The sequence below is a fragment of the Polycyclovorans algicola TG408 genome, assembly GCF_000711245.1.
In the GTDB taxonomy this organism is placed as follows: Bacteria; Pseudomonadota; Gammaproteobacteria; order Nevskiales; family Nevskiaceae; genus Polycyclovorans; species Polycyclovorans algicola.
The window spans coordinates 1252026-1482711 of record NZ_JOMH01000001.1 but is presented as its reverse complement, the minus strand read 5'-3'; the positions used below and the strand labels follow the sequence as shown (position 1 = coordinate 1482711).

Annotated in this window: 207 protein-coding genes and 2 pseudogenes (2 of these 209 only partly in view); 72 read left to right on the top strand and 137 right to left on the bottom strand. The window is 64.4% G+C overall.

The genetic code is table 11. From position 1 onward, the window contains the following. Together U741_RS0107105 and U741_RS19670 are read left to right on the top strand one after the other, a co-directional pair. On the top strand, positions 1 to 896 hold the 3' portion of the coding sequence (locus U741_RS0107105; protein ID WP_029889791.1) for an acyl-CoA dehydrogenase family protein. 247 nt of this gene lie to the left of the window's left edge; 896 of the gene's 1143 nt are visible here — the last part of the coding sequence; its start codon lies beyond the left edge, outside the window; the stop codon is at positions 894 to 896. 108 nt (positions 897 to 1004) lie between these two features. Beyond that, positions 1005 to 2783: an OmpA family protein gene (locus U741_RS19670; protein ID WP_052378581.1), complete on the top strand. Its 1779-nt coding sequence runs from the start codon at positions 1005 to 1007 to the stop codon at positions 2781 to 2783. A 408-nt stretch (positions 2784 to 3191) separates the two neighbouring features. On the opposite strand, the gene U741_RS0107095 is transcribed toward U741_RS19670, so the two are convergent. From U741_RS0107095 to U741_RS0107050, 10 genes are all read right to left on the bottom strand, one after another. Continuing rightward, a complete protein-coding gene (locus U741_RS0107095) occupies positions 3192 to 3884 on the bottom strand; it encodes a Bax inhibitor-1/YccA family protein (protein ID WP_029889789.1) in 693 nt (230 codons plus the stop codon). 64 nt (positions 3885 to 3948) lie between these two features. Further along, positions 3949 to 4575 (bottom strand): trimeric intracellular cation channel family protein, encoded by a 627-nt coding sequence (locus U741_RS0107090; protein ID WP_029889788.1) that lies wholly within the window; start codon positions 4573 to 4575, stop codon positions 3949 to 3951. Positions 4576 to 4611: 36 nt separating this feature from the next. After that, positions 4612 to 5472 carry a methylenetetrahydrofolate reductase [NAD(P)H] gene (metF, locus tag U741_RS0107085; protein ID WP_029889787.1) on the bottom strand — a complete coding sequence of 287 codons (861 nt, stop codon included), beginning with the start codon at positions 5470 to 5472 and terminating at the stop codon, positions 4612 to 4614. After that, entirely contained in the window at positions 5469 to 5894 is a 426-nt protein-coding gene (locus U741_RS0107080) for a GNAT family N-acetyltransferase (protein ID WP_052378580.1), read from the bottom strand. The genes metF and U741_RS0107080 overlap by 4 nt, the downstream gene beginning before the upstream one ends. Positions 5895 to 5901: 7 nt before the next feature. Continuing rightward, positions 5902 to 7344: an adenosylhomocysteinase gene (gene ahcY, locus U741_RS0107075; protein ID WP_029889785.1), complete on the bottom strand. Its 1443-nt coding sequence runs from the start codon at positions 7342 to 7344 to the stop codon at positions 5902 to 5904. 107 nt (positions 7345 to 7451) lie between these two features. Beyond that, on the bottom strand, positions 7452 to 8300 hold the full coding sequence (locus U741_RS0107070) for an alpha/beta hydrolase (protein ID WP_029889784.1): 849 nt from the start codon (positions 8298 to 8300) through the stop codon (positions 7452 to 7454). Continuing rightward, positions 8297 to 9139, bottom strand: coding sequence for a 4-hydroxybenzoate octaprenyltransferase (ubiA, locus tag U741_RS0107065; protein ID WP_029889783.1), 843 nt, complete (start codon positions 9137 to 9139; stop codon positions 8297 to 8299). The genes U741_RS0107070 and ubiA overlap by 4 nt, the downstream gene beginning before the upstream one ends. A 115-nt stretch (positions 9140 to 9254) precedes the next feature. Next, positions 9255 to 10742, bottom strand: a complete 1488-nt coding sequence (locus U741_RS0107060) for an efflux transporter outer membrane subunit (protein ID WP_052378578.1) — start codon at positions 10740 to 10742, stop codon at positions 9255 to 9257. Further along, positions 10739 to 13876, bottom strand: coding sequence for an efflux RND transporter permease subunit (locus U741_RS0107055; RefSeq protein WP_029889781.1), 3138 nt, complete (start codon positions 13874 to 13876; stop codon positions 10739 to 10741). Before U741_RS0107055 ends, U741_RS0107060 begins: the two co-directional genes overlap by 4 nt. After that, complete coding sequence (locus tag U741_RS0107050) at positions 13876 to 15072, bottom strand: efflux RND transporter periplasmic adaptor subunit (RefSeq protein ID WP_084154719.1); 1197 nt, start codon at positions 15070 to 15072, stop codon at positions 13876 to 13878. Before U741_RS0107050 ends, U741_RS0107055 begins: the two co-directional genes overlap by 1 nt. Positions 15073 to 15148: 76 nt before the next feature. Between U741_RS0107050 and U741_RS0107045 the strand changes: the two genes are divergently transcribed. Further along, positions 15149 to 15757, top strand: coding sequence for a TetR family transcriptional regulator (locus U741_RS0107045; protein ID WP_029889779.1), 609 nt, complete (start codon positions 15149 to 15151; stop codon positions 15755 to 15757). 104 nt (positions 15758 to 15861) lie between these two features. Then, on the top strand, positions 15862 to 16722 hold the full coding sequence (locus tag U741_RS0107040; RefSeq protein ID WP_029889778.1) for an HDOD domain-containing protein: 861 nt from the start codon (positions 15862 to 15864) through the stop codon (positions 16720 to 16722). Positions 16723 to 16730: 8 nt separating this feature from the next. On the opposite strand, the gene U741_RS0107035 is transcribed toward U741_RS0107040, so the two are convergent. The 3 genes from U741_RS0107035 to U741_RS0107025 are packed head-to-tail and all read right to left on the bottom strand — an operon-like array spanning position 16731 to position 19047. Then, on the bottom strand, positions 16731 to 18062 hold the full coding sequence (locus U741_RS0107035; protein ID WP_029889777.1) for a sensor histidine kinase: 1332 nt from the start codon (positions 18060 to 18062) through the stop codon (positions 16731 to 16733). Next, positions 18059 to 18727, bottom strand: a complete 669-nt coding sequence (locus U741_RS0107030; protein WP_029889776.1) for a response regulator transcription factor — start codon at positions 18725 to 18727, stop codon at positions 18059 to 18061. Before U741_RS0107030 ends, U741_RS0107035 begins: the two co-directional genes overlap by 4 nt. Further along, entirely contained in the window at positions 18724 to 19047 is a 324-nt protein-coding gene (locus tag U741_RS0107025; RefSeq protein ID WP_029889775.1) for a PepSY domain-containing protein, read from the bottom strand. Before U741_RS0107025 ends, U741_RS0107030 begins: the two co-directional genes overlap by 4 nt. Positions 19048 to 19182: 135 nt before the next feature. Between U741_RS0107025 and U741_RS0107020 the strand changes: the two genes are divergently transcribed. Next, the gene (locus tag U741_RS0107020) at positions 19183 to 19557 is read left to right on the top strand and encodes a NirD/YgiW/YdeI family stress tolerance protein (protein WP_029889774.1); all 375 of its coding nucleotides are present in this window, start codon (positions 19183 to 19185) and stop codon (positions 19555 to 19557) included. Positions 19558 to 19597: 40 nt separating this feature from the next. On the opposite strand, the gene U741_RS0107015 is transcribed toward U741_RS0107020, so the two are convergent. After that, on the bottom strand, positions 19598 to 22864 hold the full coding sequence (locus tag U741_RS0107015) for a penicillin acylase family protein (protein ID WP_029889773.1): 3267 nt from the start codon (positions 22862 to 22864) through the stop codon (positions 19598 to 19600). Positions 22865 to 22932: 68 nt separating this feature from the next. On the opposite strand from U741_RS0107015, the gene U741_RS0107010 reads away from it, so the two are divergent. Continuing rightward, complete coding sequence (locus U741_RS0107010) at positions 22933 to 23439, top strand: hypothetical protein (RefSeq protein WP_029889772.1); 507 nt, start codon at positions 22933 to 22935, stop codon at positions 23437 to 23439. An 18-nt stretch (positions 23440 to 23457) separates the two neighbouring features. Here the strand turns inward: U741_RS0107010 and U741_RS0107005 are convergent, their stop codons facing one another. From U741_RS0107005 to rsmD, 7 genes are read right to left on the bottom strand one after another with little or no spacing between them, the layout of a single operon-like run. Then, complete coding sequence (locus U741_RS0107005) at positions 23458 to 23826, bottom strand: ExbD/TolR family protein (RefSeq protein WP_052378577.1); 369 nt, start codon at positions 23824 to 23826, stop codon at positions 23458 to 23460. A gap of 41 nt (positions 23827 to 23867) precedes the next feature. Next, entirely contained in the window at positions 23868 to 24254 is a 387-nt protein-coding gene (locus U741_RS0107000; protein ID WP_052378576.1) for an ExbD/TolR family protein, read from the bottom strand. A gap of 11 nt (positions 24255 to 24265) precedes the next feature. Then, positions 24266 to 24961 carry a MotA/TolQ/ExbB proton channel family protein gene (locus U741_RS0106995; RefSeq protein WP_029889769.1) on the bottom strand — a complete coding sequence of 232 codons (696 nt, stop codon included), beginning with the start codon at positions 24959 to 24961 and terminating at the stop codon, positions 24266 to 24268. Between the two features lies 1 nt (position 24962). Then, positions 24963 to 26645: a gamma-glutamyltransferase gene (gene ggt / locus U741_RS0106990; RefSeq protein WP_200872689.1), complete on the bottom strand. Its 1683-nt coding sequence runs from the start codon at positions 26643 to 26645 to the stop codon at positions 24963 to 24965. A gap of 23 nt (positions 26646 to 26668) precedes the next feature. Further along, entirely contained in the window at positions 26669 to 26935 is a 267-nt protein-coding gene (locus tag U741_RS0106985; protein WP_029889767.1) for a YfhL family 4Fe-4S dicluster ferredoxin, read from the bottom strand. A gap of 18 nt (positions 26936 to 26953) precedes the next feature. Next, complete coding sequence (gene coaD / locus U741_RS0106980; RefSeq protein ID WP_043110223.1) at positions 26954 to 27475, bottom strand: pantetheine-phosphate adenylyltransferase; 522 nt, start codon at positions 27473 to 27475, stop codon at positions 26954 to 26956. Next, on the bottom strand, positions 27472 to 28038 hold the full coding sequence (gene rsmD, locus U741_RS0106975; RefSeq protein WP_029889765.1) for a 16S rRNA (guanine(966)-N(2))-methyltransferase RsmD: 567 nt from the start codon (positions 28036 to 28038) through the stop codon (positions 27472 to 27474). Before rsmD ends, coaD begins: the two co-directional genes overlap by 4 nt. 113 nt (positions 28039 to 28151) lie before the next feature. On the opposite strand from rsmD, the gene U741_RS0106970 reads away from it, so the two are divergent. Further along, on the top strand, positions 28152 to 28886 hold the full coding sequence (locus U741_RS0106970; RefSeq protein WP_029889764.1) for a phosphoadenylyl-sulfate reductase: 735 nt from the start codon (positions 28152 to 28154) through the stop codon (positions 28884 to 28886). Positions 28887 to 28998: 112 nt separating this feature from the next. Here U741_RS0106970 and U741_RS0106965 read toward each other — a convergent pair whose 3' ends face one another. Next, on the bottom strand, positions 28999 to 30246 hold the full coding sequence (locus U741_RS0106965) for an acyl-CoA dehydrogenase family protein (protein WP_029889763.1): 1248 nt from the start codon (positions 30244 to 30246) through the stop codon (positions 28999 to 29001). 281 nt (positions 30247 to 30527) lie between these two features. On the opposite strand from U741_RS0106965, the gene U741_RS0106960 reads away from it, so the two are divergent. Together U741_RS0106960 and U741_RS18875 are read left to right on the top strand one after the other, a co-directional pair. After that, positions 30528 to 31466, top strand: coding sequence for an FkbM family methyltransferase (locus U741_RS0106960; RefSeq protein WP_084154717.1), 939 nt, complete (start codon positions 30528 to 30530; stop codon positions 31464 to 31466). Positions 31467 to 31521: 55 nt separating this feature from the next. Beyond that, a protein-coding gene (locus U741_RS18875; RefSeq protein WP_152551462.1) for an IS5 family transposase occupies positions 31522 to 32285 on the top strand; the annotation gives its coding sequence in 2 pieces (ribosomal slippage) (positions 31522 to 31894 and positions 31894 to 32285; 765 coding nt in all). Between the two features lie 277 nt (positions 32286 to 32562). Here the strand turns inward: U741_RS18875 and U741_RS0106950 are convergent. Together U741_RS0106950 and U741_RS0106945 are read right to left on the bottom strand one after the other, a co-directional pair. Further along, a complete protein-coding gene (locus tag U741_RS0106950) occupies positions 32563 to 33465 on the bottom strand; it encodes a DMT family transporter (protein WP_043110222.1) in 903 nt (300 codons plus the stop codon). 78 nt (positions 33466 to 33543) lie between these two features. Next, on the bottom strand, positions 33544 to 34281 hold the full coding sequence (locus U741_RS0106945) for an SDR family NAD(P)-dependent oxidoreductase (RefSeq protein WP_029889760.1): 738 nt from the start codon (positions 34279 to 34281) through the stop codon (positions 33544 to 33546). A 111-nt stretch (positions 34282 to 34392) separates the two neighbouring features. Here U741_RS0106945 and rimO point away from each other — a divergent pair, with 111 nt between their 5' ends. Further along, a complete protein-coding gene (gene rimO, locus U741_RS0106940) occupies positions 34393 to 35712 on the top strand; it encodes a 30S ribosomal protein S12 methylthiotransferase RimO (RefSeq protein WP_029889759.1) in 1320 nt (439 codons plus the stop codon). A gap of 95 nt (positions 35713 to 35807) precedes the next feature. On the opposite strand, the gene U741_RS0106935 is transcribed toward rimO, so the two are convergent. Beyond that, entirely contained in the window at positions 35808 to 37127 is a 1320-nt protein-coding gene (locus U741_RS0106935; RefSeq protein WP_084154716.1) for a DEAD/DEAH box helicase, read from the bottom strand. A gap of 271 nt (positions 37128 to 37398) precedes the next feature. On the opposite strand from U741_RS0106935, the gene U741_RS0106930 reads away from it, so the two are divergent. The 6 genes from U741_RS0106930 to U741_RS0106905 all read left to right on the top strand — a co-directional run bounded on the left by U741_RS0106930 (position 37399) and on the right by U741_RS0106905 (position 41248). Continuing rightward, positions 37399 to 37917 (top strand): DUF4399 domain-containing protein, encoded by a 519-nt coding sequence (locus U741_RS0106930; protein WP_052378573.1) that lies wholly within the window; start codon positions 37399 to 37401, stop codon positions 37915 to 37917. A gap of 177 nt (positions 37918 to 38094) precedes the next feature. After that, positions 38095 to 38859, top strand: a complete 765-nt coding sequence (locus U741_RS0106925; protein ID WP_029889756.1) for a 3-hydroxyacyl-CoA dehydrogenase — start codon at positions 38095 to 38097, stop codon at positions 38857 to 38859. 85 nt (positions 38860 to 38944) lie between these two features. Then, a complete protein-coding gene (locus U741_RS0106920; RefSeq protein WP_052378572.1) occupies positions 38945 to 39793 on the top strand; it encodes a mechanosensitive ion channel family protein in 849 nt (282 codons plus the stop codon). 195 nt (positions 39794 to 39988) lie between these two features. Further along, positions 39989 to 40252 carry a flagellar biosynthesis anti-sigma factor FlgM gene (locus U741_RS0106915; protein ID WP_029889754.1) on the top strand — a complete coding sequence of 88 codons (264 nt, stop codon included), beginning with the start codon at positions 39989 to 39991 and terminating at the stop codon, positions 40250 to 40252. A 22-nt stretch (positions 40253 to 40274) separates the two neighbouring features. Further along, positions 40275 to 40559 carry a hypothetical protein gene (locus U741_RS0106910; RefSeq protein ID WP_029889753.1) on the top strand — a complete coding sequence of 95 codons (285 nt, stop codon included), beginning with the start codon at positions 40275 to 40277 and terminating at the stop codon, positions 40557 to 40559. Next, positions 40556 to 41248: a flagellar brake protein gene (locus U741_RS0106905; protein WP_029889752.1), complete on the top strand. Its 693-nt coding sequence runs from the start codon at positions 40556 to 40558 to the stop codon at positions 41246 to 41248. Before U741_RS0106910 ends, U741_RS0106905 begins: the two co-directional genes overlap by 4 nt. Positions 41249 to 41332: 84 nt before the next feature. Here the strand turns inward: U741_RS0106905 and serS are convergent, their stop codons facing one another. The 5 genes from serS to U741_RS19880 all read right to left on the bottom strand — a co-directional run bounded on the left by serS (position 41333) and on the right by U741_RS19880 (position 47635). Continuing rightward, the gene (gene serS, locus U741_RS0106900; RefSeq protein WP_029889751.1) at positions 41333 to 42568 is read right to left on the bottom strand and encodes a serine--tRNA ligase; all 1236 of its coding nucleotides are present in this window, start codon (positions 42566 to 42568) and stop codon (positions 41333 to 41335) included. A 32-nt stretch (positions 42569 to 42600) separates the two neighbouring features. After that, a complete protein-coding gene (locus tag U741_RS0106895; protein WP_029889750.1) occupies positions 42601 to 42966 on the bottom strand; it encodes a fluoride efflux transporter FluC in 366 nt (121 codons plus the stop codon). Further along, the gene (locus tag U741_RS0106890; protein WP_029889749.1) at positions 42963 to 44264 is read right to left on the bottom strand and encodes a replication-associated recombination protein A; all 1302 of its coding nucleotides are present in this window, start codon (positions 44262 to 44264) and stop codon (positions 42963 to 42965) included. Before U741_RS0106890 ends, U741_RS0106895 begins: the two co-directional genes overlap by 4 nt. A gap of 220 nt (positions 44265 to 44484) precedes the next feature. After that, complete coding sequence (lolA, locus tag U741_RS0106885; protein WP_029889748.1) at positions 44485 to 45111, bottom strand: outer membrane lipoprotein periplasmic chaperone LolA; 627 nt, start codon at positions 45109 to 45111, stop codon at positions 44485 to 44487. A gap of 73 nt (positions 45112 to 45184) precedes the next feature. Continuing rightward, positions 45185 to 47635: a DNA translocase FtsK gene (locus U741_RS19880; protein WP_301331318.1), complete on the bottom strand. Its 2451-nt coding sequence runs from the start codon at positions 47633 to 47635 to the stop codon at positions 45185 to 45187. A gap of 181 nt (positions 47636 to 47816) precedes the next feature. Between U741_RS19880 and U741_RS0106875 the strand changes: the two genes are divergently transcribed. The 4 genes from U741_RS0106875 to U741_RS0106860 all read left to right on the top strand — a co-directional run bounded on the left by U741_RS0106875 (position 47817) and on the right by U741_RS0106860 (position 50795). Next, positions 47817 to 48149 carry a hypothetical protein gene (locus U741_RS0106875; protein ID WP_029889746.1) on the top strand — a complete coding sequence of 111 codons (333 nt, stop codon included), beginning with the start codon at positions 47817 to 47819 and terminating at the stop codon, positions 48147 to 48149. A 96-nt stretch (positions 48150 to 48245) separates the two neighbouring features. Beyond that, positions 48246 to 49373, top strand: coding sequence for a GNAT family N-acetyltransferase (locus tag U741_RS0106870; RefSeq protein WP_029889745.1), 1128 nt, complete (start codon positions 48246 to 48248; stop codon positions 49371 to 49373). Next, the gene (gene aat, locus U741_RS0106865) at positions 49366 to 50067 is read left to right on the top strand and encodes a leucyl/phenylalanyl-tRNA--protein transferase (protein ID WP_052378571.1); all 702 of its coding nucleotides are present in this window, start codon (positions 49366 to 49368) and stop codon (positions 50065 to 50067) included. Before U741_RS0106870 ends, aat begins: the two co-directional genes overlap by 8 nt. Continuing rightward, positions 50064 to 50795: an arginyltransferase gene (locus U741_RS0106860; protein ID WP_029889743.1), complete on the top strand. Its 732-nt coding sequence runs from the start codon at positions 50064 to 50066 to the stop codon at positions 50793 to 50795. The genes aat and U741_RS0106860 overlap by 4 nt, the downstream gene beginning before the upstream one ends. Positions 50796 to 50861: 66 nt before the next feature. Here U741_RS0106860 and U741_RS0106855 read toward each other — a convergent pair whose 3' ends face one another. Together U741_RS0106855 and U741_RS0106850 are read right to left on the bottom strand one after the other, a co-directional pair. Further along, a complete protein-coding gene (locus U741_RS0106855) occupies positions 50862 to 52811 on the bottom strand; it encodes a beta-helix domain-containing protein (protein ID WP_152551520.1) in 1950 nt (649 codons plus the stop codon). 3 nt (positions 52812 to 52814) lie between these two features. Continuing rightward, positions 52815 to 55985 (bottom strand): TonB-dependent receptor, encoded by a 3171-nt coding sequence (locus U741_RS0106850; protein ID WP_029889741.1) that lies wholly within the window; start codon positions 55983 to 55985, stop codon positions 52815 to 52817. Positions 55986 to 56235: 250 nt separating this feature from the next. On the opposite strand from U741_RS0106850, the gene infA reads away from it, so the two are divergent. Further along, positions 56236 to 56454 (top strand): translation initiation factor IF-1, encoded by a 219-nt coding sequence (gene infA / locus U741_RS0106845; RefSeq protein WP_029889740.1) that lies wholly within the window; start codon positions 56236 to 56238, stop codon positions 56452 to 56454. A 64-nt stretch (positions 56455 to 56518) separates the two neighbouring features. Here infA and clpA read toward each other — a convergent pair whose 3' ends face one another. Both clpA and clpS read right to left on the bottom strand, forming a co-directional pair. Continuing rightward, positions 56519 to 58801: an ATP-dependent Clp protease ATP-binding subunit ClpA gene (gene clpA / locus U741_RS0106840; protein WP_029889739.1), complete on the bottom strand. Its 2283-nt coding sequence runs from the start codon at positions 58799 to 58801 to the stop codon at positions 56519 to 56521. Then, entirely contained in the window at positions 58801 to 59145 is a 345-nt protein-coding gene (clpS, locus tag U741_RS0106835) for an ATP-dependent Clp protease adapter ClpS (protein ID WP_052378570.1), read from the bottom strand. The genes clpA and clpS overlap by 1 nt, the downstream gene beginning before the upstream one ends. 281 nt (positions 59146 to 59426) lie before the next feature. Between clpS and gspC the strand changes: the two genes are divergently transcribed. The 6 genes from gspC (at position 59427) to U741_RS0106805 (ending at position 66609) form a co-directional block, all read left to right on the top strand. Beyond that, positions 59427 to 60311 (top strand): type II secretion system protein GspC, encoded by an 885-nt coding sequence (gene gspC, locus U741_RS0106830; RefSeq protein WP_029889737.1) that lies wholly within the window; start codon positions 59427 to 59429, stop codon positions 60309 to 60311. A gap of 5 nt (positions 60312 to 60316) precedes the next feature. Continuing rightward, positions 60317 to 62374, top strand: coding sequence for a type II secretion system secretin GspD (gene gspD, locus U741_RS0106825; RefSeq protein ID WP_084155043.1), 2058 nt, complete (start codon positions 60317 to 60319; stop codon positions 62372 to 62374). After that, positions 62371 to 63870: a type II secretion system ATPase GspE gene (gene gspE, locus U741_RS0106820; protein WP_029889735.1), complete on the top strand. Its 1500-nt coding sequence runs from the start codon at positions 62371 to 62373 to the stop codon at positions 63868 to 63870. The genes gspD and gspE overlap by 4 nt, the downstream gene beginning before the upstream one ends. Positions 63871 to 63902: 32 nt before the next feature. Next, the gene (gene gspF, locus U741_RS0106815; RefSeq protein ID WP_029889734.1) at positions 63903 to 65120 is read left to right on the top strand and encodes a type II secretion system inner membrane protein GspF; all 1218 of its coding nucleotides are present in this window, start codon (positions 63903 to 63905) and stop codon (positions 65118 to 65120) included. Between the two features lie 122 nt (positions 65121 to 65242). Then, on the top strand, positions 65243 to 65959 hold the full coding sequence (locus U741_RS0106810) for a hypothetical protein (protein ID WP_029889733.1): 717 nt from the start codon (positions 65243 to 65245) through the stop codon (positions 65957 to 65959). A gap of 29 nt (positions 65960 to 65988) precedes the next feature. Then, positions 65989 to 66609: a MalM family protein gene (locus U741_RS0106805; protein WP_152551519.1), complete on the top strand. Its 621-nt coding sequence runs from the start codon at positions 65989 to 65991 to the stop codon at positions 66607 to 66609. Between the two features lie 24 nt (positions 66610 to 66633). Here U741_RS0106805 and U741_RS0106800 read toward each other — a convergent pair whose 3' ends face one another. The 15 genes from U741_RS0106800 to U741_RS0106730 form a co-directional block, all read right to left on the bottom strand. Continuing rightward, on the bottom strand, positions 66634 to 66957 hold the full coding sequence (locus tag U741_RS0106800) for a type II toxin-antitoxin system PemK/MazF family toxin (RefSeq protein ID WP_029889731.1): 324 nt from the start codon (positions 66955 to 66957) through the stop codon (positions 66634 to 66636). After that, positions 66954 to 67166: an antitoxin MazE family protein gene (locus U741_RS0106795; protein ID WP_029889730.1), complete on the bottom strand. Its 213-nt coding sequence runs from the start codon at positions 67164 to 67166 to the stop codon at positions 66954 to 66956. Before U741_RS0106795 ends, U741_RS0106800 begins: the two co-directional genes overlap by 4 nt. A 75-nt stretch (positions 67167 to 67241) precedes the next feature. Continuing rightward, the gene (purL, locus tag U741_RS0106790) at positions 67242 to 71066 is read right to left on the bottom strand and encodes a phosphoribosylformylglycinamidine synthase (protein WP_029889729.1); all 3825 of its coding nucleotides are present in this window, start codon (positions 71064 to 71066) and stop codon (positions 67242 to 67244) included. Positions 71067 to 71141: 75 nt separating this feature from the next. Beyond that, a complete protein-coding gene (locus U741_RS0106785; protein ID WP_043110221.1) occupies positions 71142 to 71912 on the bottom strand; it encodes an MBL fold metallo-hydrolase in 771 nt (256 codons plus the stop codon). A 2-nt stretch (positions 71913 to 71914) separates the two neighbouring features. Then, positions 71915 to 72247 carry a DUF1820 family protein gene (locus tag U741_RS0106780; protein WP_029889727.1) on the bottom strand — a complete coding sequence of 111 codons (333 nt, stop codon included), beginning with the start codon at positions 72245 to 72247 and terminating at the stop codon, positions 71915 to 71917. 8 nt (positions 72248 to 72255) lie between these two features. After that, on the bottom strand, positions 72256 to 72936 hold the full coding sequence (locus U741_RS0106775; protein WP_029889726.1) for a response regulator: 681 nt from the start codon (positions 72934 to 72936) through the stop codon (positions 72256 to 72258). Between the two features lie 22 nt (positions 72937 to 72958). Continuing rightward, on the bottom strand, positions 72959 to 73525 hold the full coding sequence (locus tag U741_RS0106770; protein WP_152551518.1) for a hypothetical protein: 567 nt from the start codon (positions 73523 to 73525) through the stop codon (positions 72959 to 72961). A 3-nt stretch (positions 73526 to 73528) separates the two neighbouring features. Next, on the bottom strand, positions 73529 to 73837 hold the full coding sequence (locus tag U741_RS0106765; protein ID WP_029889724.1) for a hypothetical protein: 309 nt from the start codon (positions 73835 to 73837) through the stop codon (positions 73529 to 73531). Then, positions 73834 to 74238 carry a flagellar export chaperone FliS gene (locus U741_RS0106760; protein WP_052378568.1) on the bottom strand — a complete coding sequence of 135 codons (405 nt, stop codon included), beginning with the start codon at positions 74236 to 74238 and terminating at the stop codon, positions 73834 to 73836. The genes U741_RS0106765 and U741_RS0106760 overlap by 4 nt, the downstream gene beginning before the upstream one ends. A gap of 210 nt (positions 74239 to 74448) precedes the next feature. Then, positions 74449 to 75804 (bottom strand): flagellar filament capping protein FliD, encoded by a 1356-nt coding sequence (gene fliD / locus U741_RS0106755; RefSeq protein ID WP_029889722.1) that lies wholly within the window; start codon positions 75802 to 75804, stop codon positions 74449 to 74451. Between the two features lie 10 nt (positions 75805 to 75814). Beyond that, positions 75815 to 76156, bottom strand: coding sequence for a flagellar protein FlaG (locus tag U741_RS0106750; RefSeq protein WP_029889721.1), 342 nt, complete (start codon positions 76154 to 76156; stop codon positions 75815 to 75817). Positions 76157 to 76212: 56 nt separating this feature from the next. Beyond that, a complete protein-coding gene (locus tag U741_RS0106745) occupies positions 76213 to 77349 on the bottom strand; it encodes a flagellin (RefSeq protein WP_029889720.1) in 1137 nt (378 codons plus the stop codon). An 89-nt stretch (positions 77350 to 77438) separates the two neighbouring features. Further along, on the bottom strand, positions 77439 to 78476 hold the full coding sequence (locus U741_RS0106740; protein WP_043110220.1) for a glycosyltransferase family 2 protein: 1038 nt from the start codon (positions 78474 to 78476) through the stop codon (positions 77439 to 77441). Then, complete coding sequence (locus tag U741_RS0106735; RefSeq protein ID WP_052378567.1) at positions 78469 to 78855, bottom strand: GtrA family protein; 387 nt, start codon at positions 78853 to 78855, stop codon at positions 78469 to 78471. The genes U741_RS0106740 and U741_RS0106735 overlap by 8 nt, the downstream gene beginning before the upstream one ends. Further along, positions 78852 to 80879 carry a DUF2298 domain-containing protein gene (locus U741_RS0106730; protein WP_029889717.1) on the bottom strand — a complete coding sequence of 676 codons (2028 nt, stop codon included), beginning with the start codon at positions 80877 to 80879 and terminating at the stop codon, positions 78852 to 78854. Before U741_RS0106730 ends, U741_RS0106735 begins: the two co-directional genes overlap by 4 nt. Before the next feature lie 119 nt (positions 80880 to 80998). Here U741_RS0106730 and U741_RS0106725 point away from each other — a divergent pair, with 119 nt between their 5' ends. Continuing rightward, on the top strand, positions 80999 to 81844 hold the full coding sequence (locus U741_RS0106725) for a DNA ligase (RefSeq protein ID WP_043110218.1): 846 nt from the start codon (positions 80999 to 81001) through the stop codon (positions 81842 to 81844). Positions 81845 to 81853: 9 nt separating this feature from the next. Here the strand turns inward: U741_RS0106725 and U741_RS0106720 are convergent, their stop codons facing one another. Beyond that, entirely contained in the window at positions 81854 to 82807 is a 954-nt protein-coding gene (locus tag U741_RS0106720) for a DUF6492 family protein (protein WP_152551517.1), read from the bottom strand. Positions 82808 to 83022: 215 nt separating this feature from the next. Here U741_RS0106720 and U741_RS0106715 point away from each other — a divergent pair, with 215 nt between their 5' ends. From U741_RS0106715 to ald, 4 genes are all read left to right on the top strand, one after another. Continuing rightward, positions 83023 to 83400, top strand: coding sequence for a PH domain-containing protein (locus tag U741_RS0106715; protein ID WP_029889714.1), 378 nt, complete (start codon positions 83023 to 83025; stop codon positions 83398 to 83400). Positions 83401 to 83402: 2 nt separating this feature from the next. Continuing rightward, positions 83403 to 83720, top strand: coding sequence for a hypothetical protein (locus U741_RS0106710; protein ID WP_029889713.1), 318 nt, complete (start codon positions 83403 to 83405; stop codon positions 83718 to 83720). 54 nt (positions 83721 to 83774) lie between these two features. Next, the gene (locus U741_RS0106705) at positions 83775 to 84428 is read left to right on the top strand and encodes an outer membrane beta-barrel protein (protein WP_029889712.1); all 654 of its coding nucleotides are present in this window, start codon (positions 83775 to 83777) and stop codon (positions 84426 to 84428) included. Between the two features lie 66 nt (positions 84429 to 84494). Continuing rightward, positions 84495 to 85619, top strand: a complete 1125-nt coding sequence (gene ald, locus U741_RS0106700) for an alanine dehydrogenase (protein ID WP_029889711.1) — start codon at positions 84495 to 84497, stop codon at positions 85617 to 85619. Between the two features lie 7 nt (positions 85620 to 85626). Here ald and U741_RS0106695 read toward each other — a convergent pair whose 3' ends face one another. From U741_RS0106695 to U741_RS0106655, 9 genes are all read right to left on the bottom strand, one after another. Then, positions 85627 to 86001 carry a DUF4399 domain-containing protein gene (locus U741_RS0106695; RefSeq protein ID WP_366504369.1) on the bottom strand — a complete coding sequence of 125 codons (375 nt, stop codon included), beginning with the start codon at positions 85999 to 86001 and terminating at the stop codon, positions 85627 to 85629. Positions 86002 to 86177: 176 nt separating this feature from the next. After that, positions 86178 to 87293 (bottom strand): EscU/YscU/HrcU family type III secretion system export apparatus switch protein, encoded by a 1116-nt coding sequence (locus U741_RS0106690; RefSeq protein ID WP_029889709.1) that lies wholly within the window; start codon positions 87291 to 87293, stop codon positions 86178 to 86180. Next, positions 87290 to 88075, bottom strand: coding sequence for a flagellar biosynthetic protein FliR (fliR, locus tag U741_RS0106685; protein ID WP_029889708.1), 786 nt, complete (start codon positions 88073 to 88075; stop codon positions 87290 to 87292). The genes U741_RS0106690 and fliR overlap by 4 nt, the downstream gene beginning before the upstream one ends. Further along, positions 88075 to 88344, bottom strand: coding sequence for a flagellar biosynthesis protein FliQ (gene fliQ / locus U741_RS0106680; protein WP_029889707.1), 270 nt, complete (start codon positions 88342 to 88344; stop codon positions 88075 to 88077). The genes fliR and fliQ overlap by 1 nt, the downstream gene beginning before the upstream one ends. Further along, positions 88341 to 89090 carry a flagellar type III secretion system pore protein FliP gene (gene fliP / locus U741_RS0106675; protein WP_029889706.1) on the bottom strand — a complete coding sequence of 250 codons (750 nt, stop codon included), beginning with the start codon at positions 89088 to 89090 and terminating at the stop codon, positions 88341 to 88343. Before fliP ends, fliQ begins: the two co-directional genes overlap by 4 nt. After that, the gene (gene fliO, locus U741_RS0106670) at positions 89087 to 89392 is read right to left on the bottom strand and encodes a flagellar biosynthetic protein FliO (protein WP_052378566.1); all 306 of its coding nucleotides are present in this window, start codon (positions 89390 to 89392) and stop codon (positions 89087 to 89089) included. The genes fliP and fliO overlap by 4 nt, the downstream gene beginning before the upstream one ends. Continuing rightward, entirely contained in the window at positions 89392 to 89691 is a 300-nt protein-coding gene (fliN, locus tag U741_RS0106665) for a flagellar motor switch protein FliN (RefSeq protein WP_052378985.1), read from the bottom strand. The genes fliO and fliN overlap by 1 nt, the downstream gene beginning before the upstream one ends. Before the next feature lie 55 nt (positions 89692 to 89746). Continuing rightward, a complete protein-coding gene (gene fliM / locus U741_RS0106660; RefSeq protein WP_029889703.1) occupies positions 89747 to 90736 on the bottom strand; it encodes a flagellar motor switch protein FliM in 990 nt (329 codons plus the stop codon). Then, complete coding sequence (locus tag U741_RS0106655) at positions 90733 to 91200, bottom strand: flagellar basal body-associated FliL family protein (RefSeq protein WP_029889702.1); 468 nt, start codon at positions 91198 to 91200, stop codon at positions 90733 to 90735. Before U741_RS0106655 ends, fliM begins: the two co-directional genes overlap by 4 nt. Before the next feature lie 293 nt (positions 91201 to 91493). Here U741_RS0106655 and U741_RS0106650 point away from each other — a divergent pair, with 293 nt between their 5' ends. After that, positions 91494 to 93230, top strand: coding sequence for an alkyl sulfatase dimerization domain-containing protein (locus U741_RS0106650; RefSeq protein WP_084154713.1), 1737 nt, complete (start codon positions 91494 to 91496; stop codon positions 93228 to 93230). Positions 93231 to 93277: 47 nt separating this feature from the next. Here the strand turns inward: U741_RS0106650 and U741_RS0106645 are convergent, their stop codons facing one another. From U741_RS0106645 to rpoN, 9 genes and pseudogenes are all read right to left on the bottom strand, one after another. Next, the gene (locus tag U741_RS0106645) at positions 93278 to 94450 is read right to left on the bottom strand and encodes a flagellar hook-length control protein FliK (RefSeq protein ID WP_029889700.1); all 1173 of its coding nucleotides are present in this window, start codon (positions 94448 to 94450) and stop codon (positions 93278 to 93280) included. Further along, positions 94447 to 94884 carry a flagellar FliJ family protein gene (locus tag U741_RS0106640; RefSeq protein ID WP_029889699.1) on the bottom strand — a complete coding sequence of 146 codons (438 nt, stop codon included), beginning with the start codon at positions 94882 to 94884 and terminating at the stop codon, positions 94447 to 94449. Before U741_RS0106640 ends, U741_RS0106645 begins: the two co-directional genes overlap by 4 nt. Next, positions 94881 to 96212, bottom strand: a complete 1332-nt coding sequence (locus U741_RS0106635; RefSeq protein ID WP_029889698.1) for a FliI/YscN family ATPase — start codon at positions 96210 to 96212, stop codon at positions 94881 to 94883. Before U741_RS0106635 ends, U741_RS0106640 begins: the two co-directional genes overlap by 4 nt. Next, entirely contained in the window at positions 96209 to 96817 is a 609-nt protein-coding gene (locus tag U741_RS0106630) for a FliH/SctL family protein (RefSeq protein WP_029889697.1), read from the bottom strand. Before U741_RS0106630 ends, U741_RS0106635 begins: the two co-directional genes overlap by 4 nt. Continuing rightward, the gene (gene fliG / locus U741_RS0106625) at positions 96814 to 97800 is read right to left on the bottom strand and encodes a flagellar motor switch protein FliG (RefSeq protein ID WP_029889696.1); all 987 of its coding nucleotides are present in this window, start codon (positions 97798 to 97800) and stop codon (positions 96814 to 96816) included. The genes U741_RS0106630 and fliG overlap by 4 nt, the downstream gene beginning before the upstream one ends. Positions 97801 to 97828: 28 nt before the next feature. After that, positions 97829 to 99478: a flagellar basal-body MS-ring/collar protein FliF gene (gene fliF, locus U741_RS0106620; RefSeq protein WP_043110217.1), complete on the bottom strand. Its 1650-nt coding sequence runs from the start codon at positions 99476 to 99478 to the stop codon at positions 97829 to 97831. A 14-nt stretch (positions 99479 to 99492) separates the two neighbouring features. Next, a complete protein-coding gene (fliE, locus tag U741_RS0106615) occupies positions 99493 to 99789 on the bottom strand; it encodes a flagellar hook-basal body complex protein FliE (protein ID WP_029889694.1) in 297 nt (98 codons plus the stop codon). A 103-nt stretch (positions 99790 to 99892) separates the two neighbouring features. Then, positions 99893 to 100897: pseudogene (locus tag U741_RS0106610) on the bottom strand (sigma-54 interaction domain-containing protein); the annotation flags it as partial. Between the two features lie 157 nt (positions 100898 to 101054). Next, positions 101055 to 102428, bottom strand: a complete 1374-nt coding sequence (gene rpoN, locus U741_RS0106605) for an RNA polymerase factor sigma-54 (RefSeq protein WP_052378562.1) — start codon at positions 102426 to 102428, stop codon at positions 101055 to 101057. Between the two features lie 332 nt (positions 102429 to 102760). Between rpoN and U741_RS0106600 the strand changes: the two genes are divergently transcribed. The 7 genes from U741_RS0106600 (at position 102761) to U741_RS0106570 (ending at position 109374) form a co-directional block, all read left to right on the top strand. Further along, the gene (locus tag U741_RS0106600; RefSeq protein ID WP_029889691.1) at positions 102761 to 103705 is read left to right on the top strand and encodes an MBL fold metallo-hydrolase; all 945 of its coding nucleotides are present in this window, start codon (positions 102761 to 102763) and stop codon (positions 103703 to 103705) included. Between the two features lie 75 nt (positions 103706 to 103780). Then, positions 103781 to 105511 (top strand): type IV-A pilus assembly ATPase PilB, encoded by a 1731-nt coding sequence (gene pilB / locus U741_RS0106595; protein WP_029889690.1) that lies wholly within the window; start codon positions 103781 to 103783, stop codon positions 105509 to 105511. Between the two features lie 117 nt (positions 105512 to 105628). Continuing rightward, positions 105629 to 106855: a type II secretion system F family protein gene (locus U741_RS0106590; protein ID WP_029889689.1), complete on the top strand. Its 1227-nt coding sequence runs from the start codon at positions 105629 to 105631 to the stop codon at positions 106853 to 106855. Beyond that, positions 106856 to 107731: a prepilin peptidase gene (locus U741_RS0106585; RefSeq protein ID WP_029889688.1), complete on the top strand. Its 876-nt coding sequence runs from the start codon at positions 106856 to 106858 to the stop codon at positions 107729 to 107731. Positions 107732 to 107739: 8 nt separating this feature from the next. After that, entirely contained in the window at positions 107740 to 108354 is a 615-nt protein-coding gene (gene coaE, locus U741_RS0106580) for a dephospho-CoA kinase (RefSeq protein ID WP_152551515.1), read from the top strand. 52 nt (positions 108355 to 108406) lie between these two features. Further along, a complete protein-coding gene (zapD, locus tag U741_RS0106575) occupies positions 108407 to 109183 on the top strand; it encodes a cell division protein ZapD (RefSeq protein WP_029889686.1) in 777 nt (258 codons plus the stop codon). Further along, positions 109180 to 109374 carry a DNA gyrase inhibitor YacG gene (locus tag U741_RS0106570; protein ID WP_043110216.1) on the top strand — a complete coding sequence of 65 codons (195 nt, stop codon included), beginning with the start codon at positions 109180 to 109182 and terminating at the stop codon, positions 109372 to 109374. Before zapD ends, U741_RS0106570 begins: the two co-directional genes overlap by 4 nt. Before the next feature lie 19 nt (positions 109375 to 109393). Here the strand turns inward: U741_RS0106570 and U741_RS0106565 are convergent, their stop codons facing one another. From U741_RS0106565 to ampD, 24 genes are all read right to left on the bottom strand, one after another. Continuing rightward, positions 109394 to 110341, bottom strand: coding sequence for a Nudix family hydrolase (locus U741_RS0106565; RefSeq protein WP_052378561.1), 948 nt, complete (start codon positions 110339 to 110341; stop codon positions 109394 to 109396). Beyond that, positions 110341 to 111561: a bifunctional glutamate N-acetyltransferase/amino-acid acetyltransferase ArgJ gene (gene argJ / locus U741_RS0106560; protein ID WP_029889683.1), complete on the bottom strand. Its 1221-nt coding sequence runs from the start codon at positions 111559 to 111561 to the stop codon at positions 110341 to 110343. Before argJ ends, U741_RS0106565 begins: the two co-directional genes overlap by 1 nt. A 75-nt stretch (positions 111562 to 111636) precedes the next feature. Then, entirely contained in the window at positions 111637 to 114420 is a 2784-nt protein-coding gene (gene secA / locus U741_RS0106555; RefSeq protein ID WP_029889682.1) for a preprotein translocase subunit SecA, read from the bottom strand. Positions 114421 to 114543: 123 nt separating this feature from the next. Next, positions 114544 to 115512 (bottom strand): M23 family metallopeptidase, encoded by a 969-nt coding sequence (locus tag U741_RS0106550; RefSeq protein ID WP_029889681.1) that lies wholly within the window; start codon positions 115510 to 115512, stop codon positions 114544 to 114546. A gap of 436 nt (positions 115513 to 115948) precedes the next feature. Then, entirely contained in the window at positions 115949 to 116869 is a 921-nt protein-coding gene (gene lpxC / locus U741_RS0106540) for a UDP-3-O-acyl-N-acetylglucosamine deacetylase (RefSeq protein WP_029889680.1), read from the bottom strand. 193 nt (positions 116870 to 117062) lie between these two features. Further along, entirely contained in the window at positions 117063 to 118277 is a 1215-nt protein-coding gene (gene ftsZ / locus U741_RS0106535; RefSeq protein WP_235200115.1) for a cell division protein FtsZ, read from the bottom strand. A 171-nt stretch (positions 118278 to 118448) separates the two neighbouring features. Further along, entirely contained in the window at positions 118449 to 119681 is a 1233-nt protein-coding gene (gene ftsA / locus U741_RS0106530) for a cell division protein FtsA (RefSeq protein WP_029889678.1), read from the bottom strand. After that, positions 119681 to 120436, bottom strand: a complete 756-nt coding sequence (locus U741_RS0106525; protein WP_152551514.1) for a cell division protein FtsQ/DivIB — start codon at positions 120434 to 120436, stop codon at positions 119681 to 119683. The genes ftsA and U741_RS0106525 overlap by 1 nt, the downstream gene beginning before the upstream one ends. Beyond that, positions 120433 to 121359, bottom strand: coding sequence for a D-alanine--D-alanine ligase (locus U741_RS0106520; RefSeq protein ID WP_043110215.1), 927 nt, complete (start codon positions 121357 to 121359; stop codon positions 120433 to 120435). The genes U741_RS0106525 and U741_RS0106520 overlap by 4 nt, the downstream gene beginning before the upstream one ends. Then, positions 121356 to 122240, bottom strand: a complete 885-nt coding sequence (gene murB / locus U741_RS0106515; protein ID WP_029889675.1) for a UDP-N-acetylmuramate dehydrogenase — start codon at positions 122238 to 122240, stop codon at positions 121356 to 121358. The genes U741_RS0106520 and murB overlap by 4 nt, the downstream gene beginning before the upstream one ends. Further along, complete coding sequence (gene murC / locus U741_RS0106510) at positions 122237 to 123667, bottom strand: UDP-N-acetylmuramate--L-alanine ligase (protein WP_043110214.1); 1431 nt, start codon at positions 123665 to 123667, stop codon at positions 122237 to 122239. Before murC ends, murB begins: the two co-directional genes overlap by 4 nt. Continuing rightward, on the bottom strand, positions 123664 to 124722 hold the full coding sequence (gene murG / locus U741_RS0106505; RefSeq protein WP_029889673.1) for an undecaprenyldiphospho-muramoylpentapeptide beta-N-acetylglucosaminyltransferase: 1059 nt from the start codon (positions 124720 to 124722) through the stop codon (positions 123664 to 123666). The genes murC and murG overlap by 4 nt, the downstream gene beginning before the upstream one ends. After that, positions 124719 to 125888, bottom strand: coding sequence for a putative lipid II flippase FtsW (ftsW, locus tag U741_RS0106500; protein ID WP_029889672.1), 1170 nt, complete (start codon positions 125886 to 125888; stop codon positions 124719 to 124721). Before ftsW ends, murG begins: the two co-directional genes overlap by 4 nt. Beyond that, a complete protein-coding gene (gene murD, locus U741_RS0106495) occupies positions 125885 to 127264 on the bottom strand; it encodes a UDP-N-acetylmuramoyl-L-alanine--D-glutamate ligase (RefSeq protein ID WP_052378560.1) in 1380 nt (459 codons plus the stop codon). Before murD ends, ftsW begins: the two co-directional genes overlap by 4 nt. Then, a complete protein-coding gene (gene mraY / locus U741_RS0106490) occupies positions 127261 to 128346 on the bottom strand; it encodes a phospho-N-acetylmuramoyl-pentapeptide-transferase (RefSeq protein WP_029889670.1) in 1086 nt (361 codons plus the stop codon). Before mraY ends, murD begins: the two co-directional genes overlap by 4 nt. Further along, positions 128331 to 129716, bottom strand: a complete 1386-nt coding sequence (locus tag U741_RS0106485; protein WP_084154710.1) for a UDP-N-acetylmuramoyl-tripeptide--D-alanyl-D-alanine ligase — start codon at positions 129714 to 129716, stop codon at positions 128331 to 128333. Before U741_RS0106485 ends, mraY begins: the two co-directional genes overlap by 16 nt. Continuing rightward, on the bottom strand, positions 129713 to 131182 hold the full coding sequence (locus tag U741_RS0106480) for a UDP-N-acetylmuramoyl-L-alanyl-D-glutamate--2,6-diaminopimelate ligase (protein WP_052378559.1): 1470 nt from the start codon (positions 131180 to 131182) through the stop codon (positions 129713 to 129715). Before U741_RS0106480 ends, U741_RS0106485 begins: the two co-directional genes overlap by 4 nt. Beyond that, positions 131179 to 132948, bottom strand: coding sequence for a peptidoglycan D,D-transpeptidase FtsI family protein (locus tag U741_RS0106475; protein ID WP_084154709.1), 1770 nt, complete (start codon positions 132946 to 132948; stop codon positions 131179 to 131181). The genes U741_RS0106480 and U741_RS0106475 overlap by 4 nt, the downstream gene beginning before the upstream one ends. Next, positions 132945 to 133226: a cell division protein FtsL gene (ftsL, locus tag U741_RS0106470; protein ID WP_029889666.1), complete on the bottom strand. Its 282-nt coding sequence runs from the start codon at positions 133224 to 133226 to the stop codon at positions 132945 to 132947. The genes U741_RS0106475 and ftsL overlap by 4 nt, the downstream gene beginning before the upstream one ends. Further along, positions 133223 to 134164, bottom strand: coding sequence for a 16S rRNA (cytosine(1402)-N(4))-methyltransferase RsmH (rsmH, locus tag U741_RS0106465; protein WP_084154708.1), 942 nt, complete (start codon positions 134162 to 134164; stop codon positions 133223 to 133225). The genes ftsL and rsmH overlap by 4 nt, the downstream gene beginning before the upstream one ends. Positions 134165 to 134166: 2 nt before the next feature. Then, positions 134167 to 134610 carry a division/cell wall cluster transcriptional repressor MraZ gene (gene mraZ / locus U741_RS0106460; RefSeq protein ID WP_029889664.1) on the bottom strand — a complete coding sequence of 148 codons (444 nt, stop codon included), beginning with the start codon at positions 134608 to 134610 and terminating at the stop codon, positions 134167 to 134169. Between the two features lie 322 nt (positions 134611 to 134932). Further along, positions 134933 to 136111, bottom strand: coding sequence for a phosphoglycerate kinase (locus tag U741_RS0106455; protein ID WP_029889663.1), 1179 nt, complete (start codon positions 136109 to 136111; stop codon positions 134933 to 134935). A gap of 94 nt (positions 136112 to 136205) precedes the next feature. Beyond that, entirely contained in the window at positions 136206 to 137213 is a 1008-nt protein-coding gene (gene gap, locus U741_RS0106450) for a type I glyceraldehyde-3-phosphate dehydrogenase (protein ID WP_029889662.1), read from the bottom strand. Between the two features lie 829 nt (positions 137214 to 138042). Next, positions 138043 to 138624, bottom strand: coding sequence for a 1,6-anhydro-N-acetylmuramyl-L-alanine amidase AmpD (ampD, locus tag U741_RS0106445; RefSeq protein WP_084154707.1), 582 nt, complete (start codon positions 138622 to 138624; stop codon positions 138043 to 138045). Positions 138625 to 138646: 22 nt separating this feature from the next. Between ampD and U741_RS0106440 the strand changes: the two genes are divergently transcribed. From U741_RS0106440 to U741_RS0106430, 3 genes are read left to right on the top strand one after another with little or no spacing between them, the layout of a single operon-like run. Further along, on the top strand, positions 138647 to 141415 hold the full coding sequence (locus U741_RS0106440; protein ID WP_043110213.1) for a M16 family metallopeptidase: 2769 nt from the start codon (positions 138647 to 138649) through the stop codon (positions 141413 to 141415). Continuing rightward, positions 141412 to 141720 (top strand): putative signal transducing protein, encoded by a 309-nt coding sequence (locus tag U741_RS19660; RefSeq protein WP_029889659.1) that lies wholly within the window; start codon positions 141412 to 141414, stop codon positions 141718 to 141720. Before U741_RS0106440 ends, U741_RS19660 begins: the two co-directional genes overlap by 4 nt. A gap of 7 nt (positions 141721 to 141727) precedes the next feature. Beyond that, entirely contained in the window at positions 141728 to 142186 is a 459-nt protein-coding gene (locus tag U741_RS0106430) for a tRNA (cytidine(34)-2'-O)-methyltransferase (protein ID WP_029889658.1), read from the top strand. Between the two features lie 59 nt (positions 142187 to 142245). On the opposite strand, the gene U741_RS0106425 is transcribed toward U741_RS0106430, so the two are convergent. Beyond that, positions 142246 to 142446, bottom strand: a complete 201-nt coding sequence (locus U741_RS0106425) for a CsbD family protein (RefSeq protein WP_029889657.1) — start codon at positions 142444 to 142446, stop codon at positions 142246 to 142248. Positions 142447 to 142676: 230 nt separating this feature from the next. Here U741_RS0106425 and U741_RS18870 point away from each other — a divergent pair, with 230 nt between their 5' ends. Then, positions 142677 to 142820, top strand: a complete 144-nt coding sequence (locus tag U741_RS18870; protein ID WP_084154705.1) for a DUF3096 domain-containing protein — start codon at positions 142677 to 142679, stop codon at positions 142818 to 142820. Positions 142821 to 143030: 210 nt separating this feature from the next. Here U741_RS18870 and U741_RS0106415 read toward each other — a convergent pair whose 3' ends face one another. The 3 genes from U741_RS0106415 to U741_RS0106405 all read right to left on the bottom strand — a co-directional run bounded on the left by U741_RS0106415 (position 143031) and on the right by U741_RS0106405 (position 145394). Continuing rightward, the gene (locus U741_RS0106415; protein ID WP_029889656.1) at positions 143031 to 143897 is read right to left on the bottom strand and encodes an OmpA family protein; all 867 of its coding nucleotides are present in this window, start codon (positions 143895 to 143897) and stop codon (positions 143031 to 143033) included. Further along, positions 143894 to 144367 (bottom strand): DUF4398 domain-containing protein, encoded by a 474-nt coding sequence (locus U741_RS0106410; protein ID WP_200872688.1) that lies wholly within the window; start codon positions 144365 to 144367, stop codon positions 143894 to 143896. The genes U741_RS0106415 and U741_RS0106410 overlap by 4 nt, the downstream gene beginning before the upstream one ends. A 298-nt stretch (positions 144368 to 144665) precedes the next feature. Beyond that, positions 144666 to 145394 carry a Crp/Fnr family transcriptional regulator gene (locus tag U741_RS0106405; RefSeq protein WP_029889654.1) on the bottom strand — a complete coding sequence of 243 codons (729 nt, stop codon included), beginning with the start codon at positions 145392 to 145394 and terminating at the stop codon, positions 144666 to 144668. A gap of 324 nt (positions 145395 to 145718) precedes the next feature. Between U741_RS0106405 and U741_RS17715 the strand changes: the two genes are divergently transcribed. Continuing rightward, positions 145719 to 146309: a Crp/Fnr family transcriptional regulator gene (locus tag U741_RS17715; protein ID WP_200872687.1), complete on the top strand. Its 591-nt coding sequence runs from the start codon at positions 145719 to 145721 to the stop codon at positions 146307 to 146309. 62 nt (positions 146310 to 146371) lie between these two features. On the opposite strand, the gene ubiB is transcribed toward U741_RS17715, so the two are convergent. The 4 genes from ubiB to U741_RS0106380 form a co-directional block, all read right to left on the bottom strand. Further along, the gene (gene ubiB, locus U741_RS0106395) at positions 146372 to 147961 is read right to left on the bottom strand and encodes a 2-polyprenylphenol 6-hydroxylase (RefSeq protein ID WP_029889653.1); all 1590 of its coding nucleotides are present in this window, start codon (positions 147959 to 147961) and stop codon (positions 146372 to 146374) included. Further along, the gene (locus U741_RS0106390; protein WP_029889652.1) at positions 147958 to 148572 is read right to left on the bottom strand and encodes a ubiquinone biosynthesis accessory factor UbiJ; all 615 of its coding nucleotides are present in this window, start codon (positions 148570 to 148572) and stop codon (positions 147958 to 147960) included. The genes ubiB and U741_RS0106390 overlap by 4 nt, the downstream gene beginning before the upstream one ends. After that, positions 148569 to 149333 carry a bifunctional demethylmenaquinone methyltransferase/2-methoxy-6-polyprenyl-1,4-benzoquinol methylase UbiE gene (ubiE, locus tag U741_RS0106385; RefSeq protein WP_029889651.1) on the bottom strand — a complete coding sequence of 255 codons (765 nt, stop codon included), beginning with the start codon at positions 149331 to 149333 and terminating at the stop codon, positions 148569 to 148571. The genes U741_RS0106390 and ubiE overlap by 4 nt, the downstream gene beginning before the upstream one ends. A gap of 111 nt (positions 149334 to 149444) precedes the next feature. Beyond that, a complete protein-coding gene (locus tag U741_RS0106380; RefSeq protein ID WP_029889650.1) occupies positions 149445 to 149831 on the bottom strand; it encodes a gamma-butyrobetaine hydroxylase family protein in 387 nt (128 codons plus the stop codon). A 62-nt stretch (positions 149832 to 149893) separates the two neighbouring features. Between U741_RS0106380 and U741_RS0106375 the strand changes: the two genes are divergently transcribed. Further along, positions 149894 to 150427, top strand: coding sequence for a cob(I)yrinic acid a,c-diamide adenosyltransferase (locus tag U741_RS0106375; protein WP_029889649.1), 534 nt, complete (start codon positions 149894 to 149896; stop codon positions 150425 to 150427). A gap of 112 nt (positions 150428 to 150539) precedes the next feature. On the opposite strand, the gene U741_RS18865 is transcribed toward U741_RS0106375, so the two are convergent. Further along, the gene (locus tag U741_RS18865) at positions 150540 to 151754 is read right to left on the bottom strand and encodes a glycosyltransferase (RefSeq protein WP_084154704.1); all 1215 of its coding nucleotides are present in this window, start codon (positions 151752 to 151754) and stop codon (positions 150540 to 150542) included. A 129-nt stretch (positions 151755 to 151883) separates the two neighbouring features. After that, positions 151884 to 153881 (bottom strand): transketolase, encoded by a 1998-nt coding sequence (tkt, locus tag U741_RS0106365; RefSeq protein ID WP_029889648.1) that lies wholly within the window; start codon positions 153879 to 153881, stop codon positions 151884 to 151886. Between the two features lie 200 nt (positions 153882 to 154081). Between tkt and U741_RS0106360 the strand changes: the two genes are divergently transcribed. Then, complete coding sequence (locus tag U741_RS0106360) at positions 154082 to 154915, top strand: trypsin-like serine peptidase (RefSeq protein ID WP_084154703.1); 834 nt, start codon at positions 154082 to 154084, stop codon at positions 154913 to 154915. 22 nt (positions 154916 to 154937) lie between these two features. On the opposite strand, the gene U741_RS0106355 is transcribed toward U741_RS0106360, so the two are convergent. From U741_RS0106355 to U741_RS18290, 12 genes are all read right to left on the bottom strand, one after another. Continuing rightward, complete coding sequence (locus tag U741_RS0106355) at positions 154938 to 156458, bottom strand: TolC family protein (RefSeq protein ID WP_029889646.1); 1521 nt, start codon at positions 156456 to 156458, stop codon at positions 154938 to 154940. A gap of 17 nt (positions 156459 to 156475) precedes the next feature. Then, positions 156476 to 157801: an HlyD family type I secretion periplasmic adaptor subunit gene (locus U741_RS0106350; RefSeq protein ID WP_029889645.1), complete on the bottom strand. Its 1326-nt coding sequence runs from the start codon at positions 157799 to 157801 to the stop codon at positions 156476 to 156478. Between the two features lie 8 nt (positions 157802 to 157809). Further along, positions 157810 to 159579: a type I secretion system permease/ATPase gene (locus U741_RS0106345; protein WP_152551512.1), complete on the bottom strand. Its 1770-nt coding sequence runs from the start codon at positions 159577 to 159579 to the stop codon at positions 157810 to 157812. Between the two features lie 120 nt (positions 159580 to 159699). Further along, positions 159700 to 159915, bottom strand: a complete 216-nt coding sequence (locus tag U741_RS0106340) for a DUF6447 family protein (RefSeq protein ID WP_029889643.1) — start codon at positions 159913 to 159915, stop codon at positions 159700 to 159702. 57 nt (positions 159916 to 159972) lie between these two features. Beyond that, positions 159973 to 160722 carry a SapC family protein gene (locus tag U741_RS0106335; protein ID WP_029889642.1) on the bottom strand — a complete coding sequence of 250 codons (750 nt, stop codon included), beginning with the start codon at positions 160720 to 160722 and terminating at the stop codon, positions 159973 to 159975. 297 nt (positions 160723 to 161019) lie between these two features. After that, positions 161020 to 164907, bottom strand: a complete 3888-nt coding sequence (locus tag U741_RS0106330) for a beta strand repeat-containing protein (protein ID WP_029889641.1) — start codon at positions 164905 to 164907, stop codon at positions 161020 to 161022. A gap of 19 nt (positions 164908 to 164926) precedes the next feature. Then, positions 164927 to 165760, bottom strand: coding sequence for a hypothetical protein (locus U741_RS19510; RefSeq protein ID WP_029889640.1), 834 nt, complete (start codon positions 165758 to 165760; stop codon positions 164927 to 164929). A gap of 159 nt (positions 165761 to 165919) precedes the next feature. After that, positions 165920 to 166888, bottom strand: coding sequence for an IS5 family transposase (locus U741_RS0106320; RefSeq protein ID WP_029889639.1), 969 nt, complete (start codon positions 166886 to 166888; stop codon positions 165920 to 165922). 431 nt (positions 166889 to 167319) lie between these two features. After that, positions 167320 to 168528, bottom strand: a complete 1209-nt coding sequence (locus U741_RS0106315) for a beta-barrel domain-containing protein (protein ID WP_052378556.1) — start codon at positions 168526 to 168528, stop codon at positions 167320 to 167322. Positions 168529 to 168602: 74 nt separating this feature from the next. After that, entirely contained in the window at positions 168603 to 170795 is a 2193-nt protein-coding gene (locus tag U741_RS0106310; RefSeq protein WP_152551511.1) for an ATP-binding cassette domain-containing protein, read from the bottom strand. After that, the gene (locus U741_RS0106305) at positions 170792 to 172246 is read right to left on the bottom strand and encodes a TolC family protein (protein ID WP_029889636.1); all 1455 of its coding nucleotides are present in this window, start codon (positions 172244 to 172246) and stop codon (positions 170792 to 170794) included. The genes U741_RS0106310 and U741_RS0106305 overlap by 4 nt, the downstream gene beginning before the upstream one ends. Before the next feature lie 266 nt (positions 172247 to 172512). Continuing rightward, complete coding sequence (locus U741_RS18290; protein WP_052378554.1) at positions 172513 to 173658, bottom strand: OmpA family protein; 1146 nt, start codon at positions 173656 to 173658, stop codon at positions 172513 to 172515. Between the two features lie 262 nt (positions 173659 to 173920). On the opposite strand from U741_RS18290, the gene metK reads away from it, so the two are divergent. Continuing rightward, a complete protein-coding gene (metK, locus tag U741_RS0106295; RefSeq protein ID WP_029889634.1) occupies positions 173921 to 175120 on the top strand; it encodes a methionine adenosyltransferase in 1200 nt (399 codons plus the stop codon). 163 nt (positions 175121 to 175283) lie between these two features. Continuing rightward, positions 175284 to 176126 carry an AAA family ATPase gene (locus tag U741_RS0106290; protein WP_029889633.1) on the top strand — a complete coding sequence of 281 codons (843 nt, stop codon included), beginning with the start codon at positions 175284 to 175286 and terminating at the stop codon, positions 176124 to 176126. A 118-nt stretch (positions 176127 to 176244) separates the two neighbouring features. Here the strand turns inward: U741_RS0106290 and U741_RS0106285 are convergent, their stop codons facing one another. Next, complete coding sequence (locus U741_RS0106285) at positions 176245 to 178029, bottom strand: patatin-like phospholipase family protein (protein WP_052378553.1); 1785 nt, start codon at positions 178027 to 178029, stop codon at positions 176245 to 176247. Next, positions 178026 to 178532, bottom strand: a complete 507-nt coding sequence (locus U741_RS0106280) for a DUF4112 domain-containing protein (protein ID WP_084154698.1) — start codon at positions 178530 to 178532, stop codon at positions 178026 to 178028. Before U741_RS0106280 ends, U741_RS0106285 begins: the two co-directional genes overlap by 4 nt. A 132-nt stretch (positions 178533 to 178664) precedes the next feature. On the opposite strand from U741_RS0106280, the gene plsB reads away from it, so the two are divergent. The 4 genes from plsB (at position 178665) to U741_RS0106260 (ending at position 184256) form a co-directional block, all read left to right on the top strand. Beyond that, positions 178665 to 181181, top strand: coding sequence for a glycerol-3-phosphate 1-O-acyltransferase PlsB (gene plsB, locus U741_RS0106275; protein WP_235200110.1), 2517 nt, complete (start codon positions 178665 to 178667; stop codon positions 181179 to 181181). Positions 181182 to 181256: 75 nt separating this feature from the next. Then, the gene (locus U741_RS0106270; protein ID WP_029889629.1) at positions 181257 to 182000 is read left to right on the top strand and encodes an FKBP-type peptidyl-prolyl cis-trans isomerase; all 744 of its coding nucleotides are present in this window, start codon (positions 181257 to 181259) and stop codon (positions 181998 to 182000) included. After that, complete coding sequence (locus U741_RS0106265) at positions 181966 to 183087, top strand: DUF3080 family protein (protein ID WP_161776148.1); 1122 nt, start codon at positions 181966 to 181968, stop codon at positions 183085 to 183087. The genes U741_RS0106270 and U741_RS0106265 overlap by 35 nt, the downstream gene beginning before the upstream one ends. Before the next feature lie 77 nt (positions 183088 to 183164). Next, positions 183165 to 184256: an IS630 family transposase gene (locus tag U741_RS0106260; RefSeq protein WP_029889557.1), complete on the top strand. Its 1092-nt coding sequence runs from the start codon at positions 183165 to 183167 to the stop codon at positions 184254 to 184256. 6 nt (positions 184257 to 184262) lie between these two features. Here U741_RS0106260 and yrfG read toward each other — a convergent pair whose 3' ends face one another. Continuing rightward, the gene (gene yrfG, locus U741_RS0106255; protein WP_052378551.1) at positions 184263 to 184979 is read right to left on the bottom strand and encodes a GMP/IMP nucleotidase; all 717 of its coding nucleotides are present in this window, start codon (positions 184977 to 184979) and stop codon (positions 184263 to 184265) included. Between yrfG and cysQ the strand changes: the two genes are divergently transcribed. Beyond that, on the top strand, positions 184973 to 185743 hold the full coding sequence (gene cysQ / locus U741_RS0106250) for a 3'(2'),5'-bisphosphate nucleotidase CysQ (protein WP_043110212.1): 771 nt from the start codon (positions 184973 to 184975) through the stop codon (positions 185741 to 185743). The two genes, yrfG and cysQ, sit on opposite strands and share 7 nt — an antisense overlap. 66 nt (positions 185744 to 185809) lie before the next feature. Here the strand turns inward: cysQ and hslU are convergent, their stop codons facing one another. The 9 genes and pseudogenes from hslU to U741_RS0106205 all read right to left on the bottom strand — a co-directional run bounded on the left by hslU (position 185810) and on the right by U741_RS0106205 (position 193280). Next, the gene (gene hslU, locus U741_RS0106245) at positions 185810 to 187135 is read right to left on the bottom strand and encodes an ATP-dependent protease ATPase subunit HslU (RefSeq protein WP_029889625.1); all 1326 of its coding nucleotides are present in this window, start codon (positions 187133 to 187135) and stop codon (positions 185810 to 185812) included. A 23-nt stretch (positions 187136 to 187158) separates the two neighbouring features. Then, positions 187159 to 187698, bottom strand: a complete 540-nt coding sequence (gene hslV, locus U741_RS0106240; protein ID WP_029889624.1) for an ATP-dependent protease subunit HslV — start codon at positions 187696 to 187698, stop codon at positions 187159 to 187161. 131 nt (positions 187699 to 187829) lie between these two features. After that, positions 187830 to 188063: a BolA family protein gene (locus U741_RS0106235; RefSeq protein WP_029889623.1), complete on the bottom strand. Its 234-nt coding sequence runs from the start codon at positions 188061 to 188063 to the stop codon at positions 187830 to 187832. Positions 188064 to 188068: 5 nt separating this feature from the next. Beyond that, positions 188069 to 188842, bottom strand: coding sequence for an ABC transporter permease (locus U741_RS0106230; protein WP_029889622.1), 774 nt, complete (start codon positions 188840 to 188842; stop codon positions 188069 to 188071). After that, positions 188839 to 189741: an ABC transporter ATP-binding protein gene (locus tag U741_RS0106225; protein ID WP_029889621.1), complete on the bottom strand. Its 903-nt coding sequence runs from the start codon at positions 189739 to 189741 to the stop codon at positions 188839 to 188841. Before U741_RS0106225 ends, U741_RS0106230 begins: the two co-directional genes overlap by 4 nt. Before the next feature lie 48 nt (positions 189742 to 189789). Further along, positions 189790 to 190797, bottom strand: coding sequence for a phosphonate ABC transporter, permease protein PhnE (gene phnE / locus U741_RS0106220; protein WP_052378550.1), 1008 nt, complete (start codon positions 190795 to 190797; stop codon positions 189790 to 189792). A gap of 293 nt (positions 190798 to 191090) precedes the next feature. After that, positions 191091 to 191558: pseudogene (locus U741_RS20075) on the bottom strand (ATP-binding cassette domain-containing protein); the annotation flags it as partial. Then, positions 191555 to 192613 (bottom strand): phosphate/phosphite/phosphonate ABC transporter substrate-binding protein, encoded by a 1059-nt coding sequence (locus tag U741_RS0106210; protein WP_235200101.1) that lies wholly within the window; start codon positions 192611 to 192613, stop codon positions 191555 to 191557. The gene U741_RS0106210 and the pseudogene U741_RS20075, both read right to left, overlap by 4 nt. Beyond that, on the bottom strand, positions 192603 to 193280 hold the full coding sequence (locus U741_RS0106205) for an HAD family hydrolase (protein WP_161776146.1): 678 nt from the start codon (positions 193278 to 193280) through the stop codon (positions 192603 to 192605). Before U741_RS0106205 ends, U741_RS0106210 begins: the two co-directional genes overlap by 11 nt. Before the next feature lie 101 nt (positions 193281 to 193381). Here U741_RS0106205 and U741_RS0106200 point away from each other — a divergent pair, with 101 nt between their 5' ends. Continuing rightward, positions 193382 to 194290 (top strand): LysR substrate-binding domain-containing protein, encoded by a 909-nt coding sequence (locus tag U741_RS0106200; protein WP_052378549.1) that lies wholly within the window; start codon positions 193382 to 193384, stop codon positions 194288 to 194290. Here the strand turns inward: U741_RS0106200 and U741_RS0106195 are convergent. Both U741_RS0106195 and U741_RS0106190 read right to left on the bottom strand, forming a co-directional pair. Continuing rightward, positions 194287 to 195675, bottom strand: a complete 1389-nt coding sequence (locus U741_RS0106195) for a CehA/McbA family metallohydrolase domain-containing protein (protein ID WP_052378548.1) — start codon at positions 195673 to 195675, stop codon at positions 194287 to 194289. The genes U741_RS0106200 and U741_RS0106195 overlap by 4 nt on opposite strands. Positions 195676 to 195704: 29 nt before the next feature. After that, positions 195705 to 197903 (bottom strand): TonB-dependent receptor plug domain-containing protein, encoded by a 2199-nt coding sequence (locus U741_RS0106190; RefSeq protein WP_052378547.1) that lies wholly within the window; start codon positions 197901 to 197903, stop codon positions 195705 to 195707. Between the two features lie 347 nt (positions 197904 to 198250). Here U741_RS0106190 and U741_RS0106185 point away from each other — a divergent pair, with 347 nt between their 5' ends. Genes U741_RS0106185 through lptB form a run of 8 tightly spaced genes read left to right on the top strand, consistent with a single transcriptional unit; the run spans position 198251 to position 205230 of the window. Further along, a complete protein-coding gene (locus tag U741_RS0106185) occupies positions 198251 to 199657 on the top strand; it encodes a cryptochrome/photolyase family protein (protein WP_029889613.1) in 1407 nt (468 codons plus the stop codon). Next, positions 199654 to 200853: an RsmB/NOP family class I SAM-dependent RNA methyltransferase gene (locus U741_RS0106180; protein WP_029889612.1), complete on the top strand. Its 1200-nt coding sequence runs from the start codon at positions 199654 to 199656 to the stop codon at positions 200851 to 200853. The genes U741_RS0106185 and U741_RS0106180 overlap by 4 nt, the downstream gene beginning before the upstream one ends. A gap of 60 nt (positions 200854 to 200913) precedes the next feature. After that, on the top strand, positions 200914 to 201879 hold the full coding sequence (locus U741_RS0106175) for a calcium/sodium antiporter (protein WP_029889611.1): 966 nt from the start codon (positions 200914 to 200916) through the stop codon (positions 201877 to 201879). After that, on the top strand, positions 201876 to 202847 hold the full coding sequence (locus U741_RS0106170) for a KpsF/GutQ family sugar-phosphate isomerase (RefSeq protein WP_029889610.1): 972 nt from the start codon (positions 201876 to 201878) through the stop codon (positions 202845 to 202847). Before U741_RS0106175 ends, U741_RS0106170 begins: the two co-directional genes overlap by 4 nt. Next, a complete protein-coding gene (locus tag U741_RS0106165; RefSeq protein ID WP_029889609.1) occupies positions 202844 to 203359 on the top strand; it encodes a KdsC family phosphatase in 516 nt (171 codons plus the stop codon). Before U741_RS0106170 ends, U741_RS0106165 begins: the two co-directional genes overlap by 4 nt. After that, positions 203356 to 203907, top strand: a complete 552-nt coding sequence (lptC, locus tag U741_RS0106160) for an LPS export ABC transporter periplasmic protein LptC (protein ID WP_029889608.1) — start codon at positions 203356 to 203358, stop codon at positions 203905 to 203907. The genes U741_RS0106165 and lptC overlap by 4 nt, the downstream gene beginning before the upstream one ends. Before the next feature lie 16 nt (positions 203908 to 203923). After that, a complete protein-coding gene (lptA, locus tag U741_RS0106155; RefSeq protein ID WP_029889607.1) occupies positions 203924 to 204499 on the top strand; it encodes a lipopolysaccharide transport periplasmic protein LptA in 576 nt (191 codons plus the stop codon). Beyond that, positions 204496 to 205230, top strand: coding sequence for an LPS export ABC transporter ATP-binding protein (gene lptB / locus U741_RS0106150; protein ID WP_029889606.1), 735 nt, complete (start codon positions 204496 to 204498; stop codon positions 205228 to 205230). The genes lptA and lptB overlap by 4 nt, the downstream gene beginning before the upstream one ends. A 72-nt stretch (positions 205231 to 205302) precedes the next feature. On the opposite strand, the gene U741_RS0106145 is transcribed toward lptB, so the two are convergent. The 4 genes from U741_RS0106145 to U741_RS0106130 all read right to left on the bottom strand — a co-directional run bounded on the left by U741_RS0106145 (position 205303) and on the right by U741_RS0106130 (position 210974). Next, positions 205303 to 206847 carry a DUF4394 domain-containing protein gene (locus U741_RS0106145; protein WP_161776144.1) on the bottom strand — a complete coding sequence of 515 codons (1545 nt, stop codon included), beginning with the start codon at positions 206845 to 206847 and terminating at the stop codon, positions 205303 to 205305. A 399-nt stretch (positions 206848 to 207246) separates the two neighbouring features. Further along, positions 207247 to 209178 carry a DUF4394 domain-containing protein gene (locus U741_RS0106140; RefSeq protein WP_152551510.1) on the bottom strand — a complete coding sequence of 644 codons (1932 nt, stop codon included), beginning with the start codon at positions 209176 to 209178 and terminating at the stop codon, positions 207247 to 207249. A gap of 127 nt (positions 209179 to 209305) precedes the next feature. Continuing rightward, complete coding sequence (ssb, locus tag U741_RS0106135) at positions 209306 to 209791, bottom strand: single-stranded DNA-binding protein (RefSeq protein WP_029889603.1); 486 nt, start codon at positions 209789 to 209791, stop codon at positions 209306 to 209308. 37 nt (positions 209792 to 209828) lie between these two features. After that, the gene (locus U741_RS0106130; RefSeq protein WP_161776142.1) at positions 209829 to 210974 is read right to left on the bottom strand and encodes an MFS transporter; all 1146 of its coding nucleotides are present in this window, start codon (positions 210972 to 210974) and stop codon (positions 209829 to 209831) included. A 140-nt stretch (positions 210975 to 211114) separates the two neighbouring features. On the opposite strand from U741_RS0106130, the gene uvrA reads away from it, so the two are divergent. The 3 genes from uvrA (at position 211115) to U741_RS0106110 (ending at position 217428) form a co-directional block, all read left to right on the top strand. Continuing rightward, positions 211115 to 213994, top strand: a complete 2880-nt coding sequence (gene uvrA, locus U741_RS0106125) for an excinuclease ABC subunit UvrA (protein WP_029889601.1) — start codon at positions 211115 to 211117, stop codon at positions 213992 to 213994. Between the two features lie 153 nt (positions 213995 to 214147). Next, a complete protein-coding gene (locus U741_RS0106120; RefSeq protein ID WP_029889600.1) occupies positions 214148 to 216130 on the top strand; it encodes an SDR family oxidoreductase in 1983 nt (660 codons plus the stop codon). A 116-nt stretch (positions 216131 to 216246) separates the two neighbouring features. After that, on the top strand, positions 216247 to 217428 hold the full coding sequence (locus U741_RS0106110; protein WP_029889599.1) for an energy transducer TonB: 1182 nt from the start codon (positions 216247 to 216249) through the stop codon (positions 217426 to 217428). A gap of 62 nt (positions 217429 to 217490) precedes the next feature. Here U741_RS0106110 and U741_RS0106105 read toward each other — a convergent pair whose 3' ends face one another. Continuing rightward, complete coding sequence (locus U741_RS0106105) at positions 217491 to 218549, bottom strand: 3-deoxy-7-phosphoheptulonate synthase (RefSeq protein ID WP_029889598.1); 1059 nt, start codon at positions 218547 to 218549, stop codon at positions 217491 to 217493. Positions 218550 to 218745: 196 nt separating this feature from the next. On the opposite strand from U741_RS0106105, the gene U741_RS0106100 reads away from it, so the two are divergent. The 6 genes from U741_RS0106100 to U741_RS0106075 all read left to right on the top strand — a co-directional run bounded on the left by U741_RS0106100 (position 218746) and on the right by U741_RS0106075 (position 225611). Beyond that, on the top strand, positions 218746 to 219711 hold the full coding sequence (locus U741_RS0106100; RefSeq protein ID WP_029889597.1) for a DUF3187 family protein: 966 nt from the start codon (positions 218746 to 218748) through the stop codon (positions 219709 to 219711). 42 nt (positions 219712 to 219753) lie between these two features. Then, positions 219754 to 220656, top strand: a complete 903-nt coding sequence (locus U741_RS0106095) for a LysR family transcriptional regulator (protein WP_043110208.1) — start codon at positions 219754 to 219756, stop codon at positions 220654 to 220656. Positions 220657 to 220665: 9 nt separating this feature from the next. Beyond that, on the top strand, positions 220666 to 222861 hold the full coding sequence (uvrD, locus tag U741_RS0106090; protein WP_029889595.1) for a DNA helicase II: 2196 nt from the start codon (positions 220666 to 220668) through the stop codon (positions 222859 to 222861). Positions 222862 to 222867: 6 nt separating this feature from the next. Beyond that, positions 222868 to 223701 carry a M90 family metallopeptidase gene (locus tag U741_RS0106085; protein WP_052378545.1) on the top strand — a complete coding sequence of 278 codons (834 nt, stop codon included), beginning with the start codon at positions 222868 to 222870 and terminating at the stop codon, positions 223699 to 223701. After that, a complete protein-coding gene (locus U741_RS0106080) occupies positions 223671 to 224837 on the top strand; it encodes a hypothetical protein (RefSeq protein ID WP_152551509.1) in 1167 nt (388 codons plus the stop codon). The genes U741_RS0106085 and U741_RS0106080 overlap by 31 nt, the downstream gene beginning before the upstream one ends. Before the next feature lie 69 nt (positions 224838 to 224906). Next, on the top strand, positions 224907 to 225611 hold the full coding sequence (locus U741_RS0106075; RefSeq protein ID WP_029889592.1) for a hypothetical protein: 705 nt from the start codon (positions 224907 to 224909) through the stop codon (positions 225609 to 225611). 9 nt (positions 225612 to 225620) lie between these two features. Here the strand turns inward: U741_RS0106075 and U741_RS0106070 are convergent, their stop codons facing one another. The 4 genes from U741_RS0106070 to U741_RS0106055 form a co-directional block, all read right to left on the bottom strand. Then, the gene (locus U741_RS0106070) at positions 225621 to 226184 is read right to left on the bottom strand and encodes an SPOR domain-containing protein (protein ID WP_029889591.1); all 564 of its coding nucleotides are present in this window, start codon (positions 226182 to 226184) and stop codon (positions 225621 to 225623) included. Beyond that, positions 226184 to 227956, bottom strand: coding sequence for an arginine--tRNA ligase (argS, locus tag U741_RS0106065; RefSeq protein WP_029889590.1), 1773 nt, complete (start codon positions 227954 to 227956; stop codon positions 226184 to 226186). The genes U741_RS0106070 and argS overlap by 1 nt, the downstream gene beginning before the upstream one ends. 121 nt (positions 227957 to 228077) lie before the next feature. Next, positions 228078 to 229262, bottom strand: coding sequence for a heme biosynthesis HemY N-terminal domain-containing protein (locus U741_RS0106060; RefSeq protein ID WP_029889589.1), 1185 nt, complete (start codon positions 229260 to 229262; stop codon positions 228078 to 228080). Beyond that, a protein-coding gene (locus U741_RS0106055; RefSeq protein ID WP_029889588.1) for a uroporphyrinogen-III C-methyltransferase crosses the window boundary here: on the bottom strand, positions 229259 to 230686 show its 3' portion. The gene runs 432 nt beyond the window's last position; only the last 1428 of its 1860 coding nucleotides appear in the window; its start codon lies beyond the right edge, outside the window; its stop codon occupies positions 229259 to 229261. Before U741_RS0106055 ends, U741_RS0106060 begins: the two co-directional genes overlap by 4 nt.

Here is a 230686-nt window from a genome sequence, read left to right as displayed (position 1 = left end):
GTAGTGGCGGTTTGATGGCCTCGTTGATGAGCCACGCCATCGGCACGCCGCCGGTTTGCGCCGTGGGCACACCGGAGCAGAAGGCGCGTTTTGCGGCGCCCGTGCTGGCTGGCGACAAGATCGCAGCGCTCGCCGTCACCGAACCCTCGGGCGGCTCCGACGTCGCCAACCTGAAGACCCGCGCGGTACGCGACGGCGATCACTACATCGTCAACGGCAGCAAGACCTTCATCACCAGCGGGATGCGCGCCGATCTAATCACCACCGCCGTGCGCACCGGCGGCGACGGCATGGGCGGCGTCTCACTGCTAGTCATCGAGGCCGACACGCCGGGGCTGTCACGCACCCCGCTGGAAAAAATGGGCTGGCACTGCTCTGACACCGCCACGCTTTACTTTGAAGACTGCCGCGTGCCGGTCGCCAACCGCCTGGGGCCCGAGAACATGGGCTTCATGGCGATCATGGCCAACTTCAACCACGAACGGATCATGCTGGCCGCGCAGGCCTGCGCGCTGGCGTCGGTCTGTTTCGAGGACAGCCTGGCCTACGCCCGCGAACGCCAGACGTTCGGCAAGACGCTGATTCGCAACCAGGTGGTCAAACACCGCCTCGCCGACATGAAAATGCGCCTTGAAGGTGCACGCGCGCACCTCGACATGCTGGCGTGGCGGGTCTCGCAGCAGCAAATGCCGATTGCCGAGGTTTGCCTGTTGAAGAATCACGCTTGCACCATGTTGGAGTGGGTCGCCAACGAGGCCATGCAAATTTTCGGCGGCGCCGGTTATCTGCAGGGCACGCGTGTCGAACGGATCTATCGGGAAACGAAGGTGTTGACCATCGGCGGCGGCTCGCTGGAGATCATGAAGGACCTCGCCGCGCGGCAAAGCGGCTGGTGATTCTCGCGGATACCTGAGATGTCTGACGTAAAAGTCTGAATAACAGATGACTTTTGCCATTTGACTTAGGCAAACTAGCCCACCTGCAACACCTGACAAGGCCTTCCGATGATGTCGACACTTCGTAGCTCCGCGCTAGGCGCACTCGCCATCGCGGCTCTGGCTGCCTCCGCCGGCGCCTCGGCGCAGGTCTCGCCCGGCTGGTACGCCAGTGTCGGTGCCTACTCATCCGAGATCAACGACGCCAACGGCACGACCACCCCCACGGTGATCACCCTGGCCCCCGATGTCATCACCCCCGGCCAGGCGTGCCTGCTCGGCCCGGTCACCGGCGCCATCCCCGGGCTCGGCGGCGCGCTCGAAGGTCTCGGCGGAGCGCTGGCGGGCGACACGGGCTGTTTGCTGGGACTGCTCGGCCCCGGGGCCGACGACGAAATTCAACCCGGCCAGCAAGTTGAGTCGCGGGGTCAGTCGCAGCCCATCGGCGTGATCTTTGACGGCGGTTTTGGCATCAACACCGCCATCGGGTATCAGTTTATCGGCGGCCTGCGGCCCGAAATCACGCTCGGCCTGTCGACCAACGATTTCAACGTGATCACCGGTTCGGCCGAACTCGCAGACCAACGCAACAATGTGGGCGGCAAGCTTGAAGCCACGCGCGTCGGCGCCAACCTGTGGTTCGACATCCCGGTCGGCGAGCGCGTGCTGCCCTATCTGGGTGCAGGGCTGGGCTTTCAGAGCGCCAAGACCACCTTCGACAGCACCGGATCGGACACCGACACCGGCAATTTCTTCCAGGCCGGTGCAGGCCTCGGCTACCTGCTGAACCCGCGCACGGTCATCTCGCTGGACTATCGCTATCTGGTGTCCAGCGACATCGAGAGCAGCTCATTCATCCCGGCAACCACCGAGCCCGATCCCGCCACTGGCGGCGCCATCGGCACTCGGCTGGATGACCGCTACGAGCACGAGGCCCACCACATCGGGCTGAGCCTGCGCTACGTCTACTCGGTGGCCAAGGTCGCCGACGCGGACGGTGACGGCGTCGCCGACTTCCTCGACCGCTGCCCCAATTCGCCGGCCGAGGTGCAGGTCGACCGCTTTGGGTGCCCGCTGGACAGCGACGGTGACGGCATTGCCGATCATCTCGACAAGTGCCCCAACACCGCACCGGGCGTGCAGGTTGACGACAAGGGCTGCCCCCTCGACAGCGATGGTGACGGTGTGCCGGATCACCTTGATCAGTGCCCCAACACGCCCGAGGACACGCAAGTCGACAAGCGCGGCTGCCCCCTGGACCTGCGCGACTCCGATGGTGACGGCGTGCCTGATCTGTTCGACAAGTGCCCGGACACCCCTGCCGATGCGCCGACCGATGAAGATGGCTGCCCCATCGACAGCGACGGTGACGGCATTGCCGACTACCTCGACGAATGCCCCAACACCCCACCCGGCTTGGCCGTGCTGCCGGACGGTTGTGCGCTGGAAGGCGACTGCCGCCGTCCCCGCCCCGGTGAGGCTGTCGATGAGCGCGGTTGCGCGGTGGACCGCAACTTTATCCTGCGCGGCGTCAAGTTCGAGTTCGACTCGGCCATTCTGACCACCGAGGCCAAGCAGATTCTCGACCGCGTGTCCGAGACGTTGCGGGCCTATCCCAACGTCAAGGTCGAGCTCGGCGGCCACACCGACAGCATCGGCAGTGCCTCCTACAACCTCGGCCTGTCTGAACGACGTTCGATTGCCGTGAAGGAATACCTGATCAGCAAACGCGTCCCCGGCGAGCGGATGACGCCGGTCGGCTACGGCGTGTCGCGCCCGATCGCCGACAACGCCACCGAGTCAGGCCGTGAAGAAAACCGTCGCGTGGAGCTGTCGGTCCGCGACTGATGACGGCGTGGGGATGAACCAAGGCGGGGGCTCTGGCCCTCGCCTTTTTTGTGCCCGCTGCTGGCACACAGGTCGGCGCGGTAACCCGCCTCCGTTGGGCGCTTCCAAACCCCGGGACCTGCTGGCAAGCGGCGTTGGGTCGCTTGGCCTGCAAGGTCGTACCCGCGCAGACCCAAGGATGTGGACTTCGGTTCAAGCCCCACGTGTCGCGAGTCGAGCGCACGAACCGAGGGCCGGACAACCTTCACCGGCGTGACGGGCGTGGGTAAGACCTTCGCCCTATGGCGAAGATCAGCGCTTGCGCGGCTGCGTCACCTGTCGGGTATCGCCGATTGCCACCCACAAAAAACCCACCGTGAAGGTGGGTTTCTGGCTACGGCGCCTTGGGCACCCCAAAACCGGGGTCGATCAGTCTTCACCCATCCCGAAACCCAGCAAGTGCAGCAGGCTGGTGAAAAGGTTGTAAATAGCCACGTACAAGCCAATGGTGGCAAGGATGTAGTTGGTCTCACCGCCGTTGATGATCTCGCTGGTCTGATACAGGATCATGCCGCACATCAACACCACGAACGCTGCCGAGATGGCCAGCGCCAACGGCTGGAAGTAGAACCCAAACATCGACGCCACCAGCAGCCCCATCGCCGCCACAAAGGCGATCAGCACGCCAGCGACCAGTGCCTGGCGCATGAAGCTGAAATCACGCTGGCTGCGCAGCGCGTAGGCCGACAGGCCGACGAAGGTTACCCCGGTGCCCCCCATGGCCAGCATGATGATCTGACCGCCATTGGCAAAACCGCTGAGATAGGCATTGAGCACCGGTCCGAGGCCGAAGCCCAGCAGGCCAGTGACCGCGAACACCGAAATCAGGCCATTGGCCGAATCCGCCGTGCGGGGCACGACAAACCACAGCAGGCCCAGGGCGACCAGCGAACAGATGAGGCCGACGCCGCGCGGCACGCCCAGCGCCATCGACACGCCCGCCATCACGGCACTGAAGATCAGGGTCATCGACAGCAAGAGATAGGTGTTCCGCAACACCTTGTGGGTGGCCAGCGGCGAAGTGGCCGATACGGAAACCGTGCGGGCATCGGTGGTTTGCATGTGGAGGTCTCTCGTGAGTTAAGGACACAACGATACGCGAAGCCGGGCTGCCAGTGTGCAGCGATCAGCGTCGATCCTCCAGCGTAAACACCGGCAGACTCAGCTGCCAAATGATCGCCGCCAGGCGCAGGGCCACGATCACCAGGATGCCGGCAACGGCCGCCCACAGCTTGATCACACCGGCATCCTGCAAGACCACGTAAGCGCTGGTACCGACGATGGCCGCCGTGGCGTAGATGTTGCCCTTGCGCAGAATCATGGGAATCTCAGCACACAGCACGTCACGCAATACCCCGCCGAACACGCCGGTGATGGTGCCCATCACCACGGCAATCAACCCGCCCGTGCCGCTGGCCTCGGCAATTTGCGCCCCGGAAATCGAAAAAAACGCCAGCCCCAGCGCGTCAGCCACCAGCAGCGCCTGCTCGGGTGCGCGGCGAAATCGCACATAGACCATGGTGCACAGCGCGGCAGCGATGATGGTCAGCAGGTAGGTGGGGTTGACGATCCAGAATGCTGAGCGGTCCAGCAACAGGTCGCGCAACGTGCCGCCGCCGACCGCGGTGACGATGGCGATGACCACCACCCCCAACAGGTCCAGCGATTTGCGGCCGGCAGCAAGGGCGCCGGAGATGGCAAATACCGCCACACCGGCCAGATCGAAGATGCGTAGCAACTCAACCGGGGTCATACCGCACGCCTGAGAAGTCTCGGGCTGCGGACGATATCAGCCCGATACGGGCAACCCAAGGTTTCGCCACAGCCGCAGCGTGGGTTCGGCCTGATTGAGCGTGTAAAAATGCACGCCCGGGACGCCCTGCTTGAGCAGCGTTTCACACAGGCGCGTGACCACCTCGGCGCCGAAGTCCTGCACCGATGCACGGTCATCACCCATGGCTTCGAGTCGCAGTCGAATCCAGCGTGGCACGTCGGCACCGCAAGCAGCGGAGAAACGCAGCAACTGGGCGGTGTTCAGAATCGGCATGATGCCCGGCACGATGGGCTGTTCAATGCCGGCCTTCTGACAACGCGCCGCAAAGTCGAAATAGGCGTCGGCGTTGAAAAAATACTGGGTCACCGCGCCATGCGCACCGGCACGCATCTTGGTCAAAAAGGCCTGGAAGTCGGCTTCCGGATTGACGGCCTGCGGGTGTATCTCGGGATAAGCCGCCACCTCAAGCGCGAAGTGGTCGCCGTGGGTGTCGCGGATGAACGCCACCAGCTCGTTGGCAAAATGAAACTCGCCCGGCGCCGCATTGCTCATCGACGTGGAAGGCAAATCGCCGCGCAGCGCGACAATACGGCGCACGCCGGCGTCGCGGTACTGCTGCAACAGCGTGGCAATGTTGGCGCGTGTCGACCCGACGCAAGTCAGGTGGGGTGCGGCCTCAATGCCCGTCTGCTCGACGACCTTCATGATCGTGTCGTAGGTGCCGTTCTGATCGGAGCCGCCCGCACCGTACGTGACACTGAAAAATCCGGGCCTCACAGCGGCCAGGTCATTGATCAGCTTGGGCAGCTTCTCCCAGCCAGCGGGTGTGCGCGGCGGGAAAAGCTCGAAAGAAAATTGGGAGGCAGTGACGCTCACAGACGTTTCTCGTAAATATGACGGTCGTGGCCGTTACAGAAATTGGCGATGCTGCCGCAGCGCGTGAAGCCCAGTCGTTCGTAGAACCCGGGCGCCTGAAACTCGAATGTGTCCAGCCAAATGCCGAGGCATTGCTGCGAACGCGCGATGCGTTCCGCTTCGGCCATCAGTGCCGAACCCAGCCCGTGCTGCCGGTGACCGGGCGCCGCAACCAGAATATCGACATGCAGCCAGTGCACGCGAATCTGTCCGAGCAGTCCACCGACCAGCGTACCCTCGTCATCGCGCGCGGCGAGGCGCACGGTATCGACGGGCGGACGCTCACCGAAGTAGGGCAGGTTGTAATCGATCAGCAGATCGAGGATCGCGTTCGCAGTGTCGCGATCCTCGGTCTGTAGTGTGCTGATCGACCCGTGACCCATGGCCCACTCAGTAGCGGTAGTGCTCCGGCTTGTAAGGGCCTTCGACCGGTACGCCGAGGTAATCGGCCTGATCCTTGGTGAGCGTGGTCAGCTTCACACCGATCTGCTCAAGGTGCAGGCGCGCCACTTCTTCGTCGAGTTTCTTCGGCAGACGGTATACGGTCTTGCTGTAGGCATCCTTGTTCTGCCACAGATCCATAGCCGCCAGGGTTTGGTTGCTAAATGAATTCGACATCACGAACGCCGGGTGGCCGTGCGCACAGCCCAGGTTGATCAGACGGCCTTCGGCAAGAATGTAGATGCTCTTGTCCGAATCCTTGAAGGTGTAGCGGTCGGTCTGCGGCTTGATGGTGTCGCGCACCGCACCCGAGGCGTTCAGACGGTCCATCTGAATCTCGTTGTCGAAGTGCCCGATATTGCACACCAGCGCGTTGTTCTTCATCGCGCGCATGTGTTCGAGCGTGATGATGTCCTTGTTGCCGGTGGTGGTGACATAGATGTCGGCATACGCCAGCACGTCATCGATGGTCTTGACCTCAAAGCCTTCCATCGCTGCCTGCAGCGCATTGATGGGGTCAACCTCGGAGACGATGACGCGTGCGCCGAGACCGCGCAGCGAGTGCGCCGAGCCCTTGCCCACGTCGCCGTAACCGGCAACGAAGGCGACCTTGCCGGCAATCATCAGATCGGTGGCGCGCTTGATACCGTCGGCCAGTGACTCACGGCAGCCGTAAAGGTTGTCGAACTTGCTCTTGGTGACCGAGTCGTTGACGTTGATGGCCGGCACCAGCAGCTTGCCCTGCTCCATCATCTGATAGAGACGGTGCACGCCGGTGGTGGTTTCTTCCGCCACACCGCGCCAGTCCTTGACAACGCGGGTCCAGAAGCCGGGGCGCTGTTTGGCGACGCGCTTGAGCAGGTCCTTGATCACCTGCACTTCGTGATTGTCGGACGGGGTATCGACCCACTTGTCGCCCTGCTCAAGTTCGTAACCCTTGTGAATCAGCATCGTCACGTCGCCGCCATCGTCGATGACGATTTCCGGGCCGGTGAGCGTGCCGTCCGGCAGCGTGTGGGTGACCGCGTCCAGCGTGCATTCCCAGTATTCCTCCAGGGATTCGCCCTTCCATGCGAACACCGGAATACCGGTGGCGGCGATGGCCGACGCCGAGTCGTCCTGGGTCGAGAAGATGTTGCACGAGGCCCAGCGCACGCTGGCGCCAAGCGCGGCAACGGTCTCGATGAGCACCGCCGTTTCCTTGGTCATGTGCAGCGAGCCGGTCAGCCGCACGTTCTTCAGCGGCAGCCCCGGCGCGTACTTGGCACGAATCGACATCAGGCCGGGCATTTCTTCTTCAGCCATGCGGACGCGCTTGCGGCCGAAAGCGGCGAGCGAGATGTCCTTGACCTTGAAGTCGGAAAAATCGGCGGGCTTGAGAACAGCATTCATAAGGTCACTCCACAAAGAATCGAGGGTTGACGCTTAGTATATCCGCTTATCCGGATAAAGGGATATCCGCGGTGGCCACCTCGGTTAGCCGTTGCCCTGAGGCCGCCCTATGACGCGGGCTGAAGGTGGCGCCGCAAGAAATGAAGAGCCCCGTTCTCTGCGCCTTCGTGCCAAAGAAAGCTGGCGAAGTGGCCTCTGCCCTTGATCAGGTAAAGCGTGCTCTCGACGCCAGCATCCTGCAGTGTCGCGTGCATCAGCTCGGCGTTATCCACGCCGACAATCCAGTCCCAGGTGCCGTGGTAAAGCCACATGGGCGCGCTGCCGGCATCGACATGGGTGACCGGCGAGGCATCGGCCCAGCCGGCGGCGTCTTCATCGAGCGTGGTGCCCATCAGCTTGGCAATAAGCGGGCTTTTCGGGTACTTGCGCAGGTCGGCCGGCAGCCCGCCGGCCACCACCGCCTGCGGACGCTGCTCGGCGGGCATCCGGGCACCAGCCAGCGTCGCCAGATGCGCCCCGGCCGAGTAGCCCCAAACACCGATGCGCGCCGGGTCGACATGCAAGGCGTCGGCGTTGGCGCGCAGGTGGTTCAGCGCGGCGGCCACATCGTCAATCTGTGCCGGATGACGCGCCGCTGGCGCCAGCCGGTAGGCGATGTTGAAGGCGACAAAGCCTTGCTGGGCAAGGCGGTCGGCGAGCTTTGCCATGTCAGCCGGTTCGCCGCCGGTCCAACCGCCGCCGTGAATCAGCACCACCGCCGGGAATGGCCCCGTGCCCTCGGGCCGGGTCACGGCGGCCTGAAGCGTGGTGCGACCGTCACCGCCGGTGTAGTTGAGTCGTTCGCTGGCCAACACCGCCTGCGCTTCCGGCAACGGCGGGGTCTTCTCGACCGGCCCGGACACCGACACGCAGGCCACCAGCAGCAGCGCTGCCAAACCACTGATCCCTATTTTCATCCAGCCGCTCCGTATGCGATGACCAGTCCCAACCAGACGCAGGCGCCGAGCCAGTGACTGGCCTTGAACACGGCGAACGCGGTCGCTGCGTCGCCCGACATCAGCCGTCGCTGCAACAACAAAATGCCCGCGAGCACCGCCACCAGTGCCAGGTAAAACGCGGCGCCAAGACCGGCCTGCGCGGCAAAGGCCAACAGACAGGCGACCATCAGCACGTTGAAACCCAGCACCGCCAATACGTCCCAGCGGCCAAACCAGATGGCCGACGACTTGACGCCGATCTTCAGATCGTCAGCCTTGTCGGCCATGGCATACGCGGTGTCATAGGCCATCACCGCGCAGAAATTGGCCGCCATCAGCCAACCCGCCTCGCCCCACGGCACATGACCGCGCGTGGCCGCATAGGCCATGGGAATGCCCCACGAAAACGCCAGGCCGAGCACGGCCTGCGGCACGGCGATGACGCGTTTCATCAGCGGGTAGACGCCGGCCAGCACCACGGCCGGGATCGCCCAAAGCAGCGCCGGCAGGCTTTGCAGGCTCAGCAGCAGGGCGAGCGACAGCAGCGCCAACAGCGCCGCGGCAACGATGGCCTGGCGACGGCTGATACGCCCGGCGGCCACGGGGCGGTCGCGGGTGCGGCTGACGTGGCGGTCAAAGTCGCGATCGGCGGCGTCGTTGATTGCGCAACCGGCCGAGCGCATCAGCACCGTGCCCAGCACGAAGACCCCCAGAATCGGCCACGCGGGCATGCCCTCGGCAGCGGCCCACACACCCCACAGCGTCGGCCACAGCAGCAGCCAGATGCCGACCGGGCGGTCGAGTCGCAGCAGGGCCACCCAGTCACGGGGGCGCGGGGACGCAGGTCGGGGTATGTTCAAAGGTGACGTTCAAGGCAAATCGGCGGGCATACGGTAACCCGGCACCCGTGGCCTCGGGCGGGATGCGTTGCGGTTACCGCGACGCACGCACCTCGGGTACAGCCGTTCGCGACCCCGGCTCGCGCTCGGCGGGCTCGACCAAGGCATCGCCGCCCTCCAGATCAACCGCATCAGGATCCCAGCCGCCGCCCAGCGCCTTGAACAGCGTCGCCGCAGCGGTCAGGCGTTGCTGCTCAGCGGTGGCCAGGGCCAGTTCGGCATCGAGCAATGCGCGGCGCGCGTCCAGCACTTCCAGGAAAATCGACTCGCCGCCGTCGTAGCGCACCTGTGCGAGTTCTTCGGTGTCGCCCAGCACGTCGATCTGGCGGCGCACCGCATCGACACGTTCATGCGCGGCGTCGAAGGCGGCCAGCGCGTCGCGTACTTCGGCAAAGGCGGTCTGCACGGTGGCCAGATACTGCAGCTCGGCGAGGTCGCGTTCGGCCTCGGCCGCACGAACACCCCAGCGGCTGGACGAGGAGCCCAGTACCGACGCGCCCAGACGCCACGCCTCGGCATCACCGATCAGCAGGTCACTGGCCTCGCTCGAGATCGAGCCAATCAGCGCGGTCAGATTGAGCGCCGGCAACCGCGAGGCCATGACCTCGCCGATGGCAGCGTTGGCGGCGCGCAAGGTCTGCTCTGCAGCGCGAATGTCAGGCCGACGTTGAAGCATCTCGGAGGGTAATACGGCGGGCAGCGACTCAATGGCATCAAGGTCGGCCAGCCGTGTGTCGCCAAGATCCAGATTCTCGAACAGTTGCCGCGCGTCGTGGCCGATGAGAATGCCCAAGGCACTCTCAAGCTGCGTCAAACGCTCGCGCTGATCGGGCAACTGGGTGCGCGCCGATTCAAGGTCGGACTGGGCCTGCAGCAGGGTAAGCCGGTCGACCAGGCCGGCGTCATAGCGAATCTGCTGCAGATCGACCGCGCGCTCGCGGTCGGCGATCGCCGCTTCGGTGATCTCGACCGCGCGTTGCTGGGCGCGCAGCTCGAAGTAGGTGTTGACCACATCGGCGATCACCGTCAGGCGCATCGCTTCGGCGCCGTAAACGCTTGCCGCCAGCTGCGCCTCAGCGCCTTCTTCGACGCGCGCCAGCCGGCCCCACAGATCGACCTCGTAGCCCAGCGCGGCGGTCAGTGAAAACAGGGACTGGGTGTTGCTGGCGGCCCCCGGGAAACCGAATGACGACGCCGGCGTCTTCTCGCGCGACGCGCCGGCCTCAAGGTCCAGCCGTGGCCATTGCTGAAAGCGCTCGAAGCCGAGTTGGGCACGGGCGGCACGGACGCGCGCAGCCTGCTGCTGCAAGTCCAGATTGGCCAGCGTCGCACTGCCGACCAGATGGTCCAGTACCGGGTCGTTGAACTGCTGCCACCAGCTGCGCCAGTCGCGGGCAATCGCGTCGCCCTCCCCCGCCACCGGCAACGCGGGCGGCAGCTGCGTGTCGGGCACCGCGTGCTGCGGCCCCAACATGCAGCCGGCCAATAGCAAGGGCAGAACCCACAGAATCAGGCGGCTCATACCCGGGCCTCCGCCACGTGATCAGTCTTCGGGGGTGGCTTGCGCCAGTCAGCCAGGTCTTCAACCAGGCGATAAAACATCGGCACGAAGAACAGCGCCAGGGTGCTGGCGAAGACCATGCCGCCGACCACCACGGTGCCGATTTCCTGGCGGCTGGCGGCGCCGGCGCCCGAGGCGAACACCAGCGGCAAGGTGCCGACGATGAAGGTCAACGCGGTCATCATGATGGCGCGGAAGCGCTGCCCGGCCGCGGCGATGGCCGCCTCAGCCGCGGTGGCGCCGTCGCGCCGGTTTTGTGCGGCGAACTCGACGATCAGGATGGCGTTTTTCGCCGCCAGGCCAATCAGCACCAGCAGGCCCACCTGAAAATAAATGTCGTTCGGGAAGCCGCGCAGCGCCATGGCCGTGGCCGCGCCGAGCACGGCAAAAGGCACCGCACTGGCGACCGCCAACGGCAGCAGCCAGCGCTCGTACTGGGCGGCCAGAATCAGCAGCACCATGACCAGCCCCAGCCCGAACGCCAAGCCCGCAGCACCGCCGGCCGCATCGAGCTGATAGGCCTCGCCCACCCAGCCGATGCGATCACCGACTTCGAGCACTTCAGCGGCGACTTCTTCCATTGCTGCCTTGGCATCGCCCGTAGTGAACCCGGGGGCAGGATCGGCCAAGACCTTGGCGGCCGCCACGACGTTGAAGCGCGGCAAGATGTCGGCGCCCTGCTCGCGGCGCATGGTCACCAGATTGCTCAGCGGCAGCAGATCACCGTCGCCGTTCCGCACGAAGATCAGATTGATGTCGTCGGCCGCGTTGCGAAACTCGGCCTCGGACGACAGGTTGACCTGCCAGATGCGTCCGGCCAGCGAAAAGTCATTGACGTACAGCGCGCCAAAGGTGCTCTGCATGGCCTCGAAAATCGTATTGATGGGCACACCGGCAGCGCGCGCCTTGTCGCGGTCAACATCGGCCCGGTAACGCGGATAGCGGGTGTCGAGCGTGGTGAACACGCCGGTGAGCTCGGGGCGCTCACTGGCGGCGGCCACCAGTGCGTCCGCCTGCGCCTGCAAGCGCGCTTCGGATACATCACCGGTCAACTGCAGGTAGCCGTCAACGCCGCCAGTGAGCGACAGACCTTGAATCGGTGGCGGCACGAAGGCGATGACATTGGCCTCCGGCATTCCACTGCCCATCGCGATGATCTTTTCAGCAACAGCACGGGCGTCCTGCCCAGGACCGGTGCGTTCACTCCAGTCCGCCAGTTGCACAAAGCCCAGACCAGAGTTGCTGCGCAACGCGCCGGCGATGATGTCAAAGCCGGCGAACATGACCGCGCCGTCGACTTCATCCATGGCGAGGATTTTTTCCGTCAGCTCATCGCGCGCGGCCGCCGTGCGATTGAGCGCCGACACCGGCGGCAACTGCGGCACCACCAGCACCGTGCCCTGGTCTTCGGCGGGCACCAGACCGGTCGGCAGACCGCGCAACACCACCACCATCAGCACCGTCAGCGCCACGGCCATCACGCTGCCGATGGCACGGTGATGCACCAACCAGGTGACGACGCGCACATAGCCGCGCGTCAGGGCATTGAACCCGCGATTGAACAGCCGGAACGGCGCGGCCACGTCGCCACGCTCACCCTCCAGCAGCAGCGCGCAGGTGGCCGGCGTCAAGGTCAGCGCGACGATGCCCGAGACAAATACCGAGATCGCGATGGTCACCGCAAACTGCCGGTACAGCTCGCCAGTCAAACCGCCGAGAAACGCGACCGGCGCAAATACCGCCATCAGCACCAGGGTCGACGCCACCACGGCCCCCGCAACCTGTTCCATGGTGGCGATGGTGGCGTCACGTGCAGACTGGCCCTCTTCCTTCATCAGCCGGTCGACGTTTTCGAGCACGATGATGGCGTTGTCGACCACCACCCCGATGGCCAGCACCAGCCCGAACAGGGTCAGCAGGTTGATCGAAAAGCCCATCACCTGCATGCCGGCAAAGGTACCGATCAATGACACCGGAATGGCCAGCACCGGAATCAGCGTGGCGCGCGGCTTCTGCAGGAACAGGTAGGTGACGATCACCACCAGCAGCACCGCTATCAGCAGTGTGATGATGACCTCATTGACGGCAATTTCAACAAACTTGGTGGTGTCATACGGCACCTCCAGCACCATGCCCTCGGGCAGGCGACCGCGGACCTGGTCGAGCGCCTCGCGCACGGCATCGGCGGTGTTCAGCGCGTTGGCGCCGGGTTGCAGGTACACGCCCATCGGCACGGTCGGTTCGCCAAGATAAGTGGCCGAGAACGCGTAGTTCTGAGCGCCCAGATCAACCCGCGCGACATCCCGCAAGCGCAGCGTGCCACCCTCGACATCGGCGCGCAGAATGATGTTTTCAAATTCTTCAACATCGCTGAACTGGCCGCTGGTGGTGATGGTGTAGCTGAATGCCTGATCCTCGGGCGCCGGCTCATCACCGATGCGTCCGGCGGCGAACTGCGCGTTCTGTTCACGCAGCGCGGCAGCCACGTCAGACGGCGTCAGATCGAACTCGGCGAGCTTGTCCGGGCGCAGCCAGATGCGCATCGAATAGTCGCTGGCGCCGAACAGGCTGGCATCACCCACGCCGGGCACCCGTACCAGTTGGTCGAGCACGTTGATCAGCGCATAGTTGCTCATCTCCAGTGACGTATGCGAGCCGTCGGGCGATGAAATCGTCGGCACCATCAGAATGTTGGTCGACCGCGCCTGCACCCGCACACCCTGGTCGCGCACGCTTTGCGGCAGCCGTGCGGTGGCGGCCTGCACACGGTTGTTGACGTTGATGGCCGCCTGGTCGGGATCGGTGCCGATCTCGAACGACACGGTGATGCGCAGGGTGCCGGAGTCGGTACTGCTCGACTCCAGGTAGATCATGTCGTCGACGCCGTTGATCTCCTGTTCCAGCGGCGCCGCCACCGACTGCGAGATCACTGAGGCACTGGCGCCGGGATAGCTCGCCTCGACCACGATCTGCGGCGGCACCACGTCGGGATATTGCTCGACCGGCAGCACCGCCAGCGTCGCGGCACCAGCGAGGGTGATGATGATGGAGATGACCGACGCAAAGATCGGCCGGTCGATGAAGAACCGCAGCATCAGCGGGGGCCCTCGGCGACCACGCCATCATCTTCGCCATCGTCCTCTTCGGCGTCGGCTTCGCGCACCTCGGCGTCGTCCTTCAGTCCGGAGAGACCACTGACGATCAGCCGCTCGCCGCCCTTGAGGCCCTTGCTGATGACTTGGGCGCCGTCGACCACCGGTCCCAGTTCCACCGCCGTGGCGACCGCCCGCCCCTCCTTGGTGAGGAACACCTGGGGGCCGTCTGCGCCCTGCGCAATGGCCTCCTCGGGCACGGTCACCACATCGTCAAGGGCATCAAGCTGAACCCGTACCCGCAAAAACTGCCCTGGCCGGATGACGCCATCCGGATTCGGAAAGATGGCCCGCGCGCTGATCGAGCCGGTTGCCGCGTCGACACCCGCGTTGGTGAAATCGATCTTCCCCGGACGGTCGTACTCGCTGCCGTCGTTCAGAATCAGGGTCAAAGGCGGTGCATTGTTGTCATCGCCCGAGTCGCCTTCCGAGTGCGTCGGAAGCGCCGATTCCGGGAAGGAAAAACGCAGGTGAATGGGGTCGAGCTGGGTCACTTGAGTCAGTAAATCGCCGCGTGCGAGGAGCGTGCCCTCGGGCACGGCTTCCAGCCCGGTCACGCCGCTGATGGGCGCCGTCACGTCGGTGTAACCCAGATCAAGGCGCGCATCAGCGAGATTGGCAGCAGCGGTTTGTCGCTGGGCGTCGGCCAGCTCCAGCTCGGAGCGTGCCAAATCCCGCTCGCGGGCACTGACCGCGTCCTGATCAAACAGATTTTCAACGCGATCCCATTGGCGTCGGGCTTCGTTGCGCACGGCCGTGGCTTCGGCCAACCCCGCCTCGGCGCGCTGCACGGCAATCCGGTAGGGCCGGGGGTCGATGCGGAACAGCCGCGCGCCAGCCTCGACCTCAGCGCCTTCGTCGTAAGTGCGCTCCTCAAGAATGCCGTCGACGCGCGCGCGAACCTGCACTTCCCGTGCACCCCGGGCGCGGCCCGGGTAGGTCCCCGTGACCTCGACATCACGAGTGGCAACCGTCTCGGCACGCACACTTGCTTTTGGGGGGGACGCGTCATCTTCTTGCGAGGCGGCATCACCGCCGCAGCCGGCCAGCGCGACAGACGCCAACATCACCAAGGTCGCGGCGCGACGAATAAAAAAGCCGCCAGACTGGGACACGGCGGCAAAGGGGATTGGGGGCATCGAGGACACGTCCGATTTACATACATTCATGAACGTATATCATAGCCGGGTTCTCTTTGATGTCAAACTAGAGTTAATGCGCCGCACCAAAGACCAAGCCGAAGCCACGCGATGCGCACTGTTGGACGCAGCCGAGAACGTATTCTTCGCGCGGGGGGTCGCCAACGCCACCCTGGAAGAGATTGCCCGCGAGGCCGGCGTCACCCGAGGCGCGTTGTATTGGCACTTCAAAGACAAGGCAGCGCTCTACGCCGCAATGCTGGAGCGCGTACGGTTCCCGCTTGAAGACTTGGTCAACAGCCAAGCAACCAGCCAGGACCCGCTTGCGGCATTGGAACGGCACGTCTGCGGCATCATGAAATTTGTCGGCGAAAACGCGTCGATTCGGCGGGTCTACGCCATCGCGCTGCTGCGCCGCGAGCACCTGTCGGCTGACGCCGGGCTCGACGAAATTGAGCGTGAAATGAGCCTCGGCACGCGGCGCACCATGGAGGCCTACTTCGAGCAGGCGCGTGCCCAGGGTCAATTGATCGACGACATCACCCCGGCGCTGGCCGCTCTGGGGCTGCAGAGCCACGCAGTGGGCGTGCTGCACCTCGGCATGCAGGAAACCGACGGCTTCTGCTTTGCTGAACAGGGCGTGCGGCTGATGACCGTGTACCTGCGGTCACTGCGGCGTAACTGACGCCGCTTTGGCGGCCCGCAACGGCCGCCCATCCGCCACTCACAGAAATCGGCACGCGGCGGGCTAGTCTGTCTCCACTCCCCGCCACGCAGTGACGACCGCCCATGTGGGACACCGCACCCAACCCTGACGACAGCCCCCTGACCGAGCAGCTTCGCCAAAGCCTTGCGGGTACCGGGCTCAAGGCGCCATCGCTGCCCGACGTGGCACTGCAAATCGGCATGGCCAGCCGCGAGGACGACCTCAGCACCCCGCAGTTGGCCACCATCATCGGCCGCGATCCGGCGACCGCGATCCGGGTGATCAGCGTGGCCAACATGGTCGGTGTTCGCGGCGCCGGACGCGAGGTCACCACCCTGCCCGCGGCGGTCACCCGCATCGGGCTGGAATCCACCCGGGTACTGGCACGCTGCACCGCGATGGAACACCTGTTCGTCGCCAAGCGACCACACCTCGCTGAACTGATGCGGCGCATCTGGCGGCATTCGATCGAGACCGCTGCCTTCACCCGCGCACTCAGCGAAGAAACCGGCCGCTTCGACCCCGACACGGCGCTGATGCTGGGGCTGATGAGCCAGATCGGCACGCTGCCGGTGATCGCCTGTCTTGATCGTCGCCCCGACTTCGCCCCCTGCAGCGCAGATCAGATTGAGGACGCGACCTTCGATCTGCAGGCCGGCATCGGCGAACGGGTGTTACGCGAATGGGGCCTTCCTGCGCCGATGATCACCGCCGTGGGCCAGTGTTGGAACATGACCCGCGACGGCGACACGGCCACTCTGGCCGACTTGGCCACCGTCGCCTTCTGGCACACCTGCCCGGCCGGGCACCGCATGCGCCTGCGACAACCGCTGGAGACGGTAACGGCGTTTGGTCGCCTGGGGCTGCCCACCACGCTGGTGCAGGATGAGCACCCGGCGTTGTGGGCCGCAAACGCGCGGGCGCTGCTGCGGCTTGGCGGCTGAAATCGCCGTCAGGGGGTGCCGGCTTTTGACGCCACCACCACCCGCAGCCCACCCAGTGGACTGTCGTCAAGGGCAATCGACAGTTGGTAAAGGGTCACCAGGTCATTGACGATGGCGAGCCCCAGTCCAGAACCCGGTCGCTTTTCGTCGAGACGCGCACCGCGCGCCAACACGCCATCACGCGCTTCCACGGGCAGGCCGGGGCCGTCGTCCTCCACGATCAGGGCCCACCCGTCAGGCGTGGCGACCCACGACAAGGTGGCAATGGACTCAGCCCACTTGGCCGCGTTCTCGAGCAGGTTGCCGACCAGCTCCTGCAGGTCCTGCGGATCAATGGACACCTGCAAAGTCTCGGGCACAGTGGCGCGAATAACCTTGCCCTGCCCGCCGTACATACGGCGAATGCCCTCGACCAGCGGTGCAATCACACCGGCCGCCATGACCTTTTGGTAGTGCCCTCCCGCTTGTCCGGCCACGGCGGCGCGTGTCAGGTGGTGGTCGATGGTCGGCTCGATCTGCTTGAGCGCCTGGCGCAGGGCATCAAGGTCGGGCTCGTGGCGCGCCAACTGCATCCGCAGGCTGGCCAGCGGCTGCTTGAGCGCGTGTGCGAGATTGCCTGCAGTGGCGCGGCCGCGACCGATCAACGCAACCTGATGATCAAGCACCTCGTTCATGGCCCCGGCCAGTTGGGCAAGGTCGCGCGGCAGCCGCGTGTCGAGGCGCGGCCGCTCACCGGCGCGCACCGCCTGCAGGTCATCGGTCATCCGTCGCAGCGGCGCCAAGCCCCAGCGAATCTGCACCACGAACACGACAAACAGAATGACCCCCAGCGCGCCCAGCGTCATCCCCAGGCGGCGCACCACGATCTTCACTTCGGCATCAATATGCGCCTGCGGCCCGGCGACGAGAATCAGCACCGGCACGTCCTGATCCGGCAGCGACATGCGCAGGATTGCCGTGCGCACCGCCTCGTCACGCGGTCCGGTGAGCGTGCGCAAATGGCGCGCGCCGTCGTTCAGGGTGGGCAGGTTCAGCCGTGTGTCCCACAGTGAGCGTGAGGTTTCAGCCACACGATCCCCCTGCATGATCTGCCAGTACCAGCCCGAATAAATGCGCGCGAACAGCGGGTCGGGAAAGTCGCGGCGTCGCACCAGTTGACCATCGGCATCGACCTCGATCTGCCCGGCAAGGGTTTCAACCAGGGCATGCAGGCGCTCGTCAAAGGCGTGGGTGACCGGCTCGCGAAATGCCTTTGACAGCAGGGCTGACGCCAGCGGCAACAACAGCACCAGGGTCAGGCCGGCGACCAGGGTCAGGCGGGTGGCGACACCCGGATTCATTCTCCCTGGGCCTGGCGAATCATGAACCCCCGGCCGCGCACGGTCTCGATCAACGGTGCCGGCAGCTTGCGGCGGATGCGGCCGATGAGCACATCCAGCACGTTGGAGTCGGGGTCACGATCGCGTTCGTAAACATGTTCACTGAGCTCGGTGCGGGTCACCACCCGGTCGGCGGCCAGCGCCAAATAGACCAGCAAACGATATTCCTGCGCGGTCAACGGCACCGGCATGCCGGCCACCGTCACCTCGCCGCGCCCGGTGTCGAGGGCCACCTCACCAAAGTTCAGCACCACGCGTGACTGACCGCGGCTGCGCCGCACCAGCGCCTGCACCCGCACCACCACCTCCATGGGCTCAAAGGGCTTGGCGACATAGTCATCCGCGCCGGCCGAGAAGCCTGCTGCCTTATCGGGCCACCGCGCCCGGGCAGTGAGAATCAGCACCGGCACCGACAGGCCATCCTCCCGCCAACCACGCAGCAGGCTCAGGCCATCGTGTACCGGCAGGCCGAGGTCCAGCACCACGGCGTCATAGGTTTCGGTGCGCACCAGATAGTCGGCGTGGCCGCCGTCGGGCGCCAGGTCGGTAACGAAGCCCGCCCGCTGCAAAAGCTCGGCAACGCCCGAGGCGATGGCGGCATCGTCTTCGGCGATGAGGATTCTCACCGGCGGGCGTCGCGCAGACCGCGGCCTTTGACTTCCAGTTGCTCGCCGGTTCGAGCGTCGAACTCGAACTCGATCTTGTGGCCGTCGGGTGTCAACAAGTCGATCTCGTACTCCAGCCGCCCGTCGTCGTACTCAAGTTCCACCTCGATGATCTCGCCCCGATATTCATTCTGGATGCGGGTGATGAGCGTCATCAGCGGCACCACCTCGCCGCGCTCCACCGAGCGCCGCAGCGCCTCGCGCTCGTCATCATCATCGTCGGCAAATGCCAGGGGGCTGACGAACACGGTGAAGGCCAGTAGCCAATTCTTCCATTCCATGCGCGGGCTTATACCGGGAAAGGCTGTGAACAATTTGTGAACGCACCGTTCATGAAACCGTGTGATTGGGTTTGCCAGAGTCTCGCCGTCGTCGCCAACCGGCGGCACATCAAACCCCCTTATGGAGCCTTACTCATGAACCCGATCTCCCGCATTGCCCTGCCCTTGCTGGTTGCCTCCGGCACGTTGCTGGTCGCCGCCGGCGCCCACGCACAGTACACCGGCCCCAGCGACCAGCCCACGATCAACACGGTCAAGGACGTTCTCGACAACGGCCGCGATGACATGGACGTGCAACTGACCGGCCGCATCACCAAACAGCTGGGCGACGAGGACTACCTGTTTGCCGACGACACCGGCGAAATCCAGGTCGAGATTGACGACGACGACATGCCGGCGCAGCCGATCAGCGAGACCACCCCGGTCACCCTTTACGGCGAGATCGACACCAAGCGCCTGCGCGACAACGAGATCGACGTGGACCGCATCACGGTGAACACCGCTCAGTAAGCCCGCGCGATGGCATCACCCCGACAGCGGGCAGATCAGATCAATCTGTCCGCTGTTTCTGTTGCACCTCGACCGCCAGGTGATACGTGGGCCGGTTGATCCAGTGAATCGGCGAGAGCGGCAGAAAACCAAAGTTGGTATGGACCACCGCATCGCGGTCTTCCACCGTTGTGCCGTCGTAGATCTCGCTGCCGTCCCAGTCGGCGATGCGGGCAATGCCGCCGAGATCGGCCAGCGCATCGTTCAGGGCGCTGACCACGGCAGCGTGGCAGGCGGGCAGGCCATCCTGACCGGCACATTTGAGCTGCCGATAGCGTGGCCCGGGCGCGCCCAGCGCCGTCGCAAACATGCGCTTCATGTGCTGGTACCAACCGTTTTGAAAGGCCGACCCGGTGGGTCCCGGTGCGTTGAGCCGCCCTTGCAGCACCGAGGCGCCCTGCTCGTCAAGCGCGGCAAGTTGCGGCGTCACCGTTTCCAGCATGCGGTTGTACCAGGCGTCCATCAGCACCACGGCGGCGCGGTGGTCATAGGCGCCGTCGTTGTCGCGATCGCGGCGCATCGCGCCGAGCCCCGGTTCGCTGCTGATCCACTGCGCAGAGCCGTCATCGATCCATGCCTGCATCAAGGTCGCGACCGTCTGCTCGGTGTCGGTCATAGAAGAGGTCGCGAGTATCTGAAGCATCAGGGGCAGCACATCGAGCCCGCGGGTGTCGGTGTAGGCGCCGTCGGCCGAAATTTCCATCACGTTGGCCAGATCAAATTTTCGGCCGCTGCTGACAAAGGCTTCGAGACGATCCGACAGGTTCAGGACCCGGTGGCTGGGCCCGTACGAGCCGTTGCTGTCGGCCGCCTGCCAACCGAATGCACCGGAATTGTTCCAGTTGGCAAGAAAACCCTGCGGCGGGTTCTTGTCCTGAATGTGCTCGTCCAGTGACAGGTAACCGGTCCACTCAAAATAGCCCTGGTCGTCCTGCGCGACCGCCTGATTGCGCGTCGGCCAGCCTTCAGCGCCATCATTGCCATCACCGCCGAAGTCGCTGAAAAAGGCTTGCGGCAGCGCCTGGTCGTTGGACCACTCGAAGCGGCCATCGCCCCACACCGGCAGCTCCGGCATGTGATCGGGGTGCCGCACCGGGTACAGGCCCGACTGGATGTAGGCAATGTCCTGATCGTCGGCGTACACCCAGTTGAAGGTCGCGGTCATGCTGTTGAACAGCTTCTGAAAGCGGTCGGCTGACATCTCGACGCCGCGCGTGGTCATCAGCCCGAACGGCAACGCGGCATCCACGTCCGCCAGAAAGGTCGAGCGCTGGGTCGAGATCGCCACCGGTTCGCCATTGACCGTGGCGGTCGCAAACACCGGGCCGTAGTGGGTGCGCAGCACGCGGCGGTTGACGGTTTGCGGCAACGGCAAACCGCCGAGCGCGATGCTGGCCGGCGTCGGTGTCGCGGTCCAGGTGTCGAGACGGCGGTAAAAAGCAATGCATTCGCCGTTGACCAGGTAACCATCCGCGTCGGGGAAGCCATCGCCGTCCGCGTCGTCACGCGACGGCGGGCTGTCGTCGAGGTTGCACATGCGCGACACGCGGGTGTCGGTAAAGTCCGAGCCCGCCGAAGTCGGCGTCCAGACGTAATCCAGACCACGGCCGATCACCACATAGGGAATGTTCACCGTGGTGATGCCGCGCGCGGCGATGTCCTGCGGCGAGCCTTCACGCGAGATCACCGCCACCTCCCACAGCAACTGCGGGTTGAAGTATCCGGTCTGCGGACCGCCGACCATGATCGGGTGGCCCGACGCCGTGTTGCTGCCGTGCACCGCCATCCAGTTCGACGACGTCGTGGGCAAGCCCAGGCCCGCCAACAACTGCTTGAGGCCGTCGCCCGGCGAGGTTTGCACCTGCCATTCGCGCGCCTGTGGCGCCTCGATGACCGGCGCGGCGGCCGGCCGCGCAAGGCCCGCGATCTCGATCGCGTCCCACTGCAGCCGGTCATTGCGGACCAGCCCGCCTCCGCCGATACCGTCCCCAGCAGCGCCGATCAGCTCACCCCCCGGAAAGCCGGGAATGGCCGACAGCCCCGGCAAGGTGATGGGCCCCAGCGGAATGCCGTCGTCGGTGGCCAGCAGCGCGTAACCCTCAAAGCTGTCGACGTCCCACAGCGCGACGCCGGGCGGCAGGGTCAGCGGGCAGTTCTCGCTGAAGAAACCCGACTGCGTCGGGAAGGACCCGCTGGCGGTGTGATAAGCGTCTTCGGCGCTGGCATGTCGTAGATCGCGCCAGGTGTCACAGGCCGCCTGCGGCAAGGCCGTCGTCCCCGGCCCGATGCTCGGGTCCAGCGTTTGCAGCAGGCGCAGGTTCTGCGCTTCACCGCCACCGCCAAAGCCGAGTGCCGACTGGATCAGCACGGCATTGATAACGATGTCTTCCACGCTGAATGGGCGCGGCGGAAACTTCGGCACCTCGACGCCCAGCGCAAGGCCCAGCGTCAAATATTCTGGCGGCATCTGCGCCAATCCCTGCGGCGTCTGCAGGAAGTCGATGAAGGCGTTCATGCCGTCGACGAAGGCCTCGGTGTCGTTGCGGAACTGGCTGCCGAACGGCTCGCCGATGCGCGCCACCGCCCCGTCCAGCGCGGCAGTGATCTCTTCTTCGGAGTACGCCGAGGCGGCGCTGAACTCCACGTCCAGGTCAAAGATGTCCGGTGCCGGGCCGAGATATTCAGACGCCCGACCACGCCCGGCATTGCGCAGCACGTCGAACAGCCACAGCCGGTCCTGGGCGGCCGCGAAGCCCATGCCGAACTGCGCGGCGGCGCGTGTTTGTCCGTCGATGTACGGCACGCCCCAGCCGTCACGGCGCACCGTCACTTGGGCGCCGTCCGGCGCGGTGAGCGTACGACTCGATACCGCGTCTTCGTCGCTCAGCTCAATGGCCGCGTCTTTCCAGTAATTGCAGGCCAGATCGCTGCTGCGCAGGTGGGCTTCAAGGTTCGCCGGAGGCACACAATCGTCGAGACGCATCGGCGACTGTGCCTGCGCCCAGTTGCCGTAGAGCTGCAACTGGTCAGCGTAGTTCGCCGGATAGCTTGTGAGCTCGGGCGGAATGCCCGCTGGCGCGCCGACCCCACCCGCCGCATTGCCGTTGGACCCCGGCGGCATGGCGCTGAGAAAAATATTGCGTGCCTCATTACCGTCGCCAGTGCCGGGCGCGGCGGGATCAATGGCCACACTCGAACCGCAACCACTAACCAGCGCTGCGACCAGCATGCCCGCCACGCCGACACCACCCCATTTGCCTACAATCATTGCCGCGCTCCCGCACCTTTTATTGCGCTCAAGCCTACCCAAGCCCCGCCGCCGACCGACTAGCAAATATGGCCCCTGATGTTCCCGACGTGCTGCGCTGTACGGCACTCGACGCCGACGCGCTGGCCATCTGGGTGGCGGCGTGCGGCATGCAACTTCACTGGGTGGCCGCCGATGCCGCCATTCCCGGCAGCTACTGGGGCGACGATGAAGCCGGCCTGATTGCCAACCGCCTCTACATCCGCCCCGACACGCCGGTGCACTCTTTGCTGCATGAACTGGGGCATTGGCTGTGCATGGACGCGCAGCGGCGGGCCACCGTCCACACCAACGCCTGCGGCAGCGACACCGAGGAAAACGCCGTCTGTTACCTGCAGGCGCTGTTGGCGCCGACGCTGCCAGGTTATGACCGCACCCGCCTGTTCGCCGACATGGATGCCTGGGGCTATCACTTCATCGCTGGCAGTGCGGCGGCGTGGTTCACCGGCGACAGCGATGACGCGCTGGGCTATCTGCAGACCCATGGCCTGGTGGATGCGGCCGGGGCCTACACCGGCGCACGGCGCGCACACTGATCACACCGCGAAAGCCGGTCAGGACGCGCGAACACGGGCGGTCATCAAGCGCACGTTGTTGACGCCCTGGCGTTTCAATGCTTCCAGCAATTCGACCACTGCCAGTGCGTCGGCCTCGGCATCGGCCTTGACGGTCAGGGGGAATCCCGGCGGCGCCATCGCCAGCCACGCGTCGATGCGCGGCGGCAGCCCTTCCAGGGTGAAGACCTCGGCCCCCAGTGCCAGACGGCCATCGACCGCAAATGTCAATGTCGATGGCAGCGCAGCTCCGGCCGCGTCGACCAGGGATCGCGGCGGCTGCACCTTCAGAGGTTCAGGCGCGCTGACCGCGCCCGCCATCATGAAAAAGATCAGCAGCAAAAAAACGATGTTGACCAGCGGCAACATGGCGTCCTGCGGGCGTCGAGTCCGGGGGGCAACAGGCAACTTCATTGCGGCAACCGGCCCACGACCAACGACACGCCGGTCGGCCGCAGCCGGTCGAGCACGGTCACCAGCGCCTGAAGACTGACCCCCGGCTCGGGCTGCACCACCACCGGGAAGCCAGGCATTTCACGCAGTTGGGCGTCGATGTCCTCAGCACTGAGCGGGGTGCCGTTCAAGGCCAGGCCGCCGTCGGCGTAGACCTGCACCGCCCATGCGTCCCGGCTTTGCGCCGACGCGGCATCCGCCGGCCCACCAAGGGACAGGGTCAGACTGCGCCAGTCCATGTAAGACGAGGCCAGCATGAAGAAGAACAGCAAGATGAACACGACGTCGATCAGCGACGTCAGCGGGCTGGGAATCGGCCGTCGGCGAGCAAATGGAACGTGCACGGCGGTGCCGTTCAGGGCATCGCGTCGGAGGGCGCCGCGTCTGCGGCACTGACCGGCGCCGCATCACGGCCAGGCGCCGCAGTATTGATCGGCCGGGTGAACACCCGCGTCAGCGCCGACTCGGTGTCACGGTGCAGCTTCTCGATTTTGCGTTCCAGCGCATTGAGCACGGCAATGACCGGAATCGCGACCATGAGGCCGACCGCCGTGGTCAGCAGCGCCTCCCAGATACCACCGGAGAGAATCGCCGGGTCGACCCGGTCACCCGCCGCCTGCAGCCGCTGGAACGCTTCGATCATGCCCATCACCGTGCCCAGCAGGCCGAGCAGCGGCGCCAGCGTGGCAATCACTTCCAGCGGGCGGAACAGGCTGCGTTGGTCGTCCATCACGTCGGCGGCATACGCGGCGACCTGTTCGCGCGCGTCGGCGTCGCTCAAACCGCGGTCGCGGCGCGCGGTCACCGCCAATCGCAGCACCGCAGGCAACGGACCGGGGCGCCCGTCAAGCACCTGATGGGCGACCTGCCAGTGGCCACGCGCAGTGGCGTCAAAAAATTGCGGCAAGTAGTCGCGCGCACCCACGCGACGCTCGGTGAACTGCCAGACCTTGAGCAGGATCAGGGTCAGCGCCCAGATGCTCATGATCAGCAACACCAGCATCACCGGGCCCCCCAGTTGCAGCCAATTGCCTACGTTCGCGACCTGCATGTCATTCTCCGGACGACCACGCCGCGCCGATGCCCCGAGGGTCGGACACGGCAAAAAATCCTGCGGGCAACGCCCAACCCACCGCCTGCAAATCACCGTAGCGACGATCAACTTCGGTCACGCGGTGTCCACGAGCCCTCAGGTCGGCACGCGCCGAGGCGTTGAGCGCGCCCTTTTCCAGCGACACTTCATCGGGATGAAACTGGTGATGAAAGCGCGGCGCCGCGGCCATCTCTGACGGCGTGGCGCCGCCCAGCCATTCCAGAATCGCGACCAGCACCATGGTGATGATGCGGCTGCCGCCGGGCGTACCGACCACCAGCGTGCCGCGCGGCGACGTGACGAAGGTCGGCGTCATCGACGACAGCGGCCGCTTGCCCGGCGCCAGCAGGTTGGGTTGCGATCCGATCAGACCGTATACGTTTTCGGCGGTGGTCGACATGGCGAAATCGTCCAACTCGTCGTTGAGCAGCACGCCGGTGCCGGGCACCACCATGGCCGCGCCGAAGGGGATGTTGATCGACAGCGTCGCTGCCACCCGGTTGCCTTCGGCGTCGATCACTGACAGGTGCGTGGTGTCGGTACCGCCCGGCAAGTCGGCGCGCACGCCAAGGGTATCGCTGGGAGTGGCCTGCGCCGGATCGATGGTGGCTGCCCATTGCCGGGCGTGCGCCGAGCCGGTGAGCTTGGCCAGCGGCAACCAGACGAAGTCCGGATCACCGAGATACGCGGCGCGGTCGGCGTAGGCGCGACGCATGGCCTCGACCACCCAATGGCGACCCTGATCATCCAGCGGAAGGGTGACATTGAGTGCTTCCAGCTGGCCGAGAATGGTCGCCAGCGCGACGCCCCCCGCGGACGGTGGCGCGGCGCTGACGATGCGCGCGTCACGAAAATAGGTGACCACCGGCGCGCGCTCGACCACCTGGTAGGCCCGCAGGTCGGCGGCGTGCCAATGACCGCCGGCGGCCCGCACCCCGGCCACCAGGCGCTCGGCAAAGTCGCCGCGGTAGAACGCTGCCGCGCCGTCGCGGCGCATGGCGGCGAACAGCGCGGCCAGATCCGGTTGCTTGAGCAGGGCGCCGGCTTCGGGCGGTTTGCCGTCGACGGCAAACGTCGCGCGTGCACCGTCATCGAAGCGGCGCCAGTGGCGGGCGAAATTTTCGGCGAGGTCGTCGTCCACTTCGAAGCCCTCGCGCGCATGGCGCTCGGCGCTGGCCAGGCTGGCGGCGAGCGGCAATTGGCCATATTCACCGGCCAGATGTTCCAGCGCGGCAGGCTGTCCGGGAATGCCGGCCGCCAAGGGTCCGTGCAGGCTGCGCGCCGACACCGGCTCGTCCTGTTCGTCGAGGTAATGTTCGAGGCGGGCGCCCAGCGGCGCGGTCTCGCGGCCATCGATCATCACCTCAAGGCCATCTTCGGCGCGGTGCACCAGCCAGAAACCGCCGCCGCCCATGCCCGAGCCGGTGGGCTCAACCACCGCCAGCACCGCCGACGCCGCCACCGCGGCATCCATGGCGTTGCCGCCCTGTTGCAGGATGTCGCGACAGGCTTCGGTCGCCAGCGGGTGGGCGGTGGCACAGGCGCCGGAGACCGTGTCCGACCGGGCGGCAGGCGCATTGTCAGGCGGCGATGTGCCCCGACAGGCAGTCGCCACCAGCAGCAACACCAGCAGCGAACTCACCGCAAGAGATCGATTGACTTGGATCATGTTTTCAGGGGGCCGTCGGCGTTCACCAGCCGTTGGTATTTGACGCGCAGTTGCGCGTCGCTCTCGGCATGGTCAGGGTCCAGCGGAATGCAGTCCACCGGGCAAACCTGCTGGCACTGCGGCTGGTCAAAATGGCCGACGCATTCGGTGCACAGCGCCGGGTCGATCTCGTAAATCTCGATGCCCTGAAAGATGGCCTTGTTGGGGCACACCGGCTCACAGACATCGCAGTTGATGCATTCATCGGTGATCTTCAGCGACATGGGCAGCCGACGCGCCGCTCAACGAGGGCGGGTGCGTCGCTCCACGGCCGGCAGGTCAGGGCGACCGAAACGCTGCAACAGCGGGGTGATCACCGGCTTGGGCACCAGCTTCTCGACCGGGGCACCGAGGCCGGCCAACTCACGCACCAGGCTCGATGACAGGTGGGCAAATTCCGGGCTGGGCGCCAACATCACCGTGTCGAGCACCGAATACAGGTCGCGATTCATCACCGCCATCTGCTTTTCATAGTCCACGTCGACCCCGTTGCGCACGCCGCGCACCAACACGTTGACGCCGTGCTCACGGGCAAAGTCCACGACCAGGCCAGTAAAGCCGCGCACCTCCACATTGGGCAGGTCGGTGGTGCACGCCTCAATCAGCGCGATCCGCTCGTCGATGGTGAAGCGCGGGTTCTTGTTTGGATTGAGTCCGACCGCGACGATCAGCTTCGGGAACATCCGCGCCGCGCGGTGAATGATGTCGTTGTGGCCGAGGGTGATCGGGTCAAATGTTCCGGAGTAAGCCGCGACGATTTTCACGGGTGGAGAACCTCCTGCTTGAGCAATGCAAAGCATACCTTTCCCGCCTGGCGCTCACGGTGCACGCTGAGGCTTTGCGGCAGCGTCGGCGGCTGCCCGGACGGCCATTCCAGATACACCATTGCACCCGGGTTGAGACAGCGCGGCAGACGCTCGAGCGCTCGGGTCAGCAGGTCGCTGCCGTAAGGCGGGTCGAGAAACACCACGTCAAAAGTGTCGGTGCTGGCCGACAACCAGCCCAGCGCATCCTGCTCGGCGACCCGCACCCGTTCAAGCTTGAGGGTGGCCATGGCCTCGCGGATGGCCGCCGCCGAACCCCGTTGGTTTTCAACAAAGGTCACGTCGTGGGCGCCGCGTGAGGCCGCCTCCAGCCCCAGTGCGCCCGAGCCGGCGAACAGATCCACCACCTTGGCACCGTGAATGATCGGTGCCAGCCAGTCGAAGACCGTCTGCCGCACCCGATCAGGCGTGGGACGCACGCCGTTGTCGGCGTCGAAGTGGATGAGCCGCGAACGATGATGACCGCCAATGATACGTAGGGTGCCGAGTGCGCGTCTTGCCATGGCGTCATGTTACGCAGGCGCGCCGGGCTCGGCAGCGCCCGGTGCCGTTCTGACCTTAGAACCGATTCTTATGTCGATTGGGAATGGCGAATGTCGCCCTTATACTTTTGCGCATGGAAACTGCACTGCTTGACACCGCCGCCGGCACAGCCGCGACCGCCGCGCCCGAGCCGGCCGGCACGCACTTTAACGACGCGGACATCGCCGATCTCAACGCACGCTACACGCCGCTGGATTTCGAAGCGCGGCTCCGGTTGTTCTACAGCGAGTTTGACGCCAGCAAGGTGCTTGTCACTTCGTCGTTTGCCGCCACCTCGGCATATTTTCTGCACATCATTCACCGCATCGAATCGCGGCAGAAAATCGCCTTCATCGACACCGGCTACCACTTCCTCGAAACCATCATCTACCGCGACAAACTCTCGAAGGAATATGGACTGGAAGTGTTCGACATCAAGGCCGAAGACTGGAAGCACCAGTTCACGCTCGACGACCAGACCTGGGAAAAGAACCCCGACTTCTGCTGCTCAATCAACAAGGTCGAGCCGCTGGAGGCCATCAAGCCCAACTTCGACGTGTGGGTGTCGAGCCTGATGGGCTGGCAAACCGACCACCGCGCCGGCATGGACGTGTTCGAAATGCGCCGCGGCGTTCTCAAGTTCAACCCCATGATTGACGTCACCCGCGCGCAGCGTGATGCCTACATCGTCGATCACGGCCTGCCGTTTCACCCCCTGGTGTCCAAGGGCTACAGCTCGATCGGCTGCACCCATTGCACCGCCAAGGGAGAGGGCCGCAGTGGCCGGTGGGCGGGCAAGCCGAAGACCGAGTGCGGGTTGCATCTTTGAGGCCGCCAGACGCCTGACGATCTGCGGTGAGAGGGCAGATTGCCGCGCGAACCAGGGGCCGCGATCAACGTGTGTGCAGCGTCGTTGCAGCTTGACGCCGCCCTTTTTCTGATCAGCGGCCCTCGGCGGAGGCCATCGGCTCATAGCCGGCCTCTTGAAACTTGCGATGCAGCTGGCGGCGACGCACGCCCATGTTGCCGCCGTCATAGAGCGGGAAGCACAGCGCGTCCTGCATCAGGCCAGCCAACGGGGTCAGTTCGGTGTAGCTGTCGACGCCCACCAGTCGCATGGCGTCGTACACCACCTGCACGCACAGTTCGGAGGCGTAGATCTTGGTCATGATCGCCAGCTCGTCGCTCTTGCGATCGGTGACGTCGAGCTGATGACAGGCTTTCCAGGTGAGATACCGCGCCGCTTCGATGCGCATCTTCAGATCGGCCAGCATGTAACCGACGTTCTGATGTTCGATCACCGGCACGCTGCCGGAGCGCTTGTCGGTCTTGGCGAACTCGAAGGCGACATCGAAGGCCGCGCGCATCACGCCGGTGCACGCCGCACCGATCAGCGCGGCGGTCCAGGAGAACGTCTGCTGGCAAATCGCAGCACCGTCCCCGGGCTTGCCGAGGATGTTGTCGGCTGGCACGCGAACCTCGTTGAAGTGGATGCGCGGTGACACAACGGCACGATGCCCCGCAGTGTCGAGGTAATCGACCACCTCAACACCCTGGGTTGTCCCCGGCACCACAATCACTGCAAGTGACTCGGCGGGCGGCTTCTCAAGGTCGGTACGGCACACCACGGTGAGCAGGTGCGCACCCTTGCCGTCCCAGCCGCAGCCATTGGTGGTGTAGTGCTTCTTGCCGGTGATGACCCATTCGTCGCCCTCTCGCTTGGCCACGGTCTGCACGCCGGCGCCCGGGTCGGGGCAGTCGAAGTTCGCGCCGCCGGTGACCTCGGTGAAGGCAAAGGCAGCCAGGCGCTCCGCCGGGCGCGCCAGAATCTCGCCGATCCACTTGCGTTTCTGCTCATCGGTGCCGAAGCCCAGAATCGGCTCCATGCCGAGTCCGGTGGCGAGCAAGGTGGAGGGCACGTTGATGTCGCCCGCCGCGAGCTCCTCGGCTGCCAGGGCAAAGTCGAGCGTGGCCATGCCGGTGCCGCCGTACTCGCGCGGGAACAGGGCGTGTACAAAGCCCGCTTCCGCCATCTTTTCGTAAAACGGAAAGGTGGCGAAGAAACGCGCCTCTGGACGCGCAATGGGTGCGATGGTTTTGCCCACTTGGCTGAGCACGTCGCGAGCAAATCCGCGGGCGCCCACCTGCAGGGCCTGTTGTTCCGGGCTGAGGGTGAAGTCGATTGCCATTGAGGTCTCCGTGTGAGCAATTGAACGGCCGTCGGGCGACGGATCCGGAGGCACGACACCTCAGGCAAACGGGCCGCTGCGCCGACCAACACGGCATCAATCGGAACGAGCTGGTGACGCGCCGTGATCAGATCAGTCTAATCACACGCTGGGCTCAACCGTCGACGAGGCTGCCGACAGCGTCGCTGATCACCCGCCGCGTCAAAAGCGCATGTCAATGAACACTGAAGATCGGGCGGCTACTGGGTCGTGCCGGCGCGAACCAGCCTGACGGCTCAGTGATGCCCATGCCTGATGACAGGCGCAATGCGACCGGTCTTCCCGAATCCCTGACATGGCCAACCCGAGATTTCGCCCGGAACCTTCGTCGCGACACGGCCTCCCTTTTCGTGGTTCGCTCGCTTTCGATCATCAGGAGAACGTCGATCATGAAGACACTGACGCAACTTGTTCCGCGCCTCAAGCCTCTTTTTGCCCGGCGCGCGGTCCGTCAGCAGACCGACCACGACACGCTGCAATGCACGGTGGCGTACAACCGATACGGCGGTTACTGCGTGCCCCTGTCGTCGCGCCACCGGCCTGCCGCCAAAAAGATTCTGGCCAACAAGGTTTACGAACCGCTGACCCTCGCGTTCATGCGTCAGAACTGCGGGGATGGCGATGTGGTTCATGCCGGCACCTACTTCGGTGATTTTTTGCCCGCGTTGTCCAGCGCGCTTTCACCGAGCGGCAAAATCTGGGCGTTTGAGCCCAATCCCGAAAACCACCGCTGCGCCCGCATCACGCTTGAAATCAACGGCATCGACAATGTCTGGTTGACCCACGCTGGGCTAGGCGCCGCACCAGACGAGATGCCGATGCAAACCGTTGACGCCAGCGGGCGGGCGCTGGGCGGCGCCAGCCGACTGACCACCGAGCCGCAGCGGGAATCAACGCAAGTCAAGATCGTGGCCATTGATGACGTACTTGATCGCGACAGACGCGTTTCCATCATCCAGTTGGATGTCGAAGGCCATGAGAAAGAGGCGCTTTCAGGCGCTTTGCAGACGATCAAAACGCATCTGCCGATCATCATTCTCGAGGTCTTGCCGCAAAGCACGCTCACGGAGAGTGACTGGTTTTCCAGCAATATTCTTGCGCTTGGCTATGTGCACGTCGGCAACGTCCATGGCAATTCCATCTTCTCGTGTGACAACCACGAGAACAGTGCGAGGTCCTAAGCTGTGTCGTCACGAGATATGATAAGCGCCCCTCAAGGCCACAACGAGCGATCTTATGAAGGAGTCCTTTCGTCGCCACGATCTTTCGGATCGAGACTGGGCGTTGCTTGAACCCCATCTGCCTGGTCAAGCCGGGCAGTGGGGCGGCGTCGCCAAGAACAATCGCCAGTTCATCAATGCGGTCCTGTGGATTGTGCGGACGGGGGCTCCTTGGCGCGACTTGCCTCCGGCCTACGGCGATTGGAAAAACACGCATCGACGCTTCTGTCGCTGGCGCGATAGCGGCGTGTGGGAAGCCTTGCTCGACCGCTTGATCGACGAGCCTGACTTCGAGTGGTTGATGATTGATGCCAGCCATTGCAAGGTTCACCCTCATGCGGCCGGTGCTCGCGGGGGCAATCAAGGCATCGGTCGTACAAAAGGGGGCTCAACACCAAGATACATCTGGCCGTGGATGCGCATGGTATGCCGGTCCGAATCCTTGCTACAGAAGCTACCCGAGCGGATTGTGTGGAAGCTTCAACCCTGATCCAAGGCTTCAGTGCCGAGCACCTGATCGCTGACAAGGGTTATGACAGCAACACAATCATTGAGCAGGCTCAAGCACAAGGAATGCGGGCGGAAATCCCCCCGCGCAAGAACCGCAAGGTGCTACGCGAATTCGACAAGCACCTGTATCGTCAGCGGCACTTGGTCGAGAATGCGTTCTTGCATCTCAAGCAATGGCGTGGCATCGCCACGCGTTACGCCAAGAACCTGTCCTCTTTCCTCGCCGCTGCCCAGATTCGGTGCATGGTCCTTTGGCTCACAATCTCGTGACGACACTGCCTAGGGCCTGTTAACAATTGCCGAATCGCTGCGTTGCCGTCTGTTTTTTCGCCAGGCAAGGCGCGACTGAGGAAATCTGGCGATTCCAAATGACGAAGGAGCAACGCCGCATGGCGGAAAAACAGACAGCAACCCGAAGGGGCCGGCCGGTTCTGGCCCTGGACTTCGTTGGTCGTCGCTTGTTTGGAATAACCAAACCGCGCTTCTCCCGCCTCGCCCAAGGCCAGAACCAACTCGGCCGCAGCGATGCGCCAATTGTTAACAGGCCCTAGTCGCCTGCAGCCGAGTCGACCGGCTTCGCCGCGACGCGCGTGGAGAGGCTCAAGGCGGTGACCGTCACCAGGATCAGCCCCATCCCCAAGATCTGCGGTGCCGCCAGGTTTTCGTTCAACACCACGACGCCGAAAACCGCCGCGGTCACCGGCTCGACCATGGCAATGATTGACGCAACAGCCGGCGCCGTATTCTTCAGGCCAATGATGTAAAGAACGAACGACAGGCCTGCGCCGAGGACACCCAGCGCCACGAACAGGGGCCACATTGATGAATTCAGCACCGCAGCCATCTGATCAACGTCGGCCGGCAACACAAGCACGACGACCAGCACCGCGAATGCGATGGTGAGAATCGCCTGCGGGCTGCCATGCGGCGCGGCGTACTTGAAGCCGAAAATAAACACGGCGTATGACAACCCGGCAAGCAAGCCGGCACCCACCCCCAGAACGGTGACGCCACTGGCCCCGACATCATAGATCTGTGTGAGCAACACGATGCCGAGCATCACCACCGCAATAGCCACCCCTTTGCCCAGGGTGGGCTTTTCAAGTTTCAAGACGAAAGACACGAGGTAAACGAAGACGGGGGCGCAATACATCAGCGAGACCGCGACGGCGACGCTTCCCTGCGCGATGCTCACGAAATAAAAGGCGAAATTGCCGGTGACGCCCAAGCCGGCAATTGCCGACCAGAACCACAATTTGCGGCTGGCTAATCCGCTCCCGCGTGGCCGCAACAACAGCCATGCCAGCACGAACAAGAGCCCGATCAAACCGCGGTAAAGAGACACAACGAAGGCGTCCCAGCCACCTGCCATCAGAATGCCGCCAATGCCCCCCGACACGCCCCAGCAAAGGGCGGCCAGTGCAACAAACGCGGTACTCGCCCCAACCATTTGATTTCACCTCAATTGCGATTGAATGATTCCGTGACGCCCTTCAGGCCACCGGGAAGGCGTCAACAGGGCACCGGCTTACCACACCACCCGCTGCCCGTCCCACGCGAAGAACCCGCCGCTGTCCGCGGGTTTGAGCCCGGCAAGGACATCCAGCAACTGATGCGCGGCGCGCTCGGGGGAAAACAGTTTTTCGGCTTTCACACCGGCCTGAAAGGGCTTTGAAAGCCCCGTATCGACAGTGCCGGGGTGCAGGGTGCAACAAATGAGAGCCTTGGACTTTCTCGCCGCTTCGATGGCGGCGGTGTGGATGAGCTGGTTCTGCGCGGCTTTGGCAGCACGATAGCTGTACCAGCCGCCCAACTGGTTGTCGCCGATGGAGCCCACCCGCGCCGACAGACTGGCGAAGACGGCACGCTCGCCGTGCCACAGCAGCGGCAGCAGATGCTTGGCCGTGAGGATGGGGGCAAACGCATTGACCGCGAAGCTGGCGCGCAGCGCATCGAGGGTGATGTCTTGCATGCGTCGCTCGGGACGGATGGCATCGTTTTGCAGCAGGCCGGGCGTGTGGATGACGGCGCCCAGCAACTGGGTGGTTTGCCGGATCCTGACCACGGCGGCTTGCAGACTGGCTTCGTCGGTGGCGTCCAGGGTCAGCCGGGTGACCCGATCGTCATCAAGGCCCGCACCGGTCCGGCTCGCGGCCCAGACGTGCGCCGCGCCGCGCGCCAGCAGCGCGTCCACCAGCGCGGCCCCGATGCCGCGCGAGGCGCCCACCACCAGCACGTGTTGCCCGACCCAGGCACTGTCGTCCATGTCGTATCCATCAAAAAGGTTTGTGCACAGTGTGCCGGGGCCAAGCCCTGCCGGGGGCGCGCGCGCCGCTACACTACGCGCCCTTTTTGCAGTATCTAGCCGGTGTTCGCCATGTCTGCCCCCAAAGTCGGCTTTGTGTCACTCGGTTGCCCCAAGGCGCTGGTCGACTCGGAGCGCATCCTCACCCAGCTGCGCGCCGAGGGCTACGACACCGCCCCGGACTACGCCGGCGCCAAGGTGGTGATCGTCAACACCTGCGGCTTCATCGACTCGGCGGTGGAGGAGTCGCTGGACGCGATCGGCGAGGCCATGGCCGAAAACGGCAAGGTGATCGTCACCGGCTGCATGGGCGTGGGCAGCCACCGCGACAAGATTCGCGAGCGCTTCCCCGATGTGCTTTCGATCAGCGGCCCGCAGGACTTCACCTCGGTGATGACCGCGCTGCATCAGGCGGTGCCGCCGCAGCACGATCCGTTCATGGACCTGGTGCCGCCGCAGGGAATCAAACTCACGCCGCGTCACTACGCCTATCTGAAAATTTCAGAAGGCTGCAACCACAAGTGCAGCTTCTGCATCATTCCGTCGATGCGCGGCAAGCTGGTGTCGCGCCCCATCGACGAGGTGCTGCGCGAGGGCGAGCGTCTGGTGAAGGCTGGCGTGCGCGAGCTTCTGGTCATCTCGCAGGACACCAGCGCCTACGGCGTCGATCTGAAGTACGCGCCCGGCACTTGGCAGGGCCGCGAATACCGTGCGCAGATGAAAGACCTCTGCGAAGGCCTAGGGTCGCTCGACGCGTGGGTGCGTCTGCACTACGTCTACCCCTACCCGCACGTCGACGAGATCATTCCGCTGATGGCGGACAACAAAATCCTGCCCTACCTCGACATTCCGTTTCAGCACGGCAGCCCCAGCGTGCTCAAGCGCATGAAGCGCCCGGCCTTTGCCGAAAATACCTTGGCGCGCATCCACCGCTGGCGCGAGATCTGCCCCGACATCACCCTGCGCAGCACCTTCATCGTCGGCTTCCCCGGTGAGACTGAAGACGAGTTCGACGAACTGCTCGACTGGCTGGAAGCAGCCCAGCTCGACCGCGTGGGCTGCTTCACCTATTCCCCCGTAGAGGGCGCCGCCGCCAATGCGCTGGCCAACCCGGTGCCGCCCGAACTGCAGCTGGAACGCCAGGAACGCTTCATGGCGCTGCAGTCCGAGAGCAGCGCCGCCAAGCTGCAGGCCAAGATCGGCAGCGAGATTGACGTGATGATCGACGGCTTCGATGAAGACGGCTATCTCATCGGCCGCTCCAAGGCAGACGCCCCCGAGATCGACGGCCGGGTCTATCTGTCCAGCGACGGCGATTTCACGCCCGGGCAGATTGTCCGTGCCGAAGTGATCGCAGCCGACGAACATGACCTGAACGCCGAAGTGATCTGAGCATTACCCCGGCGGCACACCACAAAAAAAGCCCGGACCATCGCGGGTCCGGGCTTTTTGATGCAGCGGGGTCGCGCTTGTCGCGCGGGGCAAGCTCAATGCACCTTGCGGCTCATGCCTTTGAGGTGTTCGGCGCTTTTTTGCGCCTTGACCGGGCCGGGTCGGCCGCCACGGCCTTGCGGACGCGGGCCGCCACCGCCGCCCGGGGTACCACGCCGCTGGCCCTGACGCTGCGGCGGACGTGCCGGGCGGTCGTCGGCTTCGCCGGGGGCGTCAGCACGCGCGCTGAGGGTGTAACCCTCGATGACAAACACCGGGATGGTCTGATGAATCAGCCGCTCGATCTGCTTCAGGTAGCCACGCTCATCACGGCTGACCAGCGAGATCGCCTCGCCGACGGCGCCAGCACGGCCAGTGCGGCCAATGCGGTGCACGTAATCCTCCGGCACGTTGGGCAGCTCGTAATTGATGACGTGCGGCAGGTTTTCGATGTCGATACCGCGCGCGGCAATGTCGGTGGCGACCAGCACGCGCACGCTGCCGTCCTTGAAGCCGGCCAGCGCCTTGGTGCGGGCGCCCTGGCTCTTGTTGCCGTGCAGGGCGGCGGCGGTGAGGCCGTCTTTTTCGAGCCGCTCGCACAGGCGGTTGGCGCCGTGCTTGGTGCGGGTGAAGACCAGCACCTGCTTCCAGTTGCCTCGCGACACCATGAAGCCCAGCAGCCCGGCCTTGTCGGCCTTTTCGGCAAAGATGGCGCGCTGGTCAACGAGCTGCGTCGCGGTGTTGCGCGGCGCGATGTCGATGCTCACCGGGTTGTTGAGCAACCCTTCGGCGAGGCCGCGAATTTCGGGCGAGAAGGTGGCCGAGAACAGCAGGTTCTGGCGCTTGGCCGGCACCAGCTTGAGCACGCGCTTGATGTCGGGCATGAAGCCCATGTCGAGCATGCGGTCGGCTTCGTCCAGCACCAGAATTTCGATCTTGCTCAGGTCGAGCACGCCCTGGCCGGTGAGGTCGAGCAGACGACCCGGCGTGGCGATGATGACGTCCAGCCCGCGACGAACGCGGTCAATCTGCGGGTTGATGCCAACGCCGCCAAAGATCACCGCATGCTTGACCGCCACATCGCGGCCATACGCGACCACCGACTCACCGACCTGGGCGGCCAGCTCGCGGGTGGGCACCAACACGAGAATGCGCGGCGCCTTGCCGCCGGCACGCGGCACGTTCAGCAGGTGTTGCAGCAACGGCAGGGTGAAGGCGGCGGTTTTGCCGGTGCCGGTCTGGGCGGCGGCGAGCACGTCGCGGCCGGCCAGCACTTCGGGAATGGCTTTGGCCTGGATGGGCGTGGGAATGGTGTAACCCTCACGCTCGATGGCACGCATAAGAGCGGCATCGAGGCCGAGTTCTGAAAAAGACATGGATAAGACTCCGTAAGCCGGGTCAACGGCGCTAGAAAGGCCGTGCAGAAAGTGAATACGCGGGGGACCGACTTGGGTGCGGACGCCTGCACGGTGGGGCGTCAACGACGGGTCTCGCTTTAAGGCAAGACGCAACACCGAAATCGTCAGGGATCAGGCTCGCGTCAACCGAATACGCCGCGTCAGGGCAGGTTCGGGCGGCGGCAGTATAGTGCAAGCCCGCCCGCCTCCAGCGGTGTCGGCCCGAAATATTTTCAACCCGGAGATTCTCATGTTCCGCATTGACCACGTTGTATTGCTCGCCGCCGCCATGGCGCTGGCCGCCTGCTCGCCCGAGCAGAGCGCTGCGCCCGCGTCCACGCCCGAAGCCGCGCCCAGCCCCACTGCCGAGGCAACGCCGGCCGCCAGCCCGACAGCAGAAGCCGCGCCGCCGGCCACATCGACGGCCCCCGAAGGGGCCGAGGTGTACTTCGTCTCGCCCGCCGACGGCGACGAAATCGAAGGAGAAGTGAAGGTCGTGTTTGGCCTGCGCAACATGGACGTCGCGCCCGCCGGTGACATGACCGAAAACACCGGCCATCACCATCTGCTGATCGACGAGCCCGAGGTGTCGATGGAAGGGTCGTTGCCCGCCACCGAACAGATCGTCCATTTCGGCGGCGGCCAGACCGAAACCACGGTCAGCCTTGAGCCCGGCGAGCACACGCTGCAGCTGCTGCTGGGCGACGGCCTGCACCGGCCGCACAACCCGCCGGTGATGTCGGAGAAAATCACCATCACGGTGCGGTAGGTCGGGTTTCAACCCGACACCCATATTGCCTGTCGGCCTGAAGGCCGACCTACGGTTGAATCGGCCGGGTGATTGCTCAAACCAGCATCTCCAAAAGGCTGGCACGGCACGGCCGCTGCGGCACTTGAATACGCGGCACCCATCAACGGCACAACATCCCAAAGAGGAGTTTCAAGCATGAATGTGAATGGAAGCGTGGCACTGGTCAGTGGCGGCGCATCGGGACTCGGCGAAGCCACCGTGCGCCATCTGCATGCGGGCGGCGGGTCGGTGGTGATTGCCGACCGCGACACCGCACGCGGCGAGGCCTTGGCCAATGAACTGGGCGATCGCGCCCGTTTCGCCCAGTGCGACGTGTGCAACGAAGCCCAGGCCCAAGCCGCCGTGGACCTGGCGGTGAGCGCCTTTGGCCGCCTCACCGTGCTGGTCAACTGCGCCGGTGTCGGCACGCCCGCCAAGATGCTCGGCAAAGAAGGCCCGCTGGCGCTGGACACCTTCAACCGGGTGATTCAGGTGAACCTGGTCGGCAGCTTCAACATGATGCGGCTCGCGGCGGCCCAAATGGCGCAGCAGGACGCCGAAGGCGAGGAGCGCGGCGTGATGATCAACACCGCCTCGATTGCCGCCTACGACGGCCAGATTGGCCAGCCGGCCTATGCGGCCTCCAAGGCGGGCGTGGTCGGCATGACCCTGCCCATCGCCCGTGAACTGGCGCGCACCGGCATTCGCGTACTGACCATCGCGCCGGGCCTGTTCGAGACGCCGATGATGGCCGCCCTGCCCGAAGAAGCGCGCCGCTCGCTGGGCGCGTCGGTGCCGTTCCCGTCTCGCCTCGGCAAGCCGTCGGAGTACGCGCAACTGGTCGAGGCCATGATCACCAACCCGATGTTCAACGGTGAAACGGTACGGCTGGATGGCGCGCTGCGTATGGCGCCGAAATAAGAGCCGCTTCATGGTGCTGCGCTGCAGCAAGCTCCCCTAGCTGCCAAAATGCCCCTTCATTCGCAACGATTGAAGGGGCATTTTCATGCCGTTTGACCTAGAGGCCTTTCTGGCCACAGCGCAACCGTTTCTGATCAAGGTGCTCGCTGCGCTGGCGATTTTCATCATCGGCAAATGGGTGGTCCGAATCGCGATCAACCTGATCAAGAAGGGCATGATGCGGGCGAAGATGGACGAGACCCTCGTCACCTTCCTCAGCAACGTGATTTACGGCTTTGCGATGGCGGTGGTCATCATCTCGGCGCTCGGCCAGGTGGGGGTCAGCACCACATCGGCCGCCGCAATCCTCGGTGGTGCGGCACTGGCCATTGGTCTGTCGCTGCAAGGCCAACTGTCGAGTCTCGCAGCCGGCGTGATCCTGATTCTGTTCCGCCCCTTCAGAAAAGGTGACTTCGTCAAGATCGGCGGCGAGATGGGCGTGGTCGATGAAATCAAGATCATCCACACCGTGCTCAAGTCGCTCGACAACCAGTTTGTGATCGTGCCCAACAACAACGTCACGACCAACGTCATCACCAATTTTTCGGCGCTGCCGACGCGGCGCATGGACCTGACCATCGGCATCGGGTACAGCTCGGACCTGCTCAAGGCCAAGCGCATCCTCGAAGAACTGGTCGCCAATGAGCCGCGACGCCTGGAGGAACCGGCCAGCGCCGTCATGGTGAAGAACCTGGGCGAGAGCTCGGTCGACTTCGCGGTGCGCTTCTGGGTCAACACCGGCGACTGGTGGGCCACGCACTGCGACATGATCGAGCGCATCAAGCTGCGCTTCGACGAAGAAGGCATCGAAATTCCCTTCCCGCAGCGCACCGTGCATCACATTGGCATGCCGCCGGCCAACGACAAAGGCGCCAGCGTCGCCGAAACCAAGTAGGCCCCAACCGGCGACGAACAAGGCCGCAGTCGCGATGGCGCTGCGGCCTTTTTTGTGGGCAGGCAAGGCGCATGCGGCATGACGGACGACTGGCGTCTCGACCCTCGCGCATCACCCGTGACGAATTTCCGACAGGGCCTCAAGTTTTCCGACACGGCGCCGATAGCTGGGCAACCTCCTTGTGCGGAACCCGTCATGAAAGTCACGCCCCTTACCCACATTGCCGCGATGCCTGCCGCGTCGCCCGCCGCCCCACCCAGTGGCGCCGAGCCTGCTACGGCGGTCGACCGATCACAGCGGCTGTCGCTGTCGGATGCCGCGCGGGCTCCGGGTGCCACGCCGCAATCCCCGTTGCAACAGGCCTCGCGCCTCAGTGAATTGCGCGACGCCATCGCCGAAGGTCACTACCCAATCAACACCGAGCTGATTGCGGAACGCCTCTTGCAGTGGCAACTGTGAACCGCCCTTTCGGGAATGCCCCATGTCTGCACTCGCGCTGGACCAAACGCTCGCACAGTTGCGCAGCGGGCTGAGCACGTCCCCAGAACGGATAGACGCCGCCAGCCACGCCTTGCGCGCGCAGGTCGAGCAGTTACGCCGTCGCCCGGCGTCCATCACCGCCGAACAGCTTCAGCAGGCCCGCCGACAGTTGCTTGAGCTCGCCGAGCTTGCCCGGCTGCGGCTGCGCACGGCGCAAAAACTGCAACGCGCCATGCAGGCTGACGCGCCCGCAGCCGGCTACGGACGTCGCGGCCTGTTGCGATGAAAGCCGAGGCCCCGCTGGACAGCACCCGGCTGCTGATCAGCGGACTGGCACGGCAACGCGCCCGCATGGTGCTGACCCTGCCCGGCCTCGACCGGCAGCCGGCGGTGATTCCGTCCACCCTGATACGCGACGACGGCTATGCCTTTGTCACCCTGCTGCCGCCGCAGGAGCCGACCCTGTGGTTGCCGCCCGACACCGAGGTGCACGCCGAAGGCCGTCTGCACGGCGCCCGCATCACCCTCACCAGCCGCCTGCGACAACTGGTGCGCGGCCATGATGAGTGGCGCCTGGAGGTGCTGTGGCCGATGGCGGTTCAGCACGTACAGCGCCGCCAGGCATTTCGCGCCGACGTGCCGACCGATCACGCCATGGCCCACGTTCACTTGCGGCAGGACGACGCCGAAGCGGTGCCTGCCAACGTGCGTGACATCAGCCTTACCGGCGTCGGCCTGCAGCCACCGCGCAACTGGACGCCCGACAACAACCGGGCGCTCAACTGTGAATGGCGCGTCGCCGAGGGCACGGTCAGCCTGCCGCTGGAGGTTCGCCACCTCAGCCAGAATGCCGAAGGCACGCATCTGGGCGCACGCTTTTTACACCCCGCGACCCGTCTTCAGCCATTAAGACAATGGGTGGTCGAGCTTGAACGCCAATGGTTGCGCCGCCGCCCGGGCATCTCGACGTCGTAGCTTGGCAACGTCGTCGGCGGGGCCGCAACATCCGTAGGCTGGGTAGAGCCCGCGAAACCCAGCAACGCGCTTCGACCCGGCCGGCTAACCGCCGCTCACCAAGGCTTCGATGCTGTCGAGGTCGCGATGATTTTCGAGCAACGCCACCAGCGTGCGCCCCACCGCCAGCCCTGAGCCATTGAGGGTGTGCAACAACTCCGGTTTGCCCTGGGCGTTGCGGAAGCGCGCCTGCATGCGCCGTGCCTGATAGCTCTCGAAGTTGGAGCAGGAGCTAATTTCGCGATAGCGCCGCTGCGACGGCAGCCAAACCTCAATGTCGTAGGTCTTGGCGCTGGCCGCGCCCATGTCGCCGGTGCACAGCACCACCGTGCGGTAGGGCAGTTTCAGCCGCTGCAAAATAGTTTCGGCGTGTCCGGTGAGGGTTTCCAGTGCGGCGGTGGAGTCCTCGGGTCGTACCGCCTGCACCAGCTCCACTTTCTCGAACTGGTGCTGGCGAATCATGCCGCGCGTGTCGCGCCCGGCGCTGCCGGCTTCGCTACGGAAACACGGCGTGTGAGCAACCCACTTCCGCGGCAGGTCGGCGGCATCGAGAATCTCGCCGCGCAACAGGTTGGTGACCGGCACTTCGGCGGTGGGAATCAGATACCAGCCTTCATCGCCTTCGAGCTTGAACAGGTCGGCCTCAAACTTCGGCAACTGGCCGGTGCCGCGCAGTGAATCGCGGTTGACGATGTAGGGCACGTACAGCTCTTCGTAGCCATGCTCGGCGGTGTGAATGTTGAGCATGAACTGCACCAGCTTGCGGTGAATGCGCGCGAGCTGACCCTTGAGCACCGTGAAGCGCGCACCGGTGAGCTTGGCGCCGGCGGCGAAGTCCATGAGGCCATCGGCCTCGCCCAGAGTGACGTGATCGGGCGCGGCTTCTTCATCGACCACCGTGCCCCAGCGGCGCACTTCGACGTTGTCGTCTTCAGACGCGCCATCGGGCACGTCGGTCTGGGGGATGTTGGGCAATGCGGCGCTGAAGTCATCAAATTCGGCCTGGATCTCTGCCAGGGCGACTTCGGCCGCCTGTAGGCGCGTCTTGAGCTGCTCCATCTCGGCCATCACCGGGGCAATGTCGCCGCCCTGTTTCTTGACCAAGCCGATGTCCTTGGAGCGGCGATTGCGCTCGGCCTGCAGGGTCTCGGTTTCAGTCTGGATGGCCTTGCGCCGGGCTTCGAGCGCGATGACCGCCTCAGTGTCGAGCACGTAGCCACGCCGGGCGAGGCCGGCCGCGACGGCCGGCAGGTCAGCGCGCAGTTGTTTGGGGTCGAGCATGAATCAGGCTTCCAGACGATCGAGGCGGCGAATTATACGGATGCCTTCAATCCCGCCAGCCACAGGCCGAGGGCACAGGCCGCGAGTGCGACGCCCACATTGAGCAACACGTTGACCACGGCGATGACGGGCTGATCCCGCAGCAATTGCACGGTTTCCAGCGAGAAGGCCGAAAAGGTGGTGAAACCGCCGAGCAGGCCGACGATCACGCCGGCGCGCAGCGCTTCGGGCCAATCACGCGCGGCAAGGGCCAGCAGGCCGATGACCAAGCCGCCCAGGGCGTTCACCAGCAAGGTCCACCACGGAAAGCCCGTGGCGGCGCCAAAGCCCAGCTTCACCGCGTAACGCGCCACCGAACCCAAGGCGCCGCCTGCCGCCACTGCCAGCCAGACCGTCATGTTCGTCCTCGCTCGGCACGCAGCCGCGCCAGTTTTTCACCGATTTTGATCTCCAACCCACGATCAACCGGGGCGTAGAAAGCTTGCGGCGTCATGCCTTCTGGCCAGTAGGTCTGCGCCAGCGCAACGCCGCCGTCGTGGTCGGGGTCGTACTGGTAGTTCTTGCCGTAGCCGAGGTTCTTCATGAGGCCGGTGGGCGCGTTGCGCAGGTGCATGGGCACTTCACGCGAGCCGTCTTTTTCAATCAATCCGCGCGCGGCCTTGAAGGCCACATAAGCGGCGTTACTTTTCGGTGCCACGGCCAGGTACAACACCGCCTCGGCAATGGCCAGCTCGCCTTCGGGCGAGCCCAGCCGGTCGAAGGTGTCCCAGGCGCTGAGGCACAGCGGCAGCGCGCGCGGGTCGGCCAGACCAATGTCTTCGCTGGCCATGCGGGTGACGCGGCGCAGCAGATAGGCCGGGTCGCAGCCGCCGTCGAGCATGCGCAGCAGCCAGTACAACGCGGCATCGGGGTCAGACCCGCGCACAGCCTTGTGCAGCGCCGAAATCTGGTCGTAGAACTGCTCGCCGCCCTTGTCGAAACGGCGCAGGCCACGGCCCAGCAGGCGTGTCAGCCCGTCGTCGTCCAGGGTCACGCCTGCGGCGACGCCCGCCACCACGGTTTCGAGCAGGATCAGGGCGCGCCGCGCATCGCCATCGGCCGCACGGGCGATGTGATCCAGAATCTCGGCCGCGACGAAATCGGCCGGCTTGCCGAGACCCCGTTCGGCATCGGTGAGTGCCCGATCCAGCAGTGGGCGCAAATCTTCGGCCGTCAGCGGATTCAGCACCATGACGCGCAGCCGCGACAGCAGCGCGCTGTTGAGTTCAAACGACGGATTCTCGGTGGTGGCACCCACCAGAATCAGCGTGCCGGACTCCACATGCGGCAGCAGCGCGTCCTGCTGCGACTTGTTGAAGCGGTGAATTTCGTCGACGAACAACAGGGTGCGCCGCGGCTGGGCCGCCAGCGCGCGCTCGACGGCGGCGCGAATGTCCTTGACCCCGGCGAGCACCGCCGACAGGGTTTCGAACACCGCATCGGTGCCCTGCGCCAGCAGCCGCGCCAAGGTGGTCTTGCCGACGCCCGGCGGCCCCCAGAACACCAGCGACGGCAGATGCCCGGCGTCCAGCACCGCTCGCAGCGGCGCGTCGGCCGCCAGCAGATGCGTCTGGCCAATGACCTCGTCGAGATGACGCGGCCGCATGCGCTCAGCCAGCGGTTGTAGCGGGGGCTTGAGTTGGGCGAGATCGACCATGGACAAAGTATGGCTGACAAAGCGTCGTCGGCCGGGCTCACGTCGGAGAGGTGGGAGTGACGCGGGCGGCCGGTTGGCTGCTGGGTTTTCGCTGCGCTGCTACCCAGCCTACGACGGCCTTTGAAGGACTGACGTGCAGATCGGTGTGTAGCGGTAGGCTGGGTGAAGCCTGCGAAACCCGGCGGCGCCCGGTTTGGAGGGCCCGCCGGATTTGCGCCGCTCAATCGTCGCCGATGACCGTGTGGCCGCGCGGCGGGGTGAAATCGAAGCGGTCACGGGCAAAACGCGGGTTGCCCTTGATGTCGTCAAAGCGCACGTCGGTGGTCCCGCCCAGCGGGTCACTGAAGGTCAGCAGCACCGGCACGTTGCCGCGCATCCACACGTCAATGCGCTCGAACTCGCCTTCGGAGGTCAGCGGCGTCAGGCGCCAACCGTCGGCGTCGGTGGGCGCGCCCTCGCCCGTTGTCAAAGCGAGAACTTCAAAGCCTTTGCCCAGCGACTCGCCACTTGCGAGCAGGGCGGCAGGCGTGCCATCCAATGCGGCGTCGGCGGGGCGGCGCGTGACCTGCTTCAGGTCGGGATCGTGCACCCAGACGATCTCGCCGTCGGCCACGATGGTCTGTACATAAGGCGTTTCATACGCCCAGTGAAAACGCCCGGGCCGCGACAGGGCGAGCGTACCGGTGGACTCGGACAACACCGTGCCATCGTAGTCGCGCTGGGTCTGGGTGAACTGGCCTTCAAAGCCTTTGAGTCCCTGCCAACGGGCATCAAGGTCTTCCACCGGCGTGGCCAGCACCCCGGCTGAGAAGACAAGGCCGAACAGCGTCGCTAAAGGTCGAAACACGGGGATTCCTGATGTGAATGAGGCACGGCGCGCAGCGTGTGGCCGAAGGGCTGAATGCGCCCTGATGCCCTGCTCAATCGCGTCCGCCGGGCGCAAGGATCTCGCGATTGCCGCCGGGGCCCGAGGGGCCGACCAGCCCGGTGGCTTCCATCTGCTCGACGATGCGCGCCGCGCGGTTGTAGCCGATCTTCAGGCGGCGTTGCACCCACGACACGCTGGCCTTGCGGGTTTCCAGCACCACGGCCACCGCCTGGTCGTACATGGGGTCGGACTCGGCATCATCCACACCGCCCTCGGCAGGGCCGCTGGGCTCTTCGGCGCAGATGTCTTCGATGTGTGGCGGCTTGTTGGGAATCTGCTTGAGGTAACCAACGATCTTGTGCACTTCATGGTCGTCAACGAAGGCGCCGTGCACGCGATCCAGCCGCGACGCGCCAATCGGCCGAAACAGCCCGTCACCGTTGCCCAGCAGGGTATCGGCCCCCAGCTCATCAAGAATGGTGCGCGAATCGATCCGCGATGCCACCTGGAAGGCCATGCGTGACGGGATGTTGGCCTTGATCAAGCCGGTAATCACATCGACGCTGGGCCGCTGCGTGGCGACGATCAGGTGAATGCCGGCGGCACGCGCCTTCTGGGCGATGCGGGCAATCAACTCTTCGACCTTCTTGCCGACGACCATCATCATGTCGGCGAGCTCGTCGATGATGATGACGATGTGCGGCATGGGTTCCACGGCGTCGGCCTTGGCGGCGCCTTCGTGGAACAGATCGCCCTCGGTCGGTTTGAAGAACGGATCCATGATCGGTTCGCCAGCGGCCAGCGCGTCTTCCAGCTTGCGATTCATGCCGGCCAGGTTGCGCACACCCAGCGCCGACATCAGGCGGTAGCGGCGCTCCATTTCGGCCACGCACCAGCGCAGGGCGTTGGCGGCGTCTTTCATGTCGGTGACCACCGGGGTCAACAGGTGCGGAATGCCGTCGTAGATCGACAATTCCAGCATCTTCGGGTCGATGAAGATGAAGCGCAGTTGCTCGTGGGTGGCGCGGTACAGCAGCGACAGAATCATGGTGTTGATGGCCACCGACTTGCCCGAACCGGTGGTGCCGGCCACCAGCAGGTGCGGCATCTTGGCAAGATCGAACACCACTGGCGCGCCACTGATGTCCTTGCCCATGGCGATGGCCAGCGTGGCGTGGCTGTCGCGGAACTTGCCCGAGTCGATGATCTCGCGCAAAAACACCATCTCGCGCTGCTGGTTGGGAATTTCCAACCCGATCACCGGCTTGCCTTCGACCACCTCGAGCACGCGCACGCTGGCCACCGACAGCGAGCGCGCCAGATCGCGTGACAGGTTGGTGATCTGCGAGCCCTTGACGCCGGCCGCGGGCTGGATCTCGAAGCGGGTGATGACCGGGCCAGGCATGGCGTCGACCACTTCAACCTTGACGCCAAAGCTCGCAAGGTGGCGCTCGACATCGCGCGACAGTTGCTCGAGCTCGTCTTCGGTGTAGCGCTTGCCTGACGGGCGTGGACGGTCGAGCAGGCTGATGGGCGGGAGCGGATCACCCTCGTAGGGCGGCACGTCGTCCATCAAGTGCGCCTTCGCCGCCTTGGGGGCCGGCTTGGCGGCGCTGACAGGCACGGCCTTGGCAGGCGAGGGGCCGTCATGTTCCGCGGTCAGCTCGAAGGTCTCAGGCGGCGGCACGCCTGCTGCTGGGTCGCCAGACAGACTCGGCGCCACACGGGGTAGCTTTCGAACCGCGCTGCGCGGTGACGGTGAGGCGGGTCGTGCAGGCGCGACGGCAGTCTCGAATGCGGGCTCGGCCGGACGCTCCGGCGCGCCCTCCGAGAGTGCCTCACGGCGCAGCAGCGATCCCAGCCCCAGCACCGCGCCGCCGATACGGTCCATCACCCGCAGCCACGAAAACGCGAAGACCAAGGGTGCCGAGGCGACCGCCAGCACCAGCAACACCAGACTGGCGCCCACGCCGCCGAGGCCGCGCGTCAGGGCACCGGCCAAGGCCTGCCCGGCAATACCGCCAGCGCCCTGCGGCGCCACACTGGCGGCAACGCCGACGTGCACGGCAAAAAGCGCAGACAGCGCAGCGGCCATCACCACGCCGCTGAACCAGCGCACCGGCAACGGCAGAATCTGCGCCGCGACCGGGGTGTCGTCGTGGCCGCCACGCAAGATGCGCATGCCCGCCCACAGCAGCGCCCAGGGCAGACCGTAGGCGGTGAGCCCGAGCATCGACAGCAGCACGTCAGCAAGCCACGCGCCTGCCGGGCCGATGAGGTTGCGCACCTCACCCCCCGTGCCGGATGACATCCAGCCCGGATCGTCGGGGTGAAAACTGATCAGCAGCATCAGCAATACGATGGCCACACCCGCACAGGCGAGCATCGCGGCCTCGCGCGGCAACCTGATCAACCAAGGGTTGATCCGACCGTCGGATGTCCGCTCAGCGGCGGGGGCGACCTGCCCGCGCAGCTGCAGCCACCACTGTTTGGGTTCTGCCAAAGTCCGCAAGCCTCTAAATGCCAAATTTGCGGCTGCAACCGATAAAGCTCGCAGCGCTTTGGCCTGAGTTTATCAGTCCAGCCGTCGGCTCCAGCCCACCGGCGGCGCCGTTTAACTTGAAACTTGGCAGGAACCCTGCATATTGAATGCGTCCATCACGGACGCTGACAGGAGCCTTCCCATGAGCACCGAAGTGAAGCACTTCCTCATCACCCCAGAAGACGGCATTCGTGAATTCACCGCCGAACAAGCCGCGATGGTTGCGGCCGGCACCCGCCCCTTGCCCGAACTGGCCGATCGCATGGTGAGATACCTGCAGATCACGCTCGATGACAGCGAGATCGGCGAAATAAAGGTGCAAACCTCCGGCGCTTTCGTCGCTTTCGATGCCGACGGTCGGGTCACGGAGGCACATCCCCCCAAGGATGCCGAGTCGATCACCGGCTTTGAACACGATGCCGTCGTCCAGTGGTCATTGCGCGACGTGCCGGCTGTGGCGCCGACGTTTCACTGATTTTCGCTGTGGACCTTTCGCTCACTTATCCATTTGAACGCTGACAACCCTGCAAGGCCCGCCCGGACGGCGGGCCGTTTTCGCCACCTCGACCGCATGGCCGACATCCCGGCAGCGACGTGGGACGGCCTGTTCGGCGACGCCTACCCGTTCATCTCACACCGATTTCTGAATGCCCTGGAAACCAGCGGCAGCGTCGCCCCCGAGCTCGGTTGGAGGCCCTGTCATCTGCTGCTGGAGACCGACGACGGGCGCTTGCTGGCGGCGTGCCCGCTCTACATCAAGGCGCATTCTTACGGCGAATTCGTCTTTGATTTCGCCTGGGCACGTGCGGCGGAGCAGTTGGGCCAGTCTTACTACCCGCGCCGGGTCAATGCCATTCCCTTCACGCCCAGCAGCGGGCCCCGCTGGGCTGCGGTCGATGCCGACGCCGAGGCCCAGCTGCTGGCGCACCTCAGCACCCTGGCCGCCGATGCCGGGGAGTCATCGACCCATCTTTTGTTTATCGACGAGCCGGGCGCGACAGCCGCGCAGCAGGCAGGCGCAAGTTTGCGCCACGACATTCAGTACCAATGGTTCAACCGCGACTACGCCGACTTCGAGGCGTTTCTGGCGCAGTTGTCGGCGGACAAGCGCAAGAAAATTCGCCGAGAGCGTCGCAAGCTGGTCGAGTGCGGCATCACTTACCGCCGCGAGCCGGCGCACGCGCTCGACGCGGCAGACCTGGACGAGGTCTATGCCCTTTATGCCTCCACCTACGCCATGCGCGGCCAGCCGCCGTACCTCAACCGCGCGTTCTTCGACCATTACCTGCACGACGGCGCGAGCCCGATGTGGGTACTCAGCGGGTTTGCCGACCAGCAGCGAGAGATGATCGCGTTGTTTTTCGAAGGTCGCGACACGCTGTACGGCCGGCATTGGGGGGCGCGCCGTGAGATTGACGGCGCGCACTTTGAAACCTGCTATTACCAAGGCATCGACTGGTGCATCGAACGCGGTTTGGCCCGCTTTGACGCCGGGACCCAGGGCGATCACAAGCGCACGCGCGGCTTCGACCCCGTCCGCACCACGTCGGCGCACTGGCTGGTCGAACCGCGTTTGCGGGCCGCCGTGGACCATTTCCTCGCGCAGGAGCGCGCGGCCGTCACCGCACACGCCGATTGGCTGCGCACCGCACACAGTGCCTACCGGCAAACACCAAGCCACGGCGCAGACCATGGATAACCCCATCCGCCTGCACTGGCTGGACCCACGTAACCCCGAGCAGCCGTTTCCGCCCGCACATCTGGCCCTGCGCGAGCCCAATGGGCTGCTCGCCATTGGCGGTGACCTGCACCCGACCCGACTGTTGCGCGCCTACGCTTACGGTGTATTCCCCTGGTACAACGCCGACGAGCCCATTCTTTGGTGGTGCCCCGACCCGCGCGCGGTGCTGCCGCCGACCGAGCTGCACATCAGTCGGTCGTTGGGGCGACGGGTGCGCAGCGGCCACTTTCGCGTCACGGTGGACACCTGTTTTGACGCCGTCACCGCCGGGTGCGCCGGGCCGCGGGCACACCACCGCGGCACCTGGCTGGGCGATGCAATGCGCGTGGCCTATGGCGAGCTGCACCGGCTCGGGCACGCGCACAGCGTCGAGGTCTGGGATCGCGACGCGCTGGTCGGCGGCCTCTACGGCGTGGCGATTGGCCGCATGTTTTATGGTGAGTCCATGTTCTCCCGCCAGACCGATGCCTCCAAAGTTGCGCTGGTCGCGCTCTGCGAGCGACTGGTCGCGCACGACTTCGCGCTGATCGACTGCCAGGTCGCCTCGGCGCACCTGACCCGGCTCGGCGCGGTGGAATGGTCACGTGACCGGTTCCTGTCCGTGGCGCGCCCGGCCGCTGCCGAACGTGCCTCCACCGGGGTCTGGTCATGAACCCGATGCGGCCACCCGAACGCTTCAGCCTGTTTCTGAGTCCGGAGCACCGCTGCGGCTACCTGCCCGATCGCAGCGCGCGCAACGCCTACATCGACCCGGCTATTTCAATGAGCGCCACGCGCTACAGCTGGCTGCTGGAGCAGGGCTTTCGCCGTAGCGGCGGACATGTCTACCGACCGTATTGCCAGCACTGCCAGCTGTGCATTCCGGCGCGCATTCCCGTGTCATCGTTCAATCCAAACCGCTCTCAGCGGCGCTGCGCCAAGCGCAATGAGGACCTGACCCTGCGCATTCAGTCCAAGCTGCAGGACCGACACTTCGCGCTCTACCGCGATTACCTGCGTCACCGCCACGAGGACGGCGGCATGGAGCCGGACAACCGCGAAGCGTTCGACATGTTTCTGCACTGCGCGTGGCTGGAGGTGCAGATCTGGGAGTTCTGGCTGGGCGACGAGCTCTTGGCGTTTTCGGTCATCGACCGCCTGCCCGCTTCGCTGTCGGCGGTCTACACCTGCTACCGCAGCGATCACGCGGCGCGTGGCCTGGGCAGCTTTGCGGTCCTGCAGGCGCTGGACTACGCCCGTAGCGCCGACTTGCCGCACGTGTACCTAGGCTATTGGGTTCCGGGCAGCCGCAAGATGGATTACAAGCGCCAGTACCAGCCGCTGGAAGTTTTCTCCGGCGGCCTGTGGCGGGTGTTTGATCCGGCGCATACGCGGATTTGAACGCTCACAAAAAAGGGGGCGACTCGCGTCGCCCCCTGTGCTTCATCCGGCTACGACTGTTGCAGGCTAGCCATTTTCAACAAAGTTGAACTCCGTGCAATCGATGATCACGTTGCGGTAGATCAAGTGCGGACCGGGTGCTTCAGGCGGTGTACCACCCGCTTCGGAGGCACGACCAAACGTACCGCCATCACCGGCATTATCGAGGTCGAAACAACCGTTGAAGAAGTTGCCTGTAACAATGCTGTTGTGCACCTGCGCGCGCGTGCCCTCGCGATGCAGAATGCCCTGAGCCTCACTGTTGGCCAACTGGTTGGTGGTGTACTGCTGCGGCGCCAGAATCGTGACGTTGGAAATCAGCGGGAAGCTAACGGGAACCTGCAGGAAACGAGAGTCAGTTTCAAAGCCCCGGTTGGCTTTGTCACCTTCCTGAATGATCAGCGCACTCTGCATGCCACCGGTGTAGCCGTTATCCCAATCGAAGCTGTCATCACCAATCCCAGTGAGCACCACGTTCTTGAAGAAGGCGTTGCCACCGAAGGGTTCGATACCGTCATCAAAACTGCGGTGGATCTGGATGTTGGTAAAGCTTGAGCCACGACCCACCGCATACAAGGTAATGCCGTTGAGGTCAGCACCCATGCCATCGATGTCACCGCCGCCATGCCGCAGCACAAAGTAGTTGATCGAACCGATGCTGTGCATGTCATCACCACCGCCGTAGCTGCCGGAGCCATCTTCGGCAAGTACATCGCAAGTGTCGAAGCTGGGGGCCGTGGGCGGGTTCAGGCCAGCAGGGCAACGGTTGTCGCGAGCGTCGCCCATCAGGACAAGCCCAGTCCATTCCTGACGAGCCGTGTCAACCGGGGTGCCGCTGCTGCCGTCGAACCTTGACTCGATCTGGGTCCGTGAGGTTGCCACCACCGGATTCTCACGAGAGCCCTCAATATTGATCTGCGAACCGCGGCTGACGATGATGCCTTCGAGCAAGTCGCCCACGATCAGCGTACCGGCTTCGACATTGACCACAACCTCGACCGGGGTCGCGACTTCGCTGCGCGGCCGATTACCATTGCCGATTGTCGTACCCGGTTGGTCGGCAGTCGTGTAGACATTGTCGTTAGTCAGGGTGATGTCCAAGCCACCGGTCATCGCAGTGCCATCAAACTGCGGGGGTAACTGACAAACATCGTAGTCCCCGCTGGCGGCTGCGCCACCGAAAAGCCCGGCTTCGTCATCTTCTAGCTCACCAAAGATCTCGGTGAAGGTTCCAACCAGCTCGGTTCCGTCGGGGCAGCTAGCTTCAGCCACAGGAATGGTCGCACTGGCGAGCGCAGTACCGGTCTCACCACCGGCGAAATCCCAAACGGCGTCATTTCCATTGACCCTGACCGTCCAGTCGGCGGTCCACTGCTCCTCACGCGGCACGCCAGGCTCGTAAGCGCCGATGTAATCGGTGCTGACAATGTAATCCGGTACCGGCAATGAATTGGCGTCGTCAGCTGACGCAGGCGGCCACATATCGGGACGGGTGAATGTACCGCTCAACGCGGCACCTTCGGTTGGGAAGCCCGAGATGTCCAAACGACCATCCAAATTGGTGCTGTTGTTTGTCGCAGGACTGGCCGACATGGAGTTGAACCAAGCGCTTACAGAAAAGGGATCAGCGTCGCCTTCTGCGTCAAGCACCATCCCGGTCCCATCGCCGAGGGAACCGACTATCGCACCTGCCGGAATACCGGACATTCCGGGATCGGGATCGGGATTACCACCACCCCCGTTGTTCCCGCCGTTGTCGCCGCCGCCCGAACCGCCAGAGCCGCCGGCGCCGCCTTGCGCGTTGTTGTCGACGTTGACATTGATCACCGGCGTTCCTGCACCGAAGTCGGATCCGTCGTCACAGGCCACCAGCAACACACTACCAAGCAAAGCTGCCGCCGTGGCGATCACTTTTTTCTGAAACATGAAGAAACCTCCGCTAGAAATTGATTCAACCGATTGGTTGCCAAAGGTCATGCTTTAAAACTCATACTCCACCGACAGCGAACCCGACCGGCCGAGCTTGTAACGACGCTGCACACCCACACCTTGAAAAACTTCAATGTCCGGATCCAGAAGATTGCGGAACTTCAAACCCACGCGCCAATTCTGACCAATGCCCTGTCGAAGATTAAAATCCAGCGTCGGCACAGATTCTTCGATCGCGTCCGGCAAGCCGCTGACACCCGCTTCAATAATCCGTTCACCAAAGACATTGAACAATAGGGCAACATCAGTTCGACGCCCCGGTTCGCTCAATCCAAGCGTGAGGTTCACAATCCATGGCGACTGGCCCTGCAACTCGCGATCAGGATTCGTCAAGACGCTGTTCGGGTCATTAACCTTGATTTCTGATTCGATAAAGGTGAGGTTCGCTGCTGCATAGGTGTAGCTAAGCCAGTTAGCGTATTTTTCCAACTCATCAAACTCGGTGCGTAAATCAAACTCAATGCCGTAGTTATTGGCCTCCGAAACATTTTGAAATGAGCGGAATCCACCTTCTCCGCTAGGGCCAATCACGACTTCAATCGGATTGTCGATCTGCTTGTAAAAAGCGCTGGCCGTAAAACCTTCACTTCGGGCCCAATAAAACTCATAACGGAAGTCAAGGTTCTGGATGTTCGCCTGTTCAAGGTTTGGGTTACCTTGCGTGAGGCGTCGTGTCTCCGGATCACGGAACTCGATAGGCGACAATTCTCGAAACTGCGGACGATTTACGGTTTCGCTATAACCGAATCTAAATTTCTGCCTATCATCAAGAAAATAGGTTGCATTAATCGCCGGAAGAAGATCAGTGTCCTTAAGCCTAGCGCCGGGCGACGCGGAACCGTCAACGTTGCTGTTAGCGACCGTTATCTCCGATCTTTCTTGACGCGCCCCACCCTGGAGCCGCCATTTTTCACCAATGTAGTAATCACCTAAAACATAAACGGCGTCGACTGTCTGCTCAGCGCTAAAGATATCGGCGCGTTGATTTCCGACCAGGATCGATTGAGCGGTAAACAGATCGAAACGTGCATCTGAATCAAAGCTCGTGCTCGGCCCTATCGTGTCGGGCCTCAGAATCTGAGCAGGGGAAGGAAACGAGAATGTCTGCAAAAAGTCCTCGTCAGTAGACGAGCCGCCACCAACTGCACGAAATTGCCAACGCACTTGGTTGAAGTCTCTTTCGCGATCCGTCCGACGCAACCCCGCTTTCATTTCGCCGGTAACGTTGCTGGAAAAATCCATCGGCAAGGAAAAGTCAACACCCAGATCGAGATTGTCATCTTCAAGAAATTCCCATGTCCGGGTCAGCGGCTGACCACCAGTGCCTGAGGCGGTGCCGGATACAAATTCGAAAATCGGGTTGGCGTTTTGAGTCGTCGGACGGCGGCTGTAGCTATATTCACGACGATCCAAAACATCTCGGGTGGCGCTGGACGTGACCGCTTGCCACTGAACATCGAGCGGGCGGGCACGCTCAAATAAGTCGTGAAACGTGTGCTCACCACGGATTTGATGCGATAACAACTGAGTTTCAATCCAGTCCAAGGTAACGTCGCGTATCTCACGGCCTTCATCAACGATCTCACCTTCGGAAAAGTAGGTGCCTTTGAGTGTTTGGTTCGACATCAGCGCGGTGTAGCCCACCGTGTGGTCTTCATTGAACTCGAACGTGAGTCCGCCAATTACCCCACTGTCGATGGTCTGTTCGGACCGTTCAATCAACTCTTCCTCAAACGGACGCACGTCGCTACCTTCCAAGCGGAACGTACCCTGCTCCTCACGCCGGAACCGCCACTCAGAGTCATACAACGCAGATAACTGATAGCCGATCTCAGCAAAGTCAAAACGGCTGATGCGATCACCGATTGAGACCGACCCGCCGCCATCGATCGGCATCGCCTGAACGACGCGAATGTCGTAGATTGGCAACAGCGACTCTGCAACCACCTCACGCTGGGCCGCTGACAGATCACTGAGCGGAATACTGCCGCCGTTGGTCAGGTCAGCGGCGACGCTGGGAATATCTCTCACCCCGCCGTCGAATCCAGTCCAGTCACTTTCGCTGCCGAGATAACTCAAGCCGCGCAAAAAGGTGGTTTGGTCGTTGCCGCCCACCGATGCACCGACCGAGAAATTGAAGTCGTCAGGAAGACCCTTGGTATCGAGCAACACCGCACCGCCGGAAAAATCGCCGGGCAAGTCGGGGCTATAGGTTTTCTGTACCGCAATGCCGCCCAGGAAATCACTCGGGAACAGGTCGAGTGAAATAACTCGGCGCGTCGGGTCAGGACTGGGTAGCTCAGCGCCATCAATAAACACAGCCGAGTAGCGGTCGCCCAGACCGCGTACGAAAATCTGCTTATCCTGAAACGTGACACCCGTTACACGAATCAGGGCCGCCGCAGCATCGCTGTCGCCCGCAAGTGAAATGTCGGCCGCCGAGATCGCATCTAAGATGGATTCGGATCGACGTTCCAAAGTGGCCGCCGTATTGGGCACATACTGAGCGGTAACGACAATTTCATCAATCGCGTCATCGGACGTTGTGCCGGTGGATTTTGGTGTCAGTGCAAGCTGCATGCCTGCCGCCAAGTTGGGCGATGCACGTACGCCCTGAAACGTGCGTGATAGACCACCCGAGGTCACCTCGAGGTCGTAGACCCCGCGTGGAATATCGAACTGGAAATACCCATCGTCATCAGTGGTAACAGAGATGTCGGTGTCAACCACATGAATTCGGGCTTGGGGCGCCACACCGCCGCTGCCGTCGGTCACGACCCCTAGCAGCGTGGTTTCGCCCGCATTTTCAATGCCAAAAATGTCGCTGTCGATACCGGGGTCAATGCCGGGGCCACGCAGGTTGATGACGAGCTCCGCAGCCTCATCTGGAGCCAAACGAAACTCGCCTGCAGCAACGCGTGCTGCGCCCTGCAGAACGACGTAACGACGTACGCCGGGTTTGATCGCCTCCGCTTGGACGACACCACTGGCGCCTGTGGCGCCGAAGTTGACACCGTCAATTTCCAAAGTCAGTTCGGCAACGCCGCCATCGCTGTCGAGAACGATCACCGACACATCACCGGCGTCTGGTGTGTCCGCCAAGGCCACAGATGCTGAAAAAACAAACATGCACGAAGCCGCGATCGTGGCCAGATGCCTCATTTGAGGTTGCTCCCGTCAAGTCTGAAAGATCCCAGAGCGGCGGACTATAGGGATCAGAAATGACGATTTCGTGACGAGGCAAAGGTTCAGGCCCGACGCTTCGCGACAAACACTTGGCAGGTCGCCCAACCACTGTTTTCAAGCCATTGGGAGTGCGCCTGACCCTTGCGATCACGGAGCCAAAATCGTGCCGTGTTGCCGGTTGGCGCACGAGCGCAGATAATGCCGCCCCTTTTCAGCTGTAGAGACGATGTCGAAAGAAGACCATATCGAGATGTTGGGCGTTGTCACCGACACGCTTCCCAACACCACCTTCCGCGTCAAGCTGGAGAACGGCCACATCGTGACCGCACACATCTCCGGCAAGATGCGCAAGCACTACATCCGCATCCTCACGGGTGACAAGGTCACGGTGCAGCTCACGCCGTACGATCTGAGCAAGGGTCGCATCACCTTCCGCGACAAGTAACGGGAAGCCACCCGTACCCCAGGCCGAGGTGCGCTCACGCACACCCCGGCCTAAGTCATGTGCCTCAAACGAGCTCGGGCGAGTTGTTACGCTCCTTGGCCTCGATATCGAAGACGATGGCATCGTCACGCACTTTGACGCTGACGTGGCCTCCGTTGGCGAGCCTGCCGAACAGCAGTTCCTCGGCCAGCGGGCGCTTGATGTGCTCCTGGATGGCTCGCGCCATCGGCCGGGCACCCATGCGCACGTCGTAGCCCTTTTCGGCCAGCCACGCCCGCGCGTCTTCGTCGACATCCATCTGCACGCCTTTCGCGCCGAGTTGCGCTTCGAGCTGCAGCAGGAACTTGTCGACCACCCGTAGGATTTCGCGTGGCCCCAGGGGCGAGAACGCGACGATGGCATCGAGCCGGTTACGGAATTCCGGCGTGAACTGCTTGCGAATGACTTCCAGCGCGTCGGGCACGTTGTCCTGCTCGATCAAGCCGATGGAGCGGCGGGCCGACTCTTCGGCGCCAGCGTTGGTGGTCATCACCAGAATCACGTTGCGGAAATCTGCCTTGCGGCCGTTGTTGTCGGTGAGCGTGCCGTGGTCCATGACCTGCAGCAGCAGGTTGAACACATCGGGATGCGCCTTCTCGATCTCGTCGAGCAGAATCACCGCGTGCGGCTGCTTGATGACCGCATCGGTGAGCAGGCCACCCTGGTCAAAGCCGACATAGCCCGGCGGCGCGCCGATCAGACGGCTGACGGTGTGGCGCTCCATGTATTCGCTCATGTCGAAGCGCACCAGCTCGATACCCAGACACTGTGCCAGTTGCCGGGTCACCTCGGTCTTGCCGACACCGGTGGGGCCGGCCAGCAGGAAGTTGCCGATGGGCTTGTCGGGATTGCCCAAGCCCGAGCGCGCCAGCTTGATGCTCGCCGCCAGTTGGTTGACGGCCGCATCCTGCCCGTAGATGACCAGCTTGAGGTCGCGCTCGAGGGTGGCGAGCTTCTCGCGATCATTGGTCGACACGCTTTTCGGCGGAATGCGCGCAATCTTGGCGATGGTTTCCTCGATGTCGCGAACCTGCACGGTCTTGCGGCGCTTCGACTCGGGCAGCAGACGCAGCCTTGCCGCCGCCTCGTCGATGATGTCGATGGCCTTGTCGGGCAGTTGCCGGTCGGTGATGTGCCGCGCCGACAGCTCGACCGCCGAGCGCAGCGCGCTTCGGGTGTATTGCACGGTGTGGTGTTCTTCGAAACGCGACTTGAGGCCTTCGAGAATCTTCACCGTGTCTTCGATGCTGGGCTCGTCGACGTCGATCTTCTGGAAGCGCCGAGCCAGCGCACGATCCTTCTCGAAGATGCCGCGATATTCCTGATAGGTGGTCGAGCCGATGCAGCGCAGCTCACCGGACGAGAGCAGCGGCTTGAGTAGGTTCGAGGCGTCCATCACCCCACCCGAGGCCGATCCCGCACCTATGATCATGTGAATCTCATCGATAAAGATGATGGCGCGGGGCTGTTGTTTCAGCTCGTTCATCACCGCCTTGAAGCGCTTCTCGAAGTCACCGCGATACTTGGTGCCGGCAATCAACGCACCCAGATCGAGGCTGTAGACGACACTGCCTTCCAGCAGCTCGGGCACTTGGTCTTCCATGATCAGCCAGGCCAGACCTTCGGCAATGGCGGTCTTGCCGACGCCGGCCTCGCCCACCAACAGCGGGTTGTTCTTGCGCCGGCGGCACAGGGTCTGCATGACCCGCTCGATTTCCAGATCACGGCCAATCAACGGGTCGATCTTGCCCTCGGCAGCGCGCTTGTTGAGGTTGACCGCGTACTGGTCGAGCGCTGAGCGCTGGTCGGCCTTGTCGTCGCCGGTATCGGCACGGCCTTCGAGACCGGCCTCCGGCGCCTTGTCAGGTACCGCGCCATTTTTGGCGATGCCGTGCGAGACAAAGTTGACGATGTCGAGCCGCGAGACCCCCTGTTCGCCCAGCAGGTAAACCGCATGGGTGTCCTTCTCGGCAAACAGCGCGATCAGCACATTCAGCGTGGTGACCTGCTTCTTGCCGGACGCCTGCACGTGATAGATCGCCCGCTGCAGCACACGCTGGAATGACAGCGTCGGCTGCACCTCATGACGTTCAAGCTCGCCCATACGCTGCAGGTGGGTGTTGATGTACTCGCGCAGGTCGGCTTCCAGCCGCTCCATGTCGCAGCCGACGGCGGTCAGCGCCTCGGAAATCTGCGTGTCGGAGAGCAACGCCAACAGCAGGTGCTCGACAGTGAGCAGGTCGTGGCCTTCCATGCGCGCGGCCACAAACGCCGCGTCAAGGGCTTTCTGCAGGTCATCGGATAGCATCAGGCCTTCTCCATTACGGTAAGTAGCGGGTGTTGGTGCTTGCGCGCGAACGCATTCACCTGTGCGGTCTTGGTCTCGGCAATCTCGGCCGGGAAGACACCGGCGACGCCACGACCCTGGGTATGGACATGCAACATGATCTGCACCGCCTGTTCACGGGAGTGTTGGAAAAACTGTTGCAAAACCTGGACCACAAATTCCATTGGGGTGTAATCGTCGTTGACGACAATCACCTTGAACATGGGCGGCTTCTTGAGTTTGGGCTTGGCGTCCTGCAGGGCCAAGCCGTCGTCATTGCCGACAGGGGTGTTACCGAGGGGGCGGATGTTGTGCTTCTGCGTCATGGTTTCAATATTAGCGCGCACTTCAGCAAATCAATGACAACCCGATGCAGGGTGTTGATGAGCCGCTGAAATGACTGCGAAAACTCCGTGTCGATGCCGTCACTGGGTGGGTGGGATACCAAACGCCAACGGACTTCGGCGAACGCCCGTCGATCCTGAGGCAAATAGACCCCAAGGTGCGGCTCGGGTTCGCCTCGGCCGCGAGCACTTGACGGCCACGACCTCGAACGCGCGGTGCGCCCGACATCAGCAAGGACGGGGTCGCAAGGTATGATCGCGCGATGTCGTCGCTCCACACACTTTCCCTGGCCTGGCCGCGGCAGCTCGCGGCCGGCTGGCCGCGCGTTCAGCGCTGGCTGATTCCGGGCAGCATCCTGCTGTTCGCGGCACTGATCGGCTGGCAACTCGCGGGCCTGTTCTGGCACGCCGTCGGCACCGAGACCGTGTGGCAGCCGCCGCGCATCAGCGCGACTGGCGACAGCAGCCAACCGTCTGCCCAGATCGACCTGGGTGCCATCAGCGAGGCCAAGCTGTTTGGCACGGCCGAGGCCAACCTCGCCACGAAGGCGGTCACTGACGCGCCTGAAACCACACTCAACCTCAAGCTGATCGGCCTGTTGTTCGGTCGAACGCCTGAGGGCTCGCGGGCGCTGATCAACACCGGCGGCAGCAACGAGGCCCCGTTTTCGACCGGCATGGAAGTCGTGCGCGGCGTGACCCTGGAACAGATTTTCGCCGACCGGGTGATCCTCATGCGCCAGGGGCGTCCCGAAACCCTCAGGCTTGAGAAAGATGCCCCTGCGGCCAACGTGGCGGCCGCACCTGCCGCCAGCGATCTCGGAGACGCGGTTGTATTGCCGCAACTGGGCTCGGTGCGCGATGAAATTTTGCAAGACCCGTCCAAGGCCGCGACCTATCTCAGGGTGCAACCGTCGGCCTCGGGCGGCAGCATGCAGGGTTATCGCATTTACCCGGGTCGCGACCGCGCACTGTTCAACGCGGCGGGGCTCAAGCCGGGGGACTTGGTCACCGCCATCAACGGCACCGAGCTCAACGACGCCAGCAAGGCGCTGTCGATGCTCACCGACCTTTCGACCGCCAGCAGCGTGTCGCTCACCATTGAGCGCGGCGGCAACTCACAGAACGTGACGATTTCACTCGACTGATGCCCATGACCCCACACCGAATTCGCCCCTGGTTGGGCCTGTGCCTGCTGACGCTGGGTCTGACGCCCGCGGCGGCCAACGTCACGCTGAATCTCAAGGAAGCCGACATCAGTACGCTGATTGCCACCGTCAGCGAGGTGACCGGCCGTAACTTCATCGTCGACCCGCGCGTGCGCGGCAAGGTCACGGTGATCTCCAGCCAGCCGATGAGCGAAGAGGGCGTTTACGAGACTTTCCTGGCCACGCTGCAGGTCCAGGGTTTTGCCGTGCTGAAGACCGGGGAGGCCTACAAGATCGTGCCCGAAACCAACGCCCGGCAAGACGGCGGCACGCTTGCCGACCGCGGCAATGTCGCCCCAGACGAAATCGTCACCCACGTTTATGCGCTGCAGAATGTCGCCGCCGCCCAGCTGGTGCCGATTCTTCGCCCACTGGTGCCGCAATGGGGACACCTGGCCGCCTACGCGCCCTCGAACATGCTGATCATTGCCGACCGCGCCGGCAACGTCAGCCGTCTGGACCGCATCATCCGTCGCATGGACCAGGCCGGCGACTCCGAGATCGAGACCGTGCGCCTCGAATTTGCCGCCGCCAGCGAGGTGGTGCGCATCCTCACGGGCCTGAACCAGGCCGGCCAGCAGGAGGGCGCCTCGGCGCCGGCAACCTTGATCGCCGACGAGCGCTCCAACAGCATTCTGATTGGCGGCGACAAGGCCGAGCGACAGAAATTTGTCGACATCATCCAGACGCTGGACATCGAGCTGAAAGGTGACGGCGCCACCCAGGTCATCTACCTGCGGCACGCCGACGCCGAAAACCTGGCCCCGATTCTCGAGGGCTATGCCGAACAGGTCAGCGAAGCCGAAGCGGCGACCGCGTCGGGCGGCGGCGAAGGCGGTGGCGCACGGCGCTCAGGCGCCAACCCCATGGTCCGTGTGCTGGCCGACCCCGACACCAACGCCATGATTGTCACCGCGCCGCCGAAGATCATGCGCCAGGTGCGCGACGTGATCGCCCAGCTCGACATCCAGCGCGCGCAGGTACTGGTCGAGGCGGTGATTGCCGAAGTCAGCAGCGACCAATCCAGCCAGTTGGGCGTCGACTGGGCGGTGTTCAATGAAGACCGCGTGGCCGCCGCCGGCATCCTCGACTCCTCCACCCTGCAGGGCCTTCAGGCCGCTGCCAGCGGCGGCGACATCGATGGCACCGCCGCGCTGGGCGTTCTCGGGCAGGGCCTGAACGTGGCGATTGGCCGCGCCGGCAGCTCGACCACCTTCGGCCTGCTGGTCAAGGCGCTGCAAGGCGACGGCGACACCAACATTCTGTCGACCCCGACGCTGGTGACGCTGGACAACCAGGAAGCCAGCTTCTCGGCCGGCCAGGAAGTGCCGTTTCTCACCGGCTCGTTCAGCAATACCGGCGCCGGTGCCGGCGTCGGCGGCCAGGTCAATCCGTTCCAGACCATCGAACGCCGCGACGTGGGCCTGACCCTGGGCGTCACCCCGCAGATCAACGAGGGCGACGCCATCAAGATGGTGCTCGACCTCGAAGTGTCGAGCCTCGCCAGCGGCTCGGCCGGCGGCGCCAACCTGATCACCAACAAGCGCACGCTGACCAACACGGTGGCAGTGGAGAACGGACAAATTCTGGTGATTGGCGGCCTGATTGACGACAGCGTCACCGACACTCAACGCCAAGTGCCGCTGCTGGGCTCGATTCCACTGCTCGGCAACCTGTTCAAGTTTCGCTCGGTGGAAAAGGTCAAGCGCAACCTGATGGTGTTCATCCGCCCCAGCATCCTCCGCAACCAGGCGCAGGGCGACTACTACACGCGCATCAAGTACAACGATGTGCGCGACGCGCAACTTGAGGCGTCCGGCACCAGCATTCCGCTGGTGGGCGGGCGCTCGGCGGTGATGCTGCCGTTTGATGAATACAGCGCCATCAAGCCACCGGCCTCGGCCGACGAACCACGCGATGCCCGCTCGCCACAAGCGACCGACGGCCCGCGACCGATTCCGACGCCCGTACCCGTGCGCCCCCGCCCCACGCCAGCGCCATGAGCCTGAGCACCCCCGACGGCCAGCCGCTGCCGCGACCCAGTTTCGCCTTCGCACGGCGACACGGCGTCATCGTCAATGCCTGGGTCGATGGCCGCGTGCAGTTGTGCGTGCGTGAGGGCGCCAGCATTGATGCGGTGCAGGAAACCCGCCGTTTCGTCGGCCAGCCCATCAAGCTCAAGCCGGTAGCGGCCCTGGAGTTCGACGCGCTGTTGCAGAAGACCTACGAGGGCCAGACCGCCGCCAGCGCGGCCCTCATCGACGGCATGGACGACGTCGAAGACCTCGACGCCCTGGCCCACGCGCTGCAAGACAATCAGGACCTGCTGGAGTCCAGCGACGACGCGCCGGTGATCAAGTTCATCAATGGCCTGCTCATCGAAGCGATCAAGGAGAACGCCTCCGACATCCACATCGAGAGCTTCGAAACTCGCCTGCAAATCCGCTTCCGGGTCGATGGCGTGCTGCGTGAAGTGATGGCGCCGCCGCGCACCCTGGGGCCGCGGCTGGTGTCGCGCATCAAGGTCATGGCCAAGCTCGACATCGCCGAAAAACGTCTGCCGCAGGACGGCCGCATCTCGCGCGGCTTCGGCGGCCGCAAGGTTGATGTGCGCGTCTCGACCATTCCCACCGGGGCCAGCAGCGAGCGGGTGGTGATGCGTATTCTCGACAAGCAGGCCGAGCGCCTCGACATTGAACAACTGGGCATGCTGCCCGAGCAGGCCGCGCTGCTGACCAAGCTGATCGAACGCCCTTACGGCATTTTGCTGGTCACCGGGCCCACCGGCTCGGGCAAGACCACCACGCTGTATTCGGCGCTGTCGGCACTGAATGATCGCTCGCGCAACATCATGACGGTGGAAGACCCCATCGAATACAACATCGACGGCATCGGCCAGACGCAGGTCAACGCCAAGGTCGAGATGACCTTCGCGCGCGGCCTGCGCGCCATTCTCCGGCAAGACCCCGACGTGGTGATGGTCGGTGAAATTCGCGACCTGGAAACCGCCGAGATTGCCGTGCAGGCCAGCCAGACCGGGCATCTGGTGCTCTCGACCCTGCACACCAACACCGCCGTGGGCGCCATCACCCGCCTGCGCGACATGGGCGTTGAGCCCTACCAACTCAGCGCCTCATTGATTGGTCTGATGGCGCAGCGTCTGGTGCGCACCCTGTGCCCGGCCTGCAAAACGCCGTACGAGGCCAGCACGGTCGAAAAGGAACAACTGGCGGTCTCGCCCGACCTGCCGCTGACCTTGTTCAAGCCCGAGGGCTGCCCACTGTGCCGCCACACCGGCTTCAGCGGCCGCAGCGGCATTCACGAGCTCATCGGCCTCGACCGCCAGCTAGAAACCATGATTCACGATGAGGCCAGCGAGCAGAAGCTGGAAACCTACGCGCGCAGCAAGCACGCCGGCATTCTCGACTCGGGTCGCGCCAAGGTCATCGCCGGCAACACCACACTCAAAGAAGTGCTGCGCGTGACCATCGAGGCATGATGCGCGCCTCTGAAAATCGCCCGGGCTGATCGATGCCCGCCTACGAATACACCGCCCTCGACGCACGCGGCCGCAACCGCAAAGGTTTGATCGAGGGCGACACGCCTCGCCAGGCGCGCAGCCAGTTGCGCGAGCAGGGGCTGATGCCGCTGGAGATTCGCGAGGTCGCCGAGCGTCGCAGCGCGCAGGGGTTTTCACTGAAACGCAGCGGCGGCTCGCTGTCGAGCACCGAGCTGGCGCTGTTCACCCGGCAGCTGGCGACGTTGGTGCGGTCCGGGCTGCCGCTGGACGAGTCGCTGACGGCAGTCTCGGAGCAGAGCGAACGGAAGCACGTGCAGCGTCTGGCGCTGGGCGTGCGCGCCAGCGTGGTCGAGGGCAATCCGCTGGCGATGGCGCTCAACCAGTTTCCCAGCGCCTTTCCGCCGCTGTTCCGGGCCACGGTTCAGGCGGGGGAATCGTCCGGCAAGCTCGATCACATCCTCGACCGGCTGGCGGACTACGTCGAAAAGCGCCAGGCCATGCAGCAGAAAATCATGTTGGCGGCGGTGTATCCCACCATCCTGACCATCGTCGCCATTCTGGTGGTGGTGCTGCTGCTGACCTTCGTCGTGCCGCAGGTGGTGGACGTGTTTGACAGCATCGACACCGAACTGCCCGGCCTCACCCTCGGGCTGATTGCCACCTCCGATTTCCTCAAAGCCTATGGCGTGCTGATGCTGATCCTGATGGGAGCCGGCTCAGTCGTGTTTGGCTGGATGATGCGCCGCGACGCCTTCAAGCGCCGTGTGCACCGCAACGTCTTGCGACTGCCCCTGATCGGTCGTCTGACCCGCGGCGCCAACACCGGCCGCTTCACCCGCACGCTGGGCATCCTCTTCGGCAGCGGCGTGCCGATTCTCGATGCCATGCAGATCGGCACTCAGGTGGTCACCAACCTGCCGATGCGCGAGGCCATCGAACAGGCCGCCGTGAAGGTTCGCGAGGGGGCGTCGCTGTCGCGGGCCCTGGCGCAAAGCAAACTGTTCCCGCCAATCAGCGTGCACCTGATCGGCAGCGGCGAGGCCAGCGGCAAGCTCGACGACATGCTCGAGCGCGCCGCCGACAACCAGGAGCGCGAGGTCGAAACCCTGGTCGCCGGCCTGATGGGCGTGTTCGAGCCGGTGCTCATCCTCACCATGGGCGCGGTGGTGCTGGTCATCGTGCTGGCGATTCTGCTGCCGATTTTCGACCTCAATCAGTTGGTGCAGTAGGCACGCGCCGACCCCTCGACAGCGGGGCGACAAACGGCAGCAATCGGCCGCCGACGACCCTTGGGGTCTGAGCGGGTCGCCTCCTAGAATTCCGGCGTCATCAACCCACCGGAATCACTGCCATGCGCCGCCTTCAAAACCTCCTGCTTGCGGTGCTGACGCTGGGACTACTCTCGGCCTGCGCCAGCCTTCCACAACAAGCCTACGACCCGGCTGACCGCCAACAGATCAAGACCATCGGGCTGCTGACGCCGTCGATGGCATCCGACCTGGACGTGCGGATGATGATCCACCCCGGTGCCAGCTTCGGCATCGTCGGCGCGCTGATCGCCGAGGGCGACATGTCGAAGAAGAGCGAGAAGTTCTCGGCCAGCGTGCGCGCCCACAACTTCTCGGCACAACGCGAAATGGCCCAGTACATCACCGCCGCTTTGCAGCGGGCCGGCTATACCGTCGTGCCGGTCAGCGTCAACCGCGATATCGGCGAACAGACGTTCATGGAAAGCTACGCCATTGCCAATTCGCCGCCGGTCGATGCCTACCTGGATTTGTACACCACGCTCGTGGGCTACACCGCCGCTGGCGCCACCACGGCTTACCGACCCACGGTGCGCCTGGGTGCCAAGCTGGTGCGAGCCGGAGACCAGCAAACGCTCTATACTGACCACATTTGGTACAACCCGTTTGGCGAGCCGAAAGATGCCATTACGCTGGCCGCCAGCAGCCGCTTCGACTACGACGACTTTGACGCGCTGATCGCCGACTCCAAGCGCGCCACCGATGGCTTGCACGAGGCCATGACGGCCGCCAGTGAAGCGCTGAGCCAGCAACTGCGGTGATCAACGCAGGCCTGCCCAGGGGTGGGGTCGTGGCACTGCTGGGTCTAGCCTTGTGCGGCTGCGCGGCACCGGCACCCAAGCCAGTCACCCAGCTCACGCCTGCCGCCTGCCAGACCGCGCTGGACCTGACCGCCGCGCGGCCTTTCCCGGTCGGTGACGACGCGCCGCTGCTGCTGGACATGAACGACACGAGCCCCTGCCTGTTGAGCGCGGGCGGGAGCGCAGAGCGGGTCCAGTTACTTCGCCTGCCCGCGCCACAACCGGGCTATCAGGTCGAAATCGAGAGCCTGCTGCACGGCGAAGCCCTGTTCGCGGTCGAGGCGGTGGTGCTGGATGCGACCGGAACGCCGGTTCGAACCTTGCGCCACGACCGTTTTGTGATGCGCGGAGACCGCCTGCACGGCGTGCTGTTCGTCAAATCCGGGCCGATCGCCGAGCCCTATCTGCTGCTGCGATCTGCCAGCGGGGTGGTCGGGCAAGCCGCAGCGTCCACAACCAGCACCTATGGCACCTTCACGCTGATCAACGTGGCCAGCGCAGCGCTGCTTGGCGCACCCCTTTACCACGCGGTCGAAACCGAGCAAACCGTAACCCGGGCCCACAACGGCAGGTTACGAGTCTCCATGAAGCAGGCGGATACGGCGCGGTGAATCGCAACTTGGGTGCGGCAGCCTTCAGGCCAGGCCCATGAACACCGCCAAGGCCCGATTCACGGCCACCAGCGTCTCGTCATCGACGCGGCCGAACACGGGGCCGATTTTTTCGCTGGCCAGGGTGTGGGGCTTATCGACCATGACCTGCGACGCCTTGCGTAGGCCGTTGTCGGCGCCGGGCTTCAGGCTAATGCGGAACAGCGGCGCGGCGCGCAGTTCGCTGGTGACGGGCAGCACGACAACCGACGGGTGGGTGCTGAACAGGTCGGACTGAATCACCAGCGCCGGTCGCGGCTTGCCGTAATCGCCCGACAGTGCGACCGTCACCAGATCGCCGCGCTTCACCGCCAGTCTGCGGTGTCAGCGGAGTCCTCAATCCACTGCAACACGTCGCGCTCATGGGCGTCATCGCGCAGCAGTGCCGATTGCCGCTGGCATTCTTCGGCAAAGCCCGCGCGACGCGTGTCGGGCACCCAGATCTGCACCGGGCGCAGGCCGGATGCGCGCAACGCATCGCGGCGGCGCTGCACCCGTTCGGCGTTCTTGCTGAGCATACTGGCCTCCAAATTCATTACATGTAATGTCTGAGTATCCTCGTCATCACGCTGCCTTGCAAGCACAGCCCGGACTTAACGCACCCAGCGACGCGCGCTCTGGAACATCTGCGCCCACGGCGTCACGACGTTGCCGCGAACCGCCTCGGGCCACCACGAGCCAGTGGTGCCGGCCACGGTACGCTCGGGATGCGGCATGAGAATCGTCACCCGGCCATCGGCGTTGCAAACGCCGGTGATGCCGTTGGGTGAGCCGTTGGGGTTGGCGGGGTACTGGCTGGCGACGCCGCCCTGGCGGTCGATGAAGCGCAGCGCAATCTGACCGGCATCGCGCATCACGTCCAGGTCTGCCGCGTGGCCGAACACCGCCCTGCCCTCGCCGTGCGCGACGGCAATCGGCAGCCGTGATCCGGCCATGCCTTGCAGGAACAGGGAGCGGGATTCGGCAACCTCCACCATCGTCCAGCGGGCTTCGAACTGCTCGCTGCGGTTGCGACGGAAGGCTGGCCAGTGTTCGGCACCGGGCACCAGAGATTTAAGCGCCGCAAACATCTGGCAACCGTTGCAGATGCCCAGCGCAAAGCGTTCGGGGTGCGCGAGGAACCCGGCAAACGCGGCCTGTGCGCGATCATTGAAACGAATGGTGCTGGCCCAGCCCTGCCCGGCGCCGAGCACGTCGCCGTAGGAAAACCCGCCGCAGGCGACCAGCCCCGCGAAGTCCATCAGGTTCACGTGCCCACCGAGGATGTCGGTCATGTGCACGTCCACAGCCTCGAAGCCGGCCTGATCGAAGGCCCACGCCATTTCGGCCTGCGAGTTGACGCCCTGCTCGCGGAGGATGGCAACCCTGGGTCGCTGCGCGACGTGAGGGGTGAGGGGTGAGGGGTGAGGGGTAAAGCTGAGCTGCGCGCTCAGACCAGGGTCTGCCGCGTCGGCCAGCGCCTCGAAGGCCTCGCGCGCGCAGTCGGGATCGTCGCGCAGCGCGGCCAGCCGATAGCTGGTTTCGGCCCAGGTCTGGTGCAGTTGGGTGCGCGGCGCAGCGTAGCGCTGGGCACCGTCCATGAGGATGCGGATGTGGTCGTCATGGCTGGGCGCGCCCAGGGTCTGGATGGTCAGGCCGGCTTTCAGGCCGTCAGCGGCGAAGGCGTCGGCGTCGGCCTTGCGCAACTGCACCACCATGCCCAGTTCTTCGGCAAACAACTGGCCGATGAGGTCGCCTTCCGGCAGGTCGATGCGCAGGCCGCAATGACCGGCAAAACTCATTTCCAGCAGCGTGACCAGCAGGCCGCCGTCAGAGCGGTCGTGGTAGGCCAGCAGGCGACCGTCATTCCAGTTCTGAATGAGATTCCACGCCGCCTTCAGTTGCGCGGGGTGTTCCAGATCGGGGGCTTCTTCGCCCAGCTCGCCATAAACCTGCGCCAACGCCGAGCCGCCGAGTCGATTGCGGCTGTTGCCCAGATCGACCAGCAGCAGCCGGGTGTCGGCGTCGGGTGAGAGTTGTGGCGTGAGGCTGCGGCGCACGTCGCTCACCGGCGCGAAGGCGGTGACAATCAGCGACACCGGCGCGGTCTGGGTCTGCGCACCCTGCGCGTCGTCCCACACCGACTTCATCGACAGCGAATCCTTGCCCACCGGAATGCAGATGCCGAGTTCAGGGCAGAGCTGTTCGCCCACCGCACGCACCGCGTCGAACAGCCGTGCGTCTTCATCGCCCTGCCCGCACGCCGCCATCCAGTTGGCCGACAGGCGCACGTCCGACAGATTCGCGATCTTGGCGGCAGCAATATTGGTCACTGCCTCGGCGACCGCCATCCGCCCCGAAGCGGCAGCGCTGATCAGCGCCAGCGCCGGGCGTTCGCCCATGGCCATGGCCTCGCCCGTGGTCGCGGTAAAACCGGTGGCGGTGACGGCGCAATCGGCCACCGGCACCTGCCACGGGCCGACCATCTGGTCGCGCACGCTCAGGCCGCCGACGCTGCGGTCGCCAATGGTGATGAGAAATTCCTTGGACGCCACGGCGGGCAGGCGCAGCACGCGGGTGATGGCCTCATCCAGTGCCACCTTGGGCAACTTGCGGGTCACTGGCTGGGCGCGCGTGGTGGAGCGGCGCATGCGCGGCGGCTTGCCCAGCAGCACCTCCATGGGCATGTCCACCGGATGCGGCGACGTGCCCCGGTCTTCGACGATGAGTTGCGGCGCGGCAGTGGCGGTGCCGACCACTGCCACTGGGCAGCGCTCGCGTGCGCAGGCGGCTTCGATGACCGGCAGGCCCTCGGGCAGAATCGCCAGCACATAGCGTTCCTGACTTTCGTTGCACCAGATTTCCATCGGCGACAGCGCCGGGTCAGCCGACTGCACGTCGCGCAACTGGAAGTGCCCGCCGCGACCGTCGGCGTGTACCAGTTCCGGCAGGGCGTTGGACACACCACCGGCGCCAACGTCGTGAATCGACAGAATCGGGTTGGCCTCGCCCAGCTGCCAGCAGGCGTCCACCACTTCCTGGCAGCGGCGTTCCAGCTCGGGGTTGGCGCGCTGCACGCTGGCAAAGTCCAGCGCTTCGGTGGAACTGCCGGTGGCCATGGAACTGGCCGCGCCACCGCCCAGACCGATGAGCATCGCCGGGCCGCCCAGCACCAACAGCAGCGCGCCTTCGACCACCGGCAATTTCTCGACGTGGCCGTCGCGCACACTGCCGTAGCCGCCGGCAATCATGATGGGCTTGTGATAACCGCGATTGCGGCCGTCCGGCATCACCTGTTCCAGGGTGCGGAAATAGCCGTTGAGACAGGGACGACCGAATTCATTGTTGTACGCGGCGGCGCCGATGGGCGCTTCCAGCATGATGTTCAGCGCCGAAGCCATGCGCGGCGGGCGCGACAGCGGCGCTTCCCAAGGCTGCTCGAAACCCGGAATCCGCAGATTCGCGGTGTTGAACCCCGCCAGCCCCGCCTTGGGCTTGCCGCCGCGGCCGGTGGCGGCTTCATCCCGAATCTCGCCGCCGCTGCCGGTGGCCGCACCCGGATCAGGGCTGATGCCGGTGGGGTGGTTGTGGGTTTCCACCTTCATCAGGATGTGCACCGGCTCCTCATGGCCGCGCCAGACGCGGTCGGCCTCGGGGAACCAGCGCATCGCGGTGGGCCCGGCCATCACCGCCGCATTGTCCTTGTACGCCGACAGCACGCCGTCGGGCGTCGCCTTGTGGGTGAGGCGAATCATGTCGAACAGGGAGTGCGGCTGCACGGCGCCGTCCACCGTGAACTCGGCATTGAAAATCTTGTGGCGGCAGTGCTCGCTGTTGACCTGCGCGAACATCATCAGCTCGGCGTCTGACAGATTGCGACCCGCCTGCTGCGCGTAGCTGACGAGGTAGTCGATCTCATCGCCCGACAGCGCCAATCCCCAATCGGTGTTGGCCTTGATCAGCGCATCACGCCCGCCGCCGAGTACATCAACGGTGCGCAGGCTGCGGCGCGGCTGCACGGCAAACACCTCGGCCAGCTCGGTTTGGTCGCGGATCACCGATTCCATCATCGGGTCGTGCACGGCCTTGAGCTGCGCGGCGGTGGGCATCGGCCCATTGAGCAACAACACCCGTCCATGCTCGATGCGGCGCACGGCGCTCAGCCCGCAGACGCGCGCAATGTCGGTGGCCTTGCTCGACCACGGCGACACGGTGCCGATGCGCGGCACGATGAACAGGCGGGTTTTGGCCGACCGCCAGTCCAGCCCTTCGGCGCCCACCAGGGCTTCGAGTCGCGCGCGATCGGCGGCGCCATCCACCAGGTAAAAGTCCTGCACGGCCAGCGCGTTTACCGTGCAACCCAGGGCATCGGCCAGTCGGCGCAGCCTGAAGGCGGAGGTCCAGCAGGCACCGGGGATCAGCGTGACGGGCGACGACATAAAAAGCTTCTCGGAGACGGGAGCGGCAAGCCCGCTATTGTCGCCTACCCCGCAGGTCGGGTCATCGCCGCAGGATCAGGCAACGACCTCACACCAGTCGAAACCCTGACTTTGGTTGGCACAGTGGGCCTGCAAAGCATGATCGGCCAGTGCTGGTGCCACCGCGTCCAGCGCATGCGCCGGACTGTTGTTGACCTCGGAGAGGTGTGTCAGCCACAGATGTTGCAAGCGCGTCAGGTCGAGCCGCGCCAGCAGTTGCGCAGCCTGGGCGTTGGCCAGATGGCCCCAGTCGCCGCCGACCCGCGCCTTGAGGCTGGGGGGATACGGCCCGGCCGCGAGCAACTGCGGGTCGTGGTTGCACTCCAGCGCCAGCGCATCGACGCCTTGCAGCGCATGGACCACATTGGCCGAAACGTGGCCGAGATCGGAGACCACGCCCAGCCCGACGCCGCAGCATTCGACGCGGTACTGGCAAGGCTGGGCGGCATCGTGCGGTACCGAAAATGCGCGAATGCGCAGCGCGCCGATCTCGAAGTCGACATCGGCATCGAAGCAGTGCAGCGCCATACCGGCAAAAGCCCTGTGGGACCGAGCGGTGCCGTGGGTCAGGTGCACCGGAATGTTCCAACGCCGCGCCAGCGGCGCCACCCCGCCAGCATGATCGCCGTGCTCATGGGTCACCAGAATGGCGTCGATCTGCTGCGGCAGCAGGTCCAGCCGTGCCAGCCTGGCGGCGGTTTCACGCAGGCCGAAACCGCAGTCGATCAGCACCCGCGTGCCGCCACCTTCCACCACGGTGGCGTTGCCCTTGCTGCCCGAACCCAATGAGGCAAAGCGCAGCGCCATGCTCAGTTCTTGCTGCTGGGCGGGTAGATGGGGAACGGCATCACCTTGCCGCTGTCGCCTGCAGACGTGATGCGCGCGGGCCCCTGCTGGGCCGCCACCTCGTCGATACGGATGACCGCGTGCGCCGGCACGAAGAAGCGTTCGACACCTTCGAACTGGGCTTTGAGCTTTTCTTCGGTCGGATCGACGACCACTGACGATTTTTCGCCGAACACCAACTTGCCAATTTCGACAAAGCCCAGCAGCGCCCCGTGCGACACCTCGCGGGCGTACACCTCAAAAATCTGGTCGTGGTTACGAAAGCTGATGCGGTACAGACGGGTCGACTTGGCCATGCGCCATTTTAGGGGGTCTGACCCTGCGCATGCCGACCTGCGCGAAACTGCATGGCAAAGCGCAGCAGGTCATTGCCGTGCCGCAGCTTGAGCGCCTGAATCAGGCGCGCGCGATGGGTCTCGACGGTCTTCACCCCGACACCCAGCAGTTGCGCAATTTCGCGCGTTGAGTGCCCCTGCCCCATCAGATCGAGTAACTGACGCTGGCGAGGCGGCAGCGCGTCCAGCGGCCCGGTTGACGCGGCCGGCGGTGGCGCCACGGCCAGCCCGATGCGCATCTCGGGCGTCACGTAGGTCTCGCCGCCGAGGATGTGCGTCAGCGCCTGCCGAAGAATCTCGGGACGGGCGTCCTTGGGCACAAAACCGTTGGCGCCGCGCTGCAGGGCTTCACGCACGTACTCGGCATCGGTGTGCATGCTCAGCATCAGAATCTTCAGCGCCGGAAAGCGCCGTCGCAGCACCGGCAGCAGGTCCAGCCCGCTCAGGTGGGGCATTGAAATATCCAGTATCGCCAGCGCCACCTGGTGATCGGCGACCAGATCCGGGACCGGCAAGCCGTCATCGGCCTCGGCAACGATGGTCACCAGACCGGTGTGCTCCAGCAATTGCCGGAGCCCGGCGCGAACCAGTGCGTGATCGTCGGCCAGCAGGGCACGAACCAATGCTGTGGCGGGTGAATCTGGCGTCATGCCTGACCACCGGCGAGTCGGATCATTGCGTCAGGTCACGGGTCGGCAAGGGCGCTGCGACGCGCCGGTGGCGGGCAATTTCACGCCGGTGGAGGCGGAAGATCAACGACTCCACCGCGGCATCGAGCTCGGTGGCGACGGGGCAGACATCAAAGCCACCCCGCGCACCCACCACCGGCAACAGAATGGGCTGCGGCATGCGCACGTCCAGCCAAAGCCGCAGCCAGCCTGCGGCGCCTTCGGCCAGCGAAACCGCCCGCTCGCCGGCTTCGTCCAGCCGCCGCACATGACCGGGCGACAGGCTGAGCCGGCAGGCCTCGGGCAAGGGGATGAGATGGCGCTGCAGCTCGCACAGAGCGTCGAGGGCAAGGTCAAGTTGTGCCTGGGTGCGCCAATCGGCGGTGCCGATGTGTGCATCCTGTGTCGGCGAGCGATCTGCCTGTAACGCCTCCAGACCCAGCAGGCGGATCAGCGCGAGCGCGGCCGTGTCGTCACCGTGCGCGCCGGGCTGGCAATCCGCCGGCACGGTCACCGTGCAATTGACGCCAGGTCCGCCATCACGGAGCTCGGTTCCATCGTGGCGAGACATGGCTCAGGCCTCCAGGTAAGCGCGTTCACGAGCCGTTAGCGACGGCGGCGTGCGCAGCAGCTGGCGAACCCGCTCGCGCGCGGCTTCAAGGGCGTACAGCACGGCGTGATAGCGGCTGAGAATGTCGTGCAGCGCCCCACGCACCTCGGGCGAAAGCTGCTCGCAACGCGGCAGCCATTGCGCCATGAAGCGTCGCTGGCGGCCGAGTTGTGCCGCCACTTCGTCCCAGTCTTCGCTGGCGGTCGCTGCCTCCAGTTGGGCAACGGCCCGGCTCAGGGCGTCGACGGCCACGGCTGGCGCCTCGCTGCTCATGCCGCCGCCGCACGCGGGGGCGCAATACCGTCCCAGCCCTGTTTGATGTCGGTGACCAGCGAGGTCACTTCGAGCAGCATCGCTTCATCGCGCGCCAGACAAGCCGCCAATATTCGCCCCTCGCAGTAGCGATAGAGCGTGTCGAGTTGGGCGACCAGTTGCGGGTCAGCCGTGGGATCGAGGACGGCACGCAGATAGGCGAGGATGGCCAGCGCGCGGTCGGAATCTTCGCGTCGCGCCTCGGGCTTGGGCTTGGGCTGGCGAAGGGCGTGGCGCAAGCGGGCAATGCGGGTCAGCAGGCCGCCCAGCAACAGTTCGATCTGTCGGTGGGGGCTCATCGCCTCGACCTGAACCAGCGGCCCGGCGCCGGCGAATGCAGCAAGGGTGGCAGCGTGTGACATGAGGCGAGGTCTCCTGAAGTTCTGGCCACGTTATCGGCCGCTGCACGTCAAAACTTAAGGAACCCCTGCAAAACTACTGCGCTCGTCATTTCGCGTCCCGACAGTGCTCGAAATACTCATGTAATTCAATACATTCCGTTTTCTGCGCTCCGGCGAGACGCGAACTGAGCTTCGCTCGCTACGTTTTTCAGAAGTTCCTTGAGTTGTGATTTACAGCAAACGGGCCAGTTGCGCGTTGAGGAAATCGCTGGTCGAGCTCATCTGCCCGACCAGCGTATCGAGCGCGTTGAACTGGCGCTCCAGGCCTTCACGCACGCGGTCCATCCGGCGGTCGAGCTGGGTCTGGTCGTTGTTGGCCATCTTGATGCGCGCGTCCAGGCCCTCGCGCTTGGCGGCCAGACGGCCGCTGTCGCCCAGGTAGCCGTCGAGCACCGTGGTCATGCGCTCACCCAGTCCGCCGACCCCGGTCAGCAGTTGCTCCACCGCGTTGGGGTTTTCGGTCAGTGCCGACCGCAACTTGCTCTCGTCCAGGGTCAGGTTGCCGTTGGTCGCCGTGGTGAAGCCGATGGCTGACAACACCCCCAGGGGATTGCCGGTCACTTCGGCGCTGACCGCATTGCGCATCGCCGACGACGCGCCGCGCAAGGTCGCATCGCCCTGCAGCGCACCGGCCCGGCCGGTGGCGGCGTCGTAGCGCGTCACATCACGGGCGATGCCCATGGTGGCGTTGTAGGCGCTGACCAAACCGCTGAGTCGCGAGACGGTCTTGTCCAGATCGGCCTGCACGTCCACGGTGAACGCGGTGCCGGGCTTCTGATCAGTGAGGCGTAGGTTCACGCCCGGCAGCACGTCATCAAAACTGTTGCTGCCACGGGTCACGGTGAGGCCGTCGATCTCGATGATCGCGTCCTGCGCGGCCTGAATCTGGCTGAGGCCATCCCCCGGCGCGCCGGTGAAGCGCAGCGATTCAAGACCGCCGTCGCCGCCGATCGGCTCAACGCTGATCGTGTGATCGGTGCCGGCATTACGACTGCTGAGGATCAGGTGTGCCCCGCCGTCGGCCGTGACCACGCGCGCGCTCACGCCAGGATTGTCGGCCGCGCGATTGATGGCGCTGGCGATGGAGGACAGCGCGTTGTCGCCCTCGATCATTTCAATGTCGAAGGACTGGTCACCGACACCGATACGCAGCGTGCCGGTGCCCACCACGGTGTCCGCGTTGGCAAACGCGCCGCTGCGCAGGGACTGCGCCGTGGCCTGCTGCTGAACGGTCACGGCGTAGCGCCCCGCTAATGCCTTGTCGGTCGCGGTGGCGGTGAACGGCGCATCGGTTTGCACCGTCGCCGCGAATTGGGTCAGTCCGGTTTTGCCCAACTCGGTGATCTGTCGCTGCAAGGAATCGGCCGCAGCGCGAAAGTTGCCGAGCGCAGAAATCTGCGCATTTGATTGTGAAAGGGTGCGGGCGATGCGGGTATCCCCGCCGCTGCGCTCGGCCGCGACCAACTGATTGACGATGCCGGCAATGTCGAGCCCGCTCCCCACACCACCAAATGAAATGCCGGCCATGGTTGATACCTCAGGCGCGGTGATCGATGAGCAGGCCGGTCAAAGCCTGCGCGATACGCACCGCTGCCTCGTTGGGAATCTGTCGAAGCACCTCACCACTTTCCTGATCCACGATCTGGATCAGCGGACGCGGCAGTGCATCGTGCTGAACAAAGCGAAGTCCGGTCTGGCGTCGGGCCAGCTCGGTGTTGATCTCGTTGATGACCTGGACCATGAAGGCAGGCTCGGTCGCGACCCGCTCTGCCCGGGGTCCCGGCGGCGCACCAACAGCCGAAATCGCCCGGACGCGAGTCACGTCGGACGGGGCCAACAGGCTGGGCGGCAAGGCAACGAGGTCAGAATTGCGATCCATTGTCGGTAAGCCCTGGCGCGAGCGGGGTCATCCCGCCCGCGCCAGGGTCGTCTCCGTTAGCGCAGCAGAGACAGCACGCCCTGCGGCGCGGAGTTGGCTTGCGAGAGCATCGCGGTACCGGCCTGCTGCAGGATCTGGGCGCGGGTCAGGCTGGCCGTTTCCTTGGCAAAGTCGGTGTCCATGATGCGACTGCGGGACGACGACAGGTTTTCGCTGCTGGTCTGCAGGGTGCTGACCACCGAGCTGAAGCGGTTCTGCAGCGCGCCCAGATCGGCGCGGGTCGAGTTGATCACCTGCAGCGCCGAATCCATCGCCTGCATGGCGGCGTCGGCACCGGCGACACTGGAGATGTCGACGGTCGAGATGCCGGTGGTGGTGGCGCGCGCCGTGGTCGCAGCGGTCAGACCGGTGTCGGCGGTGAGCGCAGCGGCGGCACCCGCGATCACGATGTCATCGGTGGTCGAGACCAGGCTGATGGTGTTGCTGGTGTCCTTGATCGCATACACACCGGACTCACCGGAGGTCTTGTTGATCGCCGACATCATTTGCTCGGAGCGTTCGCTCGCCGAAGCTGCCGCATCGATGGCCCCGAGGTCGACGCCATTGATGGTCACGTCGCCGGCAGCCAGCGCGTTGGCAAAACCGGTTGAAACCGCCGAGGTCACCGTGGCACGGCCGTAGCTGCCGAGGTTGGCGGTGGTGGCGTCGACAATCGAGGTCACGTCAATGGTCTGGCCGACGTCGGCCCCAATCTGGAAGCTCTGGTTGGAAAAGCTGCCGTCGAGCAATTTCACGCCGTTGAAGCTGGTCTGCTCGGCAACGCGGTTGATCTCGCTGAGCAGCTGCGTGGCTTCGGCGTTCAGCGCGTCGCGGTCGGTCTGGCTGTTGGTGGCGTTGCGGGACTGCACCGCCAGTTCACGAATGCGCTGAAGGTTGTTGCTGACTTCGACCAGCGCGCCTTCGGCAGTCTGCGTCATGCTGATGGCGTCGTTGGCGTTACGACCAGCCTGGTCCATGCCGCGAATCTGCGTGGTGAAACGGTTGGCAATCGCGAGGCCTGCGGCGTCGTCCTTGGCACTGTTGATGCGCAGACCTGAGGACAGGCGCTGCAACGAGGTGGCGAGCGCATCGCTGCTGCCCGACAGATTGCGCTGAGCGTTCAGCGACATGACGTTGGTGTTGATGACTTGCATGGTCCATCTCCGGGTTGAAAACCCCGGCGATCCGGGGTGTAAGGGTTGCCGTCGAAGGAATGACGGTCAAACCCTGTTTCGGCCCCGGATCAGAAATCTTGCGTGGCAGGCGACACCGTTGATCGGCCTCGCGCGACCGTTGACGCGTCCGTCGGCTGCGGCTGACGAATCGCGGCGGCTTTCTGCTCTTTCAACAGGTACAGCGGCCGCTGTTTGGACTCGTCGAACAAGCGCGCCAGGTACTCGCCAATCACGCCGATGAACAGCAGTTGCAGGCCGCTGAAGAACAGCAACGTCACCATCAGACTGGGAAAGCCGGGCACCGGGTCACCGAAGATCAACGTCTTGACGATGATGAAGCCGCCCGAAACAAACGCCAGCAGTGCCACCAGCACCCCCGCATAGGTGGCCAGCTTCAGCGGCGCAGTCGAAAAGCTGGTGATGCCGTCAAGCGCGAAATTCCACAGCCGCCAAAGACTAAAGCTGCTGACGCCCTCGCCGCGCGGGTCGCGCACGTAGGTGACCGCCGCACTGGGAAAACCGATCCACGCGAACAGTCCCTTCATGAAGCGGTTGCGCTCCTTGATCTGGCGCAGCGCGAGCACCGCGCGGCGGCTGATCAGTCGGTAGTCGCCAGTATCGGCCGGGATTTCGACCCGGCGACTCAGGCGCCCCATCAGCCGGTAAAACACCGATGCGGTCGCGCGCTTGGTGAAGCTTTCGCCCAGCCGTTCGGCGCGTCGCGCGTAGACGGTGTCGAAGCCTTCGCGTGCCTTGGCCAGCAGGGTCGGCATCAGCTCGGGCGGGTCCTGCAGATCGGCGTCGATCAGCACCACCCAATCGCCGTCGGCAAAATCGAGGCCGGCGCTCATCGCGATTTCTTTGCCAAAGTTGCGCGACAACGCCAGGTAGCCGACCCGCGCGTCCGCGATCGCCAGGGCCTGGATGAGGGTGAGGCTGTCATCGCGACTGCCGTCGTCGACGAACAGCACGTCGGCACTGACGGTGTCTGCCATGTCATCGAGCACGGCGGCGACACGGGACCAGAACGCCTGCAGCCCGGCACTCTCGTTGAAGACCGGGACGATGATGCTCAGGTGCTGCAGCGGGCTCGATGGGTCAGCCACGGCGCTCCGGTTCGATGACGGTGAAGATCCAGTATTTCATGCACGCAAAGTTAAAGCCCATCACCGCGACCGTGGCGAGCATCTGCGCCGGCAGGTAATGCAGACCCAGACGCAGACCCAGCCCCAGCAACGCACTGTTGAGCAGCACGCCGAGCGCCACCATCAGGGCGAAGCGTGGCAGGCCCTGCCGATGGGGCCGTTTGCTGGCGAAGCTGAGTCGCCGGTTGAGACCGTAGTTGAGTGCGGCGCCGGCCAGAAACCCCGCCGCTGCGGCAGGAATCTCTGGCGAGCCCAGCAGTTCCACGGCTGTCGTCATCAGCGCGTAGTGCAATGCCGTTGACGCCACCCCCACCGACAGAAAGCCGCGCAGCGCGCTCACTCGCGCAGGGTCCACAGGCCCAGCGGCCGGTCACCCCATTTCGCCAGTTCGCGCCACTGGTAGTGCGACGCCAGCTGTTTGTCGAGCACCTCACGCGCGTCAGGTTTGTGGTTGGCCTCGCGCCAGCTCCAGACGATGTAACGCACGTCATGGGCCAGCAGGTAGGGCACGGGGTCCTCGTGCGTCCCGTCGAAAATCGCTTTCAGGGCGTTGTGTCGCGACCAGATCTCCGGCAACTGACCACGCCAGGTCACTTCGTGCAGCGGCCAGCCGAGAAACACCGGCTGCCCGGCCAGCAGGCTGTAGGCGCTGCCGTCGTCGTAGGCATATTTGTCGACCCGCTCCAGCACGATGCCGCGCGGCGCAACCTTGAGCGCATCAATGATCGCCGGGCCGCCCGCGTCGCGCCGGTAAATGCCGTCGCCGTGCAACTGCATCAGGTCGGGCTGCGTGGTGTTGCTGATGAACTTGACGATGTCGATGACGTAGAACAGCGTCGAGGCCAGCGCCAGCGCGGCAACTGCACGCACCCAGCGACGGGGACTGATCATCACCGCCGGTGCGACCCCGATCAGCGTCGCCACCCAGATCCAGCCCCACCACTTCATGGTGGTGTTGGTGCGCTCGTGGCGGCCACCCGACAGGTCATCGATGAAGATGAGTTCGGATGCGATCAGCGCCAGCACCAGCACCCCAGCCACCGGCCAGACGAAGCCACGCAGCGCCGCGGGCACGAACGCCGACAGGGTCAGCAGCACGAGCACCGGCAGCATGAGGGCGACAAACGACAGCAGCGGTGTGCGCTGCCCGGCGCCAACCCACGCCACCGGCGTGCTCAGGCTGCGGCTGGTGAACCCGGTGAGAAACGGCAGCAAGAGGACCAGCGCGGCCAGCCCACCGAGAACCAACGCCATCAGCCAGCGTCCGGCCAGATCGCGGTCACCGCTGCGCCACGCGTGTCCGGCTTGGGTCAGGCCCCAGACACCCACCATCAGTCCGTGCAGCGGAAACACCCAGGTATGTGCGGCGATGGTCAGCGGCACCGTGGCCGCCGCCAGCCCGGCGAGTGCCAGCCGCGTGCCGGGGGTGCGCGCCTCGGACTGCGCCGCCCACATCAGCGACAGGGCCAGTGCGAGCAAGAAGAAGCCGGCAATCGGCGGGTGGTAGTCGCCGATGTAGTACTGATAGCCAAAGGTTTCCAGCGGCAGTTCCGGGCGCTCGGCGCCCGGGACATCGGGCTTCCCGAAAAGGCGCTCGCCCAGCGCCGTGTTGATGCGCTGGTCGTAGTTGCCGATGAACCGCGCCGAGCCGGCCATGCCGTCATACACGTTGACGTTGTCGGGCTTTGCCTCGGTGTTGGTGGCCACCACCCGTGTCCAGATGCTGGCGCCCGTGCCGCCGGCCATCAGCACCACCAACAGCAAGGCCGCATAGCCGCGCGCCAGGCCTTGGCGGCGCGCCAGCTCCCAGGTCAGCGCCGGCGTCAGTGCCATCAGCAGCACGAAGGCAACGTTGTAGGCCCCGCCAGGGCTGAGCCCGAACAGGCGCGCCATGAGTGCCGCACCGTAATGTTGCAGGGCGTAATAAAAATCGAAGGCGTACGGCGGCATCCAGTGATCCATCGGCGGCAGCCGCTCGCCGTCGAGGTAGTTGACGATGAAGTACAGGTCGGTCAAGCGCTCTGCGCTGGGAAACAGACTGGGGTAACTGCCGCGCCACAGCAATCCAACCGCCACGGCAGCAAAAAACGGCAGGCTCGTTAGCAGCAATCGGCGATTAAACCAGCCCTGCCGCGCACCGATCACGGCCAGCACGGCACTGGCGATCAGCAGCAGTCCACCCGCCCCCCTCAGACTGCCGAAACCCACCGCGTGCTCCACCGTGAACATCACCGTGCAGATCGTGGCCAGCGCCGCCGACAGCGCGGTCCAGGGCGGCCAGCCCCGGTGTTGCGCCCACGCCAGCAGCACCGCGCCCGGCAGGCAGATGGCAGAAAACACGGCAAGCCAGAGCAGTAGCGACATGGACAAGGGGCTGGATGACGGCTGAAGAGCCGAATGCTAATCGCTGAATCGCCATCGCGCTTTACCCGCCCACCCCAACGTGCAAGGCTGCAGCGCAAGCCCGCACCGACGTGCTGCCGATGTTACGAAGGTCTCTGACCCTGCTGTTGGCCGCGACCCTGCGCGTCGGCGCCGTTCATGCCGAGGCGCCTGCGGTGATGAATGCCGAGGTCTACGCACCCGGGGTTGCCGTCTCCGAATACTGGATCAGCGAAAAGCTCGATGGCGTGCGCGGGTACTGGGACGGTCAGCAATTATGGAGCCGTGGCGGCCATCGTATCGTCACCCCTGCGGCCTTCACTGCGGGCTGGCCAAACACCCCGATGGACGGTGAACTGTGGATCGCGCGCGGTGAATTCGATCGTGTCTCCGGCATTGCCCGCCGTGCCCAGCCAGACCCCGACGATTGGCAGCAGGTGCGCTTCAGAGTGTTCGACCTGCCAGAGCATGGCGGCCCCTTCGGTGAACGCGTGAAGGCGATGCGCGACCTGCTCAATCCCTTGGACATCCCCTGGCTGCAGCCGGTGACGCAATGTCGTCTGGCCGACGACACCGAACTTGAGCAACGGCTGGCGGCCGTCATCGCGGCCGGTGGCGAGGGTCTGATGCTGCACCATGACGAGGCCCGCTATCGCGCCGGTCGCAGCGACGCGCTGCTCAAACTCAAGCCCCATGACGACGCCGAGGCGCGGGTGATCGGCTATCGCCCCGGCCAAGGCAAATACACCGGGCAGATGGGCGCGCTCGAAGTTGAAACGCCGGACGGCGTGCGCTTTGCCCTCGGCAGTGGCTTCAGCGACGCCCAACGCGCCGACCCACCGGCGATCGGGGTCTGGGTCACCTACCGGTACAACGGTCTCACCCACAATGGCGTGCCGCGATTCGCGAGGTTTTTGCGGGTGCGTGAGGGCTGGACGCCGCCCTGAACCTGTCGGTCAGCTGCCGAGATCGGTGCTGATGGCGGTTTCCAGCATGGCCAATAACAATGACGCATACGCCCCGGCACTCCACGGACGACGCCCCGCGTGCTGGGTGTGGATGGTCGTGTAATGCGTGCCGGGCACCGCCATCAGGCCGGCAAATCTTTCAGCCACCGCTGCCGGGGTTGCAGCATCGTAGATGGGCTGAATCATCCGATCGGTTCGCCGCCACAACACATCACCCGCCGCAACGTGATGGCGCAGAAACAGCCGGTAACTGGCGAACTCGGACCAGCGCCGCACCGGCTGTGACAAAAGCACGGACCACCAGGGCTGTCCGTAGCGGCGCTCGAGGTGCTGCAGGAAGCAGCGCACCGTCGGCGCGTGAAAAACGAAAGGCGTGTCGAACGAGGTGTCGAGTGGCCCCGACTGGGGCATCGGGTGACACAGCAACGCATGCGCCTGCGTGACCCAGCGCCGCTGCTTGGTGCCCATGGGTGTCGGCGGCGCTTGCAGATACAAACAGACGATGCGTCCCTGGGGATCGGTGAAGTCGGCTTCGCTCGCACTTGGCAACACCGCCACGTCGCTGTCAATCACCACCACCGTGTCGGCGGTGCTGGCGGCGGCGGCGGCCAGTTTGCTGATCTGCTGAATCTGCCAGCCGCTGTAGCGGATCCAGTCGGGAAAACCGCCAGTGCGCAGCGACAGGCTGCCGGCCATGCGCGTCGCCCAGATGCCGAGCCGCTCAATATGACGCCGCGCCTGCTGGCGTCGCTGGTCGAGCGGGGGCGGCAACACGGCAGCCGTGGTCTGCAGCGTCACCGGGCCGCCGGCAAATGACTGGAAGGCGGCTTCATCCTCGGACTGGACCACGACCTGGTGCGGCACCCGGGCGAGGCCCGAGCGGTCCAGCGTCTTCCTCAGCAGGGCGAAGTGACCCTGGTCACCTGCCCAAACGGGCGTCATCAGCACGATGCTCATAGCGGCATGACGACGTTCGACATGCTGACTCCTCGGGGTCAGGCCAGCAGGCATTGCGGGCGGGATTACGGGCTCGATTATGCCGCCCCTCCGCCCCCGAAGATGGCGTGCTCGCGACAAACGTCACATCAGCCGGAGGCAACGCCCTGCCGGCCTGCTATCGTCCGGTGCCTGCCAGCATCACGCCCGAGGATTCCTGCATGGAAGTGAAATACGCCGAGCATCCCGCCATGTTCCGCAACAACCCGCTGGGGTTCATTCTGGCGGTGCTGCTGATACCGCTGGCGGTCGGCATCCTCATCCTGTTGTATTGGTACCTGTCGTGCAAAGCCACCAAGCTCGAATTTATCGGCAACGACCTCGTGCTGGTGCGCGGCCTGCTCAGCAAAGACCGCACCGAGCTCAATGTGGCCAGTATTCGCACCGTGAATGTTTATCAGTCGCTGTTCAACCGGATGTTTGGCGTCGGTCGCATTTCGATCTTCACCGCCGGCGACGCCCCCGAAATGGAGGTGTCGGGCATTCCTCGTCCGCATGACCTGCGCGAGCTGGTCAAGGCGCATCAGGCCGGAGGCTGACCATGCCGGTTGGCGAAGCCGAAGCCAAGGACCGCAAGGCCGCCCGCACGATCGGCGTGGTGTTGCTGGTGCTCTTCGTCGCTCTGGCGGCCGGCGCGCTGATGCTTTATCCGATGATGGCCAGCTTCGTCGAGGTCCATTTCGCGCCGGGGCTGGGGCTCAAGCAGGCGGCGGTGATTGCCTTCTTCATCACCCTCGCGGTGTTCGTGGTCTTCGCCATTGCCGCCGGTGACGGACTGATCGGCGAACTGCAATACATGCTCGGCGGCTTCATGTCGTTTTTCGTCGTGGTGTGGCTGATGGTGGCGTGGATCTTCTAAAGCCCCGAATGCCGCTACGCTCACGCTTCAACATCGAAGGAACCCGGGGACACCATGAAACAACTCCTGACGTTCATTGCCATGATCACCCTCACCGGCACCGCCTCGGCGCAGATCACTTGGCTGGAGCCGGTGGCCGGTTACGCGCGGGTCAAACTTGAGGACAACGCCAGCACTGCGCGCGCCACGGCTGACGGCCCCGTATTCGGCGCGCGCGGCCGGCTTCAGGTCGAAGGGCGCTGGTTTGTCTCTGGCGAGGTCCAGCACGCGCCGCTCAGCGGTGACACGCAGGGCGTCGATTTTGACTTTGACTACACCCTTTACCGCATTGGCATCGGTGCGCAGAACGACATCGGCGAGGGCGGCGCCAATGCCTCGGTCAAGGCCGAGTACGTGCGCCTCGACGCCGAACAGACGGGCGCCGGCGCGACGGCCGACGACACCCAGCACGGCGGCTCGTTCACGCTGCGCATCGAGCGCAACCCGGCGCTGGGTGCGGTCATCCTGCCGTACGCCGAGGTCGCCTACCTCGGCCTGGAGGATTTCGATGGCGTCGAGGCCAGCATCGGCTTTCAACTGCCGCTGCCGGGTGCGCTGCGGCCCTTCATCGAATATCGCCACATCGACTTGAATGGTGACGACGACACCGTCGACGTCGACATCGTCAGCAGCAACGTGCAAGTCGGGGTGCGCTGGACCTTGCGCTAGGACCATTTCACCCACGCATCCACCGCGTCATGAAATGCTCCGGGTGTTCATCGCCCGGAGTCCCCCATGCGCATCGGCGTCCCCAAGGAAATCAAGAATCACGAGTACCGCGTCGGCCTGACCCCGGCGGGGGTGCGTGAACTGCGCGGCCACGGACATCAGGTCCTGGTGGAGACCGGCGCCGGTGTCGGCAGCGGCATTGCCGACGCGGCCTACCAGGAAGCGGGCGCCGTGCTCGTGGCTGATGCAGCCACCGTCTTTGCCCAGGCCGAGCTCATCATCAAGGTGAAGGAGCCGCAGCCAGCCGAGTGCAGCATGTTGCGATCCGGCCAGGTGCTGTTCACTTACCTGCACCTCGCCCCCGACCCCCAGCAGGCTGAAGGCCTGCTGGCGTCAGACTGCATCGCCATCGCCTACGAGACCGTGACCGATGCACGCGGCGGCCTGCCCCTGCTGACGCCCATGAGTGAAGTGGCCGGCCGCCTGGCCGTGCAAGCCGGCGCGCACACGCTGGAGAAGGCGCAGGGCGGCGCCGGCATTCTGCTCGGTGGCGTGCCCGGCGTGGCCCCGGCCGAGGTGCTGGTGATCGGCGGCGGCGTGGTCGGCTACAACGCGGCGCGCATCGCGGTGGGCATGGGCGCATCGGTGACGGTTCTCGACACCTCGCCGCGCCGCCTGAGTGAGTTGGACGCGCTGTTCGACGGCCGCCTGAGAACCGTTTATTCCACCGCGGACACCCTCGAGCGTCTCGTCGCCGGCGCCGACCTCGTCATCGGCGCGGTGCTGCGACCCGGCGCGGCCGCACCCAAGCTGGTGACCCGCGACCTGCTCAAACGTATGCGCGCGGGCTCGGTGGTGGTCGATGTCGCCATCGACCAAGGCGGCTGCTTCGAGACCTCGCGCCCCACCACGCACCAAAACCCCACCTATGTCGAAGAAGGGGTTGTGCACTACTGCGTCGCCAACATTCCCGGTGCGGTGGCGCGCACCAGCACCTTTGCGCTGACCAACGCGACGCTGCCCTACCTGCTGAAACTGGCGAACCAGGGTTATCGGCAGGCCCTGCAAGCCGACGCCCATCTGCGCGACGGGCTGAACGTCCATCGCGGTGCCCTCACCCACCCCGCAGTTGCCGCCGCGCTGGGTTTGCCCTGCCAACCCGCCCTGGACGCGCTGCAGGACGCGTCCTGACCTGCCGTCATTCCACGGTAATGGTGATCTTGCTCGACATCACCGGCGGTTGATGCGCCTGATGCTTCCAGTCGCCGAGCAGCAACTGCAAGGTGTGCTTGCCGGGCGCCAAGGTCAGCGTGGTTTCGGTCTCGCCGCCGCCAAAATGCTGGATCTGTTCGCTGGCCGGCAAGGGCTGGGCAAAGTCCACGGTCGGGTCGTCGATCAGCAGGTGATGATGACCGGTCCCTTCCTGATTGACGCCGGCCGGCGCGACGCCCATCTTTCGCAGGCCAAATTGCACGGTGACCGGGCCTTTCACCGTGGCGCCATCGGCCGGGGCGATGAAATACACCTCGGCGCCGGCAGGCGCAGGTTGGGCCAAGCCCAGCGAGGTTTCCATTTTCTGGTTGGCCTGCTTGCCGGCCTCCTTTTTCAGCGTTTCCCGCCAGTCGGCCGCAGCCAGACCGGGCACTGCCATCAGTACCGCCAGCCAGATCATTGATTGACGCATCGCGATCACTCCGTCGAGGGGTTCAGTTCTGCGCCAGCGTAAGGGATTCCTGACGCACGAGCCGCTCAGTCGCTGAAAGGGCGGCCCAGCGCTTCGGGGACTTCGGGCGTGGGCGCGGGATCATGTGCGCCCGCCCTGATGCGATACGCCCAGGCGAGAATCTGCGCCACGGCGGTGAACAACTCCGGGGGCACCGGGCGGCCGACTTCGGTGCTGCGGAACAGGGCGCGCGCCAGGGGCGGTGATTCCACGCGCAGCACCGAATGTTCCAGCGCGCGTGCGCGTATGGCCGCAGCCACGTCGTCGGCGCCCTTGGCGACCACTTCGGGTGAAGCCATGCGCGTGGCGTCGTAACGCAGGGCCACGGCGAAATGCGTGGGGTTGGTGATGACCACATCGGCGCTGGCCACCGATTCCAGCATGCGCCCGCGCGACAGCTCCATCGCCCGCTGACGGCGCTTGGCCTTGACCTCAGGCCGGCCTTCGGACTCGAAGATTTCGCGCTTGATTTCGTCACGCGACATTTTCAGTTGCCGGGTATGGCTCCATAGCTGAAACGGCACATCGGCGGCGGCCACCAGGGCCAACCCCACCAGCCCCATCAACATCACCTCCATCAGCATGGCGCCGGTTTCCGCCAGCGCAGCCGGCAGCGGCACATGGGCCAACCCCAACAGGCGTCCCAGATTGAAGTGGATGTAGGCCAGCACCAGCCCGCCGATCAGCAGCATTTTGCCCATCGCCTTGCCCAGTTCCGCCGCCGCCTGGGCCGAGAACAGCCGGGCGAAACCCTTGATGGGGTCAAGCTTGCTCAGGTCGGGCACGATGCCTTTGCCGGAGAGCAGGAGCCCGCCAATCAATGACGGCGCCAACAGTGATGCCAACCACGGCACCAGCACCACCAGCCCGGTGATGCCGATGGCGCGCAGCAAGCCGTGGCCGATGGCCTGTGCAGGCTGGGTTCGAGCGTCGCCGGCCACGCGGAGGCTCTGCGCCATCAAGCCGGCGAGCTCGGTCATGAGGTGCGCGCCCCACAGCATCAAGGCCAGCGCGCCAAAAATGGTGACCAGCGCCTGCGACAATTCTCGCGAACGGGCGATCTGGCCCTGCTCACGGGATTGCTCGATCTTTTTCTCGGTTGGGGCTTCGCTGCGTTCGCCGCCGCCTTCGGCTTCACTCATGGCGTGGCCTGCAGCGCAGCGCCGACCTGTTCGAACATCTGTGCCCAGTAGGCTGACAGGGGCGCGCCCATCTCCGGCAGCCACAACCACAGCAGAATCAGTAGCGCCAGCAAGGCGGCTGGCAACCCGATGGCAAACAGGTTCAGCGCCGGCGCCGCACGGCTGACCAGTCCAAAACCCAATTGCACGGTGAGCAGACTGGCCAGCACCGGCAACGCCAGGCTGATGCCCGCCTCCAGCATGGGCACCAGCAGACCGACCAGCGCCATCCACGGCGGTCCGGCCCAGTCGCCGGCCATGGGAATGGCGGCAAAGCTCAGCCACAGCATGCGGATCAGCGCGTGATGCCCGTCCATCGCCAGAAACAACAGGCTGGCAAACGCGGTGAGCATCGAGCCCAGCACCGGCGAGGCCGTGCCGCGCATCGGGTCATTGACCTGGGCGAACGACAGGCCGGCCAGCGCGCTGATCATCTCCGCCGCCAGCATCAGGGCTTCAAACAACAATTGCAGCAGCAGGCCCAGCATCAGGCCCACACTGACGTTGATGATCATCATCAGCCACCACTGGCTGCCGAACAGCGCGGGCGCCTCGACCGGCGGCACAGTAAGTGCAATCAGCGGCGTGAGCACCACCGCCATCATCAACCTCACCCGCCCCGGCGCGGCACGCCCGCCCAGCACCGGCGCGGTGACGACGAAGGCGCTCACCCGCACCAGCACCCAACTGGCCTGCACCAGCGCGCCCCACAGCGCGATGGTGACGGTGCCGAGCTCGCCCATCAGTTGACCCAGGCCGGAATCGACAGAATCAGTGCGCGGGTGTAGTCAACAATGACGTGCAGCATCCACGGCCCGGCCAGCACCGCCACGGCAGCGACGGCCAGCACCTTGGGAATGAACGACAGGGTCATTTCGTTGATCTGCGTCGCGGCCTGAAACAGGCCGATCACCAGCCCGGAGGCCAGTGCCGCCAGCAACAGCGGCGCGCCGAGCAACAGCCCCACCTCCAGCGCCGAGCGCCCGACGGTGAGCACGTCTTCCGGCGTCATGACACGAAGCTGCCGACCAGACTCCCGGCGACCAGGGTCCAACCGTCGACCAGGACGAACAGCATCAACTTGAACGGCAGCGAAATCATCATCGGCGACAGCATCATCATGCCCAGGCTCATCAGCACGCTGGCCACCACCAGATCGATGATCACGAACGGAATGAACAGCAGAAACCCAATCTGAAACGCGGTCTTCAGCTCGCTGGTGAGGAAGGCGGCGGCCAGCACGGTCAGGGGCACATCGGTGGGCTCGGCGAACCCCTCGGTGTGCCCGGCCAGCTCGGCAAACATCAACAGGTCACTGTCGCGCGTCTGGCGCAGCATGAAGTCGCGCAGGGGCGCAGCGGCACCCGGTGCGGCCTGCTCCAGCGCCATCGTGCCGTCCAGATACGGGCCCACGCCTTCAGCCCATGCGCGCTCGAACGTCGGCTGCATGACAAAGCCGGTGAGCAGCAGCGCCAGGCCAATCAGGATGGGATTCGACGGCGTGCTCTGGGTGCCCAGTGCCTGGCGCAGCAGTGCCAGTACGATGATGATGCGGGCAAAGCCGGTGGTCGACATGAGCAGCGCCGGCAGCACCGACAGCAGGGTCATCGCCGCCAGCACCTGCAAGCTCAGCGACCACTGCGCACCGCCGTCGGCGGTGGGCGTCATGGTCAGGGCCGGAATCTCGGGCAGGGTCGTTTGCGCCAGCGCGAGGCCGGGCAGCAGCAGGGCGGTGAGCAAGGCGGCCACCCGGCTCATCGCACGTCCTCCAGTTGTTGGGCGAAGGTACTGGGGGCTGATTTGTCGCCGCTCAGCCGGGTGATCTGGCCGGGCGTCACGCCCAGAAGGATGGTTTCACCGGCCACCTCGACCAGCACCAACTGGCTGCGGGCGCCCAACGCGCGGATCGCTTTGACCTGGATCGCGCCACCGGCCTGCGGCATCAAGCGCAACCGCTTGAGCACGATGCTGGCACCGAGAATGATGCCGAGCACCACGGCCAGCGCCGCGATCATCTGCAACACGTGGCCGAAGCCGGGGCTGGCCGGCAGCGTTTCCATCAGCGCAGCTTGCGAATGCGCTCGGCCGGGCTGACCACGTCGGTCAGGCGCACGCCGAATTTTTCGTTGACCATCACCACTTCGCCGTGGGCGATGAGCGTGCCGTTGACGTACACATCGAGCGGCTCGCCGGCCTGGCGTTCGAGCTCGACCACCGAGCCCTGCGACAGCTGCAGCAGGTTGCGGATGGGAATGCGGGCGCGGCCGACCTCGATGGCCAGGGTCACGGTGACATCCAGAATCACGTCAAGGTTGACGTCGAGATCGCCGCCCTTGGGCTGCGATTCCAGGGTCGGCATTTCGGCACGACGGGCATCGGGTTGGGACATGGGTTGCGACATGGAAGAACTCCGGTTAAGCGGCTTTTGCCGAGGGCTCGCGCCGCGCGGCGTGATCGATTTTCAGCGCGTGTTTGCCGTGTGAGACGCCGAGCGAGCCGCTGAACACCGGCAGTCCGTCGATGCACAAATCGAGCAGGTCGGGCATCTCGATGGGGATCACGTCGCCGGGCTTGAGCGCCACCAGTTGCCGCAAGGTGAGGCGCGGGGCGTCGAGTTGGGTCGAGAGCTCAACCATCGCGTCCTGAATCTGCGCCCGCAGGCTGGCGGTCCAGCGCTCGTCGCGGTCACCGCGATCGGATTGCAGGCCGGCATCCAGTTGCTCGCGAATCGGCTCGATCATCCCGTAGGGCATGACGATGTGAATCTCGCCTTCGGCGCCATCGAGGTCGACGGTGAATTTCGACACCACCAGAATCTCGCTGGGCGCGACGATGTTGGCGAAATGGGGATTGACCTCGGAATTCAGATACTCGAAGTCCAACGGCATCACCGGGCCCCAGGCTTCGGCCAGGTCGGCAAACGCGCTCTTCAGCAGCAACTGGATCACGCGCATTTCGGTGGGCGTGAATTCGCGCCCTTCGATCTTCACCGGGAAGCGGCCATCACCGCCAAAAAAAGTGTCGACGCAGGCGAACACCAGTTTGGGTTCGATGACGATCAGCGCCGTGCCACGCAGCGGTTTGATGCGAATCAGATTGAGGTTGGTCGGCACGTACAGCGAGTGCACGTAGTCGGCGAACTTGAGCATCTCCACGCCCTTGATCGACAGCTCCGGCGAGCGTCGCAGCAGGTTGAACAGCGAGATGCGGTAGTGCCGCGCGAAGCGTTCATTGATCATCTCCAGGGTCGGCAGACGACCCCGGACGATGCGGTCGTGCCCGGCCAGATCGAAGGGCCGCACCTCGCCTTCCAGCGGCGGCGAGTCAGTGGCCACGGCGCCGGCATCGACGCCGTGCAGCAGGGCATCGATCTCGTCCTGGCTTAAAAGATCCTGGCCGCTCATTGCATGACGAAGCTGGTGAAATAAAGCGCTTCGAGCGTGCTGGCCTGTTCGGCGTCGGGTAGCGCGGTGCGGATTGCGGTCAGGGCCTCGCCGCGCAAGGCTTCGCGGCCCTCCGGCGCCATCAGGCGCGCGTAGGGGTAGCGTCCAAACAAGGTCAGCAGTGCGTCGCGGATGGCCGGCGCGTGGGTGTCGACCGCCGCGAACACGGCGGGGTCACGGGCCATGACCTGCAACTCCACCTGCAGATAGCGCAGCCCGCCGCCGTCATCGATGTTGACGACCAGCGCCGGGTCGAGCTTGTGATACTGCGCCGGCAATATCGCCGGTTCGGCAGCCGCAGCCTCACCGCGCTGCGTGGCGTAGTACCAGCCGCCCCCACCGGCCACCCCGGCCGCCACGAGCACCGCCAGCATGATCGGCATCAGGCTTTTCTTTGGGGGGGCGGCAACGGCGACCTCAGACATGGTGTGTTCCTGTGCGGGTGGCAAAGCGACATGCGAATGGACGCTGGAACTGCCGCAAGCGGCGTGCGAAACCCGACCCGCAACCCGTCCGCTGGCGCCGTCGATCGAAGCCGTTGGTCGCGAATTGCGGCGCCGCACATGTCGTTTGCGCCGCTGTGGGCCCAAACGTCCGACTTTCGACGCACCCCTCGACGCCCGGACCTGTGTGCCCGCCGTCAGTCGCGTCGGCTTTCCGACGCCCGCCGACGCGCGGCGCTGGGGCACACTGCAGCCTCGATCAAAGGGGAGATTTGATGATGCGAGCACCTCGCCGGGTCGCGCTCGCGACCCTGTTGCTGCTGCTCGGCGCCTGCGCCGAAGCCCCGCTGCCTGACGCCCCGGCGGTCACACCCGACGCGCTGGCGGCGCACGGTGAACATTTCGAAGAGGCGGTCATCACCGTTGCGCCTAGCCTGCACGTGGCCGTGGGCTTTGGCATTGCCAACAGCATCCTCATCGAAGGCGATGAGGGCGCGATCATCGTCGACACCCTGGAGTCACTGGACGCCGCGCGACGTGTGGCCGCCGCCTTCGCCGAGATCAGTGACCTGCCGGTGAAGGCCATCGTCTACACCCACTCTCACCCCGACCATGTTCAGGGCGCCAGTGCGTTCATCAAAGAGGGCACCGAGGTGCCGGTCTATGCCCACGCCGACGTCGCGGCCAACATGGACCGCGTCGCCTCGGAGTTGCAGCCGGTCATCACCCGCCGCTCGCTGCGTATGTACGGCGCCGGACTCCCGGAGAACGAGCGCAGCAACCTCGGCATCGGCGGCTTTCTGGCGCTGACGCCCAATGCCGAGGTCGGCACGCTGCGGCCCACGCACACCCTCACCGATCGCCTCACGGTGACCCTCGCCGGCATCGACATGGAACTGGTCCACGCGCCCGGCGAAACCGACGACCAGATTTTCGTCTGGCTGCCGCAGCACCGTGCGCTGCTGCCGGCCGACAACCTCTACAAGGCCTTCCCCAATCTCTACACGCTGCGCGGCACGCGTTTTCGCGACGCCAAGCGCTGGGCCGGCAGTCTGGATGCGATGCGCGCCCTGGCGCCCGAGCACCTGCTGCCCAGCCACGGCCAGCCGATCAGCGGCGCCCACACCGTGCAGGCCCTGCTCACCGACTACCGCGACGCCATCCGCTTTGTGCACGACCAGACGCTGCGGCGCATCAACGCCGGGCAGTCGCCGGACCGCATCGCCGCCGAGCTGCGACTGCCACCGCACTTGGCGGCCTCGCCGTATCTGCAACCTTTTTATGGCACGCCTGCGTGGGCGGCGCGGGCGCTGTTTCAAGGTGAGCTCGGCTGGTTCGGCGGCAACATCAGCGAGTTGAACCCGCTGCCGCCTGCCGAGCAGGGCCGCCGCTGGGTCGAAGTGGCCGGCGGTCGCGACGCGCTGCTCGCGCATGCGCGAAAGGCCCTGGCCGATCACGATCCACAGTGGGCGCTGGAGCTCACCGACCCGCTGCTTGCCGCCGATGCCGTTGACGCCGACACCCTTGCCCTGCGCGCCGAGGCCGCGAGCCGGCTCGGCGCCGCCGAGACCAACCCCAACGCGCGGCATTACTACCTGAGCCAGGCACGCGAATGGCGCGGCGAGTGGACCGCGCCCGAGCGCATCGTCAACCCGACACCGGCCATGCTCGCGGCGATGCCACTGGCGACCTTTTTCGACGGCATGGCCGTGGCGCTGGATGCCGACGCGGCGCTGGAAACCCACGCCGCGCTGGTCTTCGACTTTACCGATGCACCCGCACACACGCTGATCGTCCGTCGCGGCGTGGCCGAGTGGCGCCGGGACGATCAAGCGCCCGGCGTGCCCGTGGTGTCTCGCACCGAGGTCTCGGCACAGGTGTTCAAGGAAATGTTGGCGCAACTTCGCAGCCCGGCGGTCACCGTGGCCAGCGACTTCAAAATGAGCGAGGGCAACCGCCTCGATCTGATTCGTTTTTTGCGCCTGTTCGTGCCGCTGGACACCGAAGACTAACGCCTATTAACGCGATCGGGCTCGCTGCGGCCGAGTCGGCTCTGGCCCTAGGCGTAGTGGTCAACCACGCCTTGCCGGGCCCGCTCGCGGGTCGGCACCGATTCGGCATCACCCCCCTCGCCTCGGGCGCTTTGCGCCAGTCGCCGCGCGGGCGCCTCATCGCGGCCCTGTGACGGGTGGCCGACATCGGCACCCATCAACTGCAAGCCGCGCGCCGACAAGGCGTTGGCCAATTCCGGCAAGGCCTGGGCGAGCAGCATCCGCGCCTGCGCATCGCCGCTCCCGAGGCTGACCGCGACCTGCTGGTCGCGCACCGCCAGTTGGACCTCGACCGTGCCGAGGCGCGGCGGGTCCAAGCGCAGCTTCATCGACCAGACCTCGTCCTCGAGCATCGCCTCGATGTGTTCGGCGAGCTTCGGGGCGGCGTCGGCGACCGGCAGCGAGGGCATCGCTGCGGCAGTGGCCGCCGTCGCCACGCCCGGCGAAGACACCGCGCCGGCAAGCGTGACAGTGACGCCCGGACCTGCAGTGGTCGGCGCGTGGGTCTCTGCCACAAGGGCATCCCCAAGGCGTCCGATCGGCGCGCCCGGCGCGGCCTCCAGCGTTGGCAGCGTCGCGTCGGGTGCCGCCACGGGGTGCATTGCCGGATCAGCCGGCACGGCCGCGGACAGGGTGGCGACAGATTGAGAGAGGGCTTCAGTGGTCGTCGCCGCCGTCGGTGGCGCAGATCGGTTCACCGACAACGTCGCCGCTTGGCCACCCGATGGCATCAGGTTGGCCGCGGGCGGGGACGGCGGTGCGACCCCAGGGTCTGGAACTGCGTTAGCGGCAGTGGCTGGAGGCAAAGACCGAGCGTCGGCGGTGATCTGCGCCGCGGCTTCGGTGCTCGCAAGTCGCGGTGTGTCCAACCGATCGGCTGCGATGGAGGTCCCGGGGTCATTTTTCAGGTGGGCAACTTCTGGCTGAACCAACGCCTCGCCCGTCGGCAGATTGAGTGCGTCGGCGATGTCGATCTCGGTCTCGACGGCGTCGGCGACCTCGATGGATACCGCCGACTCCGCATCAGCATCGGCGGCGATGCCGGAAGCAGAGGCGGCAACGGCAGCCGACGCCGACTGGGCGGCCAACTCGGCGCCGAAGCCGCGGGGTGCCGCACCCTCAGCAGCCGCAGCCGGGCGTGCGGACGGCGTCACGGCGGCGGCGGTCGCGACCGCCATCATCCGCCGCTGATCCACGCCATGACACGGCCAAAGCCGCGGTCATCGTCGATGCTCTGCTGACGCCGGTCGCGCGCCAACTGCAACTGCTGACGCTGATGGTCGGCGGCACGATGCAGGCTTTGACTCACGGTCTGCGCCCGCTGGAATTCGATTTGTGCCTGCAGCGCCTGCCGCTCGGCCCGGGCAATGCGTTGCTGCTGCTGTTGCTGCGCGGCAGTGAGACGGTCGCTGAACGCGCGGCGTGCCTGAATCTGCCAGACGCTCTGCGCCAGGGGTCGGGCGCCGTACTCGGCGGCATAGCGCTGCAGTTCGGCGAGCTGGCCTTGCGCCGACTGCACGCCGTCTCGCGCGGCAACCCACTCGGCGGCGGCACGGTCGCTGTCGCGACGACGCAGGTCAGCGATGCGCTGCAGGCGCGGCGTGGCAAGGCTCATGAGGTCACTCCGGTCAATTCAGCAAGGCTGCGGCGGGCGTCGATCAGCGGCGCGGGCTGCTCGACCGCCTGCGACAGAAAGCGATCGATTCCGGTCTGGTGCGCCAGGGCGGCGTCGGTGTCGGCATCGGCGCCCGACTGGTACGCGCCGACGGCGATCAGATCGCGGTTACGGCTGAGTGCGCCCATCCAGCGGCGCAGTTGCGTGGCGGCCCGCCGCTGCGGCCCATCCGCCAGATTGGTGAACAGACGGCTGACGCTGGCCTCGACATCAATCGCCGGAAATCGGCCCTGTTCGGCGATTCGCCGCGACAGCACGATGTGGCCGTCGAGAATGGCGCGGGCGCTGTCGGCAATGGGGTCCTGCAGGTCGTCGCCTTCGGTGAGCACGGTGTAAATGCCGGTAATGCTGCCGCCACGCTGCAGCGCACCGGCGCGCTCGACGAGCTGCGGAATGCGGGCGAACACCGACGGCGGATAGCCGCGGGTGGCGGGGGGCTCACCCACGGCGAGGCCGATCTCGCGCGCGGCCTGGGCGTAGCGGGTGAGCGAGTCCATGAGCAGCAGCACGTGGCAGCCCTGATCGCGAAAATATTCGGCGACGGCCGTGGCCAGGCGCGCGCCATTGAGCCGCGCCAGCGGGCTGGCGTCAGCCGGCGCGGCGATTACACAAGCCTGGGCCAGGCCGTCGGGACCGAGGGTGTCGAAGACGAAATCACGGACTTCGCGGCCGCGCTCGCCGATCAGGCCGACCACGGTGACATCCGCCGTGGTGTGGCGCGTCATCATGCCGAGCAGGGTCGATTTGCCGACGCCGGAGCCGGCAAACAGGCCGACGCGTTGACCGCGACCGAGGGTGAGCATGGCGTTGATGGCGCGCACGCCCACGTCCATGGGCGTGTCGATGGCCGCGCGCAGCAGGGGGTTAATGGGCGGTGCCGAGAGTCGCAGCGGCTGCTCGCCTTTGGGCGGCGGTTTGCCGTCCAGCGGCAGGCCGTCGGCACCCATGACGCGGCCCAACCAGTCGGCGCCGATGCGCGGCTCGCCGGTGAGGCGCCGTGCCGCCACGCGTGCCGAGGGCGCGAGGCCGGTGAGCGGCCCGGCGGGCATGAGAAACGTGCGGTCATCGGCAAAGCCGACGACTTCGGCGGGCACCCAGCAGTCGGGCGACGTTTCGATGGCGCAGGCGCTTTCCAACGGCAGGCTGAGGCCGCGCGCCTGCAGCGCCAGGCCGACCATCTGGTCGAGCCGGCCGGTGCGCAGCAGCGGCGCCTGCTGCGGCGCGCGGGTGGCGCGGCGTTCGAAATGTTCGGCCAGGCTTGCGGTCATGCGCGGGCCTGCCAGTCGGCGGCCCACTGCGCGAGTCGCGTGCTGAGCCGCGCGTCGATGGACAAGGGATCGCCGTCAACGCAGACATCGGCCGCGCCCAGCGTCGGGTCGGCTTCAATACGCCAGTCGCTCGGCGTTTCAACCAATTGTTTCAGCGCCTCGGCAGCGGCCGGGGCCACGCGCAAGGTGACCGGTCCGCGTGATTCGCCCAGCGCCGCCAGTGCCTTGTCGGCCAGTGGTTTGAGCGCGGCCGGATCGAGCATCAGCGCCTGTTCGGTGAGCGTGCGGGCCAGCGCCACGGTGAGCTGGCAGAGCGTGTCGGTCAGCTGCGCGCGGTCGGCCGCCAAGGGCTCATCGAGCGCGGCAATCAGCAGGCGCAGGTGATCGATCTTGGGCTCGGCAGACTTGCGCGCGGCGGCCTCGCCTTCTTTGCGGCCACGCTGATAGCCCTCGTCCCACGCCGCCTGCTCCAGGGCTTCGAGGTGAGCGGCAGTGGGCGGCGACTTGCGCGCGGCGCGCGGGTCGGGCCGGTCCAACTGCGGCGCCTGCCAATGGTGAATCTGCTCGGGACTCTCGGCCTCGAATGGCGTGGCGTGGTCGTTCACACGAAGTCCTCGCGGTTGCTGCCGAGCTGAATCTCGCCGTCATCGCCGAGCTTGCGGGCGATGCCGAGAATTTCTTTCTGAGCCGACTCAACGTCGGCCACGCGCACCGGGCCGCGGGCATCCATGTCTTCGCGCAGCATCTCGGCTGCGCGCTTAGACAGGTTGCCGAGAATCTTGTCGCGAACGCGCGGGTCGGCACCCTTGAGCGCCAGGCCGAGCTTGTCGGTGGCGACGTCACGCAGCAGTCGCTGGATGTTTTTGTCGTCGAGTTCGCCGAGGTTGTCGAAGACAAACATCAGGTCCTGAATGCGGGTGCCGAGGTTGTCGTCGACCTCGCGGATGCGCGTCATCAAGGTCGCTTCGGCACCCGAGTCCATGAGGTTGAGAATGTTGGCCGCGACCTTGACGCCGCCGACACTCGACGATTTGAGATTCTGGTTGCCGGCGAACTGGCGTTCGAGAATGTCGTCAAGCTCGTGCAGCGCGTGGGGCGGAATGCCTTCGAGCGTGGCGATGCGCATCACCACGTCGGCGCGGGCGCGCTCCGGCAACACTTCGAGGACCGCAGCGGCCTGGTCGGCATCGAGGTGCGACAGCACGATGGCGATGATTTGCGGGTGTTCGTTGCGCACCAGGTCGGCGATGGAACGCGGCTCCATCCACTTCAGGGCTTCCAGACCCTTGGTGTTGCGGCCAAGCAGGATGCGGTCGATCAGTCCCGAGGCCTTGTCTTCACCCAGGGCACCGACCAGTACTTTGCGCACGTAATCGTCCGCCCCCACGCCCAGCGAGGTTTGGTCACCCAATTCGTTGATGAAGCGGTCGATCACCTGATTGGCCTGCGGCGACGACACGCTGCCGAGGCTGGCCATGGCCTGGCCCAGCTTCTGGACTTCTTTGGCGCCGATGTGTTTGAGCACGTCGGCGGCTTCTTTCTCGCCAAGTGACAGCAGAAAGATTGCGGCCCGGTGCAGGCCCGACATCTCAGCCGGGGGTGCGGCAGTCAGTGCGTCAGGCATCAGTTCCCACCCAGGCTTTCACCACTTGTGCGACGCGCTTGGCGTCTTCGTTCACGGCTTGCCGTGCGAGCAGCAATTTGTCGTCCAGTGACAGCCCGGGCTTGTCCAGCGCCGTCAGTGCGGCGCTGCGTTGCGGCCCCTCGCCATCGTCACTGGTGACATTGACCGGCAGGGCGGTTGCCGGGGCCCGCGCGGCCTGCGGCGCGGTGAGATTTTTAAGCAGCGGGCGAATCACCAGCCAGGCAATCAGCGCCAGCGCGAGCACCCCCAGCCCCTCGCGGGCACTGCGCTGGACCCAGGCGGCCTGCCACCACGGTGCAGCCGCCGGCGGCTCAAGCGCGACAACCTGCTGCATGGCGCCCTGACGAACAGTGACGCGGTCGCCGCGTGCCTCGGTGAAGCCAACGGCATCGCGCACCAGCGCGTCGACATCGGCGAGGGTTTCGGCATCCCATGCCGGCACGGCAGGCGCTGCAGGCGCCACGTCGCCTTCGGCAGCGGCCACCACCGCTGCCGGTGGCGGACGGTCGAGCAGTACGGCCACGGTGATGCGTGACACCCGATTGCCCCGCGTGCGGCTGTAGTTGACCTCGCGCGACACATCAAAGGTGCGGCGCTCGGCGGTGGTGATCGGGGCCGGTCCTTCGGCAGGCACTTCTGCGGTGAGGCCGCCCGCTTCAGGCGGCTGGTTGGCGGCGGCGCCGGGCACTCCGGCCGGGGGCGCGCTGCTGGCGCCAGCGGCGCTGCCGACTTCGCGTGTGATTTGCTCTTCACGCATCACCGGATTGGGGTCCACGGTTTCGCGCGCCTGCTCGGCCTCGGTGGGGTCGAGCTCGACCATCACCTGCACTTCGGCGCGGCCCACCAGCGGCGCGATCAGTTGCTGGACGCGGTCGACCATCATCGATTCCATGCGCCGCGCGAGTTCGTAATGGCGTTCGGCATTGGCGCCTTCGCTGTCGAGTCGCGACAGCACGGCGCCGCGGGCGTCGACCACGGTGACGTCCTGCGATTGCAGTTCGGGGATGCTCGCGGCCACCAGATGGGCGATGGCCTCGGCCTGCCCCTGCGCCAATTGCGCGCCGGGCAGCAGGTCGAGCACCACCGAGGCCGTAACCCTTGCGCGGTCGCGAATGAAGGCGCTCTGCTTGGGCAGCGCCAGGTGAACGCGGGCGCTGGACACCGGCTGCAGCGCGCTGATGGTGCGGGCGAGTTCCTGCTCCAGTGCGTGCTGATAGCGGGCCCCTTCCATGAAGCTGCTGACGCCGAAGCCCTGCGGCTCGCCCAGCATGTCCATGCCGCCGCTTTGCGGCGTGACACCGCTGCGGGCGAGGTGCATGCGGGCCTCGTTGGCGCTGTCCGCCGGCACTTGAATCACACCGGCGCCCGGGCCGATCTGCACCGCAATACCGGCGCTGCGCAAGCTGTCGGCCACGGCGGCGGCGTCACGGTCGTTGAGCTGGGTGAACAGGGCGGTCTGCGGCGTCGGCCGCGACCACAGCACCACGGTCACACCGGCGGCCACGGCCAGCGCCACACCGATGAGCGCCAGCAGCGGCTTGCCCCGGTTGAGCCAGGCGTCGACGGCCGGACCGGCAGCCGATGGTTTGAGGGGGGTACGGTTGAGGGCGAGTTCGGCCATGGCTCAGGCGCTCATCACAGCGGCATGTTCATGACGTCCTGGTAGGCCTGCACGACACGGTTTCTGACTTCAACCGTGGCGCGAAAGGCCACCTGGGACTTCTGCATGGCGACCATGGTCGAGGCCAGATCGCCACGACCCAGTTCGAATTCCTGCGCCATCGACGCGGCGGTCATCTGCTTGTCGTTGACGCCTTTGATCGCGTCGCCGAGGCGTTCGGCAAACGCCGAGGGCTTGACATCCTTGCCGCCGCCGATGGCATTACCGGCATCGAGATTGGGCAGCGCCGAGCGGCTGCGAATCTCGCGCATCTGCGCCAGCAATGACTGGATGCCGTCTTGGCCTACGGGTGTCACGATCAGGCGCCTCGGCGTTGGGGTCTGGGGAATGCACTGCAATGCCCGGGTGCGGGGCTCACGAGCGGATCGGTTCCACCGACGAGAGGCCGTACTTGCGCATGCGCTCGATCAGCGTGGTGCGCGACATGCGCAGCTTCTGTGCGGCGTGGGCGACAACGCCCTGGGTCTGGGCGAGCGCCTGGCGGATCAGGCTGGATTCGATGCCGGCGAGGTGCTCGCGCAGATCGACGCCATCGGCACCCAGCGCGGCAGTCGGCGCTTCATGTGTCGCCGGCTCGGATGCAGCCGGAGCATTGACGGGCAGCGCCGCCACCACAGGCGCACGCGGGCGATAACGCGGTGGCAGGTCGTCGACCGTGGCGACCGAGCCGAGCACCGTGACCGCGACGCGCTCCAGCACATTGGCCAGTTCACGGACGTTGCCTGGCCAGGGGTATTGCGCCAGCGCCACCATGGCCGCCGGGTCAAAGCGCACGGCAGGACGACCCAGTGCGACGAGTCGCTGGCAAAGGGTGTCGACCAGTGATGACAGGTCGGCGATGCGGTCACGCAGCGCCGGGGTTTCGATGGGGAATACGTTGAGCCGGTAGTACAGGTCCTCGCGAAAGCCGCCGTCGAGCACGGCTTGATCGAGGTCGCGGTGGGTGGCCGCGACAATGCGCACGTCGCAGGCAATGGTGCGGCCACCGCCGACGCGCTCAAAACTGCGCTCCTGCAGCACCCGCAGCAGCTTGACCTGCATGGGCAGCGGCATATCGCCGATCTCGTCAAGAAACAGGGTGCCGCCCTCAGCCAACTCGAAACGCCCTTTGCGCTGCGTGATGGCGCCGGTGAAGGCGCCCTTCTCGTGGCCGAACAGTTCGCTCTCGAGTAACTCAGCCGGGATCGCCCCGCAGTTGATGGCGACAAAAGGCTTGTGCGCCCGCGGACTGCTGGCGTGAATCAGTTGCGCGACCACTTCCTTCCCGGTGCCGGACTCGCCGCTGATCAGCACCGTGGTGTCGTGCTGCGCAACCTGGGCAATCAGCCGGCGAACGCGACGCATCGGCAGCGACTCGCCGGCCATGCGGACCGTCTGCGCGGGTGCCACGGACAGGGGCACTTCGGGGGCGGGCATGCAGGCGGTGTCGGGTTCCAGCGGCAGGGCGTCGAAGTGCAACATTTCAATCTCCTTGATCGGCAGGGTGCCGGTCAGTGACAGATGGGTTGGGGGCCGCTCAGGCTGCAATGGGATGGGCACGGTCGCGGGCGGCGGGATAACCCAGCGCCTCGCGGTACTTGGCCACCGTGCGGCGCGCCAGGCGGATGCCACGTTGGGCAAGGGCATCGGTCAGTGCCGCGTCATCGAGCGGATGATCGGCGGCTTCACCGGCGATCAGCCGCTTGACCAGCGCGCGGGCGGCGACGCCGGCGACGCTGTCTTCGCCAGCGGCCTGGCTGAAGAAGGCTCGCAACTCCAGCGTCTGTCCCGGCAGGGCGACATATTTTCCGTTGACCGCGCGGCAGACGGTGGACTCATGCACGCCGACCACGTCGGCAATTTCCTTGAGCGCCAGCGGGCGGCAGCCTTCGAGACCGTGGCTGAGCACCTTGAACTGGCGTGCCAGCACCGCTTGGGCGACCTTGAGCAGGGTTTCCTGCCGCTGCTGCAGGCTCTTGATCAACCAGCGCGCTTCGGTGAGTTGGTGACGCAGGCTGCTGGCCTCGGTTCCCATGCTGCTGATCATGCGGGCATAGGTGTGGTTGATCTCGAGGTGCGGCGTGGCGTCGCGGGTCAGTTCAACATGCCAGCGGCCCTGGCGGCGCACGACGCGAACGTCGGGACGAATGGCGGTGGCTTCGGTGGCCACCGCGCCGGGTCGGGTCGCCAAGCCGCGCAGCAACCCCATCGCGGCACTGAAAGTGGCCGGGCTGGCCTGCAGGGCACGGCGCAGGCTGTCGAGGTCGCGACGGCCGAGACGCGTCACGCCGTGCTGAACGATGCGCAATGCCAGGGTCTGCGCCTCGTCCACCGGCAGGCAGCGCAACTGCAGCTCCAGCGCTTCGTCCAGCGTGCGGGCGCCGTAGCCGGCCGGGCCCAAATTCTGGATGACCGCCAGCGCCTGTTCGAGCACCACGACGTCAAGGCCATGGCGCCGGGCCAGATCACCCAGCGACAGCGCCAGAAAGCCATCTTCATCAATCGCGGCAAGGACCACGCCGGCGGCGTTGCGGCAGTCTTCGCTCATCGGCTCGATGGCGAGGGCATCGAGCACCTGCATCTGCGGGTCATCGGACTCGGGGGCGGCCAGACGGGCTTCAGCCGACGCGTCCGCAAAGTCGTCGCCGCGTGACAGGCGTGTAAGGGTGGCGTCCCACGGCAGTTCGACAGCCCCCTCAGCCGTGTGGGTGACCGCGTCCATGTCGAGGATGTCGTCATCTGCATCGGTGTCGAGGTCAAGTGCGGGCTCGGCCTCCAACATCACGTTGTGCGCCAACCAACCCTGGACCGTCTCGTGCAGGCCGGCTTGGTCGATCTGCAGCAGTTGGCTCTGCTGAATACGGGCGGCGTAGCTTTTTTGTTGGAGGTGACCGCTGAGACTGGCGTGCATGCTGGGCTCCTGAGATGCGGGAAAAACCGGCGTTGGATTTCCGACGCACCGCCAGATTGCCCGAGGAAAAAGTCGCTGCCAACGTAGGCATCGGCTTACAGATGTAAGGGGATTCCTGATCGCCAAGTGTCGGAGTCCCGGCGTTTGTCGCGGTCGATGGACCGGCGGCACGAATCCACCCGACCGGCGGTCCGGCCAACACAATTGAGGCGTGGTTCAGGCCAAATTCAGCGCCGCAACCGGGCTGACGAATGGCCACCGGCTTGGGTCCGGCTGCAGGGCAGGCGGACCCGCGATAGGCTTGCGGCCCTCTCCGAACTGGTTACAAGCGCATGGTCGCCCCCGCCCAGCCCCTGATGCACGGCATCACCCGCCTTGACACCCTGCAAAGCCGCGCCGGCATGGCCGCGTGCTACGCCATCGTTCGCAACGGCGAGGTTGCGTTTGTCGAAGCCGGCACCAGTCCGGGCGTGCCGGCGCTGCTGGCGTGGCTTGAAAGTGAAGGCCTGTCGGTCGAGCAGGTGCGCTACGTGATGCCCACCCACGTGCACCTCGACCATGCGGGCGGCGCCGGGCTGCTGATGCGCGCCTGCCCGAACGCGCGACTGGTGGTCCACCCGCGCGGGGCGCGACACATGATCGACCCCACCGCGCTGATTGCCGGCGCCACGGCGGTCTATGGGCCCGAGATGGTCAAGGCCGAATACGGCGAGATCGCACCGATTGCCGCCGACCGCGTCGACAGCGCCGAAGACGGCAGCCGCTGGGCATTGGGGGACACGCAACTGCAGATTCTCGATGCGCCCGGCCATGCCAAACACCATTACTGCGTGTACGACGCCACCAGCCAGGGTCTGTTCACCGGCGACGTGTTCGGCCTGTCGTATCGCGAGTTCGACACGGCGAAGGGCCCTTTCCTGATCCCCACCACCACGCCGGTGCAGTTTGATCCCGATGCGTGGCATGACACCCTCGACCGGCTGCTGGCCACGGGTGCAGAGCGCGCTTTCCTGACCCATTTCGGGGTCGTCGAGGGCCTGCCGGCGCTGGCCGCGACGCTGCGTCGGGGGATTGAAGATTACGTGCAACTGGCCCGCGCCGCACCGGATGGCGAGGGTCGTCACGAAGCGCTGCGCAACAGCGTCGCCGCCCTCGCCCACCGGCAATTACGCGCCCACGGCGTGACATTGGACGACGCGCGCATCGAGCATATTCTGGGCCTGGACTTCGACCTGAATGCACAGGGCTTGGGTGTGTGGCTCGACAAGGTCGGTTAACGGACTCCGGACCCGCGCTTGACGCTACCTGAGCGGCGCTCACACTATCGCGGCCATGACAGCATCCTTCCGACCATGAACCAACCGACCGTGACGTCCGGCTTTCTCGGCGGCCTCGCACGCCGACTGGTGGCCGATGGCCTGCTGGCCGACACCCAGGCTCGCGAGCTGCAGGGCAAGGCGCTGAAAGAGCAGCGGCCGTTTGTCGCGGTGGTGGTCGAGTCAACGCCGCTCTCGGCCCGCGATGTGGCGCACGTCGCCAGTCAGGAATTTGGCATGCCGCTGCTCGATCTGTCGGTGATCGACATCGATCTGGCACTGATTCACGGACTCAGCGAGAAGGTGCTGAAGAAGGCTCACGCGGTGCCCATCTATGCCAGGGGCAAGAAGATTTTTGTCGCGGTCAGCGACCCGCTGAACCTGCAGGCGCTCGAAGAAATCAAATTTGCCTCGGGCAGCCAGGCCGAGCCGGTGCTGGTTGAAGAAGACAAGCTCACCAAGTCACTGGAAAGCGCGCTGCGGGTGCTGGCCCAGGCCGACATGTCGGGCGGCGACACCGACCTCGAGAACCTGGAGCTCGCCGACACCGACCCCGAAGGCTCGGGCAACGATGTCGGCAAGGACGGCGCCGACGATGCGCCCATCGTGCGCTACATCAACAAGGTGCTGGTTGACGCCATCAACCAGGGGGCCTCGGACGTGCACTTCGAGCCCTACGAAAAGACCTACCGCATCCGTTACCGGCGCGATGGTGAGTTGAAAACCATCGCCCAGCCGCCGGTCGGTCAGGGCATTCGCCTGGCCGCGCGCCTCAAAGTGATGAGCCGCATGGACCTGGCTGAAAAGCGCGTGCCGCAGGACGGCCGTATCAAGCTCAACCTGTCGCGCACCAAGGCCATCGACTTTCGAGTGTCGACCTGCCCGACGCTGTTCGGCGAGAAAATCTGCGCGCGTATTCTCGACCCCTCCCAGGCGCAACTGGGCATCGACGCATTGGGCTACGAGCCTGAGCAGAAAGCGGCCTACATGAAGGCCCTGAACCAGCCGCAGGGCATGATTCTGGTCACCGGGCCGACCGGCTCGGGCAAGACCGTCTCGCTCTACACCGGCCTGAACATTCTCAACACCGAAGACATCAATATCTCCACCGCGGAGGATCCGGCCGAAATCAACCTGCCCGGGGTCAACCAGGTCAACGTCAATCCCAAACAGGGGCTGACGTTTGCCGCCGCGCTGAAGGCCTTCCTGCGTCAAGATCCCGACGTGATCATGGTCGGCGAAATTCGCGATCTGGAAACCGCCGAGATCGCCATCAAGGCCGCACAGACCGGTCACCTGGTGCTCTCGACCTTGCACACCAACGACGCGCCGCAGACCATCGTCCGCCTGATGAACATGGGGGTGCCGGCTTACAACATCGCTTCGACCCTGTCGCTGGTGATCGCGCAGCGGCTGGCCCGCAAGTTGTGCAAGGTATGCAAGCGACCGGCACAGATTCCACGACCGGAGTTGCTGCGCCAGGGCTTTACCGAGGCCGAACTCGACGACCCCGACACGCTCATCATGGAAGCCGTCGGCTGTGATCAGTGCGAGAACAGTGGCTACAAGGGACGCACCGGCATCTATCAGGTAATGCCGTTTTCTGACGCCATGGGGCGCATCATCATGGACGATGGCAACGTGCGCGATATTCAGGATCGGGCACAGACCGAAGGGGTCGCCAACCTCCGTCAGTCGGCCCTGCGCAAGGTTCGGTCGGGCGCCATCGACCTGTTGCAGGCCAACGCCTGTACCGTTGGCGATTGATGAGAGCTCCGGCAAAAATTGTTGCGCGGGTCACTCCACGCGCCAGCGGCGCTTAAACCGAGCCTTTCTCGCAAAACTTTCAGGGCGTCTCACCCTCGTCACTCCGGATCAATCTGAATGGCCACGACCACCGCCAAGGCGCCCAAGGAATTTCCCTTCAAGTGGGAGGGCCTGGACCGTAAGGGCAACCGCATCAAGGGGCAGTCGTCCGGCCCCACTGCGGACTTCATCAAGCTCAGCCTGCGCAAGCAGGGCATCAACCCCATTGCGGTGCGCAAGGCCTCGACCCTGTTCGCCAAGGGCAAGGGCAAGGTCGACGCCCTCGACATTGCCGTGTTCAGCCGCCAAATCTCGACCATGCTCGCGGCCGGGGTGCCGCTGGTGCAGTCGCTGGAGATCATCGGCCGCGGGCACGACAAGCCGGCCATGGGCGAGATGGTGCTGGGCATCAAAACCTACATTGAGGGCGGCGCGTCGTTCTCGGAAGCGCTGGGCAAGTACCCGCTGTACTTTGACGAGCTGTACGTGAACCTGGTCGATGCTGGCGAAAAATCGGGCGCGCTGGAAACGCTGCTCGAAAAAATCGCCACCTACAAGGAAAAGACCGAGGCGCTGAAGAAAAAGGTCAAGAAGGCCATGACCTACCCCATCGCCGTGCTGGTGGTCGCCGTGATTGTCACCGGCATCCTGTTGTACTTCGTGGTGCCGCAGTTTCAGGACCTGTTCCAGGGCTTCGGCGCCGACCTGCCGGCCTTCACCCAGTTCGTGATCAACCTGTCGAAGTGGATGCAGGCCAACGGCCTGTTCATGCTGATGGCCATTGCCGCGTTCATCGTCGGTTTCATTGCGCTCAAAAAGCGCTCGGCCAAGTTCAGGCGTGGACTGGACCGGGTGTCGCTGAAGATTCCGGTGGTGGGCGACATCCTCTACAAGTCCGCCGTGGCCCGTTACGCGCGCACGCTGTCAACGATGTTCGCCGCCGGGGTGCCGCTGGTCGAGGCAATGGATTCAGTGGCCAAAGCGGCGGGCAATATCGTTTTCACTGAAGCGATTTTCACCATGCGTGACCAAGTGGCGACCGGTACGCAACTGCAGCTGACCATGGCGCAGTCGGGCATGTTTCCCAACATGGCGACGCAGATGGTTGCCATCGGCGAAGAATCGGGGTCGCTGGACGCGATGTGCGCCAAGGTCGCCGACTTTTACGAGGCCGAGGTCGACAACCTGGTCGACAGCCTCACGGCGTTGATGGAGCCCTTCATCATGTCGGTGCTGGGCGTGTTGGTCGGTGGGCTGGTGGTCGCGATGTACCTGCCGATCTTCAAAATGGGTCAGGCCATCTGAATGCTGCAGCCGATGATCGACCTGCTGGCCGGCAGCGCCGCGCTGCTCATCGCGCTGACCCTGCTGCTGGGCCTGGCAGTGGGCAGCTTTCTCAACGTTGTCAGCCTGCGCCTGCCCGACATGATGGCGCGCGACTGGCGCATTGAGGCACGGCAGATTCTTGAGCTGCCGGCGGCGGACGAACCCCGCCTCACCCTGAGCCATCCGCCTTCGACCTGCCCGGCCTGCAGCACGCCCATTGCCAAGCGATTCAACCTGCCGGTGCTCGGCTGGTGCTGGTTGCGCGGCAAGGCGGCCTGCTGTGGCGCGCGCATCTCGTTGCAGTATCCGGCGGTGGAGCTGACCTGCGGGCTGCTCAGCGCCGCCTGTGCGTGGCACTTCGGCTTCGGCATTGAGCTGGCGCTGGCGCTGGCGCTGACCTGGACCTTGCTGGTGTTGGCCGTCATTGACGCCCGCACGACCCTGTTGCCCGACAGCATCACCTTGCCTCTGATCTGGGCCGGGCTGCTGGCCGCGCTGCTCGGCTGGAGCGGTTTGCCGCTTTCCGATGCCGTGATCGGCGCCGTGGCCGGCTACCTGAGTCTGTGGAGCGTGTATTGGGCGTTCAAGCTGGTCACCGGCAAGGAGGGCATGGGCTACGGCGACTTCAAGCTGTTTGCCGCGCTGGGGGCGTGGCTGGGCTGGTCACAACTGCCGCTGATCATTCTGTTGGCCTCGGGGGTGGGCGCGGTGGTCGGCATTGGTCTGATGCTGGCCCAACGGGCCGGACGCGACCTGCAACTGCCGTTTGGCCCGTATCTGGCGGCGGCCGGCTGGATCGCCCTGTTGTGGGGCGAGGCGATTGCCCGCACCTACCTGCAGAGCGTCGGACTGTGAGTCGAAAGATGCCCCCCATCGTCGGCCTGACCGGCGGCATTGCCAGCGGCAAGTCGACGGCGGAGGACGCCTTTCGCGCGCTGGGCGTTCCGGTGCTCGATGCCGACCAGGTGGCGCGTGACGTGGTCGCCCCGGGCAGCGCCGGACTGGCGGCCATCATCGACACCTTTGGCGCCGAGTTTCTGACAGCCGAAGGCCAGCTCGACCGGCGACGGATGCGCGAGCGCGTGTTCGCCGACGCGGCCGAGCGCAAGCGGCTCGAAGCGCTGACCCACCCGCTGATCGGCGAGGCGATGGACCAGTGGTGCCGGGCACAGGCTGACGCCCCCTACGCGGTGCTGTCCATCGCCATCCTGCTGGAGAGCCGCTTTCGCGAGCGGGTCGACTTCATCCTTGTCGTCGATGTGGCCGAAGCCGTGCAGATCGAGCGCCTGCGCGCCCGAGACGGGATTGATGACGCCCTCGCGCGGCAGATGCTCGGGGCCCAGACCCGCCGCGAAGCGCGTCGCGCGGCGGCTGACGGTCTGATCGAAAACGACGGTAGCGTCGAGAGCCTGCGCGCCAAGGTGGCCGCGTGGCATCAGCATTTTCTGACGCAGTGGCGGACTGATGGCGCCGTTTGAAATGCTACGGGGGAGTGGTCACAATCCGGAGCCGGTCGCAACCAGGTCCGCTGTGTCGAGTTCAGACGATTTCGTCATCTTCGAGCAACCGCTCACCGAGCGCGTGCGCATCTTCCTGCGGCTCGAGTTCCTGTTGGCGCAACGCCGCCATCACCGCCGTGACGAAACCGAGTTTGGTGTGCGCAGCACCCTGCATGTACTGCTCGACCTGTTGGCAGTGATGTCACGCTCGGACTTGAAAACCGACCTGCTCAAGGAACTCGTCGAACAACAGGCCACCCTCAACCGCTTGGCCAAACGCCCGGGCGTTGATCAGGACACCCTGGTTGCGACGCTGGACGACATCAATGAGGCGATCCGCGGCCTGCAGGGACTCGCCAACCATTTCGCCAGCAATCTGCTGCGCGAGAGTGACTTTCTGACCACGGTGGCCAACCGCTACGCAATGCCGGGCGGCACCTGCGGTTTCGATCTGCCGACCCTGCATTTCTGGTTGTCGCAACCCCGCCACCTGCAAGAGCGGGACCTCGACACCTGGGCCAGCGACATGATTCCGTTCGAACGCGCCATCGGCCTGTACCTGCGGCTGTTGCGCAAAAGTCGCGAGGCCGAGCCGGTCACCGCCATTCGCGGCATGCATATCCACATGCCCGGCGGGGCCTGCCACTTGCTGCGCGCGCACGTGCCGCGATCCATCGCGACCTTCCCCGAGATCAGTGCCAGCCGCCATCGCTTCAGCATTCGCTTCATGACGGTCGCCTCGGTGCATGATCGCGCCCAGCAACTGAGCATTGATGTGCCATTCATGATGCAGTGCTGCACCCTGTGAGCGACGCCCCACCCGTGCCCCGGCTCGGCCGCTGCCCGCATTGCGGCGCGTCCAGCCGTCTCGATCCACAGAACGCGTGGCGCCCGTTTTGCAGTGAGCGCTGCAAGCTGATCGACCTCGGCGACTGGTTCGAGGAGCGTCACCAGGTCATCGAACCGCTGCCCGGCGACCCCTTCGACCCTGCGCCCTGAGGGGCACGCGTAACCGGCTTCAGTGCCAGTCCCAGCCACCGATTGCCGCGATGCCGTGGGCCCCATGCACCTGCGCCATCGCTAACGCACCGGGCTCCAATCCGCCAATGGCGTAAGTCCGAAGGCCAGCGCCTAGGGCCAGCGCTGACCATGCGGGCCAACCCAGCGGCTGACGCTTGGGATGCGTCGCGCTGCTGGCCACCTGCCCCAGCACCAGCGCGTCCGCCCCCCACTCGCGGGCGCTGCGTATCCCTGCGGCATCGTGCACGGACGCCAGGCAGCGACGCGGCCAGTCAGCGCCTCGGGCCTGACGACGCCAGCACGCCTCACTGGCATGGAACATCGCGCCCAGCGCGGCGGCGTGCGACGGATCGCGGTCGAGCACCGGCTGAAACCCTTCGGCACGCTGCCGGGCCACCCAGTGGCTGGCGGCCTCGGCGTAGGCCAGGTCGGACCATTGCGGCTGGCGCAGACGGATCAGGCTGCCCACCGGCAAATTCGACGGTTGGGGCGGCGGCGTTCCCGTTGCGACGGCGGGGGTGATGGCGTAAGCCGCCGGCCAGCACAGCGCATCGAGGATGGGTGCGACGCTGGGCAGGTGTGGCGTCAGTTCGAGCAGGCGTTCGGGCCGCGCCCACGCCAGCGCCTGCCCTTCGCGGCCACTCGGCGTGCCGGTGTAAACCCGTACCCAGGCCGTCGCCAACCGCACGCGGCGGTCGGTATACGGCTGGATGAAGTCGATCAGTGGCGTGCTGGCGTGCACGCGAATGCCCAGCTCCTCATCGAGCTCGCGTACCAGCGCGTCGTGCGCTGATTCGCCGCCTTCGATTTTGCCGCCGGGAAATTCCCAGTATCCCGCTGCGATCTTTCCCGCCGGACGCTGTGCCATGAGCGCCTCGCCTGCCGGGTTCAGCACCACGCCGCAGGCCACTTCGATCAGCGGCCGCGCGTCCACCACGTCATTCATCAGGTGCGGTATTCGGCGTTGATTTTCACGTAGTCGTAGCTGAAGTCGCAGGTCCAGCAGCGTATCGACGCCTCGCCCCGGCCCAGGGACACGCTGATCGTGTACTCGGGCTTGGCCAGCACGGCGGTGCCAGCAGGGTCGGTGTAGTCCGGGTGGGGCTGCCCACCGGCAAGCAGCGGCAGATCATCGAGGCGCAGGTCGACAGTCGCCGGGTCCAGCCCTTCGACGCCCGCCTTGCCAATGGCCATGACCAGCCGCCCCCAGTTGGCGTCACCGGCGAACAGTGCCGTTTTGACCAGCGGCGAATTGGCAATCGACATCGCCACCTGGCGCGCTTCATCGCGGCTGCCCGCACCGTCGACATCAATGGTGACGAAGCGTGTTGCGCCCTCGCCGTCGCGGGCAATCGCCTGGGCCAGGGTTTCGCAAACGTCGAAGATCGCAGCGCGAACCGCATCTGCATCAGCGCTGCCCGCGACAAATGGGGCACCGCCCACGGCGCCGGTGGCGGCGATGACGAAGCTGTCGTTGGTCGAGGTGTCGCTGTCGATGGTGACGCAGTTGAACGAGCGGTCCGCCGCCTCACGGGTCAGCGCCTGGACGTCGCCGGCGTGCATCGGTGCGTCGGTGGCGACCACGGCCAGCAGGGTCGCCATGTTGGGGTAGATCATGCCGACGCCCTTGGCGATGCCGGTGACCGTCACCGCGCCACGCGTGGTTTCAACGCGGCGTGACAGTCCCTTGGCCACGGTGTCGGTGGTCATGATCGCCTGGGCGGCAAGACCCCAGTGATCCTGGCTCGCGGCGGCGAGCGCGCGCGGCAGGGCGTCCACCATGCGCGTCACCGGCAGGCGCACACCGATGACCCCGGTCGAGAACGGCCACACCTGAGTTGCCTGACAACCGAGGTGTTCGGCGAGGGCGGCCGTGAGGCATTCGGCATCGGCCCGCCCGCCGTCGCCGGTGGCCGCATTGGCATTGCCGCTGTTGATCAGCAGCGCACGCAGCCCGTCGCCCGTGGCCAACCGATCACGACACAGTTGCACGGGGGCGGCAGCAAACGCGTTGCGGGTGAACACACCGCCCGCGACGGTGCCGGGCGCAAAGCACATCACCAGCAGGTCGTCACGTCCAGCCTTCTTGATGGCCGCCGAGGCGACGCCCAGGGTTACGCCGGCAACCGGCATCAGATCAACTGGGGCAGACAGGTTCACGGCCATGGCACACGCGGCAGGGCAATCGGGCGGCGAGCTTACCGAAGCGCGCCAGCCTTGCCTACAGCTGCGCCTGCGCGGTCAAAGTTGGCCGTGACACTGCTTGTATTTCTTGCCGCTGCCGCAGGGGCAGGGATCGTTGCGGCCGACCTTGGGCATGTCGCGCATCACCGTTGCAGGCTTGACCGGCGGTGACGCGGCACGCGACGTGTTGAGGCTGCGGCCTGACGCTGGGGCCGGTGGCGCAGCGGGGGGGGCCTGGGCATCGGGTAGAGGGTTGCTCGGTAACGATGTGGCCTCGGCATGCTGCGCCTGCATGCGATTGGCCATCGCCTCGCTGGCACGGCGGCGCTCGGCCTCGACGGCCTCAACTTCGGCTTCGGTCTGAATGCGGACCCGTGCCAGCAAGCTGGTGACTTCGAACTTGAAGCGCGCCAGCAGCTCGCTGAACATGCCGAAGGCTTCGCGCTTGTATTCCTGCTTGGGGTCTTTCTGCGCGTAGCCACGCAGGTGAATGCCGAGGCGCAGATAGTCCATGGCCGCAAGGTGTTCGCGCCAAAACTGGTCGAGTGTCTGCAGCATGATGGCCTTCTCGAAATGCTCCAGCACCGAGTCGCCCACCGAGGCCTTCTTGGCCTGATAGGCCTCCGCCACCAGCGTCAACAACTTCTTGCGCAACTTCGATTCGTTGAGGCTGTCGTCCTCATCCAGCCAGCGCTGGATTGGCAGGTCCAGCGCCAGGTCTCGCTTCACGGTTTCTTCGAGTCCGGCCACGTTCCACATCGACTCCACCGACTGCGGCGGGATGTAGGCATCGACCAGTGCCGTGATCACGTCGGGGCGGATCGATTCGACCAGCCCGGTGACCTTGTCGGCGCCCATCAGTTGATCGCGCAACTCGTAGACCACCTTGCGCTGGTCGTTGGCGACGTTGTCGTATTCGAGCAGGTTCTTGCGCATGTCGAAGTTGTGACTTTCGACCTTGCGCTGCGCGGTTTCGATGGCGCGCGTCACCCAGCGATGCTCGATGGCCTCGCCCGGCTCCAGGCCCAGGTTCTTCAGCATCGCGCGCATTCGCGGCGGCGTGAAGATGCGCATCAAGGTGTCGTCCAGCGACAGATAGAACCGGGTTTCGCCGGGGTCACCCTGGCGTCCGGAACGACCGCGAAGCTGATTGTCGATGCGGCGTGATTCGTGGCGCTCGGAGCCCACCACCAACAGACCGCCGGAGGCAATCACCGCATCATGCCGCTGCTGCCAATCCGTTTTGGCTTGTTGGCGCCCGGCAAGGTCGTCTTCGGCCAGTTTGGCCAGCTCCGATTCGAGCGCGCCACCGAGCACGATGTCGGTGCCACGACCGGCCATGTTGGTGGCGATGGTCACGGCGCCGGGGCGACCGGCCTGGGCGATGATCTCGGCCTCACGTTCGTGCTGCTTGGCGTTGAGCACCTCGTGAGCGATGCCGCGCTCGACCAACATCCTGGCGAGCAGTTCGGAGCTTTCGATGCTGGCGGTCCCCACCAGCACCGGCTGGGCCTTGGCGTTGGCCTCGACGATGTCCTTGATAACCGCGCCGAACTTGTCGTCGGCATTCATGAACACCTGATCGCCGCGATCAAGCCGCTTCATGGGCTTGTTGGTCGGCACCACCACGACTTCGAGGCCGTAAATGCTCTGGAACTCGAAGGCTTCGGTGTCGGCCGTGCCGGTCATGCCGGCGAGCTTTTTGTAAAGCCGGAAATAGTTCTGAAAGGTGATGCTGGCGAGCGTCTGGTTTTCCTGCTGAACCGGAACGCCTTCCTTGGCCTCGACGGCCTGGTGCAGGCCGTCCGACCAGCGCCGACCGGCCATCATGCGGCCGGTGAACTCGTCAATGATCACCACCTGGCCGTTGCGGACGATGTATTCCACGTCCCGCCGGTAAAGGTGGTGGGCGCGGAGCAGTGCATTGAGGTGGTGAACGAGCACGATGTTGGCGGCGTCGTAAAGCGCATCGTCTTCTGCGAGGAGGCCACTTTGTCGAAGGATGTCTTCGACGTGCTCCATACCCGCCTCGGACAGGTGGACTTGGCGGGATTTTTCATCGGCCCAGAAGTCGCCTTCGCCTTCTTCCTCGGTCTGGCGAACCAACTGGGGAATCACCGCGTTGAGCTTGCCCCACAGGGCCGGGTCGTCGTCGGTCGGGCCGCTGATGATCAGCGGCGTACGGGCTTCGTCGATGAGGATCGAGTCGACTTCATCGACGATGGCGAAGTGCTGTCCCCGCTGCGCCTTGTCCTTGAGCGAGAACGCCATGTTGTCGCGCAAATAATCGAAACCGAATTCGTTGTTGGTGCCGTAGGTGATGTCGGCCGCGTAAGCGGCACGCTTCTCGTCCTGGGTCTGGCCCGCCACAACCACGCCGACGCTCATGCCGAGGAAGTTGTAGAGGCGCCCCATCCACTCGGCATCGCGGCGCGCGAGGTAGTCGTTCACGGTGACCACATGCACGCCCTTGCCGCTGAGCGCGTTGAGGTACACCGGCAAGGTCGCCATGAGGGTTTTACCTTCGCCGGTCTTCATCTCGGCGATCTTGCCCTGGTGCAGCACCGTGCCGCCGACGATTTGCACGTCGAAGTGGCGCATGCCCAGCACCCGGCGCGCGGCTTCACGCACCGTGGCGAAGGCCTCGGCCTGAAGTTGGTCCAAGGTCGCACCGGCGGCAAGCCGTGCCTTGAGGTCGCCGGTGCGGGCCTGCAATGCCTCGTCGCTCAGCGCCTTCAGACCGTCCTCGAAGCTCGCCGCCGCCTTGACACCGGAGGCCATGCGCTTGACCACGCGCTGATTACGGCTGCCGAACATCCGCGCCAACATCTGATTGAACATGCGTCGTGTTTACTCGTCAGGTCGGAGCGCGGCCCGCTGGCTCGCGCAATAACGGCGCGTAGTATGCCGCACGCTGTCCGGCACCGGGCTTTGAGGCCGCTAGGCCGCGCCGTGACCCGTGCCTTATCGGGCAGCCTGAATGTAGCGCTGCGGGTCCACCACCCGACCGTTGTAGAACACCTCGAAATGCAGGTGCGGGCCGGTGGACCGCCCCGACATGCCGACCTTGGCGATCACTTGCCCCTTGGTCACCCGCTCACCCACTTTCACGGTGTTGGCACTGGTGTGGGCATAGCGGGTCACGTAGCCGTTCCCATGGTTGACTTCGACCACACGCCCATAGGCGCCCAGCATCCCCGACATGATCACAATGCCGCTGCCCACCGTATGGATGTCAGTGCCGGTGTTGGCCGCGAAATCGATGCCCTCGTGAATGGTGCGGCGCCCGCTGATGGGGTCGCGGCGATGCCCGAACAGGGACGACACGAAGCCGGTCTTGACCGGACGCCCCTGCGGCTGACTCTCCTTCTGCTGTCGGCTGACCACCAGCAGATCTTCGAGCACGCGCAACTGTCGGGCGCGATCCCGAACCTGCGCCTCGGTCTGACTCAGCGCGCTGCGCAGGTCGGTTGAGGACGGCTCGCCCTGCTGGTCATCGACCAGCAACTCGGGCCCGCCCACCGACGGCGGCGCCTGAAAATTGAACTCGCCGGCGTCGAGACCGGACAGCTCGGCAAGTCGCGTGCCGGCGGCTTCCAGCCGGGTGATCTGCGCCTGCAAAATGCCCAGCCGCCGCGACAGGGCGCGTGCCTCTTCGCCCGATTCACGCTGCAGCTCGGCCAGTCGATCTTCCTGGTCGGCCAGCAGGTTTGACCACTCGGTCAGGGCAGTCAGAGAAATGTCATCCGCCAACTCAGCGCTTCGGACCTGATCCGCATGCAGTGCGCCGATCTTGGCGCCCACCCAGCCGCCCGCCATCACGATAGACAACATCAAAAAGCCGGCGACAATGGCGCCCCACTTCAAGGTCTTGTGTCCCAGCGACAAGGGCCTGACCTGGCCACCGCGCCGATTGACGACAATAATCTCCATGCAATGAGTTCCAGACGCCCAGAAGGCTTTGTTGTAGGCCAGTGGCTCGCGCAGCGACCGAGTCCGGTCTCTACGCTTCTGCATCACGCAGCGCGATATGCAGAAGCCACTAGCAGAATTCATGCCCACTTCGACACCGCTTGGGCTCTGCAACTCCGCGTGATTCGGCAGCGCGGAGACACACTCGTCATCTTTTCCGAAAGCGCCGCCGCCACCATCATGGCGCGCGCCCATCTGACGCAGATCCTGAAAATCGTGACACCATTACTCGACCCGCCGCCACGAAAAGTGACGATGCGTGTTGTTCCGCAGAGTCGCTGACACCTCGTCACCCCGGTGGATGCTTCAGGCAGGCTTCAGCGTTTGTGTGACTTTTACCCAGTGTCAGCATCGGCTGTCAAGCCAACGACGCCAATCGCGCCTGACCGGCTCCGGGTCAGGCTGCGGCCAGCCGCGACACCGGCTCGAAATGCACGGGCGAACCTTGCTCAGTGTCAAAACTGACCCACTCCCACGCTTTGCGGTCGGCGAGCACCGCACGCACGAGCTGATTGTTCAGCGCGTGCCCGGACTTGAACGCACTGTAAGCGCCAATCACGTGGTGACCCAGCAGGTAGAGATCGCCAATGGCGTCGAGAATTTTATGGCGCACGAATTCATCGTCGTAGCGCAGCCCGTCAGGATTGACGACGCGGAAGTCATCCAGTGCGACGACATTGTCGAGGCTGGCGCCGAGACCGAGGTTGTGCGCCCGGAGCTGGTCGAGTTCACGCATGAACCCGAATGTGCGCGCCCTCGCGACCTCACGAATGTACTGGGTGGTCGAAAATTCCACCGACGTGCTCTGCTGCGACGAACGCAGCGCCGGATGCGGAAAGTCGATGGTGAACGCCAGGCGGAAACCGTCGTAAGGCTCGAATCGCGCCCACTTGTCGCCGTCCTGCACGTGTACCGGTTGGCGGATCTTGATGAACCGCTTGGGCACGCCTTGTTCGCGCAGCCCGACGGACTGCAGCAAAAACACGAACGGTGCCGAACTGCCGTCCATGATCGGCACCTCCGGAGATGAAAGCTCAACCAGGCAGTTGTCGACCCCCAGCCCGGCGAGGGCCGACATCAGATGCTCGATGGTCATGACCTTGACGTTGTCTTCGTTGACCAGGGTGCTGCACATGGTCGCCTCGCGCAGCCAGTCGGCACGCGTCGGCACATTGACGGCCGGGGTCAGATCGGTGCGCCGAAAAACGATGCCGCTGTCCGGGGGCGCCGGCAGCAAAGACATGAACACTTTGCGTCCGGAGTGCAGGCCGATACCGGACGCGCGGATGGGTTGTCGAATTGTTCTTTGTTGGGCCATTTGGAAATCGGTCGGGTCTGGCAGACAGCGGGCGCGGAGACTGCCGCGGCCGCTGTGAATCAAGAATTAACTGTAGCTCGAACAGGCCTCAGACCCAAAGCGCGACCGAAAGTGCGGCCGCGGGGTTATCGCTGGCGCCAAAAGAACGGCCACCCTGCGCGCCGCGTGATCGCGGCGCGCAGGGTGGCCGGTTTCAGTCCGCCTGATTCCGCAGGAACGCCGGAATATTGATGATGTTGTCATCCAGCCCGATGGGGAAAGACGAACCACCCCCACCCGCGGCCCGCAGCGCCTGCTTCTGCGGATAGTGATGACGCGGCTCCTGTTCGGCCGGCATTGGCTCCACCGCCGGGCGCAAAAACGGCGCGACCTTGGGGTTGTTCATGGCCGGTGCCGCCTGCGACGCGTGGGTATTTTCGACCTGACGGGGATTGCCAAGGCCGGTGGCGACCACAGTCACCCAAATCTCGCCATTGGAATCCGGGTTGAACGCCATGCCGCACTTGGCGTCGGCTTCATCAGACGCGATGTCGTTGACGCGCTGGTTGATGAATTCCCACTCCTCCATCTCCAGCGATTCGTCGCAGGTCACGTTGACCAACAGGCCACGGGCGCCGGACAGTTCGATATCGTCGAGCAGTGGGCTGGACAACGCCATCTCGACCGCCTTTTGCGCGCGCCCTTCACCACTGGCGCGGCCGATCCCCATCATCGCCATGCCGCGATTGGACATAACGGTCTTGACGTCGGCGAAGTCGACGTTGATGTGTCCGGGCCGGGTAATCAATTCTGAAATGCCCTGCACCGCGTTATTGAGGACATCATTGGCCGCCTTGAAGCAATTCATGACGGTGATCTTTGAACCGAGCACCAGCGAAAGTTTCTCGTTGGGGATCAGCACCAGTGAATCAACGCGCTCGCGCAATTCGTCAATACCTTGCATCGCCACCTTCAGACGCTTGCGATTTTCGTGGGCGAAAGGCTTGGTCACCACCGCAACCGTGAGAATGCCCAACTCTTTGGCAACTTCGGCAATGACCGGGGCGGCGCCGGTGCCGGTGCCGCCACCCATGCCGGCGGTAATGAACAGCAAGTCGGTGCCTTCCAGCATTTCGCGAATGCGATCACGATCTTCTTCGGCCGCCTGACGGCCCACTTCCGGGTTGGAGCCGGCACCCAAGCCGCGCGTCAACTCGAGCCCGAGTTGGATCTGGCTGGTCGGCAAGCATTTCTCCAGGTGATCACGATCAGTATTGGCGCAGATGAATTCCACACCATCAATACCGCCCAGTGCCATCTGATTGACCGTGTTACAGCCGCCTCCACCGACACCGATCACGCGAATGACGGCTTTCCGACTCTGGCCGTCCAGAATTTCGAACATTTCCCGCGATTGATTGCTGCTCATCGTCATCTCCTGCGCCAGAAGCGCTACTCGTGACCGGCCTGAACCGGTTAAAAAATTGGTCAGAACTACTTTCGCTTTCGTGACGTTTGAATTATTTAAACTTTACAAGTTTTAATAATCTTTCATCACACCTGTCAAGTCAATATGTTTCGACCGATTTAATGGGCTTTTCTAGAAGTTTTTCGCAAACCACTCTTTCACCCCCTTCAGCCATTGCGCGGCATTGGCACCGCTGTCTCGTGGCCGTTGCAAGCCGACCCGGTGCGCCGCCAGCAACAACCCGGCCGCGGCGGCGGCCGACGGGTCACGCAGCAGCGCATCGGGCCCTGAAATGTTGTGCGGCAGGCCGATACGCACCGGCATGTCGAAGATCTGCTCGGCCAGTTCGACCACACCGGGCATCGCGGCGGCACCACCGGTCAACACCAGGCCGCCGGACTTGATCATTTCGTCGGTCTCGGAGCGACGCAGCTCGCGCAGAATGAAGCGGAAGATCTCGTCGTAACGTGCCCAGATCACCTCGGACAGGGTCTGGCGTGACAGTTGCCGCACCGGTCCTTCGCCGACGCCGCGCACTTCGATCACATCGTTGCCGGTGACCATCTGCGGCCAGGCACACCCATGTTCGATCTTGATCTGCTCGGCCGACGGCGCCGGCGTGCGGAATGCCATGGAAATGTCGTTGGTGACCAGGTTGCCGCCCATGGCCAACACCGCACTGTGGCGAATGGCCCCGCCGCGGTGAATGGCGATGTCGGACGTACCGGCCCCAATGTCGATCAGCCCGACGCCCAGGGCGCGCTCTTCGGGCAACAGCACCGCTTCGGCCGCGGTGATGTGCGGCACGAAGAAGTTGTCGAGCACCAGGTCGCTGCGCTCGACGCACTTGCGGACGTTGAGCTGCGCGCCCTCCGAGCCGGTGATCAGGTGCACGCGCGCCTCAAGCCGAACGCCATGCATGCCCACCGCGTCGTGAATGCCGTCGCGGCCGTCGACCATGAACTCCTGGGGAATGACGTGGAAGATGCGCTGGTCGGCGGGAATCAAGACCGCCTTGGCAGCATCAATCACGCTTTCGACGTCTTTCTGCGTCACCTCACGACCACGCACCGGCGCCACGCCGGTCGAGTTATGCCCCTGAATGTGTGGCCCCGAGGTGCCGACATTCACCGAGCCGATTCGGCAACTGCCGAGCTGTTCGGCGTTCTCCACGGCGCGGCGGATGGCGGTGATGGTCGCTTCGATGTTGACCACGTCACCGCGGTTAACGCCACGGCATTCGGCCACGCCTTCGCTGATCACTTCCATGTGGCCTTCGGGCATCACCTGCCCGACCAATACGCGGCACTTTGAAGTCCCGATGTCCAGGGCCACCCATAGCTCCCGCTCGTCTCGTCTGGCCATTAGCGGCCTCCTTCGGTTTCGTCGCCGGTTCGCCAGCGCACGGCAAACCCGTTGGTGTAGCGAAGGTCGATGCGCTCGACCTCAGATTTGCGGCCGGTCATCACGCGGCGGACCGGGCCGCCCAGCACCGCGACCTTGCCCATGGGATCCACCCGCCCAAAACGCACCGGAATGCTCGGCGCCAACCGGCCGACCCATTCGCCACGCACGTCCAGTGACAGCCCGGTCAGGGTCAACCCGGTGTCTCGAAGGGCTTCGCGCAGGCCATGAAAACGCTGCAGCACCTCTTCGGCCTGATCCGCGGGTCCGTCCAGTTGCGGCAACTCGGTTGAAATCTCTGACGGGCGCGGCTTGAAGATCACGCCGTCGCGGTCCAGCAGACTGTCGGTGCCCCAGCGCGCCAGCGGCTCTCGCTCGCGTACCACCACGTGCAAGCCGCTGGGCCACAAGCGCTCGACCCGCGCCTCCGCCACCCACGGCAGTGTCAGGACCCGCGCACGCAAGTCCCGCAGATCCAATGCACTGACCGGCCCCTCCAGCGCATCGGCCAGCACCCGCTGGATCTCGGACGGCTGCAGATGACGGCCGAGGCCCGACACGCTCAGCGTGCTCGGCGGGTGCGTCGCCTGCTGACCCGCAGCCCAGAAACCGCCGGCCAGCAAGCTGGCGCACACCAGCCCGGCGACCCAGCGCAACGCGCGCACCTCGGCGACGCCCTGCAACGGGCTCAGGGGCAAGGTGGCGGCGGCATTCATGCCGGCACCGCCATGCGCACGCGGCACAGACCGACCAGCCGATCCAGCAGTGCCGGCATGTCGATGCCGGCAACCTTGGCGGCCAACGGCAACAATGAATGCGAGGTCATGCCCGGCAAGGTATTGACCTCGAGAAGCGAGGCTTCAAGGTCGTCACCCATCAGAAAATCGACGCGACCAAAGCCTTCGCCGCCGACGGCTTCGAAAGCCGCCAGTGAGAGGGCTCGCAGCCGCTGCTCCACCTCCGGCGCCAGGCCGGCAGGGCAGTGATAGCGCGTGTTGTTCGACACATACTTGGCATTGAAATCGTAGAACTCGCCGTCCGGTTCGATGCGGATCACCGGCAAGGCCACGCCATCAAGAATGCTGCAGGTCCACTCGCCGCCCGACACACAGCGCTCGACCATCACCACGCCGGCGCCGGCGGTCGCCGACTGCCATGCGGCGTCCACATCAGCCGCTGACCGGACCTTGGAGATGCCCACGCTGGAGCCATCCGAAGATGGCTTGACGAAGACCGGATAACCGAAGCGCTCGGCCGCCTCGCGCAGTGCGGCGGCCGAATCAACCACCTGCCAGTCCGCCGTCGACAGGCCCAGTGATCGCCACAGCCGCTTGGTCTGCAGCTTGTCCATCGCCAAGGCTGAAGCCAGCACGCCGCATCCGGGATAGGCAATCCCTTGCAGGTCCAGGGCGCTCTGCACACGACCGTCTTCACCGCCGGTGCCGTGCAGCACGCTGATCACCCGACGCACACCGCGCGCGGCCAGGGCCATCACCTGGTCAGGTGCAGTGATGTCGATCACCTGCGGGTCATGCCCAGCGCTGCGCAACGCCGCCACCACGGCCTCACCACTCCACAGCGACACCTGCCGCTCGGCGCTCCAGCCGCCCATCAGCACCGCGAGGTCGGACGCGCTCATCTGGCGTCTCCCAACATGCGGATTTCGGGGTGAAGATCGACGCCAGTCTGGGCGGCGACGGTGCGGCGAATCTCGGCGATCAGGGCTTCGACATCAGCGGCGCACGCACCCGGCGCGGTGAGGATGAAATTGCTGTGCTGGGTCGACACCGAAGCACCGCCGATGGCAAAACCCTTGAGACCACAGGCTTCGATCAGACGCGCAGCATGGTCACCCGGCGGATTGCGGAAGGTCGATCCGGCACTGGGCTTGCCCACCGGTTGCGAGGCCTTGCGACGCGCCAGGCTGTCGCGTGTGGCGAGGGCGTGCGCGGCCTCGACATCGAGCTGCACGCGGAAGCGAGCGGCCAAAAAGCCCGCCACGCCAACCGGCGCTTCGACGTGACGATAGGCGTAGCGCACGGCATTAGCGGGCAGCCACTCGGTGCGACCATCGCGATAAATCACCTCGGCGGCCTCAACCTCGGGCCAGGTCTCACCGCCCCAGGCGCCGGCATTCATCGCCAATGCACCGCCGATGCTGCCGGGAATGCCGGCCAAAAAGCCCAGCGCTGCCAGCCCGGCATCGCGCGCCACCTTGGCGACCCGGGCGCAGTGCGCGCCGGCTTCGGCCATCAGACGCATGCCGGCGCGATCGACATCGATGGCGTCGAGGGTATTGACCAGCCGAATCACCACACCGCGAATACCGCCATCGCGAATCAAGACGTTGCTGCCAAGACCCAGCCAGGTCAGCGGCGTGTCGGCGGGCAGATCGCGGAGCACGGCTTGCAGATCGTCTCGATCCGCCGGCTCGAACAAGACGTCCGCCGGCCCACCGACCCGCCAGGTGGTCAGCGGCGCCAGTGATGCATCGGTCAGCCAGCGGCCGCGCGGACTCATGGCTTCACCGCCAGAACCCGATGCTGCTGCGCCAGCAGCGGCGCAAAGCCGCCAATGTCGCCCGCACCCAGCGTCAGCACCACATCGTCGGCGCGCAACAGCGGTAACAGGGCCGCCTCAAGTGCGGCCACACGGTCCACCAGAATCGGTTCAACTTGGCCGCGCGCGCGGATGCTGCGGGCCAGTGCGCGGGCATCGGCGCCTTCGATGGGCGCCTCGCCGGCCGCGTAAACCTCGGTCATCACCAGCACATCCACACCCGCCAGCACCGCCGAAAAATCGTCGAGGCAGTCGCGGGTGCGGCTGTAGCGGTGCGGCTGAAAAGCCACCACCAAACGACGGCCCGGGTAGGCGCTGCGCATCGCCTCGAAGGTAGCGGTCAGTTCGCGCGGGTGATGGCCGTAGTCGTCGATCAGATCGAACTCGACGGCACCAATGCGCAGGCGCCCGTGGTGTTCGCAACGACGACCCACCCCTTCGAACTGCTTCAGCGCGCGCGCCATCGCCACGACGTCGGCCCCGAGTTCCTGACCGATGACCAGCGCCACCAGGGCGTTCTGCACGTTGTGGCGACCCGGCAGGTTGAGGTGAAAGTCAGCCTCGGTGCCGTCGGCCAGGCGCGCGCGAAAATCACTGCCGTTGCCGGACGCGCGATGACTGAGGATGCGCACGTCGGCGTTGTCGGCAAAACCGTAGGTGATGATGGGCCGACCGATACGGGGGATCAGGCGCGTCAGTTCCGCATCGTCCGCGCAGAGAATCGCCAGCCCGTAGAACGGCAGCCGCTGCAGAAACTCGACGAAGGTTTCGCGCAGGCGGTTGAAGTCGCCGCCGTAGGTTTCCAGATGATCGGCGTCAACGTTGGTGACCGCCGCCATCATCGGTGACAGGTGAAGGAATGAGGCATCGCTCTCGTCAGCCTCGGCGACCAGACAGGTGCCCTGCCCCAGCCGCGCGTTGGCACCGGCGCTCTTGAGTTGGCCGCCGATCACATAGGTCGGGTCCAGCCCGGCCTCGGCCAGCACGCTGGCGACCAGGCTGGTGGTGGTGGTCTTACCGTGGGTGCCGGCGATGGCGACGCCGAAACGGAAGCGCATCAGCTCGGCCAGCATCTCGGCGCGACGCACCACCGGCACCCGGTGCGCGCGGGCGTAGATCAGCTCGGGGTTGTCAGCCTTCACCGCCGTCGACACCACCACCGCGTCGGCACCGACGGTGTGCGCCGGATCGTGACCAAAGCCGATCACGGCGCCGAGCGCGGTCAGCCGATCAGTGGCAGCGCTCTGACGCAAATCGGTGCCGGTGACCTGATAGCCGAGGTTGATCAACACCTCGGCGATACCGGCCATGCCCGAGCCGCCAATCCCCAACAGGTGGATACGCTGGATGCGGCGCATCGGCGAATGCATGAGGGTGGCCGGCGTCATGCCACACCCCCACAGGCTTCGAGCACGGCCACGATGTCGCGCGTCGCGTCCGGACGGGCGACGCGGGCAGCGGCCTGCGCGCACTGCAGCGCGCGTTCCCGGGTCATGCCTGCCAGCCAGTCGGCCAAGGCCTGCGCGGTAAGGTCGGATTCCGCCATGCAGGTCACCGCCCCAGCGCGCACCAGCGCCTGGGCGTTGGCGGTTTGATGGTCGTCCACCGCGTGAGGAAAAGGCACCAGCAGACCGCCCAAACCACAGGCCGCCAGCTCCGCGATGGTTGACGCGCCCGCGCGGGCAATCACCACGTCGGCCCAGGCAAAGGCTTCAGCCATGTCGTCGATAAACGCCGTGAGCTCGGCCTCGACATTGGCTTGGCGATAGGCCGCTTCGGCGACGGCCAGCGTGCGTCCGCCCTGATGACGCAGCAACGGCCGCTGCGCCCTGTCGATCAACGCCAGCGCCTCGGGGACCTTCTGATTCAGCGCCTTGGCGCCCTGCGAACCGCCGATTACCAGCACCCGCAGCGACCCGGTACGGCCGGCGAAGCGCGTACTCGGCGATGGCAGCTCGACGACGGCACTGCGCACCGGGTTGCCCACCCAGTGCCCGCCGGCCAGCGCGCCGTCAAAGCCCAACAGCACTTTGCGTGACAGCCGCGCGAGCAGGCGGTTGGTGAGCCCGGCGGCGGCGTTTTGCTCGTGAATCACCAAAGGCACGCGCGCCAGCCACGCGGCCAGACCTGCAGGCCCGGCGACGAAGCCGCCCATGCCCAGCACCACGTCGGGGCGCAGGCGACGCATCAGCCGCCACGCGGCAGCGACGGCGCGCACGACATTCAGCGGCGCTGACAACAGGCCGGTCAGGCCCTTGCCGCGCAAGGCAGTGACGCGGACGACATGCATCGGGATGGTGGTTTTGGCGAGCGCACGCGCCTCGAAGCTGTCGGCATTGCCGACCCACTCCACACCATGGCCGCGGCCCATCAGCGCCTGCGCCACCGCCAGCGCCGGATAGACGTGCCCGCCGGTGCCTCCGGCTGCAATCAGCACTTTCATCGGCGGTTCTCCGCCGCGTTGGCGGCCAGCCGGTTTTCCAGATCGACGCGCAGAATCAATCCCAGCGCCGCCATGGCGGTGATCAGTGAGCTGCCGCCGTAACTCATCAGCGGCAGGGTCAGACCCTTGGTGGGGGCCATGCCCATGTTCACCGCGAAGTTGATCAAGGCCTGCAGCCCCAGCCAGCCGACCAGTCCGTAACAGAGGTAGGCGCTGAACCGTGCCTCACGCAATTCGGCCGCACGGGCAATGCCAAAGCCACGCGTCACCAGCACCGCGTACAGGCCAATGAGAATCGCCACGCCCAGCAGGCCGAACTCCTCGGCCAAAATCGCGAAGATGAAATCGGTGTGCATTTCCGGCAGGTACAGCAGCTTCTGGATGCTGTTGCCCAGGCCCACGCCCCACCATTCGCCACGCCCGATGGCGATCAGCGACTGCGACAACTGCCAGCCTCCGGCCTCGACATCGGCCCAGGGGTTGGTGAAGTTGAGCAGTCGCTGCATGCGGTAGCTTTCGGTGGTGGCGATAAACGCCAGCCCGGCCACCGCGACCATCAGCAGCCCGACAAAATAGGCCAGCGGGGCGCCGCTCATGAAGATCATCAGAAACGCCACTGCGTACAGCACCACCGTGGCACCAAAGTCGGGTTCGGCCAGCAACAGGATCGCTGGAATCACCAGAATCAACAGCGGCTTGGCCAGGCCGCTGAAACTGGTCTGCACCTCGGCCTGACGGCGCACCAGATAGCCCGCCAGGTAAATGAACAGCGCAATGCGTGCCGGCTCTGACGGCTGCAGCCGCACGAACGGCGTGTTCAGCCAACGGGTGGCGTGATTGACCTCGACGCCGAGGCCGGGAATCAACACCAGCACCAACACCGCCACGGCGCCGCCAAACATGATCCAGGTGGTGCGCGCCCAGAACGCCATCGGCACGCACCAGAGCACGGCGGCAATGCCGCCGCCGATCAGCACGAACAGCAGTTGCCGCCAGAAATACTGCAGCGCCGTGCCCGAGGCGCTCTCGCCGGCAGCGACCGAGGCCGAGGCGACCATCACCAGCCCCCAGGCGAGAATGCTCACCGCCGCAATCAGCAGGCCGGTATCTAAGCCCAGGCGCGTGTCGGGCCAACTGGGCAGGTGTTCGCCGAGGCGGTCGATCATGCCAGGGCCTCCACCGCGCGCTCGAAGCACTCGCCGCGTTCGATGTAGTTACGAAACTGGTCGAGGCTGGCGCAGGCCGGCGACAGCAGCACGGTCGCCGGCGCGCGCGCAGCCGCATGGGCGGCCTGCAGCGCACTGACCATGTCGTCATGACGACTCACCGGAACCGCAGACGACAAACTGCGCTCCAGCAACGCTGCGTCCTGTCCAAACACGTACGCACAGCCGTCGGCGGCTTTCAGCGCCGTGGCCAGCGGCGAGAAATCCTGCCCCTTGCCCTGGCCGCCGCCCAGCCAGTGAATCGGCGGTGGCAGGCCTTGTATCGCGGCCAAGGTCGACCCCACATTGGTGCCCTTGCTGTCGTTGAAATAGCGCACGCCCGCCTGGTCGCGAACCAGTCTGCAGCGGTGCGGCAAGCCGGTAAACGCACGAAGCGCGGTCAGCTGTACGGCGCGCGGAATACCCACCGCGTCGGCCAGCGCGACGGCGGCCAGGGCGTTGGCGGCGTTGTGCAGACCGGCGATCTGCAGCGTGCTCAAGGGGACCCTCAGCGCCTCACCATCACGATCGGGGGGGCCGCTCAGCTGCCGTTGGCCGGCCCTCTCGACCAGACCGTACCCTGCGTCCTCTGGCGCGCTCAGACCAAAGCGAAGGATCGTCGCGTTTGCCATCACCGGCATCGCCATCACCGCTGCGTCGTCGCGGTTCAGAACCGCCACATCCGTCCGCTGCAATAGGCGCGCCTTGGCCGCGGCATAGGCGTCCATGTCGCCATGGCGATCAAGGTGGTCTTCCGACAGATTCAACACCGTCGCCGCCGCGCAGTGCAGGCTGGCGGTGGTCTCCAACTGGAAGCTCGAAAGCTCAAGCACGTACAGATCGACGTTCTCGGCCAACAAGTCCAGTGCCGGCGTGCCGAGGTTGCCGCCCACCGCCACCTTGAGACCGGCCTGCGCCGCCATCTCGCCCACCAGAGTCGTGACGGTGCTCTTGCCGTTGGAGCCGGTGATACCAATGACGCGGACCTCACGCCGAACGGCGCGGGCAAACAGCTCAATGTCGCCGATCACCGGCACGCCGGCATCACGCAGCGCGGCGATGAACGACTCACGCAGGTCGACGCCGGGGGACACCACGGCCTCGGCAAAATCGGAAAGCGGCTGTGGTGCCGAAAACGCGCCAAGCCGGAAATCAACGTCAGGAAACTCGGCGCGCAAGGCATCAATGCCAGTTGGCTGTGCGCGTGAATCCGTGACCATCACGCGGTGCCCCTGCCTGACCAGATAACGCAGCGCCGACACCCCGGACAGCCCCAGCCCGACCACCAGCATTGGCCGGTCGTCGCGGGGGTGGGCGCTGGCGTGCGGATGGCTCATCGCAGCTTGAGACTCGACAGGCCGATCAACACCAGAATCAGGGTGATGATCCAGAAGCGGACGATGATTTTCGGCTCGGGCCACCCCTTGAGTTCATAGTGGTGGTGCAGCGGCGCCATGCGGAAAATGCGTTTGCCGCCCGAATACTTGAAGTACCCCACCTGCAGCGCCACCGACACGGTCTCGGCGACGAACACGCCGCCCATGATGGCCAGCACGATTTCCTGGCGAACCAGCACCGCCACGACCCCCAGCGCCGCGCCGAGTGCCAGTGCGCCCACATCGCCCATGAACACCTGCGCCGGATAGGCGTTGAACCACAGAAAACCCAGCCCCGCACCGGCGATGGCGGTGCAAAAAATTGCCAGCTCACCGACGCCGGGGATGTAGGGAATGCCCAGGTATTCGGCCATACGAATGTTGCCCGAGGCGTAGGCGAACACCGCCAGCGCCGAGGCGACCAGCACCGTCGGCATGATCGCCAGGCCATCGAGCCCGTCGGTCAGGTTCACGGCGTTGGAACTGCCGACGATCACCAGGTACGACCAGAAGATGAAAAACACGCCGAGTGGAATCGTCACGTCTTTCAGAAACGGAATCAGCAGCTCGGTTTCGACCGGCGCCTGCGCGGTCGCGTAGATGCCGATGGCGGTGGCAAAGCCGGCCAGTGACAACCAGAAATACTTCTTGCGCGCCGGCAAGCCCTTGGGGCTTTTGTGCTTGATCTTGATGTAGTCGTCGGCGAATCCCACCGCGCCGAACGCCAGGGTCACGAACAGGGCAAACCAGATATAGCGGTTCGACAGGTCAGCCCACAGCAGCGTCGCAACCGTCACGGCGGCGAGGATCAGCACCCCGCCCATGGTCGGCGTGCCGGTCTTCTTCAAATGACTCTGCGGGCCGTCATCACGCACCGGCTGGCCAAACTTGAAGTGGTAGAGCTTGCGGATCATCAGGGGCCCAAAGGCAAACGAGAAGATCAACGCCGTGAGCACGCCCAACACCGAGCGAAACGTGAGATACCCGAACACGTTGAAGCCCGACACATAAGCCTTCAGCCACTCGGTCAGTTCGAAGAGCATGACGATTTCCTTGAGACGACCCGGCCGTCCAGTAGCGCGCTGACCACCTGCTCCATGCCCGCAGAACGCGAGCCCTTGACCAACACCGTGACGCCTGCAACCAGCCCCGGCTGCAGCGCCGAGATGGCCTGCACGCGGTCGGCGAACCACTCGGCGTTGCGGCCATAGCCCTGCGCCATGTCACGCGCCGCCTCGCCCACGGCCACCAGCCGTTCGATCCCACGCGCGGCGGCGTGCGACCCCACCTGCCGATGGGCTGCCGCGCTGACCGCACCCAACTCGGCCATCGCGCCGAGCACCGCCCAGCGCGGCGGCGGTTGTGCGGCCAACCAGTCCAGCCCGGCCTGCATCGAGCCCGGATTGGCGTTGTAGCTGTCGTCGGCGATGCGCCAGCCACCGTCGGCTTCGATCACCCGCAGCCGACCCGCCTCGCCCTGTGCCTGGGCCAGGCCGTTGGCGATGGTTGCGGCGTCGAGCCCCAACACATGGCCGACCGCGGCGGCGGCCAACGCGTTGTAGAGGTTGTGACGTCCCACCAACGGCAACTGCACAGGGGCTGTGTCGCCGGGCAGTTCGAGGGTGAACACCAGCGACTGTGGCCGCTCGTCAATCGCCGTCGCGCGTACCTCGGCCGTGTCGTCCAAGCCGAAACGAACCATTCGCCGATTGCCGGCAAGGCCACGCCATAACGGGAAAAACACGTCGTCGGCATTCAGCACCGCAATGCCATCGGCCGGCAGCGCACTGATCAATTCGCCCTTGCCGCGCGCGATGGCCTCGCGCGAGCCGAAACCCTCCAGGTGCGCGTCGCCGGCGTTGGTGATCACGCCAATTGTGGGCCGCGCCCAGGCCGCAAGTTGGGCAATCTCGCCGAGGTGGTTGGCACCCATTTCGATCACCGCGGTGCCGTGGGTGGCGTCGAGGCGCGACAGCGTCAGCGGCACACCAAGATGATTGTTCAGGTTGCCGGTGGTCGCACACACCGGGCCGCGAGCCGCCAGCACCGCTGCCGTCAGCGCCCGGGTCGTGGTCTTGCCATTGCTGCCGGTGATCCCGACCAATGGCAGCGAAAAGCGTGCGCGCCAGGCACTTGCGGCGCGCTGCAATGCCGCCTCGGGTGACGACACCACCCACTGCGCCAGCGCAACCGGCTGCGGCTTGGCGACGATGGCGGCCGCGGCCCCGGAGGCCTGCGCCTGGGCCAGGTAAGCATGTCCATCGACGCGCTCACCCGGCAGGGCGACGAAGCACTGGCCGGGTTGAACGCGGCGGCTGTCAATCTCGAAACCGGCAAACGCGTGTGCGGGCACCGGGCCCAGCGGCGTGGCGCCCAGCGCGTCACTGATCCAGTCGAAGTTCAACGCACTCATGCGTGAGCACCTCGCCGGGACAGCCACTGGCGGACCACGTCGCGATCGCTGAACGGCCGGGACACACCGCCGATGACCTGCGTGGTTTCGTGGCCCTTGCCGGCAATCATCACCAGGTCGCGCTCGCCCGCGTGGCGCAGCGCGGTGTGAATGGCTTCGGCGCGATCGTGAATCACCTCGAACTCGTCGTGTGCCCCGACGATGGCGGCGGCGATGGCGTCCGGATCTTCAGAGCGTGGGTTGTCCGTGGTGACTATCACCTGATCGGCGCCGGCCGCTGCCGCCTCGCCCATCAGCGGCCGCTTGCCAGCATCGCGGTCGCCGCCGCAACCGAAGACCAGGATGAGCCGGCCATCGCAATGGTCACGCGCAGCCGCCAGAGCAGCGGCAAGGGCGTTGGGTGTGTGGGCGTAATCAATCACGGCCAGCGGCGCGACCGGCGCGGTGAAGCGCTCCATGCGACCGGGCGGCGGACCGACGTCGGCCAGCACCCGCGCGACGTCGGCCCACTCGAAGCCGCCCTCACGCAGCGCGCAGGCGGCGGCAAGCAGGTTGTACAGGTTGAAGCGCCCCATCAGAGTGGTGTTGACCGCATGCGCCGGTCCGGCTGGACGCAGTTCAAAGGCCATGCCGTCGCGGTGTTGGCGCATCAGTTCGGCGCGCACTACGGGCACGTCGCCATCATCGTCACCGCCCAGACCATAGGCGATGACATCCGCGCCTTCGGCAAGCCAGCGCGCACCCCAGCGGTCGTCGCGGTTGAGCACGCTGACACCGCGGCAATGTTCGGTGAACAAGCGCCGCTTGGCGGCCGCGTAGTCATTTTCGGCGCCGTGATAATCCAGATGGTCACGCGCCAGGTTGGTCAGGATGGCGACGTCGAACCCCATGCCGGCAACGCGATGCTGGTCGAGCGCGTGCGACGAGACTTCCATCGCCACGGCGCGCAGGCCTTCGTCACGGGTTGCCGCGAGATCGGCCTGCAGGCGAATCGGATCGGGCGTGGTGTGGCTGACGTGACCGAGCGCTTCCAGCCGGCCTGAGCCCAAGGTGCCGATGTAGCGACAGGGCTTGCCCAGGCGTTCCAGCGCCTCGGCAATCAACCACGCCGTGGTGGTCTTGCCATCGGTGCCGGTCACGCCAACGGTGAACAGGGCATCGGCAGGGTTGCCGTAAAAGCGCGCCGCGATCTCGCCCAGCTTGCAGCGCAATTCGGGAATGGCGATGGCGGGCAGTTGGCCGGGCAGGTGACGTCCGGCCGCCGGCTCGACCAGCACCGCTGCCGCCCCGGCCGCCATCGCCTGGTCGATATAATCCAGACCGTGCCCGTCACCGCGCACCGCGCTAAGCGCAACAAACACATCGCCCGGACGCAGCTCACGCGAGTCGCTGACCAGCCGTGGCACGGCAATGTCGGGCACCGCATCGGCGCAGCCTTGCAGCAGGGCGGGCAGGCGCCAGGTCATTGTCGGACCCTCGTGCTCGGCAGTGACGCGGACTCAATGATGGGCGACTGGATGGGCCGGGCATCCGGCGCGATCTGCAGCAAACGCGCCGCACCTTGCATCACCTCGGAGAACACCGGCGCCGCGACCTGACCGCCGTAGTACTCACCCTGTGGCTCGTCGATCATCACGAAGCCGACCAGCCGCGGCCGCTCGGCCGGCACCATGCCGATGAAGATGGCCTGGTGCTTGTCGGGCGAGTAACCGCCACTGGCCGCCACTTTGCGGGCAGTGCCCGATTTGCCCGCCACACGATAGCCCTCGACCTGCGCCTTCTTGCCGGTGCCGGTTTCCGACACGACCTGTTCCAGCATCTCGCGCACCAGGCGCGCGGTACCGGCCGAGACCGCGCGCTGCGGTGCCGAGCGCAGGCCATCGCTGAACAGGGTCAGCTGCGGCATCATCCCGTCGTTGGCCAGCGCGGCGTAGGCGCGCACCATGTGCAGCGCATTCACCGACACGCCGTAGCCGTAGGACGCGGTGGCGGTGGCGATTTGGCCCCAATCAGTGAAGTGACGCAACACCGGCAGCGCCTCGCCCGGAAAGCCGCTGAACACCGGCTCGCCAAGGCCGAAGCGCTGGTAGCCGGCCCACACGTTTTCGGCGCCCATGGCCAACGCAACCTTGGTGCTGCCGACGTTGCTCGACACCGCGAGCAGGGTGGCAAGGTCGATCTCGCCGCGCCGCGCGATGTCACGGACTGTCAGACGACCGACCTGCAGCGTGCCGCCGGTCACGTCGATGATGCTCTGCGGGTTGTACAACCCCAACTCCAGCGCCTGCGCAACCAGCAAAGGCTTGATGGTGGAACCCGGCTCAAAGCCGTCGACCACCGCGCGATTGCGAATACCGGCAGCGAATCCGCGGGCATCGCCGTTGTTGGGGTTGAAGCCCGGCTGCGCCGCCATGGCCAGAATCTCACCGCTGCGCACGTCGGCAACGACGACCAGCCCCCCTTTGGCGCCCGACTCGGCAACCGCCGCCGCCAGCTCACGATAGGCCAGGTACTGCACGCGCAGGTCAAGACTCAGGTTCAACGATTCGCCGGCCACGGCCGGGGTGTATTCAAGGCCGTCTTCAATGACCCGCCCGGTGCGGTCGCGAATCACCCGGCGACTGCCGGCGGTCCCGCTCAGTCGCGCTTCTTGCGCTTTTTCCATGCCCTCGAGCCCAACCCCATCCCGTCCGGCAAAGCCCACCACCTGGGCGGCCACTTCGCCGGCCGGGTAGTAGCGGGCGAAGTCGGATTCCGAGAACACGCCGGGCACTTTCAGGTCGAGCAGGCGGCGCGCTTCCTGGGGGCTGACCTGCTCGCGCAAGTAAACGAACTTACGGGTTTTTCGGGCTTCGAGAAACTTCTGCAGCTCGCTGGGCGCACGACTCATCCCTTCGGCCAGGCGCTTCACATTCGCGGGGTCGGCGAGCACGGCCTCGGGCACGACCCACACCGACGACACCGGCGCCGACAGCGCCAGCGGTTCGCCATTACGGTCGAGAATCGCGCCGCGATGGCCGGGGATCGTCAGGTTGCGCACCTGACGCTTGTCGCCTTCGCTACGCAGAAAATCGCGCTCGATCACCTGCAGGTGAAATGCGCGCCCCACCGCCAGCGCTGCCAGCACGGCGAAGCCGACGAGAATCAGCTGGCCACGCCACGAGGCCACCGGGCGTGGCCCAACCGGGACCACCGCGCGGTTGGCCGCCTTGCCGCGCTTGCGGGCCGTCATCGTGCGCCCCCCAACGGCACGATGACGTGGTGTTCGGGCTCGAGCATGTCGAGCTGCTCGCGCGCGATGCGATTGACGCGCGCGTGGTGGCCCAGCGTCGCCTCTTCAAGCTGCAGCTGGGCCCATTCCATTTCGAGGCGATCACGCTCGCGGCGCATCTGGTCGAGCGCGGTCACCCGTGCGCGGTTTTCGTGCTTGGCGACCACCACGGCAACGGCCGAGCCCATCACCGCAATTAGCAGCACGGCCGGCAGCCACAGTGCGATCTGACGACTCATGGCAGACGCTCCGCCGCGCGCAGCATTGCCGAGCGGGCACGGGGGTTGACCGCACATTCGGCGTCGCTGGGGAATTGCTTTTTCAGCACCTTGATGCGCGGTTGGTCGGCCTTGGCCTGGTCACGCAGATAGCGTTTGACGATGCGGTCTTCCAGCGAATGAAAGCTGAGCACGGCCAGCCGGCCGCCCGGGGCCAGCGCGTCGATGGCCTGCGGCAGCGCCGCTTCGAGGGCGCTGAGCTCGCCGTTGATATGAATGCGGATGGCCTGAAAGCTGCGCGTCGCCGGATGATGATGTTTGGAGCGCGGGCCCGGCACCCGGGCAATGAGGTCGGCCAGTTCACGAGTGCGGGTCAGCGGCGTCGCGACCCGGTCTTCCACGATGCGCCGCGCGATGCGACGGCTGTTGCGCTCATCACCGAATCGCCACAGGACGTCGGCAATCTCGTCGGCATCGGCCGCCGCCAGCCAATCGGCCGCGCTGGCGCCGGACGTGGGATCCATGCGCATGTCCAGCGGGCCATCGTGGCTGAAGGAAAAACCGCGCTCGGCATTGTCCAGTTGGGGACTGGACACACCGAGGTCGATGAGAATGCCGTCGACACGGCCGCTGTCCTCACCCAGCGCGTCGCCGAGACCGGAAAAATTGCGGGCGTGAATGCGGACGTTGGCGGCGTCGCCATAGCGGGCCTGGGCCACCAAGATGGCCTCCGGGTCCTGATCGAACAGGTGCAGACGGCCCGTGTCGCCCAGCACGGCATGAATGTGGGCCGCGTGGCCGCCGCGCCCGAAGGTGGCGTCAACGAAGCAGCCGTCGGGTCGCAGGTTGAGCGCCGCGAGGGCCTCGACACACATGACCGGCTGATGCGCCGCAAGGATGGCAGGCGCCTGCCCATCGCGGTCGGGGCTCGCGTGGGCATGGGACTGACGCGGGGTCATGCCTACCGCTTGAGCGCCCGGAAGGCGTCTTTCAATGTGGGCAGGATGCTGTCGGGGCCATCGCCATACATGGCGGTCCACTTGTCTTCTGCCCAGAGCTCGAAGCGGTTGATCTGGCCGACCAGAACCACCGAGGTCTCAAGGTGTGCCTGCCGACGCAGTAAGGTGGGGACGCTGATCCGGCCCTGCTTGTCGAGTTCGCACTCCACGGCACGACCGACGAAGGCACGTTTGAGCAGTTCGGCGTGCTCGCGGTTTTCCATCTGCACGATCGACTCGCAGATGGCCCGAAATTCGGGGGCGGGATAAATCTCGAGGCAAGGCTCGTAGCCCATGGTGACCACCACCTGCGACTGGCACTGGGCATCGAGCGCGTGGCGATAGCGGGCCGGCACGGCGAGCCGACCCTTCTCATCCACATTGAGCTGATGTGATCCCGCAAACATCCAGAACAGTCCTCAACGGGATGGAATGAGGTTTCCCCACGATTCCCCACTTTCCTCCCGATCGAGGGACTATAAACCACCCCATATCCCCCCGCAAGCTCATCCACGACACTTTTTCTTTGATTAACAAGGCCTTACGTGACAAAGTGCCAGTCAAATACTAGATCAATTAAAACAGTAACTTATAGCAATAACTTAAAGTTGATTGAGAAGAAATGGTCGATGACCCCCGGCAGCGTGAGCCGTCCGTCAACAACGAAAAAGCCCCCGCCATCGGCGGGGGCCGGTGTCGTGTCGTGTCTCGCCAGGCCCGGCGGAACGATCAGCCTTCGGCGCGTGTCATCAACGCCGCCACGGCCGGCAGGGTCTTGCCTTCGAGAAACTCCAGAAATGCCCCACCGCCGGTCGAGATGTAGCTGATCCGGTCGGCCACGCCAAACTTGTCGATGGCGGCCAAGGTGTCGCCGCCGCCGGCGAGCGAGAAGCCGTCTGATTCGGCAATCGCCTTGGCCAGCGCCTGCGTCCCGGCGGCAAAACTGTCGTACTCGAACACGCCCACCGGGCCGTTCCAGACAATGGTGCCGCAGTTCTTCAGCAGCCCGGCCAGGGTGGCGCGGGTTTTGGGGCCAATGTCGAGAATCATCTCGTCATCTTCCACATCGTCGACCAAGCGCACTTCGGCATGGGCCTCGTTACTGAACTCCGGCGCCACCACGACGTCGACCGGCATGGGAATGTCGCCGCCACGCGCGCGAATCCGTTCGAGAATCTCGCGTGCGGTGCCGAGCATGTCCCGTTCGTAAAGGCTTTTGCCGACCGGCTTGCCGATGGCCGCGAGGAAGGTGTTGGCGATGCCGCCGCCAATGATCAGCTGGTCGGCCTTGTCAGCCAGCGTCTTCAGCAGATCGAGCTTGGTCGACACTTTCGAGCCGCCGACGATCACCGCCAGCGGCCGCTTGGGCGTGGCCAGTGCCTTGCCCAGCGCATCAAGTTCAGCCGCCAGCAGGGGCCCGGCGCAGGCCTGCGGCGCCTGCAGTGCCACGCCGTGTGTTGAGCATTCAGCGCGGTGCGCGGTGCCGAAGGCATCCATCACATACAGATCGCAAAGTGCGGCCATGCGAGCGGCCAGCGCCGCATCGTCGGTCTTTTCGCCGACCAAAAAGCGGGTGTTTTCACCCAGCGCGATCTGGCCCGGCTCCAGGGTTACGCCGTCGATCCAGTTGCTGATCAGCGGCACGGTGCGACCCAGTTGCTCGGACAGCCATGCGGCCACCAAGGTCAGCGAGTGCTCCGGCTCAAAGCGCCCGGCCTTGGGCCGTCCCAGATGCGAAATCACCAGCACCGAGGCGCCGCGCTCCAGCGCCAGCTTGAGGGTCGGCAGGCTGGCGCGCAGGCGCGCATCGGAGGCGATACGGCCGTTGGCGATCGGCACGTTGAGGTCCTGACGGATCAGCAAGCGTTTGCCGGCGAGGTCAAGCTCTTCGAGGCGAAGGAAGGTCATGGCGAGGGCACTCAAAAAAATTCAGCAGGCATAAAAAGAACCGGCCTCGCTCACACGACGGCCGGCTCTCGGGTCATCTCATCACCGGCGCGACTTACTTCGCGTTGGACAGGGCCACGGCGGTGTCGAGCATGCGGTTGGAGAAGCCCCACTCGTTGTCGTACCAAGAGGCCACTTTGACCAGTCGCTTGTCGATGACCTTGGTCAGCGAGGCGTCGACCGTGCTGGACGCGGGGTCGTGGTTGAAGTCGCTGCTCACCATCGGTGCTTCGGTGTAGTTCAGCACGCCTTTCAGCGGGCCTTCGGCAGCGGCCTTGAGCAGACTGTTGACCTCGTCAGCACTGGTGTCACGGGCGGCGACAAAGGTCAGGTCGACCAGCGAGACATTGATGGTCGGCACGCGGACCGCATAACCGTCGAGCTTGCCTTTGAGCGCCGGCAGCACCAGACCCACGGCCGCAGCGGCGCCGGTCTTGGTCGGAATCATGTTGTTGGACGCCGAGCGCGCGCGGCGCAGGTCGGAGTGATAGACGTCGGTCAACACCTGGTCGTTGGTGAACGAGTGGATGGTGGTCATCTGACCATGCACCAGGCCGATGGCGTCCTGCAGCGGCTTGACCAACGGCGCAAGGCAGTTGGTGGTGCACGAGGCATTGCTGATGATGGTGTCGCTGGCCGCCAGGGTGTCGTGGTTGACGCCATAGACGATAGTCTTGACGTCGTTGCCGGCAGGCTGGCTGACGATGACTTTCTTGGCGCCGCCCTTGAGATGCAGGCCCGCCTTGTCAGGGGTGGTGAAGAAGCCGGTGCATTCCATCACCACGTCCACACCCAGCTCGCCCCAGGGCAACTGGGCGGGGTCACGGTTGGCGAGCACGCGAATCTTGTCGCCGTTGACGATCATGTAGTCGCCATCGACTTCGATGGTGCCGGGGAAGCGCCCGTGCGTGGTGTCGAAACGCGTCAGGTGGGCATTGGTATCGACCGGACCCAGATCGTTGATCGCGACGATTTGCACGTCTTTGCGACCACTTTCATACAGCGCGCGTAATACATTGCGCCCGATGCGCCCGTAACCATTGATCCCGACCTTGACCGTCATCGCCTACCATCCTTTTGCGTGAATGAACCGCGCAACAACGCCGAGAATGGCGCCGATGCGTATTGAGGGGCCAGTATTTTAGCCGACTCGGGTTGTGGCCATTAATGGTCATTGCGCTTGGTGGGTTTCATGATCGACCCCACCCGGTTTTAAGGGCGCGTGGTTTCATGACCTGCACCGCCCAGATTGAGGGCCGGCTTGGTGGGTTACATCAACGGCACCACCCGGCCTGATGAGCCTGCGGGCCGGGACTGCCCCCGGCGGTGCAGCTCCTTTTCTTGACACCAAGAAAAGGAACCAAAAGAAGGTGCCCCACTGCCGGGCCCCGCTGTCGCGGGGTGCCCTGCGCTTCTCGCAGAGGCGGGGCCTCGCGGAACTCGCTTCGCTCAGACAACCGCGAGTCTGATCCCGCCCCTGCTGCGATGCTCGGCCCGGTCAAACGGGGGTTGAACAGCAAAAGCTAAAGCGTGACCAGCGCGCTGCTTTTGCTTTTGCCTTTGACGTTCTCCCCCTTTGTTTCGGCCGAGCATCGCAGCGGCAGGCGATCAAGGCTTGCGCTTGTCTGAGCGATAGCGAGTTGCGCAAGACCGCCTGGCGCGAGAAGCGCAGGGGACTTTGGGCTACAAGCCCAAAGCCGAAACATGGGGTGGCTCTTTTGCTTACTTTTCTAGCAGTAGAAAAGTGAGTGCCCCGCCGGGGGCAGTCCCGGCCACTGAGTCATCAAGTGGGCGGTGGGGGTCATGAAACCCACCGGCCAGCAGGCCCACTAAAACCGGCGATGCTGTCAATGAAACCCACCCGTTACCCCATCAAGTCAGGCCGGGATCAGTCATGAACCCCACAACGCGGCCCAATCAAAAAACGGCCCCGGATCGGTCTTGCGCCCCGGCGCGATGTCGCTATGGCCCACCACCCGCTCCCGGGTAATGGCCGGAAAAGCCGCCTGAAGCGCCGCCACAACCTGCTGCAAACGACGCATCTGCGCGGCCGTGAAGGGGCAATGATCCGAGCCTTCCAGCTCGATGCCTATCGAAAAATCATTGCAGCGCGCTCGCCCCTGCCAGGACGACACTCCGGCGTGCCAGGCGCGGGCGGTCAACGGGACGAACTGCATCAGCTCACCGCGGCGACGAATAAACAGGTGCGCCGAGACGCGCACCCCGGCCAGCCCCGCCAAGTACGGATGGGCGTTCGGGTCAAGCCGGTTGGTGAACAGCCGCTCGACGGCATCGCCCGAAAAACGCTCCGGCGGCAACGAGATGGCGTGAATCACCAGCAGCGAAATGTCTGCCGGATCAGGGCGGGCATCAAAGTTCGGGCACTCGACGCGTCGTGAACCTTGCAGCCAGTCGCCGTCGTCGCTAACCCGCAGAGCGCCGGCAACCCGCGCCGTGGGTACACTCGACCGCATTACATTGGAGTGGAGGCGTTGCATGTCGCGTCAACGATCGGGCTTGTGGGCTGGGATTTCATTATGGGCCGCTGCGGGCTTGGCAGGCTGTGCGCTGATGCCGCCTGAGCAGACCGACAGCCCGGTCGCGGAAGACCTGCCGCCGCTACCCGAGGTGAGCATTCCCTACAAAACCCACCGCCTCGATAACGGCCTGACCGTGGTCCTGCACCAGGACCGCAAGGCGCCGCTGGTGGCTGTCAATGTCTGGTACCACGTCGGCAGCAAGGACGAGCGCCCGGGGCTGACTGGCTTCGCGCACCTGTTCGAACACCTGATGTTCCGTGGCACCGAGCACTTTGACGAAGACCCATTCAAGCTGCTCGAACCCATCGGCGCCACGCGCCTCAACGGCACCACCTGGTACGACCGCACCAACTACTTCCAGAACGTGCCGACCGGCGCGTTGGACCGGGCGCTGTGGATCGAGGCCGAGCGCATGGGCTTCATCCTGCCGGTGCTCACGCAGGAGAAGCTCGACGAAGAGGTCGGCGTCGTGCTCAACGAAAAGAAGCAGGGAGAGAATCAGCCCTACGGCGGCATCTGGGACATCCTCGCCAAGCGCAGCTGGCCTGAAGGCCACCCTTACTCCTGGACCGCCATCGGCTCCGAAAAGGACCTGCGCGCCGCCACGCTCGACGACGTCAGTGACTGGTTCGCCACCCATTACGGCGCGGCCAATGCCACGCTGGTGATTGCCGGTGACATCGACTTTGACGACGCACTGAACCGCGTCAAGCGTTACTTCGGTGACCTGCCGCCCGGCCCGCCACGTCAGCGTTTTGAAGCCTGGGTGGCGCCGCGCGACAGCAGCACCCGCCACCGCGTACAGGACCGTGTGCCGCAGGCGCGGCAGGTCATGACCTGGAACGTGCCGGGCTACTGCGAGGCCGATCACACGATGCTGGAACTGGCCGCACAGGTCTTCGCCAGCGGCAAGAACACGCCGCTGTACGACCGCCTCGTGTTCGACGAGCAACGCGCCACCAGCGCTTCGGCCGGCTTGCTGCCCACCGAGATTGCCTCGCAGTTTCTGATCGACGTGATGGTGCATGCCGATGCCAAGGTGGCGGATACCGAGGCCGTGGTGCGCGACGAACTGAAACGCTTCCTCGAAAACGGCCCCAGCGCCGAGTCCCTGGAGCGCGCCCGCACGCAAATCTTTGCCGGCGCGGTGCGCGGCCTCGAGCGTATCGACGGCTACAGCGGCAAGGCCAATGCGCTGGCACAGGCCGCCGTCTATTGCGGCGATCCCGGCTATGCCGATGTTTGGCTGGAGCGCGTGCGCTCGGCCACGCCAGAGGCAGTGCGCGAGGCCGCAGAGCGCTGGCTGGGCCAGGGTGACTTCACCCTCACGGTCGAGCCGTTTGAAGCCACGGCGGCCGAAACCAGCGACTTGGACCGCAGCATCATTCCGGATGTTGGTGAGGCGGATGCGCTCAGCCTGCCCAGCCTGGAGCACTTCACGCTCAGCAATGGCATCCGCGTGGCATTGGCACATCGCGACGCTGCGCCATTGGTGCAATACACCCTGCTGTTCCCGGCCGGCCATGCCGCTGATCACACCCATTCACCCGGCACCGCATCCTTGGCGATGGCCTGGATGAAGGAGGGCACCCAAGACCTCGATGCTCTGGCGCTGGCCGCCGAGTCGGACCGGCTTGGAGCCAGCATCAGTACCGGTAATACGCTGGATCTCTCGTACGTCAGCCTCAACACACTCAGCTCGCGGCAGGCCTCCAGCCTGGCACTCATGGCCGATGTGGTGCGCCAACCACGTTTCGACACTGCCGACTTTGAACGCCTGCAACGGCGCACGCTGGCCGCGCTGGCGCAAGAGGCGGCCGACCCGACCCAGGTCGCCAACAACAGTTGGGCACGGCCGTTGTTCGGCGCCGACCATCCCTACGGCATGCCCGGTAGTGGACTCGGCACCCCCGAGTCGGTGCAAGACCTGACGGCAGATGCCGTCAGCCGCTTCCACAGCCAGTGGCTGCGACCGGACCGCGCGCAACTGCTGATTGTCGGCAACACCGACCGCGCCACGGTCGAGCCACTGCTGGAGGCCCAATTCAGCGGCTGGCAGCCCCCCGCCAGCCCCGCAGCCGAACGCGCGCTGCCGCCGGTGACGCCGCCAACCGAACCCGAAGTGCTGTTGGTTCACCAGCCGGACGCGCCGCAGTCCGTGCTGCTGGTGGCCACACTGGCACCACCGTTCACCGACCCTGACGCCCGCGCGCTCGACATCGCCAACAGCGTGCTGGGCGGCACCTTCGCTGCACGCCTCAACCAGCGTCTGCGCGTCGAAAAAAGCTGGAGCTACGGCGCCTATTCACGGCTCAACAACAGCCTGGGGCCACGCGCCTGGGTGGCGAGCGCCAGCGTGCAGACCGACCGTACGGCCGATGCGCTGAGCGAGTTGATGTCGCTGTTGGCTGAGCCCCTGGCAGCGCGGCCGTTCACGGCGAAGGAAGTCGCCTACTCGGCCGGCAACCTCACCCGCAGCCTGCCCGGCCGCAACGAAACCACGGGCGAAGTCGCCAGTGCGCTGATGCTGCCGCTGGTCCACGGACTGGACGAGGGGTACTGGAACGACTACGTCCCGGCCATTCAGGCGGTCGACGCCGACGCCGCGCGCGCCGCGTATGCGGCACTGGGTCTGCCGAACAATGCAGTTATCGTCATCGTCGGTGATCTGTCGAAAATCGAGACCCCGGTGAACGCCGTGCTCGAAAAGCGGGGGTTGAAATAGCCAGCACCACGCTCTACCTGGCGGCAGACCCGGTGCAGGCCCATCTGCTCAAGGACCATCTGGCCGAGCACCGCATCGAGGTCGACGTGTTCGACGCCCACGCCATCGGCGCACGCGGCGAGCTGGCCGCCATCGTCTACCCGCGGTTGGTGCTGCGCGACCCGGCACAGCATGACCGTGCCCGCGCCGTCATTGCCAGCTGGGAAGCGCGCGGCGAACAACCCGACTGGGCCTGTCTGGGATGCGGCGAGGCCAACCCGGCGGCGTTCGAAAGCTGTTGGGCCTGCGGGCTCGAGCACGTCTGATCAACCCGTGCACGTCGCGCTCTATCAACCCGAGATTCCGCCCAACACCGGCAACATCATTCGTCTGTGCGCCAACACCGGCGCGCGCCTGCACCTGATTCATCCGCTGGGCTTCAACACCGATGATCGCTCGCTGAGCCGCGCCGGACTGGACTATCACGCGCAAGCGGTCATCGCCCACCACACAGACTGGGATGCCTTCTGCGCATGGCGCGACACCCTGCCCGCGCATCAACTCTGGGCCTTCACCACCAAAGCCACGCGGCGCCATGATGATGCCGATGTCGGCCCCGACGACATCCTCCTGTTCGGCCCGGAAAGTCGCGGACTGCCGCAAGACCTGCTCGATGCCTTACCCGCCGATCAGCGCCTGCGGCTGGCGATGCGGCCGGGAAGTCGCAGCCTGAACCTGTCAAACACCGTGGCGGTGGCGGTCTATCAGGCGTGGGGAAGGTTGATTGGGTAGCCGTTGCGCGAGCGGCCGGGCCGTGACCCAACAGCCCGGCAGCGGTCACGTGATGGGGATCAGTCGAGCGCGCGCTCGATCTTTTTCAGGTGTTCCTGTGCCGCTTCCTTGGCGAGACCGTAGTGTTCCTGCAGCTTGCCGATCAGGTGTTCCCGCTTGCCTTCGGCGACTTTCATGTCGTCGTCGGTCAGCTTGCCCCACTTCGCCTGGATCTTGCCGGACAACTGCTTCCACTGGCCCTTGAGTGTGTCTTCGTTCATCGGTGTTCCTAATTGCGATCGTCGGCGACGACCTATTCTGAAAATAGTGTGTGCGCCAAGCTTGGGCGCGTCGGTGCGTCGGCACACACAGCCGGGCACGCGGGGCCAGGAATCGGCACCTGGCATCGGTAGACTTGTGCGCGGCACCGAACAGAGTCTCGGTGCGGATCACGGCAACCTTCCCTGCCCCAAGCCGTCGTGCTGGCCCCATTTCAACAGGAGTCCTCATCGTGAACATCAGCCTTAGCCTCACGCCTCTGGTTTCGTTGGTGGCCGGCGTCCTCATCCTGATCATGCCAAGGCTGCTCAACTACATCGTTGCCGGCTATCTGATCGTCATCGGCGTGATCGGGTTGTTCAACCTTAACGTCTGAGCCGCGCTGCCCGGCCTGAATAACCTTGGGCCGCGCATCGTTGGCGCACGGGCTTCACGAGCACCGTGCGCGTCTGTCGTCGTCCAAGTGGTTTCAGCCGCTTGCACCCCGAAAGGCCGTCGAGGCTGAAAACAAAAAAGCCCGCACGGGATGCGTGCGGGCCTCGTCAGAAGGTTGCTGACCGGGTCTGAACGACCCGGCTAAGCGGGTCTAGTTCTCGATGATCACTTCCACACGACGGTTCTGCTGGCGGCCGGTGCTGGTGTCATTGCTGGCGACCGGCAAGCCTTCACCCATGCCCGAGGTGCGCATGCGGGCGCTGGCAACACCCTGTTGGGCGAGGAAGCCACGGACCGCGTCAGCGCGTCGCTGGGAAAGGCTGGCATTTGAGCTGTCGCTGCCGACACTGTCGGTGTGCCCTTCAATGGCAACGTTGCGGTCCGGATACTCATTGAGAAAGCCGACGAGCGTGCTCAAGCCCGACGCAGCGCCGCCGCTGAGCTCGGATCGCCCGGTGGCAAACAGCACGTCGCCAAGGGTAATGACGATGCCGCGCTCGGTTTCCTTGGCGTTCAGCTCATCAAGCTGGCGCTGTAGTTCGGCCGCCTTGAGCCTTTCGGCATCCGCTTGATCACGGGCGAAGTCGGCATCGCCGCGTGCCAGCTCGGCATCCTGGCGAGCACTGCTGGCATCGCGGCTGGCCTGGTCGGCTTCCTGGGTCCGGGCTTCAAGGCGTGCACTTTCACTGGCCTTGCTCAGGGCTGCGCGCTGATCTTCGAGCAGACGTGCCTGGGCGCGGGCGATGGCGATGTCCACCTTGCCATCTGCCAACATGACCCGGTGCTGGGCAAGCTCGGCGTCCTTTTCCGGGACTTCCGCAGCCCGCACGGCCACTTCGGCATCCTTGATGGCAACTGGTGCACGGCTCGCCAACTCTTGGTTGGTCTGCAGTGTGGTCAGCTTGCTACGTACCTCGGCGGACCCTTGCGGTGGTGCCAAGGTGGCACAGCCGACGAGCACGAAGGCCGTAACGGCGGTGAAAATCGGCGTGATGATGTTTGATCCCTGACGGTTCATTTCTGTGCCCCTGTATTGCGATTCATTTCCTGCTTGAGTGTCGCAGTGCTCTGCTTCATCTCATCGTTCACGGCCTTGGCCTTGACTTCCGCCGCCCTGGCGGTCGCGAGCTCGGCGTCAACAAACGCTTGATCGGCGAGGCGTTTGGCCAGAACCATCTTTTCGTCCTGCACCGCCACACGGGCGGCCGCCAGCTTGTCCCGCGCCTGGCTCAGCTCGAGCGAGGCGTGGTCGGCCACCCGGGCCTGCTCGGCCATGGTGATGGCCTGCTCCGCCATCTGCAGGGACTCGGTGGGCGCAAGCGGCTTCGACGCGCAGGCTCCCAGGGCGAGCACGCCGACAAGGGCGATCACCCGATGAGGCAACCGACTGCGCGGCGGGGTGAAGCTCGTTGATTCCAATCGATTGGTCATGGTGATATCCCTCGTTAACAACTCCGAAGCCCGATGGCGTCGGAAGACAACATTCAAGAGTCGGTGTTCGTGGCCGATTGCGATGACGGCATCCCTGCGCAGACGTTCCGATCTGACGCTTTAGGGCGCTGGTCGGCGGCTATTTTTCGGGCGCTTCACCGACTTTAAGATTGAGCACTCGGCCGCGTTTCGTCTGTGCGTTGGCGCACCCAGGGCGGGCAACGATCCATGGGCGAGCCCCTGCTCCGCCAACGGCCCCGAATACGTCATCGCCCGCCGTCTACTCCGAGAGCGGGTTTCACGAGGTGGGCAATCAACGTGATCTGGGGGCCCGACAATCATTGAAGCGGCAGGATCAGGCCCTGTAGCGCGGCAGCGAATAGGGGAACAGACGGTCGGTTTCTGACCGCACCGCCGCGTAGCACTCACAGCTCAGCTTTTCGAGCTTGGGACGATTGAGCACTTTGATTTGGCCGCGCGCATACTCGATGACGCCCAGCTTCTGCAGCTTCCCGGCCGCCTCGGTGACGCCTTCGCGGCGCACCCCCAACATGTTGGCGATCAATTCCTGGGTCATGACCAAGTGATCACTCGGCAGGCGATCCAGCGAGAGCAGCAACCAGCGGCACAATTGCTGGTCGATGGAATGGTGCCGGTTACAGACGGCGGTCTGGGCCATCTGCGTCAACAGGGATTGGGTGTAGCGCAGCACCAGGTTGTGGAGTTCTTCGTGGCGCTTGAACTCTCTTTTGAGGTCTTCGGCAGGCAGCTCGTATGCGTGGCCCGCACTGCGCACGATTGCCCGGCTGGGCGTCGATTCGCCGCCCATGAACAGTGCAATGCCGATCACCCCATCGTTGCCGACAACGGAAATCTCGGCCGACGAGCCGTTCTCCATTTCGTAGATCAGTGACACGATGGACTCGGTCGGGAAATAGATGTGAAGGAGCGTGTCTCCCGACTCGTACAGCACCCGGCCCAGGGGCATGTCCACCCGCTTCATTCGCAGCGCCAGCCGGGCCTGCACGTCGGCTGGCAATGCCGCCAAAAGGCGATTCTGCTGGTGGGCCACAATCGGCGACATTTCACTTCATCATGGCGCGGCCAAGTGCCGCCAACCGTCAGTTAATCATGCTTCCTGATTTGCTCCGTACGCTATCGAACATAAGAATCGAGAGCCGCCAACCCAGGCTGTCCAGCCCTGCTGGGTGCGCTAGCCAACGGACGGGCGACCACCCGTGGTCGTAGCGTGTGGTTGGAGCGGCAATCGGCCAATCCTTCCATCCGCTGGGGATTCCGATGTACCGATTCGATGGCTGAGCGCCGCGCCGCACGCGCCAACACGCTGATCGATGCCCTGCCGCAGCCGCAGCGTGATCGGCTGCTGCGAGGCTTTGAACCCGTTTAAATGAGGCCCGGTGAAATCCTTTGCGAGGTCGACAAGCCTTTCGGCCATGCCTACTTCCCGCGTCGCGGTTCCATCTCGCTGGTCGCAAAACAGGGCGGTCACAACGCCATGGCGGTCGGCCTGATCGGCTGCGAGGGCATGCTCGGCGAGTCTGTGGTGCTCGGCATCGACTTGGCCCCCATCCATGCGCTGGTGCAGGGACCTGGAGACGCCTGGCGCATTCCAGTGTCCCGGCTGCGCGATGCACTGGACGACGGCGCGACCTTGGGGACGATACTGGGTCAGTACCTGCACGTCCGCATACGCGAGCTCTCTCTGGCCGGAACCTGCACGCGCTTTCACCCGCTTGAGCGACGCCTTGCGCGCTGGCTGTTGGTGACCGACGACCGCTTGCAAGCCGACCATTTTCATCTCACCCACGAGCGTCTGGCCGACCTGCTTGGCGTGCGCCGCAGCGGCGTCACGGTGGCCGCAGGCGCACTGCAGGCCCGCCATCTCATCGGTTACGCCCGCGGCGACATTAAAATTCTCGATCGCGCGGGACTGGAGGATGCCGCCTGTGATTGCTACGCGATGCTAAAAGCAGGCTAAGGTGATCGTTGCGCTCGAACCGGAGGGCGAGCCGGCATCCGGTCAATCAGCTCCCTATGACGTCAGCGTAGCGCGCGCCAGCCCGAAAACAGCGCCCCCGCCATCAGCGTCACTGGCCAAAGCAACGGTGAGTCGGGCGCTAAGGTGAGCAACAGTGTGCCGCTCAACAACAGGCTGCCGGCCAGCAAGGCCCAGCGCGTGCGTCGCCCACTGCTCTCGACCGCGTGCAGTAGCGCTGCGTGTTGCCGACGCGCCAGTGCGCCGCCGAAGCCTTCGCCGCGCTCAAGTTCGCGCAAGGTGCGTTCGGCAATGCGCGGCAGCGCCTGGGCCAGCACCGGCAGTTGAAACTTGGCTTGCTGCGCCAGCGCCTGCGGACTCAGGCGGTCGCGCATCCACTGTTCGAGGATGGGCTTGGCGGTTTTCCAGAGATCGAGCTCATCGTAGAGCTGACGGCCCAGACCTTCGACCTGCAACAGGGTTTTCTGCAGCAACACCAACTCGGGCTGCACCTGATAGTTGAAACGCCGCGCCACCTGAAACAGGCGTAGCAGGAAAAAGCCGAACGAGATGTCCTTGAGCGGCCGCTGCCAGATGGGTTCGCAGATGGTGCGAATCGCGCCCTCGAAAGCCTCGATGCTGTTGCCTTCGGGAATCCAGCCGCTCTCGATATGCAGCTCAGCCACGCGTCGATAATCGCGGTTGAAAAACGCCAGGAAGTTCTCGGCCAAGTACCGCTGATGGTCCTGGGTCAATTGCCCGACGATGCCGAAATCGACCGCCAGATAACTGGGCTCGGCCGGGTTGCGGGCATCGACAAAAATATTGCCGGGGTGCATATCGGCGTGGAAAAAATTATCACGGAAGGTCTGCTTGAAGAAGATCTCGACGCCGCGTTCGGCCAGCACCTGAAAATCCACGCCCATGCCGCGCAGGCGATCCAGCTCACGAATCGAGATGCCTTCAATGCGCTCCATCACCAACAGGTTCGGCCGGGTGAAGTCCCAGAAGACGATGGGATGATAGATGAGGGGGCTACCCAGCCAGTTGCGGCGCAGCAGGCAGGCGTTGCCGCCTTCGCGCATCAGGTCCAGCTCGTCGGTGAGGATGTGCTCGAACTCGGCGACGATGGCCAGCGGCCGCAGACGACGCGCGAGCGGCGACACGCGCTCAGCCCAGCGCGCCAGCGCGTACATGACGGCAATGTCTTCGGCGACCTTGGCCTCGATGCCCGGCCGCAACACCTTGACCACCACGCGCATGCCCGGCGCGCCGTCATCGTTCTTCAGTTGCGCACCGTGGACCTGCGCCACCGATGCAGCGGCCATCGGTTCGTTTTCGAACGTGGCGAACAGTTCGCTGACCGGCTTGCCCAAGGCGGCTTCGATCAGCACCTTGGCTTGGGCACTGTCAAACGGTGGCACGCGGTCCTGCAGCTTCGCCAGCTCGTCGGCAATGTCTTGCGGCACGATGTCGGGCCGGGTCGACAGCGCCTGGCCAAGCTTGATGAACACCGGTCCCAGGCTTTCCAGCGCCAGCCGTAGACGCTCACCGCGTGGACGCGGGTCGTTCGACGGCTTGCCGCTGAGAAATTCCTTGAGGCCAAAACGACGGTAGGTGGCATGAATGCGCCACAGACGCCCGAGCGCGCTCATGCCCGGGTGCTCCGTTCCAGCCGCTGTAGCCGCGCCTCAAAGCGGTCGACGGCATCGCGCAGCAGGTCCACCTCGTCACGCCATTCGTCGACGTCAATGCGTCGCGGCAGGTCGCCGGATTCTTCCTGCAGGTATTCGGTGGTGTTGAGTGCCAAGGTGTCAAAGGTCTGACGCCCCCACTGCAGGGCGGCGCGCATGAAGCCTGCGGCGCGATGCGCCACCACGTCACCCAGCCAGGGCGCCAGCCATTCCTCGACATCCACGCCGACCAGACTGAGCGCAGCGGCAAAGCGGCGCAGGGTTTCGGCATCGCCGCGCACGTCCAGCCCCTGTGCCGAAAACGTGCCGCCGGCACTCATCTCGCGGGCGCGGGCCAGCAGGGTGACTGGGCTGCCAGTGAGGGTGACATCGGCGGGCGGCTCGGTTTCATCGGTGCCGACACGCACCTGCCCCGGCAGCAGTTCGATCAGGAACTGCCAGTCCAGCGGCGTCAGTCGAACGCCGATGCGCTTGCCCTGCAACGGTGCCAATGCCGCAACGGCATCGGGTTCGAGTCGCAGGAAGCGGTTCAGCGCCACCTCGAGTGCGGCGGCCAACGGCGCGGGCGTCACAGCTTGTAGCCGCGATGCACGGCGACAATACCGCCGGTGAGGTTGTAAACCTGTACGCGGGAAAACCCGGCTGCTTCCATCATGGCTTTGAGCGTCGCCTGGTCCGGGTGCATGCGGATCGACTCGGCCAGATAGCGGTACGAGTCGGCGTCGTTGGCCACCACCTGCCCCAGCTTCGGCAGCACGCTGAAGGAGTAGGCGTCGTAAATTTTTGCCAGCGGCTTGATCAGCGGCTTGGAGAACTCCAGCACGATGGCGCGCCCGCCAGGCTTGAGACAGCGCAGCATCGAGCGCAGTCCGGCATCCTTGTCGGTGACATTGCGCAAGCCGAACCCAATCGTGATCAGGTCAAAGCTGTCGTCGCCAAACGGCAGGCACTCGGCGTTGGCAAGCACCGGGGGCACGTCCAGCCGGCCCTCATTCAATAGCCGGGTGCGGCCCTCATCGAGCATTTCGGGATTGATGTCGGACAGCACCGCCAGACCCTTTGGCCCCACCTGCTTGGCGAAGGCGCGGATCAGGTCACCCGTGCCACCGGCCACATCCAGAACGTTTTCGCCGGCACGCACAGCCGCGAGGTCGATGACGAAGCGCTTCCAGACACGATGAATGCCCATCGACATCAGGTCGTTCATCACGTCGTACTTGGCCGCCACCGACGAAAACACGCCAGCAACGCGCTTCTGCTTGTCGGCCAGCGGCACCTGCTGGAAGCCGAAGTGAGTGGTGCCGTCGCGCGGCGGAGGCTTGTGATCTGACATGCCCGGATTGTAGCCCGCTACCCGCCGTATCGACGGCCACGCAGGGGATATGCAGGACGGTGGGTGATGCGTGGCGCCTCTAGCCGAATTGGTGTGCACCATCGGCGGCGGCTAACGATGCAGCAGCGCCCTCAGACTGGTTACGTCCCGGTCACGACTCATGCCGGCCTCGCTCAGTCGTGCCTCGTAACGCGCCCAGTTGGCCGCGTAATCGCGTTCGAGGCGGTCGAGAACGTCCCAGGTGAACAGGCCGGTGTCGTGGCCGTCGCCGAACACCAGTTTCACTGCGTAACGGCCCACCGGCTCGGCGCGCAGCACCTGTACCTCGCGCTTGCCGCCCACCAGCATGGGCTCGACCCGACCGTGACCCCACAACTCGGCACTGGGCGAAAACACCCGCAGATACTCAAACGGCAGTGACGCCGTCCGACCATCACCAAAAGTCACTTCCAGCACCCGGCTGGTCTTGCGTAGCTTGAGTGCGGTGACGGTGGACATGCCTCGATTGTAGGCGGGCGCTAAACTTCGTGGCTCACTTCCCACCACCCTGATGAGCCACCATGGGCAACCGTTTATCGAAAATCGCCACCCGCACCGGGGACACCGGCACCACTGGGCTGGCCACGGGCGAGCGGCTGCCCAAGCATGACCTGCGCGTGCACGCCATGGGCGAGGTGGACGAGCTCAATTGCGTGATCGGCCTGATCCTGATTCACGACCTGCCCGAGGCCATCAAGACCCGCCTCACGGACACCCAACAGGAGTTGTTCAACCTGGGCGGCGAACTGGCGATGCCCGGCTACGAACTGGTAAAGGACAGCCACGTGCTCGCACTGGATGAAGCACTGGACGCCCTCAACGAGACCCTACCGCCGCTCAAGGACTTCATCATGCCCGGCGGATCACCGGCCTGCGCCCACGCGCACCTGGGCCGGGCCGTGGCGCGTCGCGCCGAGCGCGCGCTGTGGATGTTGCACGCCGAAGCGCCGCTCAACGCCAACCCGATGCGCTATCTCAATCGACTTTCCGACTACTTGTTCGTAGTTGCGCGGACGTTGGGGAAAGGCTTGGAGGAAGTGGAATGGGCTCACTAACAGCCACCGTCGAAAATGCCGCAGCGTAAGACGACAGACCTCGCCTTACACACACCCGACTGCTGCACTGCATTGTTGAGTCCAAACGAACGATAGCAACTGGATCCCGAGGTCAGCGCGGACCGATTTTTGTTTCCATTGCCTTTTGAAACAGAGCCATATATTTTGAGGCAACTGCAGATATGTGATACGAGCGCCCCGTTTCGACGGCTGCGGCCGAGTATCTTGCCCTGCGTGCAGGATCATCCTTCAGGTCACGAATCGCATTAATCCACTGGTCATCATCATCGGGTAACAGCAAGCCATTCACGTCGTTATCTATTAGTTCACGCGTATACCCTCGATCAGGACCAATCACGCACCCACCGCGAGCAAGGATTTCCATTAGCCCCCAGTTTGCCACACCAAAGCGCAATGGATAAAGGAAGAGATCTATTGAGCCGATTAGTTCGCCAAATTCAGCATATGGAAGCTTTCCAGGAAATTCAATCTGTTTAGCTCGCGGGAAAAGGTTCAATAGATGGTCACGATAGTTTTTCACGGCGCCCTTGTAATGACGGCTAACCCATTGAGCTTCATAGCCGTAAGTCGAGGCGTCGGGATCACCGATAGCGATAAAACGGGCTTCGAAACCGTCCTTCAAAAGTCGGTCGACCAACCTCACGTATACATCTATTCCCTTTGAATTTGACATGTCGCGCGCAGAAAATCCTATCGTAAAAGGATTTTTCTCTTTTTTAGCCAGTGGTGGCGCGATTTCAAAACCTTCAAATTGGATCTCAATTCTTCCTTGCAACTCATTTGGAAACATCGCTTTAGCGACAGCACTTGGCACTATCGTCAGGTCGCTATTTAAAACTTGCTGGTAGTGCAGCATCTCCATGTTACGGTCCCCAAGACGCTGCGCAAGATCTGGGGGAAATGCTGGGTCCCACCCATGAGCTCGATAACTTGGAAACTCGATATAACTTATAATCGCCGCATCGATCTCGTCGTAAAGAAAGTGGGGAGCGCCCCATAAAGAGTGAGCAAAAATTAGGTCTATTTTCTTCATCTTCCTAATTTCCGCAATTGCGGCTAATACACCCCTTCCAATTCTTGCGGATCGCTCTACTTTTCCAGAATAATAATAGGCTGGAGGAGCCATAATATTTCCATCTGGATTAAAAGCCAGCAAGTTTGGTACCAAGCCGATATTTTTAGAGCGATGGCCAGCAGTAGTTAAAAAATAGGTCTCCGCCATTCCCTCGCGGCGAAGGTGCTCACATAAAAGGCCGTGCTGACCCGGATAGACAGCGCCAACAAAAACGATAACCGGCAAGCCCATTCGGAACCCCCCCATCCTCTATCGTAACTTCGTGCACTTTTAACCGCAGTCGCCCTCATGAATCAGAAGGGCCGCACTCGGATGATGTTGACTCAGGGATCCCGAGCTGGAAATGGTCTGTTGGGATACTCACCCTTTCAGAATCGCCTCTGCCCTTGCCACCACGACCTCTAAGGTGAGCCCGAAATGCTTCATTAGCGCTCCGTAGGGCGCCGACTCGCCAAAGGTGTCCACGCCGATCACGTCACCGTCATCGCCCACCAGCGCGCGCCAGTAATGGGTCACGCCGGCTTCGATGGCCAGCCGCGGAATTCCGGCAGGGAAGAGTTCGGTGCGGGCATCACGCGGCATCGCGAAGAAGCGATCCGCGCACGGCACCGACACCACCCGCACGGCGGTGCCCTGCTCGCCGAAGACCTTGGCAACGTCCACGGCCAAGGCCACTTCAGAGCCAGTGGCCGCGATCACCAGTGCCGGCGTGGCGCCGCCCTCATGAACAACGTAAGCACCCTGGCGAACCGCATCAGCCTGCGTGGCCTCGTGCGCCTGCGGCGGCAAATTCTGCCGGGTCAGAATCAGGGCGCTGGGGCCATCCTTGCGTTCGATGGCCTGCTGCCAGGCAATGGCGGTCTCAAAGGCATCCGCCGGACGCCACACTTCAAGATTGGGCATCAGGCGCAGCGCCGACACATGCTCGACGGCCTGGTGGGTCGGCCCGTCTTCGCCCAGTGCAATGGAGTCGTGGGTGTAAACGAAAATGCTGCGGCGCTTCATCAACGCGGCCATGCGCACGGCATTGCGGGCGTAGTCACTGAAGGTGAGGAAGGTGGCGCCAAACGGAATCAATCCGCCGTGCAGGGCGATGCCGTTCATGATCGCGCTCATGCCGAACTCGCGCACGCCGTAATTGACGTAGTTGCCTTTCAGCGAACCCCGGCGCAGCGGCACGTGGCCCTTGAAGTCGGTGCCATTGGACTCCGACAGGTCGGCCGAGCCGCCGAACAACTCGGGCAAGCCCTTGACCAAGCGCTCGATGGCGGCCTTGCTCGACTTGCGTGTGGCAATGGGCTTGTCCATGGCCAGCGCCTGGTCCAGAAGCGCCTGGACGGTGTCTGCCCAATCGGCAGGCAACGCGCCCGACATTCGGCGTTTGAACTCGGCAGCCAGTTCGGGATGGGCACTCTGGTAGGCCGCGAAGCGCTCGTTCCACTCGGCTTCTGCGGCGGCGCCGCGTTCACGCGCGTCCCACCCTGCGCGGATCTCATCAGGAATCTCGAACGGCGCGTGCGGCCATTCCAACTGCTTGCGGGTGAGTGCGATCTCGTCGGCACCCAGCGGCGCGCCGTGACAGGTTTCTTTGCCCTGCTTGTTGGGTGAGCCAAAGCCGATGACCGTCTTGCAGCAGATCAGGGTTGGCCCCCCCTCGAAATCTCGAGCGGTCTTCAAAGCGATGGCAATTTCACGCGGATCGTGGCCGTTGACCTTGCGAATCACCTGCCAGCCGTAAGCCTCGAAGCGGGCCGGGGTGTCGTCGGCAAACCAGCCTTCGACCTCGCCGTCAATCGAAATATTGTTGTCGTCATAGAACGCGACCAGCTTATGCAAACCCAGCGTACCGGCCAGCGCGCAGGCCTCGTGGCTGACGCCTTCCATCAGACAGCCATCGCCCAGGAAGACGTAGGTGTTGTGGTCAACCACCCGATGCTCATCGCGGTTGAACGCGCTGGCCAACACCGTTTCGGCAATGGCAAACCCCACCGCATTGGCGAGGCCTTGCCCCAACGGCCCGGTGGTGGTTTCAACCCCCGGCGTCACGTCAATTTCAGGGTGCCCTGGCGTCTTGGAATGTAACTGCCGAAAGCGCTTCAGCTCGTCCAGCGGCAGGTCGTAGCCGGTCAGGTGCAGCAGGCCGTAGAGCAGCATCGAGCCGTGACCGTTGCTCAGTACAAAACGGTCACGATCCGCCCAAAGCGGGTTCGCCGGATTGTGCTTCAGCGCGTCGTTCCACAGCACCTCGGCAATGTCGGCCATGCCCATCGGCGCGCCGGGATGGCCCGAGTTGGCCTGTTGAACCGCGTCCATCGCGAGCGCGCGGAGGGCATTGGCAAGGGGAAGACGCTCAAACATGGCAGCGGAACCGGCTGGATCGAAAGGGCCTGTAGGATACCGGGTTCAGCAGACCTCGCGGCGCAGAAGCCCACCGAAGCCGGCCGTTGTGACACGCGTCGCGCCTGACGGGCCAAGCTGATACCCGCCCTAGACAACCACAACCTTGGGCGGGCCATCATGCTGACCGGCATCCGGCAATCCGTGGTCAAATCAAACGCATGAGCATTCGACCTAAGACCCGTGTGCAAGCGGGCTGTATCGCGGCGCTGCTGATCGTCGTGCCCTTCCAACCGGCCGCGGCTGCGGTATTCGGTGAGGACGATCGGCGCAAGCTCACCACCGATCACCCGCTCTACCCCATCAGGGAGGCACTTGGACAAATCACCTGCCGACACCCCGAAACCGGGAAAAAACTCTTTGGCACCGCCGCCATCATCGACACCGGCTTGGCGCCCAACGGGCAAGAAACGCTGATCACGGCGGCCCATGTCGTCATGGACCCGGCCAGCGGCCAGGCGCTGGATCGTTGCCGATTCAAGCAGCACGGCCGGCGCTGGGGCAGCGATCCCGTGGTGGGGGTTCGCCACGGAAGCTTCACCGGCACGCCGCAAACCAACCCCGAAGACTGGGCGCTGGTCATCATCGATCCCGCCAAACCTGCCGACTTGCGCCTTCGCGTCTGGCCCGCCGCGTCAGCGGCGTCGGATGAAGTCGCCCTGCTGGCGTACCGCGGCGACCGCGAGGGCCTTTGGGTCAGTGGTAACTGCTTTGCACGCCCACCGAGGCGCAGCGAAGCGCTCTATACCCGCGGGGTTTGGCTGAGCGACTGTGACGCCACACCGGGCAGCTCGGGCGCCCCGCTGATGGTGCGCGATGGCGATGACTGGTTCTGGGGTGGTCTTTACCGTGGCCATCTGTTCGAGGCTGCCCGGCACGAGGAAATACCCGACTGGCAAGCGACATTCTCCGGGCAGAAGCGGATGAACGTGATTGTGCGGATACCCCTCGAATCGACGGCAGAGCGCAGCGCCAGCCGGCGCGCGGGCCCATAAAGCCGACCCACCCTTCAGCTGATCAGCGTGTCTGAGGCTGCGCAAATGCCGTAGAGAGGGTTTGGATCAGCTCATCATCGACCTGACCGGCCAACTCGTGCAAGACAACAAACGCGCGAGCGGTCTCATACCGAATTTCCAACGACTCAAGGGCAACGTCTCGCGCCAAGCCCTTGGCCACCACCACGTCAAGCAACGACTGCACGCCAGCCTCGTACCCCTTGGCAGCGGCGTCTGCTGACGCCCGAGCTGCGCGGTCAACTGACACCATTGCCCGCTCCTCATCGACTGCTGAGAGAAAGCCGTCGTACGCCTCGCGCACCGACTGCTCCAGTTCCAGTTCAACCGCGACCAACTCCTCACGAGCCTGGAGCAAGAATGCCTCCGCTTGGCGCACGCCCGCGCGGCCGCTGCCGGCCGCGAATATCGGAACCGACACCTGTATTCCGAGCGAGCCGGTTTCAAAGCGCTGGTCCACGGTATTGACCGTGTCTGAATCATTGATTGAGAAGCTGGCCAGTGCGTCGACTCGAGGCAGGTTCGCGCCCTTGGCGCTCAGTAGGGCCGCCTCTGCCTGGGCGATTTTTGCTTCGCCAGCCAAACGACGGGTCGAAGAAAGCTGCGCAACACGCTTCCACCCTTCAATCGAGCCACGCGACAAATGCAGCCGTCCGCCAGCGTCGGCAACCTCGTCAAACACCCTCTGGTCGATGCCACCGACCAACGAAGCAAGCCTGGACGCCGCCGTGCGCCGCTGGTTTTCGGCGGCGCGGGCCTGAACGCCTGCGCGACGTTGCCGCGCAGTCAGGTCAAGCACCTCGACGCGCGTCGCGTCGCCGTATTCAAGACGCCGCTCGGCAGACCGCAGCAAGTCCTTCAAATCATCGGCACTGCCCTTCAGCACCTCGGCACGCTTGGTAGCGAACACTAGGTTGAGGTAGGCATCGACAACACGGATCACCATCTGAGAGAACTCGTCGGTGAAGGTCACCTCGGCTTCGTCGATCAGCGCCAGAGCTTCGTCATAGCGAGCGCGCGTCTCTGGTGCATAGATCGGCTGACGCAGTTGTACGGTTGCCGACGCGGCATTGTAGAAACGCTGATCCTCGATGCGCTGATCGCCCTGCTGTACCTCGCGATCCTGTCGATTCCGCGACCGGGAGCCGCTGGCCTGCATCGCCGGCAACATCGAGGCTCGACCGATGGTTTCGTACTCGCGGGTGCCCTCCAGACCGGCCTGCGCAGCGCGATAGCTGGGGTCGTGCTGCTGTGCCAATGCGACCAGCCCGGCCAGTGTCGGGGCCTCTGAAGGCAACGGTGGCGCTTTGATCTCGGCCGCATCGGCCAGCGCAGCACGCGCCGACTCAGACAAACGCAAATCATTGTCGAGTTTCAATCGCTGAAGCGTGGACGAGGCGGTCGACGCGTGCCCGGGCGTCAGATGCAGGGTGCCGACAATCCCGCTGGTCAGCGAAAGCACCAATGCCATCGCGCAGCGGGTCGGCGCACGAACCCATTCACGCAACAACAACGCGGAAAGCATCGATGGTCGCTTGACCCTCATCGTTCGGTCAGTGCCGTGCGCGCACGATCGCTAAGGGGCTTGAACAGATAGGTCATCATGCTGCGCTCGCCAGTTTTTACGAATACGTTGACCGGCATCCCCGGCTTGATCTGCTCGCCGGCCAACTGTTTCGCCCCCTCTTCAGTAGTGCGAACCAATGCCTTGTAGTAGGGGTTGCCGGTGCGCTCATCTGTCAGTCGGTCGGCCGACACACGCACCACCTCGCCCTGAACCACGGGCGTTCGGTTCTGGTTAAGTGCCGAGAAAACCAGGTCGACCGGCAGGCCGACTTTCACCTGATCAATGAGATGCACCTCAATCTGCGCCTCCACCTCCAGGGGCTCACCCTCCGGAACGATCTGCATCAAAGCATCTCCGGGACGGATCACCCCGCCAACGGTGTTCACTGTCAAGTCGACCACCGTGCCGCCGACCGGCGCCCTGATTTCAGCGTGCGAAAGCTCGAACTCGCTGGCGACCAATCGGTTCCGGTTGATCTCGGCGTCTTGCTGCACTTCCGCAAACTGATCTTGCAGTTCGCGCATCAGCTCGTCCCGGCGACGGGCCAGCAGCGTCTTCCCCTCGGCGATTTGGCTCAGTAAGCGGCCCAGTTGGCCGGCCTCCTGAGCAATCGCAGTCTCAATCTGCGCCACCGACCGCTCGAGGTCGAGCATGCGGCTGCGCGCCAAGTCACCCGAAGCGACCAATGGCCTGACACTCTGCAACTGAGACGCAGCAACCGAGAGCTCCCGCTCCCTCGCGGCGACCGACCGTCGCGAGGCCTGAGCCTGCACTTCCAACCCTTCGATCTGCTCTTGGAGCGCTTGTAACTCGGCCCGAGTGACTTCGCGGCGTGATTTGAACAGGGCCGTCTGAATGCGCATGGCCTCGATTGTCGAAACGTTGGCCAGTGCGGTAAGACTCGCCGGGTACGCGACGCCATCTGCCGCTGTCATTTCAGCGGTCAGGCGCGCCTTCAATGCCTCGGCACTGACCCACTGTGTCAGCGCTGCATCGTAAGCGGACCTGATTGCGGTGGCGTCCATTTTCAACAAAAGTCTGCCCGCCTCAACAACCTCGCCTTCCTCGACCAAAATCTCGCCGATGATGCCGCCAGAGGGATGCTGCACCTCTTTACGCTGGCCATCGACGATGACCACGCCGCTCGCCGGAACCCCTTCGTCCAGGGGTGCCAGAAACGCCCAAAGGAGAAACCCGAAGAAGCCAACGATGACAAACAGCCAACCGAGGCGACTTGACTTTTTAAAACTCGGCCGTTGGTCTGATTCGACCGGCGCGCTTTTGGATTCAATCGTGTGCATTCGGCGCTCTAAAGGTCGGTGTTGATTGACAGCTGGCCGGATCCATCCGGACCCTGGCCACGTGACCCGTCGCCTGCCGGCCTCTTCAGCGCGCCCAGCTCGGTCATCACCTTTTCGGTCGGGCCGTGCATCTGCAGATGCCCATCCTTGATCACCGCAAGATGTGTCGTCACCCTGAGCACCGAGGGATGATGGGTAATGACCACAACTGTCCTGTTGAGTTGCGCCAACTGACGCAACGCCAAAGCCAACGCACTTTGCCCCGCTTCATCGAGGTTCGAGTTGGGCTCATCCAACACCAGAAGCTTGGGCAGGTCGTACACAGCCCTGGCCAACGCGACCCGCTGCCGCTGCCCGCCTGAGAGCCCGGCGCCGCCCTCGCCCACGACGGTGTCATAACCTTTAGGCAGTTGCAGAATCATCTCATGGACCCCTGCGAGCCGCGATGCCGCCACGACCTTATTGGCATTCAACTCGCCGAATCGGGAGATGTTCTCGCTGATGGATCCGGCAAACAGTTCGATGTCCTGCGGCAAGTAACCGAGAAATGGTCCGAGCGCCCGTTTGTCCCACTGGGCTACGTCAGCGCCATCGAGTCGTACGGTTCCTCCCATCGGGCGCCAGATGCCAATTAACGCGCGGGCCAAGGTTGATTTGCCACTTCCTGATGGCCCGATCACTCCCAGAATCTGTCCCGGTGATATCGACAGATTTATGCCCTTGAGCACGGGGTTTCGCGAACCCGGCGGCGCAACGTACGCCTGCTCGACGCGGATGTGGCCTTCGGGTTCGGGTAGCGGCATCCCACTGTCAATCTCGGGATGCGCGTTGAACAAATCTCGCAGTCGCTGATATGAAATCTGCACCGCACCGAACTGCCGCCAAACGCCGATCAACGCATCGACGGGCGCCAGAGCACGCCCCATCAGGATTGATGCCGCAATCATCATCCCAGGCGTGATGTCGCCATATATCGCCAGCAAGGCACCGTAGCCGAGGATGCCGCTTTGAAGCCCGAGCCGAACAGACTTGGAGCTCGACTGAACGGCGGCAGATTTCTCGTTCGCATCCCGCTGAGCGGCCAGCCATCGGTCGTGCGTCCCGACCCAGCGCTTCTGCAATGATCGGAGCATCCCCATTGACTCGATCACCTCGGCATTGCGCAGCCCCGTCGTGGTGGTGAGGCTCGACTGCGCAGCGTGTTGACCGGCTTCACGCATGGGCGTGCGGGTAATCGCTGCATTCAATACCGCCAGCGCAACGAGAATCAGCGCGCCGACGGCGGAAAACAGGCCGAGCCGCCAATCGAAGTGAAAAATGATGGCCAGGTAAATTGGAAACCACGGCGCATCCAGAAACGCGAAGAAGCCCTGCCCGGCCGCGAACTGACGCACGATGGTGAAATCGGTCAAGGCCTGCCCTGCGTTGCCGCCGCCACCCTCTGCCAGGTTCTTTTGATAAGCCGCCTCATAAACCCTGGGGCTAAGCTTCGCGTCGAGCGCGTCGCCGACCCGAGACATCACCAGCCCGCGACTCCAGTCCACCAGCGCCATGAGCACGTACAAACCCACCGCGAGCAAGGTGATCATCACCAACGTCGTTTCGTTTCGGCTGGCCAGCACCCGGTCGTAGACCTGGAGCATGTAGATCGCCGGAACTAACATCAGCAGATTCAGAACCACGGAGAACGCCGCCAAGGTCCAGGCCGCTGACCGAAACGGCTTTAACGCATCGACAAACTCCGTTGGCATTGAGTTGTCGTTGGAGCTTTGCTTCAAGGAATACCTCTCTCGGAATCAGCCGGCCTGCCGGGTTTGCCAGACGCGGCCTGGGACAGCCAAGCCAACGCGCGCTCACGTGGTCTGTTTGCAAGCACCGTCAGGGTTGTGAACGAAGCCTCAGTGACCCTGATCAGCCGGTTTGGTGCCGGCCAATTCACTCTTCAAGGCCTTCGCGTAGCTGAGACGTGCGGTTTGCGCGATTGCCAACTGCGCCTGGAGCCGGGCGATTTCTTGGTCAGTAAAACGCAGATTCTGGACCTGTGCCTTCGCCGCGTCACTCAGCGCGTCAACCGCATAGTCTTGTCCATCAATCTTGATCGTATTTGCCGCCATGACGTCTCTCGCTCTCTAAAAGCGCGGGAGTATAACGTGTCACCCAATGGGTCGGGCCTATTGCAGACGTCCCCAATCAATGTGGGCAAGCCCTCCAAAGTCGATCTCCGCGACAGCGGGGCTATTGCGTAGAGACGCAGCAAGCACGCCATCCTGCAGATTGCTCATCGAGCTCACCTGGGCAAACGCCAGGGCCAAAGCGCCAGCGCGATGCAGTTGAACCAACTGAGCTTCGGGCAGCGCGCCGAGTTTCTGGGTATCAATCACCTGCAACCCCGAGATGGCGGACTTTGATTCGCCCTCGCCAAAGATCAGGTGCTGGGTGGTCCACAGCCCGGCCTGACTCAGCAGACCGACGACATGCTGAGCGCGCATCATGTCCTGCTGCACGCGCGTGAGCACATCTCTCACCCGCTCCATTGTGGGCGCGGGCTCACCATTGGGCAGAAACAGTGGCTCGCCACCGGCTGCGGCCCAATGCGGCGCATTCGGGTCTATCTGCACCTGAAATTCTTCATCGCCCAGGTTGGCGAGGCGAAACGGGTAGTGACGCAGCAAGGCCGGCACATAGCGCCCCAGCCAATGTCCGGTGTCGTTGATGTAACAGCATTGGTCGAGATCTAGCCCCGCCAGCAGGTAGATCTGCTCCCGGTCCGCAGGCTTCACAAGGGTCCCCTCACGTGCCACGCGGGTGCACTCCGAGGCCGCAAGCGGCACCAACATCTCGGTGCGCAGCGGCAAAAAGGACTGGTCCGGCGTTAACCGCAGGTCGGCGTGTTGCTGGGGCCGTAGAGGCACAAATTGCATGTTCTAAAAATTCCGTTCAAGAGTTTTTGTGACGAATCGGAGGGTGCTGGACAACCCGCAGCATTGCATTTGATTTTCCACCGATAGTTTCTCGGACACCGACAAGTCGCTTTCAATGTTAGCGCGGCCGTGCGTTCAGGGCGTCGGTCTCAATCATTCAATATGGCACCAATCGCGATTTGTGCCGTTTGGTCACGGAAACGAATCCGTCGCGTTGACTCGGTGCCAGGGCATTGTCCACAAAAAAGGCCACCTCCGGAGAGGTGGCCCATCAATCTACAACCGAACTGCTACGACTTATGAAGCAAAAACGAAGTTTTCGGAAATCCCGAGGTCGTCTTCAATCACACCAAGCAACACGATCTCCCAAGTCGGGTTGGTACCCTGAGCTTCAGACGTAATCGTCGTGTCGGTGCCGTCATCAACGACCGTCAGCGCCGCGAAGTCGGTGATGCCCAACGCGCTCACGTCCAGAATCGTGAAGTTGTCGGAGGACGCACCTGCAGCGATTGGCACCGCGCCACCGGCGACGAAGTTGTCGATCGTCCATGTCGCCGTTGGCGTGCCCGCCACCACGTTGTTCGCCGGCGCACCGGTGAATTCAAAGATGGTGTTGAAGTCAACCGCGTTGAAGTCAGGGGCTGGATTGGTCAACGTTGCGGTCATGTCGTAGAGACTCTGAACGGTCACCCGCACATCGTCGTTGGCACGCACCACATCGCCGGGGGCCGCACCCACGGTGGGATCCTGCTGCACGGCATTTTCCAGCGTGAAGGTCACGTTGCCGTTGAAGCCGCTCAGATCAATCGAGTTCAGCGACGCCGGCAGCAGGTCGGTAAAGACCAGGTTGTCAACATTCGTGCTGCCTGCAACGGCAGAACCGCCGGTCAGGTTGATGTTCTGCAGCGTGTTGTCAACCAGCAGCACTTCGTTGGCTGCCGCAGCGGTAACCAGGTTGGCACCCAGCGCTGGCTGCGACGTGTAGTTGACGCCAGCGAGGTTGCCGACAAAAGCGATGTCACCGCCGTCCACTTCCACCACCGCATTGTCGCCAACAAACGGAATGTTGTAGTTGACCGTTGCACCCGTCAGCTCATCAGCCGGACGTGCGATGTCGGCATTGATGGTTTCAACGCCACTGACGTCGAACAGTGCCAGGGCGCCAAAGTTGGCCGCGTCCAGCACATCCAATGCGTTGATGTTGAGCGTGCCGTTGCCTTCCAGCGTGATGGTCTGGCCGGCGTTACCGATGATCTGGCTGTCGTCGCCGGTTGCATCACCGAGGGTGACCGTGTCGTTGTTGCGCAGGCCCACCAGTTCGAACGTGTTACCACCACCACCAACGTTGCCGATGATGTAGTTGCTGACGTCCGAGGTGTTCAGCGCGTCATAACGCCCGCCATCAAATGCAAGCGGCCCGTTGACGTTGGTGTCGGTATCGATACGGTTGGTGTTGACGACGCCGCTGGCCAGCCAACCGAACTGGATGCTTTCGAGGCCTGAAACGGTGGTGTCAAGGTCAGCACCGACGCCATAAAGCGCCAACTGGTCATTCATGCTCGCGGTGGTGCCGATCAACACATCGTCGTCGCTGTTGTTCAGCACGCCGTTGGCGTTGACGGCGAGGGTCAGACGGCCACCCAGATCAGAAGCATCAATCGTGGTGTCGAGTGACCCCGAAACGCCGGGCGTGGCGCCAAGGGCGGTCACGTTGATGCCCATCGCCTGCGTACCGATCAGGGTCAGGTCAGCGGTGCGGATGGCGTTGAAGTCGCTGACGCGGTTCAGCGTGTCACGCACACCGGCCGATTCGAGCACTACGCTGTCTGCGCCGCTGGTGTTGGCGGGATTTTCGTCGGTGACCGAGAGCTGGTTGATGGTCAATACGCCGTCGAAACGAGCGGTGTTCTCGATCTTGACTTCAAGCACCGTGTCGCCCGGCAGTTCACGAACGCCCGCAATGTTGATGACCCCAAACGACTGGTTCATGTTGTTGTTGTTCGGGCCGACGGTGAAGTTCTTGCCCGACACCGTCAGTTCGGTGTCAATCAACATGCGCTCGATGGTGGTGTTGGTCGCCGCACCGTTGGTGGCAATCACGATGCTCGACAGACCGGCGCCGTCCATGTTGCCGGTAACGATGTTCTGCGTCGTGCCGGTGTTTCCAGCCACAACCAGTCGATCAACGTTCAGGAATTCGCCGAACGCCTGGCTGGCGCCGGTGGAAGCGACGGTCACGGTGTCGTCGGTGGTGGTGGTCACTTCAACAATGTTGAAGCCTTCGCCGCCATCAATGCTGGTGCTGCTCTTGGTGGTGTTACCCGCGAGGTTGAAGCGGTCATCGCCCGCGCCGCCGACAATCGACAGTGCGAAGTCGGAATCACGTGCAATCTGCTCGTTGAGCACCAATGTGAAGTTGGTGTCGTTGTCGCCGAACAGGTATTCAAATTCGACGGTATCTTCGGCATCAGCCAAATACTTGTCGAAAATGTTGTTGGTCAGGCTTGCGCCGAGCTTGAGTTCGCCGGTAAACGCGGTGGCGTCAAACAGGCGAACGTCGGTCAGGCCGGTGGGCGAGAGCCGGTTGTCGGTCGTGGTCGGAACGCGCTGCTGGTTGTTCAACCCCGCGTTGGATTCGGTGCCCGTACCGATGTTGAGGTAGTTGGAATCGCTCAGCGCGCTTTCAACATAAACCTCTTCGAGCACATTGTTGGTGGAGTCGAGCGACTGCAACCAGCTGCTGCGCTGCACGGTGACGTCGAAGACTTCAACGCCGCCACGGGTGGACATGCTGCCCACGATCATGCTGCCGCCTTCGCTGCTACGACCGACGTTGTCCAGAACGATGTTGGTTTCGATCAACTGTTCGTTGATGACCGGTGCGCCTACTGCGGCATTCTGCGTCACGGACGTGTTGCCGAAGCCGAGAATGATTGAGTTGACACCCGCGTCTTCAAAGGTGCCGGCGTCGGCATCAGTCAGCGTGATACGCGGCTGGCCAGCAACCGGCGCTGCGGTCACATTGTCAAGACCCTGAGCGATCAGTTCGGCGTTGACGGCATCAGCCAGCTCAACGTAGGTGTTCGCGGCTTCAATCTCTGGCGAGGACAGCGTGAACGCCGTGCCGTCGAGAATGAAGCGCAACTGGAACACGCTGATGTTGGCAAGCTCGGCGGGCAGGTCGTTGTCTTCAAACACCGTATAGGTCAGCGTCGAATCAACGGCTTCGTCGATGCCGAGCAGCGCTTCCGGGCTGAAAAACGCCTGGAAGTCAGTCGCCAGAATCGGGTTGCCGGGGTTGTTACCGCCGGTGCCCTGTGACGGGTCGCTGTTGCGGAAACCAAAGGTGGTGTCGGCAGAGTTCGAGCGCACATCTTCAAGCACGATGGTGTTGCGGCTGTCGGTGGACCACCACTGCTCGACGCCATTCATGTTTTCAGCGTCGATCGTGGCGAGGCCAACGTTGTTGCCGTTGACCACTTCAAGCACCGGGAACTGATGGCGCAGATAGACTTCTTGAATGTTTTCGGTGCTGGCCGAGATGGCCGGCCCGATCGGGATAGTACCGCTCACCGACGCAGTGATGTCAGCTTCCAGAATGTTGCGGCCCGCGCCGCCGTCCAGCGAATCACCCGACTCAAATGAGTTGGTGACCGCACCGAGCTGATTTTGCACAATCGGCGCAGTGAACACGTCGTCGCCATCGGTGCCGACCAGCGAATCCTGACCCGTGGTCAGCTCGAGATCATCCGACGGCCCCGGACCCGGATCGACCGAACCGTCGCCCAAAGTGCCGTCAGCGCCGACAACCGCACCGGGACCTTCAGCGTCGAACAGGTCTGCGAATTCGGAAGCGGTCATCGTCTCGCCAGCGGCGAGATTTTCGTTACTGCCACCCAAGACCACGGAGAATGCTGCGCCAGCGCCGCCCGAGGTGTAGGTGATGGTTGAGCCGTTAACGGTCAACTGAACGGCAGAACCGCCCGAGGCGACCTGCACGTCTTCAAGGGTCAGACCGGCCGGCAGGACGATGACCCCGCCGTCAAAATCTTCGACCGTAATGTCGCCGTCAACCGTGCTTTCGACCAAGTAACGGTCAGAGGCGCCGGAAACGTCGATAAAGGTATCGATCTGGCCGTCGAGGATTTCACGATCGTTAATCGTGGTGAGTAGTTTGGTTACCATTTTTTCAAGCTCCCGGAATTTAGGCTGAAGTGATGTCGAAGAAGTTGGCGAAGAGGTCGTCGCCTGCACCCGCCTGCTGATCAAAGCCTTGATCAACGCGGAGCGTCAGGCTAACCGCATCGCCCGTGGCGTTGAAGAAGTTCAGCGTGGTGGTGTCGGCAAACGGATTGGTGGTCGGCTGGACCAGTTCGAAGAACTCGCCAATATCGAGATCATCGGTGCCGACGAACTGCAGCGTGTCGCCGTCGTCCAAGTTCAAATTTTCGATGACGATGGTCTGACCAGCGCCAGCAGCGGTCGGGCGATCATCACCACCAACAGCGACTGTGCTGAAGTCGATCACGAAGGTGTCTTGCTCACCGTCGACGCCAGTGAGCGTACCGCCGTCTTCGAGATCGCCACCGGGAGCAACTTCATCGGTGATGTTCGTCGCTTCGGCAGGCTCGGTCGGATCAGTCGGATCAGTCGGATCAGTCGGGTCAGTCGGGTCGGTTGGGTCGGTTGGGTCGGTTGGTTCAGTCGGGTCGGTTGGTTCAGTCGGATCGGTGGGGTCGGTCGGCGTAACGCCGCCATCAACCACTTCGATCTCATCGTCGTCGTCAGACGCAACGACAATCGCGCTCGCGCCCACAACCACAGCGCCACCGATCAGCGCCCAGGCGGGTACGCCGCCGGCTGCCTGATCACTGGCGGAAGCAAGTGTTGCCAGATCCAAAGCGCCGTCGGCATCAGCCATGTGTGAGGTTTCGGCTACTTCGCCAAGGGCGAGCGCCTCGATTGCAGGCGCTTCGGCCTCCCCTTCATTCTGCCGCTTTGCTTCGTCGACGAGCAGGCTTGCTTGTAGGGCCTGCATCGCAGCGTCTAGGGATCATCTGAAAAACCCATGCTGAGACGGGCTGCCAAGCGTGCGGTGACGAAAGTCGTACCGGAGGATCGAGATTCGAGGCTTCGCATTGCCCGTTTTGGCTTCGAATCGCTGCATAACCTCGGTTTTGGCGCTCATCAGGCGCACCTATCCCGCAACCATCAGTCGTCGCCTCACCATCCACAGGTTGGAAAGGGCAAACAGGGTTTGCAATTGGGCAGTGTTCTTGGCCAATCCCCGGTAGCGAACCTTGGTGTAGCCAAACTGGCGCTTGATCACCCGGAAAGGATGTTCGACCTTGGCGCGAATGCGCGCCTTGGTTTTTTCAATTTCGCTGATCAGTTTGCCCATCGGTGTGTCGGGCAATGCCCGGCGCTTGCCGGGGCGCATCGCGACCTGCCACTCAACGGTGTGGTGCTTGAGTTCTTCGCGCTTGTCGATGCCCTGGTAGCCCGCGTCGGTGTGCACATGCTCTTCATCTCCATGCAGCAGCTCGTCGACCGGCGTCAGGTCATGGACGTTGGCAGCAGTACCCGCAACGGCGTGCACCAGCCCGGAGTCAGCATCCACACCGATGTGGGCTTTCATACCAAAGAACCACTGATTCCCTTTCTTCGTTTGGTGCATTTCCGGATCGCGCTCGCCGCTGCTGTTCTTGGTCGAACTGGGGGCGTGGATCAGGGTGGCGTCAATGGCGGTACCGGCTTTGAGCATCAGCCCCCGTGTGCGCAGCAGTTCATTGATCAGTTGCAGCATGGCGGGGGCCAGCTTGTGCTGTTCGAGCAAATGCCGGAAGCGCAGGATGGTGCTCTCGTCGGGTAGACGATCGGCTCCGGGATCAATACCAATGAACTCGCGATACAGCGGCACATCGTGAAGGGATTCTTCCATGGCGGGATCGGAGTGCCCGAACCACTGTTGCAGGAAGTGAATTCGCAGCATCAGCTCGCAGGGAAACGGTGGGCGACCCGTCGAGGCTTTACCCCAGTAGTGGGGCTCAATCAGCGCTACCAGCTCGCGCCAGGGCACCACCTGGTCCATCTCTTCAAGAAACACCCGCTTGCGCGTGCGTTTAGAGGACACTTCAAACCCAGACGCAAGGCTCAACTGCTTCATCAGATTCAGGCGCTCAACAGGTCATCGACGAGACGTGAATTGTCCCATGAGGAGGGGTTTTGCAGATGATCCCTAGGCGACTATCTACTTCCTTTGCCATGAACAATCTCCAAAATAATTAAATTACCGACCACTTGTCGGCCGTACCGCTGCTCTTGCGAGTCAAAGTCGTTGCCTTACTGCATTTGATCTCACGCTGCGTGCGCGAGCCCCAACTGGCGCGAAACCTATCACCCCTCACAAGCCCACAACAAGCCCCTAAACGGACTTATTGAGAAAAAGTCTACCACGCACCTTTTGTCATTTGTGCGACTGAGTAACGCCATCGCGCCTACGATTGCCCTCACCCAACCACGATCTGGCTCAATCGAGCCCTTAACTTGCCACACAACCTTAACGTAATACATGACGTTTTTGGGTGCAAGCTGCTGTCATCGCTCGGTTAATGCGTTGTCTCTCACACGCCTGATTGGTTTAAGCAAGTACTGTGCCACAGTTCGCCGGCCCGTGATGATCTCGACGGTGGCTGTCATGCCAGGAATGATCTCGATTTTTTCCCCGGATTGAGGCCGATTGGTTTGCGCATCCGGTTCAATCTGCACATGCACGCGATATGCGGGATCTTCTTGCTGCCCACCCGACTCCTGATCTTCGAGCGTGTCTGGGCTTATATAGACAACTTCGCCCTTGAAACCGCCGTAAATCGCGTAGTCGTAGGCATCAAGTTTGACGTTGGCCTTGAGACCCCGTCGCACAAACGCGACGTCTCGCGGCGGTACGCGCGCCTCGACGACAAGTGGTTCATCACTTGGCACGATTTGCAACAACTCTTCGCCAGGGCGTAGAACCGCGCCAATGGTGGTGAAACGCACGTTATTGACAACGCCGCTCATTGGTGCGTAGAGCTTGGTCGCCTCCAGCGCTTCCTGGCGCTGGGCCAGGACCTGCAAAGATTGCTGCAACTCGCCGCGCGCGCGCGAAAGCTCAGCCTGGGCCTCCTGGTAGTAGGTGTTGCGGCGATTGGTCATGGCCGCCTGCATCTCGGTGACTTGTCTTTGGGAGCGCAACACCTCGGTCGACGAGGCGTCGCCGGTAGCAGCAAGTCGCTTCAAGGCTTCAAGCTCTTGGGTCGCAAGCTCAAGCGTCTCCTCGATGGCAGATAGCTCCTGATCTAAAGCTTGGCGTCGACGCTCGTAAAGTCGGGCCTCGCTGCGCGTGATGAGAGGGTGGCGCCTGAGCTCGGCGTCGAACTTCAGGGGCTGGTCGCTAATTTCGGCTTCAAGTCGCTGCATGACCGCCTTGAGGCTGAGGGTCTTGGCAACGATTTCGTCGGCACTTGCGCGGGTGCGCGTTGGATCAAGTACGGCAAGGAGCTCCCCGCCCTTGACAATGTCACCCTCTCTGACGTTTAGGTCCGTAAGCACCCCGCCGTCGACCGATTGCACAATTTGTGATCGCGACGACACGATAACCTTCGCTGGCGTGCGAATGCGCTCGTCAATCTCGGCCCAACTGGCCCAAGCCCCGCCGACAATGAACAGCAAGAGCACCCAGAACCCGGCGCGCCCTTCAGGACCGAGCTTGATTGGCTCGATACGGGCGAATAGCCGGTCTCGCAATTGAGGAGTTCGCGTAGACATCGGGGGACTAGCCTTTTGGTCTTTTCACGAAGAGCTGATGCTCGTCGCGCGGGCAATCTGCATCGTCAAACCGATCAAGCATTGGTTCGCCCGTCATTTTTGATTGGAGCTTGCGGCGTGGGTGCCCCGCCTGCTGAGGCCTCTATGTCCTTGATGGCGTGAGGCGTGGTATTCCGCGCGGTGCCGATCTTGACCTTGTCCGCAGGCTGGTCGAGCTTGATGAGCCCCTGTTCAAGCAGCACGACGCGGGAGGCAATCTTGAGCCAGGCTGGGCGGTGCGTCGTAAAGACCACAATATTTCGCTCGGGTAGGTTTGACAGCACGCTGATCAGACGCTCCTCGGCTTCGCTGTCCAGGCTGGCCGACGGCTCATCAAGCAGCCAGATCCTTGGCTGCTGCAGAAGCAGCCGCGTGAGCCCGACCATCTGCCGCTGCCCGCCTGAGAGCCCTGAACCGCCCTCGCGTATTGGCAGCCCCAAACCCAATGGATGACGTTCGACTGCTGCCAAAAGGCCGGTTGCACGAAGTGCGTGGCGGATGGTTTCTTCGCTCGGCCGCGCGAGGCCAAGCACCAAGTTGTCCTCAAGTGTTCCTGAAAATAGTTGAACTTCCTGAGGAAGGTAGCCAATGCGCTCACGCAACCAACTTAGACGGCACAGCTGCATATCGAGTCCGCCGATGCGAACCTCGCCTTCGCTCGGCGTAGCGATGCCGGCGAGCAGCTTCATGAGTGTGGATTTGCCACTTCCATTGGCGCCAAGCATGGCGATGCGTTCGCCAGGCTCAATAAGACATGACTGTACGCGCAGGGAAGGGTTTTGGTCGCCTTCGTAGCAATAGCTGAGGTTGGTAATGCTCAGCGGCAAACTGGTGATGGTGGAACTCGCCTGGCGTTGATCGCTCTGGTCGCTGGGTCGCGCGAAAAGCTGGTTGAGAATTTCCAGCGCGTAACGGGCGTTGCCCCAGCTCAGCAGCAGTGGCGTGATGCCAGCAGTGGCCGCGAGAGCCCGCGTGGAGAGCATGGTGGTAGCGATGAGGCCACCCATGCTGAGTTCGCCGATCTCAATCTGCGTGACGCCAACGATAATGATGGCGACAAACGAAGATTGCTGAAAAAACTGGGTCACAAACTGGCTGCTGGATATTCGGGTCTGGACACGTTCACCGTGGGCGTTAACGACCTTGCTGGCGCGGTGCCAATGATCATCAAACGTTGACTCCCCACCCAAAGATTTGATTCGCTCGGTGCCGGCGACCGCCTCGAAGAGCAAGCCTTGGCGGCGGGTGACTTCGTCGTTCTGCTGGCGCAGCGCGCTCTGGACCGGGATGTAGGCTGCCACACCAATCAGGAGGCAGACCGCAAAGAAGCCGATCAAGACCCAGACGACTGGACCACCAATCATCCACACGATGGTGATAAAAAATAAGACGAACGGTAGGTCCGCAAGCGCAAACAGCGTCGATGAGGTGAAGACGTTTCTGACCGACTCGTAGTCCCTGACCTGGGCAACCAGCGAACCAACCCGTGGCGGCCGACGATCCACTTTGAGGCCTAAGACTTGGCCAAAAAAATGTAGCGACAACGCTTCGTCGATACGACGTGTCGTCTTTTCAAGGACGCGCAGCCTTGAAACCTTAAGCATCAACTCAAGAAGATAGGCAACGAGTACGCCGACTGCCAGCACCCAGAGTGTGTCGTAAGCCAGGTTCGGCACAACGCGGTCGTAAACCTGCATCGCGAAAAGCGGGGCGGCAATGGCGATGAGATTGATGATGAGCGTGACTACCGCGACGTTGAGCAGGATGCGCCAGTGCGCCCTGAAGGCTGCGACGATGGCTTTTGTGGCAGGGCCACGCCGGTCTTTGCCTACCTCGATATCGCAGGACGGCGCAGCTGTCGGGACAACCGGCACCCAGGCATCGACGGGTGAGTGTTCTTCTCGCTGATTTTTTGGGTACCAGTCGATCTCCCGGGCGGCATCGATACCGCCAAGACTTTTGAGGATGCCCAGCCGCGAACCATCGACAACCCACGCAGGCATTTGTGAGGGGTGCAGACGGTCCACGGGTACGCGCTCCAAAGAATGCCCAGGGAAGAGCAATGCCCAGACAGCCTCCAGGCGCGCAGATGGCGTAGAGGCGGGCACGTCTACCCAAGCTGCAGCAGCCTCGCGAATAGACACGTGGAGTCCGCGCCGCTCGGCCATATCTCGAAGCGCTTCGGCAACCAATTCTGAGCGTGTTGTCTGTTCGGCCTTCTGATTCACGATGGATCGCTCACTGCAGGGGCGTCCTCAATGACGCCGGACGGCTGACTTGGATGGGGCGCGACGGTGTCTGGAGCGGCTCGCTGCTCGACACCTAAGGCGCCGGCGCTGCCTTCAGGCTCGACCGACGAATAATTGTCAGGGACGCCGTTGGTCTCTCCAACCAATCGCGCCCACTGCAGGCTCTCGAGTGCAAGGCTGCCGTTGGCGCGCCAAAACTCAGCCTCAGCAAGTATCGCTTGCTGGCGTGTTTCGTTGGCCTCGCGGGAGGCATTGAGTACTTCAACCCATGACTTGCGTCCCACTTCGAACTGCCTCAGGAAACTGTCGAGCAGCACGTCGGTAGCGGCTACCGCTGCGGCCTGGGAGCGCCGCAACGCAAAAGCTGCGGCCAGCTCGGCGCGGGCAACGCGAAGACGCGACGTGATGTCACGCCGGGCCTGCAGTTGGCGCTGCGCGGAAGCACGAGTTCGCTCCGCTTCAGCTTGAGCAGCGCGGTAGCCGCGCAAGCCATTACCTGTCTGATACTGAAGCGCGAGGATCGTACCGTCCTGCTGGGTGCTGCGCACACCCTCAACGTCGACCCGGTACTGCAGTTGTAACTCGGGCCAAAGTGCGGCCTTCTGGCGGCGCTGCTCGGCTTCCTGCTGAGCCGTGAGCGCCTTGGCGATCTGCTGCTGCGGGTGTCGCTCAATGACCTGGGCGTCACGCCCGGGACTCCGATCTTCGAGCGATAGTTGACTTGCGATCTCAGGCCACTGCACAACGCCCGGCTCCTGCCCCGTGAGGCGGACCAATTCGGCCCTCTGCGCGGCAGCAAGCCCGCGGCTGGTCTCTCGACCCGCCTCAGCTTGACGAGCCCGACTGACGGCAGTCTGCACGTCGGCCTCGGGCGCAACACCCTCTTCCGCGCGACGTTGGATCACGCGGACTAGACCCTGAAGCGTCTCAACGTGACTGCTCCATTGTTCGATCTGCGTCTCGGCCGAGAGTAACTGGAAGTAAGCTTCGAGCACTTCACGACCCACCTCCAGACGCGCCAGTTCCACTTCTGCCAGAGCCGCGTTCTTGGCAGACTGCGCGCCGTCAACCTCAGCTCGGGTCAGGCCACCGTTCCAAATAGGCTGGATAATTCTGAGAGAGGTCGCCACTTCGCCATCGTCCGCCTGGCTTGACGAAACACTTGCAAATGGGAAGTAGCCGGTGCGCGCTGCCTGCACGTCATAGCCACTGGCGATCGCGATGTTCTCGGCCTCGAGAATACGAGGCTCGGCGGCCCAAGCGAGTGCTAGCGCCTCGGCCAGCGAATTGAAAGACTGCGCCGGAGACGCCACCTGGCCGGCAATTTCACGAGTCGCGGGAGAGGGGAGCTCCGCCAAACTCGGCGAGAGCGAGAGGCGCGGCTTTGCATCGGCGGGTGACAGTGCACCAGCAGTGATGGTTATCGCCATGGCTGCTCTGATCAGAGTTGCCCGCGAATGGATTGGAATAGTTGGCATTGATCAGACAAAAAATCCAGACAAAGAACGTGCAATTGCCACCAGAGGCCACGAAACATAGCGGGGGCCACGTCCTGCAAGTAGCTACGAAATACCATCGAGGACCAGTGCCCACGTCCGAAAAACAAAAAACCCTCCCGCGATGCTCAACGGGAGGGTTCAGGTCACTCGATCAGTAGCTCAGCTCGACATCACCGAGTACCTGACCCGCGCTCCGATTACTCAGCGCGAGTACGCACTTCCGCACGGCGGTTGAGTGCACGGCCAGCATCGGTGTCGTTGGTCGCGATCGGCTTTGTCAGACCATACGACTGGGTCTCGATCCGCTGGGCGTCGACACCCTTGCGCACCAAATACTGCTTGACCGAGTTTGCACGACGCTCAGACAAGGCCATGTTGTAGCCGGGGCTGCCTACGGAGTCAGTATGTCCATCAATCTGAACGACCAAACCGGCATGTTCACCAGACAGCTGATTGATCACTGTGGAGGCGGCATCAAGAATACCCCGAGCGTAATCAGTCAATTCCGACCGATCAAACTCGAAATTCACATTTTCAAAGGTGCGATTGGGACCGGCAGCATCGACCGGGCAGCCATCCTTATCAACTGTGACGCCCGCTGCCGTGTTGGGGCACTTGTCAAGATAGTCAGGAACACCGTCGCCATCTGAATCACGGGGGCAACCGCGAGCGTCAACTGCAACCCCCGCGGGCGTGCCAGGGCAAAGATCGCGGTCGTCCGGCACACCATCACCGTCAGTGTCAACCACCGTGGTTGATTCAGGCGCAGCGCCCGCAGACTTCGAGCCAACCGGGAAGAGGAGACCGACTGAGACAATATGATCGCCAATGTCACCAATCCCCGCGACATTCGTGTCAAAGGCACGGAATCGGTAGTCTGCGGTAAACCCCATGACCCCCGTGTCAGGGAAGATTTTGAACCCGGCGCCGACATTCGCAAAAGCTCGACGCTGGTCCAAGCTTTGGACGGGTGCAAGCAGGCTGTTGGCAGTGGCCTCAGAGCGCATGACGCCGGCGCCGACGAGCAAATAAGGGGCAAATCGCTCGCTACCACCCATGAACACGTTCAGGTCTGCGCCAACCCCATATTCTTCCCATTCGGCAGGATCACTGCTGCCGCCGAACTCGTTATAAAAACCTTGAAGTTCAAAACCAAGGACGCTGTTCATCCGCTTGCCGAAAGCGATCTTGCCTCCGTAACCCATGTCGGACTGCCGATCAGAATCTTCGGCGATGATGTTGCCACCGAGGGAAATGTAGGGTCGCGTATCCGCCTGTGCGGCCGCAGACAACGTAAATACAGCCAGCGCGGAGGCTGCGACTAACTTGGTGGCCTCAAACATGATTTCTGAATCTCCGACTTGGTGATTATTAAACGAGAACAAACCCTTCAGTCACGCTGTGCGGGATGCTCTACCCCCTGAAATTTGGTCGAGGAAGTCTCAACTCAGGTCGCTGAACGACGCGTGAGTAGCCCCTAACTACGGCCAGACGCTGAAAAAATACCACACGGATCAGCGGCTCGCCATACGTCGACGTTAAACTGATGCAGTCGCGCCATGCTGGCGCGGCCCACGTTCACTCACACACGACAGGACCCGCTTAATGTCCAGTTACTTGTTTACCTCCGAATCAGTCTCCGAAGGCCACCCCGACAAGCTTGCCGACCAGATCTCCGACGCCATTGTCGACGCGCTTCTCGCTCAGGACGTGCGCGCCCGTATCGCCAGCGAAACCATGGTGAAGACCGGCGTTGCCATCCTCGCCGGGGAAATCACCACCAAGGCCAACGTCGATTTCGAAGCGCTGGTGCGCAAAGTGATTTCGGATGTGGGCTACACCTCGTCTGCCATTGGCTTTGACGGCGACACCTGTGGTGTCCTCAACCTACTGGGCAAGCAGAGCCCCGACATCGCCATGGGCGTTGACGGCACCGCCAAATCACAGAAGAGCGACGACGAAATCGGCGCCGGTGACCAGGGCCTGATGTTTGGCTACGCCTGCAACGAAACCAAAGAATTGATGCCGGCGCCGATTTTCTACAGCCATCGCCTCGTTGAGCAACAGGCCAAGGTACGCCGCGCCAAAGGCGGCTTGCCGTGGCTGCGTCCGGACGCAAAAAGCCAGGTCACCCTGCGCTACGAAAACGACGTTGCCGTTGGCGTCGACGCGGTGGTGCTGTCAACCCAACACGACCCGGACATCAAGCTCAAGGCACTGCGTGAAGCGGTGATGGAATCGATCATCAAGCCGGTGATTCCTGAAAAATGGATCACCAAGAACACCAAGTTTCACATCAACCCCACCGGCAATTTCGTCATCGGCGGCCCAGTGGGCGACTGTGGATTGACCGGCCGCAAAATCATCGTCGACACCTACGGCGGCTGGGCACGTCACGGCGGTGGTGCGTTTTCGGGCAAGGATCCGTCCAAGGTCGATCGTAGTGCGGCATACGCTGCGCGTTACGTGGCCAAGAACATCGTGGCGGCCAAGCTCGCATCGCGCTGTGAAGTCCAGGTGTCCTACGCCATCGGTGTGGCCGAACCGACCTCGGTCATGGTCACCACCTTCGGCACCGGCAAGGTCAGCGACGAACGTCTGGAGCAGCTGGTGCGCGCGCACTTCGATCTACGTCCGGGCGGCATCATCAAAATGCTCGATCTGCTGCACCCGATGTACCAGGCCACCGCAGCTTATGGTCACTTCGGCCGCAAGCCGGTCGAGAAAACCTTGAACGGCAAAACATTTACCACGTTCTCGTGGGAGAAGACCGACAAGGCGGCGGCGCTCGCGGCTGACGCCTAAGGGTCGTTGGGTTGATCTAAATGCCGACCCATGGGCAGGTTGCCTGTGGGTCGCATTTCAACCTGCCTCGCGAACTTGAGTGCTGTTGCAGGTCTGCCGGCCGACGCACGTCGACCGACGCCCGCCGGTAAACTTGCGCACCTTGAATCCCCGGAGTTTCCGCATGCGTTTCACCGGCACCGATGCCTACGTTGCAACCGATGACCTGATGATGGCGGTGAACGCCGCCGTGACGCTGGAACGCCCGCTGCTGGTCAAGGGCGAACCCGGCACCGGCAAAACGCAGTTGGCCCGTGAGATCGCGCAAGCGATGGATGCGCCCTTCATCGATTGGGCCATCAAATCGACCACAAAAGCCCAGCACGGGCTTTACGAATACGACGCGGTGTCGCGCCTGCGCGACTCGCAACTCGGTGACGAGCGGGTCAAGGACATTGGCAACTACATCATCAAGGGCAAGCTTTGGGAGGCGTTCGAGTCCGACAAGCGCCCGGTGCTGTTGATTGACGAAATCGACAAAGCCGACATCGAATTTCCCAACGATCTGCTGCGTGAACTCGACCAGATGGAGTTCTACGTGCACGAACTGCGGCGGACGGTGCGCGCCCAGATTCGGCCGATCATTCTCATCACCTCCAACAACGAGAAGGAGCTACCGGATGCCTTTCTGCGCCGCTGCTTCTTCCACTACATCCGCTTCCCGGACAAGGAAACGATGCAGCAGATCGTCGATGTCCACTTCCCTGATCTCAAAAAGAACCTTCTCAAGGAAGCGATGGAAGTGTTCTTTGGGCTCCGCGAGCTTCCGGGTCTGAAGAAAAAGCCCAGCACATCGGAATTGCTCGACTGGTTGAAGCTGCTGCTGGCCGAGGACATCGACCCCACCGTGCTGCGCGACGCCAGCACCAAGAAGTCCTTGCCGCCGCTCTACGGCGCGCTGCTGAAGAACGAACAGGATGTGCATCTGTTTGAACGTATTGCCTTCATGGCGAGACGCTCGAACTAGGCGAAGCACGCTGGCTTGAGGGTCGGCGCGGGGACCGGGATCTGCGCTCGGCTGTCGAGCTGAAGCCCCACCTGCGGCACCCTCTACGGGTCGACCGCCTCGGCGACGGCCTGCGACGCTAAATCATCCCGTCAACCAGTTGATCCCGCACCGGGGTCAGCTGCTCCAGCGCATATTCGTAGCCACGCTGGTTGACCTCGTCGAACTGCTTCCAGTCGAACATCCCGACGCTACTCACCGGCATACGCAGGTACACGTCCGCTCGACCGGCGCGCTCGCGGGCACCGCGCTGACCGCCCACGGTGGCGGTGCGGAACATGATGTTGAGCAGCGAGGGCCGCTTGGCGTCACCGCGCCAGTTGAAGAGGCCTTCCGGGTCAGGGCCCACGATGCCGGGGGCGGTCAGTTCGCCGCCGGTGGACACATCTGACGCGATGATCGGACCCAGATCCAGTGCCTCCATCACGTCGGTCGGCAGGCTGTTGAGCAGCGCGCCGTCGACCAGCAGGTCTTCGTTCCAGACCACCGGCGGGGCGACACCGGGCACGGCCATGCTGGTGGCCGTCCACAGGTAAAGCGGGCCCCGGTCATGCACTTCCAGGCGCCCACGTGACAGGTTGCTGGAGACGCAGAAATAGCGGGTGGGCAGGTGTTCGATCTGCACGTCGCCAAAACACCGGTGCAGCTCATTGAAGAACTTTCGACCGCGAATGAAGGCGACGCTGGGGAAGATGTAATCGTTGAGGAAGTTGTGCTCGACAAACATCTCGCGCGCAATCTGCCGCATGGTCTGGGTGTCATGCCCCATGGCCTTGAGTCCGGCGAAATAGGCGCCCATGCTGCTGCCGCCGACCACATCGATCGGAATCTCGAGTTCTTCAAGCGCACGGAACAATCCAATGTGCGCAAAGCCGCGCGCGCCGCCGCCGCCCAGCACCAGACCGATGCTGCGGCGGGTCAACAACCTGGCGATGCGCTGTGCGTCGGGCACCCGACCATCGGGCGCGGCATAAACATGCCCGTCTGCGCGCGCCTGCTCGCGCCACCCCATGACGTCAGCATTGCCGCCCGGGGCATCCGCGAGCATCAAAATGTCGCGCGGCGCCTGAACGCCGGCACCCAGCAGCTCGGTCAACATCGGCGTCACCGAGGCCTTTTCTCCGGCATCGACCCCGAGCAACAGACGGTCAGCCTGGCGCATGCAGCGCCGCGCCCAAGCACCGGTGCGTGGTGGGCACAGGTAAACCAGATAGCGGTGCGCCTGCTCCTGTTCGGCCAGCCAGGTCACGATGCGCTGGTGCTCTTCAGAGTGCTCGAAAACCCGCTCGTGGGCGCCCGGCCCCAAGGCGCGATCGACCGTCTCTGGGTCGATCAGAAGCACACTGCCATGTCGTGACAGCGCCTCGACCAACCGGTGCGCAATGGCGCGCAGATCAAGCCCGGGCACCAGCGGTATCAAGGCAACGGCACGACGCCCCAGTGCGCGCGCGCGACGCTTTTCCTTCTGAGTTCGGCGCAGCCGGCGAATGATGGTGCGGGTGAGCACCAGCAACGCGTCCGGCTCGGCGCGCAGCACCTCCAACATGGCGTCGCGATCAAAACAAATCAGGATGGAGTCTCTGAGTGCCGTCACGTTGGACAGCCGCAGCTCATCGGCCAACAGGCCGATCTCACCGATGGGCTCGCCTGGCGCAATCTCGCCGAGCATCTCGCCCTCCTTGCTGGTCGCCGCAAGACGACCGGTCGCAAGAATGTACATGCGGTCCGAAGGGTCGCCCGCTGACAGAAAACGATCCCCGCCGCGGACGACGACCCAGGTGCCGCGCGCGACCAACGCCTCAAAAACAGAGTCGGAAACCGACTCGAACAAGGCGCTCGTGCGCAAGCTGTCGGCGAGATTCATCGCTGCGACCACCACGCCAGCAAAGAAACCAACGCCCAGACGCCAACAACTGCCAGCAGCACCAGCAGCACGCCGCGCCAACGGTTCTGCGGCGGCACGGGCGGCGTCAGGCGCGCTTCAAGGTGGGTCTCCAGTAACTTCAGGTTGCGCGCATTGGCCTTGAACACGGCGTCGCCAACGTCGCCCACCACCGGAATCAGGCCGATGAAGAAGTCGACGATGGCAATGCTCACCATACGACCGATCAGCGGCCGGGGCGCGCCAATCAGCCATGCCTGGACAATCACGAAGCCGGTCATCAGCAGGCCGATGAGGTCGCCCAGCACCGGGACCAGCCCAATGATCGGTTGCAGGCCAAAGCGCAGATTGGTGCCGGGAATGCGGATCGCGTTGTCCAGCCAATGCGCAAAGCCTCGCGCGCGCTGCAGCCGCGCCGACGCCACCAGCAGTTGCTGGCGCTCCCTATCCCCAGGTGGCGGGGTCCCTTCGTTTACACTTTTCATGGATCGGGCACGTTACCTGCTTCACGGTCGCACGGGCAGAAGGCGCCCGGCCTCAAAGGCCAAAGTGTTGCAGAGTCGCCGCCGGAAAGGATGCGCCCAAGGCGCACAGTCGATGTTCAGTCAGGGGGTCCGTTGAGACGAATCGGTCAGTGGCTATTGCGTCTGCTCTACAGCATGGCGTGGCTGTCGTTCCGGCCGGTCAACGGGTTTATCCGCTATCGCGCTGCCCCTGAGCCGCTGCTGGCCGAAATGGCGCTGGATCCGGCGCGGCCGGTGGTTTACGTGCTCGCCACGCGCGACTGGACCGACCTGTTCGTGCTTGAACGTATCTGTCGCGACGTTGGGCTGCCCAGTCCGAGCCGAACCGGCCGCCACGTGCCCGATGTCGACCGCACCGGCGTCGTTTACATGCCCGTGCTGCTCGAAGAGCGACGCAAGGCTTCGAGTTTGTCGGCGCTAATCGAGACCGCCGCCGCGCTGCCCGACTTTGACGCGCAGATCGTGCCGGTATCGATTTTCTGGGGGCGCGACCCGGGCTCCGAGACCAGCCTGTTCAGGCTGCTGTTTTCGGACAGTGTGCAGGCCGGGCGACTGCGCAAACTGCTGATCCTGTTTGCCAACGGCCGCAACGTGCTGGCCAATTTTGGCCGCCCCATCGCCTTCCGGGAATACTTTGATGCCGCGCCCACCCCGGCGCTTGGGCAACGCAAACTGACCCGCGCACTGCACTTTCACTTCTTGCGCGCCCGCACGGCAGCGCTGGGCCCCACCCAATTGCCGCGGCGCGTGGTGATTGACGACCTGCTGCAACGTCCTGGCGTCGTCAGCGCGGTGGAAGATGCCACTCGCAACGGCAAGATGACCCTCGTCGCAGCCCAGAAGCGCGCGCGCCGTTATGCCAACGAAATCGCCGCCGATTACTCGACGATCACCCTGCGCTTTCTCGACAAAATTCTGGGGGGCATCGTCTTCAAACGCGTGTTCCGCGCCATTGATACCCAGGGTATTTCCCGCGTCCGCGACTGGGCGCAGGACCATGAAATCATTTACATGCCGTGCCATCGCAGCCACGCCGACTACCTGCTGGTCAGCTACGCGCTCTATCACGCCGGGCTGGTGCCGCCCCATATTGCCGCCGGGGTGAACCTCAACTTTTGGCCGGCCGGCGCCGTCCTGCGACGCGCCGGGGCCTTCTACATGCGCCGCAGCTTCTCGGGTGACCGAATCTACAGCAGCGTTTTTCGCGCTTATGTCGACGCGTTGATCCGCCGCGGCTACCCCATCGAATTCTTTCCCGAAGGGGGTCGCAGCCGCACCGGGCGTCTGTTGCCGCCGAAGACCGGGCTGCTGTCGATGGTGGTCGAGGCCAGCCTGCGGCAGCGGGCGCGCAAGGTGGCACTGGTGCCCGTCTACATCGGCTACGACCGCGTCTGGGAGGTGGGCAGCTACGCCAAGGAATTACGCGGCGCCAGCAAGCGCAAGGAATCGGCCGAGGGCCTGCTCAAGGCCGGCACCATCCTGTCCCGCCAATACGGCAAGGCCTACATCAACTTCGGCGAACCGATTCGCCTGCAGGATGCCGCCGATGCCGCCCTGCCCGGCTGGCGTGAGGTGCTGACACCCGACGGTCAGGACAAGCCGCCCGGCTTCAACAAGTTCGTGCAGCAGCTGGGCCTGGAGAATGCACGGCGCATCAACGCCGCGGCAGTGGCCAATGCCAACGGATTAGCGGCGGTGGCGCTACTGGCGGCGCCGCAGCGCGCGGTGTCACGCGACGAGTTCATCGAGCAGATCGGGCATCTCATCTGGTTGATCAAGGGACTGCCGGCCGGGCCGGACCAGATGGTCCCCGAAACCTCGCCCGCTGCGGTGCTCGACTGGGCCGCGCCGATTGCCGGCATCGCCCAGGTCAAACATCGCTGGGGCGACATCTATGGGGTGACCGGTAAAGCGGCCGTTGCGATGACGTACAACCGCAACAATATTCAGCACTTGCTGGCAATGCCGGGGCTGATCGCAAACCTGTTCCGCACCCGAGGCGCCATGCCCGAAGAGTCGGTGTTGAGCAGCGTGCGCGCGCTTTATCCGTTCCTGCGCAATGAGTTCTTTCTGCCCTGGCCGGTGGCGGGCATCGACGAAATCACCCGCCAGGCAGTGGCCCTGATGCTGCAGCTTGGCCTGCTGTCTCGCGACCCGGAGGATGCGCAATGGCTGATGCGGCCGTCGGTGGCCCAACCTGCATTCTCGACCCTGTCGATGTTGGGCCGGGTCATGGGCGAAACCCTTGAGCGCTACTGCATCACAACCCTGCTGCTGGCCGATGAAGCCAAGCGCGGGTTACCGGTGTCTCGCGGCGCCATCGAAGAGCACTGTCGCTTGCTGGCCGAACGCATGGCGCTGCTGACCGGGCGCGATGCGCCCGAATTCTTCGACTCGACCCTGTTTCGCGGCTACCTCACCACCCTAATCGCGGTCGGTCTTCTCAGCGCCGAAGGCAACGAAGGGCTGCGGATTTCGCCCGAAATTCATCGTACAGCCGAGCGCGCCCTGGAATTCTTATCCGACGATGCGCGCCAAACCCTCGCCCAACTGCTGTCCCGCCGAAGCCCGGAGACCGGTCAGCCGGCATCAACGGTTGAGACTGTTTAGACTCGCGCATTGCCGCCACCGGGCGATGCGCCGCCGAGGCGCCCACCCGGCATCACTCCCAAATGAGGACGTTACATGCACTTCACTGCCCGTCACCTTTCCATCCCCGCGATCGCACTACTGACGTTCGGGCTCGCCGCATGCGATCAGGGAGAGTCTGCGACAAAGTCAGTTGACCTCGAAAACGAATCATCACGCTTCGGCTACGCCATCGGCGTTGACCTTGGCGAGTCGCTGGCACCCGTGCGTGACGAAATCGACATCAACGCCCTCAAGGCCGGCCTGGATGACGCCTATGAGGGTCGCGACCTGAAGCTGGACGATGTCGCCCGCGAAGAAATCAAGAATGCCGCCGCCGAGCGCATCCAGGCCTCGCAGGCCAAAGCCATGGGCGAACGCGCCGAGGCGGCCAAGGCGGCCGGCGAAAAATTCATGGCTGAGAATGCTGAACGCGACGGCGTGACCGTCACCGACTCCGGACTGCAATACGAAGTGCTGACCGACGCCGAGGGCGACAAGCCCAGCGCCGAGGACCGCGTCACCGTTCACTATCGCGGCACGCTGATCGACGGCACCGAGTTCGACAGCTCTTACGCGCGCGAGGAGCCGGTCACCTTTCCGCTGGGCAACGTCATCGCCGGCTGGACAGAAGGCGTGCAGCTGATGAGCCCCGGGGCGAAATACAAGTTCGTCATTCCCGCATCGCTGGGCTACGGTGAGCGTGGCGCGGGCAACCGCATCGGCCCCAACGAAACCCTGGTGTTCGAAGTCGAGCTGATCAGCATTGAAGACGAAGAAGCCGACGACAGCGAAGGCTGATCAGGGGGCAGATCGCAGCAAGGCCGACTTCACGTCGGCCTTTTTTATGATGGTGGTCGGGCTGCTGCTCGGCGCCTGCAGCCGTGGCCCCGAGGCCATGATGGCCGACTACACGGCGCGCATCGGCCGTATCACTGACGCACCCATCGCTCGCCAAGACGCCGAGCCGCTGCCCTACCCACGCGGGCGCGACCGCAAGCGGGCACTGCCCGACGTTCGGGCACGGCTGATGGACCTCACCGACTTTGACCGCTGCAACCTCACCCAACTCATTGCCGAGCGCAACAGCATCATGGGCCGCTACTGGGCGGCGACACGGCGGCTCGACTACGAGTTTCGCTTCAGCCATCGCGTCGCCGATTGCCACGACTGGTTGACGCAGCAGGACACGCTGAACAACGACGATGAGGCGTTGCTCGCACTACTCACGTCGCTGCGCGCGGTCAAGGCCGAGACACGCCCACTGGCGTGGTGGGCGGTGACCTGGGCCAGCGACGAGTTTGCCCGGTACTTTTCGGCCTCGGCGCCGCTGCCTGCTCTCGACGCGCGCGCGCCAGTGAACGCATTCATGCCACTGGCAGGCATTGCTGCAGCCTTAGACGATCCGCCGGATGGCATTGCCCTGGCCGATGTCGAAGCCGCGCTGCAGACCCTGCGCAGCACACCCTATGGGGGTGGCTGGGTGCGCGCGGTGACCCAAATGACGCAGACACTCGATGCCGCAGCGGCAGCGCTGAACAGCGTCGACACCTCGCGCCTTTGCCCGCAGGCCAAGGTCACGCCCAAGGCGCGCATCTTCGAGACCGTGTTCCACCAGCATTACGCGCTGCGCCTGCAACCCTACCTGTCAGCCTTGCACCGTCAGGGCGAGGCACAACAGGCCGCCCTCGCGCCTTTGTTGGCTGAAATCGACGATGACGCACCGGCGGCGATCAAGGCCTACGCAAAACGTGCCCTGTCGACCGACGATGACAGTCTGTGGGCCGGGATGGTCGCCGCGCGCCAACGCCACACCGACGCCTGGCAACGGGTGCTGGGCGATTGCAGCGCAATGCCGGACGGCACGCGCCGAGAAGCAGCGTCCTAGTGTCCTTTAACAAAAGTTCATAGAACGATTATGAGTGACCGTTGTCCATCTTCCCTGACTTGAGGGAGGATGCGGAGATGACGGGACGCAAACCCATTGGGCTGGAGCTGACACCCACCGAGCAATCGGAGTTGGAGCAGTGGGCTCGTCGTCGCAAGACGCCGTCGGCGGACAAGCAGCGTGCGCAGATCATTCTGGGGTGCAGCCTTGGATTGTCGGGCCGCGAAGTGGGACAGCGCTGCGGGGTGACGACGCAAACCGTGTCGAAGTGGCGGCGGCGTTTTGAGCAGTACCGGATCGCGGGATTGAGCGATGCGCCGCGCACGGGTCGACCGCGCACGATTAACGACGACAAAGTGTCGGAAGTCATTGAGAAGACTTTGCATAGCCGTCCAGCCAAGGCGACGCACTGGTCGACGACTTTGATGGCCGAAGAGACTGCCCTCAATGCCATGGCAGTCAGCCGCATCTGGCGCGCCTTTGGGCTCAAGCCGCACCGGCTGGAAACCTTCAAGTTGTCGACCGATCCGCACTTTGTTGACAAAGTGCACGACATCGTCGGTCTGTATCTGAATCCGCCAGATCGTGCCTTGGTGTTGTGCGTTGATGAAAAAAGCCAGATTCAAGCCCTGAACCGTACCCAACCTGGCTTGCCGTTGCGTTTCGGGTCTGCCGAAACCACGACCCACGACTATGTGCGACACGGCACGACGACCTTGTTCGCAGCGCTGGATATCGCCACCGGCGAAGTCATTGGTCGCTTGCACCGGCGGCATCGCAGTGCGGAGTTCCTGGCGTTCCTGCGCGCACTGGATCGTGAGGTGCCCAAGCACCTCGATATTCATCTCATTCTCGACAATTACGGCACGCACAAAACCGAAGCGGTCCGCGCTTGGTTTGCCGCCAGACCGCGCTATCACCTGCACTTCACCCCGACCTCAGCTTCCTGGCTCAATCTGGTAGAACGCTTTTTCTCGCTGTTGTCACAGCGGTGGATCAAACGTAACGCCCACACCAGTACCAACGACCTTGAGCGATCCATCCGCCACTACCTCAAAACCTACAACCAGGACCCCAAACCCTTCGTATGGCGCAAATCCGCCGATGAAATCATCTCGGCTATCGCCCGCCTCTCTGATCGAATCAATAATAAAGTGAACTTTTGTTAAAGGACACTAGGGCCTGTCCAACGCGATATCGGCCAGCGCGTTGACGGTCGCGTGGCCGTCAATCGGCCGGGGTGGCGCGCTGTGATCGGGGTGGCGAATGCCGACGACCTGACCGATGCCGTAGGCGCGAGCGGCATCGAGTACCGCCTTTGAGTCATCAACGAACAGCGTGCGCGCCGGATCGAACGCATGCGCGTCGCGCAGACCGCGCCAGAAGCTCGGATGCTCTTTCGGCGCGCCCAAATCATGCGACGACACGATGCGGTCGAAGCGCGATTGCAATCCGGTCTGCGCCAGCTTCAACCGCCACGCGTCGGGATGGGCGTTGGTCACCAACCAAAGACCACGGCCGCTGGCGCGCACGACATCGAGAAAATCGACGGCGCCCGGCAAGGGGCGGATACGCTCGCGCAACTCGGTCTTGATCGCCACCAGGTCGAGCCCGGTCACCCGGCTCCAGTGATCGGTGCAGTACCACGGCAGGGTGTGTTGTGTGGCGACAAACACCGGCAGTAGCCGAGCATCGGCCTGCTCGCGGGTCAGGCCGTGCAGCGCGGCGTAGCGATCAAACACCACCGTTCGCCAAAAATAATTGTCGTACGCCAGGTCCAGGATGGTGCCGTCCATATCGAGCATGACCAGGTCGACACGCGACCCGTCGACGCGGGCGTCCCCTACACTGGCATCGGGTTCACGTTCGAGCGAAGGAGAGGGCTGTGTCATCTGAATGGGCTCGTTGGTTGCCAGAGGTGATCGGCATCAGTGAGGGGGCAGGCCGGCATATTCTGGACGTCTACCGACAGGATTTCAGCGTCGAGCACAAGGCTGACGACTCACCACTGACCCAGGCCGACCTGCGCGCCCACCATCACATTGCCGAAGCCCTTGCCGCGCGCTGGCCCGAGATTCCGCTGCTCTCGGAAGAAGGCGCTGCGCTGCCTTACGCAACCCGCCGCCAGTGGTCGCGCTACTGGCTGGTCGACCCGCTGGACGGCACCCGCGAGTTCGTCAAGCGAAATGGCGAGTTCACCGTCAACATCGCCCTGATTGTCGAAGGCGCCCCGGTGCTGGGCGTGGTGCATGCGCCGGTGCTGGGTGACACCTATGCCGCCGCGCGCGGCGCCGGTGCCACCCGCGTACGCGAAGGCATCAGCCAACCGATTCAGGCCCGCAGTCCGCCGCCGCGCCCCACGGTGCTCGCCAGTCGCTCGCACCGCGATGCGCGCACCCGGGCGTGGCTGGCCGCGCTACCTCCGCACGACACGCTGTCGCGCGGCAGCTCACTGAAGTTCTGCCTGATCGCGGCCGGTGAAGCCGACCTGTATCCACGCCTGGGACCCACCTCAGAGTGGGACACCGCCGCCGCGCAATGCGTGGTCGAGGCGGCCGGCGGCGCCGTCTTGGCGCTGCCCGAGCGCACTCCCTTGCGTTACAACCAGAAAGACTCGTTGATCAACCCGGACCTGTTGGTGACCGGGCGCCCGTGACGAGTGCCCCGGCGCAGCTTGGGCCTTGAAGACGCATCGATCTCGGCGACCAGCACGCAGGCGGTGCTAAAGGATGAAGCGCGACAGGTCTTCGTTGTCGGCCAGCGCACCCAGCCGCGAGTCGACGAAGGCGCGGTCAACCACCAGCTCGGCATCGCTGTGGTCGGGCGCACCGAAGGCGACCTCCTCCATCAGACGTTCCATCACCGTGTGCAGGCGACGTGCGCCAATGTTCTCGGTGCCTTCATTGACCTGAAAGGCAATCTCGGCGAGACGCTGCACGCCCTCGGAGGTGAACGTCACGGCGACGCCCTCGGTGGCCATGAGCGCCTTGTACTGCTCGGTGAGCGCGTAGTTGGGCTCGGTGAGAATGCGTACGAAGTCGCCGGTTTTCAGCGCTTCAAGCTCGACACGGATGGGCAGACGACCCTGCAACTCCGGAATCAGATCGGACGGCTTGGCGAGATGAAATGCCCCGCTGGCGATGAACAGAATGTGGTCGGTTTTGACCGGCCCGTGTTTGGTGTTGACGGTGCTGCCTTCAATCAGCGGCAGCAGGTCACGCTGAACACCTTCGCGTGAGACGTCGGCGCCGGTCATCTCTCCCCGCTTGCAAACCTTGTCCAGCTCATCGAGAAACACGATGCCGTGCTGCTCGACGCGGTGCAGGGCTTCGGTCTTGATCGCCTCCTCGTCGACCATTTTCAGTGCTTCTTCGTCGACCAGCTGACGGTAGGCTTCGCGCACTTTCATCTTTTTGGTCTTCGACTTGCCGCCGCCAGCCTGGGCGAACATCTGTTGCAACTGCTGGGTCATCTCTTCCATACCCGGTGGGCCCATCAACTGCACGTTGCCCGGCATCGCCGACAGCTTGATCTCGATCTCCTTGTCATCGAGCTTGCCCTCACGCAACTGCTTGCGGAACACCTGTCGGGCGGCGCCGCTCTCGGACTGACGGGTGCTGGAAGCTTCGCCAAAATCCTGCGGTGGCGGCAGCAACACGTCGAGCACGCGTTCTTCAGCGGCCACTTCGGCGCGGTCCCGGACGCGGCGCGCGGCCTGGTCGCGGGTCTCCTTCAACGCAATATCCACCAGGTCGCGAATGATGGCATCGACGTCTTTGCCGACGTAACCCACCTCGGTGAACTTGGTGGCCTCGACCTTGATAAACGGTGCATTGGCGAGCTTGGCGAGGCGCCGCGCGATCTCGGTCTTGCCGACGCCGGTGGGGCCGATCATCAGGATGTTCTTGGGCTGAATCTCGGAGCGCATCGGGTCGTCAACCTGCATGCGCCGCCAACGGTTGCGCAGCGCCACGGCCACCGCACGCTTGGCGGCGGCCTGGCCGATGATGTGGCGGTCGAGTTCGGCAACGATTTCACGCGGCGTCATCACGGCAGAGTCCGTAGCAGCGGTCATTCGAAGGTCTCGAGAGTGAGGTTGTGATTGGTGTAAATGCAGATGTCGGCGGCTATGTGCATCGCCTTTTCGACGATCTGCCGCGAGTCCATGTCGGGCAGGTCAACCAACGCCCGCGCCGCCGCCATGGCATAGGAACCGCCGGAGCCGATGGCCATGACGCCGTGTGGCTCGGGCTCAATCACGTCGCCATTACCGGTGATCATCAGGCTCACGTCGCGGTCGGCGACCAGCAGCAGGGCCTCAAGCCGCCGCAAGGCGCGGTCGGTGCGCCAGTCCTTGGCGAGTTCGACCGCCGCGCGCACCAGTTGGCCACCGTGCTTTTCCAGCTTGCCTTCGAAGCGCTCGAACAGGGTGAAGGCGTCGGCGGTGCCGCCGGCAAATCCGGCGATCACCTGATCCTTGTAAAGGCGCCGCACCTTACGCGCATTGCCTTTGACGCAGGTGTTGCCCATCGAGACCTGACCGTCGCCGCCGATCGTGACACGGCCATCCTTGCGGACGCTGAGGATGGTGGTGCCGTCAAACTGTTCCATTGCATGCCTTGCTCGGGGTGATCGACCAACGGTTGGGACGGGTCGGGTGGCTTTCAAGCCAGACGACAGGCCCCGCTTCGCAAGGCGCCACGGTTTCTCGGGGCAGGCCCTGCGGCGGGCCGAGCGGTGAGCTAGGCGCAGGGCGCCTTGGGCGCGCGCGTGCGCAACGCCAGCGCGTGGATCTCTTTGCCCATGCGTTCGCCGAGGGTGGCGTACACCATGCGGTGCTGCTCGACCATGCTTTTGCCGGCAAAGGCGGGGCACAGCACCTCGGCTTCAAAGTGCTGACCGTCGTCGCCCTTGACCATGGCGACGCTGCCGGGCAGGCCGGCCTCAATGAGTTGTTCGATCTGCTTGCGGTCCATCATGGTCATTTCCTGAGGCTGTAGCCGTCTGCGAGCATTTTGAGTGCAATGGCCGACATGATCACGGCGAAAGTGCCGCTCGACGCCAGACTCATCCAGATTGGTGCGTCGGCCTGGCCGAACATGCCGTAGCGAAAGCCATCAATCATGTAGAAAAACGGGTTGAAGTGCGACACGGTTTTCCACACGTCGGGCAGTGCATTCACCGAGTAAAACACACCCGATAAAAACGACAGCGGCGTGATGAAGAAATTGGTGAAGGCAGCGATGTGGTCAAATTTTTGGCTGATGAGGCCGACAATCACCCCACCGGCCGCCAGCGCGGTGGCCCCGAGCACGAAGATAAGGAACAACGCCAGCGGTCGGGCAAACGGCAAATCCACAAACGGCGCCGTGACGGCCAGCATCGCCACTGCCACCAGCAGGCAGCGCACCAGCGCCGCGCCGACGTAGGCCAGAAACCACTCCACCGCGCCAATTGGCGCCAAGCGCACAAACACCAGGTTGCCCATCACCTTGGACTGGATAAGGCTGGAACTGGTGTTGGCAAAGGCGTTCTGGATCACCGTCATCATGATCAGGCCGGGCACCAGAAACGCCGAGTAGCTGACGCCTTCGTACACCGGCGTGCGGCCGCTCATCGCCTGGGCAAATACCAGCAAAAACATCAATGCGGTGATGACCGGCGCGCCCACGGTCTGGCCCAACACGGCGGTGAAGCGCTTGCACTCCTTGAAGAACAGGGTGCGAAAACCGTAAGGATTGCCGAAGACGCTCATTTCTTCGTCAGCTCCACAAAAATATCTTCAAGGTCGGGCTCGCGGGTATGGATGTCGTCGACCATGCAGCCTTCCTTGCGCAGCTGCTCCAGCACGGTGGTGACCGGTTGGGTACGACGGTCGAGCTTCAACTCGATGGCGCCATCGGGCTCGGCATGAATGAACGGGCGCAGGCTGTCGGGCAGCGGCGCCCCGCTAAGCGAGAGGGTCAAGAACCGGAACGGGTGCCGCTTGAGCAGATCGCGCGTGGTCTCCAGGGCCCTGACCTCGCCCTGGTCAAGAATCGCGATGCGGCTGCACATTTCCTGCGCTTCCTCGAGGTAATGCGTGGTCAGCACCACCGTCGTGCCCTGCGCGTGCAGTTTGCGCATGAAGCCCCAGAGGGTGCGACGCAGCTCCACGTCGACCCCGGCGGTGGGCTCATCGAGGATCACCACCTTGGGTTTGTGGACCAGCGCCTGGGCAATCAGCACGCGGCGCTTCATGCCGCCGGACAGTGCGCGCATCGACGTGTTGCGCTTGGACGACAGGTCCAGTTCGTCCAGCATTTCGTCGATCCACGGCCAACTTTCTTTACCGCAGCCGAAATAGCCGGCCTGCAAGCGCAGCATGTCGACGACGTTGAAGAACGGGTCAAACACCAGTTCCTGTGGCACCACGCCCAGCGCGCTGCGGGCCGGGCGCCAGTCGCTGACCACGTCGTGCCCCATGACGCTGATGTGGCCACTGCTGGGCTGGATCAGCCCGGCGATGATGCTGATCAGCGTTGACTTGCCGGCGCCGTTGGGCCCGAGCAGGCCAAAAAACTCGCCCTGCTCGATGTCGAAGGACACGCCCTTGAGCGCAGGCAGGCTGCCGAAGGATTTACGGACATCGGCGATACGGATGGCAGGCTGCATAACCCCGAATTATAACGCTGCGACGTCCTGCACCCGCCCCCCCCCGGCTCACAACACCCTGGCACGCAGGCGACCCGTGATGATTTCAAGCGCCACCACGGTGAGAAAAATCACCAGCAGCATGGTGCCGACGTGCGGGAAGTCGAACATCTCGAAACGCCCCTTCAGCTCCTGTCCGATGCCGCCGGCGCCGACGATGCCAATCACTGTGGCGGTACGGATGTTGCGCTCCAGAATGTACTGGCCGTAGCCCAGATACGAGGGCAACACCTGCGGCAGGACCGCAAATCGCAACACCTTGAGCCGTCCGGCCCCGGTGGCGCGTAGTGCGTCCTGCGGCCCGCGCGGGGCGTTCTCGATGTCTTCGGCGAAAAACTTGCCGAGGAACCCTGCGGTGTGCAGCCCCAAGGCCAGCACGCCGGCAATGGGTCCGAAGCCGAAGGCCAACACCAGGAATAGCGCGCTGATCAGATCCGGAATCGAACGCAGAAAACTCGCCACCCCGCGCGCCAATCCGTACACCAGCGGGTGCGGGCTGTAGCCGCTTGCGCCGATCACCGCCAAAGGCAACCCCAGCAACACCGCCAAAACGGTGCCCCATGCTGCGATCTCCAAGGTTTCGACCATCAGCGCGAGCACGTGCCACAGGTACCCCAAGGGCTGCACCAGCACTTCGGTCTCGCGCGTGACCTCGGTCATCGCCAAGGTCTGTGGGTCGAGCCTCCGCTCGATGACGCTGCGCGTTTCGAGACGCGCGCCCCATGGCAAGTCCTCACGGTCAAAATCCTGCAGCCGTGAGAGCTCAGTGGTTTCCGAGACTTGCAGCGGCAGCAGATTGCCGCCGATACGGGCGAAGCCGTCGGCCACCTGCGAGGGCTCACCCGACCCCAACCCGGCGGCGATGGCTTGGGCGCTCATGACCAACATGTGGTCCATCTCGGTGCGCTGCGCCGACCACCCGGCGATCAGCAGCGCAACGAACAGCAGCACCACGGTGGAGGGGCGCAGCCACGGCCGCAGGGCCCAATCGGTCACCGGCTTCGTATGGGGGTTCATGCCGCCAACTCGGCGGGCGCGATGCCGGCGTAGAGCGCCGCCAAGGTGTCAGCGCCCAAAGCATCGGGCTTGCGGTCCCACAATAAGCGACCGTCACGCAGGCCGATGATCCGGTCGGCGAAGCGCTGCGCGAGTTCCACCTGATGCAGGCTGCACAGCACGCTGGCGCCATGACGATGTGCGGCGTCGCGCAGCAAGGCGAGAATGTCGTCGCTGATGCGGGGATCAAGACTCGCCACCGGCTCGTCGGCGAGCACCAACTGCGGTGCAGCCATGAACGCACGGGCAATGCCAACCCGTTGCTGCTGGCCGCCCGACAGCTCGGCGGCGCGGCGATACAGCTGGCGCTCGTCCAGTCCCACTTCGGCGAGCAGTGCGCAGGCCCGGCGCTGCTGGACAAGCCCGAAATACCCCGGCAGCGCACGCCAAAGCGGCATCGTCGCCAGCGACCCCGCCAGGACGTTGCCGAGCACGCTCAGGCGCGGCACCAAGTCAACGCTTTGGTGAATGGTTGCGATGGACCGGCCGCGCGTGCGCAAGTCACCGGGCCGCAGCCGCGTGCCGTCCAGCCAGATGGCGCCCGCCGAGGGCCTTGCCAACCCGTTGATCAGCCGCAGCAGCGACGACTTGCCGCTGCCAGACGGTCCCAGCACCACGCAGAACTGGCCGCGCGGCACGGTCAGGTTCAGCGCGTCCAGGGCTTGCGTGCCGTCAGGATGGCGCAGACCCAGCCCTTCGATGCGCAGCAGGGGCTCACTCATGGCGCGCGACCGGCCTTGCGCAGCAGCGCGGTACGCACGTCGTCGCTGATGCCGCCCAGGGTGCGCGCCGGGCGGTCGAAGGCCGACTCGGGAAATTGCGCGTCGTAGCGGTCGACGCGCTTGCCACCGTAGCCACGCACCATTTGCGGTGTGATGCCGGTCGCTTCATGCACCCGACCGAAGGCATCGCGCAGTCGCGATTTGAGCGCGTCAGGCAGGCCGGTGTGCAGCGCCAGCGGCGGGTTGGGAATGGCATCGCTGCGCGCCAGCACACGAAACGCATCGGGGGCGATGACGCCGTTGTTCACCGCGCGCACGTAGGACTCAAAGCTCAGGCAGGCCGCATCCACCAGCCCTTCGGCCAGCGCGGACAGGCTGGCGGCGTGGCTGCCGGTGAGGCGGATCGCGCCCAGGTCTCGTGCCGGGTCGAGGCCGGCGTCGAGCATCATCGCCACCTGATAGGTGAAGCTGGACCCGGAGTTGATGTCGCCAAAGGACACGGCCTTGCCGCGCAGATCCTCAATCGAGGTCAGCGGACTGTCGCGGGCGACGAAAATGCCGGCGTAGTAAACCGACTCGCCGTCGAGCACCGACACCGCCAGCAGTTCGGCGGCGCCGGCTTCGCGGGCCTGCACGTAAGCCACCGGGCCAAACCAAGCGAGGTCGATCTGCCCCCCCTTCATTGCCTCAATGACCGCGGCATAGCTCTGCCCCACGCGCAGATCAAAGTACAGGCCGGTGTCGCGCGACACGGCGGTGAACAGCGGGCGAAAGTCGGCGAGCGTGCCGCTGGCGGTGCCGCCGTCTGCCGGGATCAGCATCACCCGTAGCGGGTCATCTTCAGCGCCGCGTGATTGGGCGGGTGCCGGGGTCAGCGCAAGCGTCAACAGCACAGCCAGCACACTGCACAGGTCGGTGTAGAAGCGGCGCATCGAGGCATCCTTGAACAAGCGAGCGGCCAGCCTAGGGCGCCGCCGTGACAGGCTGGTGAAGGAAAACGCGCCAGTGGGCAGCAACCCATAGATTTTCTCGATGTGTTGCTTGTCACGACGCATCGAGCAACCAAGCGCGCAGGGCGGTGAAGTCGTCGAGCCGGGTGTGCGGCACACGAATGCCGTCACCGCCGTAGCCGTGGGCCATGAGCACGGCAGCGGCGCCGGCACGTTGCGCGCATTCGGCGTCCAGCGCGCTGTCACCGACCATCACCGTGGCCTCGGGCGAGCAGTGGGCGCAGGTCATCAGCCAGCGCAGTGGCATCGGATCGGGCTTGCGGGCGACGAAGCTGTCACCGCCCAACACCTCGCGGAAGTAGCGCCGCAGTCCAAACATGTCGAGCAGGACGCGCACACTGGCTTCGTCCTGATTACTGCACACCGCGAGCCACAATCCTGCGGCCTGCAGAGCGTCCAGCAGTGCGACCGTCCCCGGGAAAGGCCGCACCCGGCGCGGCGCGGCGCGCCAATAACGATGGCGCAGAGCGTCGGTCATGTCGTGAAGTTGCTCGGCGGGTGGCAGCGGGCCGGTGTCATCCAGCGCGTCGTGCAGCATCGCGCCCAGACCCAGATGCATGGCGTGCTGCAAACGACTTGCATCGACCCGCGCGCGTCCCATTTCTTGCAACTGCAGGTTGAGGACTTCGATCAGCGCTGGGCGCGTGTCGAGCAGCGTGCCGTCGAGGTCAAACACCACGCAGCGGTGGCGCAAATGGGGCGCAGGGGTCACGAGCATTCCTGTTGTCGGTGTTTTCGGGAACGGGGCCGTCATGAAGACGACAAACAGCTCTGGTCTAGTCGCCGCACTCGTCGAGGCGGACCAAAGTTGTCATGCGCTTTCTTACCGGCCTTCGGGCGTTTCACTACACCGCCCGTTGCGGCGGCAGCACGGCGGCAGCGCAGGCCATGGGGGTGAGTCAACCCACGGTGTCGTCGCACGTCAGCGCGCTGGAAAAGCAGTTTGGCGTGCAGTTGTTCGTGCAGGTGGGCCGCCGGCTGGTGCTGACCGAGTTCGCCGAGACGCTGCTGGTCATGACCAACCGGCTTTTCGAGTTGGAGGACGAGGCCCGGGAACTGCTGAGCGACGCGCACGGGGTGCAGCGCGGTCATCTGCGCATTGGCGCGGTGGGACCGTACAACGTGATGCGCATGCTGGCTGCGTTCCAGAACCGCTATCCCGGCATCTTCGTAACCCTGAGCGTCGGCGACTCCTCGCAGGTGGTCGAGCGCATCCTCGATTACCACGTCGACATCGGCGTGCTGGTACACGACGTGCAGGATGAGCGTGTCGAAAGCATTCCGTTTCGCCGCCAGGCGCTGCGCGTATTTGCGCATCGCGATCACCCGCTGGTGGGCCGCGCGCTGCGCTTTGCCGATCTGGAAGGCCAGGCCATGGTGGTGCGCGAATCCGGCTCGACGACGCAGAAAATCTTCAATGCCCGCTTGCGCGAAGCGGGCATCCGCATCAAGCCGGTGATGGAAATCGGCAGTCGTGAATCGGTGCGCGAAGCGGTGGCCTGCGGCATCGGGTTGGGCGTGGTCAGTGACATCGCCTACATCCCCGACGCACGGCTGCGACCGCTCGATATCGCTGATTTCAATGCTTACAGCCATGCCCATGTGATCTGTCTGCGCGAGCGCATGAAGTCGCGCCTGGTGATGTCGTTTCTGGATTTGCTGGCACCGCTGCGCGCCGAACTGGCGACGCGCAGCGGCGCAGCAGGGGCCGCTGACGATTAACGTTTGGCCTGAACCTTGAGGGGCTGGGTCCAAGCCATTTCGGTGTCGCCTTCGCGGAACGGATGGGGATGCGGCTGGCTGGAGCGCACCCGCGCTCGCACGTACAGCTCATTGCCCTTGGCGACGTATTCAGCCTCGGTGCCGCGCACCGTCTTGAGCACCACGCCGATGTCGTCGCTGTAGCGCAGCAACGCGCGGCCGACCATGTCGCCGGGCAAATCGCGAACCTCACGGCCCTCAAGGTCAGCGCCGTCCCGGGTGCCGATGAACTCGATCACGTACTCGACACCGTCTTCTGGCTCGACGCTCAAAGACAGCCGGTTGGCGCCCTGCTGCAACGTCGCCAGGGTGACGCCAGTGCTGGCATAAAAGTCCCCGCGCTTCATCGCCGCAACCAGTGAATCGGGCGTCAGACGCTTGGCGCGCACCATCACCCAACCGCGACCGGGGTTGGAGTCGCCCCCCACCGACCAGCGGGTGAAGGAATGCGCATCGTCGTTGGCGATGCCGTACATCAGCGCTCCATCACCTTCAGCGATCCGTTTGGCGAGCAGCACATCCCACATTTTTTCCAGCCCCATGCGGTGCGCGTCACCGTAGTTCTCGACGCCGTGGTGACCGTTGTAAAGCTCGAAGTAACCCTCGCCCGTCCGGTAACGCAGCGGCAGGATGTCTTCGACCGTGATGGCGTAGCGGAAGTTGGGGTGGTTGATGTGCGCCAGCACCTCGCGGCCGTGGCGCACGCCTTGGTCGAGCACCGCGTTGAGGTTGTTCTGCATGACCTCGGTGGGCGTGTTGCCGCCGCGGGGTTCGATCAGATCCTGGTTGTTGACCGCATTCATGTGGAAGGGGTGTGACTCGAAGCGGTCGGTGATTTCTTCGCCTTTGACAAAGGCAAACTCGCCCGGCGCCTCGAACAGGTGACGAAACTCATCCAGCGTCTTCAGCCGCACCTCAGTGACACCGGCCTCGGTGGTGCGGGTCTGGACCCAGTCGTCACCAAAGCGTTCACGGTAGATCGCCAGCGCATCGCGTCGGGTGTCGTCTTCAATTGGGTACCACTGCGTGTAATGCAGCGCCAGGGTGCCGCGCGCGATTGCGTGTTCCTGCATCCGGTTGTGATCGCTGAGCACCAGAAACTGGTAGCCATTTTCGCGATACCACGCGGCGACGTTTTCGGGCGGGCTGTCGCCGTCGCTCCACCACGTGTGGGTGTGGGTGTTGCCCTTCCACCAGCGCGCCTCGCCGGCGTGGTAATTGCCGCGAATTTCCTTGAAGTACAAACCGGGTGCCGTCCCGGTGGCTGGCGGTGTGTGGCTGCCGTGCGCCCAAAGCAGCGTGGGGCAGAGCAAGGCGAGCGCGATGAGCGTTTGAGTCCGTTTCATGAGGTTCTCCTGTGGCGTCCGGGTGCCGATCAGAACGTGGTGCTGTAGGTCACGAAAAAGCTGCGCTTCTTGGCCTGGAAGACATAGGGGTAGAAGTACTCGGGGTCCTGGTTGGTGAACTCGCCGCGAATGAAGGCCGAGCCGTAGAACTGGTTGCCAAAGGCGCCGCGCTGGCCGTATTCCTCGTCGAGCAAGTTGGCGACGCGCAGCTGCAGGCGGTGCTGGCGGTCGTTGCCCAGCCAGTACTGCACGCTGCCGTCGACCGCGAACCAGTCGCCGTAGTTGAGATCGGGCAGGCCACTAACCGCCGGGGCCTGGATGAATTCATCACCCTGCAGACGCGGTAGCAAGGTGACGTGCCAGCGATCCGAGTCGCTTCGGTAGCGCAGGGTGCCGGTGGCCACCGAGACCGGCGTGGCGTTGATCTGACGGTTGCTGCCTTCAAGCTCTGCATCGGTGCGGGTATAGCTGGCCGACGCCGACCAGTTGTCGTTGAACTGATACTGGGCGTCGACCACCCAACCGCGAATTTCGGTGACCGCGTCATTGTTGAACCGGGTGTTGGGGGTCAACCCCTGGGTCGTCTCGATCCGGTCTTTGACATCGGTCATGAAGCCGCCGATATCCAGTGCCAGCACCCGACCGTTGAGCTCGCGCTCGAAGCCGCCACCGAAGTTCAGGGTTTCGGTTTTTTCCGGTTTCAGATCCGGGTTGCCGATCACCGTCTCGCTGTCGAAGAACAGCTCGTTGGTGCGCGGCAGGCTGAACGAGGTGCCACCGTTGGCGCGCAGGTAAAAGCCGTTGCCCATGGTGTGCCGCAGGCCAAATTTGCCCAGCGTTTCGTTGCCGAATGACGCTTCGTTTTCAAACCGCACGGCGACCGACACCGACGTGCCCGGGCTGAAACTGGGGTTGAGCTGCAGGTCGGCAATCAGCGCGTTACTCGAAACCACATCGTCGTCGATGGTGACGCGGGCATCGGACACGTCGCGGTAATTGGTTGACTGCACGCCAGCCACCAGCGCGATGGATTCGCTGAAGCGGATGCGGTTGAGCACCGTGACCACCAGTTCTTCAAAGCCACCGCGAATCGACTCATCACCAATACCGCGGCTGACCTGCGGTTCGAGGTTGCCGGTGGCATCGCCAAATGCCACGACATTGTCCGGGTTGCTGGGCTGTGGACACCCTGCCGGGTCACGGCACACCTGCGGCACGAACTTGGTGTTGAACAGCGTCGGCCGCCGGTACGAAATGTTCACGTCCGTGCTGACGGGACCATTCCAGTCGCGGTCGTACTGCAGGTTAAACGCGGGCATTCGCACCCGTGTCGGGCCGTAAATCGTGGTGTTGGGAAAAGTGTCTTGAAAAAACGACTCCACATAAATCAGGTCGGCATTGAGGCTGCTGCGGTCGTCGATCAGCCACAGATATTTCATGCCGGTGCTGTCACGCGAGGTGGTGAAGTCGGTGATGCCACCGGTCGCAAGGTGGTTGTCGGTCTGTGATTCTCTCGAGAACAGTTGAGGGCCTTCCGAACCCTGCCGGCTGCCGTAGAACATCAGCGCATGGGTGCCCGAGTCGTTCACTGGAAAGGTGTAATTGCCCCAGATGTCGCGGGTGTCGAAGCTGCCGTAGCTGATGCCAAACTCGCCCTTGGTCGTGCCGTCGGGCTTTTTGGTGACCACGTTGACCAGACCGATGCCGGCATTCGAGCCGAAATACAGGCTCTGCCCGCCGCGAAAGACCTCGACCGTTTCGATCATGTGCGGGTCGATAAGCGTGGCGCCCCAGATGTCCTCGACGCCCGGGCCCCGGTCGTACAGCGGCATGCCGTCGAGGGTGACCAGCGTATCGCGATCACCCCCGCCGTCGAGCCGGATGGTGTATTCGCCCTCATCGGGTGAGTAGCCAATGTTGGCGCCCTTGATCAGGCCTTGGGAGATTTCGGCGAAGTTGGTGTAACCGCCGCCGGCAATTTCTTCGGCGGTGACCGTCTGCACCTGGTTGCCGAACTGCACCTGCTCCAGCGCGATTTCGCTGCTGCGCTTCTGCCCGAGTACTTCAATGGTGTCCTGGCGTTCTGCTTCGGTGCGGGTCGGCGCCGTTGGCGCCGCTGTGGCGGTGGGTGCAGGCGCCTGGACAAACATCTGGTCGATGTCGGCGATGGCCGCATCAGCCGCCGCGCGGTCCTCACTGGACGCGACCGAATATCCCAGTGGGAGCATCAGGCAGCACCCTATGGCACGGCCCAGAATTGCCGGACGCACACGCGTCCACGTCATAGTCGTTTTCACCATCAATCCCCTGTGTTGAATGAGCCATCTCGGATGACCCGGCGCAGGGCGACTGAATGGCCGCACTGCCGCGCCGGAGAACGGTGGCCATGCTGATCGGGGGTGATTTCGGAACCGCTTCAGTTCAGTGAAGCTTCGAATACCATCGGCATCGGGCATCGATCCATTGAAAAAGGCAATGTAATGACGCCCGAGTGGATCGGTCGCCGACGACTCGGCGCGTGGTCACAAGCGCTGGCGCTCTCTATAGTCGTTGGCCCCTGTTCGAGCCTTGGCTGATGTCACACACCGCCCTCATCTGGTTTCGCCGCGACTTTCGCCTGCACGACAACCCTGCGTTGGTGGCCGCCATGCGGTCGGCTGAGCGGGTGATTGCGGTGTATGTGCACGCCCCGGACGAGGAAGCGCCGTGGCAACCGGGCGGGGCCAGCGACTGGTGGCGGCATCACAGCCTTGCCGCACTTGAGAAGGCCATCGCCGAGCGCGGCGGACGGCTGATCATCCGGCGCGGCGAGAGTCTGGCGACGCTGCGTGGGCTGATCAATGAAACCGGCGCTCAAGCGGTGTATTGGAATCGGCTTTACGAACCGGCCCTACGCGAACGTGACGCCGCCATCAAGTCGGCGCTGAAGGCCGAGGGCATTGCCGCGCAAAGCCACAATAGCGCGCTGTTGTTCGAGCCCTGGGCGCTGCAGACCCAGTCCGACAATCCGTACAAGGTGTTCTCACCGTTCTGGCGCAACGGCGAACCGCGTCTGCAAGACGCACGCGACCCATCGGCCATTCCCAAGGGCGACTGGGGCGGCGCATCGATCACGTCGCTGACGCTTGATGACCTGGACCTGTTGCCGACGCTGCCGTGGGCGGCGGCGTTCCCCGAGCGCTGGACGCCGGGCGAGGCCGGTGCGCTGGACCGGCTTGTCGAGTTTGCCGAAGGGCCGGTGAACCAATACAAGGCCCGCCGCGACCTGCCCGCCGAAGCGGGTACGTCAAGCCTGTCACCGCACCTGCACTTTGGTGAAATCAGCCCGCAGCAGGCGCTCGCGGCGATACGTCGGCAGGGGCCGGTGAGTGCCCAGGCCATTCACTTCATCCGCGAACTTGGCTGGCGCGAGTTTGCCCATCACCTGCTTTATCACTTCCCGCAGACGCCGGATCAGGCGCTCTACCAGGACAAGTTCGGCCGCTTTCCGTGGCGCAAACCCGACGACTACGCCGACGACCTGCGCGCCTGGCAGCGCGGCCACACCGGTATTCCCATCGTCGATGCCGGCATGCGCGAGCTGTGGACCACCGGCTGGATGCACAACCGCGTGCGGATGATTGTCGCCAGCCTGCTCACCAAGCACTTACTGATTCCCTGGCAAGAGGGCGCGCGCTGGTTCTGGGACACGCTGGTCGATGCCAGTCTGGCCAGCAACACCCTGGGCTGGCAGTGGGCTGCCGGCTGCGGCGCCGATGCGGCACCTTACTTTCGCGTCTTCAACCCGCAGTTGCAGAGTGAGAAATTCGATGCCGATGGCGTCTACCTGAAACGCTGGGTGCCAGAAGTCAGCTCGCTGCCGCCCAAGGCCCTCCACGCGCCGTGGACCGCGGCAGTGCCGCCGGCCGACTACCGCCCCATTATCGATTTGAAGGTGGGTCGCGAACGCGCCTTGACCGCCTACGCCGCGATCAAGGGATGAAGGCGCCCCACCCCACGCAGGTACGGCAGGCCATCGCCCTGCTCGGCACGGTGATGGCCCGCGAGACTCCGGCCGACGCCATTCTTGCCGCGCACTTTCGCGCCCACAAACAGATGGGTGGCCGCGACCGTGCCCATCTCAGCGCCCTGATCTACGGCGTCTTGCGCGACTGGCGGCGGCTGACCGCGCGGCTCGGCCAAAACCCCAACGCGCTGATTGGCGCGGTGTTGCACGACCATTTCGAGTGCGACGCTGCCACGTTGGAACATTTGGGCATTGACGATTCGGCCGCGCTGCTCACCAAGTTGGTCGAGACCGCCGCCGAGCCCTGGTCCATCCGCGCCAACCTACCCGAGGTCATGGCGACTGATTTCGCCCGCACCTTGCCCGAGGCGGAATGGCGGGCGGCGGCGGCGGCGCTCAACCAGCCGGGCACCGTGGACTTTCGTGTGAACCGCTTGCTGGCAACGCGCGATGCCGTACTGGCCGACCTTGCGGCGCGCAGCATTGACGCCGCGCCCACGCCGTGGTCACCCGACGGGGTTCGCCTGTCCCGGCGCCTGCCCAATGGCGACCCACTGCTGCGCAGCGGCGCCATTACGCCGCAGGACGAGGGCAGCCAGTGGCTGGTTCACTGTCTGCCGCTGCAGGCGCATGAATCGGTGCTCGATTACTGCGCCGGCGCGGGCGGCAAAGCGCTGGCCATGGCCGCGCTGCTAGACGAGGGCGGTTCAGTCGCCGCAACCGACTTTGATGCGGCGCGACTGAAAAGACTGATGCCCCGCGCCGAGCACGCGGGCGCGATGATTCAGGTGCTGCCCTTCCCGCCCGAGCGCGAAAGGCGGTTTGACGGCGTGCTGGTCGATGCGCCGTGTTCGGGCACTGGCAGCCTGCGACGCGCGCCGGAACGACGACTCGACACACCCGATCTCGCCGCGTTGGTCGAACTGCAAGGCCAAGTGCTGGCCGGTGCCGCGCGCTTCGTGGCGCCCGGCGGCTGGTTGGTCTACGCCACCTGCAGCGTGCTGATGGCCGAGAACGAAGCGGTGGTGGCGGCCTTTGCCGATGTCCACCCCGACTTCAGTCCCTGCCCACTGAAATTGCCCGAGGGCGGCGACGCAGTGCAACTCAGGCTGTGGCCACACCGGCACCAGACCGACGGCTTCTTCGCGGCGGGTTGGCGACGCCAAAACTGAAACCGAAGTCTGGCGCCGTCGCCGCCTACAATGCGCATCCGTCTTCAACATTGACTGTTCATGCTCCTGTCCTGGGCCGCCGTGATCGTGGGTTTGGCTTTGCTGGTCTGGTCTGCCGACCGCTTCATCTACGGCAGCGCCGGACTGGCGCGCACCATGGGCATCTCGCCGCTGATCGTCGGCATGGTGATTGTCGGTTTCGGCACCTCGGCGCCCGAGCTGGTGGTGTCGATCATTGCCGCCTTCCAGGGCAGCCCCGGCATCTCGATGGGCAACGCCATCGGCTCGAACCTGGCCAACACGGCGCTGATTCTCGGTGCGGTGGCGCTGCTCAAGCCGTTTACCGTTCAACGCGGCGTGCTCAAGGTCGAGATTCCCATGGTGCTGGGCGTCAGCATCGCGGTGTATCTGATGTGTCTCGATGGCTGGCTGACCTATCGTGACGGCGCGATGCTGCTCGTCGGGCTCATCGGCTTTCTGTCATGGATGGTCTACAGCGCCAAGCGCGGCGAAGCGCCGATGGTGATCGAAGGCGATGCCATTCCCGACAAACTGCCCACCGGCAAAGCGACGCTGTGGATCGTGATCGGCCTGCTGCTGCTGGTCGTCAGTTCGCAGTCGCTGGTCTGGGGCGCGACGCAGATCGCCGCTCAATTTGGCGTGTCCGACCTGGTGATCGGGCTCACCGTGGTCGCCATCGGCACCAGCCTGCCGGAACTTGCGGCCAGCGTCGCCGGCATCATGAAAGGCGAAAACGACATCGCACTGGGCAATATCCTCGGCTCAAACCTGTTCAATCTGCTGGCGATCATGCAGGCGCCGGCGTGGATCGCGCCCGGTCTCGTGCCCGACGGCATGGTCGGCCGCGACCTGCCGGTGATGATCGGTGTCACGCTACTGTTGTTCCTCTTTGCCTGGGGATTCGGCAACCGGCAGCCGCGCGTTAATCGCGTGGAAGGGGGTGTGCTCATAACGTCCTACATTGTGTATACCGCCTACCTGATCATGACGAGCACTTCCACATGAGCGATGCCTCGTTGGTGGCCTTGGGCCGTCGCGCACTCGAAATCGAGCGCGACGCGCTGAATGCCTTGATTGACCGCATCGATCCTGCCTTCGCCCGAGCCTGCGACATCCTGCTGGCCTGCAAGGGTCGCGTGGTCGTGACCGGCATGGGCAAAAGCGGCCACATCGGCTGCAAGATTGCCGCCACCCTGGCCTCGACCGGCACCCCGGCGTTCTTCGTGCATCCCGGTGAAGCCAGCCACGGCGACCTGGGCATGATCACCCGCGATGACGTGGTGCTGGCGATGAGCAACTCCGGCGAAACGGCTGAAATCGTCACCCTGCTGCCGCTGTTCAAGCGCATGCAGGTGCCGCTGGTGGCGATGACCGGCAAACCCGGCTCGACCCTGGCCAATACGGCAGACGTGCACCTCGACGTGTCGGTGGCGATGGAAGCCTGCCCCCTCAATTTGGCACCCACCGCCTCGACCACCGCGACCCTGGCGATGGGTGACGCGCTGGCCGTGGCGCTACTGGACGCGCGCGGGTTCAAGCCTGAAGACTTTGCAATGTCGCATCCGGGCGGCGCGTTGGGGCGCCGATTGCTGCTCAAAGTGGCCGACGTGATGCACCACGGCGACCGCCTGCCGGTCGTGACCGCCGACGTGCCGCTGCGCGATGCGCTGATGGTCATGACACAAAAAGGTCTGGGCATGGTCGTGGTCCAAAACAGGGACGAAACGGTGACCGGTTTGTTCACCGACGGTGACCTGCGCAGAGTCCTTGATCTGGACCGTGACCTGCGAACCCTGACCATCCGCGAGGTCATGACGCCGGGCGGCAAATCCATTGACGCCAATGCGTTGGCGGCTGAAGCGGTCGCGAAAATGGAGCAGCACAAGGTCATGGCGCTGCTGGTGCTCGACGCGCGGCAACATCTGGCCGGCATCGTGCACATGCACGAATTACTGCGTGCAGGGGTGGTATGACCTCAGTCAAGACCAGCCCGGACCTGATGACCCGTGCGGCGAAAATCAAATGCCTGTTTCTGGACATCGATGGCGTGCTGACCGACGGCAACCTGTACATCGGCCCCAACTTTGAAGAGACCAAAAGCAACTATGTGCGCGACGGTTACGGCATCCGCCTGTGGCTGAAGGCGGGTTACCAGATCGCCGTGATCTCAGGCCGACCGTCCGAGTCGATGCGGACGCGCCTGCAATTCCTCGGGGTGCAGAACATCGTGCTGGACCGCGAAGACAAGCTGCCCGCATACCGCGATATTCGCGACCGGCTGGGTCTCAGTGACGTCGAGTGCGCGCACGTGGGCGATGACCTGCCGGACGTCGCATTGTTCGAGCACGTCGGTCTGGCCTGCGCGCCGGCGGATGCCCACGATGCCGCACGCAAGGCAGCGCATTTCGTCAGCACCCATGATGGCGGACGCGGGGCCGTGCGCGACGTCATCGACCTGCTGTTGGCGGCAAAGGCCACACCATGATTCGTGCCCTGCAATTGATCGCAGCACTCGCCGTGGGACTGCTGATCCTGCGCAACCTGCCCGGCGATCAAGAGACAGGCGACGCTGAAAGACGCGTCGGAAGTTCGCCGCAGTACGTCGCTGAGGGCGCGACGTGGCAGCGCTTCGACACCGATGGCGACGTCGCCATGTCGGCCTCGGCTGACCAACTGCAGGGTTTTTCGGGTGGCGAGAAGCGGCTCAAAGCACTGCGCATTGATCAACTGGGCGGCGATGATGTGTGGTCATTGCAGTCGCCATCCGGCCACCAGGCCAGTGAGGACGCGCGCTTGCGGCTCGACGCGCCGGTCACCGGCACGCTGCAGCGCAATGGCGCCGCGCCCGCCACGCTTGAAGCGGTGACCGTCTGGGTCGACAGAGATCAAGAGCAGCTGTCCAGTGACGAGGCCGTGACCTGGATCGACCGTGGCTCGGAAGCGCGCGCCCAGGGTTTCGAGGGCGATTGGGCCGGCCGCTCGGTTCGGTTACGAGGAGATGTCAATGTGCGTTTCACTGAACCTCAGGGCTAGGGCGAAAGACAGGGGGTTGCCGGCGGCAGCCCTGTTGCTGTTGGCCGCCTTCGCGCCGGGCGCGCAGGCCCAGGGCGCGCCGCCGACCTTGACCGGGCCCATCACCGTCACCGCCGATGAGGTGGACTGGAACGACGAGCAGCGCATGGACTATCGCGGCAACGTCAAAATGACCGCCGAAGGCTTCACCTTGGTCGGCGATCAACTGCAACTCGAACAGCGTGCCGACGGCATCTTCGTGCGGGTGGATGGCCAACCGGCCCGCCTCGATCAGGATGATGCCCGCATCGACGGCCGCGTCTCGGCACAGGCCCAACAACTCACCTACGACGCCGCCAGCCAGTGGATCGAGCTGACCGGCGACGCCCGCCTGGACCGCGGCAAGGACCGCGTCGAGGGACGGACCATTCGCTACAACGTGACCGCACGACAGGTGCAGGCGCGGCGCGCAGCCGATGACGACGACCAGGTTCGTATCATCATCGACAACAGCCGCCTGCGCGATGGCGACGACGCCATGGACGACGACCCTGTACCGGAACCCGCCGAGACCGAAGCGGACGACGCGCCTGCGCCGGAGTCGACGCCATGACGGAGGCATCAGTCCTCGCGGCGCGTAATTTGGTCAAGCGCTACAAGCAGCGCACCGTGGTGCATGACGTGTCCATCGAAGTCCGCGCCGGTGAAATCGTTGGCTTGCTCGGCCCGAATGGTGCCGGCAAGACCACATCGTTCTACATGGTCGTGGGCTTGGTGCCCGCCGACGAGGGTGAGATCGTTCTCGACGGCGAAAACCTGACGAAGATGCCGATGCACGCGCGGGCCCGTCGCGGCATTGGCTACCTGCCACAAGAGGCCAGCATTTTTCGGTCGATGTCGGTGCAGGACAACGTGCTGGCAATTCTCGAAACCCGCGCCGATCTTGACGGCGCCGCGCGTCAGAAAGAGCTCGACCGGTTACTCGGCGAGCTGCACATCGACCATATTCGCGATGCCCAGGGGCAAGCGCTGTCGGGCGGTGAGCGCCGCCGCGCCGAGATCGCCCGGGCGCTGGCCGCCAACCCACGCTTCATTCTGCTGGACGAGCCGTTTGCGGGCGTCGACCCTATCGCGGTGGGCGACATACAGAACATCGTCCACCACCTGCGCGACCGCGGTATCGGCGTGTTGATCACCGACCACAACGTGCGTGAAACACTGTCGCTGTGCGAGCGCGCGTACATCCTTGCCGAAGGAAGGGTGATCGCCGAGGGCGTACCCGATGCGCTATTGAGTAACGAGACGGTTCGCAAGGTGTATCTCGGCGAGCAGTTTCGGCTCTGACCGTCAGCGGTGGCGTCCACAAAAAAGGCCAGCCCGAGGGCTGACCTTTTTCTGCGACCTTGCATCACAAAGCTACGGCGTCACGATCTCAACGGTGATTGCACTCACAACACCCTCGTCCCCGATGGGACCCACGGCAGTCGCCGCGCCAGTTTCGAGGTCGACAACGTAGAGCGTCGACAACGCGGCACCCGACGTCTGCAACGCGGCGAGACCCAACTCGGTACCGCCCGAAGTGGCAATGTCGAGGCTCTGCTCGGCGGCGTCTTCGCCGTTGGGCGGCAAGCTGACGCCCAGCGCACCAACGCGCACCAGCGCACCATCATTGGGCACCGCAACCCGTGCCAGTGAGCTGTCGCGCGCGTCCAGCGCGTACTGGAAATTGCCCATGCCGGGATTGCTCGCACGATAGGCGGTGGCCACCACCTGCGGCGCAGTGGAGGTCACCCTCGGCGTTCCGTCGACAAAGGCGAAGCCTGCGGCACGCGCTTCTTCAGCGAGCACACGGTCGGCTTGCAAGTTCACACGCAGGTTTTGCGCCGTATCGCTCACGATGCGCAGCAGATCAGCGCGGGGGTTGAAGTCGACGCCGAACTCACTGCCGTTGAGCGGCACAGACAGGGTCACGGCCTCGGTCAGATCGAGAACCGTCGGGTCTGTCTCACTGTCGGTCACTGCAACCACCCGGCTCTCGCTGGTCAACGCGTAGCCGGTGTCCTTACCTACTTCCAGCGATGTCGTGCGGATATCCAAGCCGACAAGGCGCTCGCTCTCCATGAGGCCGTTGAAGGTCAGCGATTCACCGCTGTCGACCAGCGCCGGCGTGGATCCCAGGGTCAGCGTGTAAGGCTCCAGCGTGTCGGCAGTCGCACCCGACGCCACGGCCGCCACTTCGCGCTGCGCAGCAGGGCTGTCAGCATCTCGTGACACGACAACCGCGACGTAGTTGTCCCCGCGCAGCGCGCCCAGCAGACTTGCCTCACCGGTGGCGGGGTCGATGGTGTAGAGGCCACTTTCGCCATCCACCGTCAGCGCCGCGTAATGCTCGTTCACCATGTCGGCCGCCGAGTAGTAGATGTCGTAACCGTTGGCGCCGGTGGCATCGACCCCCAAGTCGCCCACCACCGTCATCGGCCCGAGGTTGGCGTCCTGGGTGTAAAGGCGATCATTCTCAGTATCGATGACGTAAAGCACCGTACCGTCGAGATCGACCTCTGCGTTCGTGTACGCCGCAGCCGTCACACCTTGGCGATAACCCATCAAGCCATCAACCAGCGTACTCACGTCCATTGATGGCGGATTGACGAGCGCCGCCGTGGGCACCCGCAGATTCTTGCCGTCATCTCCGATGATACGAAGGGCGTTGGCAGCGGGATTGAAGTCGACGCCGATTCGGTTCGCGGTGAGCATCGTGCCGTCGCCCATGATCGCCTGGAGCTCGGTGGCCATGGCGGTCTCTGGGTCAATCAGCAGCGAACGTCCGGCGCTGGTGAGCGCATGCAGGTTGCCATCTGCGGGCCGGAAGTCGAGACCGACTATCGACTCACCCGTCCCCAGACTACTGACCGTTCCCAGCGACTCAACCGTCTCAGGGGCTTCGACACTGAACCGGATCAACTCAGCGGACCCACGTATACCGAATACCCCCTGACCGTCGAAGTCCACCGGTACCAGCGGAGAACGGCTATTGTCGCTTGAACAAGCGGCCAGCGCGGCCAGAGTCAGGATCGAGGCGCCAAGGATGCCCACTTTCGGTCGTGAGATGAATTTTCCAGGGCCGGTTGAATCACTCAATTTCATGTCGTACTCCGTTTTTGGATGAGTGCTGCTGATCAGCTACCGCTTGTGCAACTTAACTAGCTGTAACGGGGCCGGAACAATCCCGGATGCACAAATCGCTTCTGGTGAAGATGCACCACGCCATCAGCTCGACACCAGACATCCTCAGGGCACAAAAAAAGCCGACGGTGAAGTACCGTCGGCTTTCAGATACCACGTACGCTTCAGAGCAAAACGTTACTCGAAGCGCACCGTGATCGACCCGACCGGATCAGATCCTGAGGCACCGATCGTTCCTAGCAGCGTCACGGCGCCAGTCTCGAGATTGACTGAGTAAAGCGCCGACCGGTTTTCCTCGGCAAGACGCAGTGCGGCCAGAGCGAGGCTGTCGTCTGGACCGGCAATGTCCAGACTTTGCTCAAGCACTGCCATGCCATTTCTCGGCAATGTGAGACCGCTACCGAGCGGCCCAACCACTTCCAGTGCGCCGTCATTGGGCACAACGACTCGGGCCAATGTGCTGTTCTCGGCATCAATGGCAAACTGGAACGAGCCGTCGACCGGCGCGGCCCGATAAGCGGTGGCCACGATCTGCGGCCCCAGCTTCGGCGTCGCGCCGTCGCCCTCATCAGGCAGAACGATGCGGGTTGTACGGTCGACAAACGCAAAGCCACGCGCACGCGCTTCGCCCTGGAGCTCACGGCCCACATCGAGATTGACCCGCAGGTTTTGACCCTCATCACTCAGGATGCGAAGCAGGTCGACGGCAGGATTGAAGTCCACAGCAAAGGCATTGCCGTTTAGTGCAGTCGAAAGCGGCGCGGCATCGGCCACCGCCAGAACGTCACCCGAAACGTCGTCCAACGCCACGACCCGATCTTGCGAAGTCACCGCGTAGACGGTGTCCACACGGTTTCCGTCACGCGAGGTAGTGCGCGAATCAATACCGACCAAACGCTCGCCCGGCATCAATCCACTGACAGTCAGGGTCGTGACCGGTGTGCCGGTGAGTTCGAAAGGCTGGCGGTTGAACGCAAAGCTCTTGATGACATCCTCGTCGCCCGAGCTGTCGAGCACCAAGGCACGCAGCGGCGGCGCAATCGGGGCGGTCGGCGGCGCATTTTCGATGACCACGAGTCCGCGGGCCTCATTCACGCCTTCCAGCGTTGTCGTCAGCGTCATCACACCGGTTTCGGGATCGAGCAGGTAAAGCAGCGTGTTGACGCCCGACGCGGTGACCACAAAATGTTCGTTGGGGTCATCGACACCGCCTTGGAAAATATCGTAACCGTTGACCGAGGAGACATTCACATTGAGCTCGGCAACGAAGCTCAACTCACCTTCGTTCGCATTTTGCAAGTAAAGAAAATCGTCTTCGCTATCGATGACGAACAACTGCGTTGCAGGCTCGCCCATCTCGGGCTCAAAGTCGGGGTGCGGGTTCGAGTACGCCGCCGCCGTTACACCCTTCTTGTAACCCATGTTGCCGTCAACAATTGTGTCGATCGGCGGCACCATTTCAGGGATGGTCAGCGCGCCAGTGGGGATGCGAAGGTTGGCCCCGTCATCAGCGATGACCCGCAGGGCGTTGGCGGCCGGGTTGAAGTCGGTGCCGATGCGCCCGGTGGCAGGCAGCGTCGTGCCGGGGCCCATGATTGGCTGAATCTCGGTCGCCATCAGGCTGGGGTTGGCAGAGCCCACTATCTCGGCAAGGAAAACACTGCCTAGGCGGCTGACGGCATATAGCTGATCGTCATCCGGCCGGCGGTCGAGGCCGACAATCGTGTCACCTGCAACCGTCGGAAACGACCCAAGTGAGAGCACCGAGCCAGGGCTCGACGGTGAAAAACGAACCAGTTCGTCATCGCCACGGATGCCATAAACCATGGGCACCAGGGTGGGGGTTGGAGTGACTGAAGGACTCGGTGAGACGGACGGACTCGGAGACGCAGGGACCGTCGGACTAGGCGACACAGAGGGGCTCGGCGAGACCGACGGGCTAGGTGACACGGAAGGGCTCGGTGAAGCCGAAGCGGTCGGAGTCGGAGGTTGCCCCGTATCGTCAATGACTCGGCTGTCATTACTGGACGAGCATGCGGAAAGCGTAAGCACCCCCGCTGCAAATAAAAACGCAGGCAAGCCCCGCGTCGCGCTCAACTGTTTCAGCATGGTAGATCCCCTGAGTGTTTCTGACATAAGTTCCCGACTTTTTACACGGTTCGATGAAAAATTGCGCTATTCCCCGCAGGAACGGGGCTTTTTGGTTGCTTCTTCAACTGCTCAACTTAAGGGTTCGCTAGAAGGGAATGTCGTCATCTTCAAAGGCGCCTTCGGGCGCCGGCGGCGCTGCGCGTGAGGGAGCGTTTGCCCTGGCAGCCGGCGCGGCGCTGCGGGCGGGTGCGCCGTAGTTGCTGTCGTCATCCATCGACGCGGTGCCGCCACCGGGTTTGCCATCGAGCATCTGCATATCGCCGACGCGAATTTCAGTGGTGTAGCGGTCGCGGCCTTCCTTGTCCTGCCATTTGCGGGTGCGCAGGCTGCCTTCGACGTACACCTTGGAACCTTTGCGCAGATATTTGCCGGCAATCTCGCCGAGCTTTCCGGGAAACGTCAGGTTGTGCCATTCAGTGGCTTCGCGCGCTTCGCCGGTTTGCTTGTCTTTCCAGTTTTCGGTGGTGGCCAGCGTGGCATTGGCCACCGCATCACCGCTGGGGAAATAGCGCACTTCTGGATCCTTGCCCAGATTGCCGATCAATATCACTTTGTTTACGCCACGTGCCATGTGTAGACCTCTTGTTTCAGCATTCAGAATAATTGCGTCAAGTGCTGCGGGACGGTTTGTCAGGCCCGCGCATGCCCCGCGCGAAGCCCAACCAGAGTAGCGGCAGGGCAGCGGCCCCGGCAAACACCGCGGCCGCGCCGCCCCACCCCAGCGCGAAGCCGCCCAACACGCCGCCGACAAATCCGCCCAGGAACTGGCTGCTGGCGTAGACGCCCAGGGCAGCCCCTTTGAAGGCCACCGGCGCCTGTCGGGAGATGAGCGACGGCAGTGCACCCTCTAGGAAATTGAAGGCAATGAAGAACAACAACAGGCCGCCAATGACCGCCCAGAAAACGTCATGCCCCAGCGCCAGCACGCTCAGCGTCGCGACCAGCGTCGCCACGGCCGCGACGAACACGGTGCGGATTCGCCCTTCGCGCTCGGCCCAGCGAATCAGCGGGAACACCGGAATGATCGACAGCATCAAGACCGGCAGGTACACCTGCCAATGTTGGGCTTGGGCCAGTTCAAGTTGGTCGACCAGCACCAGCGGCAGCGCGATGAAGAGCATGGCCATGGTGCCGTGCAGCAGGAAAATGCCGCCGTTGAAGCGCATCAACTCAGGGTCCCGCCAAACTTTGGCCAAGCCCCCTTTGGCCGGTGCGCCCAGGGGCACGACGGGAACCGCCATGATCACCAGTGGCAGGGCCAGCAGCGCTGCCAAGCCCGTCATCCAGAAGATGCCGTCCACGCCGATGAATCCGGCCACCACCGGCCCCAACGCCAGCGCGAGAATGAAGGCGACCCCCATGCCGGCGCCGAGAATCGCCATCGCGGTGGTGCGCACTTCAGCACGGGTCGCATCGGCCAGCCACGCCGACACCGCAGCCGACACCGCGCCCAGACCCTGCACCAGACGGCCGAACAACAAGCCCTCGACCGTGTCGGCACTACCGGCGATGAAGCTGCCAAAGGCAAACACCAGTAGCCCAATGACCACCACCGGCCTGCGGCCGATGCGGTCCGACAGCCAGCCCAGCGGCATTTGCAGGGCCGCCTGCGCCAAGCCATAGATGCCGATGGCAAGGCCAATCTGCAGGGCGGTGGCCGGCACGCTGAAATCGCGGGCGTGTAGCGCGAGCACTGGCAACACCATGAACATGCCGACCATGCGCAGCGCGTAAACCAGCGCGAGAACCGCCACGGTGCGGCGCTCCAGGGGCGTCATTCGGGGTGAGGCGGCGGCGCGGGCGTCCAAGAAGCAGGGGGCTCAATGTAAGAGATAAGACGGTGGCGCTGAGCGCTTCCGTATAGTACCGGGTTTGCCCCTAGAGCCTTGCCCTGATGGACTTCCTGCGCGTCCGTGGTGCCCGCACGCACAACCTCAAAAATGTCTCACTCGATCTGCCACGCAATCAGTTGGTGGTGATCACTGGCCTGTCCGGCTCAGGCAAGTCCAGTCTCGCCTTCGACACGCTGTATGCCGAGGGCCAGCGGCGCTATGTCGAGTCACTGTCGTCCTACGCGCGCCAGTTTCTGTCGATGATGGAAAAGCCCGACGTCGACAGCATCGAAGGGCTGTCGCCGGCAATCTCCATCGAGCAAAAATCGACCAGCCACAACCCGCGCTCGACGGTGGGGACGGTCACCGAAATCTACGACTACCTGCGCCTGCTCTTTGCCCGCGTCGGCACCGCACAATGTCCCGATCACGGCGTGACGCTGGAGGCGCAAAGCGTCGCGCAGATGGTCGACACCGTCATGGCGCGAAGCGACGGCTCGGCGTGGCTGCTGCTGGCTCCGGTGGTCCGCGACCGCAAGGGCGAGCACGCCGAGTGGTTCGAGCAGGCCCGTGCCCAGGGCTTCGTGCGGGTGCGTGTTGACGGCACGGTGTACGAGCTTGACGACGTGCCCACCCTGGATCGCAAGAAGAAACACAACATCGACGTGGTGGTGGACCGCTTCAAGGTGCGCGACGACCTCAAGCAGCGCCTCACCGAAAGTTTTGAAACCGCACTGCGCCTGTCCGATGGCCTGGCAAGCGTCATCCCGCATGGTGGCGATTCCGCGCCTTCGGCACGGCCCTCTCCCCCGCAAGCTGGAGAGGGGAGCACCATGACCTTCTCGGCGCGCATGAGCTGCCCGCACTGCGGCTACGCGCTCAACGAACTCGAACCCCGGCTGTTCTCGTTCAACGCACCGGCCGGCGCCTGCCAAAGCTGTGACGGTCTGGGCCAGATGCAAGTCTTCGATGCAGCGCGCGTGGTGGCCCACCCCGAGCTGTCACTCGCCGACGGCGCCATCCGCAGCTGGGACCGGCGCAACCCGTATTACTGGCACTTCATCCAGTCGCTGGCAGCGCACTACGGCATTGATGTGGAGCAGCCCTTCAACCGTCTCAGCGAGGCGCATCAGCAGGTGGTGCTCTACGGCAGCGGCAGCGAGAAGCTCAAGTTCGAATATCCCGACGAGCGCGGCCGGCTGCGGGTGTCAACCCACAAATTCGAAGGTATCATTCCCAACCTGGAACGGCGCTATCGCGAGACCGACTCCGACGCGGTGCGCGAGGAACTGGCGCGCTATCTGTCGGAAAAAGCCTGCCCCGATTGCAGCGGCCAGCGTTTGAACCGGGCGGCACGCAACGTCTTCGTCGCAGAGCGCAATTTGCCGTCACTGACCACGCTGTCGGTGCGCGACGCCGAAACCTTTTTCACTCAACTGGCGCTGCCCGGCCACAAGGGCGAGATCGCCGACAAAATCCTCAAGGAAATCCGCGAGCGTCTTGGCTTCTTGAACAACGTCGGGCTCGATTATCTGACCCTCGCGCGCAGCGCCGAAACCCTGTCGGGCGGCGAAGCGCAACGCATTCGCCTCGCCAGCCAGATCGGCGCCGGGCTGGTGGGGGTGATGTACGTGCTCGACGAGCCCAGCATCGGCCTGCACCAGCGCGACAACGCGCGCCTGCTGCAAACGCTGTTCCGGCTGCGCGATCTGGGCAATACGGTGATCGTCGTCGAGCACGATGAAGATGCCATTCGCCACGCCGACCATGTGGTCGACATCGGTCCCGGCGCCGGCATTCACGGTGGTCACATCATTGCCCAGGGCAAGCCCGAGGTCGTCGCCAATCACCCTGACTCCATCACCGGTGCCTACCTGTCGGGACGCGAGGCCATTGCCGTGCCCACGCAGCGCACCCGCTGGAATGCCGAGGCGCAGGTACGCATCCGCAACGCGCGCGGCAACAACCTCAGGGGCGTGACCGCCGAAATTCCGGTGGGGCTGATGACCTGCGTCACCGGCGTGTCGGGCTCGGGCAAGTCGACGCTGATCAACGACACGCTCTACGCCCAGGCAGCGCGGGATCTGAACCGCGCCTCCACCTTCGCCGCGCCCTGCGACGGTATCGACGGGCTGGAGCTGCTCGACAAGGTGATTGACATTGACCAGTCGCCCATCGGCCGCACGCCGCGCTCCAACCCGGCCACCTACACCGGGCTGTTCGGGCCGATTCGTGATTTGTTCGCGGCAGTGCCGGAATCGCGTGCCCGCGGTTACACGCCGGGGCGCTTCAGCTTCAACGTCCGTGGCGGGCGCTGCGAAAGCTGCCAGGGCGATGGCGTGATCAAGGTCGAGATGCACTTTCTGCCCGACATCTACGTCACCTGCGACACCTGCCACGGCCGCCGCTACAACCGCGAGACGCTGGAGATCACCTATCGCGGCAAGACCGTCGACCAGGTGCTGGCCATGACCGTCGAAGAGGCCACCGAATTCTTCAAGGCCGTGCCAGCACTGCACCGCAAACTCGCCACCCTGATGGACGTGGGCCTGAGTTACATCACCCTGGGCCAAAACGCGACCACGCTGTCGGGCGGCGAAGCACAGCGCGTCAAGCTGGCCAAAGAACTGTCCAAGCGCGACACCGGCCGCACGCTCTACATCCTCGACGAGCCCACCACCGGCCTGCACTTCCACGACGTCGCGCAGTTGATCAAGGTGCTGGAGCGACTGCGTGATCACGGCAACACCGTGGTGATCATCGAGCACAACCTCGACGTCATCAAGCGTGCCGACTGGGTCATCGATCTGGGTCCCGAAGGCGGTAGCGGCGGCGGCGAGATCGTTGCCAGCGGCACACCCGAGCAGGTTGCACTGGTGAAGCGCTCGTACACCGGACAGTTTCTCGCACCGCTGCTCAAGCCGCGCCGCAAAGCGGCCTGAGGCGGGCTTGGCCGCGCCGCCAACGGCTGGGGTCTTTCCGCCGGTTTCGCCGCCCTCGGGCCGGGCTTACACTCAGCCCGGGGGGCAGACTGCCCGGAGTGCATCAATCGACACTGACGACGCATGGTCACGGCCGCGTCTTGGAGAGCAGACATGAACTACGTGGTCACCGGGGCGACGGGTTTCATCGGCAAATTTCTGATCGAGCAACTGCTGCAGGACGAGGGCGTGACCGTTCACGCGCTGGTGCGCGACGGGTCAGAGGCCAAGTTCGAAGCGCTGAAAAGTCGCTTCGCCAGCCTGCCCGGCAAGCTGCAACGGCTGGCGGGTGACGTCACCCAAGCCGACGTGGTCAGCGCCGCCAGCCTGAAAAAGCTGGTCGGCAACGTGCAGCACGTGTTTCACCTCGCCGCCGTCTACGACATGGGCATGAGTGATGACACCGCCAACCGCATCAACATCGAAGGCACGCGCAACGTGCTCGCCTTCGTCAAAGCACTGGGCGGCGAAGTGCGGCTGCACCACGTCTCGAGCATTGCGGTGGCGGGCGCCAGCTTCTCGGGGCGCTTTACCGAAAAGATGTTCGACGAGGGCCAGAACGTCGACCATCCGTATTACCGCAGCAAGTTCGAGAGCGAGGCCATCGTCCGCAACGAATGCGCCGTGCCGTACCGCATCTACCGGCCAGGCATCGTCGTCGGACATTCCGAAACCGGCGAGATGGACAAGATCGACGGGCCTTACTACTTCTTCAAGAGCGTGCAGAAGATCAGTTTCGGTCTACCGAAATGGATTCCGCTGATCGGCATCGAAGGCGGGCGGGTGCCGATCGTGCCGGTCGATTACGTCGCCAAGGCGCTCAAGGTCATTGGCTTGGCCAAAGCCGGTGATGGCCAGTGTTTTCACCTGGTGCAGTCCGACGCGCCGACCGTCGGCGACCTGCTGCAGACCCTGCTCAAGGCCGCGCATGGTCCGGAAATCACCACCAAGCTGGACATCCCGTCCGGCCTGCTGAAGTTGGCCGATGAAGCCACCAAGCGTGTGCCCGGCAACATCGAAAAGATGTTGTCAAAAGCGCTGGGGGCGCCGCTGTCGACCATCAGCTATGTCCGCAACGAGGCCGTGTTCGACGACCAGCAGACCCGCAAGGCGCTGCGTGGCAGCGGCGTCAGCTGCCCTGACTTCCGCGACTACGCGCAGGCGCTCTGGGAGTTCTGGGAACTGTTCCTTGATCTCGACATCACCCTGCCCAAGGGCGCGCTGAAAACCCTCGCCGGAAAAGTGGTGATTGTCACCGGCGCGTCCAGCGGCATCGGCTTCAACGTCGCCAAGAAGCTCGGCGGCGCCGGCGCCAAGGTGGTGTTGGTGGCGCGCACCCGCGAGAAACTGGAGCAGACGCAGTACATCATCGAAAAGTCCGGCGGTGAGGCGCACGTGTATCCCTGCGACCTCAACGACATGAACGCCATCGACCGCTGCGCCCAGCAGATTCTCGAAGATTTCGGGCATGTCGACGTGCTGGTCAACAATGCCGGCCGGTCGATCCGCCGTGCGGTGATCGAATCCACCGACCGCTTCCACGACTTCGAGCGGACCATGCAGCTGAATTACTTCGGCGCGATTCGCATGATCCTCAACTTCTTGCCGAGCATGGCCAAGCGCCAGAGCGGGCATGTGATCAACATCAGTTCCATCGGCGTGCTCGCCAATGCGGCACGGTTTTCGGCTTATGTCGCCTCCAAGGCGGCGCTCGATGCCTTCTCGCGTTCGCTGGCCGCCGAGGTCAAGCACAAGAACATCGAAATCACCGCCATCTACATGCCGCTGGTGCGCACGCCGATGATCGCGCCCACCAAGATCTACGATTACGTGCCCACCTGGAGCCCGGACCACGCCGCCGATGTGGTGGTCAAAGCCATCGTCGGACGGCCAAAAAGCGTCGCCACGCCGCTGGGCACCGCAGCGGCCATCAGCTACGCGGTGTGGCCGAAGATGAACGACTACGTCCTCAACAAGGGCTTCAACCTGTTCCCGTCGTCGTCGTCGGCCAAAGGCAAGAAAAGTGGCGGCGAGTCGGACAAGCCGACCCTGCAACAGGTGGTCTTCGCCAACCTGTTCAAGGGGGAATACTTCTGAGCCTGCGGCCTCATTATGGTCGGCGCCGCCCGGCGCCTTGATGCGATGCACGCGCTGATGCCAGGCATCGTCGGCTGGATGATGAGGCTCGGCCACGCGGCAGTTGCCTGCCGGTCATGATCGACGAGCGCCTGCGCGCAGCCCTTGCGGCGCTGGTCGCCGCCGCGCTGCACTTGGGCCTGCTCGCGTGGTGGCTGCCCTGGCTGACGTTGTGGCCCGACTCACCCGCCACGCCAAGCCCCGAAGGGCCGCGGCCAGGTGACCTTGAGATCGACCGCCCATTCATTGCCGTCACCCTGCCGTCGGGCCCGATGGACCTCGAATGGTCGCTGGGGTCGATTGACGCTGCGGCGCCATCACCGCGCTTTGACCGCCCCGCCGGCAAGCCGCTGGGGAGCGATCGGTTCAGCCAACTGGGTGACGCGGCCGCCGAGGCAGAAGCCTCGGGCGAGCGCGACGCCGACGCCCTGACTGCATTGGCCCAAGCCCCGGCCGAGTTCATTGCCGAAGTCAGCTTGGCCGGCGCTCAGCTACGCCTGGCACCGATGCTCGGCGACGTGACCCTGGGCGAGCCCGATGCGCCGCCAGCCCGGGTCAGTGACGCGCCGACCGGGCTTGCCAGCGCGCCACCACCGGCCGAGCGGGCCCGGCCCGCAGCGACGGTCACGCCCCCACCACGTGAAAGGGTCCGCGCAACACCAACCGCAACGCCACGCCCCGCCGCCCGCCCGACGACAAGGCCCAGCCCAGCCGTGACCCCCGCCGGGCCTGAGCCCCTGGCGACGACCCTGCCCACTGCCGCACCGCCGGTCACCCCGCCCCCGGTCGTGACCCCGCAGCCGACGCGTGTCGTCCCGCCCGAACCCGCGCCGCCGCAACCGGACGCCACCCTGCCACCACTCTGGCCCGACCTTGCCCCGCCGCAACCGCCGGCAAGGGCAACGCCGCCACCCAGCCTGATGCTGGGCGAAGGCGGCAGACCCGACCGCGGCCCGGGCGCATTCACGCCCAACAGCAATGCCTTCTTCTCGCGGATGACCGCACACCTGTTCGCGGCCAACCAGCGGGCGCTGGCCGAGGCGATTCGCGCCGGTCCGAAATTGACGCTGGTGGTGCGCTTCTGGATTGACCGCCAGGGCCGCGTGCTCGACGCGAGGGTGGCGCGCAGCAGCGGCGTTGCTGAACTCGACCGCCGCGCCGAAAAGGTGCTGCTCGACGCCTCGCCCGTGCCGCAACTGGCGCCGGACATGCCGCAGGAAACCCTCGAATTGAGCTTCCCGGTGCAGGTCTACCGCTGACCGGTGTCACAAACGAAAACGGCCCCCGAAGGGGCCGCTCTCGTTTAACCGATACCGCTGACTCAGGCCTTGCGCCGCGCGGCCACCGCCATCGCCAGCTGCTCCAACACCGGCAGGGTGTCGCTCCAGGCAAGACACGCATCGGTGATGCTCTGGCCATAGGTCAGCGGGGTGCCCGGCACATTGTCCTGCCGACCTTCCTTGAGGTGTGACTCGATCATCACGCCGATGATGCGCCGGTCGCCGCCTTCGATCTGGGTGGCCACATCGTGACCGACCACGGCCTGACGCTTGAACTGCTTGGAACTGTTGGCGTGGCTGAAGTCGATCATCACCTGCGGCGGCAGGCCCGACTTTTCCAAGGCCTCGCAAGCGGCGTCGACGCTGCCGGCATCGAAATTGGGCCCCTGGCTGCCGCCGCGCAGAATCACGTGCGCATGCGGGTTGCCCGCGGTTTCAAAGATCGCCAACTGGCCGGTGGTGTTCATCGACAGAAAGCGGTGCGAAGACTGCGCCGACACCACGGCGTCAACCGCGACCTTGACGCTGCCATCGGTGCCGTTCTTGAAGCCCACCGGGCACGACAGTCCCGACGCCATTTCGCGATGCAGCTGGCTTTCGGTGGTGCGCGCGCCGATCGCACCCCAGCTCACCAGATCCGAGATGAATTGCGGCGTGAGGATGTCGAGGTATTCCACACCCGCCGGCATGCCCTGCTCGTTGAGGGTCAGCAGCAGTTGCCGGGCGGTGCGAAGGCCTTTGTCGATGGCAAAGCTGTCATCAAGGTTGGGATCGTTGATCAGCCCCTTCCAACCCACTGTGGTGCGCGGCTTCTCGAAATACACGCGCATCACAATCAGCAGATCCTTGGCGAGCCGCTGCTTGGCCTGCGCCAGCAAGCCGGCGTATTCCAGCGCGGCGTCGGGGTCGTGAATCGAGCACGGCCCGACCACCACCAACAGCCGGTCATCGCGACCGGCAAGGATGTCCTGGATTGCCGAACGCGCCGCCACCGTCGTGGCGGTGGCGACATCGGACAACGGCAGCTCGCGCTGCACCTGGTCAGGCGTGGAAACCGGATGCACCGAAGCGATGCGTGTGTTTTGTGTGGCGAGCGTCATGAAAAAACCTGCATTTGATCGGTTGGAGGAAGCCGGCCAAAACGGCCCTGCACCCTGAAAAGCGCGCGCGATGCTACCACCGCAGGCCGCGGTGGACGATTTGCCATTGCCTATGACGGCGCCAATCTGCCGCTATCACGGCCTGTACCGTCGCTGGGTTAGTCTGCGTTTCCCGCCTGCACACGACGCCTGCGTTATGACGCTTTTCTGTCGCACCCTCGCCCTGCTGACCGGCCTCGCGCTGAGCCTGCACGGACATGCCCAATCGGTCATGACCCGCAACGAAGCCTCGCTGAGCCGCTTCGCGCCATTGCCGGTGGTCGGCGAAGGGGCGCTGCCGGCCGCCGGCCGCAACCACTGGGCACTCACCGCTGACCTGACCAACGAGTTCTACACCGACACGGTCGGCACCGAGACCGTGCTGCTCGACGGCGAAACCCTCAACACCACCCTGCGCTGGCGGCGCGGCATCGGCGACGGTTGGGCGGTGGGCGCCGACCTGTCGCTGCTCAACAGCGGGGGTGGCCTGCTCGATAACTGGATCGAAAACTGGCATGAGTGGTTTGGCCTGCCCAATGGCCAACGCGAACAGTTCGAGCAAGACCGCTACCGCTTCGCACTCACCCAGAATGGCGACACACGCTTTGCCCGCGACCGTGGCGTCACCGAGCCCGGTGATGTGCGGCTGCGGCTCAGCCGATCACTGGGCGCCGCCCGGCAGGTTCATGCACAACTGTCGGTACCCACCGGCCGCGCCGACGCGCTCACCGGCGGCAGTTGGGGCGGCGCGCTGTGGCTGGAAGAAAGCTGGCGTTTCGGTGACGGCCGCTGGGGTGGCTTTGTCAGCGGCGGCGGCACCCTGCAGGAAACGCGCGGCATGCTCGCCGACCTGCAGCGCCCGGTCACCGGCTTCGCCAGCGGCGGGCTGGACTGGAACCTGTGGCGCGACCTGAGCCTGCTCGGCCAGCTCTATGCACACACCGCCCTGTACGAGGACGTCGCCAGCGACATTGGCGATCCGGGCCTGCAACTGGCCCTGGCCGCGCGCTGGCGCTTCTCGCCCGAATGGAGCGCCGACCTCGCGTTCCAGGAAGACCTGATCGTCAATGCCAGCCCCGATTTCAGCCTCCATCTGGGCATCCGCTTTCATCCGGGTGGCTGAGTCACACCCCTAAACTTGGGTGTCACCTCACCCGGGCCCGCCATGAAAATCGATCTCGACGCACTGCACACGCTGGACGCGATTGCCACCCACGGCAGTTTCGCCAAGGCGGCCGATGCATTGTTCCGCGTGCCGTCAGCCGTCACCTACACGGTGCGCAAGCTGGAAGAGCAACTCGGTGTCGAGCTGTTTGACCGCAGCGGCCATCGCGCCGTGTTGACGCCGGTTGGACAGACGCTGCTCACCCAGGGACGCGCGCTGCTGCAGCAGGCCGATGCGCTCGAGCGCCGTATTCGTCAGGCCGGTCAGGGCTGGGAGCCGCGACTGGTGATCGCCATCGATGAAATCATTCCGCTGGAGGCGCTCTACCCGGTGATCCAACAGTTCGACCTGCTGCGCACCGGCACCCAGATCGAGTTGACCCGCGAAGTGTTCGGCGGCACCTGGGACGCCCTGGTCGACCGCCGCGCCGACCTCGCCGTCGGTGCGCCCGACGAGCCGCCGCCGGGCTTCAGCGCCGGCACCAAAAGGCTGGGGCAGGCCGAATTCGTGTTTGCCATCGCGCCCGATCATCCACTTGCCGAAGATGCCGGTCCGCTGAGCTTTGCGCGCATCAGCGAATTTCGCGCGGTGGTCGCCGCCGACTCGTCACGGCGTCTGCCGACCCGCTCGGGCGGCGTACAGCCCGGGCAGCCGATGCTGATCGTGCCGACCCTCAACGCCAAACTGTTGGCACAGGTCGCCGGCCTCGGGGTCGGTTACCTGCCGCTGCACCTTGCGGCGCCCTACCTGGCGGCAGGGCAACTGGTGACGCGCGAGGTCGAGGGCGAACGCCCACCCGCGCAACTGCACATCGCCTGGCGCAGCGGCGAGATGGGCCGTGCACTGGGCTGGTTTCGCGACGCCATCTTCCGCGACGGCCGGCTGGCACCACGCGCGGGGTAAACTCGGCGCATGACCCCCGACGACGCCCGCACCCTGTTACTCGGGGAGCTCAACCCCGCACAGCAATCGGCCGTCAGCGCGCCGCAAGCCCACCGGCTGGTGCTGGCCGGGGCTGGTTCAGGCAAGACACGCGTGCTCACCCATCGACTGGCGTGGCTGGTGGCCATCGAGGGCCTGTCGCCGCAGTCGGTGCTGGCGGTCACGTTCACCAACAAGGCCGCCGCCGAGATGCGCGGACGGCTGGAGCAACTGCTGCGGGTGCCGGTCAGCAGCCTGTGGGTCGGCACTTTTCACGGCATCGCCCATCGCATGCTGCGCCTGCACTACAAGGACGCGGGCCTGCCACAGAACTTCCAGATCCTCGATGCCGACGACCAGTTGCGACTGGTCAAGCGCCTGCTGAAAAACCTTGACCTGGCCGACGACCAGTGGCCGCCGCGTGCGGTGGCAAGCTATATCAATGCGCGCAAGGAAGACGGCCAGCGCGCCGAACACTTGCCCGAGTCGCCGGACTTTATTGCCCACACCTACAAGCGCATTTACGAGGCCTACCAGGCACAGTGTGATCAGAGCGGCCTGGTCGATTTCGCCGAACTGCTGCTGCGCGCCTACGAGCTGTGCCGCGACAACGCCGCCATCCAGGCGCATTATCGGCGCCGCTTTCGCCACATTCTGGTCGACGAATTTCAGGACACCAACCACCTTCAATACCAGTGGCTGCGCACCCTGGCCGGTGACACCGGGATCTTGTTTGCCGTCGGGGATGACGATCAGTCGATCTACTCGTGGCGCGGTGCCCGCGTAGAGCACATGCTGCAACTCACCCGCGAGTTGCCCAATTGCGATGTGCTGCGGCTGGAGCAGAATTACCGCTCCACGGCGACAATTCTCGGCGCCGCCAACAGCCTGATAGCGCGTAACCAGGGGCGACTCGGCAAGGAGCTGTGGACGGCGGGCAACGACGGTGAGGCGATCCAGCGCTACGAGGCGTTCACCGACCTCGACGAAGCCGAGTTCGTCGTGCACCGGGTTCGCGACGGACTGAACGCGGGCCGGCCACTGAGCCAGCACGCCATTCTTTACCGCACCAGCGCCCAGTCACGGGTCATGGAAGAGGCGCTGATTCGCTCCGGCACCCAGTACCGCATCTACGGCGGCCTGCGCTTCTTCGAGCGTGCCGAAATCAAGGACGTGATGGCGTGGCTGCGGCTGCTGCACAACCGCGATGACGATGTCAGTTTCGAACGTGCCGTCGGCGCGCCGCCGCGCGGCATCGGCGCCACCTCACTCGACAAGTTGCGAGTCGCCGCGCGCGACGGCGAAATGTCGCTTTGGCAGGCGGCCAGCAACGCCACGCCAGCGACCCTGGGGCGCACTGCGAAGGCCTTGGGTGAGTTGCTGGCGCTGGTCGATGGGATCGCCGCCAAGACCCATGGCCAGACCCTGGGCGAACTCACCGAGACGGTGATCCGTGAATCTGGACTGCGCGCCCACTTCGACAAGGACCGCAGCGAACAGGGCGAAGGCCGTCGTGAAAACCTCGACGAGTTGATCAACGCCACGCGTGGTTTCGAACCACTGCCCGGCGAAGAGGTCGAGCTTGACCCGCTCACCGCGTTCCTGACCCACGCGGCGCTGGAGGCGGGTGAGCGCCAGTCCGGTCCCGGTGAAGACTGCGTGCAACTGATGACCCTGCACGCCGCCAAAGGGCTGGAGTTTCCGGTGGTGTTTCTGGTCGGGCTTGAGCAGGGCCTGTTCCCCAGCCAGCGCACCATCGACGAGGGTCATCTCGAAGAGGAACGGCGGCTGTGCTATGTCGGCATTACCCGCGCACGCGAGCAGCTTTACCTCACCCACTCCGGTTCGCGGCGCATTCACGGCGTGCAGCAAAGCTGCGTGCCATCGCAGTTTCTGCGCGAGATTGACCCACAATTCATCGCCGAGACCCGGCCCCGCGCCGGCGTACTGCATGCCCCGTCGCCGATGCGCGGCGGCCCGCAACTGCTGCGCGGCGGCGCGGCCGTCAAGCCCGATGCGGCGCACGGTCTGCACATCGGCCTGCGCGTGACCCACAGCAAGTTCGGCGAGGGCACGGTACTCAACTTCGACGGCGAAGGTCCCGGTGCGCGTGTCGAGGTCAACTTCAAACGCGATGGCGCCAAGTGGCTGATGCTGGCCTACGCCAAACTCCACCCTGCGGGATGAACACTGATGCCCGATGACCTGCTCGACTATGGCTGGCTGATCGCGATTTTTGCCATCGCCCTGATCCTCGGCCCGCTGTTTGCCCTGCGTCCGACCAGCAACCGGCGCGGCGAGGTGCCGATGCCGGAGGACTGGAAAGCACGGCTGGCGAAACTGCCGCACGCCGCCTGCATCGATGACGCCCAACGGCTGCGCTGGCATGCCGATGTCGAAACCTTCTGGCAGCACGTCACCATCGCGGGCTGCCAGGGCTTCTGGGTCAATGCCGACGTGCGCCTGACGATTGCCGGCTACGCCTGCCTGCTGTGCGTCAAGGCGCCGCCAGGCCGCCCCTACCCGCGGCTGCGAACCGTGCTGGTCTATCCGCAGCCGTTCCTGGTGCCGCAGACCGAGCCCGACGAATACGGACTGGTGCCTGACGACCCGGTCGAGCAGATCGGCGAGAGCTGGAGCGGCGAGCGGGTGATCGTCTCGTGGGCCGACGTCGAGGCGGCGCTGATGGGTGACGCAGTCAACGTGCTCGTCCATGAATTCGCGCACCAGCTTGATGACGAATCGGCAGACGCCAGCGGCGCGCCGCCGTGGCGCGAAGCCGAGCGCTGGGCGAAGGTCATGCAGGCCGAGTACGACCGCCTGCTGCGCCACCGTCGTCCCAAGGTGCTCGACGCCTACGGCAAAGAATCGCCCGAGGAATTCTTCGGCGTGGTGATCGAAGCCTATTTTCAGCGCGGCGCCGAACTGGCCCAGCATCACCCCGAGCTGTACGCGCTGCTGTCTGACACCTTTGGGCTGTCGACACAGAGGGTGACATGGCGTACCGAGGTGCTGGTGGCGCCGTGATCGCCGAGGCAAGGCGAGGCCTGGCGGCTGCACCGGCTGATCTTTGGTCCATTCTGGCGATGACGGCTGCGTGGGTGATGCTGCTGTACGCCGTCACCGGCGGCGGCGCGATCACTCCGTGGGTCGAGGGCTGGGGCCGCTGGGACGCCCATCTCTACCTGCGCATCTGGCAACAGGGCTACGGCGCAGACCCGGCGCTGACCGCCTTCCCGCCCGGCTTCGCGTGGCTGAGCGGCGCGCTGTCGAACGTCCTGCCGTTGTCGTTTTTCGGCGCCGGCAGCGTCATCAGCCTGGTGTCGCTGGTGATGGCCGGCAGCGTGCTGGCCGCCATGGTCAAGCGCGATTTCGGTGTGCCCGGCACTTGGGTGTTTGCCTTCTGGCTGTGCGGCCCTGCGACCTACTTCGCTTTGGCGCCCTACTCGGACCTGCTGTTCTGCGCGCTGCTGTTCAGCGCCTGGTACTGGCTGACCGCGCCGGCGCTCACCCGCAGCGAACAGCTGCTGCTGATTGCGGTGTTACTTGCGCTGCCGCTGGTGCGCATGACCGGGCTGGCGCTGCTGGTGCTGTTGTTGCTGCGCCGCTGGCAAACCCTGGCATTGCTGCCGGGCTTCGGCGTGTTTCTGTGGCTCAACCATCAGACCACGGGGAACGCCTTCCACTTTATTGCCGTGCAGTCGCAATTTCTGATGCCCGACGGACATGTGCTCGATGGTTTACGGCGCGCCAGCAACGGGCTGCTGCCCGCACCACCGGTTGAAAGCACCGTTCCGTTTCTTCAGTGGTTGCAACTCAACGCCGTGCCGATGGCGCAGTTACTGCTGCTGGCGCTCACTGCGGGCTGGCTGGCATGGCGACGCCACGGGGTGCTGGCGCTCAGCCTGATCGCCATTGTGCTGATGTCGCATAACCAGGGCTTCTGGCGTTCGGTGGTGCGGTACAACCTGGTGCTCTGGCCGTTGGTGGCCTTGCCGATCCTCGACTGGATCGGGCTGCGCCTCAACCGCCCGCTCGCCCGCGCGGGCTTCCGCCACGACATCCTGCTTGCGGCGGCGGCACTGGGGGCTCTGATGATGCTCGGGCTGCTGTTGGAATTGCGCTTCGCGGCGGTCTTTCACCGAGGGGGCTGGGGGTTTTGACCGACGGGGATCCACACCGGAAGTTCGATAGACTCAAGCGTTCAGACCACCTCCGTTCGAGATCACCCCATGCGCTTACCCGTCCTGTTGGGACTTGGCCTGCTGGTTCCTGCGGCCCACGCGTTTGATCTGAGCGTGGACGCCTACTACACCGCCGATGCCTCGGTGCGCATCGAAGACCGCGACAGCAACAGCAAGCTCAAGCTCGACGACGGCAAAGGCGAAGGTCTGCGGGTGGTCGCCTGGCCGGTCAACAACCCGATGTTCTTCTCGGCCGAGTTGGCCAACGTGCGCGACGCCAAAAGCGGCTTTCAGGTCGAAGGCGAAGACTTCACATCCGAGGCGCGCTACCAGCAGATTCGCGTCGGCCTGGGGGTGATCAACCGCAGCGCCTTCTATTCCCGTTTCGAAGTGGTGCACAGCGACCTGCGCAACCGCGAGCGTGACGCCGCAAACCTGTTGGTCGCCAACGAAAAGCGTGACGCCATTGGGCTGACTGCACTGGTCGGCATCGCCGGCGCGTTTCATCCCCGTCTGCTCGGTTCAATCGAGGTCGGCTACCAGGACCTTGATCTGCTTGAGGACAGCGACGATGGCGAGGCCGAGTTTGGGCGCGGCTTCATCGGCACCGCACGCATCGACGTCCCGGTGCACTCGCGCATTCAGGTCTTCGGCGAGTACCGCTATCAGCAGGGTCGCAGCAACAACACCGGCACCAATCTGCAGACCGACCTGAGTGAGGCGCGCATCGGCCTGCGCTTCAACGTGCTGTAACGATCCGCGCTACTGCACCTTCACCACCATCGAATCAAAGCCGTTACGGTTGACCGAGTTGGAGAGGGCCTGCGCCGTCTCCAGCCCTGTCACCGGCCCGAGTCGCACGCGGTAAAAGGTTTCGCGACCGTCGATGGTGACCTTCTCGACCAGCGCTTCCTCGCCCAGCAGCGCCAGCGCCGCCTTCTGGCGCTCGGCGTCGTCCTGGTTGCGATACGCCGCGACCTGCACCCAGTACTCGGTGCTCGCCGCAGTCGGCGCAGGCACCGGCGCGTCGGCAGCAGGCCGATCAATGGGCCGCGGGTCGACCATGACTTCAGGTTGTTTCGGTAGCAATTCGTAAAACGAAAACTGCCGCGGTGACGGGGTCGGGGAGACATCAGGCGCGGGTTCGCTAGTGCGCGGCGTGGCGACCACCGGCATCGGGTCTACCGGCCGGGTGATGTAGACATAGGCCGCAATACCCAGACCGATGGTCAACCCCACCAAACCCCAGACCCAGCCGGGCATGTCGTTGCGCCGGGCCGGTGACGGGCGGCGATTGGGCGGACGGTTACCGTAGGCACTGGCCATTACATGCGCTCCGGTGCGCTGACGCCGAGCAGCGCAAGGCCACTGGCCAGGACTGCCCGTGTGGCATCGCACAAGGTCAGCCGCGCCGCCTGCAAACCGGCGTCGTCGATCAGAAACTTGTGCGCGTTGTAGTAACTGTGGAATGCGTCGGCCAGCTCGTCCTTGAGGTAAAACGCCATCCGGTGCGGGGCCAGGTCTTGCGCCGCTGAGGCAATCACCTCGGGGAAGCGCGCAAGGGCCGTCAGCAGCCGCTTCTCGTGCTCATTGTCGAGCCGTGCGAGGTGTTGCAGGCCGATGGCGCGGTCGTAACCGGCACCCGATTCAGCCGCCTGGGCAAACACGCTGCACAGCCGTGCGTGCGCGTACTGCACGTAGTAAACCGGGTTGTCGGTGGACCGGCTTTTCGCCAGATCAACGTCGAACTCGAGGTGCTGCTCATGCCCGCGCATCAGGTAGAAGAACCGCGTGGCGTCGGCGCCGGCCTCGTCAATCAAGTCCTGCAGGGTCACAAAGTTGCCGCTGCGCTTGCCCATCCGTCCTGACGACAGCGTCACGAACTGGATCAGCTGCACGTCGAGGGCGTCCTTGCGGCCGGTGAGCGCCTCGATGGCCGCCCGCACCCGAAGGATGTAGCCGTGATGGTCGGCGCCCCAAACGTCGAGCAGGCGTGGCCAGTCACGATCGAGTTTGTCGACGTGGTAAGCCAGATCGTTGCAGTAATAAGTGGCGGCGCCGTCCGCCTTGATCAACACCCGGTCTTTTTCGTCGCCGAAGCTCTCGGAGCGCATCCACAACGCGCCGTCTTTTTCGTAGGTCAGCCCCTGCTCGGCCAGCCGTGCCAGTGCGATCTGCACCGCGCCACGCGCGACCAGGTCGGCCTCGCTGGTCCACTGATCGAAGCGCACCGAAAACGATTCAAGCGTGGCGCGGATCGTCGCCAGCTGATCGGCCAGCGCGGCCTGCTTGATCCGCTCGTAATCGGCGCCCAGCCCCTGTCGCCCGAGGGTGATCCAGCGGTCAACGTGCGCTTCCTGCGCCAGCTTGACGCGGTTCTTCTCGGCGTCGTCGGCACCCTCGGTGACCGATTCCTCGACCGGCAGTCCGTCGATTCCTGCCACCCGAAACGCCTCGGCGCCGACCTCGTCAAACAGACGGTCGGCCGTGACGCGGATGTAGTCCGCCGGATACGCGCGCTGCGGAAACGCCAGCGCGACACCGCAGCGCTGCAGATAGCGCAGCCACACGCTGACCGTCAGCACATCGGTCTGACGGCCGGCGTCGTTGATGTAGTATTCGCGCCACACCGACCAGCCGGCGGCTGCAAGCAGATTGGCAACGGTGTCGCCATAGGCAGCATTGCGGCCGTGCCCAACGTGCATGGGCCCGGTGGGGTTGGCCGACACGAACTCGACCATGATGCGGCCGCGGGCACCGCTGTCATCGCGACCGTAGCGACCGTCCGCCGCCAGGATCTCGGCAACGACGGCCTGAAAGGCGCCAGGTGCCAAGTGAAAATTGATGAAGCCCGGGCCGGCAATGTCAACCTTCGTCACCCGCTCTGAAGTCGGCAATGCGCTGACCAGTGCCTCGGCCACTTTGCGCGGCGGCAAGCCCATGGGCTTGGCGAGCATCAGGGCGAGGTTGGTCTGGAAATCGCCGAACCGCGGGTCTTTGGTGGCCTCAACCTGGGGCGTCGGCACGACCTCAAGAGACCGCCCGGCGGTCACCGAAACCAGCGCCGATTCGAGCAAATTACCGAGGTGAGCCTTCATGGACCTGCGACACGTGAGGACGGGGGCGCATTGTACCCGGCTGCCCAACGCAGACCGTGCGCCAGTTGGCAGCGCGGCCGGCGATCAGCAACCCGGCCTGGCGGTCGTTCGACGCCGCCGATCAGGGGCCTTTGGCCGCCATCTCAAGACCCCGACGGTAATGCGCCAAGGCCTCGTCGACTTTTTGGTTGCGCTCGGCAAGCTGCCCAAGGTGCCAGTAAACCGTCGGCGTGCCATGTGAGGCAGCAGCCGCTTCGAGGTAACTGCCAGCTTTGCCCCACAGTCGATTGCGCGCGCAGGTCAGCCCGGCAGCGATCAGCAGCTCGGTTTCTTCGCCGTAGCGCTGCAGCCATTGTTCGATGCTGGCCAGTTGGCCGACCGGGTCGATGTTCTCCAGCGCGCCAAAGCAGCGCACCAACTCGGCGTCCCAGCGGGCTTTGAGGGCGCGGTTGATCACCGCCACCGCATCGCTTTCGGCGTTCAGCCGGGCCAGCGCCAGCGCATAGGCGCGCTGTACGCCGGGATCGGCACAGATCTCCGATTTGGCCTCGTCCCATAGCGATTTCACGACGGCCAGTTCACCGGCCGCGGCCGCGCGGCTCAGCAACATGGTGAAAGCCTTGACGGTGAGCGGAAAGCGGCTGTCGAGCGTCAGCACCTTGCCCGGACCGGCCATCAAGGCATAGAGCTCGCGATGCTCACCGACGCGTGCCAGCGACTCGGCGAGCAACAGCAACGCAACCCGGCTTTTCGGGTTCTGGCCGTGAAAGTGACGCGCCGCATCAAGCGCACGTTGCGGCTCCCCGGAGGCCACGAGCAGGCGAATACGCTCGGCCATCACCGATTCCAACGGCGGATTCTCCAAGGCCATCGCGCGATCCAGGTAGGCATCGCGGCGGTCATAGGCGCCCTGGATCTGCGCTGCGCGGGCGGCGGCCACATAGCTCAGGTCCGGCGCCTCATGGTCGGCAATGCCGCGCAGCAGCGATTGCTCGGCGACGCGCGGCTCGCCGGTCACCAGCTCGCGCAGACCCCGGACGAAATTCTGCTGGGCTTTGCTGGTGCGCCGCTCATGAAACCAGCCGCGCAACGACGACGGCAGTTGCAGCGCACCGCCGGTGATTCGGCTGAGCAGCCACAGCGTCAGCCAGACCGCGAACAGCAGCACGGCAAAGCCGGCCAGCGTGCTTTCCAGTACCCAGCCCTGCCAGGTGAACAGCACGTAGCCAGCATCGACACCCAAAAGGTAGGCGGCGACCGCGCCCACCGCCAGCGCCGCCAGCAACAACATCACCAGCATGATCATTGCGCCCCCGGCTCAAGCTGGGCACGCAGCAGCGTCAGGCTGCGGGTGACGTCCGGCATCTCGACCATCTCGGGCTGCCGCTGCAAGCGTTGCAACTCGGCCTCGAACGCCGCCACCGCCGGCTGGTCAACCGCAAAGTGCCGTGCCAGCCATTGCTGCGCCGAACCAAGGATGCGGATGAACTCGGCGACGTCGCCGGCAAGCCACGCAGCGCGGGCATTTTCGAGTTTGATGTGCAGCAGCATCAGGGTCGAGGCGGCGGCCGATTCCGGCAGCGCACCGATGGTTTCACCGCCTTCACGCCGCAGCACGAACAGTTGGCCGAGGATGTCGGTCAGCCGGTCCAGCATCGGCCGCTCACCGTCCAGGTCGACGGCGGCGAGGTCCATCTCGGGGGCTTCGCGGACGCTGGGCGCAAGCGGCAACGCGTCGATCTGCTCAATGAGACTCGACACCGCCAGCGCAACCCCTTCGCGGTCGAATCGTGGCAGCGCCGCCAGCGCCGTCCGCTCGCGGGAAATGGCTTCGCGTACACCGTGCACGCGCGGATCGGCCAACTGTTGCAAACGGTCGTCGGCACGCTCAAGCGCGGCGTCAGCACCCTGAATGTCCGAGGCCAGTTGCAGGCGCTCGTTGGCCAGCAGCAACAATTGCTCGACCGTGGTCAGGGTGATCTGCGAGCGCCCCAGGTCGATGCTGTCCTTGAGCTGGCCGAAGGCCTCGTCGTAACCCTCCATGCGCAGCTGCAACGCCGCCGTCTGGTCACCGACCTGTTGGGCAAGCTCGACCGCCTCGCGCTGCTGCCGCACGACATCGTCGGCCATGCGCTGGGTCCGCTCGCTGTCGTTGACCAGCAGGGTGCGGGCGGTGTCGAGCTCCATCCACGCCCAGTAGCCGGCGGCCACCCCGGCGGCGCTGATCAGTACCGCCAGCAAGGCGAGAAAAATGGCCACGCCGGCACCGCGACCGCCTCGGCGAGGCGCAGTCGCCGCCGGCGAAGGTTTTGCCGCCGCCGCAGGCGCGGGGGCAGCAGGCACGGACTGGGGCTCAGCAGGCTTTGACGAGGGTTCGGACATGGAAGAGACAGCACCAAAATGAGAGTGAAGCGCCGCAATCAGGTCGGCATCAAAGGGGCCTGCCGCCATCAGCGGCACATCGGAATAGCCTAAAGACTTTGCATGATCGGCGAGACGCGGACTGATGACCAGCCATCGCGGGGCATCGGGTCCGTCCAATGGACGGTCGGCGGCGCGCATCGACGCGTGCCAGGCGCTCATGGCCTCGGCGCTGGTGAACAGCACCACCTCGGCGCTTTGCAGTGCGCTCGTCAAAGCTGACGCCGCCGGGGTTTCGGCCACCCGCCGATACACCGCAACGGTGTCGACACGGGCGCCGCGTTCACGCAGGGTGTCGGCGAGCAGGCC

Excerpts from the sequence above, each read along its gene's own strand:
- U741_RS19670 (WP_052378581.1), top strand. The coding sequence starts at position 1,005 with ATGATGTCGACACTTCGTAGCTCCGCGCTAGGCGCACTCGCCATCGCG.
- U741_RS0107095 (WP_029889789.1), bottom strand. The coding sequence starts at position 3,884 with ATGCAAACCACCGATGCCCGCACGGTTTCCGTATCGGCCACTTCGCCG.
- U741_RS0107090 (WP_029889788.1), bottom strand. The coding sequence starts at position 4,575 with ATGACCCCGGTTGAGTTGCTACGCATCTTCGATCTGGCCGGTGTGGCG.
- U741_RS0107080 (WP_052378580.1), bottom strand. The coding sequence starts at position 5,894 with ATGGGTCACGGGTCGATCAGCACACTACAGACCGAGGATCGCGACACT.
- ahcY (WP_029889785.1), bottom strand. The coding sequence starts at position 7,344 with ATGAATGCTGTTCTCAAGCCCGCCGATTTTTCCGACTTCAAGGTCAAG.
- U741_RS0107070 (WP_029889784.1), bottom strand. The coding sequence starts at position 8,300 with ATGAAAATAGGGATCAGTGGTTTGGCAGCGCTGCTGCTGGTGGCCTGC.
- U741_RS0107060 (WP_052378578.1), bottom strand. The coding sequence starts at position 10,742 with ATGAGCCGCCTGATTCTGTGGGTTCTGCCCTTGCTATTGGCCGGCTGC.
- U741_RS0107055 (WP_029889781.1), bottom strand. The coding sequence starts at position 13,876 with ATGCTGCGGTTCTTCATCGACCGGCCGATCTTTGCGTCGGTCATCTCC.
- U741_RS0107050 (WP_084154719.1), bottom strand. The coding sequence starts at position 15,072 with ATGCCCCCAATCCCCTTTGCCGCCGTGTCCCAGTCTGGCGGCTTTTTT.
- U741_RS0107045 (WP_029889779.1), top strand. The coding sequence starts at position 15,149 with ATGCGCCGCACCAAAGACCAAGCCGAAGCCACGCGATGCGCACTGTTG.
- U741_RS0107040 (WP_029889778.1), top strand. The coding sequence starts at position 15,862 with ATGTGGGACACCGCACCCAACCCTGACGACAGCCCCCTGACCGAGCAG.
- U741_RS0107035 (WP_029889777.1), bottom strand. The coding sequence starts at position 18,062 with ATGAATCCGGGTGTCGCCACCCGCCTGACCCTGGTCGCCGGCCTGACC.
- U741_RS0107025 (WP_029889775.1), bottom strand. The coding sequence starts at position 19,047 with ATGGAATGGAAGAATTGGCTACTGGCCTTCACCGTGTTCGTCAGCCCC.
- U741_RS0107020 (WP_029889774.1), top strand. The coding sequence starts at position 19,183 with ATGAACCCGATCTCCCGCATTGCCCTGCCCTTGCTGGTTGCCTCCGGC.
- U741_RS0107015 (WP_029889773.1), bottom strand. The coding sequence starts at position 22,864 with ATGATTGTAGGCAAATGGGGTGGTGTCGGCGTGGCGGGCATGCTGGTC.
- U741_RS0107010 (WP_029889772.1), top strand. The coding sequence starts at position 22,933 with ATGGCCCCTGATGTTCCCGACGTGCTGCGCTGTACGGCACTCGACGCC.
- U741_RS0107005 (WP_052378577.1), bottom strand. The coding sequence starts at position 23,826 with ATGTTGCCGCTGGTCAACATCGTTTTTTTGCTGCTGATCTTTTTCATG.
- U741_RS0106995 (WP_029889769.1), bottom strand. The coding sequence starts at position 24,961 with ATGCAGGTCGCGAACGTAGGCAATTGGCTGCAACTGGGGGGCCCGGTG.
- U741_RS0106985 (WP_029889767.1), bottom strand. The coding sequence starts at position 26,935 with ATGTCGCTGAAGATCACCGATGAATGCATCAACTGCGATGTCTGTGAG.
- rsmD (WP_029889765.1), bottom strand. The coding sequence starts at position 28,038 with ATGGCAAGACGCGCACTCGGCACCCTACGTATCATTGGCGGTCATCAT.
- U741_RS0106970 (WP_029889764.1), top strand. The coding sequence starts at position 28,152 with ATGGAAACTGCACTGCTTGACACCGCCGCCGGCACAGCCGCGACCGCC.
- U741_RS0106965 (WP_029889763.1), bottom strand. The coding sequence starts at position 30,246 with ATGGCAATCGACTTCACCCTCAGCCCGGAACAACAGGCCCTGCAGGTG.
- U741_RS0106960 (WP_084154717.1), top strand. The coding sequence starts at position 30,528 with ATGCCCATGCCTGATGACAGGCGCAATGCGACCGGTCTTCCCGAATCC.
- U741_RS0106950 (WP_043110222.1), bottom strand. The coding sequence starts at position 33,465 with ATGGTTGGGGCGAGTACCGCGTTTGTTGCACTGGCCGCCCTTTGCTGG.
- U741_RS0106945 (WP_029889760.1), bottom strand. The coding sequence starts at position 34,281 with ATGGACGACAGTGCCTGGGTCGGGCAACACGTGCTGGTGGTGGGCGCC.
- rimO (WP_029889759.1), top strand. The coding sequence starts at position 34,393 with ATGTCTGCCCCCAAAGTCGGCTTTGTGTCACTCGGTTGCCCCAAGGCG.
- U741_RS0106935 (WP_084154716.1), bottom strand. The coding sequence starts at position 37,127 with ATGTCTTTTTCAGAACTCGGCCTCGATGCCGCTCTTATGCGTGCCATC.
- U741_RS0106930 (WP_052378573.1), top strand. The coding sequence starts at position 37,399 with ATGTTCCGCATTGACCACGTTGTATTGCTCGCCGCCGCCATGGCGCTG.
- U741_RS0106925 (WP_029889756.1), top strand. The coding sequence starts at position 38,095 with ATGAATGTGAATGGAAGCGTGGCACTGGTCAGTGGCGGCGCATCGGGA.
- U741_RS0106920 (WP_052378572.1), top strand. The coding sequence starts at position 38,945 with ATGCCGTTTGACCTAGAGGCCTTTCTGGCCACAGCGCAACCGTTTCTG.
- U741_RS0106915 (WP_029889754.1), top strand. The coding sequence starts at position 39,989 with ATGAAAGTCACGCCCCTTACCCACATTGCCGCGATGCCTGCCGCGTCG.
- U741_RS0106910 (WP_029889753.1), top strand. The coding sequence starts at position 40,275 with ATGTCTGCACTCGCGCTGGACCAAACGCTCGCACAGTTGCGCAGCGGG.
- U741_RS0106905 (WP_029889752.1), top strand. The coding sequence starts at position 40,556 with ATGAAAGCCGAGGCCCCGCTGGACAGCACCCGGCTGCTGATCAGCGGA.
- serS (WP_029889751.1), bottom strand. The coding sequence starts at position 42,568 with ATGCTCGACCCCAAACAACTGCGCGCTGACCTGCCGGCCGTCGCGGCC.
- U741_RS0106895 (WP_029889750.1), bottom strand. The coding sequence starts at position 42,966 with ATGACGGTCTGGCTGGCAGTGGCGGCAGGCGGCGCCTTGGGTTCGGTG.
- U741_RS0106890 (WP_029889749.1), bottom strand. The coding sequence starts at position 44,264 with ATGGTCGATCTCGCCCAACTCAAGCCCCCGCTACAACCGCTGGCTGAG.
- U741_RS0106875 (WP_029889746.1), top strand. The coding sequence starts at position 47,817 with ATGAGCACCGAAGTGAAGCACTTCCTCATCACCCCAGAAGACGGCATT.
- U741_RS0106870 (WP_029889745.1), top strand. The coding sequence starts at position 48,246 with ATGGCCGACATCCCGGCAGCGACGTGGGACGGCCTGTTCGGCGACGCC.
- aat (WP_052378571.1), top strand. The coding sequence starts at position 49,366 with ATGGATAACCCCATCCGCCTGCACTGGCTGGACCCACGTAACCCCGAG.
- U741_RS0106860 (WP_029889743.1), top strand. The coding sequence starts at position 50,064 with ATGAACCCGATGCGGCCACCCGAACGCTTCAGCCTGTTTCTGAGTCCG.
- U741_RS0106855 (WP_152551520.1), bottom strand. The coding sequence starts at position 52,811 with ATGACCTTTGGCAACCAATCGGTTGAATCAATTTCTAGCGGAGGTTTC.
- U741_RS0106850 (WP_029889741.1), bottom strand. The coding sequence starts at position 55,985 with ATGAGGCATCTGGCCACGATCGCGGCTTCGTGCATGTTTGTTTTTTCA.
- infA (WP_029889740.1), top strand. The coding sequence starts at position 56,236 with ATGTCGAAAGAAGACCATATCGAGATGTTGGGCGTTGTCACCGACACG.
- clpA (WP_029889739.1), bottom strand. The coding sequence starts at position 58,801 with ATGCTATCCGATGACCTGCAGAAAGCCCTTGACGCGGCGTTTGTGGCC.
- clpS (WP_052378570.1), bottom strand. The coding sequence starts at position 59,145 with ATGACGCAGAAGCACAACATCCGCCCCCTCGGTAACACCCCTGTCGGC.
- gspC (WP_029889737.1), top strand. The coding sequence starts at position 59,427 with ATGTCGTCGCTCCACACACTTTCCCTGGCCTGGCCGCGGCAGCTCGCG.
- gspD (WP_084155043.1), top strand. The coding sequence starts at position 60,317 with ATGACCCCACACCGAATTCGCCCCTGGTTGGGCCTGTGCCTGCTGACG.
- gspE (WP_029889735.1), top strand. The coding sequence starts at position 62,371 with ATGAGCCTGAGCACCCCCGACGGCCAGCCGCTGCCGCGACCCAGTTTC.
- gspF (WP_029889734.1), top strand. The coding sequence starts at position 63,903 with ATGCCCGCCTACGAATACACCGCCCTCGACGCACGCGGCCGCAACCGC.
- U741_RS0106810 (WP_029889733.1), top strand. The coding sequence starts at position 65,243 with ATGCGCCGCCTTCAAAACCTCCTGCTTGCGGTGCTGACGCTGGGACTA.
- U741_RS0106795 (WP_029889730.1), bottom strand. The coding sequence starts at position 67,166 with ATGCTCAGCAAGAACGCCGAACGGGTGCAGCGCCGCCGCGATGCGTTG.
- purL (WP_029889729.1), bottom strand. The coding sequence starts at position 71,066 with ATGTCGTCGCCCGTCACGCTGATCCCCGGTGCCTGCTGGACCTCCGCC.
- U741_RS0106785 (WP_043110221.1), bottom strand. The coding sequence starts at position 71,912 with ATGGCGCTGCGCTTTGCCTCATTGGGTTCGGGCAGCAAGGGCAACGCC.
- U741_RS0106780 (WP_029889727.1), bottom strand. The coding sequence starts at position 72,247 with ATGGCCAAGTCGACCCGTCTGTACCGCATCAGCTTTCGTAACCACGAC.
- U741_RS0106775 (WP_029889726.1), bottom strand. The coding sequence starts at position 72,936 with ATGACGCCAGATTCACCCGCCACAGCATTGGTTCGTGCCCTGCTGGCC.
- U741_RS0106770 (WP_152551518.1), bottom strand. The coding sequence starts at position 73,525 with ATGTCTCGCCACGATGGAACCGAGCTCCGTGATGGCGGACCTGGCGTC.
- U741_RS0106765 (WP_029889724.1), bottom strand. The coding sequence starts at position 73,837 with ATGAGCAGCGAGGCGCCAGCCGTGGCCGTCGACGCCCTGAGCCGGGCC.
- U741_RS0106760 (WP_052378568.1), bottom strand. The coding sequence starts at position 74,238 with ATGTCACACGCTGCCACCCTTGCTGCATTCGCCGGCGCCGGGCCGCTG.
- fliD (WP_029889722.1), bottom strand. The coding sequence starts at position 75,804 with ATGGCCGGCATTTCATTTGGTGGTGTGGGGAGCGGGCTCGACATTGCC.
- U741_RS0106750 (WP_029889721.1), bottom strand. The coding sequence starts at position 76,156 with ATGGATCGCAATTCTGACCTCGTTGCCTTGCCGCCCAGCCTGTTGGCC.
- U741_RS0106745 (WP_029889720.1), bottom strand. The coding sequence starts at position 77,349 with ATGCAAGTCATCAACACCAACGTCATGTCGCTGAACGCTCAGCGCAAT.
- U741_RS0106730 (WP_029889717.1), bottom strand. The coding sequence starts at position 80,879 with ATGTCGCTACTGCTCTGGCTTGCCGTGTTTTCTGCCATCTGCCTGCCG.
- U741_RS0106725 (WP_043110218.1), top strand. The coding sequence starts at position 80,999 with ATGTTACGAAGGTCTCTGACCCTGCTGTTGGCCGCGACCCTGCGCGTC.
- U741_RS0106720 (WP_152551517.1), bottom strand. The coding sequence starts at position 82,807 with ATGACGCCCGTTTGGGCAGGTGACCAGGGTCACTTCGCCCTGCTGAGG.
- U741_RS0106715 (WP_029889714.1), top strand. The coding sequence starts at position 83,023 with ATGGAAGTGAAATACGCCGAGCATCCCGCCATGTTCCGCAACAACCCG.
- U741_RS0106710 (WP_029889713.1), top strand. The coding sequence starts at position 83,403 with ATGCCGGTTGGCGAAGCCGAAGCCAAGGACCGCAAGGCCGCCCGCACG.
- U741_RS0106705 (WP_029889712.1), top strand. The coding sequence starts at position 83,775 with ATGAAACAACTCCTGACGTTCATTGCCATGATCACCCTCACCGGCACC.
- ald (WP_029889711.1), top strand. The coding sequence starts at position 84,495 with ATGCGCATCGGCGTCCCCAAGGAAATCAAGAATCACGAGTACCGCGTC.
- U741_RS0106695 (WP_366504369.1), bottom strand. The coding sequence starts at position 86,001 with ATGGAAACCTCGCTGGGCTTGGCCCAACCTGCGCCTGCCGGCGCCGAG.
- U741_RS0106690 (WP_029889709.1), bottom strand. The coding sequence starts at position 87,293 with ATGAGTGAAGCCGAAGGCGGCGGCGAACGCAGCGAAGCCCCAACCGAG.
- fliR (WP_029889708.1), bottom strand. The coding sequence starts at position 88,075 with ATGGGCGAGCTCGGCACCGTCACCATCGCGCTGTGGGGCGCGCTGGTG.
- fliQ (WP_029889707.1), bottom strand. The coding sequence starts at position 88,344 with ATGACGCCGGAAGACGTGCTCACCGTCGGGCGCTCGGCGCTGGAGGTG.
- fliP (WP_029889706.1), bottom strand. The coding sequence starts at position 89,090 with ATGAGCCGGGTGGCCGCCTTGCTCACCGCCCTGCTGCTGCCCGGCCTC.
- fliO (WP_052378566.1), bottom strand. The coding sequence starts at position 89,392 with ATGGAAACGCTGCCGGCCAGCCCCGGCTTCGGCCACGTGTTGCAGATG.
- fliN (WP_052378985.1), bottom strand. The coding sequence starts at position 89,691 with ATGCCGACCCTGGAATCGCAGCCCAAGGGCGGCGATCTCGACGTCAAC.
- fliM (WP_029889703.1), bottom strand. The coding sequence starts at position 90,736 with ATGAGCGGCCAGGATCTTTTAAGCCAGGACGAGATCGATGCCCTGCTG.
- U741_RS0106655 (WP_029889702.1), bottom strand. The coding sequence starts at position 91,200 with ATGTCTGAGGTCGCCGTTGCCGCCCCCCCAAAGAAAAGCCTGATGCCG.
- U741_RS0106650 (WP_084154713.1), top strand. The coding sequence starts at position 91,494 with ATGATGCGAGCACCTCGCCGGGTCGCGCTCGCGACCCTGTTGCTGCTG.
- U741_RS0106645 (WP_029889700.1), bottom strand. The coding sequence starts at position 94,450 with ATGATGGCGGTCGCGACCGCCGCCGCCGTGACGCCGTCCGCACGCCCG.
- U741_RS0106640 (WP_029889699.1), bottom strand. The coding sequence starts at position 94,884 with ATGAGCCTTGCCACGCCGCGCCTGCAGCGCATCGCTGACCTGCGTCGT.
- U741_RS0106635 (WP_029889698.1), bottom strand. The coding sequence starts at position 96,212 with ATGACCGCAAGCCTGGCCGAACATTTCGAACGCCGCGCCACCCGCGCG.
- fliG (WP_029889696.1), bottom strand. The coding sequence starts at position 97,800 with ATGTCGGGCCTGCACCGGGCCGCAATCTTTCTGCTGTCACTTGGCGAG.
- fliF (WP_043110217.1), bottom strand. The coding sequence starts at position 99,478 with ATGGCCGAACTCGCCCTCAACCGTACCCCCCTCAAACCATCGGCTGCC.
- fliE (WP_029889694.1), bottom strand. The coding sequence starts at position 99,789 with ATGCGCGAGATTCGCAGCCGCTCGGCGCTGCCCAATCTCGATGCCGGT.
- rpoN (WP_052378562.1), bottom strand. The coding sequence starts at position 102,428 with ATGCACGCCAGTCTCAGCGGTCACCTCCAACAAAAAAGCTACGCCGCC.
- U741_RS0106600 (WP_029889691.1), top strand. The coding sequence starts at position 102,761 with ATGGTCGCCCCCGCCCAGCCCCTGATGCACGGCATCACCCGCCTTGAC.
- pilB (WP_029889690.1), top strand. The coding sequence starts at position 103,781 with ATGAACCAACCGACCGTGACGTCCGGCTTTCTCGGCGGCCTCGCACGC.
- U741_RS0106590 (WP_029889689.1), top strand. The coding sequence starts at position 105,629 with ATGGCCACGACCACCGCCAAGGCGCCCAAGGAATTTCCCTTCAAGTGG.
- U741_RS0106585 (WP_029889688.1), top strand. The coding sequence starts at position 106,856 with ATGCTGCAGCCGATGATCGACCTGCTGGCCGGCAGCGCCGCGCTGCTC.
- coaE (WP_152551515.1), top strand. The coding sequence starts at position 107,740 with ATGCCCCCCATCGTCGGCCTGACCGGCGGCATTGCCAGCGGCAAGTCG.
- U741_RS0106565 (WP_052378561.1), bottom strand. The coding sequence starts at position 110,341 with ATGAATGACGTGGTGGACGCGCGGCCGCTGATCGAAGTGGCCTGCGGC.
- argJ (WP_029889683.1), bottom strand. The coding sequence starts at position 111,561 with ATGGCCGTGAACCTGTCTGCCCCAGTTGATCTGATGCCGGTTGCCGGC.
- secA (WP_029889682.1), bottom strand. The coding sequence starts at position 114,420 with ATGTTCAATCAGATGTTGGCGCGGATGTTCGGCAGCCGTAATCAGCGC.
- U741_RS0106550 (WP_029889681.1), bottom strand. The coding sequence starts at position 115,512 with ATGGAGATTATTGTCGTCAATCGGCGCGGTGGCCAGGTCAGGCCCTTG.
- lpxC (WP_029889680.1), bottom strand. The coding sequence starts at position 116,869 with ATGGCCCAACAAAGAACAATTCGACAACCCATCCGCGCGTCCGGTATC.
- ftsZ (WP_235200115.1), bottom strand. The coding sequence starts at position 118,277 with ATGAGCAGCAATCAATCGCGGGAAATGTTCGAAATTCTGGACGGCCAG.
- ftsA (WP_029889678.1), bottom strand. The coding sequence starts at position 119,681 with ATGGCCAGACGAGACGAGCGGGAGCTATGGGTGGCCCTGGACATCGGG.
- U741_RS0106525 (WP_152551514.1), bottom strand. The coding sequence starts at position 120,436 with ATGAATGCCGCCGCCACCTTGCCCCTGAGCCCGTTGCAGGGCGTCGCC.
- U741_RS0106520 (WP_043110215.1), bottom strand. The coding sequence starts at position 121,359 with ATGAGCGCGTCCGACCTCGCGGTGCTGATGGGCGGCTGGAGCGCCGAG.
- murB (WP_029889675.1), bottom strand. The coding sequence starts at position 122,240 with ATGAGTCCGCGCGGCCGCTGGCTGACCGATGCATCACTGGCGCCGCTG.
- murC (WP_043110214.1), bottom strand. The coding sequence starts at position 123,667 with ATGACGCCGGCCACCCTCATGCATTCGCCGATGCGCCGCATCCAGCGT.
- murG (WP_029889673.1), bottom strand. The coding sequence starts at position 124,722 with ATGAAAGTGCTGATTGCAGCCGGAGGCACCGGCGGGCACGTCTATCCG.
- ftsW (WP_029889672.1), bottom strand. The coding sequence starts at position 125,888 with ATGATCGACCGCCTCGGCGAACACCTGCCCAGTTGGCCCGACACGCGC.
- murD (WP_052378560.1), bottom strand. The coding sequence starts at position 127,264 with ATGAGCCATCCGCACGCCAGCGCCCACCCCCGCGACGACCGGCCAATG.
- mraY (WP_029889670.1), bottom strand. The coding sequence starts at position 128,346 with ATGCTCTTCGAACTGACCGAGTGGCTGAAGGCTTATGTGTCGGGCTTC.
- U741_RS0106485 (WP_084154710.1), bottom strand. The coding sequence starts at position 129,716 with ATGAGTGCGTTGAACTTCGACTGGATCAGTGACGCGCTGGGCGCCACG.
- U741_RS0106480 (WP_052378559.1), bottom strand. The coding sequence starts at position 131,182 with ATGACCTGGCGCCTGCCCGCCCTGCTGCAAGGCTGCGCCGATGCGGTG.
- U741_RS0106475 (WP_084154709.1), bottom strand. The coding sequence starts at position 132,948 with ATGACGGCCCGCAAGCGCGGCAAGGCGGCCAACCGCGCGGTGGTCCCG.
- ftsL (WP_029889666.1), bottom strand. The coding sequence starts at position 133,226 with ATGAGTCGTCAGATCGCACTGTGGCTGCCGGCCGTGCTGCTAATTGCG.
- rsmH (WP_084154708.1), bottom strand. The coding sequence starts at position 134,164 with ATGACCCCGCGTCAGTCCCATGCCCACGCGAGCCCCGACCGCGATGGG.
- mraZ (WP_029889664.1), bottom strand. The coding sequence starts at position 134,610 with ATGTTTGCGGGATCACATCAGCTCAATGTGGATGAGAAGGGTCGGCTC.
- U741_RS0106455 (WP_029889663.1), bottom strand. The coding sequence starts at position 136,111 with ATGACCTTCCTTCGCCTCGAAGAGCTTGACCTCGCCGGCAAACGCTTG.
- gap (WP_029889662.1), bottom strand. The coding sequence starts at position 137,213 with ATGACGGTCAAGGTCGGGATCAATGGTTACGGGCGCATCGGGCGCAAT.
- ampD (WP_084154707.1), bottom strand. The coding sequence starts at position 138,624 with ATGCGGTCGAGTGTACCCACGGCGCGGGTTGCCGGCGCTCTGCGGGTT.
- U741_RS0106440 (WP_043110213.1), top strand. The coding sequence starts at position 138,647 with ATGTCGCGTCAACGATCGGGCTTGTGGGCTGGGATTTCATTATGGGCC.
- U741_RS0106425 (WP_029889657.1), bottom strand. The coding sequence starts at position 142,446 with ATGAACGAAGACACACTCAAGGGCCAGTGGAAGCAGTTGTCCGGCAAG.
- U741_RS0106415 (WP_029889656.1), bottom strand. The coding sequence starts at position 143,897 with ATGAACCGTCAGGGATCAAACATCATCACGCCGATTTTCACCGCCGTT.
- U741_RS0106405 (WP_029889654.1), bottom strand. The coding sequence starts at position 145,394 with ATGTCGCCGATTGTGGCCCACCAGCAGAATCGCCTTTTGGCGGCATTG.
- U741_RS17715 (WP_200872687.1), top strand. The coding sequence starts at position 145,719 with ATGAGGCCCGGTGAAATCCTTTGCGAGGTCGACAAGCCTTTCGGCCAT.
- ubiB (WP_029889653.1), bottom strand. The coding sequence starts at position 147,961 with ATGAGCGCGCTCGGGCGTCTGTGGCGCATTCATGCCACCTACCGTCGT.
- ubiE (WP_029889651.1), bottom strand. The coding sequence starts at position 149,333 with ATGTCAGATCACAAGCCTCCGCCGCGCGACGGCACCACTCACTTCGGC.
- U741_RS0106380 (WP_029889650.1), bottom strand. The coding sequence starts at position 149,831 with ATGTCCACCGTCACCGCACTCAAGCTACGCAAGACCAGCCGGGTGCTG.
- U741_RS0106375 (WP_029889649.1), top strand. The coding sequence starts at position 149,894 with ATGGGCAACCGTTTATCGAAAATCGCCACCCGCACCGGGGACACCGGC.
- U741_RS18865 (WP_084154704.1), bottom strand. The coding sequence starts at position 151,754 with ATGGGCTTGCCGGTTATCGTTTTTGTTGGCGCTGTCTATCCGGGTCAG.
- tkt (WP_029889648.1), bottom strand. The coding sequence starts at position 153,881 with ATGTTTGAGCGTCTTCCCCTTGCCAATGCCCTCCGCGCGCTCGCGATG.
- U741_RS0106360 (WP_084154703.1), top strand. The coding sequence starts at position 154,082 with ATGAGCATTCGACCTAAGACCCGTGTGCAAGCGGGCTGTATCGCGGCG.
- U741_RS0106355 (WP_029889646.1), bottom strand. The coding sequence starts at position 156,458 with ATGCTTTCCGCGTTGTTGTTGCGTGAATGGGTTCGTGCGCCGACCCGC.
- U741_RS0106350 (WP_029889645.1), bottom strand. The coding sequence starts at position 157,801 with ATGCACACGATTGAATCCAAAAGCGCGCCGGTCGAATCAGACCAACGG.
- U741_RS0106340 (WP_029889643.1), bottom strand. The coding sequence starts at position 159,915 with ATGGCGGCAAATACGATCAAGATTGATGGACAAGACTATGCGGTTGAC.
- U741_RS0106335 (WP_029889642.1), bottom strand. The coding sequence starts at position 160,722 with ATGCAATTTGTGCCTCTACGGCCCCAGCAACACGCCGACCTGCGGTTA.
- U741_RS0106330 (WP_029889641.1), bottom strand. The coding sequence starts at position 164,907 with ATGGTAACCAAACTACTCACCACGATTAACGATCGTGAAATCCTCGAC.
- U741_RS19510 (WP_029889640.1), bottom strand. The coding sequence starts at position 165,760 with ATGCAGGCCCTACAAGCAAGCCTGCTCGTCGACGAAGCAAAGCGGCAG.
- U741_RS0106320 (WP_029889639.1), bottom strand. The coding sequence starts at position 166,888 with ATGAAGCAGTTGAGCCTTGCGTCTGGGTTTGAAGTGTCCTCTAAACGC.
- U741_RS0106315 (WP_052378556.1), bottom strand. The coding sequence starts at position 168,528 with ATGTCTACGCGAACTCCTCAATTGCGAGACCGGCTATTCGCCCGTATC.
- U741_RS0106305 (WP_029889636.1), bottom strand. The coding sequence starts at position 172,246 with ATGGCGATAACCATCACTGCTGGTGCACTGTCACCCGCCGATGCAAAG.
- U741_RS18290 (WP_052378554.1), bottom strand. The coding sequence starts at position 173,658 with ATGTTTGAGGCCACCAAGTTAGTCGCAGCCTCCGCGCTGGCTGTATTT.
- metK (WP_029889634.1), top strand. The coding sequence starts at position 173,921 with ATGTCCAGTTACTTGTTTACCTCCGAATCAGTCTCCGAAGGCCACCCC.
- U741_RS0106290 (WP_029889633.1), top strand. The coding sequence starts at position 175,284 with ATGCGTTTCACCGGCACCGATGCCTACGTTGCAACCGATGACCTGATG.
- U741_RS0106285 (WP_052378553.1), bottom strand. The coding sequence starts at position 178,029 with ATGAATCTCGCCGACAGCTTGCGCACGAGCGCCTTGTTCGAGTCGGTT.
- U741_RS0106280 (WP_084154698.1), bottom strand. The coding sequence starts at position 178,532 with ATGAAAAGTGTAAACGAAGGGACCCCGCCACCTGGGGATAGGGAGCGC.
- U741_RS0106270 (WP_029889629.1), top strand. The coding sequence starts at position 181,257 with ATGCACTTCACTGCCCGTCACCTTTCCATCCCCGCGATCGCACTACTG.
- U741_RS0106260 (WP_029889557.1), top strand. The coding sequence starts at position 183,165 with ATGACGGGACGCAAACCCATTGGGCTGGAGCTGACACCCACCGAGCAA.
- yrfG (WP_052378551.1), bottom strand. The coding sequence starts at position 184,979 with ATGACACAGCCCTCTCCTTCGCTCGAACGTGAACCCGATGCCAGTGTA.
- hslU (WP_029889625.1), bottom strand. The coding sequence starts at position 187,135 with ATGACGCCGCGTGAAATCGTTGCCGAACTCGACCGCCACATCATCGGC.
- hslV (WP_029889624.1), bottom strand. The coding sequence starts at position 187,698 with ATGGAACAGTTTGACGGCACCACCATCCTCAGCGTCCGCAAGGATGGC.
- U741_RS0106235 (WP_029889623.1), bottom strand. The coding sequence starts at position 188,063 with ATGGACCGCAAGCAGATCGAACAACTCATTGAGGCCGGCCTGCCCGGC.
- U741_RS0106230 (WP_029889622.1), bottom strand. The coding sequence starts at position 188,842 with ATGAGCGTCTTCGGCAATCCTTACGGTTTTCGCACCCTGTTCTTCAAG.
- U741_RS0106225 (WP_029889621.1), bottom strand. The coding sequence starts at position 189,741 with ATGCAGCCTGCCATCCGTATCGCCGATGTCCGTAAATCCTTCGGCAGC.
- phnE (WP_052378550.1), bottom strand. The coding sequence starts at position 190,797 with ATGAACCCCCATACGAAGCCGGTGACCGATTGGGCCCTGCGGCCGTGG.
- U741_RS0106210 (WP_235200101.1), bottom strand. The coding sequence starts at position 192,613 with ATGCGTCGTGACAAGCAACACATCGAGAAAATCTATGGGTTGCTGCCC.
- U741_RS0106200 (WP_052378549.1), top strand. The coding sequence starts at position 193,382 with ATGCGCTTTCTTACCGGCCTTCGGGCGTTTCACTACACCGCCCGTTGC.
- U741_RS0106195 (WP_052378548.1), bottom strand. The coding sequence starts at position 195,675 with ATGAAACGGACTCAAACGCTCATCGCGCTCGCCTTGCTCTGCCCCACG.
- U741_RS0106190 (WP_052378547.1), bottom strand. The coding sequence starts at position 197,903 with ATGCTCCCACTGGGATATTCGGTCGCGTCCAGTGAGGACCGCGCGGCG.
- U741_RS0106185 (WP_029889613.1), top strand. The coding sequence starts at position 198,251 with ATGTCACACACCGCCCTCATCTGGTTTCGCCGCGACTTTCGCCTGCAC.
- U741_RS0106180 (WP_029889612.1), top strand. The coding sequence starts at position 199,654 with ATGAAGGCGCCCCACCCCACGCAGGTACGGCAGGCCATCGCCCTGCTC.
- U741_RS0106175 (WP_029889611.1), top strand. The coding sequence starts at position 200,914 with ATGCTCCTGTCCTGGGCCGCCGTGATCGTGGGTTTGGCTTTGCTGGTC.
- U741_RS0106170 (WP_029889610.1), top strand. The coding sequence starts at position 201,876 with ATGAGCGATGCCTCGTTGGTGGCCTTGGGCCGTCGCGCACTCGAAATC.
- U741_RS0106165 (WP_029889609.1), top strand. The coding sequence starts at position 202,844 with ATGACCTCAGTCAAGACCAGCCCGGACCTGATGACCCGTGCGGCGAAA.
- lptC (WP_029889608.1), top strand. The coding sequence starts at position 203,356 with ATGATTCGTGCCCTGCAATTGATCGCAGCACTCGCCGTGGGACTGCTG.
- lptB (WP_029889606.1), top strand. The coding sequence starts at position 204,496 with ATGACGGAGGCATCAGTCCTCGCGGCGCGTAATTTGGTCAAGCGCTAC.
- U741_RS0106140 (WP_152551510.1), bottom strand. The coding sequence starts at position 209,178 with ATGCTGAAACAGTTGAGCGCGACGCGGGGCTTGCCTGCGTTTTTATTT.
- ssb (WP_029889603.1), bottom strand. The coding sequence starts at position 209,791 with ATGGCACGTGGCGTAAACAAAGTGATATTGATCGGCAATCTGGGCAAG.
- uvrA (WP_029889601.1), top strand. The coding sequence starts at position 211,115 with ATGGACTTCCTGCGCGTCCGTGGTGCCCGCACGCACAACCTCAAAAAT.
- U741_RS0106120 (WP_029889600.1), top strand. The coding sequence starts at position 214,148 with ATGAACTACGTGGTCACCGGGGCGACGGGTTTCATCGGCAAATTTCTG.
- U741_RS0106110 (WP_029889599.1), top strand. The coding sequence starts at position 216,247 with ATGATCGACGAGCGCCTGCGCGCAGCCCTTGCGGCGCTGGTCGCCGCC.
- U741_RS0106105 (WP_029889598.1), bottom strand. The coding sequence starts at position 218,549 with ATGACGCTCGCCACACAAAACACACGCATCGCTTCGGTGCATCCGGTT.
- U741_RS0106100 (WP_029889597.1), top strand. The coding sequence starts at position 218,746 with ATGACGCTTTTCTGTCGCACCCTCGCCCTGCTGACCGGCCTCGCGCTG.
- U741_RS0106095 (WP_043110208.1), top strand. The coding sequence starts at position 219,754 with ATGAAAATCGATCTCGACGCACTGCACACGCTGGACGCGATTGCCACC.
- uvrD (WP_029889595.1), top strand. The coding sequence starts at position 220,666 with ATGACCCCCGACGACGCCCGCACCCTGTTACTCGGGGAGCTCAACCCC.
- U741_RS0106085 (WP_052378545.1), top strand. The coding sequence starts at position 222,868 with ATGCCCGATGACCTGCTCGACTATGGCTGGCTGATCGCGATTTTTGCC.
- U741_RS0106080 (WP_152551509.1), top strand. The coding sequence starts at position 223,671 with ATGGCGTACCGAGGTGCTGGTGGCGCCGTGATCGCCGAGGCAAGGCGA.
- U741_RS0106075 (WP_029889592.1), top strand. The coding sequence starts at position 224,907 with ATGCGCTTACCCGTCCTGTTGGGACTTGGCCTGCTGGTTCCTGCGGCC.
- U741_RS0106070 (WP_029889591.1), bottom strand. The coding sequence starts at position 226,184 with ATGGCCAGTGCCTACGGTAACCGTCCGCCCAATCGCCGCCCGTCACCG.
- argS (WP_029889590.1), bottom strand. The coding sequence starts at position 227,956 with ATGAAGGCTCACCTCGGTAATTTGCTCGAATCGGCGCTGGTTTCGGTG.
- U741_RS0106060 (WP_029889589.1), bottom strand. The coding sequence starts at position 229,262 with ATGATCATGCTGGTGATGTTGTTGCTGGCGGCGCTGGCGGTGGGCGCG.